The sequence below is a fragment of the Mucilaginibacter sp. P1_A3 genome, from assembly GCF_056406855.1.
In genome coordinates this window covers 1-230,686 of the sequence record NZ_JBFTZJ010000010.1, presented here as the reverse complement: position 1 = coordinate 230,686, position 230,686 = coordinate 1, and the positions used below count along the sequence as shown (strand labels likewise).

The following is a 230,686-nucleotide window of genomic DNA, read 5'->3' as shown; positions in this document are numbered from 1 at the left end:
CTGGATGGATTTTCTGCCGTTTGTGGTGAGTGTATTGCTTACCCTGCTTGCTTACCCGATGATTTACATATTTGAGAAGATATTCGCGCTTACATCAGATATTACACTCATTGAGCTTACCAATACCAACGCGCCATTATTGCGCGAACTGGCCTTTACTGCTCCCGGCACATTTCAGCACTCGTTACAGGTAGCCAATTTGGCCGAGAACGCCATTTACACCATTGGAGGGAATGCTTTACTGGTAAGGGCAGGGGCACTGTATCATGATATTGGTAAAATGGAAAATCCGCTGTTTTTTATAGAGAACCAAAGCTCGGGTTTTAACCCGCATGATAAGTTGCCTTATGAGGAAAGTGCCCAGGTAATTATAAGGCACGTGAGCAAAGGGATTGAGATGGCCCGCAAAGCCAACCTGCCCGAGGTGATTATTGATTTTATCCGCACCCACCATGGTAATACCCGTGTCGACTATTTTTATCAGTCGTCATTGAAGAATTTTCCCGAAAAATTCATCAATGAGAACATTTTTAGGTACCCCGGACCGATTCCTTTTTCAAAAGAAGCAGGTGTTTTGATGCTTGCCGACTCGGTTGAGGCCGCTTCGCGTTCATTAAAAGAGCCCGATGAAGAATCAATAAGTGTTTTGGTTGATAGGATAGTAAAATACAAGCTGGATCAGAATCAGTTGAAAGACAGTAATATAACTTTGAAAGATATTGAAACTATTAAAACTATTTTTAAGCGAATGTTGATGAGTATCTATCATGTGAGAATAGATTACTAGAAAATGAATTTTTTTTTTGACGGGAAAGTTGATTTGCTATATTTGCAGTCCCGGAAAAAGGGGAACATATTAAAAAAACACGGAGAGGTGCCTGAGAGGCCGAAAGGATCAGTTTGCTAAACTGACGTACTGGAAACGGTACCGAGGGTTCGAATCCCTCCTTCTCCGCAACATGTAACGAAACCCGGCATTAGCTGGGTTTTGTTGTTTTATAACATGGGACAGATGATATCGCCATGCTCTCTAAATCTCCTTATCCATTTCAAAGGGGTGCCGGCAATAGCGCGGACAACGCTGAAATCTATATAATAATATTAGCGGTTCCAGACAGTGAATTTTTTGTGATCAGTAGGTGAAGAGATTTTCTTTTTCTATTTTAGGATCAACCCTTATGTGGTGTATTTTATGGAGAAAATAAAAAATACGATTCCTTACTATACGGAAATAAACGATTTTCTGGCCTCTATTCCATGGCCCGGCCGAACAACTGATCCAGACTTTTACTGTTTGAGGTTAAAGCCACTCGATCAGGGCCAGCAGATATACCGGCCACCTTTTAAACGTTCATTTTATTTTTTCGCCCTGCTATTCAATTCCGGTAAGATCGAAGTTAACTATGGCGATCAAACCATTAATGATCCTGATTCCTATCTCGTCTTTCATTCGCCCAATCTCGTGTATAGCTTTGCTCATAACAATGCGTTGGAGGGTTATGTTATTTATTTTAAGCCAGAATGCTTTTCATTCTTCAAACCAGACTTTCACCAGCAATTTCCCCTTTTTGATATATTACATACCAACCTGTTTAAGTTTGATCACGCCACATTTAAACGATTAGCGCCGCATTTTGAAACTGTATTTACCACTTATGAAAGGTCGGCCAAAACACAATATATTGAAGCAAGGGTAAAGTTGCTCGGTTTGCTCTACTACTTGGAGGACTTTGCGTTGGAAAAGAAAAAGGATATTCGCCTGGCTACAACCCGACAAATCTTGTTGCGTAAATTTATTCAGTTAATTGATAACCACTATATTAATAAGCGCACCGTGCAGGAATATGCTGATATGCTTTCGGTTACCGCTAATTATCTCTCCCAATCTGTCAAACATGCTTCGGGAAAAAATGCACTTACTTTTATTGCTGAACGTTTGGCCACCGAAGCCCGATCGCTCATTCAATACACCGATTTTGAGGTAGCCGAGATTGCCTATCAGCTCAACTTTTCAGACCCTGCTAATTTTGGCAAATTCTTCAAAAAGCAGGTAGGCTTGTCGCCTACGGAGTTCCGGAAACAACGCAAGTAATTAAATAGACCTGTTTGTCCAAGTTTTAGACCAAATCTAATGCGTTAGATTAAGTTTTTTTGTGCCAGCAAATTAAATATATCCTAAACAATCAGTTTAAAACATGGCAACTAAAGTATTTATCAATCTCCCTGTGATGGACCTGGCTAAGTCTATGGGGTTCTTCCAAAATTTGGGTTTTTCTTTCAATCCTCAATTTACCGATGAGAAGGCGGGATGCATGATTGTGAGCGACAGTATTTTTGTGATGCTGCTTACCGGCACCTATTTCAAATCTTTTATAGATACTGAAGTTTGTGATGCGCATCACTCTACCGAAGTACTTATTGCGCTTGACGCCGCATCAGCAGATAAAGTGAAACAATTTGTCAGCAAAGCCGAATCACTGGGTGGAAAGATATATGCCCAGGCACAAGACCACGGCTGGATGTACCAACACAGTTTTGCCGATCTGGATGGTCACAAATGGGAAAAGGCTTATCTCGATATGAGTCAGTTCTCGCAATCGTAAACAGTTTAAAAATCAAACGTTATGAACTACAATTCAGATGTGGATGCTTACATAGCTAACTCGGAAGATTTTGCAAAACCCATTCTTGAGCACTGGCGCCGACTTATTCATGAAAATTGCCCGGATGCCAAAGAGACGACAAAATGGAGCCTGCCTCATTTTGATTATAAGGGCGATAATATGTGCGTAATGGCATCTTATAAAAATCATTGTTCTTTCACATTCCTGAAGGGCGAACTGATGACCGATCTGCGCCTGAAGGCAAACAAGGACTTAAAGCCGATCCAAAGATTTTTAGGGAAAATTAGCAAAATAGGCGATCTTCCACCGGAAGATGAATTTATAGGTATGCTTAAAGAAGCCCTGCAGTTAAACGAAAATGGAATCAAAATAAAAAGGGACAAGCCGGAATCTGATAAACCCAAGGTACTGGAAACTCCCGATTATTTACTGTCAGCATTTGTTGCTAACCCCAAAGCAAATGAAGTTTTCGAAAGCAAATCCAACTCTTTCCGCAAGGAATATATTGTTTGGATTGCCGATGCCAAAACCGATGAAACACGACAAAAAAGAATAAATGAAGCTTTAGAATGGATAGCTGAAGGAAAAGGCAGGTTTTGGAAGCACAAAAAATAGAGATTTTAAAATACAATCTTGGCTTAAAATTAGGGGAATAAAAACAAGAGCCAGACTAGTCATTTCTTGTTTTTATTTCCTGTGATTTCTTCGATCGTTGTCAGAATTGCAGAAAGGTGTTCTAACCGGCTCCTTTTATCTCCGCAAACATTTTATTAGAACACCAAAAGCCTGCAAATTTTGATTTTCAGGCTTCTTTGTTTCAATAGGTGCGATAATAACACCGGCCATAAGTTAGCAAAGACATTCTGTCTTGATCCCATTCCGGTAAGCTTGACCATATGATTCTGCGCACTTTAGACCATCGAGTTGTGTTGGAATTTTTTGAAATAGCTATTAATTAAGTAAAGCTAGGAAGTTGGCATCAGAACCATTGCCCATTGTTCATTAATAGCCTGAAGTGATTAAAATCTGGTTGAAGATAAGTCTGAGTTTCACAATCAGCATACTGGTTGCGTTTAACCTATCTTGGACCTAAATAATTATCAAATACATGCATTTAATAAAATAAAGTAGAAATATGTGGTCATTAAAGGTTTTAGCCCTGATAAGGTTCCTCATGTTTTTAATATTAAAGTAGTTACCTCTCCCTGTTTTCCTTATCCTATTTTATAATTTAAAGCTATAAAAACATCTTCCAGCACACTTTTATCTAATGCAATGGCATTTGTCCCGGCAAGAAGCGGTATAGTTACCGGAACCTGCAAATTGTTTGTGCTTGTTATAGCAGAAAGTTTTTTAATAGTGAAATCCATACCCTTTATTACATCTATATCGGTTCCTGTATTTTGCGGCAAATCAAATTGGGGGTCTAACGGGACATTGTTGACAATTGTTCCGGCATCGATTGCTACTCCAGGTTTGGGTTTTATAAAAACTTGCCCCAGTGAACCGGCCATCTTAACTATGTTGATGGCTTTATTATCATAATACGGGAAATTATTGAGCCCTAATGATAGGGTGGTTTGCTGCGGATTCCCGGTTGAAGGATTTAATAATTGATAAAAATTATTTGGAAAATCCTGCTTTAAACTTAACAGGCGTACAAATATTTGTTCTTTAGGATTAGTAGAATCCAGCATATTGCTCGTAACAGAATCTTTAGCTATTTTCTGAAAATCCAATCCGCCATCACGTGCGGCGTATTTCAAATGGAATATCGCATCTGAAATTGTACTGTAATCAAATTGGCTGAAAGCGGAGGATAATTGAAGGTACCAGGAACTTATAACACCAGCATTTTCAAACGGAAGATATCTTTCATCTCTGAAATTTACATCAAATAACCCGCTGTCATTTTGACCATGGCTTAAGGCTATGGATTGTGTCACAATACTACTATCGTCACTAAACCGTGTATCTGATCCGGCAACCCTACCATAAGGTAAGGCGGACGAAGGATCAATCCGAACAGAACTCCTGGTAAGCGTTAGCGTACAACTTAGTGTTGTATAAGGGCCTGTAATGCATGGAATAGTAACGCTCAAAGATTTTATTCTGCGGAAATAATGACCGGGATAATCTACGTCAAAAACTTCTTCCGGCAAATCAATCATACACTCGCCGGTTTGTTTAAATGTCAACAATGCCAGAGGATCTAATTGGGCTATAGATATATGTTTGGTCAGTTCGAATTCCCTTACATTCTTTTCATAATAGGAGTCTTCCATTTGCTTTAGGTCAAACGCAAGCTTTTCTGCGGCAAATAAACCTTTTTTTAAACTGTCCCAATATCCAAATTTGATAAATGGCAGTGAAGGAGAATTGGAAGTTGGACCTAATTCATATTTATAACAGGCTTCGGCCTTTTTAGAAATATCATATGCCAGCTGATAACTTTGAAAATATACGGAGGAAATTTGTCCAACCATCCAGTCGTAAAGTTCTTGATTCGAAAACTTATTGTGAAGAAAATCATCTATACTGGCAGCATTATCTATTTGTAATTGCTGATTATCCAGGTCTTTTTGCGCTATGGCCAGCTTAATCTGGGCAGAAAGTATGCTGTTATTAGCCGAATCAATTTCAAGTTGAGCCAGTTGCGCCTGGAAATTCCAATCATCTCTGCGCCTGTCATATCCTCCCATCGTGGCTGCCATAGAACCCTGGGCACTGTTTACAGATGCAATGGTGCCTAAATAATTACTCATCAAACTCATCAGGTTATTTAAATTGCTCCCTCCATAGGTTTCTCCATCGGTAGTTGGCACCCCGAGCTTAATGTCCGGAATCTGAGCTAATACACTGCCGATCAGGTTAGTTGCGCCTTGTGCTATTGTTAGTGTAATACCTGTTTTAATAGAGTTTAAATATTGCTGTTCATAGGTGTTTATATAGGGTCTGTTACTATAATATTTTTGCTTATAGGTAGCCATTTCAAGGGCCTTGTTAGCATTGTCAAGCATAATTTGTGCATCGTCCAACTGATTTTGTTTGATCATCAAAACTGCCTGTAATAGCTGTTGTTCCTGTGCCGACCGAAGCAGGGCAATAGCTTCGGCATCCCGTTTTTCAAGTGCCTGCAAAAGAGAGGAGCCAAGCGCTTTTACTTCATTACAAACCTCAAGCGCCTTTTGTTGTATAAAGGTGAAACGATAATTACCAGGTGTGGCCGATGTTGAAATATCATTGAGCAGGCTATTGAGATCAATGCCTGCCGCCGCCGCACGAACAAGCAAAGCAGGGTCAATAGGAGGTTCAAACAAAGGCAAGGTACGTACTATACCCTCGATATTCATACTGTTCCTGATCTTGAACAAGCGATCGGCAACAGTATTCCAATATTGTAAAATATAATCATTGCCTGGTATGCAGAAATAAAACATATCTCCGGCTGAACCGCCGGCGCCGGGTATAGCGCCGGAGCCCGAACCCGATGTACCTGCGGCCGAAGGGGCTATAAAAGTATCAATATTTATTAAGGGGTCGGTAAGGCCGTTCAAACCTGGTGCACCCAATAATTCTCCCACTGTATAGTCTTGATGTGCAGCCCTGGCCGGTATTTTTTGGGGTTTATCACCAAGTATTTTTAAAGCTAATACATACAGATTTGCTGCTTCATTGATTCTTTCTATTGTATCACTCCGGAAAAGATTATCAGCCTTGGCGATTATAATATCCAGATACTTCATTACCACATTTTTCATATAAGCAGTAATACGCAAGCGCCCGATGGCATGCGGCTGAAAAGGATCAGTCATATAAACCTGTATCTGGGCATTAATATCGGCTTCCTTTTTTAGTAATTGTTCTAATGTGTTCATTGCTCCGGTTTGCCCTGCTTCATCCCAAAAGGGCAGAAATTGCCAGAATCTTTGAATAGAGTTATTCTCGCTGTTGGTAGGATTGAATACATATTCCACCCAGTTGCGCGCATCATCAAATTGCTGATTCAGGAATAAGGCATAAGATACCCGCATAGGGATATAAAAGAACAGCTCCCAGTGATATTGGGCATAGGCGTCACCGATGCCGCCTGGCCTGGTCCAGGTAAAACCCACCTCTACATTTCCAGCGGGTAAAGCATTGTCGGGTTCTATTACAGGCGGGAAAACGATGCCGAGATTCGGCGCGTAGTTTGAAAAATTAACTGCATCGGCTTGCCCCTGTACATTACGTTTTAACAGTCCTTTTACTCCATTTTTGTTTGCTTCTTTTATAAATGTTTTTACATAAGGATCATAGAAGGTATGAAATGTAAACCTGTTACGCGTTACAGACCTTACACCTATAACTTTGGCCTTTGATGGTTTTTTTTTCTTTGGGTGTCCCACCTTATGAATAGTCAAATCATTGTTTGCCAATGCGTTTTGATGTGCTAAAAGCACTTTTGGTACATGGGTGGACATGGCCATTTTTACAGGGTACAATTGACTCAGTAGAGTTGCTAACAGTGCGGGAGAAAGCTCGAGTTCATTAGAGTTTACAATATTTGGTGGAAGATATTGCTCTACATAAAATGAATTTACTGCATCCTGATACATAAAGGGTCCGCTGAATTGGGTCGGCTCATCTGATGGTGGTACCAGCTTGAAAATTCCATTCGGTGTTTGATCAAAAAGGGTCAGGGATGTTGCTGAAGCCACTCCCGGGTTACGTGTCGTTCCAGGGGCAATTTCTAAAATATCGTTATTTGAACGCTCCGTATACATCATATTCATGAGGTCGGTGTTGGACGGAGAATCATGAACATAATTTGCCGAAGTTATTGTTTGATAATAAAGTATATTGAGGGCGTTGGTATAGGGTTTGGCTTGATCCGTCAATAATTGCGGATCATCATTTAATGTTTGAAAAACAAATTCATAAAAATATTCATGATCCTGGGTTTCCACTAATATGTGGAGTTTGTCATTATCTAAATGCGCCCTTATTGACGTTTGTTCCTTGTAAGCATCCATCAGGGAATCATCTATTGGAACTGTAGGGCATGTAAAGAATTGCTTGGATAATTTCTTAGGCGTCCACTTATTATGCTTGAACTCACTCCAGGCTACTTGTATCTGCCAATATTTAGGATTCTGGGTTAATGTACCCCCGCCAGAACCCGGTATTGTTAAAGCACTCTGTTCGGTCTTTTTGGTAAAAAAGAACCAAAACAAACATAATCTACGATTAAAAACGATAGGAACCATGTGATCGCCATCAATATCGATATTCAGCTTAACCCATGGGTTAAACAAACCATTCTCCAATGTGCGGTGAAAAAATTTATGAGGATGGCTGGGTGTACGTCCAAATATATGCCATATATCTGTTGAATCAGGTGTCCCTTGATTTTCTACCTGATGATATAATCCGGTAACTTCCAGCCTGGCTACCTCGTCCAGCTTTTCAAGGTAATTATTGAAAAGATCTTCAATATTATCGGCGGTCAATTCATCTTGTGCAAGCTCCGTTTCCATTTCTTTATAAAATGGAGATTTCAAATCCAGCAATGTATAATCTATCCAGTTTTCAGGATAAAAAAGCACCATCCGGTTAGCTTCCCATACACGATATAAACAGCGCCATTGTTTCCATTCGTTAACATTTTCAAATAAAAGGCTTAACCCGCTTTCAAGGTTAAGCAATACCCTGTCGATAAAAAGCTGCACACTGCATATTGCTTGTTTTATGCGCGACGTGAGATTAATGGGCTTCATTTCCATGTCGGTGAGAAGGCATCCATAAACATCATCGGCGTTTTTCCAGTTGAATCCGGTTGATGCAGGGTCGGGATGCGAAATTAAGTAGGCCAGCAAAGCTTCTCTTTGTTTTTCTCTCAATACATCCCGTAAGGGTTTTGCGATTTTTTTCCATTGTGTATTATTATATTTCACTTTGGCCGCATTTTTTACGGCAGTAGAAGCCGCAACATCAGGCCCCTGTATGAGTGCGGTTATTACATCGGCAGAGCAGCTGACCTTTTTAAGAACTGAAAGACCATTTCTTATCTTTAGAATGATATCGCCGTTTGTATAATCAGCAGGGAATTTGGCATTTAACAGGCCAGGGGAGGCCGGTATCCCGGGCGAAGCGGGATAGCCTATAATTATTTTTACAGCACTGCTGTCCCATCCTGTATTTGCAACCAAACTATCTGTCCAGGCATTTTGATCGGTGGCCGATATCGCAAAATTTAAAATATCAAAAATGTTTCTTTTGGGCGATGTCAACAGGTTGCGAGCCTGTATCAGCTTAACAAGTGTTTCAAATTTATCGAAAATAGCACCTGAGGGTTTCAATGCAGCTCCGGGATAAACAATAGGAGGTATGGTAGTTAAATCGAGGCAGCCCAAATTCGCCGCATTTTTAAGTATATACAACAGCTGGTCATCGGTTAATTTGAGCTGATTAATAACTGCAGCTAACTTGTCTAACTGCATATAATCATCAAAAAGCGAATTGGGAAAAGAATAATTCGCCGGCAATACCGCTATCGCACCGCGCGTTATTGTTTTTGCAGAATTGGGTGCAATAAAATCCGCGACCAGAAAATCAGGATCGAGAAAGTCATCAACCAAAAAACTACCCGCACCAAATTTTTTACTAACCAGTGTCTGACCCATTAAAATATTTGCTGCCGTAGCGCTGATCTTCAATTTTTCTGAAAACTTTTGTATGATGGTATTTCTTAGTTTGTTCAACTGAACCAGGTCCGTATTTAGTTGAACGTTAGCCGTGTCTAACACGACCTGATCTGAGTTGACAGCCTTTGGATCTGGAGAGGCTTTGGCATTTTCGGCATTAAGTTGATTTTGCGCATCCTGTACTGCTTTGGTATCTGCCTTTATCGCGTTGAAGATGTCATTCCCCGATGCCTGCAAAAGGGGTAAAACTGAAGTGAGTAACTGGAGAAGAAAAGTACTTATATCAGCATCCTGTGGAGCTATTGGCGTCTCTACGTCAATAATATGATATAATAAGTAGTTGAGGTGATATACCGAGAAGCCTGATTTAGAAGCTATATCAGTCTTTTGCAGAAATTTGAAGGTGTTGAAGGGGGTATAAATAGCGGGAACAACTGTTATATCGTCGGCAAATGGATCAATCCCTAATAACGATTTTAGTGTGAGGAATTCTTTCATACTATAACCAAGCTGATTGGCAAGGCTTATAAAACGATATAGCACGGAAAGATTATTTATAGTTATCAGTGTGTTTGCGAAGTCGCTTCTTACTTCATTTTTTAAATACTGTATTAGATAATCAAAGTCTGTTTCATTAACCTGGAACGCAGCCAAAATAGTTGGCAAATATTTTGAATCAGTAAGTTCGACCCCAAGAGCAGCAACATCAGCAGGATTTGATGGAAAAGCCGGGCTGCCCGAAATGGTACTATTCACGAAAAGCTGTTGATATAGGGAGGGTATGGGTATATTATTATCCTGGTAATAATCAATATAATTAGTTGTGCCTATCCCACCCCATAAAGCCACGGTTGCATCGACAGGCAAGCGCCATTGCTTGCACAGGTATTCGATCTGCGAAATTCGTAATAAATCAATATCGTTATTAATAACCAGGTCAAGCTCGTACATTTTCCAGCCCAATTTTTTCCATAGGCGGATAAAACGATGTGTGTGTTCGAAAAAAGAAGCTTCTACAGGCTGATCGTAAACAACAGAGGCTGCTACTGGTTCCTGGTATTGACGAAGGCCAAGGTATTGCAATTCACAGGTATCTTGTGAGATGTCATTGTTATCACTATCCTTAAAAATCGTTTGTACAATAGCTATTTTACGGTCAGCCTTAGTTGAATCAATCAAGGGGTTAATAAAATTGCAATTAAGCAAGGCAAGCAGATCAATGTAACTTAGCCCGGTTTGCTGTAGTAAAACATCTATGCGCCCTGTTAGTGCATCATCCCAATTTATGGTATTATCTAAATTGTGTTGTGTGGTGGCGGGGTCAACTAATGGTAAATGGTAATTTACCTGCAAATCAAAGCCATAAAAATTCCAGGTCCCGCCTCCGGGCAAACCTTTAGTGTCCCCGTTAATTATCTTTGCTTCTCCGGGCGATAACAGCAGCCTTTCATAAGCAATAAGGGGGGCTTTAAAAGCATCGTAATTGGTGCCATGGAAAAATACTTTCATTAATTCTTCCCTTTTGATCCCTAAATGCTGCAAATAAACCCTGCTTTCTTCGAGGAAGAAATCAAAAGGCAGCACGTACGGATATACGGCTGTAGTAAGCGGAATATAAGCCTTTGGGTTCAAATGCTCGGGATTAGCAGCAAGCTCTTCAGGCTGCCAAGTTGTTTGATAGCCGGGAGCTACAAATGCGGGATCGGTATGCGCCAAAACATAATTTTCCATCAACTCAATTGCTAAATCCACGTAGGGTAATACAGTGTTTGTATTAGCGCAATTAAGTTCGATAGTTAACAAGTCTGGCCTCCTGTTGGTAAGTGCCGCATAAGCGGCGCCCCCATTTGCATTTTTAAGAAAATTTAAAATATCTGCAAAATAGGCGGCAGCGCTGTAAGCGGATGTACATTCTTCACACGCGCAAGTATCCAAACTGCCAAACATGGTTCGCAAATCAGGGATACTGATGGTATCATTTTCCGCCACTGCTATTTGGCCGCCGCCATTAATTATATTAAAAGGGTCTGGCTGAGGTGTAATTATGGGGTTCAGGTTTTCCCGCATATACAGGTAGAAATTTAAAGTACGCAGGTGGTGCTGTTGAGCCTGTGAATGAACCTGCAGTGCATTTTGAGCTGAACCCAATACGCCGGCATATTTTGATACAAATTCACCGCTGGTTAGCTGCACTATATTTTTGGCAGAACTGATACCATCATTTTTTAAGGTATTGATGGCGTTATAGTCTTTTGTATAAACAAACAGCCGTTGTGCACTCTGCAGATCTGAAATTAAAGCCGCCCGATCCTTAACTCCGTTGAAGTTTAAAGTCTGATCATTGCTTTTTAACCCGAATGTTGGGGTTTTTGTAAGGTCAAAGAACGAATTGTTATTAATAAAATTTACCATGTCTGTCCGCCCAAAAGCGCTTGTTGCAGGAGCATCCTTTGTTAATTGCCCCAGGAATGCCTGGGTGGGGTGCGCCATTGCCATTGTTTGCGCCATGATAGTTGCATAGCTATTTACGCGTGCTGCTTCGGTATCATCCTGTATAAATGGAGGCACAACAGATTTCTCTGCTGATGCTGAAAGTTTAGCTATATAATCAGTCCAGTCCTTTACGTCCCATTGTGCAATACTGAGTATGGAACCGCTTTTGTTAACCTCGTCAAGAAGCGCGCTTGTTACTTCTGGCTGAAAACCCGCTAATGTGGCCAGTTGCAAAGTAGTTTGCAATTTATCAACTGTTGCCTGGCTACCCGTTACATTTTTAAGGTTATTCCAAAAATCTGCAGTAGTTCCCTGTTTGTTAATATAGGCATCCAGGATTTTGGCTTGCATTGTTTCATCAGCTATCGCCAAGTTGATAATATTCCCAACAGAGGCATCTGTACCAGGAATTTTTTCATTGAATGTTTGCCGGCCTGCGAAGCTTTTCCAAGATTGTATGATCGCAGCCACATTTTTCAGGATGTCCGTCGAAATTGCGTTGTCATCTGACGCCTGTTTAAGGAGAGCCGGAATGGCAGTAACATCAATTAAAGTTATACCATCAACAGTACTTGTAACGCCCTCCGTAAAAAAACCATATAACGCCTCGGCAGTTATGCCGGTGGTTATCGCAAGGGTATTGGCTGATAGCCAATTATTTATTTCGTTAATATCAAGCTGCGTTATCCCGGCAATAAAACGAATATCATCATCGCTAAATGGATTGGTCCCGGCCGCCTCCAAATAAGATTGCAATATCTGGCGATATTGCTGAAACAAGGTGAGACCCTTATAATTGTTGTCATCAATTGTGAAATCTTGTGAAATTTTTGAGAGTGGCCTGAAAATCACATCTGACGATGCAAGTACTTTTGAATCCGCATCCAGTACCTGGATAATGATGGCTTCATTATGGAGACTTAGTGTAAAGGACAGGGAGTAATTTCCATCAGCATCGGTTTTTGTTTCCTTTAAGCTTTCACTTGTCTTGAAAAGTTTTTTACTTACCCGGACCCCAATACCCTGAACATTATTGCCATTGGTATGCGTAACATTCCCGGATATTTCAAATCTTGATTGCTTCTGTGCTGGTTTTACCCCCGGCTCATTTATTTCAATGGTCACGTCTATATCTGTTTCCGCGACGTTCCAAAGAATATGATCTTCCGTGCTATGCAGCAATTCACTATCCCTGAGTATTTTAAAATACAGATCAGGCTTCCTGTCGAAAAACAGCTCCTGGAAATATTTCCCGGTAAAGGTTATTTCGAAATAGCCCTCATCGGTCGTTATGCTTTCGCCCACCAGGTCGTCAAAAATCAGATCCTTATCCCATACTTCTACTTTAAGACCCGGGATGGCAGATTGATCAGCTTTACTGATTACTTTGCCTTTTGCTGTGATGATATGCCTTGACATGACGAGATTTTTTTGAGTAGGTGATTTTAACTGATATGGTATTAATGTTTAATTTCCTGTTCCAAATGCTTCGTTTTAAGTTTTTACTTTTGTCGGGATCTTCAAGGGGTCGATCTTAAGTTCGCTGAATATTTTGTTTATATCGGCAATAGTTCTGTCCCTAAGCTTATCGATCTCCGCTGCTTTCTCAAATGGCGTGGCGTTACTGTTCAAAACCTGCTTAATATCCTGCAGGTAACCCGTAATGTTCTCCATCGTAGCTTTCCATTCAGCATTTTTTATTTCACTTATGGCTCTTTTTACATTACGTTCATCATTGAAAGTTGCAAAGTACCCGCTATTTAGGGCCTTCATGGTTTCATCGAGTGCTTCAACGTATTCATCCATATTACAACGCCATGTAAATACTCCTTTAAAGGCGGGACGGTTAAAAACAACGCGGTAAAACTCAAACCTGTCTTTGTCCTTAACCGATGGTTTTTTTAACCAATAAATGATCATTGCGGTTAACACTCCGGCTACCACAGTTCCCAATGTTCCGAATATCAAAGTGCTGTTCATTATTTAGGCTGATTAATTATTATCGTTTCACTTATATATTAACTATGAATCTTTATTCGATAGCCTTACTTTGGACTTTTTGCAATAATCCCCGCGAGGCTTTTTTGCCATTTGCTCTGATCCTCAGGTTTTACCTTTAAACTTTTTTCGCTTTTGGGGTTTTTGGCTTGTTCCACTGCATCAAGAAGATATTTATAATCCATTACTAAGGATTTATTCAAATATTCCTGATCCGATATGAAAGTCATTATGCGCTCAAGATTATATAATTCGATATCCTTATCGTCCTGTTTAGAATCCCTAAGCAAATAAATGGCTGATCCTATTAATAAAGACAAACAAACATCCTTGTGCCGGGAATTATTCCAGTATAGCTCAATTGCTGAAATACCGACATTTCGCTCTTGTGAACCACCGCCAAGATGTTCCAATGCGATAAGGAGTAATTCATCGCTTTTTTGCTGAAATTGCATTTTTGCAGTTATAAATCCTACAAGCCCTCCGGCCAGTGCCCCTAATAGTGTAGCAACTCCTGCGTCCATGTTATTTGTTTTTAGGTTTGTTTGACAATTGTTTTTTCGTTTTTAAATCCCCGTTGATGATGACACCAACCGAAGTTTGTTTACTTAATCTTATTTCCAATACCCCCTCCATCATTTCCGCCTCGCCGTGTTTGGGCACTACACGTATCTCTGGTGTATCCGGCGCCAGGTCGTCGTAATCGGCTGGTAATGTTTTAAATTCAAATATTGGTGGCATAGGTTGTTGTTTTAATTTGTTATTTACTGATTTATAAAACCTTGTTGGTGACAAAACCAACAAGGGCGGAAAATCGAAGATGAGTAGCATGGTTTTTATATATTATTTATTAAAATCCAACAAGGGCGAAAATCTTAAAGTTTTCTATTTCCAGGCTATCGTTGATGTTTTAAAATCAAAAATGGTGGCATATATGTGTTGTTTTATTTGTTATTGGATAGTCTGTAAATCATTGTGTATGGCAATTTCGGCACCTGTGACGTAATCTTATTTGATATTAATGTTGTCGAACCACATTCACTTTATAATTATGTACTTTTAGTAGGTAAGCGTCTTTAAGACGCTGTAGAAAAGTGTATTGTGATCTCCCTAATTTTGCTTCAATCCCTCCAAGAAGCCTACCCGCAAGTCTAACCTCGAGGTCAATAAATCGACGACCAAAAGGTGTAAATTTATGTACCTCCTTTTCAACTGTACGCCCTTCCAATTCCAAAAGGCGGGCAAGTTCATCGCGGAAGGCATTCCCGGCTGCTCTGTTTAATACAACAGGTTCAGGCACATCAACTCCTGCTGCTGCTCCAATAAATCTTACTATTCCAGCTGCTATTACAACACCGGTTGGATGGGCTGCCCCAATACGTATACCGGTTGCCAAATAAAAGTTACTCGTACTTGTTATTACACCAGGTGCCACCAGTGAAGCAGCAGGAAGGAGAACCGATGTAGCAATAAGTCCATACCCTACTTTTATTAAAGTTTCAGTTGACTCAGCATGAACTCGTTGCCGAACTTCTCCAATTTGGTCAGCTTTTCCCCCTTGTTTGGGTACATTTGCTGTAATCCGATTAATTTGCTCAGAAGTTAGGACAGAACGAATTTTTTTAAGTTGATCATCAGTTAAATGAGACTGTAGAATAATTTTCAAATCCGAATTTGCTATGGGGTGGTCTAAATTCACGCTTCGGTTGCCTATTTTTACTATTTCTGTTCTACTCTTTTGAGAGGCAAATGCAACTTCATTTTTACTCCCGTTTTGTTTCAGTGAAATTGTCGAATCAGTCCCCAAAATGTCAATAAATTTTACGGGGTTATCATTAACGTAGATATTTATATTTAGCCCATCAACTATATTTTTAGGATCCGGACTAGCCCACTTCCCCAACCACAGTACATAATACCTGGCATTGTGATACCCAAACCCATTTTCTTCATCCCGCTCCAAACCGGTATATCGATATCGTTTGGCAATAGGGTTTATGACCGGGTTGATGGCCTGGTAAGCCGTGGTGCCATAGGGGTGGTATTCTTCATAAGATATCATCTGGGTCTTCTCATCCAGCTCAAGCGAGGCCGAGCCCAGATGGTTGCTGTACTGGTATCGTATATAGCGCCGGTTTTTATCGGTAGGATCGGTCCTGGTTTTATCGCCGATGGTTTTTGTTTCCACAAGGGCCACCCGGCTTTTGTCGTCCATGATATGTACGGTTTGCCTTTCTACTAAGGGCGTTCCGTCAATATCATAGCTGCGGTAAATCTCATATCCCTGCAAATAAATCCGCTCCTCCTTTATGGGCCCGAGTGTATTAACCTGGTTACTTTGGGCGTAGGTCACCTTACGTACCCGTATCCCCGCCTGATCATACGCGTAAAAGGTAGTTTCGGGCGTACCATTGAGTATGATCGTTTTGGCAGTCGCGTAAAGTTCATCCTTGAAATTCCAATCCATCCGCGATAGATGGGGCATGCCTTTTTTTGCGGCACCTGCACCGGTCACTGTCATATTGCCGTGTATATCATGATCATATTGGATCAGAGCATTGCCGGCAACCTGTGTGGTTAAAAGCCTATTGTTGTTTGTGCCCGGGTTGGCTGACGCGTTGTTATAACTATAATTGCGAATATAGCCGTTGCCATCATCACCCTTGTGATCAAACACCAAAATGTTGCCGACCTTGTCATACGAGAATTTTTGTGTGTAATTGCGCATCGCCACCACATCGCCCGGTTTAGGCAAATTATCGGAGCCAAAAGGAAAATTCCTATAATTCTGGTTCGCACCATTTTCTTGTATTTGATTCTGCCCGATATGTTCTCTTCCTGTCGCTTGTATTAAACGGTATATCGCGTCATAAGTATAATTCATTTCTGGCTTTACAACGCCATTATCAAAATAAACCGGCTTGTGGGCCACATCACTCACCTGGGTAATATTGCCCACAGGGTCATAAGTATAAGTCAGGTCCTGGTAGGTATTGGCCTTATTTTGATCTGTGGTCACCAAGGTTGATAACCTGAACGTTTGAGGCTCATATGCATAGGTCGTAATTGTATTATTGCCATATACAATGCGGCTACGCTGCCCTTTTTCATTGTAATCGATACTAGTTACAAATTTAGTTAAGGTGATATAGGCAGATAAGGCATCAAAGCTTTCATTCGCGGGAGTCATAGCAATACTGCCCTGCGGGTTGAATAGCACACTTTCCAGCAATCCTGCCTGGTTAAATAGATGGTATTGCACAGAATTATCAGGTGTAACCATTTTCCAGGCGCGGTTGAGCGCGTCATAAGCGCTTGACGATATATAGGTAATGGCAGGATCGGGTGTTAGGTCTGACGGAACAATTTCATCATATTTCTTCAATAACTGCCTGGATGTTTGCAGCAGGTTGCCTTTGAAATCGAATGCATCATTGGTTAGTAAACCGGCAGTATCGTTATGCTGGTAAATTTTCCCGCGCAGGTTTTGGTTGGCAGGTGCCGTAGGGGCGTCGCCATAAACCAGTTTGTCAAATACCAAACCGGCCGCCCCACCGATGCTTACCAACGACTGAATAGGCCGCCCTAACTCATCATAAAAAAAACTGAACTGCTGCTGCTTTTCATCCCAGCTATGCAAGGGTTTACCTGCGGCATTATGGAGCATCCACCTGCGGCCCGCATCCATGCCGTTTTGAAATACCTGGTTACCGGCCATATCATAGCTATATTGCATTACCGGGTTACCCATAGCATCTATAATCCTCGATGGGTTGCCCTTTATATCGAATTCGGTAAGGGTATTGTATTTGTCAATGCCCCCGATAATAGCTTTCTTGGTAACGTCATCTACCGAAAAAAACTTGTTTTGCTGTTCTGATAAAAAACTGCGACCAAGTGTATCCAGGTAAACAGTGGTTGGGGTACCGGCAATAATAGCCGCTAACCACGCGGCTCTCGTTGGTGCGTCTGTAGGCTCAACATCAGTTATTGCAGGCGAGTGGCGGTCAATATACCATTGGTTAGCAAGTTCAGTTACGGTATCAACCTGGTCATAAGCTATCTGCATCCATGGATCAAACTCAACACGTGAAAAAGTACCGTCAGGGAAATCCGTCCTGACTACGCGGTCCAGCGGGTCATAATGAATAATTGGCGAAACACCTGTTTGCACAATGTCTGATTCGTCTTCAAAATCCGGTTTACTGCTAAAGAAAGGTTCATATTGTTTAACCGGGTTACCCTTATTATTTAAAATAACCCGGCCAGTACCGATCCAACGGGGCGCTGCGGCGAGGGTTTCCGGCTTGGCCTGTACCTTTTGCATGATTTCCCTGCCGCTTCCGTCCGAATAGGAATAGGACATCTGCATCCTGTTCCGTGGTGTTTGATCCGGGAAATAGTGGGTTTCATAAGCGGTAACCTTAACGTAGTTTGCATTTGGCTTATAATTAAAAGTATTCAGGTCGGCTTTATTGATAAAATTAGGCGTGGTTATCTGTTTGTACCAGTTATCAAGCGTATAGGACATCTCCATTCCAGGATGGTCGCCAATACTAGGTTCATCCGTACCGTTATCAAAATTATCGCCTTCGTTAACGCCCTTTTTACCCATGGCAAATGTTTTTATTACCATTCCTAATTCATCATACCGGGCGGCACTTCGGTTACCATTCATATCCGTTATCAGCAGGGGCGATAACGTGCGAAAGTTAAATTGATCAGTTGATGTCACATTTTGCTTTGCATCTGTTATTTTGGTTATATAAAGGTGAAAAGGCATGTCATATTCAATATTGGTGTCCTGGTTAAAAGCGTCGGTGTATTTGACCGGCAAGAAAAAATTGCCAGCATCATAACCCGTAAAACCAGAGTGCAACCAATAATAATCAAAAGGCGCCCCTTCAATGGTAATCTTGTCTTTGTTATACGCGCCCTGGGGATCTTTTAAATTGGTAAGATCGGTGCCGGTAAGATTCGTTTTTACACCGGCAAGCTCAACCGGAGAGATTTTACCCACCAGCAAACTATCGAGCATATTGTCGTTAAAGGCTGCTTTGAATTGCTGATGCAGTAGCCCCTTAGACTGAGCAATACCAAAGCCGAATACCACTAAGGTATCATCGCTCAAATAACTTGACCTCGTAATTTCAATTATCCTTTTGCACGTAGCGGCAGCCGGCTGATTATAATCGATCACAGCCGCAGCTTCGCAGCCTGTTTTTAGTTCATCTATGCCGATGTAAGCAGTCAACGGCACCTTAAGAGTTACTTCAAATTTTACAACGGATGCAGGCAACGGCGCCCGATAGTCAAAATCGGCCTGTATATCATTGGTGAATGAATTTTGGATATAAACTACATGTCCCTGAGATTGCTCAGCAAAAGGGGCCGGGGTTATTTGTCTTGGATAAACCACATCTGCAGAGGATAATACATTGCCATAATCATCTATTTCAAAAATAAATGACTGCTGCGTTCTCGGGTCCTGGGGATTGCGCTCGTAATGATAAGTAATGTTTTCACTCTCGTGGATAAGGAAAATACCGTATTTGTTGCCTCCCTGTGGTTGCAGCAGGTCGACCAGGCAATTATGCTGCTCTGCTATATAAGGGTCTCCCGGTTTGTTATTGGCATCAAGCACGCAAACTTCCTTGCGGAGCATGAAACCTTTGCACGCACGAAATGCCTGCCGGTATTCATCAGCGTTCATCCCCGCCGGCAAAACTGGCTCTGGCAGTATCTTCTCAGGTGCGAAAGTGTTTTTAAAGTATTCATCAGCAAATTGACTAAGAATATTATCGCCCTTTAAAATTGCACCCGTGTGAAACCAGGTTCTTGTCAGTATTGGTGGCTGGTCCAGGTCATTTTCTTTAACATTATTTGGAACGCCATTGTCAACAACATACCCGGCTATTGTTTCTGAGTCAATCTGATCCACCCTTGCAAAGCCCCTGAATTCGCGTTCGGCATGGTCATAGTAGCCGTGATGGTAAGAGTATGTACTTACAAAGCGTGTTTTACGTATTCGATCGTACGTGGTAACAGATGAAACACAATATACCGGAAAATGCAGTTTAGTAACCCAGGGAGTTAAAGCAAGTTTATCCTCTACATAAAATCGGGTGGAAGGTGTGTAAACCAAAAATGTCTCTTTACCGAGATTATTCCTGTAAGCCGTCATGATATGCGGCTTTTGACTATTCATTAGGTCAATATAGCGCAAGGGCGCATTTGTATCATTGGGGAGATCGCTGTTCCATACAATACAGATTAGTCCGGTACCTAATATGTCCGTAGCGCTGATCTTTGTATGGCGATTTATTTGGGGAAAAGGGTCAATGATTGTTGGGTTTTCAGTAAAGCTATTGCCCTGGCGGTTAAGCCATATCGAAAAACTATCCCGGCCCAGATAAATAATATCTGAAGTTCCTGAGCCGTCTACATCCGCCAGCTTAATATATTGAGGGTTAAATCGGTCTTCATAATCAAAAACCGGGGCATTGTCCATTGCCACTTTTGCACCAAATTTGCCAAAACCCAGGTTAGGCCAGTAGCATACATCACTATTGCGGATCCTCACAATATCCGTTAAACCGTCACCGCTCATATCCGCCAGAAAAATGCTTTGTGTGGAATCGGCGAAAATAATGGCAGGCCCCTTTTCTTCGTCATATATTCTGGTAATGATATTTGAAGAATCATACCCCATTTTACCTCCGGAAGGGTACCATCTGAATACGTTATCTTCCGTAATTAAAATATCCGCAAGCCCGTCACCATTCAGGTCCAATTGTCGGGTATTAGGATCGCCGAAATCAATATTGGGGATTGACTTAAAAGCCACAAATGGTTCCCACTCATTATCATCATTTAATTCAAAGAAACCTTTGGGTTCGCTTTGCCAATTTACTACCTGTTTCAGCCCGTCAGCTTCCAGTTCTGTTAATTGCAATTGACGGTTTAGTCCGTTAAATGACGGTTTTGGCATTACAGGATTTGCTGGGGTGAAATTACCTCCGCCCAGGTTCTTTTTATAAAACCAGCCAGCACCTTGCTCTGTAAGAATGCCAGAAAGGCCTTCGCTATACAAGTCTGTAAACTCATAGTTATTGCCATAAATACCAGCGGGCGCATTGATCAATGCATCTTGCGAAATAGTATTTATTTGGTTATTCCAGGCATATTCCTGGTAATCGAAACTAAATGGAGGAAAAGTTTTCAGGGAGTAAGTTCCATCATCCTGCTGGGTATAGCCCTTTAAAGTAGCTGCCTTTAAAAATGTAAAACTATCCATACCATTGTCGTCATACTCAAAATCGAGCGATTTTACGAGGGCAGAACCATTCTTAAATTTATCGAAACGATGATAAAGTAAAACACGGTGACATAACCTGCAGGTTCGTATCTCAAAGCCTGAACGATAGGATGAAAAAGCATCCTTCCTGAAAGGCCATTTCGATGGTTGTATTTCTTCGAATGGAATATTATTTTTATCGTTTTCACCGTAATCAAAGAGCGTTTCAAACATGAACTGGCTTGTTGCCGGAAAGTTTTTGTCTGTGTTGTTATGTGGCGTTTTGTTGCCGGTGTATAACCTTTTTAAATAAATATTTGAAAGAGCAGTATTGCCATTCAGCCTATTGTAGTTGTGCGGCGTTATAGGTATTTCTGTGCCATTTTCCTTTTTGTATTCGTATAGTGCACAATTACCTTTATCATCATAAGTAAATTCGGGGAACCATTCAAAAATCTTAAGGTCATCGCGCGGATCAGCTATCCTACAGGTGGCGGTGTATCCAAATATTGTGGTAATATTGTCTTTTGAAATTACCCTCCAATGGATATAGCCGGATGAGGCCTCAGTCCATCTTTCTATACGTGAAAACAATCCCTCTAATCGGGGCTTATATCTTCTGATAAGGAAATTTTTATCAGGGGAGGGGAACTCATTAACAATAAAATTGCCTTTGCCGTCTTTGACCCAATTTCCCTTAATATCTTTTTGATATTCTGCAACCAGGTCCTCTGCCTCAGAGATGGTGAATGTGTCAGAGTCAATAGCATCATCATATTGGGGTAGTCCTTTCTCAGTCTTTCTGCGAATGGAGGAAAGGCCAAGCGACCAACCAAGGCCAAAAGTGCCATTACCCGAGCCTGAATTGTAGGACAAAGTTAAGGAAGGCATAAATCCCCTCGCACCTGAGATAGGGATGGGTAAGCTGAATGAGGATGTTCCATTTACGGCATTTACTGAAAATTTTTCGTCAATACCTTTGATTGCTCCGCCGCCTTTAGGCAATGAAACAGTGGGCACTTCAATGCTGAATTGTTTAGCAATGGAATTACTTTTCTGTTCAATCCCATTTTTATTTCTGCTCGTGGCGTTAACATTTTCTTGTTTACTATTATCCATAACAAGCTTTGTTAAATCATATTAACAATTTATTATTAGCAGGATATTGTTAGCTGAAATTCAGCAGTAACAGATGTAAATGAAAATTATTTTATAAAAGGAATTAATGTAGAAGCTTTTCGATTGTGATGGATTAGGTAGCAATAAATTACAATATTCTGATATCGAGAGCTATCCCTCTTGAATTTAGAAAAACATGTAAAGCATCGGATATGAAATGTTGTTTGAAGTTAAATATTATTTTTTTAATATTATCAAACTTTTGTCTAAAAAATGTGCTGAGATTTTGAAAAAATCAAAACTTGGAAATAAAGTATTCTGAATCCTTTGGTTGATAAGAATTTCACATTTACTTTTAAAATCGATTAGTAAATTTGAACATCAGATTTTGCTGAAATTAATCGAATTTGAAAGGGGCTTATACGAGACCCATCTTGGAGAAACTATCATTAAAGAGAAATAAAGCTGATTTTGCCACTGTGTACAAATTCCTCCCTCTCCGCCTTTGCATACAATAGCCTGCTAAAGCATCGATTCTTAGCAGGCTATTTCTTTTTGAACTATTTTCTATTCATAAATAACTTATATAAATTCAATATAAATATTTGAAAATGGTTTGGTTATGAAGTTTTGCAAGTTCGAGTCCCTTCTTCATGTAAAGTAATACACGGTTTGGTTAGTTATTGTAATCAATACCAATTACCACTAAACTTCTCTTCATTATACCGCGAAAAAAAATGTAAATTTATTTGCGCAACTTAAAAGTTGCATATATATTTGCAACCGGAAGGTTGCTTAATTAATAATCAAGAATGAAACAAGATATATTCCAGGCCATATCAGATCCAACACGCAGGGCTATTTTAACGTTAATCGCTATCCAGGCATTAACACCAAATGCAATGGCGGAAAAATTTGATATGACCCGCCAGGCAGTATCAAAACATATTAAAGTACTGCACGAATGTGAATTAATTAAACCTGAGCATAGTGGCAGGGAGATTTATTATCACTTTAATGCGAAAAAAATGCAGGAGTTTGATCATTGGTTGGCCCAATTCAGGCAAAACTGGGAAACCCAATTTAATCAACTTGACAAATTATTAACAACAATTAAAGAACAGAAGTAATGAACAACGATTTGCTATTTGATTTTAACGTTGACAAAACCGCGAAAACGGTTTATATAACCAGGGAGTTTAATGCCGGCCAATCTTTAGTATGGGATGCCTTTACCAAAGCCGAACTACTGGACCAATGGGGGGCACCTGCACCTATGCGCGCCAAAACCAAGTATATGAATTTTGAAGTAGGCGGGCGGCGATTTTACGCAATGATAAGCCCCGACGGGCAGGAGCGTTGGTCGGTGCAGGAATTTACTTCCATTACCCCGAAAACTAATTTTAAGATGTACAACGCGTTTGCTGATAAAGACGAAAATTGTGAACTGCCTGGTTCTGAATGGGATTACAATTTCAGCGAACAAAATGGCATAACCAAAGTGAACATTACCATTTTTAATGAATCGTTTGAGCGATTGGAGAAATTATTGGAGGGCTTCAAAATAGGCTTCACCATGACCTTAAAAAACCTGGAAGATCTGTTGGCCACTTTATCGCAGAAATTATAAACAGAAAATTAAAACCTAAAAAATAAAATTATGAGAACAATCAATCCATGGATTAACTTCAACGGAAATGCCGAAGAAGCATTCACTTTTTACAGATCAGTTTTTGGCGGAGAATTCACAAAGATTATTCGTTTCAAAGACATGGCAGGCATGGATTTTCAGGTGCCGGAAAATGAGGCAAACAAACTCATGCACATTGCTTTGCCTATTGGTAAACAGAATGTATTAATAGCCAATGACGTTCCCGAATTTATGGGACGGGTAAACGAAAGCGAAAACAGGTCTAAAATAGCAGTGGCTGCCGAAAGCCGTGAAGAAGCAGACAAAATATTTAACGGACTATCGGCAGGCGGAGATGTTGAAGGGCCCATTGGTGACAGTCCCTGGGGTACATATGCCGGAATGTTTAGAGACAAATATGGAATTGAATGGATTGTGGAATTTGACCCCAATTATAACGGGCAAGTTTAACCGAAGAAAAAAGCGGCTCTTTGCATGGTGCCGAATCCTTCCGCATCCGCAACGGTTTAATTATAACACCAAAAGCCTGCAAATTTTGATTTGCAGGCTTTTTTGTTTCCATAAGGTCACCCAACTGATAAAACCGCACAGTGGTTGTAACGTTTTCGAACGATACTGTTCATTGTAATTATGTAAAAAGTTGATTATTAATTATTTGTATTGTTGGCATGGGTTTTAAACAGAATCATAGCATTAAGCCCGTATCTCGTAAATTTAATTACTCATTTAAAAAAGCATAGCTATGTTAAGAACATATTTTAAACTTGCTTACAGGAATATCACAAAGGATAAAGCCTATTCTATTATCAATATATCAGGTTTGGCGATCGGCCTGGCGTCAAGTATCCTAATTTTGCTTTGGGTTCAAAATGAATTAAGTTACGACAGGTTCCATAAAAACGCCGACCAGATTTATCGTATAACCAGCGAATTTGGTGATTCAAAAAGTGGAGCAAACTCGGCAGGTATGCCCGCCGGACTGAAAGCGGAAATGCCGGTCATTAAAAATACTGTTCGTTTGGGCCAAAGCCAAAGCGCCACTACCTTGTTTGAAACAAATAACAAAAAATTTCAAGAGGGACGTGTGTTTTATGCAGACCCAAGTTTTATGGATGTGTTTTCCTTTCCCCTGGTGAAGGGTGACCGTGCCACGGCGTTAGCAAGTGTGGATGGTGTTTTAATAACACAGGAAATAGCAACAAAATACTTCGGAAATGAAGATCCTATAGGCAAGATAATACGAAAAGATAATCAAGAAAACGTGATAGTAACAGGCGTTTTGGCCAATATTCCTGCTAACTCAGATCTGCAATTTGACATCATTCTTCCAATGGCCTCTTTAGCCAGAACGAATGACGATTTGAAAAATAATATATGGGGCAACTTCAATTTTTTGGACTATGTTCAATTAGATAAAAGTTTTGACCCTTCTGCTCCCAATTTATTAAGGCTGGAAAAGCAAATTGATCAAATATTTCAGAAGCATAGCCCCGGAACTAAAGCCTTGTTCCAACTGCAGCCGTTAACCAAAATCCATTTGGCACCCGAAAGGTTGGGGGATTTTCCAGGGCATGGGAATGCGCAATATGTAAACATCTTTTTTATTATCGCTATTCTGATTCTCGTAGTAGCCTGTATCAATTTTATGAACCTGGCTACCGCACGTTCAGCCCGCAGGGCCAAGGAAATCGGCTTGCGCAAAGTGGCAGGTGCCGTACGCGGGCAGTTGATCCTCCAGTTTTTAAGCGAGTCTGTATTCATTTCTTTCCTGTCCTTATTGCTTGCAATAGCGATCGTCAGTTTATTCTTACCAGTATTCAATGAACTGGCCAACAAAAAACTCAGCTTTGATGTGTTAGATGCGAAGCTTTGGTTAAGCCTTTTTGGTATTGCCATGTTAACCGGGCTCATCTCCGGCAGCTACCCGGCTTTGTTTCTTTCCGGCTTTAACCCGGTTAAAGTACTCAAGGGGAACGTAAAGTCAATGGGCGGCAATTTACTGTTCCGCAACACGTTGGTCGTAATTCAATTTATGGTATCTATTGTGTTGCTTGTCGGCACAGTGGTGATCTACAATCAGCTTAAATTTATTAAAGACAGGAATCCAGGCTTCGAGAAGGCCAATCTCTTGTATATACCGATGACAGGCGATATCTGGAACAAGCAGCAAGCCTTAAAAAATGAGCTAAAACGAAACCCGCTTACCAGCGATTTTGCCCTTATTACCGACTTGCCCACCAACCTGGGGGGCTGGACACTTAACGTAAAATGGGATGGCAAAGATCCCCGTTCGCAAATATCTATCCCGGTGATGGCTGTCAATGAGGATTTTACCCATGTATTCCGGATGAAGTTATTAGCGGGCCGAAGTTTTTCAAGAGCCTTTAAAGCGGATTCAAATAATTACATGGTTAACGAAAAAATGCTGAGCATAATGGGTTTAAACTCCAGTACGGCAGTGGGTAAAACCATAGCGGTTTGGGGTAACAAGGGTACTATCATTGGCGTGGTGAAAGACTTTAATTTTAAACCGGTTCAGCAGGCTATAGAACCATTGGTGATGCCCTTTAATAAGATAGGTGGTTTTGTGGTGGTAAGGACATTGCCCGGTAAAACAAACGCAACTATAAAGACTTTAGCCGCTATAAGCCAGGAGCTCAACCCTGCTTATCCTTTCAAATTTGATTTTCTTGATCAGGATCTGGCTAACCTTTATAAAGGAGAACAACAGATGGGCAACATTTTTAATCTTTTTGCTATTCTGGGCATTTTTATATCCTGCCTGGGTTTATATGGTTTATCCGCTTTTGTGGCCGAGCAACGTACCAAAGAGATTGGCGTACGTAAAGTATTAGGAGCATCCGTATTTAATCTCGTCTATTTATTGTCTTTCGGGATCACCCGGTTAATTCTGATCGCTATAGTTATAGCCATACCTCTTTCATGGTATGCTGTGAACAGTTGGTTGGCCGGATTTGCCTATCATATTAATGTTAGCTGGCTGGTATTCTTCTCGGCATCCTTGGCTGCTTTGGGCATCGCCTGGCTTACGGTTAGTTATGAATCTATAAAAGCAGCGGTTGTTAACCCTATAAAGAGCTTGAGATCGGAATGATGGTAAGATACAAGGGGATGGGAATATTTTGTGAGATAGGCCTGGAAATACTAAATGGTTATGCCTGAGAAAAGCTCCGGCTTACTGTTTTCTGAAACAGGAGTTGCAAGAAGATACCTGTATTTCTCGAATTTGTTAAAATTAATTTGCGTAACTCAGAAGTTACCTATATATTTGAGTAACTTCAAAGTTACTCATTATGACAAAAATCATCAAACACCAATTTTTCTTCCCTCATCCGCAAGAGGCGGTTTGGGAATACCTGACAAAATCTGAACTGATGGCTCAATGGCTCATGAAAAATGACTTTCAGCCAATTGTAGGGTACGACTTTCAATTCAGGACCGGCCCCATACCCAGTCTCGATTTTGACGGCATATTTTACTGCAAAGTATTGGAGATAGTTCCCTTTAAAAAACTTTCTTATTCCTGGAAAAGCGGACCAGGAGGAGGGGAGATCACGCTGGATTCTGTAGTGATATGGAAACTGGAACCCAGGGATAATGGCACCGAGGTTTATTTAGAGCACAGCGGTTTCGCCAAAAAAGAAAACCTGGATTTTTACAACGGCTTGCTGCATGGCTGGGTGGAAAAACTCCAGAACATCGATAAACTTTTAAATACTACATTACGTGGCCATACCAACGCTTGATACATTCCAGGTGATCGGAGATCCCAGCAGGAGAAAGATGTTGATGTTGTTATCAGAGGATAGTATGACCATCAATAGCCTGGTAGATCATTTCGATATGAGCCGTCCTGCGGTTTCCAAACATGTAAAAATATTGGAAACCGCCGGGTTTATTTCCATCCGGGATATGGGGCGAGAACGGTATTGTACGTTGAAAAAGGATGGTTTCGAAGAACTCCAAGCCTGGCTGAACTACTTTGATGAGTTCTGGGCATCGAAACTGAAAAAGTTGGAAATCCTGTTAAATAACAAATTACCTAACTAATCATAAACCAAATTATGAAAACAGTTTTATTTTGTCTGGCCACTTTGGTAAGCTTTAATTTTTATGGCGCCAGAGCGCAGGAACTTAAATTTAAAATACCTGCTGCAAGTATGGGCCAGCGCGTTGAACAGGATTTTGGGCTGGGTACTATTTCGGTAAAATACTATCGGCCAAATACCAGGGGCAGGAAAATTTTTGGTGGTATTGAGCCCTATGGCGTAGTCTGGCGCACCGGGGCTAATAATGCCACGATCATCACTTTAACTGATACGATATCGGTGGAAGGACATACGCTTCTGCCTGGCGCTTATGCACTCTTTAGCATTCCAGGTCCGGATGAATGGACTATGATATTTAATAAAAACACAAACCAGTGGGGCGCTTACTCCTACGACGAAAAACAAGACTTGCTTCGGTTTAAAGTAAAGCCGGTAAAACTGCCCGCTAAGGTTGAAACGCTGACCATTCAGTTTGCAGATGTTCATCAGGATGATGGCGTGCTTCAAATATTATGGGAAAACACGGGTATCAACCTCCGGTTAAAAACCAACGTAGATCAGCGTATCATGGCCAATATACTGGAAGCCATGAAGGGCGATAATAAACCCTATTATATGTCGGCCATTTGGTATTATAATCATGGGCAGGATCTTAACCAGGCGCTGGCCTGGATGGAGGAGGTAGATAAAACACAGCCCCCGTCTTTCAATGCCAAATACTGGCTGGCCAGATTACAACTAAAAACGGGCGATAAAAAATCTGCTATCATTTCTGCTAATGAAGGACTCAAGCTGGCTTTAACCCAAAATAGCCAGGAATATATAAACCTGAATAAAGAGGTACTACACGAAGCGGGTGTAAACTAATTTAACAGCCCCGAAGAAGTGTTTCATGCCATCAATAATTTCTGCTCGTGGTCCGGCGGAGCGGGCTTACTGTTCTGCAAAACGAGCGGATGCCCGAATTGGAGGTTCACATGGTCAAAATCTAATTTAGTAGTATATTGCCGGAACATGTGGCAAAAAAAAAGCACCAATATTTGCGAAGTCGATTGGTTGTATATGTAGTTTTTTAGGCCCGGCCCATCGTCCTTTATAAGATATTTACGGTTACTAAATATAGAATTGAAACCTATGAAAAAAACACTATTAAGCTGTTTATTGGCATTGACCATCTGGACCGTTCAGGCGCAGCTGGGTGTTAAGTATGACGCCTCGGTACAAACTACCGGAAATCTGCAATACTTTAAGCCCAAAGGTGATCTGTTTGTAGGAGATTGCATGCCATTTTCTCACAATGGAACTTACTATTATTACTGGCTGCTGGATTCGGCACACCATAAAAGCCTTAACGGGCTCGGAGGCCATCAATGGGCACTGAGCACAACCACAGATCTGAAAACCTGGAAACAATATCCCGTAGTGCTGGGTATTGATGAAGCATGGGAAAAGTCTATCTGTACGGGATCTATTGTTTACTATAAAAAGCAATTCTATGCTTTTTATGCCACCCGTTTAATTGATAAGAATGGCAAAGTTAACGAACAACTTAGTTATGCGCTGAGTAAGGACGGCATTCATTTTGACAAACAAAAGCCCAATCCTTTCTATACATCAGCCCCCGGCTATAGCAAGCGTGATTTTCGTGATCCTAAAGTATTTGTAGATGAAAAGACAGGTGAATTTCACCTGTTTGTTTCGAGCTGGCAGGAAAGTCCTGTAATGGAACATTCAGGCGGCGCGTTAGTGCATCTTACATCAAAAGATCTGAAGAACTGGACGGTACTTGACCCGGTGTTAACCGGCCAGGAATCTGTTCCTGAATGCCCGGATTATTTTTACTGGAATGGATGGTATTATTTGGTTTACAGTCACAACAGCGACACTTATTATGTCAAATCCAAAAAAGCTTACGGACCATGGGAGGAACCTAAAAATCAGGCATTTCTTGAATCGTGGGTAAATGTTGTAAAAACCGCATCTTTTGGCTCTGCCAGGCGGATTGCCGCAGGATGGGTACCTTCAAGAAGGGACGACAAGGATAGCAACGGTGAGGTATTTGGCGGTAACACCATTTTTAGGGAAGTTATTCAACAACCCGACGGAACATTAAATACTAAGTTTCCAGAGGAAATGATCCCTGCAACAGGTCCGGAATTGGATCTGAAGATCAACCCTGATTTGTTGGCAACATCGAAAGGTAACCATAACCTGGAGATTGATGCTCCAAACGGATATGGAGCCGCGCACCTGGAGAATATTCCACAGAAATGCAGAATAACGATGGAAATTGAGCCCGTTGGCACTAATGAAGACTTCGGTTTTGTTTTTAGGTCCGACGCAAAAGCCGACAAAGGGTACCGTGCATCATTCTCTGCAAATAATCAATCGGTGTCACTTGGTAATACTGATATCCGTGCAGTGGATGGGCTTGATAAAACCATTAAAATAGATATTATTTTGAACGATGATATCATAGACATGAGCGTAAATAACAAACGCTGTATTGTAAACCGGCTGATTGATCAAAAGGGGAGCTATTTGTGGTTGTTTGCCAAACATGGTAAAGTTCGCTACAAGTCCATCAAAATCAGCCCGTTGCTTTAATGCTATTATTGATAAAAGTTAGTAAGAATAGATTAATTTGGGTATAGTCAGTTATTGGTTTAAAAATTTCAGGTAAACTGACACAGAATGTTCTGATAAAAACAGGGCAAGTTCTATTTTTGAGCTTGCCCTGTTTAATTTAGCAAAGCTCAAATCCGGTTGTATTTATCATATTCATGGTCTGTAATAAATACGTAGCTAACTTTTAAGCACTTAGAGCAGGACAGTTTTTTGAACGGAATAAAAAAAAGCAAGTTTTCTTCAATCCAGTTTTTAGGAATTGGAAAATGATACAAAGCGCTGCACTTTGTGCAGTATAAATTGGGCTTACTATTCATTGATATATGCGGGTATTTATCGGCAAAAGTTTAAAAAACAGTATCTTTTCTGAATCAGAAAATTCCCTTTATCACTATGGCTTTTTCTCCTGATCGGCTTTTTAAATGAAACGTTTTGCTTTCAGGGTATATACGAAAGCAGTTAATTAAAAGTTTCCTTTAGTGATAATTTTTGCCACAATTTAATCAGTATGTATCAGAAATTGTCATTTTTTAGTATTAAGCAAATGTGAAAGGTTATTACGTTGTTTTAGCCCAGGCTCTTGAGGTATTCAATACAGAAAGTCCCGGCAAAAACAACACACAAATAAGGAGCCAGCAGGCCCGTTCATGAGTAATATGCCAATGTGGTCTTACTGATTGAAATTCAATACTTTATAAAATTTGGTCTGCTCCGGTCAATCTCTTCATAAAATTAAGGATCACGTCAATTCAGATTTTAACGTACCCAATAGTTGCTCCTGCTAACCTAATTAGATCGTCGATCTGCATTATTCCTGACAAAAAAGGAGAGGGTAGTAATTGCCCGGAAGTGTCAAAATGATACTGTGCAATCGAAATACCATTTATTACGATAATTTTCCAATTTTTAGAATGATTTTTCGCTTTAGTGTTGAATTTTTAAGGATGCAAAAATGTCAGTTTTGTTGAATTTAATATTACAGTATTTGAATTTTATAACCTAATTGTTAATAAAATGAAACTTTTGTTAGATAAATAACAAAAGTTAATCAAGTTGTGCAATCGATTGTATTTTATTATAATTTTGGTTTTAAACCAATTAGCGATTGTTATTTTAAAATGACGCTCGTTCTCAGGTCAGAAATCTGAAAAACTATTTCAAATGCAGTTCATACCATACAGATAGTATGTATAACAAGTGGTTATGAAAATGCCGGGATAGTTTGGATTCAATAATTAGATCTAAAAACAAATCAAAACCAATTAAATCGATAATGAGAAAACAACGACTACTAATGAATTGGAAAATGTTTATGCTGCTCATCTGTCTGAGCTCATTTTCTATGTCGCTTTTTGCACAAGGCAGAAAGTTGACCGGTACAGTAACCGACGATAAAGGACAATCACTTATAGGGGCAACAGTAAAATTAAAATCGGGCCGCCTTACAACATCAACTGATGTTAACGGAAAATTTTCCTTGAACATCACCAGCGGCGAAACGGCAATTATAGTAACCTATATAGGTTATATTGATCAGGAGGTGCCCATCAATAGCACAAGTGCCGATTTAACTATCAAACTATCAACCAGCGCGCACAGCTTAAATGATGTTGTTGTAGTTGGATACGGTACGCAGCGGAAAAAAGACGTAACAGGTTCCGTAGCCTCCATAAGCGGCACAACACTGCAGGAAGTGCCTTCAACCAATGTGAGCGACCAATTGAAGGGCCGGATAGCCGGTTTGGATATCACCAGTACAGGTACTACTCCGGGAGCAGTAGGGCAGATTCGTTTACGTGGCGAACGCTCATTTGCAACCTCAAACAGCAATGCCAATAACCAGAACGGACCACTGTTTGTGATTGACGGGGTCCCTTTTATAGGTGGAAGCCTGAATGATATTAACCAGGATGATATTGCCAGTGTAGATGTATTGAAGGATGCTTCTGCAGCTGCTATTTATGGTTCAAGGGCATCAGGAGGCGTAATCATCATCACCACCAAAAGAGGCAAGGCTGGTAAGGCTGTAGTAAGCTATGATGGCTACTATGGCATAAGCAAGATTACTGATGAATATCCTATTATGAACGGCCCGCAATTTGCCGCCTTTAAACGTGAATCGATTGCCGGAAATTCAAGTGCATCTTCCCCAAATTCCACCGCTTACCCTTTTACTACAGCTGAGTTGGCAGGTATTGACAAAGGCACCAGTACCGACTGGCAGAAACTCCTGTTCAGGAATGGTTTTTCTACTGATCATCAGCTTAATGTTTCAGGAGGTAATGAAACCACACAGTTTTCTATCAGTTCCGGTTACCATAAAGAGAATGGCATCCAATACGGGCAAAATTTCGACCGCGGTTCTTTGCGTGCATCAATTGATCATAATATCAGCAGCAGGATAAAAGTAGGGTTAACCACGTTCCAAACCTTAACGCATATCAACGGAGCTAACCTGTTCCCATTATACAATGCGGTAGCTATAAGTCCGCTTACCTCACCATACAATGCTGATGGATCTGTTAATTTATTGCCGATGACCGGTTCTGTGGATCAGCCAAACAGGGTGAACCCGTTAACCATCAGAAATCAATATATCCAGAATACAAACAGAAAACTCTATTCATTCAACACATTATACGGCGAGATAAACATTATTGATGGCCTGAAATACAGGTTCAACGCCGCCTTAACTTACGGCCAAAACCAGGGGAATAATTATACCCCGGTGAATACAGCCTATAATACAGCCACATCTCCGTCGCAAACCAGCGAAAGTGTAAGTAACTCTGAAAACTATACCTGGTTGCTGGAAAATATCCTGACCTATGATAAGCGATTCGGGGAGAAACATCACCTTACTTTTACCGGTTTATACAGTACCGAAAAAGATCATAGCCAGGGTTTACAGGTTTATGGCGTTGGATCGCCGGCAGATTATCTGCAGAGCTACAACCTTTTCCTGGCTAACCAGGTTAACTTCTCATCCACAAACCAACCATATTTTGCCGATAGGGGCCTCATTTCCTACATGGCACGTGTAAACTACGCGTTTAATGATAGATACCTGCTTACAGCTACGGTAAGAACAGATGGATCTTCTGTACTTGATCCTAAGCACAGGTACTATACTTATCCCGCGTTTGCATTGGGTTGGAACATAGACAAAGAGGATTTTATGAAGAATGTAAGCTTTGTAAACTCACTGAAATTAAGAGCAGGTTACGGTGTAACGGCCGATCAGAATGTGAACCCATACCAGATACTGGGTAATCTGAGCAGTAATGCCTATAACTTTGGCGCAAGTGGCCAAAACGGATACCTGGTGACTAACCTGGCCAGTTCTTTAAAGTTTGAGCATACCAATAACTACAACCTTGGTGTCGATTTCGGTCTGTTTAATGATCGCTTAACCGGTACAGTTGATGTTTACAAACAAAAAACCTTTGATATTTTACAGGTAGAATCTTTACCACCAAGTAACGGTGCCGGCTCAACCACCGTAAATGCCGGAAATTCAAAAGGAAAAGGATTAGAAATATCACTGAGCAGTATTAATATCCGTAATGCCGGGGGCTTTAGCTGGAGCACAGATTTTAATATCGCTTTCTCGCGGAGTGTTATTGTTTCATTACATGATAACCTACCTGCGGATGTTACCAACGGATGGTTTGTTGGTCAGCCGTTTAACGTGATCTATGATTATAAAAAGATTGGTATCTGGCAAACCAGCGAAGCCACGCAGGCTGCTGTTTACGGCCAAAGACCGGGGCAAATTAAAATTCAGGATGTAAACAATGATGGTAAAATTAATGCCAGCGATTTGCGGATCCTCGGAAACTATCAGCCTAATTACACAGCGGGTTTCACCAACCGCTTTAGCTTCAAAGGCTTTGATCTTTCATTTGTGGCCTTTGCACGCATGGGGCAAAAAGTAGCCGTTACTTACCTTGGTTCTGATGCAGGCGCACAGGGATTTCCGTTCTTTAACCAGGGAAGGGTAAATCAGGTAAACGTTAATTACTGGACACCTACTAATCCAACAAATGATTTTCCACGTCCTGATGCCAATTTAAGTGGCCCTACTTACGCATCCACGCTGCAATATCGCGATGGCTCGTTTATCAAAATGCGCAGTATTAACATGGGCTATACATTCCCTGGCGAAACCATCAAAAAAGCTGGTTTCAGGTCTCTGCATGTGTATGTTACCTGCAATAATCCTTTCATCATCTATTCGCCATTAGTTAAAAGCGGCCTGGCGATAGATCCCGAAGGTAACGGATATGGTAACCAGTTAGCCGGTGCATCCAGCTTTTCATCTGATGCTTTAGGGCGCGCAGTTACTGTTGGTTTAAGTAATCCGGTGGCACGTACCTTCCAGTTGGGTGTAAACGCAAAATTTTAGTTATAAAAATAAGATTGATAGATATGAAATCATATAAAACATTAGCCATTTTGCTTGCGGCATGTAGTTTAGTAAGCGTAACCGGCTGTAAAAAAATACTTGACCAAACTCCCAAATCAAATATTACCCCAAATGTGCTGGCTTCGACTGGCGGTGTAGTGGGGGGTATTACCGGGGTATATTCAGATTTACGTAACCTTTGGGGAACAGAAGGCTTTTTATACTACACTAATTTTGGGGTAGATGAAACGCTGGCTGGCGGCGGTGCATCGGCCGGTGGTGTTGCCTTTGCTACGTATAAAAATTATACCAACAACGTTTCTGACGTTTATAATGCCTTAGGTGGTGTATTCAATATCGCTTACCAGGATATCAACACACTAAACGGCGTACTGCAGTTTGGTCCTGCCGCGTTTGCAGATGTACCAACCCGTACAGCATATTTAGCCCAGGCAAAATTTTTACGGGCCTTTTATTATTTCCACCTGGTACAAACTTTTGGCGCGGTACCGCTGCACACTACGTTTATTAATACGGCAACATTATCTGATTCACGTGCGCCGATTGCTAATATTTACAGCCAGATCATCAAAGATTTGACTGAGGCATCAACAGAACTCCAGGATAAGCCGGGACAAAACGGGTCGCCTTTCGCAGGGCACGCAGCTACCAAAGCAAGCGCGTTATACCTGTTATCCAAAGCCTATTTAACCAGGGGATGGTCAACAGCCGCACAGCCAGGTGATTTTCAGAGTGCTTTAACAACAGCACAAACACTTATTACCAATAAAGGGACTTATGGCGTTGATCTGTATCAAAACTATGCAGATGCTTATGCATTAGCGAATGACCTGACCAATAAAGAGGATCTTTTTGCAATAGAACATAGTACCGATACCAAATACGGCGATTTCACACCTGGGGCATCCGGTGGTAAAATCAATGGCTGGGCATATTTTTTCAGACCGAATTATCCCACCGTCAACGCAAATTATCCGGCAAGCGGCGGATCAGGCGTTATGACGCGCGACCTGACTAACGGCAGACCATTCTTCCGGGTTCGTCCCAACTATGATTATGTGAATAATGTAGCTTTCGCAGATAAATCAAATGATTACAGGTATTGGAATACTTTCCAAACCACCTGGATAGCCAATACTGCAAACATCACAACACCAAGGGGAGCACTTACTGTGGGTACCGATACCGCTATCTGGATGCCTCCTTATGATCCGGGAGCTGCAAAAAGGGCATCGTTTAAAGGGGTAATATTTTTACCGCCAAGTGTAGCCGCGGGTGTTTCCGGAGCTAATGCAAGTACAAGTGCTTTCTTCCCTGCGCTTAAAAAGTTCGACGACCCAAGCAGGCCAAGCGTTAATGATCCGTCTTCGCGCCCGGTAGTGTTGTTCCGCTTTTCAGAAATATACCTGATTGCGGCAGAAGCTGCTCTTAAAATGAACGATCTTACTACGGCCGCTAATATGATCAATGTTTTACGTTCACGCGCTGCTTACCGTACTAATGGTATGCCTACGGATGCTATCGCAAAAATGCAGGTTACACCAGACCAGGTGACGCTTGATTTTATCCTTGACGAACGTACAAGGGAATTATACGGCGAATCATTAAGATGGTGGGACTTAACCCGTACACAGTCTTTAGTACGCCGGGTTAAAGCGTATAATGCAGAGGCAGGGCCAAACATCCAGGATTTTATGTCCTTACGCCCGATCCCGCAAACGGAGATCAACCTGGTGACGCAAGGGCCACCAATTGTTCAAAATCCGGGTTTTTAATAAAACGAAAAAATACAACGGGGCAGGGCTTTACGCCTGCCCCGTTTTGTTATCAATACCCCCACGTCTTAATCTAACAGATGAAAAATTCCCCCGGAGGCCAATACAGATGGTTCATTTGTGCGTTGCTTTTTTTTGCAACTACCACTAATTACCTTGATCGGGCTGTAATCAGCTTGCTCAAATCAGATCTTTCCAGGGAGTTTAATTGGAATGATGGCGATTATGCCAATATAGAGATAGCCTTTAAAATAGCTTACTCCATAGGTTTATTAGGCGCCGGGAGATTGATTGATAAAATCGGGACTAAAAAAGGATACTTTTTGTCTACTTTTTTATGGAGCCTGTCAGCAGTGTGCCATGCCCTCGTTAATACTACTATGGGCTTTGGCGTAGTACGTGCCGCGCTTGGCCTGAGCGAATCCGGTAATTTTCCGGCGGCCATCAAAACAGTAGCAGAGTGGTTCCCTAAAAAAGAACGCGCGGTTGCCACAGGTATATTTAACTCAGGGGCCAATATTGGTGCTATTCTGGCGCCTTTAACCGTTCCTTTTATCGCCGCCGCCTGGGGCTGGAAATGGGCCTTTGTTATCACCGGCTCTACCGGCTTTATCTGGCTGGTTTTGTGGCTCTTATTTTACGATGTGCCATCCGCACAAAAACGATTATCCGTTTCAGAACTGGATTACATCAACAGCGATGGCGAAGACCTTAGTCCTGAAAAGGATACTGAAAAATTAAACTGGTTACAATTACTTGTTCACAGGCAAACCTGGGCCTTTGCAGCCGGAAAATTCCTCACAGATCCCATCTGGTGGTTTTACCTGTTCTGGCTACCCGATTTTTTGGAAAGCTCATACGGGTTAAAGGGCATGGCTATCGCTTTACCTGTGGCCTCTGTGTATACCATGTCGACAATCGGGAGTGTTTTTGGTGGCTATTTTCCCAAATACCTGATTGAAAAAGGATGGTCTGTTTTTAAAGCGCGTAAGCTATCTATGCTGGTTTATGCATTCGCGGTAATCCCGGTGGTTTTTGCGCAATTGCTGGGTGGCGTTAATATGTGGTACGCAGTAATGGTCATCGGTTTGGCAGCCGCGGCCCACCAGGCCTGGAGCGCCAATATTTTCACAACCGTATCAGATATGTTCCCTAAAAAGGCAGTAGCTTCTGTTACCGGTATTGGTGGGATGTTCGGGTCGGTAGGCAGCGTATTGCTCTCCCTGTTTGTGCAAAAAAACTTGTTTGTGCATTACAGGGCTATAGGGCATATTGAGGTTGCTTATTATATCATGTTTGCTGTTTGCGCATCTTCCTACCTGGCTGCCTGGGTGCTTATGCATTTTCTGGTACCAAAATTTAAAACAATAAAAATTTAATTTTATGAACACAGAATTTAAATGGATGAAGTTTTTAGCGCTTGCGATTTTTATTTTGCAAACAAATGGCATTGCGTATGCCCAGCAGCATTTGCCCGTTGTTAAGGGCTTAAAGGATGTATATGCTTCCTTTTTTCCCATTGGGGTGGCCGTAATGCCGCAATCTTTATGGGATACTGCTGAGGTGGCCTTAATTTTAAAGCACTATAATAGCATTACGCCCGAAAACGCTATGAAAATGGGCGCTATCCATCCCGAAGAGAACCGGTATTACTGGAAAGATGCAGATACTATTGTGGCTTTTGCGCAGGCGCATGGCTTAAAGGTGCGCGGGCATAATTTATGCTGGCATGAGCATACACCAAAATGGTTGTTTTATGATAAGGATGGTAAACTGGTAACTAAAGATGTTTTATTGAAAAGGTTAAAGGATCATATAGATCATGTCGTTGGCCGTTATAAGGGTAAAGTTTATGCATGGGATGTAGTGAACGAAGCAGTTGCTGATGACAGTGCCCAATTTTTGCGCAACTCATTATGGTATAAGATATGTGGCGATGAGTTTATTACCAAAGCTTTTGAATATGCGCATGCCGCTGATCCGCAGGCCGTTCTGTTCTACAATGATTATAATACCGAAAGGCCGGAAAAGCGGGAGCGCGTTTATAAACTTTTGAAGAAATTGCTTGATGCAAAAGTTCCGGTGAACGCGGTTGGGTTACAGGGCCACTGGTCAATTGATGAGCCGGGTCAACAGGATCTGGTTGCATCAATTCAAAAATTTAGTTCCCTTGGACTGAAAGTGCAGATAACCGAGCTTGATGTATCGGTTTATCCATGGGAGAAAGAGCCCCGTGCGTTACGGGATGGGGAGTCGACTGCGTTTACCTCCGACCTGGAAAAGAAACAGGCCGATCAGTATGCCATGGCGTTTAAGGTTTTTAGGAAATTTAAAAACGTGATAACGGGAGTTACATTCTGGAATATTTCTGACAGGTTTACGTGGCTGGATACTTACCCGGTAAAAGGCCGCAAAAATTATCCTTTGTTATTTGATCAAAAGCTGCAACCTAAAAAGGCCTACTGGGAGGTTGTTAAATTTTAATTCAATACCTATTCCACATGAAAAGAACTTTGATTTCATTGCTATTGCTTATCAGTACTTTAAGTGGCTTTGCGCAAACGCCGGGTGATACGCTGTATATAACCAACAAAAGCGGCGCCGGTTATTTCCCCCTGGTGGTAAACGGTAAAGTAGTGCCATTGTACATAAGCGATGGGGATTATCCCGGTGTAAAAAGAGCGGTGGGAAGCCTGGGTAATGATCTCAGATCGGTTACCGCTGCCACCCCGCGTATATTAACAGGTAAAGTTAACCTGGATAAGCATATGGTTATTATTGGCACGCTCGGGAAAAATGAGCTGATAGATCAGCTGGTTAAACAAAACAAGCTGGATGTTTCGCAGGTTACTGGCAAATGGGAAACCTCTCTTGTACAGGTTGTTTCAAAACCTTTTCCGGGAGTTGAGAGTGCACTCATCATTGCAGGCAGTGATAAACGCGGAACGATATACGGGATCTATGATGTATCAGCTCAGATAGGGGTATCGCCCTGGTACTGGTGGGCCGATGTGCCCGTGAAGCAGCAAAAGAGCCTTTATGTAATCCCCGGCATGCACACCAATGGTGAACCAGCGGTAAAATACAGGGGTATTTTTATCAATGATGAAGCGCCGGCGTTTTCCGGCTGGACGAAAGAGAAATTTGGCGGCGTGAACCATCAGCTGTATGAAAAGGTTTTTGAGCTTATCCTGCGCTTAAAAGGTAATTACCTGTGGCCCGCCATGTGGGGCAATGCCTTTAACGATGATGACAAGTTAAACCCTGTACTGGCTGATGAATATGGCATAGTAATGGGTACATCGCATCATGAACCTATGGATAGGGCACAGCAGGAATGGAAGCGCTACGGAAGCGGCCAATGGAATTATGATAGCAATAAGGTGGTGTTACAAAATTTCTGGAAAAAAGGCATCGAAAACATGGGTGCCAAAGAAACCATCGTAACTGTTGGCATGCGCGGCGACGGCGATAAACCGATGACGGAGGGAAGCAATATAGCTTTGCTGGAAAATATTGTAAAAGATCAGCGTAGCATTATTAGCCAGGTTACCGGTAAAGATGCTGCCCAAACACCGCAAATGTGGGCCTTATATAAAGAGGTGCAGGATTATTATGATAAAGGCATGCGTGTGCCGGATGATGTTACGCTGTTGTTATGTGATGACAACTGGGGCAATATCCGCAAGTTGCCCAGCCTTACCGAAAAACCAAGAAAAGGAGGTTACGGCATTTATTATCACTTTGATTATGTGGGCGGACCGCGAAACTATAAGTGGCTCAATACAAATCCTATTTCAAAAACATGGGAGCAAATGCACCTGGCCTATGCCTACAATGCCCGGCAGGTTTGGATAGTAAATGTGGGCGATTTGAAACCAATGGAGTTTCCGATCAGCTTTTTCCTGGATTACGCATGGAACCCCAATAAATGGCCCGCCGGCAGGTTGCAGGAATATACTGATTTATGGGCCCGGCAGCAATTTGGCCCCCTTTACGCCAAAGAAATCGGACGCATATTATCTGCCTATACCCAATATAACGGCAGGCGTAAGCCCGAACTGATTGAGCCGCGTACGTACAGTTTAACAAACTACAGTGAGTTTGAAACCGTTGCTGCCAATTACAACCGCTTAAAAGCCGATGCCGAAAGATTGTATGCTAAACTTTCGCCTCCATATAAAGATGCTTATTATCAGCTTGTTTTGCATCCGGTTCAAGCCTGTGCCAACTTAAACGAAATGTATTTTGAGGCTGCTAAAAATAATTGGTACGCCACACAACAGCGGGCCGCTACCAATACTACAGCAGCAAAAGTGAAGCAGCTTTTTGAAAAAGACAAAGAGATATCTAAGTACTATAACACCAAACTTGCCAATGGCAAATGGAACCATATGATGGATCAAACGCATATTGGTTATACTTATTGGCAGCAGCCTCCGGTGGATGTAATGCCCGCGGTAAAGGAAATTACGCTACCGGAAGCCGCTCAAATGGGGGTGTATGTGGAAGGCGCCAGCCAGCCCATCACTAATGGAATTGCGGCCGATGCTTTGCCGGGCTTTTATCCATGGGAAAAAAATAGCCATTACATTGAAATTTTTAATAAAGGCAAAACAGCTTTTAGTTATACGGTTCAGTCGCCTTTATCCTATGTAATTGTTAAACCGGGCAGCGGTAAAGTTGAACAGCAGGAGCGGATTTGGGTAAGCATTAATTGGGCTAAGGCTCCGCGTAAAACAGTTCGTGTACCTTTAACTATATCCGCAATGGGGCAAACAGTAACTGTTCAGCTTACCATTAACAATCAACAGCAAATAAATGATGGCGCATTTCATGAAAATAACGGGTATATAGCTATCGAAGCGCAACATTATGCCAAAGCGGTTAATAGTAAGGCTGTTTCGTGGATAGTTATACCGGGATATGGCAAAACTTTATCTGGTGTTACAACGATGCCGGTAACAGCCAGCAAACAAAAGCCCGAAAGTAATTGCCCACATCTTGAATACCGGATTAATTTGCCAGATACCGGCCTGGTATCGCTGCAAACTTTTGTATCGCCAACGCTCGACTTTAAAAACGGACAAGGTTTGTTTTATGCTATTTCGATAGATGATGAAGTGCCACAGGAGGTGAAGATCAGTACTGCCGCGGATAGTAAAGATTGGGCCGCGGCTGTGAGTGATAATATCAGGAAATTGATTACCAGGCATTACATAACTCAGCGGGGCCCACACATTATAAAATACTGGATGATTGATCCGGGTGTTGTTTTACAAAAAATAGTAGTAGATGCAGGTGGCCTTAAACCAAGTTATTTAGGTCCGCCGGAATAGGGGGGAGTAATTGCAAGAGAACGTAAAAAGGGGGGATAATTAAGTTTATCACCCCTTTTTTATTTTGTTAAAAACCTACAGAGTTTCCGCCATCAACCGGCAGTACAACTCCCGTTACATATTTTGCTGCATCGGATGATAGGTATAATATGGCATCTGCTATATCTTCGGGTTCACCTAACTTACCCATGGGGGTTCTTGACATCACTTTTTGTTTGCGTTCCGCATCACTATCCAATGCTTTGGCCGACATATCTGTGGCTATAAAGCCGGGCGCCACGCAATTAACCCGAATGCCCCGGGGCGAAAGCTCTGTTGCCATTGCCCTGGTCATCCCCTCAATAGCCGATTTTGTTGCGGTATATGATATTACGTATGGAATGCCATATTGCGAAGCCATAGAACTTATGTTCACAATATTTCCTCCACCTGCAGTAATCATATGTTTAACAACTTCACGGCTGATTACAAATACCGCTACAAGGTTAGTTTGTATAATTTGCTGAAAATCATCGTCGGTAACATCGGTAAAATGCTTTTTTTGATTGATACCTGCGTTGTTAACAAGAATATCAGGCGTGCCAAATTCGGCAACAATTTCATTTATTAAAGCAGGGATCTTTGTGATATCACTTAAATCAAAGGCTTTGTAATGGCAAAGCTCGCCAAATGAATCAGCTGCCTGTTGCAGCTTGGTTTTATCGCGACCAATGATGATGGTGCGGATATTGTTTTCGATAAATTTCCGTGTGGTAGCCAGGCCCAGGCCTGACGCCCCGCCGGTAACAATAGCAACTTTTGTTTTAGAAATCATTTAAAAAGTATTATAAATCTGTATCGCTTAATTACCCGTTTCGCAGGGATGATTCGCGGATAATTAGTTCTGATCTGAGCACCAGGCTGTGTGTTTCCTGGATATCGTCTTTATTAAGCAGGTGATTCACCATTAGCCTTGCGGCAGTTTCGCCCATTTCATAGCCTTTATAATTGATGGTAGTAAGGTTAGGTTCAATCACGCAAGAGGTAGGGTCATTATTGAAGCCGGCAACAGCAATATCATGAGGTATTTTTATGCCATGCTTTTTTAAAGTTTGCATACAGGCCACCGCACAAATATCATTTGCTACAAACAGCCCATCAGGAAGTTGCGGCATTTTCATGAGCTGGTGCGCTGCATCTATTCCCGACTGTGCACTCAGGTCGGCGATGATCACCAGGTCGTTATCAAATTCCAGTTGATGAGCTTCCAGCGCTCTTTTGTATCCATAAAAGCGGTCGCTGTAAACATTGCGCAGCTGGTTACCCGTAATATGTGCTATCTTTTTGCAACCCTGGCTTATCAAATGCGTTGTTACTTCCTGCCCCGCCTTATAATTGTCAATGTATATCTGCGGGCATGATTCATGGTCCAGAACGCGGTCAAAGAACACCAAAGGAATTTTGCGTTTTATAAACGGTTCAAAGTGATCAAAGCTGTTTGTATCATAGGCAACGGAAACAAGTAAGCCATCAACCCGGTTATGAAACATAGCCTGCAGATTGCTGGCTTCTTTTTTCATGGTTTCCAACGATTGGCTGATGATGAGGTTATAGTTGTTTTCATTAACCACCTTTTCAATACCGGCAATTACATCGGCCATAAAGTTGCTGTTTAACCTTGGTACAATCACCCCGATAATATTGCTTTGCTTTTTGCGTAAATTACTGGCAAACGAGTTTGACCTGTATCCCATTTCCTCGGCGGTCTTGTTTATCAGCTTGCGGGTTTCTTTACTTATCCTGGGGTGGTTTTTCAGCCCCCGGCTTACTGTAGCAGCCGAAATGTTGAGTTTGGTGGCAATGTCATAAATTGTTATTTCTTTTTCCCCGTTTGCCATAAAGTGTTTTACTATAAAATCTAATGCGTGATAAATATAAAAATAAAATCAGGATATTTAATGTTTTTTGAGCAATCGATTGCGCATTTGTTTACTTTTGTTTTTCGGATGGCGTTGTTCATCTGTAATAATATCAAATTCACCAGTTTAACAGATTAAAAACCTTTTATATGATACCTGATTTAGCACAAACCTTTAGGTGGTTTGGCCCTTCGGACCCGGTTACTCTTCATGCCATTAAACAAACCGGTGCAACCGGTATTGTAACCGCGCTGCACCATATCCCGGCAGGAGATACCTGGAGTTTGAACGAGATTGAGAAGCGAAAAGCGGTTATAGAAAATTCGGGCTTTAAGTGGTCGGTGGTTGAAAGTGTCAACATTCATGAAGATATAAAGATTGGAACGGGCAGGCGTGATCACTACATCTCAAACTATAAGGAAACCTTAAAAAATCTTTCGCAGGCAGGTATAAATATAGTGTGCTATAATTTTATGCCTGTGCTTGACTGGACCCGCACGCACCTTGATTACCGGCTTCCGAATAACGTCTCGGCATTAAGATATCATGCACCGGCAATAGCCGCTTTTGATCTGTACATCCTGCAGCGTGAAAATGCTTTTAATGAATTTACGCCCCAGCAGCAGCAGGTAGCTAAAGTTTACCTGGATAGTTTAAATGCAGATGAAAAAAAACTGCTTTTAAATACGGTTTTGGCCGGTTTGCCCGGCACCGATGAAGTGTTTACTGTTGATGAATTTAAAGTATATCTTGAAAAGTATAGTACTGTTGATGAGGCTAAATTAAAAGAAAACTTAGGTTACTTTTTAAAAGCGATTATCCCTTATGCCGAAGAACTGGGCATAAAAATGTGTATCCACCAGGATGATCCGCCATTCCCTATTTTAGGATTGCCAAGGGTTGTTAAAAACGAAGCGGATTTGACCGATATTGTTAATATGTGCCAGTCGCCGGCCAACGGGCTCACGCTGTGTACCGGTTCATTAGGTGCAAACGCCGCTAATGATATTCCCGGCATTATTACCCGCCTGGGCCAGCATATCCACTTTTTGCACCTGCGTAATGTGAACAGGGAGGCCGACGGTAGTTTCTATGAAGCCGATCATCTGGCAGGGAGTACCGATATGTTTGCCGTAATGAAAAGCATTATTATGGAACAGCTTAAAAGATCTGATGCCGGCAGGGCAGATATTAGTATCCCAATGCGGCCCGATCATGGGCATAAGATACTGGACGACTTTAATTATAATACATATCCGGGTTACTCGGTAATTGGCCGCCTTAAAGGATTAGCAGAATTACGCGGACTTGAACTTGGTATAAAAAGGATGTTATGATGAGATAACAGGCTCCCCGGCACTGTCGTATAATCCATTGATTTAATTAGGCTAAATTGTTACACAAAATTTATTGCAATCGATTGCATGATTGTTTCAAATTTTGTTACTTAGTAACTATAAACCTTTAGAATAAAACCTTTCAAATATGAAGTCAATGTTACGGCTGTGCTTTATGATGTGCTGTTGTTTGATGTGTTGTTCCGCGTATTCGGATGTACGGTTGCCCCAATTAGTTGGCAACGGAATGGTGCTTCAGCGCGATGCCCCGATCAATATCTGGGGCTGGGCCGATGCCGGTGAAAAAATTACTATAGGTTTTCGCGGCAACTACCACACTATTGCCGATAAAAACGGCCGGTGGAAAATAGTGCTACATGCCATGAAGGCAGGAGGGCCCTTTGTTATGGAAATTAACGCGGGCAATCATATCGTACTGAATGATATTTTAATAGGGGATGTATGGTTTTGCTCGGGGCAATCAAATATGGTTTTGCCCATGGAGCGGGTAAAGGAGAAATATCCCGCTGAAATAGCATCGGCCAATTATCCACAGATCAGGAACTTCTTTGTCAAAACCGAATCAGATGTTACTAAAGTACATGAAGATGTGTTACCCGGCAAATGGGTAAAAGCCAACCCCGAAAATGTACTTAGTTTTGGCGCAGCATCGTGGTTTTTTGCTAAAAAGCTTTACCTAAAATATAATGTACCTATTGGTATTATTAACTCAAGCGTAGGCGGTACGCCTGTACAGGCATGGGTAAGCGAAAACGGGTTGAAAAACAATGTTATATACAGCCATCGCGCGGCACGGTTTCATGATGGCAGCTATATAGATAGCGTGATGAAAGTAAAGCCTGAGCCTGTTGACCCCGCAAATACCGAAATACATGATAAAGGCCTTAATGGTAGTGTAACCTGGTATAATCCTGCTTATGTTCCTGATAAGTGGCACCATTTCTGGTTGCCCGGGTATTGGGCCGATCAGGGGATTAAAAATTTAAATGGGGTCGTATGGTTTCGAAAAGAGTTCACATTGCCTGCGGGTGTTGAGAGCCAACCGGCCAAATTACTTTTCGGCAGGATGATTGACGCCGATCAAACTTATGTTAATGGCCATTTGGTAGGGAATATTACCTACCAGTATCCACCCCGCAGGTATAACGTGCCGGTTGGTTTGCTAAAACCCGGCAAAAATATTATTGTAATCAGGTTAACAAATTTTTCGGGTAAGGGTGGCTTCGTTCCCGATAAATCATACAACCTAAACATTGGCGGGCAGCTTGTTGATCTCCGTGGCGATTGGTTATATCGCGTAGGTCAGGCGTTTTTGCCAACGGATAAAAAAATAGCGGCAATTTTTTCTGCACAAAATGAACCAACAGGGCTTTACAATACCATGGTTGCGCCGGCAATTAATTACACCATAAAAGGCATCCTGTGGTACCAGGGCGAAAGCAATGCAGACAAAGCCACCGAATACGGGCAATTGCTTACAGCATTGATTACCGATTGGCGGGAACGGTGGCAGCAGGGTAACTTACCATTTATATATGCCCAGCTGCCCAATTTTAATGAAGTGCAATATTTGCCTGCCGAAAGTAACTGGGCTATACTAAGGGAAGGCCAGCTTAAGGCCCTTTCACAGCCTAATACCGCTATGGCTGTTACCATTGATGCCGGCGAATGGAATGATATTCACCCGCTTAATAAAAAAGATGTAGGCGAACGGCTGGCCATAGCGGCGGAAAACCTGGCTTATAAAGAAACAGGCACGGTAGCATCCGGGCCAATTTATCAATCGGCCCTTGTGCAGGGAAACCATATCCAGATCAGCTTTAAAAATGTGGGTGCTGGGCTTACGATACATGATGGCGACGAGCTGGAGCAGTTTGCAATAGCAGGCGCCAATAAAAAGTTTGTTTGGGCCAAAGCTAAAATTGAGGGGGATAAAGTAATTGTGTGGAGTGATGGAGTGATCAGTCCGCTTTATGTAAGATATGCATGGGCTGATAATCCGGAGGGGGCTAATCTCTATAATAAGGAAGGTTTACCTGCATCACCGTTTAGAACCGATAACCCATAATCAATATTTTAAACCGATATGAAAACAGTAAAAATAAAGATTGCTATTTTTCTGATCCTGCTCTCTATTGCGGCGGCTGTACATGCTCAAAATGCGCCGCCGGTTAATTTCACCGCCGAACAGGATCATCAGCAAATGATGAAACAGTTAGGCATTAAAACCTTACGCCCTGGTCCCAATGGTGATGCAACCGCTCCGGATCATGCCAATTATGATGAGGCGCTTGCAAACCCATATCCCGATTTACCTGATGCGCTTATCGGTAAAAACGGTAAAAAGGTAAGCAACGCCACGATGTGGTGGAAACAACGGCGACCAGAGATAGTGGAAGATATGGAACGCGAAGTGTATGGTCGTATCCCGGCAAATGTGCCCAAAGTAATTTGGACGGTTAAAGTAACCGATAAAGAACGTGTAGGTTTTTACCCGGTTATAGCCAAACAGCTCATCGGGCACGTTGATAATATGGCATATCCGCTGTTAAATGTTAATATTGATATGACGCTGGTATTACCTGCCAACGCCAAAGGGCCTGTACCTGTGTTGATGATGTTTGGCCGGAGTACTTTGCCTGCGCCTGCCCAACCTAATCCGGCTGATCTGGAAAAAATAAATGAAGCCTTAAAAGAGCTGCTTACTAAAGAACATCCCGAACTAAAAACCATATTTGAACAGTACCCGGCATACAAGCCAATTCCTGAGCAATCTCCCTTTGGGCCGGGCGGCTTTCCGGTGGTGAAGGGCGATCCGCCAACGGCCACACAATTGATAGCCAATGGCTGGGGATATGTGCTAATTGATCCTTCATCTATACAGGCCGACAATGCGGAGGGCCTCACCAAAGGAATAATTGGCCTGGTTAACAAGGGGCAGCCCCGTAAACCCGAGGATTGGGGTGCTTTACGTGCCTGGTCCTGGGGAGCGGCAAGGGCGCTGGATTACCTGGAAACAGAACCCGCGGTTGATGCAAAGCATGTTGGTATTGAGGGCGTATCAAGGTACGGTAAGGCAGCATTGGTAACGCTGGCCTTTGAACAACGTTTTGCCATGGGGCTCATCGGTTCATCGGGCGAGGGTGGTGCAAAGCTTCACCGGCGAAATTTTGGTGAGGCAGTGGAGAGCCTTACCGGTGGCGAGTATTACTGGATGGCCGGCAATTTTATGAAATATGGAGCATCTAATGCTACATTCGGTGCTAAAACGGCTAAGGATCTGCCTGTTGATGCACATGAACTTATTGCATTGTGCGCGCCCCGGCTTACTTTTATAAGCTATGGTATTCCTGAACAGGGCGATGCAAAGTGGCTTGATCAACAAGGTAGTTATATGGCTACCGTGGCGGCCGGTGCGGTTTTTAAATTAGCGGGAGCGAGGGACCTGGGCATCACCAATGATTATAAAACGGAAAAAATGCCCCCGGTAAACACTGGCTTGCTGAACGGCGAACTGGCATGGCGACAACATGATGGTGGCCATACCGATGCACCCAACGTTAAATATTTTATAGCCTGGGCTAATAAGCTGATGCATTATGGCAAAGAAGGGGCGCAACCCGCTAAGTAGTTAAAAAATATTAACAGCATGAGATTAATAAAATATTTACTGGTAGCAGTACTCTTAGCAAATAGCGTAATGGCACAGGCCCAAAACGAAGCTATGTGGAATAAGAAACAATGTGCTGTGGTTTTGACTTATGATGATGCCATTGATGTGGACCTGGATAATGTTTTGCCCGTCCTGGATTCGTTAAACCTCAAGGGAACTTTTTACATTATTGGCTCATCCCCGGTAGTTACCAACAGGATAGCCGAATGGCGAAAAGCGGCTGCCCACGGTCATGAACTTGGAAATCACTCCCTTTTTCATCCCTGCGATGGTGGTTTACCCGGTCGCGGTTTTGTCACTGCCGAAAATGACCTGAGCAAATACACAGTTGCACGTGCCGTAAAAGAGATCAGGACTAATAATGTGCTGCTGCAAGCCATCGATGGTAAAACCAACCGAACCTTCGCCTTTCCCTGCGGGGATCTGCAGATAGGCGGCAAATATTTTTATGACGGGTTAAAACATGATTTTGTTGGCGCACGAGGTGTAAATCCCGGATTTGAAAGCATAGGCGCAACAGATCTCGATAATATTAAATGTTTTATGATCAACGGTCAATCAGCCGAATATATGATCGGGCTGGTTGAAAAGGCTTTACAATCACATACTCTGCTGGTTTTTTTATTCCATGGCGTAGGAGGCGGGCATAATATCAATGTAGGCCTTAATGAGCATAGCAAATTATTGCATTACCTCAAAAAAAATGACAAGGCTATCTGGGTGGCCCCCATGGTTGAGGTAGCGGAATATATCCGGAAAAACCAGGAGCTCGCGGCAAAAAAATGATCATGTTATTCATCGGCTGATAAATTCATTCATCAGCTTAAAAACCGGAGGGCCAGAGGGCAAATAATTGATTTTGAATTACTGAAAATAAATAAAGGTTTATATATTTGCAATCGATTGCGTAAATGTAATTCTTTATAAACCATACAGATGGAACATGTTTTTATCATGTTTCATTCGTGAACATCAATATATCATTTTATCTTTTTTATAAGCTGTTTTAAAAGTTTATAAAGCTGAATTAATAACATCATGACCAAATATTCATTGAAAAATAGGTGTTTACTGGTACTGCTTTTATTGGCGGTTATAAACCAAGCCCATGCGGATAATGGGTATAAGCTATGGCTTGAATATAGCAGGATAACCGCCCCGCAACAGGCAGCTGTTTATAAGCAACAATTGGCATATTTTATCTTCCCGGCAGAGTCAGACCAGCTTAAGGCCGCAAAGACAGAACTGTTGACCGGGCTGGATGGGATGCTTTCCCTCGTTCCCCGCGATACTAAGACCATAATAAACGACCAAACAATTATTGTTGGCACCCCACGAACTTTAAAATCTTTATCTATAGTTATTCCCGATAGTATTGGCGGCGAGGGATATCTCATAAAAACAATCCTTATTAACCAACAGAAATGCACCATTATTACTGCCAATACCGATGTGGGCGTTTTGTACGGTGTTTTTAATTTTTTAAAGTTGATTCAAACTCATCAGCCCATCAACAGGCTGGATATTTCAGATCATCCACACATCATGTACCGGGTGTTGGATCATTGGGATAACCTGAACCGTAGCGTTGAACGGGGATATGCAGGTTCATCCATCTGGAACTGGCATAAACTGTCTGGCATTGTTGATCAGCGCTATATTGATTACGCGCGTGCAAACGCTTCGGTTGGTATCAACGGCTCGGTTATCAACAACGTAAATGCCGATGCGCTGATCCTTTCACCCCAATATCTAATAAAAATCCAGGCGCTGGCCAATGTTTTCAGGGTGTATGGTATTAAAATATACCTGTCGGTAAAATTCAGTAGTCCGGTTGATTTGGGAGGGCTAAAAACAGCCGATCCGCTTGATGCCGCTGTAAAAAAATGGTGGGCCGATAAGGCTGATGAAATTTATCATTACATCCCAGATTTTGGCGGTTTTTTGGTGAAAGCTAATTCTGAGGGGCAACCTGGCCCGCAAACTTATGGCCGCACCCATGCAGATGGAGCCAATATGATGGCCGATGTTTTAGCACCACATCATGGGATAGTAATGTGGCGGGCCTTTGTATACGATAATAACGTACCCGACGACCGGTCAAAGCAGGCCTATAATGAATTTAAACCCTTTGATGGCAAGTTTAAGGATAATGTGATTATCCAGGTTAAAAACGGGCCGATCGATTTTCAGCCCAGGGAACCGTTCCATCCTTTATTTGGCGCGATGCCCAATACCCCGCTAATGATGGAGTTTCAGCTAACCCAGGAGTACCTTGGCTTTTCAACGCACCTGGTTTATGAAGCGCCTTTATTTGCCGAATGCCTGCAAGCTGATACTTACAAACAGGGTAAAGGCTCAACCGTATCCCGTGTGTTACAAGGGGATTTTAATAAGAAACTGATAACCGGTATGGCGGGGGTAGCTAACATTGGCAGTGATTTAAACTGGTGCGGGCATCCCTTTGCACAGGCCAACTGGTACGCTTTTGGCCGTATGGCCTGGAACCCGGATCAATCACCGGCTGCTATTGCAGACGACTGGCTGAAAATGACTTTTACCAATGATGCAGGCTTTGTATCGCCGGTAAAAAGGTTAATGCTGCAATCAAGGGAAAATACCGTTAACTACATGACCCCGCTTGGCTTGCACCATATTATGGGTGTATCTACCCACTACGGCCCAGGGCCATGGGTTGACAATGCCGGTCGCCCGGATTGGAACGCCACCTATTACCACAAGGCCGATTCGGCCGGGATTGGCTTTAACCGTACAAGTACAGGTAGCAATGCTTTATCGCAATATGCGCCGGAGGTTAAGGCCAATTGGGAAAGCCTGCAAACCTGCCCGGACGAATATCTGTTATGGTTTCATCACCTAAGCTGGACGTATAAAATGCGCTCGGGCAAGTCATTATGGGATGAAATTGTTCACCATTATTATATGGGAGCCGATTCGGTTAAACAAATGACTTTAACCTGGAATAAAATGCAGGGAAAGGTAGATGCAGAACGGTTTACCGAGGTGCAACAATTGATGCAAACGCAGCTTGCCGAGGCCACCACATGGCGGGATGCCTGTGTTTTATATTTTCAAACTTTTTCAAAAATGCCCATCGCGGCTGGCTATGCAAAACCCGAACATCCACTCCCTTACTATAAAGGCATGAAATTTTACTATGTGCCTGGTATAGGAGGCAATAACTACATGACTAATTAATAATCACCATAAACCAAACGCCAATGAGCAAGCCATTTACAACAGCAAAATTATTACTTACACTTCTTATACCTGCAGGCATGTTGGGTGCATGTAACTCAACTGCTAAAAAAACAGCCGATGCTGACAGCAGTAAAACAGACACTGGTAAAAAAGTAAAATTTCTTTCGCAACCATTGATCAGTTCTATCTATACTGCCGATCCATCAGCCCATGTATTTAACGGTAAAATTTATATCTACCCCTCACATGATATCAATGCCGGCATCCCCGAAAACGATAACGGCGATCATTTTGCTATGAAAGACTATCATATTCTTTCGATGGACAGCATTGGCGGTAAGGTTACTGATAATGGCGTTGCGCTGGATATAAAAGATATTCCCTGGGCCGGCCGCCAGCTTTGGGCGCCTGATATTGCTTTTAAAGGTGGTACCTATTACCTCTATTTCCCGGTAAAAGATAAAAAAGATGTTTTCCATATTGGTGTGGCTACGTCGGCCAGTCCTGTTGGTCCGTTTAAGGCCGAACCGGAACCTATAGCTGGAAGTTTTAGTATTGACCCGGCTGTTTTTACAGATAACGACGGCAAAACCTATATGTATTTTGGCGGCATTTGGGGCGGACAGCTTCAGCGCTGGACAACCGGAAAATACGAAGCTGATGGTTCAAAAACCGATTCGAAACAGGAAGATGCACCGGCAATAAGCTGCAAAGTGGTCTTGCTTAAACCCGATATGAAGAACTTTGATGGGGCGGTAAAAGACGTTGTTATTTCAGATAGCCTGGGTAACCCTTTATTAACTAAAGATCATGATCGTCGTTTTTTTGAAGGTTCATGGATGCATAAGTTTAATGGTAAATATTACTTCACCTATTCAACCGGCGATACCCATTTACTTTGCTACGCGATAGGAGATAGTCCTGTTGGTCCGTTTACTTATAAAGGTGTATTTTTGAAGCCGGTACAGGGGTGGACAACTCATCACTCCATTATTGAAATAAAAGGCAAATGGTACATGTTTTACCATGACACTCAGCTATCGGGCAAAACGCACCTGCGCAATGTAAAAGTAACCGAGCTGCAACACAATGCGGATGGCTCTATAAAACTGATTGATCCATTTTTGTAACCTCATCCCTATGAAAACACTCAAATTTATAACAATGAGCTTGCTGTTATGCGTTATGCTGTGTACACATGGCTTTGCGCAGCAGGCAAAACTGGTTACCATACCCAACTCGGAGCACCGGTTAATGCACTCCAAACTGGCTGGCAATGATTATGATATTTATATCCATTACCCGGCGGGTTATGATACCGCGAAAAAGAAATTCCCGGTGCTGTATGTTGTTGACGGCGACAATGATTTTTCGCCCTCGCTGGAGTATTTGGGGCTGTTAATGGCCGAATATCATGTTCCTGAACCTATATTGGTAGCCATTGGCGACGGTGGATTGATTGGCTCAGCCGGCAATAAACGTAACCGTGATTTTACGCCAACCCCATCATCTGCAACGCCAGAAAGTGGGGGAGCTCCCGTATTCTTAGCCTTTATTGAAAAGGAATTGATTCCGGTTATTGACGCGGATTTAAAAACAGATCCTTCAAACCGTACGCTTTATGGCTACTCCATGGGTGGGTTGTTTGCAACTTATACCTTGTTTGAGCAGCCCACGCTGTTTAAAAATATCCTGATTGGTAGTCCGGCTTTGGGTTTTGCTAACGGGGGCATCTTTGATGTTGAAAAAAAGTATTTCGCCAAACATAAAAGTTTGCCTGTAAATGTTTTTATTGAAGTGGGTGCATTGGAAACTCCGGGACAAGTAGTACCCAATAAAAAATTGGTTACATTACTGGACGAGCGGCATTATGAAAACCTTGTTTTTAAGCACATCATCATTGACGATGTTACACATTTATCGGGCAAACCGGTTACTATGCTTAAAGCATTGCAATGGGCATACGCACGTAAGTGATCAACAATAGCGTAGTATTAAAGAAAGTGAAAATGCTGTAGACCGATGGTTTATGGCATTTTTTTTATACTTCTAATGAAGCACATATCCATGCGTCATTGTAGTTGTAAATCCGGTGGCCTTTGAAGGAGAAAATGACGTAACAAAAATGGCTGTCATCCTGAGCCTGTCGAAGGATAGCGGGCAAAGGCCACTCCGCGCGAGTCTTCGACAGGCTCAGACTGACAGGCCCACACGCCTCAAAATCCCATACGTCATGGGTAGGTACGAAGCAACCCCCGCCCTGTAGAGAAGCTTTGCAAATCCGATCTGCATAGTTTGGGATTGCTTCGTGCCTCGCAATGAGGGGCGATTTATTTATTTTTAAACAGCCTCTGATGAACCGGGTTTGTTACAGCTCAAACTTTACTAATTTCTGCGGATCAAAGAAATGATTTAAGGGGCCGTGCCCTTGCCCGGTTTTCACATCCCTGCCATGCTCAATAGCCTGTTGGATATATGCTTTGCTTTTAGATATCGACGTAATGAGATCATCTCCTAATGCCAGATATGATGCTATGGCCGATGAAAGGCTGCAGCCTGTTCCATGTGTATTGATGGTATTAATTGCCGATGTTCTGAAAATATGTTGCTCACCCGTTTTATCCAGGTAAACATCACAAAGGTCAGGGCCTTTTAAATGGCCACCCTTAACCAGCACTGCGTTACAGCCATATTGCATTATTCTTTGTGCTGCTTTCTTCATATCATCAATGGTGTTGATCTCCATTTGTGCCAGTATTGCCGCTTCATCCAGGTTGGGTGTCACGAGTTTTGCAATCGGGAAAAGTTCTTTTTTTAGCGTGGTTACGGTATCGATTTCTATTAAACGCTGACCGCTAGTAGCCACCATAACAGGGTCGAAAATAATAGGGACATCTGAATAGTCCCCCAATACGGAGGCAATGGCAATGGCCAGATCTATGCTATGTACCATGCCTATTTTAACGGCTAATGGTTTTAAATCATCCATTACTGCCTTGATTTGTGCTTTTACTACTTCAACCGGAATTGGGTGTATTCCACTAACTCCTAACGTGTTTTGAATAGTAACGGCAGTAATTGCCGTAGCGCCAAAGCAGCCCAATGCACTTATGGTTTTCAGATCGGCCTGTATGCCGGCTCCGCCGCCACTGTCAGATCCGGCAATGCTTAGTACTACCGGGTACTTGTATTTACTCATATAAGCTAATGATTAATTAAATGATACTGTTTTTTAAACTGTACATTTCACCGGTGTAAAAGGGCTTTACTATATGTATGGCTATTTTACTGCGCTGACCAGTTTGGCAGCAGAAAACCAGTTTTTTGTTTTTTGGTAATGATTCAATATGTTCCTTCAGCTCATATAAAGGGATGTTGATACCACCGATATTATAGTCTTCAAACTCATAACTTTCACGTACGTCGATAAGGTATATTTCATCCGGAAACTCTACTAACTGTTTATGAAGGTCATCCATGGTAATTTCGTCATTGGCAGGTAGGATGGGAGGATCAAGGGCTACGGCTTTAATGCTTTGTTTTTGCTGTTTGGCTATTTTAAAAATATTGGTGGTATTGTTAAGCGCATTTATGGTCATTAATTTACCGGATAAAGTTTCTCCGATGTTACAAATGATCTTGATAGCCTCATTAGCCATATAAGTGCCAATGATGCCTGGTAACACACCCAATACGCCGATCTCTGCACAATTCGGAACTTCATCCGCTGCCGGTGGTTCAGGGAAAATATCTCTGTAATTTGGTCCATCATGGTAATTGAATACCGAAATATGACCTTCAAACTTAAATATAGATCCGAATACCAGCACTTTATTTAAAGCCAGGCAAGTATCATTAACCAGGTAACGTGTTTCAAAATTATCCGATCCGTCAATCACCAGGTCATACTCCTTACAAATACTTTCTGCATTCGCCAAAGTAAACCGCTCATTAAAAGCGGTTATGTTAATATGTGGATTAAGCAACTCCAGCTTTTGTTTAGCTGTGATGGCTTTAGGCTTACCTACATCTGCTGTTGAATATAATATTTGCCGTTGCAGGTTGGTTAGGTCTACTATATCATCATCCACAATCCCAATCTGGCCCACACCAACCGCAGCCAGGTATTGTAATACAGGACATCCCAGGCCACCTGCACCAATCATCAGCACCCTGGCACCCTTCAGCTTTTCTTGTCCGGGTAAACCAATTTCGGGGAGTATGATCTGCCTGCTGTACCGTTTTAATTCTTCTCCTGCTAACATTTTTTATAGGGCTAAGCTGTTATCCCAGTCTTTCCAAACCGGCTCATATCCCCGTTCGGTTATCATCCGGGCAATTTGTTGCGGACTGCGTTCATCACTGATCTCAAACTGTTCCAATGATTCCGGCTCAACAGCATAGCCTCCGGGATTGGTTTTAGATCCCGCACTGATAGCGGTAATACCTAAGCGGATGATGTTGTTCCTGAAGTTTGGAGATTCGCGGGTAGAGATGGATAGCTCCACCTCTTCGTTAAATATGCGGTAAGCGCATATCAGTTGCACCAGTTCCCTGTCGTTCATTTCCACCTTGGGCTCCAAACCGCCGCTAAATGGTCTTAGCCTTGGGAAGGAAAGACTGTATTTACTTTGCCAGTACTTTTTCTCGAGGTAATTTAAGTGCAAAGCCGTAAAAAACGAATCGGTGCGCCAATCTTCTAACCCAATCAATACTCCTAAACCCATTTTATGAATGCCTGCCTGCCCCAGGCGGTCGGGAGTTTCGAGCCGGTATTCAAAATTCGATTTTTTCCCTTTAGGGTGATGCTTTTTATAGTCTTCCTGGTGATAGGTTTCCTGGTAAACAAGAACGGTATTTAAGCCGTAAGGCGTTAGTTGCTGATAATCTTCCAGATCAAGCGGTTGCACTTCCATTGATATATGCGCAAAATGTGGGCGGATGAGGTAGAGCACTTTTTTAAAGTAATCTACATGAACGGTTTGGTTAGCCTCGCCGGTAACCAGCAATATATGCTCATAGCCCATAGCCTTGATAGCAGCAACCTCCTGCATAATTTCCATTGGCGAAAGTGTTTTACGCTTTACCTTATTATCGAAACTGAAACCACAATAGGTACAAATATTATTACACTCATTGGAGAGGTAAAGCGGAACATACATTTGTATTACTTTACCAAAACGTTTTAAAGTAAGCTGCTGGCTTATAAGAGCCATTTGTTCCAGGTAAGGCGCTGCTGCCGGCGATATAAGGGCCTTGAAATCCTCCAATGACCGTTTTTTGGCCGATAAAGCCATTTCTACATCCTGGCTTGTTTTGGCGTAGATACTGGCTTTAGTTTCGTCCCAATCAAATGTCCTGAAAATATCCGTAAAGTTATTCATCTAAAAAAGAGGTTAAGGGACTGCTTGCTACAGCGTGTATTACAGGTAAGGCCAGTTTGGCTTTATAGGCCATTCGCCCGGCCTCCACAGCCATTTTAAATGCTTTGGCCATTTGCACGGGGTTGCCGGCAACCGCTATCGCGGTATTCACTAACACGGCATCCGCGCCTATTTCCATTGCCCAGGCCGCATCTGATGGCGAACCTATCCCGGCATCAACAATTACGGGCACATTGCTTTGGCTAATGATGATCTCTAAAAAATCAATGGTTTTGAGCCCTTTGTTGCTACCAATGGGCGAACCTAATGGCATCACTGCCGAAGTGCCGGCGTCTTCCAGTCTTTTGCATAACACAGGGTCGGCATGGATGTAAGGCAAAACTATAAATCCCATTTTCGCCAGTTCCTCAGTCGCTTTTAAAGTTTCGATGGGGTCTGGCATTAAATATTTTGGATCGGGGTGGATCTCCAGTTTAATCCAGTTGGTTTCCAGTGCTTCACGTGCAAGTTGAGCCGCAAAAACAGCTTCTTTCGCATTTCTGACTCCCGATGTATTGGGCAGTAAATTAATATGCGGATATTTCAAATGCGTCAACAAGTCATCCTGGTCGTTGCTTTTGAAATCCACACGCTTTAGGGCAACCGTTACCAGTTCTGAGCCGGAAGCAAGTAAGGCTTGTTCCATTAATACGGAAGAACTAAACTTGCCCGTTCCGGTAAACAGGCGTGAGTTAAATGTTTTATCGGCTATTTTTAACATGGTTTTTTATCTACAGTTTTTAGCTCACTTGGTTTAACAACGTGGAATTTAATTGCTGATAAATTTGTTTTACGGCTTGTTGCTGATTATCGGCAAAAGTGATAGCTCCCGATATGGCAACACCGTAAAGGCCGGCCTGCATAATAGTGCTTACATCTTCAGCTAAAATTCCGCCTATGGCAATTACCGGGATCCGGATACAAGCATCCTGCATTTGCTGCATAATGATATGGTAACCCTGCAGGCCTACAATGGGACTTAAGTTTTGTTTGGTAGTAGTAAACCGGTATGGCCCAAGCCCGATATAATCAGCGCCTTCGGCAACTCTTTGTTTGATATGCTGAAAGGTATTGGCGGTTCCGCCGATAATTATTTTTTCGCCAACAATGTCCCTAGCCTGGCTAACCGGCATATCCTGTAAGCCCAGGTGTACACCGTAAGCGCCGGCCTTTAGCGCAATTTCAGGATAATCATTAACTATCAGTTTAGCACCGTATTGATTGCATAATCTGTTAGCTTCTATCGCGTATTCCAGGACCACATCGGCAGGCTGGTTTTTAACTCTTAGCTGTACCCATTTGCATCCCGCCTCAAGCGCCTGTTTAATGGCTGTAAGGTGCGATCCGTTTTTGGGTTGTTGTGATATATAATGTAATTTATCAATCATTGTAATTTATTAAAACAGGTAGTTTTTATTTAATTCCAGGAAACGGGTTAATGATTTTTCCGGTTCATTCCATATTGTTCCTAATACGGCAGCACCATCAAAATTCATGGCTCTGATTTTTACCAGGTTTGATTTTTCGACCCCGCCTAAAGCAATTACCCGTGGATTTGTATCAGCCTTGTTGAGCTTAAAATCCGCGGGTAACCTGCTTTGGTAACCAGGCTTTGATAAACTGTTAAATACTGGTCCGTAAAAAACATAATCAAACCCTGTTAATGAAGGCAGTAAAGCTGTATCATGGATAGAAGTACTAAGCTTATAGCCCTGATCTATCTGTAGCTGTATTTTTTGCCCGCTGGTTTCCTTCCGGGTATGTTCTGTAAAATGGAGTCTTGTAATTCCGTAATCTGGTGCAATTTCATGAAACTGGTGTAGCGAGATGCGGTCATAAAAAAGCGGTGCTATCCCATTCATCAAATCTCTTACGGTTTTGACATCACAATCGGGCTTCCTGATATGCAAATATTTTAAACCCGATTGAAACAGGTGGTTGATGATCATACTTTCATCAGCAACAGCAACCGGGTTTGAAATTACAATCAGCTCCATATTTTACAGATAAATTTCGCTTCCTTTTTGTAAAAACTCTTTCGACTTTTCTTCCATCCCTTTTGACAAAACATCGCCGTCATCCAGGCCGTTCTCTTTAGCATAGTCGCGCACATCCTGTGTGATTTTCATCGAACAGAAATTTGGTCCGCACATAGAGCAGAAATGAGCGATCTTGGCGCCATCGGCAGGCAGGGTTTCATCATGAAATTCCTTTGCCGTATCGGGATCAAGAGACAGGTTGAATTGATCTTCCCAACGGAACTCGAAACGTGCCTTGCTTAAAGCATTATCCCTGTATTGTGCTCCGGGATGCCCTTTGGCCAGGTCGGCAGCATGAGCGGCGATCTTATAGGTGATTACGCCATCCTTTACATCTTTTTTATTTGGAAGGCCCAGGTGCTCTTTAGGGGTAACATAACAAAGCATAGCCGTACCAAACCAGCCAATCATTGCCGCGCCAATGGCCGAAGTAATATGATCATAACCCGGTGCAATATCCGTAGTAAGCGGCCCTAAGGTGTAGAATGGCGCTTCACCACAGTGCACCAGTTGTTTATTCATATTTTCTTTAATCATGTGCATGGGAATATGCCCCGGACCTTCTATAATGGTTTGCACATCATGTTTCCAAGCTATTTTGGTTAGTTCACCTAAAGTTTCCAATTCGCCAAATTGCGCGGCATCATTAGCATCGGCAATACAGCCCGGCCTTAATCCATCGCCTAATGAAAAGGATACGTCATAAGCTTTCATGATCTCGCAGATCTCCTCAAAATGGGTGTACACAAAGTTTTCTTTATGATGGGCAAGGCACCATTTAGCCATAATGGAGCCGCCGCGCGATACGATGCCCGTAATGCGTTTGGCTGTAAGCGGTACATAGCGCAACAATACACCCGCGTGAATGGTAAAATAATCTACACCTTGCTCCGCCTGTTCAATTAGCGTATCCCTGAACAATTCCCAGGTGAGGTCTTCTGCTTTTCCGTTTACTTTTTCCAATGCCTGGTAAATGGGCACTGTGCCAATTGGTACAGGCGAATTACGAATGATCCACTCCCGGGTTTCATGAATGTTTTTCCCGGTTGATAGGTCCATAATGGTATCTGCGCCCCAGCGGCAGGCCCATACTGCTTTTTCTACTTCTTCTTCAATGCTGGAGGTAACTGCAGAGTTGCCAATGTTGGCATTTATCTTCACCAGGAAATTTCGGCCGATGATCATCGGTTCAATCTCGGGATGGTTAATATTTGATGGAATAACAGCCCGCCCCGCCGCTACTTCCTGCCGTACAAACTCTGGGGTGATATAACCTTTGGGCGTATTAGCGCCAAAGCTTTGGCCCGGATGCTGGTGAGCCATTACTTCATACTGGCCATTCAACTGTTCCTTCAAAGTATCAATCCGCTGGTTTTCCCTGATGGCGATATATTCCATTTCGGGCGTAATGATCCCTTTTTTGGCATAATGCATTTGCGATACATTCATTCCCGGTTTAGCACGATAGGGCTTGCTGATGTGTCCAAACCTTAAGGCGTCGAGGTTTTTATCATTGGCGCGCTGGTTTCCGTAATCCGAGGAAATATGGTCCAGTTGCTCTACATCGCCGCGGTTTATAATCCATTGCTCGCGCAGCCTTGGCAAACCAAGCTTCACATCTATTTGGATGTTGGGGTCGGTGTAGGGGCCGCTGGTATCATAAATGGTAACGGGTGCATTAGGCTCGGTTTCGCCAAAGCGGCCATGTAACTTGGTTTCGCTCAGGCTTACCTCGCGCATAGCTACCTCAATGTTATGAAGCTGCCCTTTCACAAACACTTTACGTGATGACGGGAACGGCGTACGGCTGATCACTTGTTCTCCTGGAATTTTTTCAGTTTTCATATATGGTTTTTGATGTTTTATCCGCCCTGGGTTGCTTTGATGATGGTGACATGATCACCGGACTGCAATAGGTAGGTTCCCCAATTACTTTTAGCAATGATTTCCTGGTTCACCGCAACGGCGATGCCCGTAACAGGCTGCAGCGAAACAGTGTTAAACATTTGCTGCAAAGTGCAACTTGCAGATACGGAATAGTTTTGTTGATTTACGGTGATGTCCATTCTGTTTAATTATAAACGATAGGAATGGACCCATGGGAGGATTGGTAAACAACAACAAGGTTGTTCTACTTTTCCCTTCGGCAGTACTAACTGCATCAGGTTCAAAGGGTATTTCTCAGCACAAGGCACCCCTAAAGTTCTTTGCTAAGTAAGTAAATAATTATCAGATATTAAAACAATGATTTTTAATATGTGTGAAATAATAAGGGAAATCTAAATTTTATGAACATTGGGCTTTGTCATAAAACATGAAAAAAGGGTTTATGCCCCCCGGTAAACGCTTTTAACATTAAAAACAAGCAGGAGGCACCTACCGGAGCCCGGCTTTTGGGTTTTATTTTGCTATAAACACGTGACTCCTCCGGAGTCGATGATACACCATTCACTTCGAAACTGCTGTATATAAACACGTGACTCTTAGGGAGTCGATGATACACCATTCACTTCCAACTCCTGTATATAAACACGTGACTCCTACGGAGTCAATGATACGCTATTCACTTTGCCAACCGTTTCCAACTCCAGCGGAGTTACGTGTTTATAGCAAAAAAATATCTTGCTTTTTGGCTCCGTAGGTGCCTCCTCTTGACAAGCGATTTCCCTGTTTATGACAAAACTTTGTTCCCTTATACTTTTTCTCACTTTATATTTGCGATGGCCATTATTTGCCTCATTTAGTTTCACGGTAAAACATGTTACAACAGCAACAACTCATTCCGGCTTCAAGCCTGGATTTTTTAAAAACATTAAAACAAAACAACAACCGGGAGTGGTTTAATACGCATAAAGAAGAATTTGCCGAACAACAATTGTTTATAGCGGATTTTGCCGATTTGTTGTTAGCGGAGCTGAATGTTCATGATGTGATAGAAACGCCATCGGGCAAAAAAAGCCTTTTCCGTATATACCGCGATTCGCGCTTCTCCCTCGATAAAACACCTTACAAAACTCATTGGAGCGGGCATTTTACCAGGGCTACCAGCAGGCGCAGGGGCGGTTACTATTTCCACATCGAATCGGGTAACAGCTATGTTGCAGGTGGTTTCAGGAACCCAAATCCGCAGGATCTGAAACGCATTCGCGACGATATAAGTTTTGACGACAAGCCATTGCGGGAGATTTTAAATAACGAACCCTTCCTGGCTACTTTTGGATATTTACATGGCGAAAAGTTAAAAACCGCTCCTAAAGGATTTAACATCAATGATAAGGCGATAGACCTGTTATGTTACAAACAGTTTGTCCTGATCAGGAGATTTTCGGACGAGCAGGTGCTATCCTCGTCTTTTTTAAAGGAAGTTGGCGAAACGTTCAGGAGCATGCGCCCGTTTTTTGATTATATGAGTGATGTTTTAACAGCCGATGTGAACGGAGAGGCCCAGTATTAAACCAATTATTTTATTTCTATAGCGATTTGTGGAGTGTAGCCTGCCTTGAAAGCATTGATAGTGGATTTTGGCGTAAGTAACGTTACTGCCGGAGATGATAGCAGGGGCTGGCCTGTTTCATAGCCATACGGCGTCCACAGAAAAATCTGGTTATGTATTAATAAGTACGGCTTGTTATTAAGTTGGATAAAGGTTCCGTCGGGGAGGTCTTCGCCTTTGGCCTCAAAGGTAACTTTGTTGCCTTGTTTGTCAATCCGTTCTGCATGCAGTACCTGGTCAATCTCCCGTATGGATGTTTTTTCGGTAAAGCCATATGCAGGATTGCCTTTGATCCAGCATAATTTAAATCGTTTATAATCTTCTCGACGGCATTCAGCGCAGGGGCGGTGGCCGGCAGCAAAAGCTGTAGCCTCATCTAAAAAGAACAGCTCTGTATAAAGGTTGGGTGACATTACCTGCCTGTGCCAGCCCTTAAACTGCAACAGGCAGGTGATCCAGGCTTGTAATTTAAAGGGCCGCAGTATCTCTTTGCCTTTGCCATGCAGCTGGCCACGGTTACCCATCCAGGCACCCCGTGCGCTGGTCCTGATGATATTCCCTTGCGGGTCGACCCGATTTTGAAGCATATTTAAAGATAGGGTTAAACTATTGGGCCGGCAAGGTGTTATCCCATAAAACGATGAGCAGCATTATCGGACACCAATTTTTAGTTGACTTTGGTATGGCCAAAGCAATATTGAATATACAGAGCGAAACTTCCCTAACCTTTACCATCACAGAACATGAGGGTAAACCGGTGAACAAAAGCGAAACTGTTGATATCAAATTAACTGAACTGAGGCCGCAACTTTGGCTGCTGACCTGGAAAGAAGTAAGCGGGAATACCGTTACCCAAATACAGGATCATGAAAATGGTAAAGTTTATATGAACTGGACCCATCCGGGCGGCAAGTTTATCAATACAACCGCGAGCATCAGGCCGGTTTAAGCCTCATCAGCTTGATTTTGCTTTAAAAAATCAAGCTGATGAGGAATTAAGATCATATCAATCTTCCTGTAAATGTAACGCGGGTTTTATGTTCTGATTTACTCTGAACAGGTTACCCGGATCATATTTTGTTTTGATGGCAGCCAGTTTTTCATAGTTATCGCCGTAAGTTGCTTTAATCCTGTCGTCACCTTCTTCCATCATGAAATTTACGTAGGCGCCGCCTGCAGAATAAGGATGCAGCGCTTCCCAGTAATCCCTTGCCCATTTAGTAATTTTTTCATCATTGGCCGGGTCTGGATCTATGCCTGCAATTACCATTGCCCATGTAGCGCCCCGATAATTCCAGGCGGTATCTTTGTTGCTTATTCTGGAAGCCGCGCCATTAATGGGGTATAGGTGCATGGTTGAAAGTAAGGTAGGCAATTGTGTTCCATACTTTAAATGCTGAGCAATAGCCTCATCGCCTAAATCATTTACAAAATCGGCTTTCCAATACCAGCTTAATCCTGGTGGCATCAGCGCATCAAACATGCTATTCAATGCAGGTACAGGCAAAGGGCCCACAAAATCAAGCGCCGGCTTTTTAAAATTGCGTATGGGCTCAAAAACCTTTTCGGCCTTTTCCATATCACCGCTATAGCACCAAACCACCCCGCACATGTTTTTTTTGTGCAAATGTTCTGGGAATGGCGGGCCGGGAGGCACGCACAAAAAAGCGAAGAACCCGTTAAGTTCATCGGGCGCATTTTTAATCAGGTCCTGGTACCATTTTAGCACCTCCTCAGTTTCGCCTGGTTCCCACAGCATGGGGCCGCCATAAACGGTGCTTAAAGGGTGCAGCCGGAACACAAAAGATGTAACTACACCAAAATTGCCGCCACCACCCCTAAGGGCCCAAAAAAGGTCATCGTTGGTTGTGGTATTTGCCTTTACAAAGCTTCCATCGGCCAATACTATATTGGCTTCAAGTAAATTATCAATGGCAAGGGCATAATGCCGCGTTAAGTGCCCAAGGCCTCCGCCCAAGGTTATGCCGCCAATGCCGGTGGTCGAAAAAATTCCGCTTGGGGTGGCCAGGCCAAATGCATGCGTTGCATGGTCAACATCGCCTAAGGTGCAGCCTGTTTCTACCCATGCCGTTTTTGCGGAGGGATCAACATGAATACCCTTCATTAATGATAAATCAATTACCAGGCCGTTGTCGCATACACCCAGGCCGCCGCCATTATGGCCGCCGCTTCGTACAGCGGTGAGCAGCTCATTTTCGCGAGCAAAATTTACGGCCGTAATTACATCGGCTACATCAACACATTTGGCTATCAATAAAGGGTGTTTGTCTATCATACCATTATACACTTTGCGTGCAGTATGATAATCGCTGTCATGTGGCTGAATCAGTTTCCCGCGCAGGGATTGCTTCAGTTGTATGATCTTGTCTTCAGATATCATAACTTTCTTTTTTAGTTGATAAAAAAATATTTAAATCGTTAATAGTCTTAACATGAAAATTTGGTTTGGCTCATAGTGGTACCCACGGTATCGGCAAAAATTATCTCTTATTAATTAGTGATCTATAATGTTCTTTTATAGCCGTATATGGGCCATATTTATGCTGATCTTTTGTAAACAAATCATCGGCGTATGGGCCAAATGGATAGTCATAAGGTTTGGTAACGAGATTTGGCCAGTCTTTGCTGATATTTTTAAAAGGATGGTATTGCGAATTAACGAAAGCCGCCACATCCCAGGCCTCTTCATTGGTAAGCTGCCTGTTTTGATAATCAACCCCAAACGGCATGTTGTTTTTTACAAAGCCGGCAAATTTTGAAATACCATATATACTGGCGCCTATATTATAGCTATGCGCACCCCAAAGCGGTGGATAAGTATATGATATCCCTGTTGCATTTAATACACCCGTTCCATTTTTGCCATGACAGGTTTGACATTTGGATGTGTATACTATCCGCCCGCCCGCTGTATCCGCTGCCCTGTTTAAAAAGGGCAACTCTTCAATCCCCGATCCGCCGGGCTTTGTGCCTTTTTTTACATTTTTGCCAATCCATTTAAGATAGGCTATAAAGGCTTTCATTTCCCGGCCATTGCTGTCGATCTTTTTACCATTCAGGCTTCGTTCAAAACAATCCTGAACTTTTTTTACTATTGTTTCAACGGAGCCGCTCCTGTCCTTAAATTTAGGATAGTCTGCTGCCGCTATTGAAAAGTTGTTTCCGAAAAGTTTTGTTCCTGCATTAAGATGGCAGTTCTGGCAATTCAATCCGTTGCTTTTATGGGCAATTATACCTTTTGGGCCAAAATAATAAGCGGTGTTTGTAATTAGCGAACGGCCATATTTTATCAGTTCGGCATTTTTAGCGTTTGTTAGTTCGGTGGTATCAGGAATAATCCATTGCGGATTGGCCAATCCAGCAGTTACAGCGGAAGGTGCGCTGTTGTTTACGGTATTATTTTTACCATTTGGCGAACATGCAACAATCACGTTCACCAAGGCTAATGCAATAGTGGCAAATATGCTATTTGAATTATAATGCATAGCTCATTTCACCTGTTAATATTAAATCATTAAACCACAGGGAGAGTTGGCAAGCCGGATATTTTAAAGAATAGACTCTTATTTTCCTTAGCAAGTTTCCGGCTTTATTAATTTGCATTACGGCTTAACTGGCAAAGCAATAAGAACACCCATGTTCCTGGGCGCGGCCCACTGCCCAAATGCCCGATGGTACTGGTTGCACGCCTGGTAATAAACCCGCCAGCCATTCCTTCTTAACAGCAGCGGCGTCTTGTTTGGTATTCTCGGCTACAACTGCGCTAAACACGGTTAGGGCTACATCGCAGCAGCAAAACATTACACCACTCGCTTGCAATTCATCTATCCCAATTTTTACCTCACCAAGGCCTGGCGCTTTAAAGGTGCCTGGTTTTGGTTGCCAAAAAGGATTTTGGGTTGCAGGGGTTTTGGCGACCTCATCATTGATCTTAAACATTTCGCCAAATTTGTATTTTTCCCAAAGCGGATTTCCCATTGCATAAGGGATCGCGTTGTGACGCAGGATCACTACCACTCCGCAATCTTTTTCGGGAGAGCCTGTTGCCGCGTTTGTAAGCAGGAACACCTTGGGCCATGCAAAGGGAAATATTTCATGCGGTTGCGTTACATCAAATACCATTCTGTGCTTCCCTTTTACTTTGTTGAACCAGGCATCGGCATCAGAAACATCAGGTAATGAAATGTCTGCAGCTACGGATTGTAATGGCGAGGAGATGATACCTGCACCTAACACGGCGGCACCGGTTGCAAATTGCTTTAAAAAAGTTCGGCGTTGATTTAGCTGGGGTTGATTGTCTTTTTTCATCGCGATAAAAATTTAATGTGATAAAATATCTGAGTATAAAAATCTTCTTAAATCCTTAATCAAAAATTTATTTAGGGTTTCGGCTTGAAAAAAAATGCTTATATAAAGTTATATATAACAAACTGATTTTAAAACCTTTAAAAAAAATAAGATTTTATATACTAAGAAAGTATGACCCCTTGCCTGAGTGTAATACCGTAAGGGATTTTTGATTGCCCCGATAAGAGAATTTTAAAAGATTTCCACCTGCAAAATACGTTTTGTGTTTTTTTGCGACAAAAGATTGTAGCATCTTTTTTACCTCATTTTACCCAAGTTAACTATTTGTTAATATCAACGAATGGATGAGTTACTTATCAAAAGGTACTTTTGGCGCTATAAAAAAAATGACTACAGGCTAATTTATGAAAATGATTTTAAACATTAAGAGGTTCAAAAATAACAGGGAAATGAATCCGTTCATGGGTTTTTTCTGTACCGTATTGCTGGTGATTATGACGGGGTGCATCAGTAACACTGCGCTGGGCCAGGCAAACCATAGCAATCCCTGGGCACCCACTGAAATCGGCGTGATGCCACCCATTGCTAGCATGACCAAAGGCGTATGGCTCAAGGGCGAACTTCACGTACACTCCAGGCACAGTACAGAATCTTCTAACAATCCCATCGCAAAAATTATCGCTTTTTCTAAATCGGTAGGCATGGATTATGTATGTATTACCGACCACGACAACCATGTGGATGGCGATGTAGCAAACCACACCTGGGCAGATCCCGAGTTTAAGTCAGACTCTGTTCTGCTTCTGTACGGCGCGGAATGGACAACTACCCGGGGCCACGGGAATGTGTTCTCGGCTAAACCATATGATCATCAGCGTTTATACGATGTACGTGATCAGCGCGATGTGGTGGTTGGGGCCGTGAAAAAAGGGCTTGGCATTCATTTGTCGGCCAATCACCCGAGTGGTAAAGACCATTTTGGATACTCTTATGATATGGTAGAATCGATTGAAGTATGGAATTCTGCAGTTTGGCCTAAAAATGCCAATGCGATTATGATTTGGGATGATATGCTTTCATCAGGTCGTAAGCTAACCGGTAGAGGTGGAAGCGACGCGCACCATGGCGTTCCGGATTCGCCCGATAAGGCAACTAAAAACAGTTACCAGGCAAAGGTCAACTATGTAGGTACTCCCACAACATGGGTATTCGCCACAGCTCGGACATCGCAGGCGGTTGTTGACGCCCTTACGAACGGGCGGGTTGCCATTAGCGCAAATCCGTATGCGCCTCGCGTTGAATTTTATGCCGACCTTAATCAGGATGGTAAGATGGATATGATGATGGGCGACAATGCCAAGTCGACCGGTAAATCTGTTAAGTTCCGGGTTCAGCTCACAGGGAATACTTTACCGGCAGCAACCTATACAATCAACGTGATAAAGAACGGTAACAAGTTAGGTAGCTACCAGGCAACAGGTAAAATACCCATGATTGAGTTTAACGATACTCCTGTAACCATTGGTCGCACCTATTACCGTGTGGAGGTTGAGGGCCCACAAACGGACTATCCGCAGGTACCCCAATCAATGGCGCTGAGTGGAAACATGGTTGGATTATCGAATCCGATCTACTTCAATTTCGACCCGAATTTTTAATCGAGGCAGATAAAAAATCCATTGAAAACAGGTGTTGTATCATGGGCCGACAAAGCTGATGATACAACACCTGTTTTGTTATAATTAGCTTTTTCTTGTTTTTAAATTATCCGGGGCTCATTTGTTTTATGTGGGTAATGAAGTATACTCTTCGCCGCGTGGAAACTAAAAAGATTTCAAGGTTGAAAATGACTAATTCAAGATCAAGTTAGTCCATTTAAGGCATTTGTTGATTGATTGCAGGGCGTTGTTGGGGTACTTTTGACTCAACAAATCAAAACAATTTAAAAATAAAACAATGGACACTAACAAAATCGGAGCTACATCAGAAAATGGCACTGCTCAAGAAGTAAAAGTATTATACACAGGTAAAACACATACAACAGGTGGTCGTGACGGCGGTTCTTCCCGCAGTTCAGATGGCCATTTGGATATTAAACATTCAATTCCGGGTTCTGAAGGCACAGGCACCAATCCTGAGCAGCTGTTTGCCGCTGGCTGGTCGGCTTGTTTTATTGGTGCAATGAAAAAAGCTGCCAGCACAATGAAGGTTAGGATACCTCAGGATGTGGCCGTTGACGCCGAAATAGACCTGCTTTTAAATGATGGTGCATATTCTCTTGGGGCTCGCCTTAATGTAAGCTTGCCAGGTTTAGAACGCGAAGTTGCCCAGGCTTTGGCAGACGCAGCACACCAAACCTGTCCGTACTCTAAAGCCACTCGTGGCAATATCGACGTTGAAATCAACGTGATCTAAGCCAAACTCTTTTACAGAACTGTCCTGCCCATGTTTACCGGGCAGGATAGTTCTTTTTTTATGTCAAAATATTCCCTGGTAAATATCCACTCCTCATCATTAAAGGGGGAGTTATAATCGGCCCCAGGAAGCCAAACTGGCTTTAACCTATTTCTTCAGGATGCTATTGCCGTAGAGCTTAACATTCGTGCAATTCTTCCATATTAACAGTTTATCAATACTGGCGTTTGAATGAATTACATTGTTGAAAAAGCTAATGTTTGATGCGTTTTCAGCGCTTAACAGGCTTGCAGTTGTCAACAGGAAACGGTTGTTATAAATGGCAATGTTTTTATGCACTGCACCCTGATCACTTTTGTTTTCTGGATGGATACTGATAACGGGTTCCCCGGAGCTGATAAATGTGTTTTTACGGATGGTCAAGTCTCTTACCATACCAGATTCATACCAGCTGCTGGCATCATCTTCAACCAGGATACTGCTTGAATTAACGTTTTTAAAGGTGCATTTTTCAATAATAGCTTTTCTACGGGTGGTAACTAAAATCCCCCTTGTCGGTATGCTGGTTATTATTGTATTTTGAATTAATAGTTTAGGGGTCCAGGAAATGTTTTCAACTACATCCCCATTAGTAACAGCTGGGACTGATTTTTGAAGAGTTAACAATATAGTTTTATCATCTATTTTCTTTTGGGCAGTGATCAGGTTGTTACCAAATGGCAGCAAGCTTGCAGGATGTATAAAATCTACGCTATCTCCCGCTTTAAACGCGTCAAAGCCATAGGTTTGATCATGCATAAATCTAACTATAACCTGATTAGGCGACGGTTTTTCTACAATTTTTAAAAACGTTCCGTGCACGTTGACGGCATCATCGTTAGCGGCAGATAAATAGCTGTGGTTAATTTTGATAGTGCCCCGGCAGCCCGAGAAATGTAATATATCAGCCCAGGCAGAACAGGTTCTGCCTGAATTTGGCGCGGGTTTTACCGTTAGGGAATCTATACTGATGTTATTGCAATATTGACTCACCACGCCCATTCCGTGCATAAAATAGATGTGCATGTTTTTCAGCGTTATGTTTTTGCTCCGCTGTAAAAAAATGCCTGCACAATCTCTTATTACATCCCGGGTTTGATAGATCATACCTTTTTTAAAGCCGGGATTATGTGTAAAATATGCTTTCAGAACACTATCATGCTGAACAAATTTTACGTTGCCCATGCTCAAATCCACCCTGGATACGTTACCAGTTTCAGGGTTAAATTCCTGCCAGTACCAGCCTGTTTTGTAGCGCCAGCCTTCACCTTCCCAGGTTAGCACACTGTCCTGTATGGTGTATTTTGAATCCTGGTGAACTTTAAGATCAGCATAATTTTGAGCTACAGTCATAACCTGGAGCTCTGAAACAGTGGGGCGCTTATAATCAAAACTCATGCCCTCCATGCTGATGTTCTGGCATCTGTCAACACAGGTTTCAATCATTTTACCTCTTAAAACAAACTGCGCGCCGCGGGCGGTTAACTTTATATATTTTGAATCAACAAAGTATAAAGCAATTGCTTTTAAGGCTAATGGGGTATCGTTGGTATTAGAAATATTAAAACGTGTTTTAAAAGCGCTGTCGGGGTAAAAGTCATACCGGCCCGGCGCAAAATTTATAGAAACCGACGACGCCTGATTGCCATGGGCCATCATCACCAGGGATTGATCCAGCCTTCCAGGTGCGATAACCATTAATTTATCGCCGGCTGCAAAAATTAGTTGATTGGCTTTCCTGAAGCTTTTCCAGGGGTGCTTTACAGATGTACCGCTGTTTTGGTCATTGCCCTTATTGGGATCAATAAAATAGGTGGTTTTACCCGGCGAATGTCGGCGGTTGTTATAAGATGGATATAAGGCGTTAAACTGGGCATGAAGCTGGTTGGGAAAGCTTTCCAACAACAGCATTAACAACAAAAAGCAAGTATATTTATTCCTATTCATCGGCACAAACATGCAAAAACAATTTTATAGTTGAACATGCGCGGTCGCTCCATTTTGAATGATATAGGTGTGTTTATCTTTTCCTTTATCGATGCTTATGGCAATTTTACCATTGGCTTGCCTGGAGATCTTTAAATCAAATACCGTCCCGAAAGAGTGGATATTATTTAAAGCCATATGCTGCCATCCATTGGGCAATCTTGGGGTACAATTGAAACGGTTAAAGCCCGTTGGTCTTATCCCAAACAAACCTTCTGTAAATATCCTGCAGTATAAACCGCTTTCGGCCGATAGATGCCTTTGGTTGCCTTCTGGGTAGGCTTCCACAGGGTAGGGTACGTGCTCGCCCAAAAGCCTGCGGCGCGAGTAGTAACGCAAAAAAGTTAGTGCTTTTTCGGTTTCGCCGGCTTGCAGCACCCCGCGAAGGGCATACAAGGTTGAACGATCCCAGAAAGTATCCTGCCCTTCTGCAGTAGCCAGGCCGTCCGCCGTCCATAGCTGTGGCGAAAATAGGGCGTCAATGGTGCCTTTGCTCCGGTCGAAAATTCCCATCGTTAATGGCATACAGATCCAGGCCCTTAAAACGATATTGGTTTCATAATATTTGTAGGTATGGAAGCCATCAACAGTTGCTCCAAAATACTTTTCAATGTTTATTTTAAGTTGCCCAGCCTCCCGGTTGTACTGATTGGTTAGCTTATCTGCCACATGAAGTTGTTTGCCAAGTAAAGCTGCAGAAATCAAAGCATCATAATACAGGCAATTTGTGGAGAGGTTAGCCTTACCTGCCGGAAAACGACCTTCCAGTTCATCTGCATCTGATGTTACTACACCTTGTTGGTTGATATGCCTGCGGCTGTATTCCAGGCACCAGGTTATCAGTGGCCATAGCTTACGGGCAGAGTCGGCGTTGCCATAGGTAAGCGCGTACCTTGATGCCCCATAAGCAATCATGGCCTGGTCACCCCGGTCGCCGGCACCATTCCAGGTGGCATCACCTTCGGCAACTATGGAGCTGGGTATTGGCTTATATTGCGGATTCATGTACTGCGCAAACAGCCGGTAACAATTCATGGCAGATAAATTACCTATGCTATCGCCCGAAAAAGCAAAATACGGGCTAACATATTCGGCCTGGTCATTTGCCCAGATAGCGGCGTAATATGACAAGCCTCCCGGGCCATGCATATACCCATTCTTTGTTTTAAAGATGCTTTCTGTCGCCCGTATTTTGGCAAATGCAAATTCAGTATTTAAAATACTGTCTGGCGTTTCTAATTGCAACGGACTTAAAATTTCCGCGATGCGTTTTTCCCTGGCTTTTTCTTCTGCCGATGGATCAACCGGGCGTAAAGCAGCAGGATGGTCGGTTGCCAGGTAACATATTGAAAAGTAAGTAGTTTGACCAGGCTGCAATACACGGTTACCTGCATTAACAGACTCCATAATCACCGTATGGGCTGATGATTTACTGGCAGTAGAGTCTGTTGTTATCTCCCGTTTTAATTTTTCCATTGATACGGTTACCGGCTTATTGCTGGTGTTAGTCAGCTTAAACTTTTCGATGGCTAAAGGTTTATCTATCGAAGGGAACAAGCTCCGTTCAACATCAACCATGCCGATGCTGCCTGCCAGGGCGGAGATGCGCATAATGCCATGCTGGCTAATACTGCTAACCTTTAGAGGGATATCGCCGGCTTCCTGTGTATTGTTGATTTTTAGCAGTTTATGATCGATATAGATCCGGGGTAATTCATTATCCTGGAATGTATAAGCTATGTGGCTGCGCGTATCATCAGGCAACATCCTAAAGGTTGGGAAAACTACGGTACGGGTAATTTTAGCTACGCCGGTTGCATCTACACTGTAGCCAACCCAAAGCGAAATCTTTTCGCCCGACATTTCGATATGATCAGCATGCGGAAGCCTGTCAGTTATTTTCCAGGCTATGCCGCCATCCTGTTGAATGGCCCACCTGTTATTTTGTACGGGCAGGTTTTTTTGCTGTGCATGAATTGTTAAATGGGTGGATAAGATAATTAACGTTGAAAAAAAATAGTTTTTATTAACTCTCATAAATGTTGGCGAAGTACTTGTAATGATGTTTTGTGATAGGGTTAATACATTTTAACATTTGCTTGTTGACCAGGCTTCACCATTGTTTCCACAAAGGATATCATTCTGTTTTGATCATCCTTGCCTTTTCTTATGTTAACAGCATTTCCATTAATATTTGCCCGTTTAAATGTACCGTAAAACATCGCTTTCCATTTAAATGACTGCTTTCCTGTATTACTTATCATTGATTGTTGTGGGCTCAGGTGGGCCAGGTTAACTGTAGTATTTAAAAGTGATAGCTGATCAATAGCGGCATTTCCAGTACCATTTGTTTTATAAATGGTGCCTAATATTTTGGTCCGCGCATCGGGTGTTATACCCATCAGGCCCTGTACAACGCCTTCTATTATTCCGTAGGATACTTCGGGATATTCACGCCTTGCGGTAGATGGATCTGACAGGAATAAGATGTATTCCCTCGCTTTTTCCCATTCGCCAAATTTGTAAAGCAGGAAAGGGTAATAAGACATGTTCTCAACGTTCCATTTAGAAGCTGCAACACGTTTCACCGTTTTATTTGTCCTTACAGTATCCTTCAAAGCATCAAACCAAAGCAAGAAGGTTTCTCCTTCTTGCATCCCAAATTGGTTGTTATTACTGTAATAGGTATAATACTGATTGTCTTTTTCGTTCCACCAGTCGGCCTCCAGGCGTTTCCTGTATTGTTGTGCCTTTTGCGCGTAAATTGCGGCTTCCTTATAGTTCCCTTTTCTTGTCAGGATCTCCGAATAGGTGAGCATTCCCCTGTATAAAGCGGCAACCAGGTCGGCACCGGTCTTCAGGTTATGGACACCTTCGGAGTAAGAAGGTAAGCCGCGGCATCTGTGGAAGGAATCATTTTCATTATAAGGTACCGGCGCATTAGGGTGGGCGGGTCTTTTAAGTAAGGAATCTGCCGAAAGTACCCAGGTTTTTATGTATTCATTTACCGTTTTTTGCTGAAAGTTGACAAAAGCAGGCGCATCCACATAATGGCTATCACCGGTCCACAGGTACATTCTCCAGCTTGCATATAAAATATCGAAATTGGCGGGCAGGTTATACCAAAATTCCTTATCGTTCCGGTAATCATCTGGTGCTGGCTTTGCCCATTTGTTGATCTCCCAATAAGAACAACAATCCTTTGATTGGGAAATGTTTTGGGCAAAAAGGTTAAACATGTTGGTGTTTTCACGGCTCAAGCCCAATATTTCGGCACCTATACACTGATGGGATACATCGCGCATACAAAATGCAGATCTTGGCGGAAGGGCGGATTCATACCATGGGCCAACAGGATCAGTATCAGATCCCTTATAATGGAGGGCCGTTTCTTTGGCCCAGTTAAAAGCTTTTTCCAATTCCTTATCAGAGGAGCTGAAAACTACGCCTTTTTTCTGCGCAAGGGCAGTTGAGCACGTAAATAAAAATAGGAGTAAAGCCGCTTTGTATTTAAGCAAAATCATATGGTATAAATTAAAAATCTTAGTTATCCAGGTTTATAATGAAAATTGGAATATCAGTTTGAACGTAAATGATCAGTAATTGACCATATGATAAAACTTAATCTGTTTGGAAAAAGTTCTATTCTGTTCTATTCTATAAAATTATTAAATATTTTTTTGGTAGCAAATTTATTTTGACAGAATTAGTGGCGAGAACAAAATAAACAGCATAATCATCAGTATAAGCAATATGCCGGTATAATAATGACGGTTTTTCCATGGCCTTATATCTACTATATTATTCAGCTTTAGGGTATAGGGAACCGGCATAGGATATACTTTACCAATGAGGAGCATAATACCACAGGTAACCACAAATAAAATGGCCAGGATGTGCAGGAAATGGATATGCGTATCAACAACTAACTGGGTAAGGGCGTAGCATGCAATAAAAAAGATTAAACCGATTTTAGCCGCAATTGCCGGTACCTTTTTGGTAACAAAGCCCATGAACATAATAGTAAATATGGGTACATTAAAGAAACCGTTAACGATCTGTACATAAGTATAGAAACCATTTTTAACAAAGATGATCAATGGTGCAATGAACATGGCGGCAAGGCATACTGCAATTTCAAATTGCTTGGCAGTTCTTAATAGTTTCTTTTCCGTAACCTGCTTTGACCGTTTTTGTAACCAGGGCTTATAGATATTCAACATGAATAGTGTGCTGGAACTATTAAGGCCGGCATTGAAAGTGGTAAGGGCGGCAACAAAAATTACCGCGGCAATAAAACCTGCGATAAATGGGGGAGATACCAGGCTATCCAGTCTCGGGAATACCTCGGCGGTGTTATGCATTTTTGAAAAAATATGCACCGCGATAATACCCGGTATATTTAAAAGCAAAGGAGATATTAATTTCCCCAAACAGGCTACCGCTAAACCTTTTTGAGATGTTTTCAAGTCTTTTGAAGCCAGTACCTGCTGAATGATATACTGTTCGGTACCCCAGTAATACAGGTTAACCAGCAGCATGCCCGTGAACAGGGTGCCAAAGGGAATAGCGTCAGCAGATGAGCCTATACTATTCAGATGCTCCTTATGTACGGTAAGTAATTGATGGAAACCCGCCTGCATACTGCCATGGCCTATATATTTTAATCCAAAGAAGGGTAGGAGGATTCCGCCAGCAAAAAAGCCAATGCCAAGCAGGATATCCAGTACGGTTATGGCTTTCAATCCGCCAATCATAGAAAACAGGCAGCCGATAGTACCCATGATCCATACCAGGATCAGGATGACGGTCCAATACTCTATTTTCCACACATCCGAAAAATGAAACAGGCCGTTAAATGCAATAGCCCCCGCGTACAATACAGATGGAAGCAGGTTGAATATATAGCTGATTAAAAATATAACAGAAACTAATTTGCCTACACCCGCACTGTACCTTGCGGTCAAAAAATCGGGCGTGGTTGCTATCCCCATTTTAAGATACAGCGGCATAATGAACTCCGATACCAGTAACATAGCCAATACAGAAGTTACTCCCCAGGCCATCACGGTCATGTTATTGGTGTAGGTGAGTTCGTTTTCACCAATGATGGAGGCTGTGTTGATATTGGTGAATAGTAAGCCACCACCTACCAGTAAAAAGCCCAGGCTTCTGTTGGCAAAAAACAGCCCATTTAAGCCATTGACCTTGCTTTTGCCGGATTTGTACCACAATGTACACGCTACTATCCCGGCAAAAAAAAGAAAGCCAATGATCATCGTGGGATTCATAGGTAATGCCTAAAGCGTTAGCCTGTCAAATAATATCATAGGGACGGTTAGTTGTATCTTTTCTTTAGATAAAACAACTTCACCCGCTATTTTTCCCATGTTTGAAAAGTCGGCTGAAAAGGTAGTAATGCCGATGATCTCTTTAGCCGGTTCATCATTGTGCGATAAAACGCCCAGATCTTTCCCTGGTTTGAGTTTTTGAGTTTTGCAATCACGCATGATCTGCCACAGCGCAAAGTTGTCCAGCGTAAAATACACCTTCCCTTTTTCAACGGAGCCTGGCTGATATTCTTCTTCAATCCGGCCTTTGATGTTAAAATCTGTCAGGAATTTTTTGAATGATTGAACAATCTCCTTTGGATCTAAGGAGTTTTGGGAATGGTAAAATATAAACTCATCAAACTGACTTATTTTCGGGGCCAGCTTTGAAAAAATATCATAAGAGGTTTGGCCAAACTCCTGGGTGATGTGGTTAAATTCACCATCCAGCTGTTCGTAACGGTCAAACATCAGGAATTTATTACGCGGAATATTTTCTAACAGTTCTTTAGTTTTGGGGTGGGGTATAGGCGCCACCACATACATACCGTATTTGCCTTTAATCTGGAGCAGGATAGTTTCAAAAATCTCAATATTTCCGTGGTGAAAATAAGTGGTTAGCTGTACATTATGGCCCAGTTCATGCCTGAAATTGCGGTAAAACTGCTCCTCAAAGGTATCGAGGTTATACATCAGCAAGGCCACGTTTAATGTTTGCCCGGTATTGCCGTTGCCTACAAAATAACCCAAACGGTTCTTAGCTTCTACAATTCCGCGACTGATGAGGTCCTTGTAGCCTTTAACAATGGTTTCCCTTGAAAAACCAAGCTCTTTGATTAATTTATTTACCGATGGCAGCATTTCGTCCTGACCGATTATTTTTTCGTCGATAGAATTGATAATTCCCTGAACAAACCGGTCATGCTTTGAATAAGATGGGATTTCTGCCAGCTTTCTTATTTCCTCAAAAATTCTGTCCATTAAATACGTGTAGTTTTTAGCCAAAGTAAGAAAAAAAAGGCAGCATGGTAGCTGCCTTTTTTTATGCACCTTTTGTTTTAATTATAATTTGGATTTTGTTTCAGGTTAGGATTGATCTGGATCTCCTTACGGGGAATTGGGTAATAATAGAATGAAGGTACCCATGTCCGTTTTTGCATGGTCATTACCTTGTAAGTGAACGCGGTATTGGCGGATGAGGTAGGTGTAATGGTAATACCCAAACCATCTTTTGAGCCAATTTCAGCTATTCCCCAACGGCGAATATCAAAATAGCGGTGCCCTTCAAAACACAGCTCTATGCGTCGTTCATGGCGTATTGCGTCTGTTAAAGCAGTTCCTGCTGCTGTCACTGCAGGCATCCCGGCCCTGTCCCTAATCTTATTGAGGCAAAGTAATGCCTGCCCGCTATTGCCAAGCGCCTGCTGTGCCTCTGCATAATTTAAATATATCTCGGCCAAACGGAACGACACCCATTGGCATGCGCTGTATGGCTGGATATTAAAATTATAGCTTTCGTCAACCATCTTTCTCATGGTGTAACCTGTTTTTGAAGCGTTCCATGGAGATAAGCTGCTCCCTTTGGAGTCAAGCCCTCCTTCATAAAACTGTGCGCCACGGCCCTGGAAAGGTGAACCGTTAAACAGGATATCTGCATAAAAACGGGGATCCCGGTTCTGGTACGGGTTTGCGCCATTAGTAGCCCAGCTGAACGGGGTTCCATCTGCCATGTCAAAGTCTTCGACCATTTGCTCCAGCACGTTGTAGGCGCTATATCCATTGTATCCGTTCGGACTAAGGTCACGATAAAGCGTGTTGTACCTGTCTTCCTGAACTGTAGCATTGAATACCCGCGAGAAAATTACTTCGCTGTTAAAGAAGTCGGTAAAAATGGTATTGTAGGTAGATGAGTTTCCGTGCAGGGAGTACAAGCCAAGGTCGATAACAGCCTTAGCCGCATCGGAAGCAGCCTGCCACCGGCTTACATCATTTGTAGTGTTGTAAGTAGGACTTGCGGCATACAGCAACAGGCGCGATTTGAGCGCAAGCGCGGCACCCAGGGTTGCTTTACCATAATCGCTGTTATTTGTATAGGTTTTGGGTAAAGCCGCAGCGGCAGCGCTAATCTCGGTGAGGATGAAATCCCTTGTCTGGTCCCATGTGGCCCTTGATTCGTTAAAGGTGTTATCATTAGCCGTATAAACTTTGGTGATCAGTGGGACACCGCCAAAACGCTTTAATAACTCAAAATAACATAGTGCCCTTAAAAAATGAACCTCACCTTTCATATTATTGAGCTGCGCGCCATGGCCAACAGTATCTGCCTGTACCACATTTTGAAAAAATTGGTTTGTTTTCTGGATGGTACTGTACAGGGTTGTCCAATAGTTCAGCGTAGAGCTGTAATTTAAAGGGAAAGAGCTACCCTGGTTATCGGGCGTAGCCTGGCCCATGATATAGGTGTTTTCGTGGCACCAGTTAAAGTTGCTGTACAGCTCATCTGTTTGCGAACCCCATCCAAAGCCGCCATCTTTAAAAGCGAATACCGATTCCTTATAGATCTGGTTAACAAATACCTGTATAAGAGCCGGATCAGTCCAGACCGTGTTGGTTGAAAAGGAGCTTGTGGGCTGCAGGTCGAGCACTTTTTTACAGGATATCCCCGTAAAAAATAATAGTGTCAAACTAAAGATTGTATATATTTTTTTCATCACACAAATCATTTAAAATGTAACATTTACGCCAAGATTGATGATCCGTTGCTGCGGATACGTCCTGCCATAATTTAAGGAGGAGCCTGGGTTTAATAAAGAACTTATGTTCGAAGCACTTTCGGGATCAAAAGAGGGTCCGAATTTATCAATCGAAAACAAGTTGTTCCCGCTCACAAATATCCTCGCAGCCTTTACTTTGATCCTGCTTAGTAGCTCCTTTGAAAAACTATAGCCTATCTCCACATTTTTTAAACGAAGGAAGGCGTCGCTGCGCAACCAATAGGTTGATGGGTATGCATTGGAGCCAAAGGTTCTTTCGGTGGGGCCATTAAAAGTACGGGGATAGGTATTGTCACCCTCCTTTTGCCAGCGACCTGTAAAAAATTGCTCGGCCATATTTAAACCATTGGGCATTAAAAGAGCCTGAGCCTTTGCCTGTCCCTGGAAAAATATGGTAAAGTCGAAGTTTTTATACTTGCCACCTAAGGTAAGCCCATAAAGTAGCTGCGGGGTGTTGGATAGGGTGTTCCTAACCTTGTCCAGATCATTGATCACACCATCGCCGTTAACATCCTTATATTTGATATCGCCCACTCCTGTGCCGTTTTGGTGAGGATAGGCATTCAACTGAGCAGTGTTCTGAAAAATACCATCTGCCTGGTATAAAAGATATGAATCTGTAGAATAACCGGTCACCTTCTGATAGCCCGGAACATTCAAAGGCTCGGCGCCGTAGATTACCTTATTAACCGCATAGGTCATGTTTCCGTTAACATTGAAGGAGAAATCCTTACTAACCGTTTTACTATAGCCCAGATCAATTTCAAAGCCTTTATTATTAACCTTACCCAAATTCACATCCGGTAAGGTAAGGCCAGCATAATCAGGTACAGCCGCGCTTGGTTTTACCAAAATGTTGTTACGTGAAGAGCGGAATACATCTACACTAACCGAAAATGCTTTAAATAATTGTGCATCAAGCCCCAGGTTGGTTGTAGTAGCCACTTCCCAAGTGATATTGGAGTTAGGGGCCGGACCTAAAGAGAAGCCTGGCACCTGCGTTGCATTTGGCCCAAAATAGTATCCGGCTCCTAAATACTGTGAGATTTGCCCGGCCTGAAGGCCATAGGTTTGGATATACTGGAAGGCATTAACCGCGTCATTACCTGTTTTTCCCCATGATCCCCTCAGTTTCAGGTCGTCAATAACTGATGAGTGAAAGAAGCCTTCCTGCGAGATCCGCCATGCTGCAGATACGGACGGGAAGAAGCCAAAGCGTTTGCCTGCCGGAAAGTTGGGAGAACCGTCATAGCGCATGTTATAATCCAGCAGGTACCTGTCGTCATAATTATATGATAACCGGCTGATAAAGTTTTGACGGGCAAACTGTGTAGTAATAGAATTATTGGTTTCGCCAACAGTACTGCCTGCAAATAATTCGGTTACGTTATTACTCAGGAAACCGGTTCTGTAAGCATCCAGCTCTGTATAAGTTTGCTGCTGCTGCTCGTAGGCTACAAATGCTTCAATACCATGTTTCTGGAATTTGCGCTCGTAACCTAATTTAATATTAATCAGCCTGCTTACGGTTTGACTATTGGTTATCGATAAATTAGGCGGAATGGTAGAAGTTACCTCATCATAATTGCCCGTTGTTTTATTATAACTATAAGCAGGTGGGGGCAATGCATTGAATCCTTTATACTGGTTGGAGTTTACGTCATACGCAAAGTAACCATCCAGGTGCAGCCCTGGCGTAATTTTCGGTAATGCCCAGTTAAACGATGTTTTGGTTTGTAAAAAATCATAATTGTTGTGGGTGTAACCTAAGCCGCCATTTAATACATAAACCATGCTGTTTTGCGGGCCCCCGCCAATGCCAACGCCTACTTTACCGTTGGGATAAACCGGAACCAAATATGGATAGGCTGCCCAAAGCTGATTAAATATCCCATTGGCATCGTAACCTGGAGCTTCACCATTTTTAAATTCATCACGGTACATCACGTCCACGCCAATCTTAAAGTTGTCGGTAGCCGTAATGTCAATATTGGCCCGGGCATTGTCGTTTTTATAATAGTCTGCTCCGCTATTATACATACTGTTTTGAAACAGGTGCTGACCCGAGATATAGTATTTCACCTTATCCGAACCGCCCCTTAAGGTAAGCACGTTATTGGTTTGCGTTGCCCAGTTTCTCATAACCGCATTCCACCAACTGGTATTAGGGTGGCCAAGCGGATCGGTACCGTCTTTGTATTTTTGAATATCATCAGCTGTATATTCATGCTGCTGGCCAACCAAGTCGTCATATTCATTTGCAGATTGCGCAAACTGCCATGAACTCAGCATTTTTGGAACGCGGGTAGGCTGCGTCATAGAAAAATTGGAAGTAAATGATAAGGTGGTTTTACCTGTTGTTCCCCTTTTGGTGGTTATCAAAATTACACCATTAGCCGCCCTGGCGCCATAAATAGAGCCCGTGGCATCTTTCAACACAGTAAAGGATTCAATATCCGCAGGATCTAAGCGATTAAAACCACGATCAGGAATTCCATCAATCACAATCAGTGGGCTGGTGTTTCCAAGGGTTCCCTTTCCCCTCACAAGGATACTGGCGTCGTCGGCGCCGGGTTCGCCGCTCCGGGTGTTTACGATCAGTCCCGGTACAGCGCCTGCAAGCGTATTGGATACGTTAGCAACAGGCGATTTTTCCAGTTCGGTACCTTTAATGGTACTTACGGCTCCCGTGAGGTTGGCTTTTTTCCTGGTACCGTAGCCAATCACCACTACTTCGCCAAGGTTTCCCGAGGCTTTATCCGGGGCCATGGTTACGTCTCCATTCCAGTCTTTGGTAACCACGACTATTTTTTTCAAATAGCCGATAAAGGAAAAGGAAAGTTTTGCGTTGATTTCAGGAACGCTGATCTTGTAAAATCCGTTCGCATCGGTGCTTGTACCTTGAGCGGTTCCATCAAGCAAAATACTTACTCCGGGAAGGGCCTGGCCGTGTTCATCTGTTACATGGCCCGAGATGCTTCTTTTTTGTTGGGAAAAACCCTGCTGATAACACAGCAGCAAAATAAAGCATAGTAAATACATGCCCAGTTTTTTAGGTGGTACTTTTTTTTTCATAATGATTTTTTGGTTAGAATTGGTTGTTCTGTTCTGTTCTATTCTTTGATAAAGGTAATGACAAATTTGTTACCTCCAAATGTTTTTTTTATTAATTGAAAAAAGCTGTTTGGAGGTTATACTCAATAGGAAAAGAAGGCGATTAATATCTGCCTGAATTATATTATTAAAAAGTTGTAGCGAATTAGATAGGTCGTTCGTATAGGGTTTGTACCTAAGTGTAATTATTACATGAAGTAAATATTATATATTTGTTATTATGTCATATATCCGACGCATGTAAGGAAAAAAAACAGCTATTTTGCTGTGAAAGTAGATTACGGCATTTTACTTTATTGTGCTCTTTTAAGTAAATAATAAGGTCGAATTGATAGCCAGATATACTTTGAAGTAAACAATTACGTTTTTATTATCCTTAAACCCTATAGTCTTATCCGTGAAAAATTTATATCTTATAATTTGCCTCTTACTCTTTACTACTATAAGTATGAAGAGTTATTCTCAAACTATTCCGGTTGGTAATTACCTTGAAGATATTGCAAGGAGAGACCAAATTTTAGGTAAAACCGATAATCCAATTTCCTTTACCATTCGTCCTGTTAGTCGTGAATGGAATAAGAATGGGCCAGACTCTTCTTTACAGAACCTGGTGGCAAGTAAACAATATTTAAAGTTTAAGCTTATGGGGGTGCCGTCCGGAGTGCAAGTACTTCCCTTTAATTGGTTAAATGAGTATAATGTAAATAGGCCCTACGGATATAATAATGCTTCGTTATATCCTAATAAAGGTTATCAAAGCCTCATCAGCGGTGGTTTTTTAATAACAGCGGGAATATTAAAAATTCAACTTAAACCAGAATTGGTGTATGCTCAAAATAAGGCATTTAATACTTTTGCCGATTTACAGGCTAATAATAATTCCCCGGCATTGATGGCTGCTTATTTTAGTACTATAAACGGGATAGATGCTCCAGAAAGGTTCGGAAATAAATCAATAACTCATTTGTACCCAGGGCAATCAAAAATCACCTTGAATTACAATAGTGTTGAAGCCGGAGTTTCGACCGAAAATCTTTGGTGGGGGCCAGGCATAAAAAATTCCATTATGATGAGTAACTCCGCGCCGGGCTTTTTACACTGGACATTTAATTCTGCAAAACCGGTTAAAACAATCATCGGCTCGTTTGAATGGCAATTAATAGGCGGCAACTTAAAACAATCAGGATATGCGCCTGATGATGTAAGTAAATTAATTTATGGCACCGGCCTCTATAATCCTAAACCTAAAGTTACCAGGTATATATCGGCATTAACTGTTAACTGGCAGCCCAAATGGTTAAAAGGATTATATCTTGGTTTTACAAGCTATGATTATCTTGATAAGGATTCTACCTATCGCCAAAGAAATATTATCCGTAAAACATTTCCGGTAATCACCGGCTCATCTTTAAAAGCAAATGATATTTCAAATGCTACACATGGCGACGGACAGGATTTTGCATATGCATTTAATATAAGGCAACTTTTACCGTTCTATAAATCAGAGATTTATTTTGAATGGGCCAGGAATGACAGATCAGGCGGCTTTAATGATTTTTTACAGGAGCCCGAACACTCAACGGCTTACACCCTTGGTGGCAGAAAACTGTTTGACCTTGGTAAGAACGATTTTTTACAAATTAAAACCGAAATAACTCAATTGCAAAGAGCACCAACGTATTTATTAAGGGATGAGCCTACCTGGTATGAACACCTTACCAATCCGAGGGATGGTTATACCAATGATGGCAGATATATAGGAGCCGGAATTGGACCGGGAAGTTACAGCCTTATACTTGACTTTAGTTACCTGAAAAATTTAAACTCCTATGGCATAACCCTTGAAAGGCAGTTACATAACAATGATCTTTATTACAGTGCCTTTGCCGGTACCGGTATATATAATTTGCATTGGGTTGATCTTTCAGGCACCTTTTACACGAATATAAGATTGAAAAACTACCTGCTCTCTGCAGAAGTTACCCCTGTTTACTCCTTAAATTACGAGTATAGAAACGGCGCAAGCTTTAATTTACATGCAAGGCTCAATCTCACTTATTATTTTAATTAATTATCATGGCTTTTATTACAGAAGCATTAACTCATAATTAACCTCAAACTAAAAGAACTTACATAGTTCTTAATAAATAATTATTTGACTTACTTTTGCAAAAAATAATATCATTTATTGGAGTGTTATTTTTTATGCCCTAATGGCTTTTTTACTTATGAATAAACTTAACTTTCGGGTACTTTTGATTGTCCTCATTATTATTTGTGGCGCAATTAAAACAGTCTCGGCTCAAACTGCTCTTCAAAATATTTCTTCTATTAATGTTGATGATCTTTCTGATCAGCAAATAGCCCAATTGATTCAGCAGGCGCAAAACGCAGGATTAAGTGATGCCGAATTATTACAACAAGCCCAAAGCAGGGGAATGTCAAGCGCCCAGGTTCAAAAATTACAAACCCGTATAAAAGATCTGCGAGCTAAAAATGGAGGTCAATCACATAATAGGGCTGATACCGTTGATGCCACAACAGGCAGGCGGCTTAATTATAAGCCGGACCGCGTTGATACATCATATACCGGAAAAGATATTTTTGAAAACCTAAAACCTAAAATTTTCGGTGCGGACATTTTTAAAAATAAGAACAGCTCATTTGAACCTAACCTGAAGCTGGCCACGCCGTTAAATTATATATTAGGCCCTAATGATCAGCTTAATATAAATGTGTATGGCAGTTCATTAGTAAACTGGAAACTGGATGTTTCACCAGAAGGTAACATTAACATTCCGGGAATAGGCATTTTAAACGTTGGGGGTAAAACCATTGAACAAGCCACCTCACTCATAAAAAATAAGCTTGCTGCAAATAACTATGCCATTGGGCGTGGTACAAGTGTGCAGGTAACACTTGGCAATATACGCAGCATACAGGTTATTATTATTGGCCAGGTTGTAAAACCGGGAACCTATACGTTGCCATCGCTTGCTACAGTTTTTAACGCGTTATATACGGCCGGCGGCCCAAATGATAATGGAAGTTTAAGGCAAATTGAAATCATCAGGAATAACCGGATAATAAGGCATCTTGATGTTTATGATTTCCTGGTAAAAGGCGATCAAAAAAATAATATTTCATTACAAGATCAGGATATTGTACGCGTACCTACCTACAGAACAAGGGTTGAGCTTGCAGGGCAGATTAAAATACCGGCATTATTTGAGGTTTTACCCGGTGAGAGCCTTGAAAATATATTAAGCTATGCCGGTGGATTTACAGATAGCGCTTATACTGCACGCATAAAAGTTTCACAGATAAGTGATCAGCAAAGAAAAATTACCGATGTTTTAGAAGCCGATTACAAGAATTATATTCCTTTAAGAGGAGATAAGTATACCATTGAATCTGTTATCAATAGGTTTGAAAACAGGGTTGTAATCAATGGAGCCGTTTTTAAACCTGGGGATTATGAGCTGCAAAACGGATTAACTTTATACCAGTTAATAGAAAAAGCCGCTGGGTTAAAAGAAGATGCTTTTACAGATAGGGGTACAATTACCCGCCTAAAGCCTGATAATAGCACTGAAATGATAGGTTTTAGTGTAAAAGATGTAATGAATAAAACGGTGAGCATCCCGTTGCAGCGCGAAGACATTATTAATATATCGTCGATTTTTGATTTACGCGACAAATACATCGTTACTATTAATGGCAGTGTAAGGAAACCCGGAAAGTTTGCTTTCTCAGAAAACATGAAAGTGGAGGATCTGATATTAAAGGCCGGCGGTTTTGCAGAAGGAGCGAGCACAAAACGCATTGAAGTAGCCAGGAGGATTTCTGATGCTGATCCATCATCCAAAAGCAGTTCTGTAGCTCAGGTATTTAGTGTTAATATAGATGGCCCTTTAAAACCTGCTGAGGCAAACTTTATATTGAACCCGTTTGATATTGTTTCGATATATAGTTTACCCGGATATGAAAAGCAAAAAACAGTAAAAGTAGAAGGCGAAGTTCTATATCCCGGATCTTATACTATAAAAAACAAGAATGAAAAAATATCAGACCTTGTAGCCCGTGCCGGAGGTCTTACCGCATCGGCCGATGTTGAAGGAGGCTCTTTAAAAAGAGAAAACATTGCCATATTAGGAGTTGATAAAAACAAGGCTGATACTGTAGCCCTTGCGCTTGAAAGAACAGCTAAATTTGAAAGGCTTAAAAGAACCTATAAAGATTCAACCAATACAGGTGATGCGCAACAGCGCAACAATTATGTAGGTATTGATCTTAACAGTATATTAAAATCACCTGGTTCAAAAATTGATCTTCTTATAGAGGATGGCGATGTTTTAAGAGTCCCAAAACAGCAACAGATAGTTCGGGTTAACGGGCAGGTACTTTATCCAAGCGCCGTAGTTTACGAAAGTTCAAAATCGTTTAATGACTTTGTATACAACGCTGGTGGATATGGCCCTGACGCACTAAGAAGAGGCGCGTATGTAGTATATCCAAACGGAACGGTTAAAGGTACCCGGAAGTTCTTGTTTTTTAACAGCCATCCTTCGGTTAAACCCGGAAGCGAAATATATGTTCCTAAAAAATCTGAAAGCAAGGGTAACACAGCTCAAACCATTTTAGGGTTTACTACAGGTTTAGCTTCTTTGGGTGCTATTATTCTGGGGATTTTAAGTTTGAATAAATAGATAAAAGATTCACTCGGCCATTAGAAGACTAAATTTATGAATATAGAGGATCAGGAAAATATTGGTGGAAATTCGGATGAAGTATCTGTAAAGTTTATAGTTACTAAGACTATATCGGCAATAAAATATGTTAAAAGTAAATGGTTATTAATATTTACTATTTCTGCGATAGGGGGTATTGTCGGATTTTGCTATTCAATTTATAAAAAAAATACTTATACGGCTGTTTGCACATTTGTTTTAGAAGAATCAGGAAAAGGAGGTGGGCTTGGGCAATATGCTGGCCTGGCAAGTCTGGCCGGAATAAATCTGGGTAGTGGAGGTGGAGGCGGAATATTTGAAGGCGACAACATACTGGAATTATATAAATCCAGAACAATGATAAAAAAAACACTTTTAACTGAAGTAATTATAAATAACAAAAATCAAACGCTTATTGAAAGATATATTCATAACAATAAATTACGTGAGAGGTGGAAGAACAAAGACAATATTGATAGTATATCTTTTAAGGGCGATGCTGAAAAGTTTAATCGGAGACAGGATAGTATTATAACAGATTTGGTTGATATTTTCAATAAAAAGGTTTTGAACGTAAGTAAGCCGGATAAAAAACTAAATATTATCAAGGTAGAAGTAGTTGCAAATGATGAATTGTTTGCCAAAGAATTTACAAATAAGTTAGTTGAAAATGTCAACAACTTTTATATTCAAACTAAAACCAAAAAAGCGTATCAGGATGTTTCTATTTTGCAGAAACAAGCAGATAGCGTTAAGATAGTCTTAAATTCTTCAATAAGTGGAGTTGCATCGGCCATCGACGCTTCCCCTAATGCAAATCCTTCACTACTATCTCTTAGGGTTCCATCACAAAAAAAACAAATTGATGTACAAGCAAGCACAGCAATATATAGTGAAATTGTGAAGAATTTAGAGATTTCAAAAATTTCGTTAAGGCAGGAGATGCCACTCATACAAGTCATTGATAAGCCGGTGTTACCATTAACGGTTAATAAAGTAGGTAAGGTAAAAGGGGTAGTATCGGGAATAATTATTGCGGGTTTGTTAGCTATCATAGTTTTAGTAATAGGAAGAGCTTTCAAACGCCAGCTTAACTAATTTTTAAGTTATACCGTATCATTAATTTAGGTATAACAGGTATAAAAGAGTCATGGATAATAATCAAATAAAGCTTATAAACCTTCCTAAAATTTTAGACGAAAGAGGAAACCTTTCGTTTTTGGAAGAAAATAACCATATTCCGTTTAAAATTCAACGCGTTTATTGGATATATGATGTGCCGGGTGGTGAAGAACGGGGTGGGCACGCCTATAAAGAAAATAAAGAGTTTATCATTGCTTTATCAGGGAGTTTTGATGTGGTATTAGATGATGGAAAAGAAACTAAAAGGTACTCATTAAACAGGTCATACTATGGATTATATATTCCAAAAGGAATTTGGAGGCATATGGAAAATTTTTCAACTAATTCATTAGCTTTTATTGCTGCATCAACATTTTATCAAGAAGATGATTATATCAGAGATTATAGTGTATTTAAGCAAAATAAATCATGAGAGCTTCAGTATACAATTGTAATGTAATTGAATTTAAAAAAATTCATAATAGGGCTGGTAATATTACATCTATCAATGGCGCATTAGAAATACCATTTGATATTCAAAGAGTTTATTACTTATATGATGTGCCTGGCGGAGAAATACGAGGTGGACATGCCCATTATGGATTAAAGCAACTAATTATAGCGGCCAGCGGGAGTTTTGATGTGGTGATTGATGATGGACATATAAAAAAAACAATTACACTTAACAGACCTAATTTTGGATTATATATAACACCTGGAATTTGGCGCGATCTGGTCAATTTTTCATCTGGAGCCGTGCTTCTGGTTTTGGCATCAAATAAATATGATGAGAAAGATTATATAAGAGATTATCAAGATTTTTTAGAATATACGTATGGATAATAACATTCATTCCTTATCAGATGTAAAAACAGATAAGATAGGGGAAAATACTTTTGTTTGGCAATTTTGCGTTATTCTTGAAGGTGCAATAATAGGTTCAAACTGTAACATTAATTGCAATTGCTTTATTGAAAACGATGTCATTCTCGGCAATAATATTACCATAAAATCTGGTGTTCAAATCTGGGATGGTATAAGTGTTGAAGATAATGTATTTATTGGACCTAATGCCACTTTTACAAATGATCTGATACCCCGTTCAAAAGTCTATCCTAAAGAATTTAAGCGAACTCTTATAAAAAGAGGCGCTTCTATCGGGGCAAATGCAACCATTGTTGCCGGTATTGAAGTAGGTGAGTTTTCATTTATTGGAGCGGGTAGTGTTGTTACTAAATCTGTTCCCCCTTATACAGTTTGGTACGGTAACCCTGCCAGGCATAAAGGATTTATTACCGAAGATGCCATAATTCTTGATTTGAATTTATTAGATAAGGAAACTAATATTCAATACATTTTAGATGAATATAAACCAATTAGAAAATAATGATTAAGTTTTTGGATCTATTAGAAATTAATAGGCGGCATAAGGAAGAATTAACAAAGGCATTTGAGCGCGTTTTAGATTCAGGCTGGTATATAATGGGTAATGAATTAAATGCATTCGAAACCGATTTTGCAGCTTATTGCGGAACTAAACACGCGATAGGTGTAGCCAACGGGCTGGATGCACTAATTTTAATTATCAGGGCATATAAAGAGTTGGGGATATTTCAGGACGGCGATGAAATTATTGTACCCGCTAATACCTATATAGCCAGTATTTTGGCCATATCCGCTAATAATTTAATTCCTGTGCTGGTTGAGCCCAATATCGATACTTACAATATTGATCCAGCTTTAATTGAACGTCAGATCACAGCAAAAACAAAAGCCATTTTGCCTGTTCATTTATACGGCCAACTCTGTGATATGCAGGCAATAAATGCTATTGCTCAAAAGCATCAGTTAAAAGTAATTGAAGATAGTGCACAGGCTCACGGCGCAACAAGTAACGGCAAACGAGCCGGGAATTTTGGTGATGCCACTGGTTTTAGCTTTTACCCTGGTAAAAACTTAGGTGCCTTGGGAGATGGAGGGGCTATTACCACCAACGATGATGTATTAAATGATTCCATACGGGCATTATTAAATTATGGTTCGCATAAAAAATACGAAAACCTGTATAAAGGTGTTAACAGCCGTTTGGATGAGTTGCAGGCTGCATTGTTAGGTGTTAAGCTTAAAACCCTTGATCAGGAAACGGCAACTAAAAGAGCAATTGCAAATCGTTACCTGCAGGAAATAAATAATTCTAAAATTATTTCGCCAAAAATAGCTGAGCAAAGTGCTCATGTCTGGCATTTATTTGTTGTAAGAACGGATAACCGTGATCATTTACAGCAATATCTTACCAGTAATGGCATTCAAACTATTATACATTATCCTATACCGCCACACCAGCAACAGGCTTATAAAGAGTGGAATAATTTAAGCTATCCTATAAGCGAAACTATCCATCGCGAAGTTTTAAGTTTGCCTTTAAGCCCTGTATTAAAACCCGAAGAGGTGGATCACGTTATAAAAACCTTAAATGAATATTAAAGAAGTTTTAAAAGAATCCATCATTTAATCTGAACATTTGAAACTTATAAAGACTTCTTTTTTTTCGGCTGTAATTACTTTTATCCGCATTGCTTCCAGCTTTGTAGCGAGCAAAGTGGTGGCTTTATTTACGGGTCCTGCTGGCATAGCACTAATTGGGCAGTTTTCAAACTTTATAACTATTGCGTTAACATTTGCTAATGGTGCAATTAATACAGGTGTAATAAAGTATACTGCAGAATTTGAAGGGGATGAGCAGCAATTAAAAAAGCTTTTTAGCACTTCACTCAAAATTAGTATTTATAGTTCAAGTGTATTTGGCTTAATATTACTCTGCATTGCAACCTATATTTCACAATGGCTATTTCATTCGTCTCTTTACACCAACCCTTTAAGAGTTTTAGGTATTACCATTATTTTATACGCTCTTAATTCACTCCTGATTTCTATTTTAAATGGAAAAAAGGAAATAAAAAGGTACACCTTAGTCAATACCGTAGGCAGTATTATTGGCTTAGTTTTTACAGTTGTATTAGTTTATTTTTATAAAATAACAGGTGCGCTTTACGCTTTGGTTTTAGCTCAATCCATCGTATTTTTTGTTACTTTAATAATGGTTATAAAAAGTAGCTGGTTTGCAAGATCATATTTCAACCAGCCTTTTGATAAAGAGACAGCCCACAAATTATCAAGATTTAGTTTAATGGCAATAGTTTCGGCCTTAACTGTGCCTGTTTCACAGATCATCCTGCGTAATATGGTAATTAGTAAATTAGGGATCAATGATGCCGGTTATTGGCAAGGCATGATGCGCGTTTCTGACGGTTACCTGTTATTGGTTACTACCTCTTTAAGTACATATTATTTACCTAAACTATCTTCATTACACCATGATGATGATCTGCGTAAAGAAATATATCAGGGATATAAGATCATTCTTCCTGGCGTTTTTGTTAGCTGTTTGCTTATTTATTGGTTACGTTTTTTCATAATTCATATCTTATATACTAAAGAGTTTGAAACCATGGGCGAACTCTTTGCTTTTCAATTAATAGGCGATTTTTTTAAAATGGCAGCCTGGGTATTAGCTTATTTAATGTTAGCTAAAGCGATGACCAAAGCATTTATTATAACAGAAGTTGTATTTAGTATAAGCTATGTTTTGTTAGGATATGTTTGTATACATTTGTTTAAGCTAAATGGTATTACCATAGCATTTGCAATTAATTATTTTGCTTATTTAATAATTATGATTGTGCTTTTCAGAAAATTATTGTTCAAATGAAGTATCCTTTAGTATCTATTATCATTCCCTGTTATAATCACGAAAAATATGTTGTTGAGGCCTTAAACAGTATTCTTGATGACACCTATCCCAATAAAGAAATTGTTGTAATTAATGATGGCTCTACCGATAATTCAAATAATCTAATAAACCACTGGGTGAGCCAACATTATGCAAATCATCTATCAATAAAATATAAAAACCGGAGCAATAAAGGTCTTTGCGCAACACTTAATGAAATGTTAGAATTGGCTAAAGGCAAGTATGTGTTGCCCCTTGCCAGTGACGATGCTCTGTATGGCAACACTATAGAACAAAGAGTATCTATTTTAGAAGAAAATGAAAAACATGGCAAACTTGTATTGGTTAGTGATGCTTTAGTAATTGATGAAAATAGTAATATTACCGGACAAAGTTCAATGGCCATTAATAAAGGAGATAAACTGAAGTTTAAAACGGACATTGGAATTTTGAAAGAAATGATAACCAATCCTTCAACGGTTGGTCCAATTTCATTAATTAATAAAACTATTTATAATAAAATTGGTCTCTATCCTGAAGACCTTTTTGCAGAAGACTGGTTTTTTTATCAGAGAGCTGCTTCTATAAAAGCCATTTTATTTTATGATAAAGTGGTGTCGTTATATAGAATGCATTCAAGTAATACCTCCGGTGGAAATATTTCAATCAACCAAAATATCCGACTTACCTGTGCAATTAAAACGTCTATATATAGAAATATAAGTTGGTACCCTACATTATATTTAAAATTTCTTGGAGTAAAAAAGCTTATAAGAGTAATGTTGATTATTTTAAAACTAAGAGTAAAAAGAACATTAACCAACAATTAGACTCAGTTAAGCCGTTTCTTCATAGATTAACTGTTTTATTCGCCTTATTAAACTATAATGGATATATATACCAAACTGTTACGATTACGATCACTGTATTATAAATTAAAGACTATCATATGGTATAAATTTTTTTTAAAAAATTGTGGTTCTAATAATCGTATTATCAGGCCTTTGTTGCTCACTCCCCAATGTGTGATTTTTAAAAATAATATCTTAGTAAGGGATAACTGTAGATTAGAAGGCGTTTTTAGCTATGCAGGCGTTAATTATGAACCTTTAATTACCTTGAATGACAACATTAGTATTGAGCAAAATCTCCATTTAACCTGCGCTAACAAAATTACTATAGGCGCAAATACCGCTATTGCGGCTAATGTTACCATAACTGATATTAATCATCCTTATGCCGATATAAGCTTGCCGCCAGAAAAACAGGTGTTACAAGTTAATGAGGTAATCATCGGGGAATCCTGTAAGGTTTATAATAATGCAGTTATATTGCCAGGTACGGTTTTAGGCAAACACAACATAGTTGGGGCTAATTCTGTGGTTAGTGGAGTATTTCCCGATTACTGCGTTATAGCGGGCACCCCTGCAAGAATTATAAAACTGTATAATTGGGGGACAGGTAAGTGGGAAAAAGTTGGGGTTAAAGGAGACAAATAGTTTTGAGTTTGCCAATTTAAACTTCACGAATGTATAATTAATAATTAAAGTTAGAATGGATATTAAGAAAAACAGACTTGCATTTTTAGATTTTTTACGTTTTATTGCTGCATTTTCAGTTTTAGGAGAGCATGTGTTTGAAAGATTGTTTCCTGCATTTATACACTTTACAACACACTACTTCCAATTGGGGCTTTTTGGGGTAATTTTATTTTTTTTAACAAGTGGGTTTATCATACCCGTTTCATTAGAGAAAGGAGCATCACTTAAAACATTCTGGGTAAGCAGAATATTCCGTTTATATCCACTTTATATAGTCAGTATTATAACAGTACTGTTAGGTATTCATTTTGGATTGTATAAAGTTAGTTTTCCGAGTCTAAAAACAATTATTACTAATTTATTTATGTTCCAGCTTTTTTTGGGGCAACCCAATATATTGGGATTATACTGGACCCTATGTCTTGAATTGTTTTTCTATTTTGTTGTTTCTATTATTTTTGCTTTAGGATTTATAAAAAAAAGCGTTTTTATTGCTTCTGTTTTTTTAGGAATCTCGTTTGTGGCCGGGGTAATAGCTATTGGATATTTTCATTTGGCAAGTAATGGCTGGGGATTAATTTTTTACCTGAGCACCATGTTTATGGGAACACTTTTTTACAGACTTGTCAATAATGAAATATCGTTTTCAACCTTTATAATAATGATTATTTTGGCTGCAGCGGTATTACTGAGTAATACCTTTATAAATCTATATGGTCATGATAAGCCAGAGTTATTAGGAGCCAGAAGTTTTTTACCTGTTACTACTGCAATAATCGGCGCTTACCTGGTATTCTTTGCAGTAGTAATACGATGCCAAAAATTTAACTTCCCTAAAGTTTTTGTGTTTTTTGGTGTAATGAGCTACTCCATATATCTTGTTCAGGGAATTATTTTGACTTTAATTCCAGAATCATCTAATGCATTAGTATTCACCTTTACCAGGATTGGGCTAACTATATCAATATCACTGGTTACTTATCATTTTGTTGAAAAACCTTTTATAAGATTTGGTAAAAAGCTGAGCGAATCAATAAAGGATAATAGAGATAAAAAATTGTTAGCTGAAGAGAAAGTATTATCAAAAGAATTTTGAGGTTCAAATTTCAGAGTACGACCATATAGGTAATTAATTGAGGCTTTCAGGCAGCGTTGTATAGAGATATTTCATAATGAAGAAGCAAATACTGATAACGGGCGGAGTTGCATTTATAATGTATAAATAAGAATTGATAATTTAAGCATGGATTCTACTTCCATAATAACTGATATATTAATATCTATTGAATGTATTGCTTTGACAATTTTATTGTTTGGGTTATATTATTTTGAAAAAATAAATGCAATTGAATTTATTTTATATGGTACCGCCTGTTCAACATTTTATATACCCTTTATAAGCATTACCGCTACTCCACTGTTTTTTATTTCAACATATTTTTTTATCTCCGAGGGAACGGCTCTTTTCAGAAGTAAGTTGAAAATGAAACTTTCACTATTGATTATTCTGTTTTTGCCGGTATTGTCCTCCATAACAATATCAGTACTTTTAACATTAGGTTATGATGTTTTTGATGGAAACAACCCTTCAGTGGGGCGTGTTTTGTATGATGGGGTATTTTTTTATGTTAAATACTTTTTACCTATAGTTTTTTTGGGAACAAGAATTTATCGCGAAAGCAAAATACATGATATCCATTACTTTTTTTCAATTATTAGAAAAGTAGCGATTTACTCTTGTTACATTGGCTTGTTTCAGCTCGTATTATCATCTATAATTAAGGATGAAACTATATTGAGAGTATTTGGAATGAGATCTAATTACCTGGCTTATGTAGCTGGTGGGCAAGATGCCGCAAATGCGCGCGTTTCGGCTTTTTTTATTGAACCTAAATTTCTGGCTGCCTTTTTGGTGGTATCGATACCATTATTCTTAAAAGAAAATAAAATCGCATCATTAATCCTGGTTTTAATAGTAGGATTATTAACCGCGTCACAAACCTTTATGGTTGGTGTATTGCTTAGTGGTATTATATTTTTTATCATCAAAAAAATCAAAAATATCAGAGCTAACGTTGCACTGGGAATAATGATGATTGTTATGTTTTTTTATTCTATTTCGTTGCTTAAAGTAGTATTTTTGGATTTTTATGCCACGCATAGTGATAATTATGTAGTCAACCTGGTGCTATCAAGAGCTGTTGACCGGTACGATACAGATGCCGATGATGGAGAGGCCAATATGAACTTTTTAGGAATACCGCTGCAAAAAGATTCTGATTTACCGATAGCTCTTTTTTTTGCTACTAAACCATTACTCTATTTGTCTGGATATGGATTAAAAAATGGGGGCTTTGTGCCAGCCAAGTATTACATATTTGATAATGAGCGAGTGAAGGATGGCTCATTAACATATAATTTGGATATACGCTGGTTTTATTTTACGTGTGAATTTGGATTGGTTATTTTTTTGATATGGTTGCACTATTTCACAAAAAAGTTTGATTCAACCATAATTACGCCTTTTGAAAATAAGTATTATGCATTTTTGATCGTGTTTTTATTCTTTAGCGGCATAGAGTTGTATATTATTCTCCTATATGCATTTTACATGGGTAGCAGTTATTACAATAAATCCAAAATGGATTCAAATACTCAATTGATTAATTGCAACAAATAAATTTAAAGAATTTAGATATGGTAAAAATAGGTTTAGTAACGGTTTTATATAAAAGTGATGATGTACTTGAAGATTTTTTTAAGAGCTTATCCTTGCAATCATTTAAAAACCACCACTTATATCTTATTGATAACTCTCCTTCGGTCGAAACAGATGATTTAATTGAAATTTTACTAATTAAATATCCTTTAACCCGCTATACCCATGTTAAAAACGCTTCAAATAATGGTGTTGCAAAAGGGAATAACCAGGGAATAAAGCTTGCATTTAATGATAACTCAGATTTTATCCTTTTGCTAAATAACGATATCGATTTTCATCAGCCATTTTTGTTAGATGAGATGATAAATTATGCTATTGCCAATAGCGAGAACCTCGTAATTCCCAAGATATTTTACTTTGGTACAAGAAAAATATGGCTTGCCGGGGGCGAAATTCATAGATATAAAGGTTATGCAAGCCATGTAGGTTACAATAAAGACGACAGCGACGAGTTTAACGTTATTAAACATTTTGACTATGCGCCTACTTGTTTTATGTTAATCAGCAGAAAAGTTTTTGAGGTGGTTGGCCTTATGGACGAGAACTATTTTGTTTATTATGATGATACCGATTACCTTGCAAGGGCCATTCACAAAGGTTTCAAAGTATGTTATCTGCCAAAGCTGGAGGTTTTTCATAAGGTTTCGTTTAGTACCGGAGGTGGCGAATCATTGTTTTCTATTTATTACCTAAACAGAAACAGAGTTTACTTTGTAAGGAAAAACTATCCATTTTTAGTACGGCAAATTGCGCTAAGCCACACCATAATAACAAGGCTCATCAAGTATTTGATTTACAAAAAGGATGAGAAAAAAACATTGCTAAAAGGAATCAAAGACGGATTTTCCATTAAAATTGGCCAATAGCATAATAAGATTATCAAATAATTAAAAAAGCATATCAGATTTATTAGACTGGATAAATGAGTTTACAGATTTTTTTAGATAATATAGTTTTTAATATTCAAAAGTTTGGAGGGGCGTCAACATACTGGAATGAGCTTCAAAAATATTTTGTAAAACTTAATAATGTTAATATAATTATTCAAAATAAGGAGCAAAGGCAATCTGCGCTTTTTGAAAATCAAACCAAATCGTATGATACGAATTATATATTAGAGGATCTTTTACCCTCATTTCTTACCAGATACTTGCCTTTAACAGTACGTTTGCCGGCTAAATCTCTGTATCATGCAAGTTATTATCGTACATGTCTTCAAAAAGATGTTGTAAATATTTTTACCGTTCATGATTTTACCCATAAAAAAGGGTTAGCTTCAAAATTTCCCCGCAAATTAGTGCATATATCCCTAACAGGTATTGGAATTAGAAATGCTGATGGCATTATTTGTATTTCAGAAAATACTAAGAAGGATTTGATGTTTTACTACCCTCAAATACCTGAAAATAAAGTAAAAGTAATTTATCATGGTGTCAGTGAACACTTTTTCCCGATTGAAAAAACAAGTAACAATATTTTAAAAGATGTTTTGAATGTAAACGAACCTTTTATTTTGTTTATTGGAAAAAGAGAGGGGTATAAGAAATTCGATATAGTGGCTGAAGCTGTTGAAAAAGTCGCAGATTTAAACTTGGTTATAGTAGGAGGGGGAGAATTATCAGCAGAGGAGCTCATTTATTTAAATTCGAATCTTGCGGGAAGGTTTATTAAATTGGATGGATTAAACAATACAGAACTCAATACTTTATACAATTACGCTTTTGCATTGATCTACCCGTCAGTTTATGAAGGATTTGGATTTCCCGTGGTAGAAGCTATGAGAGCTGGTTGCCCGGTAATTTCCAATAATCTTTCTTCCGTGCCTGAAGTTGGGGGCGATGCTATAATGATGATCACCGAAATTTCGGCAGATGCAATTGTAGAAAAAATTAATTTATTAAGACAAAATGAAGTTCGCCTATCCATGATAAACAGGGGATTAAAGCAAAGTGTAAAATTTAACTGGGAAAAATGTTTTAAAGAAACATACAGTTTTTATAAGGAGATTTATAATCGGAGGTTTTCAGAATAAATGATTTATAAAATAAAATGGCTACTAACAACCCTTTTTGTAAGATTAAAGGTGAAAAAGATTGGCTTATTATCATATGTAGGCCGCCCGCTGTTTATATTGGGAGGGCGCCGAATTATTATTGGTAATAAAGTCCGGATATTTCCTGGTTCAAGATTAGAGACACATGATAATGGCCAGATTGTAATTGAAGACGATATATCAATCGGACAAAATTTGCATTTAATTAGTGCGAATGAGCCAATAAACATAGGAAAAGGTACCACAATTTCCGGAAATGTATTTATAACCAATTTAGATCATGATTACCAGCAGATAGGGTTACATATTTTAAAACAAAAATATATTGTAAAAACCACAAGCATTGGTGAAAATTGCTTTATTGGATATGGAGCTGTAATCCAGGCGGGAACAATTTTGGGGAAACAATGCATAATTGGATCAAACTCAGTTGTTCGTGGGGTGTTTCCCGACTACTGTGTTATTGTTGGGGCCCCGGCGCGAATTATAAAGCGCTACAATGAAAAAAGTCAACAGTGGCAAAAAACACATTCAAACGGGATTTTTAACTAGAGAAATATATATAAATGAAAAAACGCATACTGATAACTGGCGGAGCTGGATTTATAGGCTCAAATTTAGCTTTGAAACTAATTGAAAATGGACATAGTATAACTATTTTAGATAATCTCTCAAAACAAATACATGGGAATGATCCACAAAATTCTTCTCCGTTATTTCAATCTATACAGCACAAAGTAAACTTTATTGAAGGAACAGTAACATCTCGTGCCGATTTGTTAAAGGCAGTGGAAAATCAGGACATCATTGTGCATCTCGCAGCCGAGACTGGAACGGGCCAGTCCATGTATCAGATAGCACATTACACCGATGTTAATATTGGGGGGACAGCCTTATTGCTTGATATATTGGCCAACACTAAACACGCTGTGAGCAAAGTAGTGATAGCATCGTCAAGGTCAATTTATGGCGAAGGGAAATATGAAAGCGGCGAGCTCGGATTTGTTTATCCCGGCCATCGTACTGATGAATTTATGCGCGCCGGTGATTTTGAAGTTAAATACCCAGGCAGTAGTGCTGCTTTAAAATTAGTTGCAACCGACGAAGGCTCAAAAATACATCCATCCTCCGTGTATGGTATTACCAAACAAAACCAGGAGCAAATGATCATGACTGTTTGCCCAACCATTGGTATTGCGCCTGTAGCATTCCGCTATCAAAACGTTTACGGACCAGGGCAGTCACTTTCTAATCCTTATACGGGTATTTTGTCTATTTTTTCTACCTTGATAAAAAATGGTAAAGAGATTAATATTTTTGAAGATGGAAAAGAAACGCGCGATTTTGTGTTCATTGATGATGTAGTAGATGCCACCATTTTAGGAATTGAGCAGGATGCCGCAAATAACGCGGTATTTAACGTAGGCACAGGTACCCCAACTGATGTAATTACCGTAGTAAAGGAGTTGTTTTCCAATTATAGAAAAGAAGTGCCTTACCAAATTTCAGGGAACTACCGGTTGGGCGATATCAGGCATAATTATGCTGATATTAGTAAAATATCGGCGACGCTTGGTTTTAAACCTAAGGTGAGCTTTGAAGAAGGTATCAGTAAATTTGCACAGTGGGTAAATACACAGCATATTCAGGAAGATAAATATTTAAAATCTATCCAGGAGATGAGAGAAAAAGGATTATTCAAATAACCGTATGAGCAGGAAATCTATTTTATTTATTGCCCCGGCATTTTTTGGATATGAAATTTCTATTACCAATGCCCTTATTGAAAACGGCTATGATGTTGATTTTTTTGATGAAAGAACATCAAATAATTCGTTTTTAAAAGCCATTTTTAGGGTAAAAAAAAGCTTACTCAATAGTGCTATAAATAAATATTATAAAAATATCCTCACTAAGATACAGCAAAAGCAATATGCTTATTTTTTTCTGATAAAGGGCGAAGTAGTACCGGTATGGTTTATTGTTGAGTTTAAAAAATTAAACCCTCAATCTAAACTCATTTATTATACTTACGATTCATTTAATAATAACAATGCCAATTCCCTGTACATTTTAAAGCATTTTGACAGTTGCTACAGCTTTGATTTTGAAGATGTAAAACTTAATCCGGTATTTAAATTAAAACACCTGTTTTACACCGGTGAATTCATTAACAACTTAAATAAACAGGATAAAAAATATTCAATTTCTTTCGTCGGGACGCTGCATTCCAGCAGGTATAAAACAATTAAACACTTATTCAATAATATCGATAAAACTTTTGCCTTTTTTTATTCTCCTGCTAAATGGTTTTTTTTGCTCGAAAAAATAATAAAAGGAAAACATGCCAATGTAAAGTGGCATGAGGTTAGCTTCGAAAAACTTTCCAGGCAACAAGTGGCCGAAATTTTCAAGTCATCAAAAAGCGTTCTGGATATACAACGTTCAGGACAAACCGGCTTAACCATGCGAACCTTTGAGGTGTTAGCAGCGGGGGCTACACTCATTACCACTAATACTCATATAAAAGAAGCTGCCTTTTATGATCCTGCATATATTATGGTTTTGGATGATTTGAACGATACGGAAATAATTGGGATTAAAGAGCGGATTGATAAGTTAGATGCTAAAATGGAACCAATTTTTAATGAACTTAATGAGTTTTATATAAACAATTGGGTAAAGGAGTTCATAAATCAATAATCGTAATAATGCCCGTAAATAGATATCAAAGTTTAATTTGGTTATATAACTTATATACATTAAAGCCATTTTATGAATATTTCCACGCGGTAAAAACTATGTTTAAGATAGCTGTTATGTGGGGTAATTCATAGCCTTTGACTAGTCTGAAGTAAATTATATGCTATTTAATTATAACGAAATTGTTACGCATGCATCTGTATTTTCTACAGCCCGGTTCAAAAGAGAGCGGCTTATTTATATTCAGGATAAATTGGATATAGCTTGCCATATTTAATAAAAAAAATAAAATAATTAATTTTTGATTGTAGCGTTTAGAACTTATTGTTCGTATTGGTATCATGTTGTTATTTATTTCTGTTTAATTCATATTCTTAATAGGAAATAATTATATTTGCAAACCCTTATCCATGAAAATACGCTACTCTCGATTTCTACCGCTCGTTACTTTTGTAAGCGATTTGATAATATTAAATATCGCGCTTCAAGTAGCCCACTTAGTTATTTTTAATTACTATTCATCCGAAATACAATCTGCAAATTTTATCTTATTAGTTAATTTGGCCTGGGTTTCTATAGCTTCAGTAACAAAAAACTATGTTATTAGCAGGCCTCTTGTATTGAGTGAAAATATCAGTAAGTTTCTGTCTTCCCTTATATACCATTTAGTTATGGTGCTTGGAGTGATATATTTTTTCAAGTTGTATGAGGTTAGCCGATGGGAAATGAGTGTTACCTATATCTTATTTTTTACGTTTACAATTGCAGAGCGCTCATTGATATTTTACATCTTGGACTATATCAGAAAAAAAGGGTATAACAGGCGTAATGTACTTCTTGTAGGTAATCAATCTATTGCAAATAGGCTAATAAAGTCATTCTCCAAACATCCTGAATATGGTTACTATTTTATCGATCTGATTTCCGAAGAAATGCTTCAGGACATGTCTGATGAAATGCTGCTTGAGAGGATGTTGGATAAAAATCCCAATGAAGTGTTTGTATGCTATCAATATCTGGATCAATCCTTGTTGAAAAAGATGGTTGATCTGGGCGATCAGAACTCTATCAAGATCAAATTGGTTTCTGATCTTGTACTGGATAATAATTTTGCCAAAATTGTTAACTATGAAAACCTTCCTGTAATACAGCTTTCATATAATCCTGAACTTAGTTTAAAGGTTGTATTTTTAAAACGAAGTTTCGATATCCTGTTTTCTCTGTTGGTTATGGTAATTGGATTCCCGATTTTTTTGATGTTATATATTATTACGAAATTAACTTCAAAGGGCCCTGCTTTTTTCTGCCAGGAAAGAATTGGTAAAGACCGCCGGCCTTTCAAAATTTACAAATTCAGGAGTATGTTTATCAATTCGGAGTTATTAGGCCCGCAATTGTCTACCGATAATGATCCACGTATTACTAAATGGGGGAGGATTTTGCGCAGGTCAAGGTTGGATGAACTACCGCAGTTTTGGAATGTTTTAAAAGGCGATATGTCTGTAGTTGGCCCAAGACCTGAACGCCAGTTTTTTATAGAACAACTTATATTAAAATCGCCTAATTACAAAAAGTTACTACGCCTTAAACCGGGACTTACTTCATACGGACAAGTAAATTATGGCTATGCAGAAAATATTGATCAAATGCGTCACCGGGTTCGTTATGATTTAATCTATCTAAGAAATATATCATTCAATAATGATGTAGGTATAATTTTAAAAACCTTAAAGGTGATGGTACAGCTTAAGGGCAAATAGCACTAAACCTATTTTATGTGGGCTACTTTTTTAATCAATTAGTAGCCCATTTATATTTTGCGCCTTTTTTTGCTATCCTAATTTCCTTAAAACCTAATCCCTGTATCTCCGGGTATAAAGATTACCTTAGGCTAACTGATCTTATATTTCTGCAGTTTTTCTTTACTCAATTACCTGATGAACCCCATGATCGGTCAGCTTTTAATTCTGCCGATTGTAAAATAACTTCACTCATCCCCAAATACCCGCACTCCTGTATTTTCTCTTTATATTACCAAATAGATTTTGTTGGTTTGTTTTGTTAACCAGGCGTACAATTAAAATTGAGACCGAATAAAAACATATCGCTTTACTGGAAATGTCAGCTAATTGGCTGGTCATTGGCTGGGTTGTTCTGGGCATTTTCTGCGTGGATGCAGGTACAGGATGCCCCACCACACAGGGGCTTTAGTTTTCAATTGGCATTCCTTCATTTTATATTGGATATTGTTGTTGGGATAGCTGTTACGCATACTTATTACCTATTTGCTCATAAGCTTAATTGGGTACAATTAAAGTTAAAAAGCATGCCTGCAAAGCTTATTTTGGCGGTGTTTGTTATGGGGCTGGTATACATGTTCCTGGTGATTATTAAGTTGTATGTGCTTCGCTATTATTTTAGCTATAATTTTAATGAAACTTTTTTCGGCTTTTTAAAGCTAAACTACCTCATAGTTTTGGCGAGTGGTATCAGGCTGATGGCAATTTGGGTGTTGGCATTTCATCTATACCATTATGCTGTAATGGAAATTGATACAGCCAAAGAGTATGCCCGCCTGGAGGTAGTGGCCCGCGAAGCTCAATTACAGCACCTGGCGGCACAGCTTAATCCACATTTCTTTTTCAACTCGCTCAACAGTGTTAAAGCACTCATCAGTACCAATCCGGTAAAAGCCCGGAGAGCGATAGATCTGTTGTCAGATCTGTTGCGCAATTCACTGTACAGACAAAATACCGATCTTATCTCTTTACATGATGAAATGAGTTTGGTAAACGACTACCTCGAACTGGAGAAGATCCGCTTTGAAGAACGGTTGCAGTTCACTATCACTTTTGACCAATTTCTGGATACCTGTTCAATCCTTCCCTTAAGCGTTCAAACTTTGGTGGAGAATGCCATTAAGCATGGCATAGCGCTTCAAAAACATGGTGGCCGAATTATTATTGCCATAAAAAAGCAGGAGGGTTATATCGGGATAAGTGTCCAAAATCCCGGGAGGCTAAACGGTGCTGTAGAAACCAATGGCCTTGGGTTGAAAAATCTTAGAGAGCGTTTGCTGCTACAATATTCAAACAAAGCATCGCTCAATTTAATAGAATTACCCGGCGATGGCGTTTTATCAACCATTACAATTCCGCTGTCATGAAAAAGATAAAAGTGATCATTGTGGATGATGAACGCCTGGCACGTGATGAAATTAAACAGGCGCTGTTAAGCTATCCGGAAATAGAGGTTTTGGGTGAAGCCGGGAATGCCGACGATGCCAGGCTTCTTATAGAAAAAAATAACCCGCAACTGATATTCCTGGATGTTCAAATGCCCGGAGCATCGGGGTTCGACTTACTGGAAATGTTGGATAATGTACCCGAGGTTATTTTTACCATCGCTTTTGATCAATACGCGGTTAAAGCATTCGATACAAATGCGCTTGACTACCTGGTGAAGCCAATCCGCGAGGAGCGTTTTGCAAAGGCCATGCAAAAGGTAAAGGACAGGTTGAGCTCAGCGCCGGTCAATCAGCAGATATTTATTAAAGACGGCAACAAGTGTTATTTTGTTAATCCGGCTGATATTTATCTCATTGAATCGTTGGATAATTACGCGGTGTTGTATTTTGGCAGTAACAAGGCTTTTCTGAAGCGTTCACTCAATCAGCTGGAAGATAAGCTGGACCCGGCGGTGTTCTTCCGGATAAACCGTGCGCAAATCATCAACACAGCATTTATCGCTCAGGTTAACAGGTTGCCCGGTGGTAAGTTAAATATAAAGTTAAAAACAGGCCAATTGCTGGAAGTGTCCGACAGGCAATCAGTAAAATTTAAAACTTTGAACAGGCTGTAGAAAAGCGGCAAGCCTAAGGCCGAAAGCTTTGTAGGTGTATAAATTAAATAATAATCAACATAAGAATGCCAGGTAGCATGAAAGCAAATTCGTAAACTTTCTGTTTTAAGCCCTCGGCTTTAGCTAAAAAAAATATCATGAAAAAATTAATGCTGTTGCTGGCTTTTATAAGCCGGTGTGTAACTCTTTTTGCCCAAAATGTACCCCAGGCGGATAGCCAGCGGTATATTATTAACGATAGTGTATTTATCAAAACGCTGCAAGGGCATACGCTTTCGGCAGTGGTGGTGCGCAAGCGCGATGTGATTGGTAAGCAACCGGCCGCTTTGTTTGTGTTTATTTATTCGGATACTAAAAGAAGCTTGGCCGAAGCCAAATATGCCGCCGACCATGGGTACGTAGGCATTGTGGCCGATGTGCGTGGTAAACGTCTAAGCCCCGAAGAAGTGGCTCCCTACGAGCACGACGCCGAAGATGTTTATGAAGTAATTGACTGGGTAAGCAAACAACCCTGGAGCAACGGAAAGGTGGGGATGTATGGCGGCAGTTATTCGGGTTTTGCGCAATGGGCTGGGTTGAAATATAAAGTTCACCCCGCGCTTAAAACTATTGTGCCCTATGTTTCGGCTATACCGGGGATGGGCCTGCCGATGGAGAATAATGTGTTCCTGAACGCCAATTATGGCTGGGCGTTCTACGTTACTAATAACAAATATTTAGATACCGCTACCTATAACAACCGGCAGCGCTGGGACGATCTGAATGATAACTGGTATAATAGTGGTGCATCATACCGTAAAATTGATAGTGTTGACCATGCGCGCAACAAATGGCTGCAACGCTGGCTACGGCATCCCGGTTTTGATAGGTATTGGCAATCTATGATCCCTTTTGGAAAGGAATATGCTAAGATCAACATCCCGGTGCTGGCTTTTGATGGATATTATGATGACGGGCAGACATCGGGCCTGTACTATCTGCGGCAATTGGCTAAATATAACCCCAGGGCCAATTATTATTTGGTAATGGGCCCATACGATCATTTTGGTGCGCAAAGGGGAGGGGAAGCCAATCTGCGTGATTACAAGGTTGATTCTGTGGCGCTCATCAACACCAAAGAGATCACCTTTCAATGGTTTGATTATATCATGAAAAATGGTAAAAAGCCTGCCATAATCAAAGACCGGATCAATTACGAAGTAATGGGTGCCAACCGATGGGATCATGCACCATCGCTAGAGAAAATGCACCAAAGCATGTTGAAGCTGTACCTCAGCAATGTTAAAAAAGACGATCAGTTTAAACTTTCGGCACAAAAACCGGCACAATTGGCCTGCCTTGAACAGGAAGTTGATTTTGCCGACCGCAAAACCATGAATAGTTTCGCCTATCCGTATCCTATTGTCCAAAAAGATATTTACAGCAACGGATTTACGTTCATAAGTGATAGTTTAAAGCAGCCTCTTATTGTAAACGGTGCATTTATTGGTCAGCTCACTGTTGCTATCAATAAAAAAGACTTTGATTACAGCGTAGTGTTGTACGAAGTGATGCCCAACGGCGAGTATTTTGAGCTCAGCTATTATGTTGGCCGGGCAAGTTATGCCGGGGATATCACCAGTCGTAAATTATTACAACCGGGAAAAATGACGGCTATCCCGTTTTCAAACACCAAGGTGGTGAGCCGTCAGTTGCGCAAAGGCAGCCGGCTGTTGGTTGTTGTCAACGTAAATAAAAATCGCTTTTGCCAAATCAATTATGGTACCGGGAAAGATGTTAGTGATGAAAGTATTGCCGATGCCAAAACACCTTTAAAAGTGAAGTGGTATAACAGTAGTTATGTAGAGGTACCGATATCAAAGTGATAAGAAAGGAAATATAAAGCAAAGAAATTGCGATGATGTGTTAGATGTGGGGGGGAACGATTTTGTGAAAAAATAATTGCCAATATTGTTTCCTTTTCAAAACAAGACGCCATTTACCTGTGTTCACTTACTACCTGCTTAACACATTTTATTATGGATAATTCAACACTAAAAAGTATCGCGCAGCGATTGATGGCCGATAATAAAGGCCTGCTGGCGATGGATGAAAGCATCCCCACCTGTAACAAACGATTTGCTGAATTAGGGATCCCTCAAACCGAGGAATACCGGCGTAAATACCGGGATCTTATTGTAAATACGCAGGGATTGGGCGAGTATTTAAGTGGGGCAATCCTGTTTGATGAAACCATTAAGCAAAGCACAACTGATGGTACGCTGTTTATTGATATTTTAAAACGGAACGGGATTATTCCGGGTATTAAAGTTGATGAAGGCGCCATACCAATGGCGGGATTCCCGGGAGAAAAGATAACCGAGGGCCTGGATGGCTTGCACGAAAGGCTAAAGGCATATTACGATATGGGGGCTCGCTTTGCTAAATGGAGGGCAGTTATTACCATAGGCGATGATATACCCTCTACGGCGTGCATTAAGGCGAATGCTTATACCCTGGCACGTTATGCTATTCTTTGCCAGGAAACTGGTTTGGTACCCATTGTTGAACCAGAGGTGGTGATGAATGGTAATCATTCATTAGCGCAATGTGCTTCTGTAACCACCGAGGTGCTGCATGCCGTTTTTAACGCATTATACCAGCAGCGTGTTGAGCTGGAAGGTATGATCCTGAAACCCAACATGATTTTGCCCGGTGAAGACAGTACCGAAAAGCCAAGCTTGGATGAGGTTGCCGAAGCTACGATAAAATGTTTTTTAAGAACCGTGCCAGCCACGGTGCCGGGTATAGCGTTTTTATCTGGCGGCCAGTCTGCCCAATTGGCGTCAGAACGGCTGAACAGGATGCATACCCATTTTGGCGATATTATGCCCTGGGCGCTTACCTTTTCATTTTCAAGGGCAATACAACAGCCTGCACTGGAATTGTGGGGAGGTAAAGACGAAAATATTGCAGCAGCGCAGCAGGCTTTGTTGCATCGTGCGGCCTGCAATAGTGCCGCTAAAATGGGGCAATATACAGCAGCAATGGAAACGGTGAGCCAACCCTAAATCGCTCTCATTTTATTGCCTTTGGGTTCGTGTGTAACTTCGGCAAGCCCCAAAGCCTCCATCAACGGTGGTATGTACATGCCGAAACGCCCGCGAAGGCCCTTCTTTAATCCATACCAGCCGCCAACGGGGTTTGTTTCTGAGCGGCCCCAGGCTTCTACTGTGCCTTCTTTGGCGGGCTTTTGCTCGTCGGCGCTGCCAAGTTCCATCCAGTCGCCATGAGATTTTAACATGGCATGAAGGTCATGGAGGCATTGATAATCATAATGCAAAACAGTTTTGCCAACAGTACACACCAAAATTTCTTTGCCATCTTTTACATCGGTGTGCATAGTAAACGCTGATGATAAAGGAGGCGTTTTTAATGCCATGGGATTTTCTTTTGTGCCGATTTGATCTTTCATATTTTACTGATTAACTCATTAAGCGGTTGCTATAAATATACTTTTTTTAATAAAGAAATCTTCAAATGATAAAAGGTTTTACTGGCGAATTTAAAGTGTTGTTTTAACACATAAGGAGGTTGTTAATGGACTATTCAACTATCAAAAAAAATAAAATTGTGTGATTTTGGCATAATGATATGTACAATTCTCAATTTGTAATGAATGATCACTTTTACAATTTTATTTATCTATAATAGTACTGCATATAGCTGGTAATATGTTTGTGTTTATGTATTATCCAAGTGCAAACCAATTATAAATTTATGAGTAACGGCTTTAAAAGACGAGATGGCTTTATTGGAGAAAAGCTGATAAATATTCCTTTAAAAGTATTGGATGATGCCAAGACTAAAGAGCCAGAACTTTTCCCGGTTTACATTACCCAAATTGGATATTTCCCAAAAGCAAGTTTTCATTACCGCGAACGCCGTAAAGGATGTGAGGATAATATACTAATTTATTGCCTGCAGGGAAAAGGGCATTATATACTGGATGATAAACGGTACGAGGTAAACAGTAACCAGTTTGTTATTATTCCGGCTACGGATAGGTATATGCGCTATTGGGCTGATAATGAGGATCCATGGACTATTTATTGGGTGCATTACACCGGGGCTGGTATTGATGCTTTTAACCGGGCACTCAACCTCTGCATTACAAATGGGCCCTTATTGATCCCTTTTAATGAGAAAGCCTTAGAAATTTGGCAATACATATATCAAACCCTTGAAATGGGTTACAGCATTGAAAACTTGTGTAATGCCAATTTTTGCCTTTATCATTTTATTGCTACTTTTTTGTTTCCTCATCGTAAGATTAAAAACAATACAGAAAGCGGGGAGGATGTTATTACCAAAACCATTCACCGTATGCGCAATAACATTGATAAAAAATTTACTGTGGAGGAGATGGCTGCAAGTCATAGTTTATCGGTATCGCACTTTTCAAACCTTTTTCGTAAAGCCACCGGAATGCCGCCTATTGATTATTTTATCCATATTAAAATGCAAAAAGCCTGCCAGTTGTTATACACAAATGGCGATAAGATAAGAGATATAGCTACAGGGCTGGGCTATGATGATCCGTATTACTTTTCGCGCATTTTTAAAAAATACATCGGCTCATCGCCAGAGCAGTACAGGTTAAATGTTAAAAATATAAGTTGATTAACTTTATTTTATTCAATAAGCCAGGGAAATCGCGTTTAAAATTTATAACGGTTTTTCTATCAATATGAGGGAGTTCGAAAGTTAGAAAGCGTAGGTCATGCAGAATTTATTTCGGCATCCCACGTACAAGTAAGCACGGGAAAGTTTACAACGGGCAAGTCGGAGGCTTGGCAGGTGTGAATATCCTGTGGGATGCCGAAATAAATTCGGCATGACTTCATTCTTAACAAAGCGATTTTCCTGTTCAAAAACCGCTTTGTTAAGAATGGTTCTAAATAAAACATATCACTTGTAATAAACATTATTAGCTATCTGTTTTGTATTTTTGCATTTGTATTAATTTTATATAAACCGCAAATGAAAAAAAGTTCAATTTTTGGCCTTGTTGTTATAGCCATTGCTATAGCGGTTATCATTAGTGTATACTCCAATTCAAGCACTTATGGTTCTTTTGGCGATGCCACAAAAACCAACAGCGAATTGCATATTGTAGGGCACCTCAATAAATCAAAAGAGTTGTTTTACGATGCCACTAAGGATGCCAATTACTTTTCGTTTTACATGAAGGATAATAAGGGAGAGGAACGTAAAGTTATTTTTACAGGTACCAAACCCGAAGATTTTGAACGGAGCGAGCAGCTGGTGCTTACCGGTGCCATGGTTGGCAACGAGTTTCACGCATCAAAGATCCTGATGAAATGCCCATCAAAATACACCCAGGATAAAATAGAAGTTACAGAAGTTAAGGCCAAACAGGCCAGTATATAAAACCATTTTAATGGATACAGTTTTTAAAGGTGAACACCTTTTACCGGGCCAGATTGGTCAATTTTTTATCGTTCTTTCTTTCGGAGCCGCACTTTTATCTTGCATCAGTTATTACTTTGCTACTACCGAAGATGCCGGGAAACTGGATAGCGTTTGGAAAAAACTTGGCCGCATAGGCTTTTTTATTAATACAGCTTCTATTTTAGGGATAGGCTCCTGCCTGTTTTTCCTTATCTATAAGCACTATTTTGAGTACCATTACTCCTGGGCTTATACCTCACGCTCATTGCCTTATTATTATATCATATCTGCCTTTTGGAATGGGCAGGAGGGGGGCTTTTTGCTTTGGTTATTCTGGCAGGCGGTTTTAGGCGTTATACTTATCTTCAGGGCCAAATCATGGGAAGGGCCGGTTATGACAGTTGTGGCGCTATCGCAGGTAATGCTGGCCACAATGATTTTGGGTGTTGAAATACTTGGCCAGCGAATAGGTAGTTCGCCATTCTTGCTGCTGAGGCAATCAATGGAAGCTCCAATTTTCTCAAACCCCAATTACCTTGAGTTTATAAAAGATGGGCAGGGCATGGTGCCATCCCTGCAAAATTACTGGATGATCATTCACCCGCCAACCTTATTCCTGGGCTTTGCATCAATGGTGGTGCCGTTTGCCTATGCGATAGCAGGATTATGGCAAAAGAAATATAAAGAATGGGTTCAACCCGCTATACCTTATGCACTATTTGCCTGTATGATACTGGGCACCGGTGTGGTAATGGGTTCGTTCTGGGCATATGAGTCACTTAACTTTGGTGGTTTTTGGGCATGGGATCCCGTAGAGAATGCTTCTATTTTCCCCTGGATAACCCTGGTGGCCGCGGTTCACGTACTTGTTGTTTATAAAAATACAGGCCATTCCTACTTTACAGCTACGTTTTTAGTTTTGGTAAGCTTTGTGCTGGTTTGGTACTCATCGTTCCTTAACCGCAGCGGTATTTTGGGCGATACATCTGTACACTCTTTTACCGATCTGGGTATGTTTTGGCAGCTGGTTATAGGCATTATGTTATTCCTGGTACTATCGGTAGTGTTGCTGGTGCGCAGGTGGAAGGAGCTGCCTATCACCAAAAAAGACGAAGAAACCTACAGCCGTGAATTCTGGATGTTTGTTGGCGCCGTGTTTTTAGGCCTTTCGTGTTTCCATCTATTGGTGGTAACCTCGGTACCGGTTTGGAACGCTATATTCCATACCAAAATGGCGCCGCCATCAGATATCAAAAACCATTACAACGTTATTCAGTCGTCTTTTGTGTTTGTAATTACTTTGCTAACCGGCTTTACCCAGTTTTTAAAGTACAAAAAAACAGATGTTACCCGGTTTTTTATCACCACCGGTATTTACCTGTTTTTTGCAGCTTTGGTTACAGCGCTTATTGTTTACGCTTCGGGCGTTTACAAACTTAACATTGTGTTTGTATTGGTAATGTGGGGTTCGGTTTATTCGGTAATAGCTAATGCTAAAGTATTGGCAGATGCCTTTAAAGGTAAGTTTAAAATGGCCGGATCTGCGGTTGCGCATATAGGTTTTGGCTTGCTGATGGTAGGCGCGCTGATATCTGCAGGTACCAGCACCGTAATATCTATAAACAATACCGGCGAAGGTTTTTCCCAGGATTTTGCCAAAGAGCAAAACCCACGTGAAAATATAACTGTGTATCGCAATCAGCCTCAAAAAATGGGCGATTATATGGTGACCTATATCGGCGATTCCATATCATCTCCAAATCACTTTTTTAAGATCAACTATAAAAAAGTGGATGCCAGCGGTAAAGTAACAGAAGAGTTTACGTTGAAACCAAAGGTACAGGTGAATAAAGGTCAGCTGGCATCTTCGCCGGATACAAGGCACTATTTACTGCATGACATGTATACGCACATCACCATGACTAATGCCATTACGGCGACAGAGGGTGGTAGTGAGAACGCCGACGCGGCTCATGATGCAGATAACGATGATAAGAACTATGATGCTCCTGTAGCCCATGACGTTGCACCGGGCGATACCATTAAATACCGCGACGGATATATAGTACTAAAAGCCCTTAATAAAGAAGCCAAAGTGCAAAATATCCCCCTTACCGATAGTGACGTAGCTATTGGCGCCGACCTTGAAATAGTATCTAACGGTAAAAAATATAGTGCAAGGCCGGTTTATATGATTAAAAACGGTAACGTATTTGATTTTGCCCGTAAAGTTGATGATGCAGGTTTAAAATTGCGTTTCAGCAAGGTAATACCCGAAACTAAAAAGGTACAGATCATTGTTTTTCAACAGCCGGAAAGCAAGAAGAAATTTGTGGTGATGAAAGCTATACAGTTTCCTTACATCAACTTCTTTTGGGCCGGTACTATTATTATGGTAATAGGTTTCTTTTTATCCATACTTCGCAGAAACAAGGAACTGAAGACGGTTTAAGTGATATTGGATGGATAACCGTTTAATATCGCATCATAAAAATATATTGCATGATGGTTTTACCATTATAAATAACGTTTACAACGATGCCGAACTTAGGGGAATCCTTGATGTTATAGCGTCGGCAGATCAATCAAACCCGGCATTTAGAAAAACGGAAGATTTGTTTGCCATAAGGCAGTTTTTAAAGGAATTACCGCAGGTAGTTCCTTTAATTTTTAACAGCAATTTAAAAACACTTATTCATGCGTTGTTTGATAGCAACTACTTTGTTATAAAATCCATCTACTTTGATAAGCCCGAATTAAGTAATTGGTTTGTATCCTGGCACCAGGATTTGACCATTGTGGTTGATAAAAAGGCCGATATCCTGGGCTATGGTCCATGGACGGTAAAGCAGAACCAGTTTGGCGTGCAGCCGCCCTTAGATATACTTCAAGATAACTTCACTATTCGTATTCATTTAGACGACACAGACCAGGATAACGGCGCTTTAAAGGTGATCCCCGGATCGCACAAAAAGGGCGTTTATCGCCCCGAAACCATCAACTGGGCTGCGGAAACAGAAACAACCTGTAATGTAAAAGCCGGCGGCGTAATGGTTATGCGTCCGCTACTCCTCCATGCATCAAACAGAACTACCAATAATAAAAAGAGGAGGGTAGTGCATATTGAATTTAGTAAGACGGAATTAGCAGAAGGATTGGGTTGGGGTGAGAAAATGGATTTTGATTTTTAATACTGCGTACTGCGGGTGAGGTTGTCTTACTCGTTGTCAATAGGTTGTACATATTTTATACCTGAACTAATAAAAAAACTTTTTAGCAGGTCAAATTTTTGGTTGCACAATTCGCCTATATCTATTTTGTTTGATTGAGAAGAATAGTTATGGCAATGAAAACAGATGTCAATGTGGTCAAACACTTTGCCTTTTTTGTTAAAAAATATCAAAGAATTACGTGGCTCAAAACATGATATCCCATGGCTTCTATTATACCCCATCTTTTTTTGATAATCAGTGTTAAAAATGATATTTGTCAGCTGATTAATTTGGTCCTGGTTTAATATTTTAAATTCAAGTAATGTAGAGTAATCTAATTTATTTTTAGTGATTACTAAGCCTTTTTGTTGTTGTTTCTCTATATAAGTGAAGGCTTTTGTGGGATGTAAAGTATCTGAAAATAGCGGCGTGTTTGGTTCAACATAATACAAATATGATACAGCTAATATTTTAGCGGCTTTTGAATATGGATACTTTTTTAAGCGCTGGGCAATTGTATACTGATAGGTAAGGGCGCAATTGTCATATTCGGGTTTCCACCGTTTATATAGTTCATGCTGTTTATTGTATTCCGCTTCTAATTTTTTTAACCGGTTTTTCTGATTAATATGCCTGCTGGTATCAGCTGTAAATGTACCTGCATAGCTATTGTAGCTAAGTCCCATCAACAAAAACAAGCAAGACAATAGTTTGGGTTTCATTTGGTTAAGTTACCAAAATGAAATTATCCCTGCTTTAAAAATGAAAGTATCTTCGCGTTCACCGTATCTGGTTTCTCCAGGAAAGGCAAATGCCCGGCATCAGTAACCGGGAAAAAATCCACTTTCAATACACTGCGGATAGAATCGCTTAAGCGGAATGGCACTGTTTTATCATCCTTGCCCCATATTAACAGTACTGATTTATTGGCACTGTTAAGGCAAGCGTTACTCTCGCGGCCACCTTCGTTATAGTCATACAGGGTTGATACCAGGGCGTTCCTAAAGCCTTTATATTTCATTTGTGGCAGATAAAGCTCTTCCCATCCCGGATGTTGTTTGGGGTATTTAAAATCGGTAACCTGCCCTCTTGCCCGCTCCTTTGAATTTACAGCCTCGTTGTATATCGTTACATATTTGGGAGCATTAGGCTTTCTGTTTTCGTAAGCCGGATCAATAAGTATAACTTTGTTGATCAAATCGGGATGTTTGCAGGTAAAGTTGGTAACAATTTTGCCACCGAAAGATACACCGGCCAAATTGATTTTGCCCTGCAGCTTTAACTGTTTAATAAGGTCAAATAACTGGGTATCGTATAGTTCTTTATTATAAATAACAGCAGGTCTGTCAGAGTAACCCCTACCGTAGGTGTCATACCGTAATACTTTATAGCCTTTATTAACAAGGTATTCATAGGTGCCATCCCATATATAATAGGGAACGCTAAAGCCATGAACAAGTATAACAACTTCGCCATTCTGGGGGCCTTTAAGCTCGTAATGAGTAATGCCCTGGCTTAGTTTGATAAAGCTGCCTGCAATATTTTTACGGTCGGCATCGGTTAAAGTTTTTTCCTCCTTATTGTTATATTCATAAAAACAATATAATATGAAAAAGGCTGCACCGAACAGAAATATTACAATTATTATACTTACTTTAAGTATTTTCATAGAGTATTAGATGATGATTACTAAAATACACAAATATTTAATCGGATTTAGCTGATTAACAGTTTAATTGTAAAATTAATATGCGCATAACAATTATAGGATCGGGCAACGTGGCAACACATATGGCGGCAGCTTTTAAAAATGCCGGTCACCGTATTGTACAGGTTTATAGCCCTAATATGCACAATGCGGCGTTGTTAGCTTATCATGTAGGAGCTGCAGCCATAGATGAAATCAGTAATATCGACCCAAACACAGATATATTTATTATCGCGATTAAAGATGATGCTATAGCCCAAACTGCCGAAGCATTAGCATCATATCAAAAACTAATAGTGCACACCTCCGGTTCAACAGGTATAGATGTGCTGTTGACTCATACTAATAAGGCCGGAGTACTTTATCCCCTTCAAACTTTTAGCAAAACCCGCGAAGTTGATTTTGCCACTGTTCCGTTGTGTATTGAAGCTGCAAATGATAATATATATGCTGATTTAGAGCAACTTGCAACTACTGTAAGCAATAATATTTATAGCATTAACTCATCGGGGCGCAGAATATTGCACCTGGCAGCAGTGTTTGCCTGTAATTTTCCGAATTACTTATATGGAGTGGCGCAACAACTGCTTACTGATCATGAATTGGACTTTAATTTACTACGGCCACTGATATTGGAGACCGCCCAAAAGGTGCAGCAACAATCACCTGTGGCAGTACAAACTGGTCCGGCGGTTCGTAATGATCAAACAACCATGGATGAGCATCTGCAAATGCTTGTTAATAAACCCCAGTTACAGGATATATATGCTTTATTGAGTCAGGGTATTATCAAAAACAATAATGGTGAGCCCGGGGATAAGTAATTTTGTTACTTTTGCCTAAATGAACATTTTTAAAGTAAAGATAAATTTCGAGGAAAAAGGGCACGAAGCCATTGAGCTGCCAATAGCCGAGGGAGAATCTGTATTGGACGTATGCCTGGAGAATGGCATAGAACTACAGCATAATTGCGGCGGAGTTTGTGGGTGTAGTACCTGCCACGTTTACGTTAACAAAGGAATGGATAACATCCAGGAAATTTCTGACAAAGAAGAGGATTTTATTGACAGGGCAGTTAACCCACGCATCAGCTCTCGCCTGGGTTGCCAGTGTGTAATTGTTGACGGCGATATAGAGGTTACCCTGCCAGATCAATCACAATTCCTTGGCCATTAAGAAATTTTAGAACAGCCCGGAAAGCCGGAAACGGTTTTGCTCAGAACGCGCTATGCGACAAGAGCAATAATTACGGGATGCCTTTAATGTGTCATTAAAACAGAGATAAATACCAAATATAACGTATAGCTTAATATTAAGCGTATAACACAAGAAAATGAGCGAAAACAGATTTGCCCTACCAATTCACTGGAACGATTACGAGGATATTGCCATTGAACTTTACGAAAAGTTTGGTGCCGAATTTGACGAATCAAAAATATACAGGATTCGTTTTACTGAGTTATTGGAGTGGGTGCTAAGCCTGCCCAACTTTGCCGGTACAAAAGCCGAATCAAACGAAGGCCACCTGGAGCAAATTCAATCGGCCTGGGTATATGAGTGGCGGGATAATCAATAGTCCTGTTTACAGAAAATAGTTAGCAGTTATTAGTTAAAAGTTAGCGTAATCTCCCGGCGTAGTCGTTTCAGAAAATTAATCTGAATGGCCGGTGTAATTAAAATAAAATCAGTGTAATCCTCCAATGGAATCATTCCTGAATAAGTTAAAAGATATAACCACATTTATTTTTGATGTGGATGGTGTACTTACCGATGGTTCTGTTTTTGTAACAGATAGCGGCGAGCAAAGCAGGGCATTTAATATAAAGGATGGTTATGCCCTGCAGTTGGCTGTTAAATGCGGTTATAATGTTTGCGCCATATCTGGCAGCAGATCAAAGAGTGCCATATACCGTTTAAATAGTTTGGGTATCCAGGATGTTTATATGGGTACACATACCAAATCGCAGCGGTTTAAGGTTTACCTGGAAGAGAAGGCCATTATAGCTACCAATGTTTTATACATGGGCGATGATATACCCGATTTGGAAGTAATGAAACTTGCCGGCTTACCTGTTTGCCCGGCCGATGCGGTTGAAGAGATAAAAGCAGTAAGTGCTTACGTATCTCCTTACGGCGGCGGTAAAGGCTGCGCCCGCGACATCATTGAAAAAGTACTAAAAGTACAGGACAAGTGGATGAGCGAAGAGGCCTACAGCTGGTAGCTTAAGTAAAAAGTAAAAAAGTAGAAGTTCAAAGTCCTTGGTCGAAAAAAAAGTCCTTTGTCCATAAATCTTTGCTCCTTGCTCAAAAAAAATCCTTTGTCCCAAAATCTATAAATCTTTGCTCACAATGAATATTCCCAAAATCATTCTTGCATCTAAATCGCCTCGCAGGCAGGAGTTGTTGAGGTTAATGGATATGGATTTTGAGGTAGTATTAAAGGATGTGGATGAATCATATCCCGAAGGTTTAACACCCCAGGAAGTTGCAGTTTATATTGCCCGCAAAAAGGCTGAGGCTTTTGATGAAACAATAGGGGATGAGGTAGTGCTTACTGCCGATACTATTGTTTGCGTTGAAGGCCAGATATTAGGTAAGCCCGAAACAGCGGAGCACGCTATTGAAATGCTGCAAATGCTATCTGGCAAAGTGCACCTGGTTATTACCGGTGTATGTCTTTTATATAAACATAAGTATAATAATTTTTTTGATGTATCAGAAGTATTTTTTCGGAAGTTGAGCCTTGAAGAGATCACCAATTACGTGACCGAATATAGCCCGCTTGATAAGGCCGGTTCATACGGCATACAGGAGCGTATAGGGCTTATTGGTATCGAAAAAATATATGGGTCATATACCAATGTAGTAGGCCTGCCAACCGAGAAATTATACGCCCAGTTAATTAATTTAAATAAATAATATTTAAATTAAACCTTTCATTTCTCCATAGTCTAACAACAAAAAATAAGGGAGTAAATTTATCATGAAAAGAACTATTAACATGGGGCTGGTAATGTTGCTGGTATCAGCCCTGTCTGCTTGCAGCAGTTACAACTATTACACCGCAGCCCGTAACAAAACCGATCTATCAACCTATCGCACATTTGCCTGGTTACCGCCTGATGTTCAAACTAACAAAGCCGGGGCCGTAGTGAAAAAAGAGATTGGTGATGAAGCCGTAAAAGCTGCAACCATCACCGCGTTACAAAACAAGGGCCTAAAATTACAGGAAACCGATCCCGATCTGTTGGTAAGTTATTCAACAATAACCGGCAGGGGCGTGAAAAATGAATTTTATCCATCCTATTATGGTGGCCTGTATTCTGGCTTTGGCTGGGGCGGTTTTGGCTGGGGTTACCGTTCATTTTACGGTGGGTTTGGCGGCTGGGGCTTTCCTTATTACGGAGGCTATTATGGTGGATACTATGGCGGCGGCGTTGTTGCCCGTGTACCCTATAAAGAAGGCACCCTGATCATTGATATTATTGATCGTAACAAGCGCACACTGGTGTGGCGTGGCTTTGGTGTAGGCGAGCTACACAATCCAAAAACAACACTTAAAGAATTGCCAAAGGTTGTTAACGGCATATTGCAGCAATTGCAATTAAACCAAGTTAATCGCCAACCGGTTTTAGATACCAAAAAAGTTTAAGATATTTTATTCCTCCTGCAAGCAATAAAACAAAAATCCCTTCGGGCCCTAAGCCTGAAGGGATTTTTGTTTGCGGTGTAAGTGAATGGCAGCAAGTATTCCTGCAATAGCAACCAGTATAATTACCCAGGTATCAAGGGGGCAGGGGTCAAGCGGGTCGGTACCATCACAGGCTTCGCCCTGGGCAAAAGTTATTAACGGGATGAAAGAAATTAGTATGAAGGAAAATATCTTCTTGCACATATCGGTTCGAGAGAAATAAATTATTGTTTGATTAACTTTTTTTGCCCTAAGGTTTTCTTCGTTGAGCTATCGGTTACTTCTACTATATAAGCTCCTGGGATTAAATTGTAAGCATTTACCTTGATGTTATCTCCCGGATTTTTTGAGTTGATAACCGTGTTCCCCATCAAATCGGTAACACGCACCTGTACCTGCTTAGGAATAGTTGACGCATTAATTTTAATATTGAACTGGGTTATAACCGGGTTAGGATAGACTGAAAAGAAATCATCTGCTGTTGAAAACTGGCTGTTGAAATTCAACGTTGCTGTGCTGTAAGTAGTATTGCCAAAAGCATCAACCTGCTTTAACCGATAATTATTGACGCCGGTTAAAGGACTTTTATCCAGATAAGTATAAATGCCACTGCCATCGCTTTGCACGGTGTATAGTGGAGATCCATTCTCTCTTTCTATCGTGAAATTGGTGAAGGTCGTCTCTTTTTCAACCTTCCAGGTTAATAAAGCACCGTTTTTAACCGCTTTGGCTGTAAAACCAAGGAGATGGTAATTGTAATCGCTGTTTTTATGAAATACTAATTCAAAGCGATCGCTGCCATAGGAGGAAGCATCATTTCGATTGACATGGAATAGATATTGTTTGTATTTGCTGAAAAATATAGAATCCTTTTTATAATGATCAATTAAATATACATCAAAGCGGGGATCAATCGAATCAAAGCCGGTAGCCGATAAAGTATCGAGTTTGGTTGATGATGAGGCGGAAGCGTAAAGCTTAATTCTCATTGATTCATCAATACTGTGCATATGATTGATGGCTAATTTTTTATTGCTGTTAAAGGCATAACTTGTTAATGATACGGCGCTTCCAATCCCCTGCAGGTAATCCGCATCCTTATCGCTTTCATATTCATTTTTGGCCTCAGGTTCAAAAGTTAAAATAATATCATCGGCATTGATTGAATCCTGCGATAGCTTGATCCTGAGCATTTGGGATACCAAAGCACTTTTAAACAAAAGACCGTTACCCGTATTTTGGGTGTTTATTTTAGCCCCTTCGTGAAAAGTAAGTTTTGCAGCAGTAACTGTTTTGATTGAATCAACTTTAACAAAAAATCCCTGACCGCTTACAATGATGTGACTGGAGTTACGTGTACCCAATCCGCCTGCGGTACCTTGCTGGTAAACGCCATAGTTTTTACTCCTGTAATCAAAAACGTAAGCGGAGTTTTTTAGGTTGGGGCCGTATATGCCTGTACCCGGATCTGCCACGCCATTGGTAAACTTGTCCCAGTCGATAGAGGATGCGTAGGGGTTACCTACCAGGTTAAATCCCCTAACAAAACTTGGGGATATGTAATTACTAATTCCGGTGGTATAGGAAAGAAATGTATTTGCTCTGAACCAAATTTTAACAGGAACATCCCCCTGGTTAAGGGTGCCTGTAGCGGTAGATGTAGATGACTCTGGATCGGCAAATTTACCGCCAGAGCGTGTTACTTTACTGGCAACAAGTGTTTTATCTCCAATATAATAAAGCATATAGCCATTGCCTACAGGGAAGGTTATGCTCGTTGAGCCGGTGCCTGCGACATTAGCTACCGGGAAAGTAGTAGTACCTGTGTTGATGGCATTAACACCTTTAAAATTTCCACCATTAAACGTGGCCGCACTTGATGGCAGGTCTTCCCTATATACATATATGGTGGAGTTACCCGCCCCCAAAGAGGTAAAGCCAGAACCTGTTCCACCCGGACCAGCGGTAAAAATGGATGATGGTGAGGTGCTTAAAAAATCAAGGTTGTAAAGAGCCGTATTACCCGTGTTATTGGTAACGGAATTGGTATTAACGGCAGAAGATGCTAATCTATATCCCCTGTAGGTCGCTACTGCTCCTCCACTAAAATACCGCTCAACTTTTACATTTCCTATAATTGTTGAGGTTGTATTTAGGATCTGGGTTACGGTTGCTGATGAGGAAGMATCAGATTTTAATGTTAATACACCTCCTGCATCAAGTTTGGTAGTTGCATTATTGGCCAGCGAAAGTGTTCCTGTACTGGAAACCGCAAAACCTCCGGTTCCAGACATGGTTTTAGGGCCCGTTAATGCGCCGCCAGAAAAACTTACTTTGTTAAATGTTGTTCCAGTGGCGCTGTTGTCAATTAATGCCTGTGAGCTACTGCCATTAAAATTAGTTGTACCTGTGCTTTGTGTGTATACGCCACCAAGGTTATTGGTATAATCACCTGTAATGCTTAAATCGGCTGATCCTAATACCAACGAGCCGCCGCTATTATTAGTCAAATTACCTGTAATGGTAATAGGGCCTACGTCCTGCGTTACTGTGGTGGAATTTGTCCAGTTACCTGCAACTGTTACCGTAGGATCATTGGTATATAAATTTACTGCCCCGCCGCTTGTTGTAAATGCACCGGTAACAGCAAGCGTACCTGAGCTTACTTTTTTAGGACTTGCATTGCTAAAAGTAAGGGTTGAACCATAGGTTATAGCTGTAGAAACAACCTGGGTATTACCAGCCACATTGCCATCATAAGTAACCGATTTTGTTGTTGCATCTGTAGCTGTATTTAACCAGCTGCCCTCAATTGTTAAGGGTATACTGTTGGTTGCTAAATCAATATTGCTGGTTCCCTTAAAATCGCCTTGTATATTTATGCTTGTAATCCCCGAAAAATTTACAGTAGTTGAACCGGATGAAGTTAGGTTACCCCTGACTACGAAGTTGGGCGTAGCATTTGGGGCAGTTCCTGAATTAACACTCATTGTTGTGCCTGTAAAAATGATATTTGGCGGCAAATTGGTTTGCCCCGCATTTGGCGTATATAAATTAACTATTTGCGTAGGTGAAGTATATTCAATTGTAGATGTTGGATCAATGACATCATTGGCACGAAATGTAAATGTGGATTTTGATATATAATCGGAATTAGCTTTCAGGGTTAAAAAATAACCTGTACCAACTACCAGTGTACCATTTGCATTAAATATGGCATTAGCTTCGAGCGTTGTTTGGTTTACCGTTGCACCGGTAAACGTTACCCCACGGTCGGTACTGCTTCCATAATAAGTATTGTAAATATCTAAATGGTCAATTGCAGTACCTCCAATTACAGTGGTATTTGGAAATGATTGTGCTATTGTTCCATTTAAAATCACCGTTGAGCCATTGGCAGATGCATCAAGTGACCCACCTTCTATATCGCCGGATAGCTTAATTATACCCGCAGTGCCTAAAACTATGCTATTTCTGTAAGTGGTGCCGGAAAGGGCGCTATTCATTGTAACGTTGTTAACATCCAATGTGCCATTCGTCGCAATTTTACTAATGCCAATTGTAGTTGTTGACATAGTTAAGGTAGGAACACTTAAGGTAAATCCTGCGTTAATGGTTAATGTTACTGCTTTTACGTTACCGATAGTTATTGATGACGCGGTAAATAGCGGAGTGGAGGAAATAGTGGGTTGATTTGTAAAAGTGGCCACTCCAATGTTAATTATATCGCCATTGGCGGGTAAAGTACCGCCCCAGTTTGCTGCTGTATTCCAATCTCCGGATGAAGTGCCCGTCCATGTTTTTGTTGCTGCAAAAGCAAGGTTTTGTACAAGCGTTATAAATGCAACCAGTAGAAAAGTTTTTGTTAAACGAGGTTTAAAATTAAAGTATGACAAGGTGCAGTTTATAAATGTTATACAATAGAATGCTAACCAGTTTGTTAATTATTGCTTAATTAAATCAGAAATACACTGGCTTAAAATTTCCTAATAACTTATGGCATTGTACGTATAGTTACAGTAAAATGTTGTAATAATTAATGTAAATTTCTTTTGCGAATTTTGTTAACTATTAATTATCAATCGGGGTGATTTTGGTAAAAAGGAGGAAGGTAGCCGTTGGAATACCAACAGTTAATAATGTTAATTTGCTGTAAATAAAAGTAAGCCTGACAGGAAATTAAATGCCAAATACAAACGGGTGTTTTATTGGCTCCTGAAAAATGAAGGAAGGAAAACTTAAATAGAGGAAAAATCCCTTCGGGCCCTAAGCCTGAAGAGATTTTTGTTTGCGGTGTAAGTGAATGGTGGCAAGTATGCCTGCATTAACAACCAGCACAATTACCCAGGTATCAAGGGGTGTTGCGCAGGGGTCAAGCGGGTCGGTGCCATCACAGGCTGTACCTTGCGCTAAAGTTATTAACGGAACAAATGAAATTAGTATAAAGGAAAATATCTTCTTGCACATATCGGTTCGAGAGAAATAAATTATTGTTTGATTAACTTTTTTTGCCCTAAGGTTTTCTTCGTTGAGCTATCGGTCACTTCTACTATGTAAGCTCCTGGCATTAAATTGTATGCATTTACCTTGATGTTATCTCCTGGATTTTTTGTGTTTATTACCGTATTCCCCATCAAATCGGTAACACGCACCTGTACCTGCTTAGGAATAGTTGACGCATTAATTTTAATATTGAACTGGGTTATAACCGGGTTAGGATAGACTGAAAAGAAATCATCTGCTGTTGATGACTGGCTGTTGAAATTTAACGTTGCTGTGCTGTAAGTAATATTGCCAAAAGCATCAACCTGCTTTAACCGGTAATTATTGACGCCGGTTAAAGGACTTTTATCTACAAAGGTATAATTGCCACTGCCATTGCTTTGCACAGTATATAATGTTGTAAACTGGTCAGATCCATTATTCCTTTCTATTGTAAAGCTGGTGAAAGTCGTTTCTTTTTCAACTTTCCAGGTTAATAACGCGGTGTTTTTAACCGCTTTGGCTGTAAAACCAAGGAGATGGTAATTGTATTCGCTGTTTTTATTAAATACCAATTCAAAGCGATCGCTGCCATAGGAGGAAGCATCATTACGATCGACTTGGAATAAATACTGTTTGTATTTGCTAAAAAATATAGAGTCCTTTTTATAATGATCAATTAAATATACATCAAAGCGGGGATCAAGCGAATCAAAGCCGGTAGCCGATAAAGTATCGAGTGTAGTTGATGATGAGGCGGAAGCGTAAAGCTTTATTCTCATTGATTCATCAATACTGTGCATATGATTGATGGCCAATTTTTTATTGCTGTTAAAGGCATAACTTGTTAATGATACGGCGCTTCCAATCCCTTGCAGGTAATCTGCATCCTTATCGCTTTCATATTCATTTTTGGCCTCAGGCTCAAAAGTTAAAATAATATCATCGGCATTGATTGAATCCTGCGATAGTTTGATCCTGAGCATTTGGGATACCAAAGCACTTTTAAACAAAAGACCGTTACCCGTATTTTGGGTGTTTATTTTAGCCCCTTCGTGAAAAGTAAGTTTTGCAGCAGTAACTGTTTTGGATGAATCCACCTTAACAAAAAATCCCTGGCCGCTTAGGAGGATGTGACTGGAGTTACGTGTCCCCAATCCGCCCGAGGTACCTTGCTGGTAAACGCCGTAATTATTGCTCCTGTAATCATAAACGTAAACGGAGTTTTTTAGGTTGGGGCCGTATATGCCTGTGCCCGGATCTGTTGCTGCATTGGTAAAATCGTCCCAGTCAATAGATGATGGGTAGGGGTTACCTACTAAGTTAAACCCCCTGACATAACTTGGCGATATATAGTTATTAATTGCGGGGATGTTGGTGTATGAAAGAAATGTAGTTGATTTAAACCAAATTTTAACCGGAATATCCCCCTGGTTGATAGTACCTATAGCGGTGGAAGTAGATGACTCAGGATCGGCAAATTTACCTCCTGAGCGCGTCACTTTACTGGCAACAAGTGTTTTATCTCCAATATAATAAAGCATATAGCCATTGCCTACAGGGAGGGTTGCGCTTATTGAGCCGGTGCCCGCGTTGTCAGCTACAGAGAAAGTAGTACCGGTGTTGATGGCCTTAACACCTTTAAAATTCCCGCCATTAAACGAGGCTGCACTTGATGTCAGGTCTTCCCTGTACACATATATGGTGGAGTTACCAGCCCCCAAAGAGGTAAAGCCAGAACCTGTTCCACCTGGACCAGCTGTAAAAATGGATGATGGTGAGGTGCTTAAAAAATCAAGGCTGTAAAGAGCCGTAGAGCTAGAGTTATTGGTAATCGAATTGTTATTAATAGCAGAAGATACTAATCTATATCCCCTGTATGTAGCAACTGCTCCTCCGCTAAAATAACGTTCAACGTTAAAAGTGCCGGCGGCAGATGAACCAGAACCTAACGCCCCAATTGTTGCAGAGCCATATTGATTTGATTGTAAGGTGAAGGTGCCGGAACTATTGTTAATAATAGTAGGATTGGAAGCACTGGTACCTGTTGCATTTATTACCGAGGTAGAGGCCAATATAAATGTGCCCGTATTGAATATGGAAGTATTGGTTCCTAATGAGTTACCGGTTCCGCTTATATTTATAGTACAGGGAGATTGAGTAAGGCCTGCATAAAATGTAGCTGAGTTACTGATGTAGTTTTTATTGCCACTGATCGAAATAGTTGAATTGTTCTGAGCTGTAAAAGTAGCACTTGACGAATTTGTAATATTTACGGTATTACTTGTGCTCATTGTTAATGTTGATGCATCCAATGTAAACGTAGCTGTCGAGCCGGTATTGGTAAGGGCACAACTTTGGGTCGTCATGGATATTGTAGATCCAGAGTCAACTTTGAACGTCTTTGTATTATTTAATGAGTGGCCATTATTACCAGTAGGGCCAAAATTTATAGTTGTTCCACTGCCATAAAAGTTGGCAGAAGAGCCTGTATTTTGAATATTTGAGTTTTGACCGGTAATGGAAAAAGTTGATCCATGGTCTCTGAAAGTGCCCGTATTGTTTAATATAGACCCCGTACCACTACCTGTTAAGGTAAATGTCGAGCTTTTTGAATTTACGGTGCCTGTATTTGAAAATGTATTCTTAAAATCCAATTTGAAAGTACTGCCGGTTAGGATTGAAAGGTTCCCGTTATTAGTTAAATTTCCCTGGTTATTTGAAATATCAAAAATAGAACTTGCCTTGAAATAGAAATTCGTTCCCGAAGAAATGACAATTGATGATTGATATCCAGGAGTGGAAGTACCGCCAATATAAAAATAGCCTGTACCTGAAAACGTTAAGCCCGTTGATGCACTTGACGGTTGCCCGGTTATAAAACCCGAAGAAACAGTAAGATTTGCCGATGAACTTCCCGAAGCTATATTAACTCCTGATACGGTACCAATTTGAAGTGCGGAGATAGTGAGGGTACCGGTAAACGTTATAGTCACATTGGATGTGTTGATAACGGCTATATCACCTGTTCCTGAACTACCTGGGTATCCTGTGTTAGGTAACCAATTTGAATTGGTGTTCCATGTACTGGAGCCAGCATTATTCCAGACATAGATAGTTGCATGTAACGTTTCAGTGCTTAATAAGCAACTTAAAACCAATAAATAAAAAAGTACACGTGTCTTCAAATGAGTATAATTTATAAGGTTTATGCAATAATGATGCTAATGGAATTTTACCCTTTAAAAATACATAAATTATTAATAATGAAGCTACTTAAATGTAATTACGGTAATTTAAAGTTCTTTAAATTAAAATATTTGTAATTTTATATTGCCTTAAAGTTACTATTGTTTACCCAAAATGGGGAATTGTTTCCCCCTTGAAACTATTGGTTTATTTAAAGTTGTTTTTGGTGAAATGGAAATCTTTATCAGTTATTAAAATTAACTATTGAGATAGAATAACTGATGGGCGATTTTTCTTTTTTCTTGCATAAAAAAAACTATTCGCTGGCGTTTGCCCAGTTTATCATTCCGTTAACAGTAGCATGGCCAAGCCGAAGCACTCCGGTGGAGCGCTTTTGGGATTAAGGAGCAGAAATTAAACGCATCGAAGGCTTAGGGTGTGTTAAAATAAAGATTTGTTAAATCCTTTTAACTCACCACCTTGCCCTTGTCCAGATTCAGTACTTTATCAACACTATTGGGTATTTCATGCTGGTAGTGGGTTACGTAGATGAGGGCTACATTACTAATGCTACATAGCGTATCAACTAGTTTTTTAAAATGAAGTTGCTGATGGTCATCCATACCCTGGCAGGGTTCATCAAAAATTAACAAAGATGGATTTTTGATAAGCGCACGGGCCAACAGGCATAAACGCTGGGCGCTCGCCGGTATGTTTTTTAGCAAGGTGCGGGCATACTGGTCAATCTCCAACGTTTTCATCCAACGTAAGGCTATCGCGGCGCGCTCCTTATTGCTTGGCCTGAATAAACCCAGCGTATCATAATATCCCGATTCAATCACCTGCAGGCAGCTATTATCGGTTGGAAAGTATTGGTGCAGTTCGGGCGATACAAAACCTATTTTCTTTTTTATGTCCCAAATGCTTTCGCCGGTGCCTCGTTTTTTATCAAACAGAATAATGTGATTTGCATAGGCCTGTGGATTATCGCCATTAATTAAACTCAGCAATGTTGATTTTCCTGCTCCGTTTGGTCCAAGCAATGCCCATCTTTCGCCGGGTTTTATCTCCCAGTTTATATCGTCCAATATCACTTTATTGCCATATTGAATATGCACCTTGTCCATTTTTACAATTTGGTTGTACGGTATGGATGCCCCATTGAGGTTTAGCAACGCGCTAAGTTCGGCAGTATCAATAATATCGGTAACTTCTTGGTTAAACTGGTCGGGGTTAAAATTATCCTTAGTGCATTCATGAATAATAGCGCCGTTGTTTAAAACAGCAACGTGTGTAATGGCTGCAGGGATTTCATGTGCCGATGTCGCGATAATGAGGTTGATTCCGGAGGCAGTAATTTGCTCAATGATGCCATTGAACTCCTGCCGCGTTTTTACATCAAGCCCCGTCAGCGGGTTATCCAATAATAACAATACCGGGTTTTTTAGTAAGGCCGCTGCCAGCATAAGGCGTTTGGTTTCGCCGTTTGATAGTTTTATTAATTGTTTATCGCGCAGTTGTTGCAGGTTGAGCAGGTTAAGCACCCTGGCGGGCGTCCACCAGGTGTTGGCGTGGGGTGCACTATTAACAACCATTAAATAATCATCAACGGTTAAAGCATCTTCCGAATCGAAAGAGTTATAGCGTTGCTGGTAATAAAAATCTGTAGTATTTGATAAATTGCGAAAATGATGCCTGGGTTCGACAAGGGCTATTAGTTTGGTTTTAGCACTAATGCCGTCGGCAGTTGGTAATTTGTTTAGGAGTTCATCTTCAAAATGCCAGGTAATGGTGCCACCCGTAACATTGAAACGGCCGGCTATGGTTTGCAGTAATGCGCTTTTGCCCGAGCCACTGGGGCCTATAAGCGCCCAGTTTTCACCTTTGTTTAACTTGAAGTTAAGGTCTTTGAACAAAGTGTTGTTCAAAAACCTAACTGTTGCATCGTTTATCAAAAAAAATACTTTACCCATAGCCTGTTCAATAGCAGGCAAAAGTAGTAATCCGGATTATCAAAAAGTGGCAGTTTTGAGTATTATTTTGCCATAAAATTTGGTTTACTAAACTTATGCTGTTCTTTTAAGCGATTGGTTTGGAGCTATATTGGCATTGCTCTTATTCAGCCTGTTCCATCCTTCTAAGTTAATAGTTTCTGCTTTTACAAAATTATTGCAGCTTTTATTGGGGCATGTAACAATCCAGTATTTTTTTGATTGTTCAATTTGAGGGCGGCTTCCACATTTAATGCAGTTTTCGCATTGAATGTTGGGTTGTATTTCTAAAGTCATAATAATATGTAGTTATAGATGGATATTTCAAAATTAGTAAATAGTATGAGCAGTACGAAAAGTTTAACGAAAACCTACGTTATAAGTATGTACTGATCAATTTTGGAAAAGCTTTACTGATTTTTACATGGCTTATAATAAGTTGTTACAGGAGTAATCCATAATTGTTTTATACGCTTTTAAAATTTAAATAATCAATAATCGCTCCGTTTGTAAATAGAGGGCAGTATGTGTTGCCATTTTGATGATTTAGTAATAAAAAATGTGCAATATTTTACTAAATATGTATACACTGCTATACATATTTAAAAACTCATTTTTAATAAAATTCAATACATTGGCTCCTATTTATGTACTATTTTCTGAAAAAAAGATGTTTTTTTAATCAGGTCTGATTATTGTATTTGTTCATAAAACAGGGTGATAAATAAAAGGCCCTTACATGTAAACTTTATCTATTATAAAACATCATTATGAAAAACGTACATTTAGTATTCATCTCCCTGTTCATGTTTGCCCTGAGCGGCTGCTCTGTAATAGGAGGGATATTTAAGGCTGGCGCCGTAGTAGGCGTTATAGCTGTGATTGTAGTTATATTGGTTATTGTATGGTTGATTTCATTATTTCGGGGAAAATCGTAAATGATAAAATTGTTTATTATTTAGATAATTTTTAATTATTTAGTTAAACAAATTAACTTGTTTGTCGTTTATTTCAATACAAAACATTAATTACCATGGAAAATACACAAGCAACAGCAGAAGTTTTAAATGATCTGGTACAGATCAACAACGACCGTATTGAAGGATACAATCGCGCGCTAAAAGATCTGAAAGATGGCGAAGGAGATTTGAAATCACTTTTCCTGAGCATAATTGACGACAGTAATCGTTACAAAAACGAATTGGGTAAAGAAGTTGAAGTTTTAGGTAAAGACATTGAAACCAGTACCACAACGAGTGGTAAAATTCATCGTGCCTGGTTAGATGTTAAGGCCGCCTTTACAGCTCATGACACTCATGATATTTTGGAAGAATGTGAGTTTGGCGAAGATGCAGCCGTAAAAGCATATAAGGAGGCTTTAAACGAAGAATATATTCCTGCCTTTTTACGCGAAATAATCACCCGGCATCATGATGAAGTGCTTGATGCGCACGATGAGATAAAAGCCCTGCGCGATAATGTTCATTAAAATTTACTTATTGACGAGGAAAAAGGAGCGGTATTTAATCGCTCCTTTTCGTTTTATAGGAAATTAATTTTCAGGATCAATAATTACCGATTGTACCAGCCAGCTGGTACTTTCAGACCAATCGCCGCCCTTGTATAGCATTTTTAAATTCCAGGATGATTTAACTGTTTTGCCACTCTTATCAATAAATCTAACAGTTGACCGTATTTGATAACTGTTTGCTGCAGTATCAATAATAGGAGTAAAGCTATTGTTAGGGAACGAGGCTGTACCGGGTTGGGCTAAATGCTCTCTGACAAATACTTTAGCCGTTTCAAATGCTTCTTTTGCCGTAGGCTTAATGTTAATATGTACACTACTGTTTTTGCTGATACCTAAAATTACAATGATGAACGTAACAAAAAAAGCAATGCTATATAATGTAGCCGTTTTTATGTGTGGATGTTTGTGCCAACCTATGCTTTTACGTTCGGCATCACTTAAGTTTGTCCATTCGGAATATTTCATACCACATTAAACAATATTGGCTTAAATTGTTTTGCAGATAAAATTTGGGCAAAAAAAAACGCTCTGGAAAACCAGGGCGTTTTTAGAAATCTAAAAAAAGTAAGATTACATTTTTTTAGCAGTGTCTTTTTTAGCTGAATCAACTTTAGCGCTATCTTTCATTGCGTTCATTTTAGCAGCAGTATCCATTTTAGCTGAGTCCATTTTAGCTGAATCTGTTTTAGCTGAATCTGTAGCAGATGAAGTAGAAGCACCTTTACAAGCTGCAAATGAAGTAGCGATAGCTAAGGCAACTAAGCCTAATTTGAATGAATTTTTCATGTTCAATTTTTTAATAAGTGATTTAATAGTTTTCATCTTAATACCTTAATTGCAAAAAGGTAACCCATAATTTAAAAATAAATTAAGGATTACCTTTTTAATTGTAAAAAAAACTAAAAAATCAATAAAAAGGGAGCAAGGTTTATACTTGAGCCCTTTTTATATATGCTTTATCAGCAATTATTTTTTTGCAGTATCTTTCTTTACTGAATCAACAGCAGCAGCACCAGCTTTTGCAGTTGAATCAACTTTAGTAGCTGAATCAGTTTTTGCAGAATCAACTTTTACTGAATCAGTTTTAGTTGAATCACCATCAGTTTTTTTAGCAGAACCACCACAAGCTGAAAAAGAAACAGCGATAACTAAAGCAACTAAACCAGTTTTTAATAAATTTTTCATTTTCAAGAGTTTTAAAATGTTAATATTTTTTGATCGTTTTCGTTATTAATACCATAAGTTTAGAAAGGTAACCCATGAAATTTAATAAAAAATAAATTCTATCAATTTTATAGCATTTATCGTGATTGGGAACGTTTTGTGGGCGAGTTTTTTTATTGCAGATTTGCCGGCATTATTACCGGCATTATTAAATGTAACGGAGAGGTTACTTTGTTGTTTTTGCGGTATTAAAAACAAATTGGTATTTTAAAATTGAAAAAGCATATAGCAAGGTTTTGTAATTTTATTGGCTACGATTTATTTTTTTTACCGCAATGGGTTACATTTTCGTATAAACAGTATTAAGAGTGAATAAAGACTTAAAAGCTTCGGCACCAACAGATAGCGAGATCGTTCTTGGGATACTTAACAATTCGGAAATAGTATTAAAAAGGTTATATACCACCTATTTCCCCATGATATTACAGTTAATTATCAACAACAACGGGAATGAGGATGATGCCAAGGATATATACCAGGAAGCTATCATTGTTCTTTATAATAAGATAAAATCGGGCGAATTTGAGTTAAGCAGTAAGCTTAAAACATATATTTATTCGGTTTGCCGCAGGCTTTGGCTTAAAAGATTAAGCCAGATGAACAGGTACGGAGGGGACATCAGGGATTTTGAAGAATACCTGCCTGTTGATGATGAGGTTGAAAAACATAATGACCGGGATATACAGTTTAATAAAATGGAGGCAGCGCTCCAGTTATTAGGCGAACCCTGCAAAACCATTATGGAAGATTTTTATATACATAACAGATCAATGCAGGAGATTTGTGAACGTTTTGGCTATACCAATGCTGATAATGCCAAAACGCAAAAGTATAAATGCCTGCAAAGGCTGAAGAAATTATTTTTTCAGCAGAAGTAAAGGAGAGTAAAGAGATGAGTGAGAATCAACTTTTGGAATTAATTGAACGGTACCTTGATGGCGATATGACTGCTACTGAGCGTACAGAGTTTGAATTGTTGCGTAAAAAAGATGCCAGCGTTGATAGCAAGGTAGTAGAGCATAAATTGTTTATTGGTTTAATTAAACAATATGGCGAGCGCCTGGAACTTGAAAAACGTTTGGATGCTATTCACAATGATATTGATGTACATGCACTTAAAGAGGAATTGATGATACATCCTAACTGGATTGTTCAGTTATGGAGGCATCACCATTCAAAAATATCTGTTGCCGCTTCAATAGCTATTTTTGCTATATTAAGTACACTGTTTTTTACAGGTAAGCTTAATAATCACGATTCAAGTTTTGTTGAGCTGAAACAGGAGATTGGAAAAACAAAGGATCAGGCTAAACTGCTTGATCGTAAGCTTGATGGTTTTATTAAAAGCTCCAATAGTACTGCTAAACCTAAAATGACCAATCCTGGTAATTTTAGGGGTACAGGATTTGCTTTATCATCAAATGGTTATATAGCAACAAACTATCACGTTGTGAATGGCGCCGATTCCATTTATGTGCAAAATGCATCAGGCGAATCTTTTCACGCTAAAGTAATTTATTCCGAACCACAATATGACCTGGCCATTTTACAGATCAATGATGCTTCATTTAAAGATCTGGGGAATGTTCCTTATAACTTCAAGAAATCTATCAGCGATCTTGGTGAAAACGCATGGACATTCGGATACCCGGGTGGTGAAGAGGTTTACGGACCGGGCTCATTAACAGCAGCCACCGGTTACTCTGGCGATACAACAGAATACCAGGTTTCTATACCTGTTAATCCGGGCAATAGCGGTGGCCCGTTATTGGATGACAAGGGAAATGTTATTGGTATTATAAGCGGCAAGCAAACACAGGTTGCAGGCGCCGCGTTTGCTAAAAAATCAGCTTATTTATTAAGAACCATACAAAATATACCATCCGATTCGTTAACTAAATCGTTAACCTTAAGTACTAAAAATACCTTAGCTGGCTTAAGCCGACCACAACAGCTTAAGAAACTTAAAAACTATGTGTTCATGGTTAAGGTTTATTAATATTGCCCAATTCCAATAAAAATTAATAATTAAAAGGAGATATCGAAAGGTGTCTCTTTTTTTTTGAGCAAGGATTTTTAGAGTAAGGAGCAAGGATTTTCGGACGAAGGACTTTTTTTGAGTAAAGAACAAGGGAAAGAAAGGATGCAATTTGCAACGCCTACAAATTAATTTTTCTCCTATGAATCAAATTCTGCTAATTCTTTAATTCTGAAAATTCTGATTCAGACAAATGCGACGGATGGGCGCGGATAACAGCCGTGTGGCCTTTACCTATCCACCTCGCCCAAAACAAAATCGATAGAGCCTACAATAGCAATCAAGTCGGCTATGAGTACGCCTTTGGATATTTCTGGTAGCACAGAAAGATTATTGAAGCTTGGGCCACGGGCTTTTACACGTGTGGGGATCTCCGATTTGCCATCGGCTACAAAATAAAAACCCAGCTCGCCTTTGGCGCCTTCGCATCGTACATAATAGTCCTGAGCTTTGGGAATTGTTTTACGGGGCATTTTGGCCCGGGGGTCAAAATCGGGTGTGCGCTTCAGTTCGTTTTGCAGGCGATCAAGGCATTGTTCCACAATCCTAAGCGATTGTTCTATCTCATCAACCCTTACCTTATAGCGGTCCCAGCAATCGCCAACAGTGCCCATTATACCGGTACCTATCGGAATCTCAAAATCAAGCTCAGGATAGGCCGAATAATTGTCAATCCGTCGTAAGTCCCACTTCAAGCCCGAAGCACGCAGCATAGGACCAGAGCAGCCGTAGTTAATAGCCACATCCAGCGGCAGCACACCTACATTGGCTGTGCGGGATATAAATATCTGGTTATCGGTAAGTAGTTCATTAAGTTCAACCATTTTGGGTTTAAAGTACTCTACAAAATCGCGGCAGCGCTCTTCAAAACCAACAGGCAAATCGTAAAACAAACCACCGACCCAAATATAATTATAAAGCATGCGCGAGCCCGAAGCCCATTCCAGCATACCCATAATATGTTCACGGTCTCTAAAACACCATAAAAAAGGAGTGAAGGCACCAATATCAATACCGTATGTGCCAATGGCAATCAGGTGCGATGCAATGCGGTTAAGTTCGCAAACAAGCACGCGGATGTATTCCACCCGTTTAGGGATATCTTTATCAATCCCCATCATTCGTTCAACACCCATCACAAAAGCGTGGCTGTTGTTCATAGAGGCCAGGTAATCCAACCTATCGGTAAATGGAATAGTTTGCTGGTAGGTTAATGATTCGGCATGTTTTTCAAAACAGCGGTGCAGGTAACCAATATGAGGGATAACTTCTTTTACAATTTCCCCATCAGTAATCAGCTCCAAACGCAAAACACCATGTGTAGATGGATGCTGAGGGCCCATATTAAGCACCATATCCTCCACACTGGCATCAGCAATTTTTTTATTATAATTAATGAGTGCTTCTTCGTATTTCTGATTAGTGATCACCAATGTTGTTTCCTGTTTTGTTGGTGCCAAAAATCAGCATTTTTTTCTTTTATCGGGCAAAATTGGTATAAAATTAAATGGAGTACAGGATAAATATGCAGCGTAGCTACGCCATGCTTTGCATCCTCAGCATACTGTGGTTTTTATTTTCCCTTAAATCCCTCGCTAATCTTTGAGGTTTGTGTAGCCACCGCGGCATAGGCATACATGGCCACTGCTTTCAATTTACTCTGCCGTTTTTTAAATGTCCAAACGTCTTCCATAAATTCTTTGTGGTTTTTGTTGTTGAGTGTATCAAAAGCTACCGAAATAGTTGGCGTAAGCGAATAGGCCGTATGCCAGGTACCAAAAGGGATAAATAAAGTTTCGCCGGGGCCAACTACAAAGTTGATGGGGGTTGCATCTTTAAATAAGGGGTGCTTATCAAAATCAGGTTCAAAAACGTTTACTTCAGAGCGCCATGGATCATCCGCGCGTGGGTATAGCATATGCTCTTGTCCACGCGGGAAAACGGTAAAGCGCTTTTGGCCGTAAAGCTGGGTAATCCAGGCATTAAGGTGGTAATAATCAATATGCATATATGGGAACCTGCCACCAGGGCCGCCAATAAACAGCTCGGTAGCGCCGCCCCATTTGCCTATGCTGAACATTTTATTTTTTAACCAATTTGGCGATGCATAGTTCAGATCCAATGGGTCTAAAAGGGGCATCAACTCTGGTATGGTTGATGGTATATCAAATATAATAGGGTATACGGCTGGCTTTTCTTCGGTGCTGGCCTCTACCATATCCATGGCTTGTTTCATGGTGAGGGTATTGCCCCTTACGTCGGTTTTACGATCGGGATAGTTTTCCCTGAACCAATCCGGACTAAACAGACCATTCGCCTTCCAAACTTTGGCGGCATTTGTAAAAACCAGCGGAATGCCCGGTTTATAATGCTCCTCCATAAATTCTTCGTAGGTGATATTGTCTCTTCTTATGATATCCATGGTTTATTAATTAGGGTTGTTGATACAATCTTAAGTAAAATATTTTACTTATTATGTTCGTATTAGCGTGATAAAACGTTTGAAAAAGGCTTGTTTTTTTTTAATGAGTTTTACGAAGAAAAGCGCATGAAAGTTTATAGAAATCATGATAATCCTGTTTGAAATTTTTATGATAGAGACGTTTGCGGTGGGTGTGTTATTATATTGGGCTCAGCAAAGCTTTTTTGAAGACTAATCACAATTTAAATACCTTTGGCTTAATGAAAGTATCCGGATTTACATTTATCAGAAACGCGGTTAAAAACGACTACCCTATTGTTGAAGCTATTAATTCTGTTTTACCTCTTTGTGATGAGTTTATAGTAGCCGCCGGTAACTCTGATGATGGTACCCGAGAACTAATTGAGGCTATCGGCTCGCCTAAAATCAAAATAATTGATACCATTTGGGATGATTCGTTAAAAGATGGGGGAGTCGTTTTCGCGGTTGAAACAGATAAGGCTTTTGCAGCAATCTCGCGTGATAGTGATTGGGCTTTTTATATCCAGGGCGATGAAGCTGTGCATGAAAAATATCACCCCATCATTAAAAAGGAAATGGAAGATGCTTTAAACAAGCCAAACATCGAAGGTTTGCTGTTTAAATACCGGCATTTTTATGGCTCATATGATTACTACGGCGATTCGAGACGCTGGTATCGCCGGGAGATTCGTTTATTGAAAAATATTAAAGGTATAAAAGCCTATCGTGATGCGCAGGGTTTCAGGCTGGATGGCCGTAAGATAAAAGTGAAGTTGATTGATGCCTATATATATCACTATGGTTGGGCTAAGCCACCTCAAGGCCTCAACAATAAAATTCGCAACTTTAATAAGTTTTATCATGATGATGCCTGGATGGCGCAAAACCTACCCGAAACTTACGAGTTTGATTACAGCAATGCCGATAAATTGGTACGCTTTACAGGCACCCACCCGGCGCCTATCCTGAAGCGTATTGAGGCTACCAACTGGAATATAGACTTTAGCACCAAAGAACTGCGTAAAAGTATGACCTTTAGGCGTAAGTTGCTTCAAAAGGTAGAGCAGATTACCGGCTGGCGGATAGGCGAGTACAGGAATTATGAAATTGTGGAACGGTAGCATTTTTTACCGTCATTGCGAGGTACGAAGCAATCTCTACACAGGCAAATCGTCTACGCAAATCAAACTTTTAGGTTTGCTCTGTACAGCTCGGAGATTGCTTCGTGCCTCGCAATGACGGAAGTAGTATTCTGCTTTTCTTAAATTCTGATCAAAGATTCTGCGCTATTACAAACCCACTTGCCCAGGCCCATTGAAAGTTATAGCCGCCCAGCCAGCCCGTAACATCTACGCATTCACCGCCAAAAAATAAGCCGGGAATTTTCTTGGTTTCCAGTGTTTTAGATGATAATTCATCTGTTGATAAACCACCGCGCATTACCTCGGCTTTGTCATATCCTTTATCGCCGGCCGGTTTTACTTTAAACTCATGTATTAAGGTACTAATATCCTCAATTTCGGTTTTGGTGAGGGATGCCAGGTTTTTCTCTACAGGTAATTTATCACTCAACGCTTCGGCAAACTTGCGGGTATATAAACCAGCCAGATAGGCCAGTAACATTTTTTTACCATTGGTTTCTTTTTCCTGCTGAATCAGGTCGGCAATGTTTTGGTTAGGGAGCAGATCGATATAAATATATTCGCCAGGCTTCCAGTAGGACGAGATTTGTAAAATGGCCGGGCCACTTAAACCCCAATGGGTAAACAGGATGTTCTCTTCAAAGCTAATTTTATCGTTCCAAACCCTACAAAAGATGCTGTTGCCAGATAATTGCTCATACCAGGGCTGATCTTTCCCGGTAATGGTAAGCGGTACAAGGGCAGGGGCGGTATCCGCTATTTTGAGGTCGAACTGGCGGGCTGTTCTTAAGCCAAAGTCGGTAGCACCCATTTTTGGGATAGGCAAGCCGCCGGCTGCTATCACCACACTTGGCGCGCTTATAAATTCTTGCCGGCCGCCAATTTCAACACGAACGGTAAAACCGTCGTCGGTTTTTTCAACCATTTTTACATCGGCATCGCACCAGATCTCCTGGTCAAGATCGGCACATAGATTGGTGAAAACTTCTACCACATCTTTAGCCTTATCACTTACCGGGAACAACTGTCCAAGCGTTTTTTCCTTTCCTTCAATACCATAAGTTTCAAAAAAGCCGATGGTATCATCCACCGTCCACTGCGAAAAGGCTGATTTACAGAAATGTTGATTTTGCGATATAAATTGCTGGTCGGTAGCGTACAGATTTGTGTAATTACACCTTCCGCCGCCACTGATGAGGATCTTGGCACCCACCCGATCATTTTTCTCGAGGACGAGGGTACGTTTGCCTAAAAAGCCGGCTTGCACGGCGCACATGAGTCCGCACGCTCCTCCGCCAATTATTATTGCATCAAAATCTGTTTGTTTTGTTAATTTTGTAGTCATGACCGAAGTTTCGCAAATATCAGAATTTGGAAAGATACTCATCTTTCTGCTCACCGGAATAATAATGGTGTGCGTGATATTTTTTTTCAACAGATTATTGGCACCCAATAACCCTAATTACGAGAAGCTAACTTCCTATGAATGTGGCGAGGAACCCACAGGAAATGCCTGGTTGCCCTTTAATTCGCGTTTTTATGTAATAGCACTGATATTTTTATTGTTTGATGTAGAAATGGTATTTATTTTTCCCTGGGCGACAGTATTTGGGAATCACGAGCTTATTGCCGGGGACGCCCGCTGGGGATGGTTCTCTTTAGCAGAGATGTTCATCTTTTTAGGCATCCTGATATTGGGATTGGTTTATGCCTGGGCAAAAGGCGACCTGGAATGGATTAAAGCCAAACCTACTGTACCTACCACTGATGTAAATATCCCGGCATCGTTTTACGAAAAACTAAACCTGGAACAAAGTAAATTTACTGTTAAAGCGTTTAATATGGGCAACGAACCGCTTGCGGAAGCCGTTGTTGCCGCAACACCAACAGAATTACCACCGGTAAGAAAACCTATGTTTAAACCCACCTTTAAAAAGCCTGCAAATGAGTAGCGAACTAACCAGCGAAGAAGGTGGCGTAGTGATCACCAAAATGAACGACCTGCTTAATTGGGCGCGTTTATCATCCTTATGGCCCTTGAGTTTTGGGATAGCCTGCTGTGCCATTGAAATGATGGGCTCCATGGCATCCACTTACGATTTGGACCGCTTTGGCGTTTTTCCACGCCCATCAGCCCGCCAGGCCGATGTGATTATTATAGCAGGTACCGTAACCTTTAAAATGGCCGAGCGCATTAAACGCCTGTATGAGCAAATGCCCGAACCAAGATATGTGATATCTATGGGATCATGCTCCAACTGTGGCGGCCCTTACTGGCAACACGGTTACCACGTGGTTAAGGGGGTAGATAGGGTGATCCCTGTTGATGTATACGTACAAGGCTGCCCACCACGACCAGAAGCTTTAATTGGAGCTATATTAGAGCTGCAAAAGAAGATTGAGGGAGAGCGTTTGATTGGTGCTTAAAAGAGATTTAATACAAAATGAAATAGCATGATCAGTTGGTTTAAAAAACGAAAAAGTATTAAAGACCAACTGTTATATTTAATAAAGGTAGCTGAGTTATTCGGGCTGAATGAGGTTGATGTTAATAATTCGAAAGAGTACCTCCAATATAATGAATATGGGGTCTGCTTTGATTTACTTATAGCAAAAATGCATGAACATAATATCGAGATAGACAACGATATTTATATTGTGATTTGCGATGTTGCAAAGCGAATGAAGATACCGCTTGAAGAATATTCGTTTATGAATGAATTAGTTCGCGATAATCCTCAAAAGGCTGTAACTGTAAAGAAATACCCGCTTCATGAGCAGGTTTTGACTGGTGAAATTGAAAATGTTAGGGCAGGTCTGGCGCCTGAGACTAATTTAGATGAACTTGATGGATTTGGCAACTCGCCCTTACATTGGGCTGTAATGGGCGGATATTTAGATATAGTTGAACTTTTACTCAGCGCCGGAGCCAATCCCAATACAATGTCATCACAAGGATATACACCCAAATGGAGCGCAGCGGATTTTGGGCTTAAAGAGATTGAAGTATTGCTAACATCATTTGGAGAGAAGATAGCTACAAATGAAAATTTTGATAAAGTATCTTGGTCTGTATTCAAAGATTTTTTGGGCCAGCAGATGCCTGGTGGAGAATGAACAATTGAAAATATATAAAGGTACTCATCGTCCTCCGTTCAACTTTCATCGTATTCACAATCATTTCCCGTTTTTTGTAGGCGATTGGAACATCATTTTCAGTGGTAACCTGGCTATGATGCTGATGCTGTGCTTTTCGGCATTAGGGCATTTTATGTATACGGATGGTATGGTAATGATGATGGCGGGTTTTATTCCCTTTAAAAGATTCCTGGTTTACTTTACAGGGGTTTTAGAACCGGCTCTTGGTATTGCCTTGTTGTTTAATGGGCTACCTATGACAAGTTAAAGAATGCCAGACTTACGAAGTTTTTAAAACTTCGTAAGTCTTTCGCCGCTTGTTATTTCCAACTTTAGAGTTTTCCGAATTTTATCAATTCAAATGACAAACGGGTAATTATGGTCGTTAGTTTTATTAATTCACCGTATTCAACCTGTTAAATATCCCCTTTATTTCTTCGGGACCGCCATTGGCCATCGCTTCACTAAATCCAAAAGTCAGTTCGGTTTTTTCGTTTTTCAATTGTTCAAATATTGATTCGATAAACGCGCTTACCGGAGGATGTGCATCATGCAGACCCTTGCCACCCAGATCGGTGTTCAATGCCGGTGGGATGATCTCAATCACCTCAATGTTTTTTGATTTCAGTAGATGACGTGCGGATAGCGTAAATGAATGGAAAAATGCTTTGGTTGCAGAGTACACCGGTACCATGGTAAAAGGCACAAAGGATAAACCCGAAGTCACGTTTATAATGGTGGTTAACAATTTTAGCTTCATGAACAGCGAGGTTAAATGTATTGGAGCCTCGATGTTGGTTGCAATTTCGGCCTTGGCACGCTCAAAAAAATTCTCGTCGGTAATTTTCATCCATTGCTGCACGCCTGCGTTATTTACCAGCACATTTAGGTCGCTGTGGTTTTCGGCAATCCAATCAAAAAGCTCCACACGTTCTGCTTCAACCGAGATATCGGATACCCGGGTAATTACTGATGGGTATTTATCGGCCACTTCCTGCAATACAGATTCGCGACGGCCGCAAACTATTACCGTATTGCCTTCCTGTATAAATCTTTCGGTAAGCCCTAAGCCGATGCCGCTTGCACCGCCGGTAATCAAAATTTTATTGTTGGTTAATTTCATGTTATTTGTTTTGTAGTTGATATATCAAAGATGTTAATAAAACAAGGGAGCTTAGTTACGAATATCAAACCATAGTTTGCGAAATTCAAACCTGTTTAAAACTGATTGTGCAGCTAATAATCTTTAATATCTGAACAAGGTATTTATATAAAGCCTATCTTTAATTCAACTAACCAATTATGAAAAAAAGCAGCTTGTATTTTTTTGCAGCATTTGTTTGCGCGCTAAATATTTCAAAAGCCCAGGTAAATCCTAAGCCCGATATTTTTCCTAAAGGCACCACATTTATCAGCAATGTGCCATACGCCGGTGATAGCCTCAAAAAGCATTTGTTGGATATCTATCTTCCGCCGGTTGTAAAAAGCAGTTATCCCCTTATTGTATGGATTCATGGCGGCGCGTGGATGCTGAATGATAAATATGCCGATATGGGTTATATGACCCAAACCATAAAAGGGTTTATTGATAAAGGATATGCGGTTGCATCAATAGATTACCGCCATAGTACCACAGCGCCATTTCCGGCACAGGTGCAGGATTGTAACCAGGCTGTTGAGTTTTTATACCAGAACGCCAATAAATACAAACTCGACCGCGATAAAATTGCACTCATTGGCTTTTCGGCAGGAGGGCATTTGGCTTCGTTGATGGGTTTATCTAATAACAACAATGTAAAAGAGTTTTACCAGGCCGGAAAAAAGCCTGCCTTCAAAATAAAACTGGTGCTTGATTTTTATGGCCCGTCGGATTTTTTATCGATCAAGGGTAACGAATCAACTGATCCTCAAAGTCCATTAACCCTACTGCTGGGTGCCCGGGTGTTTGATCGTCCCGACCTGGCCCAAGTAGCAAGCCCTGTTACTTATGTAGACAAAAATGATCCTCCATTTCTTATTGTTCAGGGCGAAAAGGATGAATCTGTAAGTCCCCAGCAATCTATTCTACTTAGCTTACACCTAAAACTGGCCGGGGTAAAAAATGAGTTGATCATTGTGCCCAACGCCCCGCATTACGGAGTTATGTTTGATGCGGAGGATATCAGGAATAAGGTATTTTATTATTTGAACGAGTATTTGAAATAGTTAAGATCGTATTACACTACGTTCTTCTACAATCTCCTTTAAAAGTACCTGCAATATCACAGCGTTCCAATCATTGGCGAAGCTTTTGCTGACGCACTGCTTTTTATTTTGGCAGTTGTAGATCATGAAATAAGTTTGGTAACTGCTTACAGCAATCTCGTCCCACTGTAATATATGTTGACGGTCCCAACCAATGCCATCACAATGGAACCGGATACCGCAAAGCTCAAAAGTTTGATGAATTGTATATAACTCATGGTAATAGCTAAACATATTTATAAAATAGTTTTTCCATAGCTGCTGTATAATATCAGCCCATAATTTACCGTACAAATGTTTACGGATGCCGTAATAACTACCAAGTTTAATCCGCGTTATTTTTTGCTCATCATTTTGTATCTCAATAAAATATTGGCGGCCAAACACAAAATTATATCCCCTTGTCCAGGTAATTCCATACCGGAAAGCTGCAATATTTTGAGTAGGTAAAAACACCGTTGAAACAAAGCTCCGTTGTTTTTCAATCGTCAATCCCTCCACCTCAAAACATATTTTTTTGCTTGCTTTGTTGCTTAGCAATCCGGGGATCTCAATTGTGTTTTCGGCATTCATTTGGTATAAAAATAGGCGTCAGTTTTAATACTTTATTTAACTGTAAAAAATAAACCTGTCAATACAGGTGCTTTTTATAAAAAGCATAACTTTATAGTATTAAATCTCATCACCATGGCTGCAAAAAATATCAAACCACAACAAAACGACGCCATACTTACTATTTTATGGCTTTGTTTTTTAACAGGGACGCTTGATGGCATCGCAGCCATCATCTGGAACTATTTCACAAATGGAAGTATTCATGCTGATATTATTTTTAAGTTTATAGCAAGTGGTGTATTTGGCAAAGCAGCATTTAATGGCGGCGCCGAAATGGTGTTGGCCGGAGTTATATTCCATTATCTCATTGCTTTTTTATTTACGGCCGTTTTTTACCCGCTTTACCCCATTTGCGATAAGCTTTTGCGCAATAAATATTTAATTGCCATTTTTTATGGGGTTATTACCTGGCTGGTGATGAATCTTGCTGTTGTACCTTTAAGCAAAATTGGGTTTCACCCTATTAAGGTGCAGGTTGCTTTAACGGGGATTATTATACTGATAATTTGTATAGGTTTGCCGATAGCTCTTATTGCAGATAAAAAATATTGGGCATCTAAATTTACACCGCTTAAGTAATGCCTGTTAGGTTTCCATCAACGCAATTTCCAGAATTGCATACCCATCGGTTGAGGTTAAGAGAGCTGATGTTTAGTGATACAGAACAATTATTAGCAATCCGTAGTAACGATGATATAAACCGTTTTATCGGCCGCAGTTCGGTGCAGACTGCCGAAGCCGTAAATCAGTTTATAGCGGCGCGGAGAAAGGATATGATCGATAAGCGAAGTGTGTACTGGGGTATTGAACTTAAATGCTCAGGTAAACTTATAGGAGCAATATGCTACTGGAACCTCAATGATAAGGCCATAAGTGCCGAAATAGGTTATGAGCTATTGCCATCTGAACAAGGTAAGGGTTTGATGAAAGAGGCTGTTGATAGCGTTATTGCTTATGGCTTTGATGAAATGGAGCTGAATACCATAACAGCATGGCTTTCTCCTGCAAATGTGAAATCTGTTCAGTTACTGGAGCGGCATCATTTTAGTTATAATGAAACCATTGATGAACAGCTTGTTTACAAATTAAGCCGCCTTACCTGGCAAACAGGCATGCTTTAATAAAAAAGGACCAGGCGTTTTACCGCCCGGCCCTATGGATTTAAAAATTGGACTGAAAATCTTTATTGTGGCATTAATACGCCGTTTAAACCGTGTACAACACCATTTGATGCCATGGTATCAAAAGATATCACCTGCGCGGCATTGCCTTTTGCATCCACAATCTGTAAATTGCTTTTGTCATTAACAGATAAGTTAAGCACCTCACCATCGATGGTTTTTAATGAGGCTTTACCTTTGCCTGCACTTAATGCTTTAATAATATCGGCTTTGGTATATTTACCAGCTACTACGTGATATTTTAGCAATTTAGCCAGTTTAGCATGATCTTTAGTTAAGTCATCCATGGTTGGCTTAGGAACTTTGCTGAAAGCTACATCGTTAGGTGCAAATATGGTAAATGGGCCAGGGCCCTTTAAGGTAGCTTCCAGATCGGCAGTTTTTACAGCTAGTGCCAATGGCGCAAAATCAGTAGTAGTGGCCAATACACCTACCACATCGCCAGATGAGGCAGCTGTCGCTGCCTGTGTAGTTGCAGGAGCGGCTTTAGCAGTAGTATCCTGTTGTTGTGTTTGTGCGATTGCGTTGTTCGATAAAAATCCAATAGCTAATGAGGCTACGGCAATTAAAACTGACTTTTTCATGTTCATCTTTCTTTGATCTTGTGTGTAAATAAAATGTAAATGAGTAGCAGTTTTTCCTAATAATTTCCTTTTAGTTATATATTTAGTTAGTTATTGTATTTATTATAACTAATAATTACATAAAAGGTTTTCAGTAAACACGAATTTCACTAATTGTATCGAATTTTACGAATTAAGATTGGCTCTAATTGCACTGATGATTTTAAATTATACGAATAGTAATTTGCACGAATTTATTCCGACACATCAGTATAAATTCGTGTAAATTACCTTTCAATTTGTGAAATTGGTGCCTGTTTTTATTGGCCCTGTGCCAGGGTGTAGCCAATTTTACCGTCGAATTTCATGAGGAACTCAACCGAACAAACTTTTACTTTTTCAGAAAAATCTGCTGCTATGTGAAGTAGTTCTTTTTGGGTTATTTGCAAACCTGGTTTCTTTTCAAAGCGTACACGGTATTCGTTCACCAGTTCGGTATAGATAGATCCTGTGGGCCATACCTGGGTTCCCCGGTTGGAGATCATCACCAGGTCGAAGTTATCTGTAAGTACAGTTTTCGCGATCTCGGCAAGTGCGGCAGGTTGTACCTTTGATTCAACAAAAACATCAACACCAACCATTTCTTCTTTGATGTTTTTGGTAGCTGTAAGCTTGTTTTTTAAAGGTTGTATTTTTTCGGCCTTTACTGCTAAGTCGGGATTTGAAAACACGCCTCCGCTTGCAGGTACTTTACCCAGGTTGGCAATAATGGCATTTGTAAAGCTATTGGTGTTTGATGCAGGAATAGTTTTGTCGCCAAAATCACCGGTATGCACGCCTTGCTCTAAAGTATATAATAACGCGTTTTCGATATCAGCCGCATTTTTAGAAAAACCCAGGAAACGCAGCATCGAAATGCCTGATAACAACAACGCCGTTGGGTTAGCTATGCCTTTGCCTGCAATATCCGGTGCTGTGCCGTGTACGGCTTCAAAAATGGAGATATTATCGCCAATATTGGCTGATGGCGCAAAACCAAGACCGCCAACCAAACCGGCGCATAGATCAGATACGATATCGCCCTGAAGGTTGGTTAATACGATGGCTTCAAAAGTTTGCGGGCGGGTTACCAGTTTCATGCACAAATCGTCCACAATAATATCCGAGGCCTCAATATCCGGGTATTCTTTAGCTATTTCCTGGAAAACTTCAAGGAAAAGGCCATCGGTAAGTTTCATGATATTGGCTTTATGGCCGCAGGCTAATTTTTTAAGTCCCTTGCGGCGGGCCATTTCAAACGCATAGCGAATAACCTGTTCAGATCCCGGACGGGTGATTATACGCCTGCCAACTGCCACATCATACGTCAGCAAGTGCTCAATACCTCCGTAAGTATCTTCAATGTTTTCGCGGATGATGGTTAAATTGATAGGGATGCCTGCTTTAGAGAAAACGGTATCAACGCCGTTCAGGCTTCGAAAATCGCGCTGGTTGGCATAGGTGTTCCATACCTTGCGGGCTGTTACATTGATGCTCTTTACACCCTTGCCTTTTGGCGTTTCCATAGGGCCTTTAAATAATAAGCCAAGTGTTTCAATGGTTTCCTTAGCTTCTGGTGTCATCCCGGTGGAGTGTCCCGCATCGAAATAGGATTTACCCATCTCAACAAATTCATATTCAAGCTGTACATCGTTTGCCTCAAAAACGTTTAGTACGGCCTGCATTATTTCGGGGCCTATCCCATCACCATTGGCAACTGCTATTTTGGTTTTCATAGAAAATATATAATAGTAAAAAACGGCGCAAAGGTAGCCGTTTTAAAGGCTTTAAATGGGCGGCGGTACTTTATCAGCCAATTTGTGACATTTATATTAAAGCTTTACGCCCGCTGATTCATTTATTTGCATAATAAATAATAACAGGCATCACATTAAAGTGTTTTGCCTCAACATATCACGTATGAAAGGACTTCCAAAGCAACTTTTTAAAACTTTTATATTCTCGCTTATTTTATCAATAGCGGCGACCAGTATTTATTATGCTATAAAGCAAAAAGGGTTAGACTACAGCCATGTGCTGCCTGTTATTTTTGAAGATATATTCTTTTTAAATATTATAGTGTTCGTGATGTCGTTGCCGGCGCTATTCCTGGTAAATCCCATTTATTGGAATAATCTTACGGTTAGGTTACCATTGTATTTTTCAGGTTCAATCGCATTTTTAGTAACCTCTATGACCATGAAGCTGCAGCCTGCAGATAAAGTTGTTTACTTGCTTACCGGAGCTATTTTTATGATAGTTCATTCAGTTTTTTATTATTTAACGGTAAAAAGGCGGGTATAGCTATAGATGTTTAAGCAAAAATAGGCTTTTTGAAAGATTTCAGGTAAACTTGCAACATCAAATGAAAGCATTTTACGGAGATCTAAAATTGGGTATCTTGGGCGGCGGCCAGTTAGGGCGCATGCTGATACAACAGGCTATAAATTATAATGTTACGGTTAAAATTCTTGATCCGGACCGTGAAGCACCGTGCCGAAAACTGTGCGATGAGTTTACTGTAGGTTCGCTGGGCGATTATGAAACCGTTTACAATTTCGGTAAAACTGTTGATCTGCTAACCATCGAAATTGAAAAGGTTAACGTGGATGCACTTGAACAGCTGGAAAAAGAAGGGGTGATGGTTTACCCGCAATCGCGCATTATCAGGCTGATACAGGATAAAGGTTTGCAAAAGCAGTTTTTTAAGGAAAATGATATTCCGACTGCTGATTTCCAGATCATATCATCGCCACAACAATTACAGCAAAGCTACATCCCGTTCCCTTACATACAAAAGCTGCGCCGGGATGGTTATGATGGTAAAGGCGTTTACAAAGTGCTTGATGCAACATACCTGGATAAAGCTTTTAAAGAGCCCAGCCTGATTGAAAAATGGATTGATTTTGAAAAGGAAATTGGTGTTATCGTTGCCCGTAATGAAAACGGTGAAGTGAGCGCTTTCCCGCTGGTAGAAATGGAGTTTAATCCCGAAGCAAACCTGGTGGAGTTTTTGATATCGCCATCAACTTTGCCTTTTGAGATACACCAACAAGCCGAGCAAATAGCCAAAAAGATAGCCGAAAGCCTGAAAATTGTTGGTTTACTGGCTGTAGAAATGTTTTTAGATAAACATGGCAAAATATTGGTGAATGAATTGGCCCCACGTCCGCACAATAGCGGGCACCAAACTATTGAGGGTAATGTGGTTTCGCAGTTTGAACAACATTTACGAGCCATATTTAACCAGCCATTGGGTGATACCGCCTGCCTGAACAACGCCATTATGGTAAACGTTTTGGGCGAAACCGGTTACGAAGGGCCTGCAATTTACCAGGGGATAGAGAAGGTAATGAAAGTACCAGGAGTATATATCCACCTGTACGGCAAGGCATTGACCAAACCATTCAGGAAGATGGGTCATGTTACGATTGTTGATATAGATAGGGAGAAAGCAATTGAGAAGGCGAGATTTGTGCAGAAGACGCTTAAAGTGATAAGTTAGCAGAGTATTAATAAATGACATTGCTGCGAGTGCTAGAGTTTCGCGAAAACCTGAATAGGAAAGACATTAAAAAAAAGGTTGTCATGCTGAGCCTGTCGAAGCATGTGGGCAAAGGCCTCTGCGCGCGCCCTTCGACAGGCTCAGGGTGACAGGCCATTTTAGAATGCATGATTAAATATGTCATAGGTAGTGGTAGGAACCCGACACCTAAAGGGGAAATGACAAGCGACGAAAGCCTTACGAAGTTTTTAAAACTTCGTAAGGCTGGAATACGCAACACGATTAAATAAAAGAGCCATGAACAATAAAGAACCAAAAGTAGCCATCATCATGGGCAGCAAATCCGATTTGCATATTATGCAGGATGCGGCCGATGTATTAAAAGAATTAGGTGTTGATTACGAGATCACCGTGGTATCGGCACACCGCACACCTGATAGAATGTTTAGCTACGCACGTGCAGCTGCAGATCGTGGTATAAAGGTGATTATTGCGGGCGCCGGCGGTGCAGCACATTTGCCGGGCATGGTGGCATCATTAACACACTTGCCTGTTATTGGAGTGCCTGTAAAATCAAGTAACTCTATAGATGGTTGGGATTCTATCCTGTCTATCCTGCAAATGCCCAATGGTATTCCGGTGGCTACGGTAGCGCTCAACGCCGCCAAAAATGCAGGTATACTGGCCGCGCAAATATTATCAACAGCCGATGAGTACCTGGTTAAGAACCTTATTGATTTTAAAGACGATCTGAAGAAAAAAGTAGAGGAATCTGCAAAGGAAATGGAAGGTTAGCAGTTAGCAGTTAGCAATTTGCAATTTGCAGTTAGCAATTAGCAGTTTGCAGTTTGCAGTTTGCAGTTAGCAGTTAGCAGTTTGCAGTTTGCAGTTTTTTTGAGAGGCCAACCAAGTTAGTCAAAATTCTGAAAATTCTTTAATTCTGAAAATTCTGATTCAGACAGGGTAGGGGTTCAGTAAAATAGCAACTGCAAACTCAGTTTAAAGCCGGGTTTTCTGGAAAGTTGGCAATATGGGCATATCGGTTACCTAAATTAATTACTACTTCTTTCCAAAGATTATGTTCGTCGTTGCTGAAAAGGCTTTCGGCTTTAAATTTATCAGATACTATCCAACTGTCGGCATTGATCTCTTCGTCCAGCTGCTGCGCGGTCCAGCCGGAGTAGCCTGCAAAAAATTTGATCTCGGATTCATTAAGCTGGTAATTACCAACCAGTTTTTTTACCACTTCAAAATCGCCACCCCAGAATAAGCCGGGGGCAATTTCGATCCCGCCTTCAAGCTTTTCGGGAACACAGTGTATAAAATGCAATGTGTTTTTAGCTACCGGGCCACCTTCATAAACCGGCATTTCTGAATAGGAAACATCAGGCAATACATCACCAAGCATATATTCGCCCTGGTGGTTTAAAATAAAGCCCATAGCGCCATCGGGTGAAAATTCGGTTAGTATAATAACTGATCTTTTGAAGTTCGGATCCATCATAAATGGTTCCGAAATAAGTAAACGCCCTGCGGCAGCCGAAATAAGACTTAGCATAAAGGTTTATATTTAAATGACACAACAATCATAATAAAAATATGTTCATTTATGAAAATGAATTGTATTCAATGTATACGGATTAATTAATTTGTAAGTTTGCACAAATGGATCAGCAGGAATTACAAAATTTAAGGCAGGATTATTCTGCCGCAACTTTATTGGAAAATAGCACCAAAGCCGACCCGATAAACCAGTTTGAACAATGGTTTAACGAAGCCTTAGCCGCAGAATTGCCAGAACCTAATACAATGATACTGGCTACTGCCACATCTACAGGAAAGCCATCAGCACGGGTACTTTTATTAAAGGGCTTTAATCATGCGGGTTTTGTGTTTTATACCAATTACTTAAGCCGTAAAGGTAAAGAAATCACTAAAAATCCGCAGGGAGCTATAACTTTTTTCTGGGGCGAACTTGAACGCCAGGTACGTATTGAAGGTACTATTGAAAAATTAAGCAAGGAGGAATCTGAAAGATATTTCCACTCGCGCCCAAAAGACAGCCAGCTAGGTGCTTTAGTATCGCCGCAAAGCCAGGAGATTGATGACCGTAGCGCGCTGGAGGAGAAAATGACTCAACTGGAAACTGAATATGAAGGTAAGGAAGTGCCAAAGCCATCATACTGGGGCGGTTATATTTTAAAACCACAAATGGTAGAGTTTTGGCAGGGAAGGCCAAGCAGATTGCATGACCGTATCCTTTATAAAAGAACCGACAAAAAGACCTGGAAAAAAGTACGTTTGGCTCCATGATGTTTAACGATATCAAATTATTACTCATCCAAAAATTTGGTGAGGCTGTAATTACAGGCGAAGAAACTGGCGGGCTGCAACCCGCCTTGCTTATTAATCCTGATGATATTGACATCGTATGCCTGGAGTTGAGGAACAATCCCGAAACCTACTTTGATTTCCTATCAAGCATTAGTGGGGTACATTATAATGATGAAACTAACCGTTACGGTGTGGTTTATCATTTAACATCAATCCCCTATAAAACACAGCTTACATTAAAAATAAGCAAACCACATGACCGCGAAAGCGATCAACTCCCTGAATTTAAAAGCATAACCAGCGTTTATCGTACTGCCGACTGGCATGAACGCGAAGCTTACGACCTTTTAGGTATTTTCTTCACCAATCACCCCGATCTGCGCCGTATATTGTTACCCGATGACTGGGAAGGTTTCCCGCTTCGTAAGGATTATAAGGCTGCTGAGTACTATAAGGGGATTAAAATAGATTAGCTCACTTTTATAATTCTTCTGACCCTGAGGTGGTGCCGAACTTGTTTCGGCACTCTATATAGCACAGGCGGCCATCACCTGTACACTTCTCTGTTGCATACTTTGCATGTGGGGTACCGAGACAAGTTCCATAAGTTAGCTATAACAAAAAGCCCGCCTCGTTAAAAATTGTTAAATTATTTTGTTAATTACGAAATGTTCGTAGCTTTACGAAACAATCGTAATTAGAATGGAAAAATTATCTAAACAGGAAGAGGAAGCTATGCAGGCAGTGTGGCAAAGCGGTGCTGGTTTTATAAAAGATTTTCTTGACCAGATGGCCGAGCCCAAGCCACCATATACCACACTGGCCTCAACCATAAAAAACCTGGAACGCAAAAGCTTTTTGAAGAGTGAAAAAATGGGAAACTCGCTGCGTTACAGCGCTGCGATAAAGGAGGAGGAATATAAAAAGCGCTTTATGAGTGGTTTTGTGAGTGATTACTTCCAAAACTCATATAAAGATCTGGTTACTTTTTTTGCTAAAGAAAAGAAACTGAGCGCCAGTGATCTGCAGGAGATTATTAAACTGATTGAAAAACAATAAACCATAAAGCCATGCCAGCATTGTTTGTTTTTTTACTTAAAGTAAATGTTGCTTTATTATTGTTTTGCGCTGGTTATTACCTGGTATTGAGGCATCTTACCTTTTATACCCTTAACCGCTTTTATCTGCTTACAGCTATTCTGTTTGCAAGTATTTACCCCAGGATAAACCTGAACGATTTTGTTCAGCAGCACCAGGCTTTGGCCAGGCCGGTTCAACGGGTTGTAATTAACTGGCAGGCTCCGGCGCAGGCGCTGGTAAAACAGGTTGATAACCCAAACTATTGGTTTTATGTAGAAGTAATATTCTGGGTAGGGGCGGCCTTCCTTGCCGTACGGTTATTTATACAGTTGTTTTCCTTATACCGGTTATATAAAAGCTCGCAACCGGCCACCATTGGCAACCACCAGGTAAGGGTGATGGATCAGGATATAGCGCCATTCTCGTTCTGGCAAAGCATTTTTGTAAACCCTGCCAACCACGAGCCAACTGACCTCAAGGCCATATTGTTACATGAACAAGTGCACGTAAACCAATGGCATACCGCCGATATTTTACTGGCCGAGTTTAGCAGTATTTTTTACTGGTTTAACCCCGGTATCTGGCTCATGAAAAAAGCCATTCGCGAAAATATTGAATTCATAACCGATCAAAAGATCCTTAAAAAAGGCATCGATAGTAAAACTTATCAGTATAGCCTGGTTTCGGTAAGTTTTAATAATACCCAACCCGGCATAGTTAATCATTTCAATTTATCAACCATAAAAAAACGTATCATCATGATGAATGCTAAAAGATCTTCAAAAATAAACCTAACCCGCTATGCTTTTTTAGTGCCGGCAGTTGTTGCACTGTTGCTGGTTTTCAGTATTTCAAAGGCTGATTTTGTGAAACCTATTAAAATTACCCTCGCAAATGCAGTTAAGCCATTTGCAAATGCTATACACGTGAATATGGCAAAGAAAGCCGACACACTTAAACTCGTTTCAAAACCGGTAAAAGGGGATACTTCAAAAACAACCTTTACTGTAATAACAGACAGCGATACTTCGGTGTACTATATCAATGGAGAAAAGGGAAACGCAAAAAATGTTGATCCTAATAGTATCACGGGCACTTATGTTTTAGATGGTAAGCAGGCTGCGCAATTCGTTAAGGAGAAGTATAAAGAAAATGTGCAGGTTGTGTTTATAACTACCAAAAACTCCGTAGCAGGGCAAAAATTAAAGGAAAAGCTGGATAGTTATTTAAAGGTTCACCCAGGTGTGGATGTTGCTACAGCTACTAACTTTCCTGATGTGGACTTAAAGGGAGATGTACAAAAAGTGATGGTTAGCGACTTTAAAATTGTAAGCGATACATTGAAAAATGGCGCTGGAAAAGCAAAAACCGTTTATTATAATTATAACGTTACACCCCGTGTTCCAGGCGTTTCAGGAAAATCAATTACCAAAGTAATTATTGCTGGTAAAAATAATCAGGTAATTAAATCAGATATCAAAATAAATGGGGTTGTCACCAATGCCGTTGCCGCCAACACAATTGAGGATGATAACGCTGAAGGCGATATTGCAAAGGTAGTTGGGGTTACAGCCGCTGTTTCCAGAAACGTAACCATTACTAAAAGAATTAACGCCAGCGGTACTTCAACGGCAACAGTTAGCGGCTGGAGCACCAGCCCGGCAATTAAAACAATTGTAGTAAACGGCAAAAGCGTTAATGATACCATAATGGCGGCGACCAGCCCTCGTGTAATCTACATTCGTAAAACCGCTGATAGCACAAAGGCAAGTCCGCTGATCCTGATTGATGGTAAAGAAGCTTCATCAAAAGGAATGAAAGAGCTTAATCCTAATGATATTGATAGCGTGAGTGTTTTAAAAGATGATGCCGCCGTAAAAAAATATGGCGACAAAGCCAAACAAGGTGTTATCATGATTAGCTTAAAGAAGAAAAAATAAATATCAAGCAAGGGGCCGACTGGGTTAGATTAAGTTGATTTAGGATCAGTTAATAGTTAATAATGAATTTTCTTTCTCTAAACTTAATCAACCCAGCTGGCCAAATCTAAATCGACATAACTTATTGTAAACAAGAAATCAACTGGCCACAGCCAGTTTTTCTGTTTCAAGGAGTTTTAATAAGGCTTTTTCGGCCAGGTTAAGCTCGGCGGCTTTTACATCTTCCTGCTCATTAATCTCGCTGATATATTTAAAAATAGTTCCCTCTTCGTAGCTTTTTATTACCGTTGGGTGTACATAGTATTTTTTACATACAGTACGGGTGTTACCCAGGTTGATGGCTACTTCATCTAATACGCTTACTATTTTTCTGCGGCATTCTGTTATGCTGTCAAATTCGCCGGCTTCTTTAAATGCATATAAGGCGCTTACACTACCCGCCCACGTACGGAAATCTTTAGCGGTGAAATCTTCGCCGGTTATTTCTTTCAGGTAATTGTTGATATCGCCCGAGCCTATACTGCAGCGTTCACCGGCTTCATTATAATATTGAAAAAGTTCTTTCCCCGGTATGTCGCGGCATTGTTTCACCAGTCGGGCCAGCTTTTTACTTTGCAGGGCAACTTTATGAAAAACGCCTTTTTTGCCTTTGAATTCAAATTTAATGTTCGAGCCGCTAATGTCAACATGCCTGTTTTGTAAAGTGGTTAAACCAAATGAACCATATAGTTTTTTATATGATTCGTTACCCACACGGATGCTGGTTAGCTCCATTAATCGTACTACCAGTGCCACCACTTTTTCATGATCGAGCTTGTGCCGGTTAAGATCTTTATCAACCTGTTCACGAATGGCAGGCAAATACCCAGCGAACGTTTGCAGTCGATGATATTTACTTAGATTACGGATCTGGTTCCAGCCTGCATGGTAACGATATTGTTTACGACCTACGGCATCAGTACCCGTAAACTGAAGATGGCCATTTGCATATGGCGAGATCCACACATTGGTATAAGCAGGAGGGATTACCAGCTTTTTGAAGCGTGAAATTACCTCCGCGTCCTTAACCAACGCGCCATCCGCATCATAAAAACACCATCCTTTACCTGCTTTTTTGCGGGTATAACCCGGAAAGGAGTCTGATACATATCGCAAGCCAACAGCCTTTGCTGTAACTTTTGGGTCACGACCAATTTTTTCCAGTTTTTGTTGTAAACGATCCATGTTCCTGATAAACACAGGGATGATAATTTAGTTTTATTGGTACTGAGCCAAAGAATATCTCTTTTTAAGAGATTGAACCTCAAATATCATTGCATAAAAAAACACCCGTCAAAACATGACGGGTGTACATAGGTAAGGTTTAGGTGTAAAAACGAAGGTTTAGGTTTGTTATTAATTATCTTGGCGCCAAAAAATTTAGCAGTTTGTCTGATTTTGTCTCGTCGAGAACGGTCCTTACGTATTTAAAGCCACTTTTTGTTGTGGCAGTAATAAGATTGAATTTATTGCCTTCATCATCAAGAATGTAAGCCATGCCGTTATCATTTATCCAATCAAAAAGTACGTCCCTTGTGGTAATGCCCCTGTTTTGAGTATTATCATCCACCCACATCAATGAATTGATAGACAGGTATGGATTGTCATACTCATTATTAGTTTTGTGAATACCTGTTATTTGTATGGGCATGTTGTAAATATCAAAGGATTGATGACGTCAAATCTCTGAAATATATAAAGCGCGGTCAACCCGTGAAAACACCGTATTTTACACCGTTAAAATACGGTGTAAAAGGTGAATATACCCCTGTGGAATATCAGATTAATTATTATAGTTTTAGATGCAGATTAGATTTTGATGATCTTATCGTTCTTATGTTGAGGTTGTTTGTGGTTATCTGGCTTAGGGATGTTTTTAACAATAGTGATTAATGTATTTGCAATTAATCCGGTAGCTTTTAAACCAAAATGAACAAAGGGTTTCATCACTTCCCATACAGAATGTACGGTTTGTACTTCTGTTTCCTGTTTCCCTATCTTTTTTACGTTGTGAGTTGCCATAATGTTGATGGTTAATTTAAAATTATGGAGATAAGCATAAAAACCTTGCCATAAATTAACTTTGTTATATTTGATCAATAAACCTAACCTGAAATGCAAATAAGAAACCAAATCGGCCGAATCGTTATCCTCGTTAATGATTATGAAGATGCCTTAAAATTTTACCAGTTAAACTTTGATTGTAAAGTGTTGGTTGACTATACCACAACAGAAGGCCAGCGTTTTTTACATGTAGGTGATGATGTTTCTGCAACAGGGATATGGTTTTTAAAATCTGCCGATAACCGGGTTGGCAATCAAACCAATGGGGAGCCTGTATTTGTAATGTATACCAATGCCCTGGATGCGTTATATCAAAAATTAACGACGAATAACGTTAAAATAAAACAAGTTCCTGTTTATGCTGATGATTATAGCTTTTTTCATTGCTATGATCTTTATGGCAACGAAATTATTGTGGCAGAACTAAAAGGATGATCCTGAAAATTCAGGATTTTGTGTTATGCCTTTTTCCTTAACTCAATAACAGTAATCTCGGGCCAGATGCCCAGCCTGCCGGAGAAAGCCAAAAAGCCAAAGCCGCGGTTTACATACAGGTATCGGTTTTTTTCGTTAGCAAGGCCCGCCCAGTCAACGTACTTGTATTTAACGGGGCTCCATTTAAATCCCGGGATCTCTATGCCAAACTGCGCACCATGCGTATGGCCTGATAGTGTAAGATGAATGTTTGTTGGGTTGTAACGCACCTGCTCCTCCCAATGGGTAGGGTCATGTGATAGCAGTACTTTAAAGGCATCAGTTGGTACACCTTGCAAAGCTTTATTAAGGTCGCCAACTTGTGCAAAGCCACGGCCCCAGTTTTGGATACCAATAAGTGATATTTTATGACCGTCTTTTTCTATGGTCACGTTTTCGTCCAACAGGAGCCGATACCCTAAAGCTTTGTGGTGTTGCTTTAGTTTATTAAGGTTGGCTGCTTTTTCCTGCGCGCTGTTCCATTGAATGTAATCACCATAATCATGGTTGCCCAATATGGAGAACTGGCCGTATGGGGCTTTTATAGCGCCAAATCTATCAATATAGGGTTCAATTTCTGTAGCCGAATTGTTTACTAAATCGCCGGTGAAAACAAAAAGGTCGCTTTTTTGCGCTTTAGCCAAATCAATGCCTTTTTGCATAGCTTCGGTATTATCAAAACTTCCGGAGTGGATATCTGATAGCTGGGTAATGGTAAAGCCGTCGAAAGCATCGGGCAGGTCATCAAAATATAACGTGGTACGGTGCAGTTTGTAATCGTATTTGCCTTTAAACATCGCGTAAAAAAAAGAGGTAAATGGCACTGCCGCCACCAATACCGCTACCTGGCTAATGAATTTACGCCTGGCAGGGAATGGCGATACGCTACCTTTGGCACTTGCCAGGTTAAACAAACCCACAAAAAAACGGCCTATATCGCCCAAAAACAAAACGATTATGAAAACCAGTTTGGTTACAAAAAAGGTGAGGAATAAACTCAGGATCCATTCATGAAAAGGCCGCATACCACTTGCTGTGCTAAAGGCGCCAAAGCCAATTAACAGCAGTGCGGTTACGCCAACAGACGTTAACAGGTATCCCCATAAAACAATATTACGCCAGAGTAGAGATGCCCAGTTGGCGGTTAGGGTTTTCAGCCCGGCAAAAACATACCAGTCAAACAATAAACTGATAGCCGAAATAATTAGAAATACTTTAATAAAACCACTGCCGTGCATAAATATAGGGTATAGATAGGCAATTTAGTAAATGATAGGCAATTGCGGCGGTAAAATTTAGCTTCGATGCCCCATTTCGGTCTGTTTCAAAAGAATGGAGAGGGAACTGGTTGAGGGGATAGGCCCCGGTTATTGTTAAAGTTTGTTAAACTCAACAGTAATTAATAATACACTTTAAGCTCGTGGCGTTTATGATTTACATTTTAAAGATAAAAGTTAATCAAATGATTAATTTTTACTTTTATCAAACAAAGCTTTAAATACAAACACATATTTTTGATTATCCATTTTAAACATCAATACCCATGGCAATATTAACAATTCAAATCCCCGACAACGAAGTTATTACTATATCAACCATTGTTGAACGCATTGAAGGCAGCATTATTAAAGTAAACGCCGATGAGGACGTTTATACTAACCATTGCCTGCAAAAAGAGGACGATATATTTATTAAAAATAAACTTGGGCCATCATCACCGTTTAATCATTTCTGGAACGATTAAGCATTATCACAAAATTTAGGTTTAGCCTGTTAATATACCATAAAAGCAAAAAGCCCCGCGTTTTAAAACGCGGGGCTTTTTGCTTTTATGGGCTTCTTTAAAATTACCTGGTAACGGTACGTACAACTACACGTTTGTGCGGATGGTAATAAGCATGCCTAACCACAACCGGCCTGTGCCTAACTACAACTGCTCTGTGATAACGCGGGCGATGTATGGTTCTGGTTACAACAACAGCTCTGTGGTAAGGGCGGTGATAATAATGGCGATGCACAGGTGCACTTACCCTTGTTTTTACTACAACCTGCGCTTTTGCTCCTTCAAAAGTGAACAAAGCTATGATGGCTATCATTAATACTTTTATGGTTTTCATTTTTTATTGATTTATATAGTTTTAAAATAATTAGTTGTTGATAATTACGCGTTCGTGTACTCGTACCTGTTCTTGATGGCGGTGCCTTCTGTGTTCACGGTTTTCAACAGAACAACTTGTAAAGCCTATTGCCGCCAATAAAAGCAATGCTATGGAGTGGGATATTTTAGTTTTCATAAACTGTATTTTAACTTTTTAATAGATATACAGATTAAACACGCACTGATACTCATAGTTTAATTTGAGCAGGTTCATCTACTAAAATGTTACAATACTGTTTTGAAGGTCTTTTAATTAGGGGAATATTAAGCCACAGGGTTATTTGATGCAGCCGATTTGGATGATATGCTGTTATTAAGGAAAAAAAATACCAAACCAAAAATCAAAAAAGCAATCATTACAAAAGCGGAGTTGATTGCTACATTTTGATAACCCAATTTGTCAACATCCAGGAAAGGGTATGGATACAAGTGATATAGGGAGCCGCGAATAAGTACGTAAACCAGGTACAAGAATGGGAACAAAAGCCATTTTAATCCCTGTAACACAATTAGTTTTTCCTTCGTTACAAAAAACAGCCAAAAAATTACAAACGCCAATGGATTAAAAGCATGTGTTAACTCATCCGTAACTCTGAATATGCCTTTCGGTAACCATAATCCCCGCAAAACACTATTGTATACCAATCCAACAATGGTTATATAAAGTGCTGTTGCCGTAATCAAGCTGGTGCTCGTGAAAAATTTTTGAAATGCCGACGTTGATTTCAGTGTTATAGCAAGGAGGCATAATCCAACTAGTATATTGCTCAGGATAGTAAAATAGCTAAATATTTGTACAACGGCTCCTCCAAAGGTTCGGCCGTCATGCAGGTATGCCTGGGTGGAGATAAAAAACTGCAAAATTATAGAAAACCAAACTATCAGGGCCAGAATAACTGTATATATAATGGCTGATTGGTTTGGTTTATGCACGTTCATGGTTTAAGGGTATTATCGCTTATTTACACTATCTAACATAGCTTGTAATGATTGCTTGTTTTTACGGAGGCTCTCAATAATGCCGATGTTTGTTTTTACAAATGCGATTAGTGAATCTGTTGGCTCAGTCGACTTGATTTTTTTTGCTGTTTTGATGTTGCTGATCAATGCCTGTGTTGACCTGATAATGCCCCATGGCAATCCCCACCATCCTAACAAAGCTGTAGTAGAGGTACCGCTTTGATTTGCCTGCTGTAAACAGGTAGGGCATGCTATCATTAACTTCTTTTTGTAACGGGTTAGCAATATGAAGCTTTTTACCGTGCCAATTACTGCCGCGTTTAACGGCTGATGAGTACTGTTGCAGGCAGGGCAGGGCTGGTTGCGGATAAGGGAAATGTAATCATCAAATTCCTTACTGCCGGTATCAATCAATTGGGCATTTACACTGTTTACAATGTCATTATCCAAACCGCGGCTTTTAATCTCGGCTTGTAATATTTCAAGTGCTTCGGGCCTTAAGCTGGTTGCTTCGGCAACAGCCAGGCGCATGAGCTTATCATCAGGTAAATTTTTATAAGTAATTTTTAGTTGTTCGGTATCTGGTAGCATCATTATAAATGTAAATAAAAACAATTAATATCAAACCGGCCTATTTAAGTTAATTGACAGGCTACCATTAGCTGAATAAATGCCAGAACATATTTCTTTATTTAAAGTTGTATTTAGAGCAACCAGATACCAATATTACACGTAAACAATAGTATATGAGGGGTTATATCAACATACCAAAAACCATCTGCTGCAAGTTTTGTAAGATATGTGGGGCACGTCCGGTAATTGAGCCGGCTGCAGATGGGTTGTATGTTGTTAAATGCCCCAATGATAATGGCCACTACCAAACCCGCGCAGGCTTAATTGATATTGACGATTGGAACACGAATAATACGGTTAATTTTGTACCCGACCTTAATATAACGCAGCAGGTATCCTACTAAGTAATATTTCTGTGTTATTAATCTTAGTGTTACTTAAACACATATCTTTAAGTTTTTAAAACCAAAAACTTAAATGAGCCTTTTTAGTAATCTCCAAAACTGTAATCCCAAAAAAGTTATACTTGGGTTAACCATTAGTATGTTTTTATTGCCTGTTTTATGCTTTGCCCAATCAGGCTCAGATGTGGTGCCTGTGGTTGATCATATTGCAATTTGTGTAAAAGATCTTAAAAAGAGTACAGCCTTTTATACCGATGTTATGCATTTGCAAAAAGTATCAAATCCATTTGCCGATACTGTGCACCAATGGTATAGCCTGGGTAACCATGTGAAATTACATGCCATACAGGGTAATTGCGCAGGTGTGCATATTAAGGCAGAGCACTTGTGTTTTTCGGTTACATCTGTAGCAGAATTTGCTAAAACATTAGATAAGCTAAACATCCCTTACAGTAACTGGATTGGCGATAGCAAAGAGCCAACGTTACGAAAAGACGGTGTGTTGCAGCTGTATTTCCAGGATCCTGATGGGTATTGGATAGAGATTAACAGCCCGGCTAAAAAGTAGATTAGCGCATTGGGTTTTTAAATTTACTTTTTAACCAATGCCCTTTCCACAGCCAAAAGGCAGATAGCAAAATCATGGGTAAAAATATCCATTTAACCGGCGTTGTTGCGTATAGCCGGTTTTCAATTGGTCCATAAAAGTATCCAACTACCGGTACACATAAAATAATGAGCACCCAGCGGATTAGTGCACGTTCTAAAGCAGGAGTCATCGCAAAATTTAGTATTCAAGTTCGCGGCAATGGATGCCGGCTCTTATTAACAGCCATTCAATGTAACGGGGAGAGAGTCCATCGGATTCTATCCGCAGTATATTGTCACAATCTTCCAGGTCAAAATTCCATTGGGCAATTGCCGGAACTTTGGTGAGCAGGGTGGTTACCTTGCTCACCTGCTTTTTTTCCTTAACATTTGTTGTAAATACCAGTACATCCATAATAGGTAGTTTTTTAGTATCAAGTAAATGGTATCAAGTATCAGTAAGTAAATGTGAGTGAAGAAGCTTGCTGCCCTCCACTCACCATTTACTACTCATTAATCCTGTTTTTCTTTGCTTTCCTGCTCCGGGTTAAAATTATCCCATGGGCGGCCAAATCGGCCATGGTTATCCCAACCGCAATTACGATCGCGCATTTTGGCTTTAAATCTTTCCTGTTCTTCGGCACTCATGTTTTTAAAGCGTTCTTCCATCCGTTTACGCATCCATGGGTTACCGCCGCCGCCCCATCCGGGCTTGCCTCCTTTGCCAAAGCCAAACAGTATTTTGCATAAAATGAATATGCCCATGGCCTGCCAAAAAGTAATAGCGCCAACATGTAAAATTCCCGGTAATAAATTGTTCCATAACTGCATCACCACAAAGCTGATGAGCGTTAGGAAAGCGGCTATCCCGATAGGTATAAATATGAACCGCCATTTATAAAATGTTCTTTTCATTGTCTTTTAATGTTTTAAATCTTTTAATATTCTGTAATTTCAAGGTATAGCTGCTTAAGCCGCTTACGGAGGTGAAGCACTGCATAACGTTTCCGGGATACTAATGTATTAATGTTTTGCCCGGTACGTTTAGCGATCTCCTCAAACGGAACATCTTCCAGTTCCTGCCATATAAAAACCTGCTTCTGCTCGTCAGGCAATTCATCAAGTGCTAAAAATAATTCCTCCCAAAATAGGTTGCGCAAGTATTCTGTTTCGGGGGTATTGGTTTCGGCAAACAGGATAGCTTTAAAATTTTCTGTTTCCTCCTCGTCCTCATCAGTGGCAAGCATATCATCCAACAGCGTCTCTGTTTTCTTTTTATGTTTATCGGTTATTTTATTGCGTGCAACACGGTATAACCAGGCGCTTGTTTGTTCAATAGGCTCAGAATTAATCACCGAGCTGAACTGGTACCATACATCCTGCAGAATGTCTTCAGCATCAGCATCATTTTTTACCCTCCGGCGGATAAAACTCAACAGGCTTTTACCATACGCTTTTATTGTATGTATAATGTGACTGTTTTTGTCTTCGGGCATTACGGCGGTTATCAATTTATTATTCCTTTAAAGATAGAGACGATTGTGAATTGAAAACATTTTAATTTATTTTAATAAAAAGAGACAAAGAACTAATGGATGAAGGATAAAGGACTAATAGATGAAGGATAAAGCTATTGAACCCATTAAAAAAGAAGCGCCCGTTTATTTTACAAATGATGTATCTATGGACAGGCGCCAGGTATATTTAAAAGTGGATAGTTTGGCAGTGGCGTTTTTTAGGAAGACGCTGGGCCTCTCGGCTCCCTGAAGGAAGTTCTAAATTGTTCCATATAGCATATCTTAGATGCTAAAATAACACAGACTGTATGTTATATAATGAAATACCTGATCGAAAATCGTTTGTTGACTTTGTGAAATTGTTAAGAGATGATTTAAAGTTGAATAGTGCCGAATGGGAAAATAAAACGCTGGACGATTTCTTAGGGGCTTTATCGGCATACGCCAACGATATCCAGGGATATTATGATAATACCCATCAACAAGTGAACTCAGATATACCATCGTGGAACGTATTTGCAGATATTTTGAGGGGGGCTAAGGTCTACGAATAATTTATTGTGCTTTTATACACAACGCCAATTAAAAACTTCCCCTTTAGGGGGTTGGGGGGCCTCTACATTTTCTCTACACCTTAGTGTTATTTTTACAATGCATTATTATAATCTCCTATATTTGAAATACTAACCGCAATTCATCTACATGAGAAAAAAGTATTACCTGCCACGCATCTGCATGGCATCGGCACTGGCTGCCGGACTTTGCCTTACGGCATCGGCACAACAAAAAAATATTTACCATAAGGGCTGGATAGATTTTAATAAGAATGGTAAGATGGATTTATTTGAAGATGCATCACAACCCATTGATAAACGGGTTGCCGATCTGTTAAGCCAAATGAATGTTGAGGAAAAAACCTGCCAGATGGCTACCCTGTATGGCTACAAGCGCGTACTTAAAGATGAAATGCCCATCCCCAACTGGAAAAACGAGATCTGGAAGGATGGCATAGCTAATATTGATGAGGAGTTGAATAACCTTACCTCGCATACTGATGATGCGCCAACACAATATTCATTTCCATTCAGCAAACATGCGTCGGCTATAAATACTATCCAGAAATGGTTTGTTGAAGAAACCCGGATGGGCATTCCGGTTGATTTTACCAATGAAGGTATCCATGGCTTAAATCATGATCGTGCAACACCATTACCGGCACCTATAGGCATAGGCAGCACATTTGATAAGCAACTGGTGCGCCAGGCCGGGCAAACGGTTGGTCGCGAAGCAAAAGCTTTGGGATATACTAATGTTTACGCCCCCATACTTGACCCTGCCCGTGATCAACGCTGGGGCCGTGTGGTGGAGTGTTACGGAGAAGATCCTTTCCATATTGCCGAAATGGGCAAGCAAATGGTGCTGGGGATCCAGGAAGAAGGCGTTGCATCAACCTTAAAACACTTCGCGGTTTATAGCGTACCCAAGGGAGGGCGTGATGGCAGTGCCCGTACCGATCCGCACGTGGCGCCGAGAGAAATGCACCAGGTGTACTTATATCCTTTTCGCAGGGTAATACAGGAGGCTCACCCTATGGGCGTAATGAGCAGTTATAACGATTGGGATGGTGTGCCTGTAACCGGCAGCTATTACTTTTTAACACAGTTGCTTCGCCAGCAATATGGCTTTAACGGCTATGTGGTGAGTGATAGCGAGGCTGTTGAGTTCCTGTACTCTAAACACCACGTAGCTGCCGACTACAAAGAAGCCGTAAGGCAGGCCGTTGAAGCAGGTCTTAATGTGCGCACCAATTTCACTATGCCGCAAACGTTTATTTTGCCTCTCCGGGAGCTGATCAAAGAAAATAAGATCTCGATGAAGATCATCGATTCCAGGGTTGGGGATGTACTACGGGTAAAATTCCGGTTGGGTTTGTTTGATAGCCCTTATGTGAAAGACCCAAAGGCTGCGGATAAAATTGTGCATACGGCAGATGATGCGGCGATGTCGCTTAAAATGAACCGGGAGTCTATGGTATTGCTTAAAAACGAAGGCGATCTGTTGCCCTTGGATAAAAGTAAGCTTAAAAATATACTGGTAACCGGTCCGCTGGCTACCGAAACTAATTATGCCATTAGCAGGTACGGTCCCTCACATAATCCGGTAACTAACATATTAAATGGGATTAAAAACTATGTTGGCGCAGGGGTAAAGGTAAACTATACCAAGGGTTGCGATATGATTGATGCCACCTGGCCCGAAAGTGAGATCATTGAAACACCGTTAACCCCGCAGGAGCAGGCAAGTATAGATTCTGCAGTAGTCCAGGCAAAACAATCCGACGTTATTATAGCCGTTGTGGGCGAGGATGTAGATAGGGTAGGCGAAAGTCTGTCTCGTACAGGATTGAACCTTCCGGGCCGCCAGTTAAAGCTGATACAGGCCTTACAGGCTACCGGCAAACCAGTGGTAATGGTGATGATAAACGGGCAGCCGCTTACCATCAACTGGGAAAATAAATATGTTCCCGCTATTTTGGAGGCCTGGTTTCCAAGCGTACAAAGCGGGCAGGTAATTGCCGAAACCCTTTTTGGCGATAACAATCCGGGCGGTAAGCTGCCCATTACCTTCCCTAAAACTACAGGGCAAATTGAATTTAATTTTCCGTTTAAGCCAAATGCCCAGGCCGGGCAGGGTGGCCAGAACAGCTGGGGTAAAACCAGTGTAAATGGTGCTTTGTACCCTTATGGTTATGGCTTAAGCTACACTAAATTTGAATACAGTAACCTGGTAGTATCTCCCGAAAAAGAAAATGCCCAGGGCGATGTGCATGTAAGTGTAGATGTAACCAACACCGGTGCCCGCGCCGGCGATGATGTGGTACAGCTATATCTTAAAGATGAGATAAGCAGCGTAACTACTTACGAATACGATCTGCGCGGCTTTGAGCGCATCAATCTTAAACCCGGCGAAAAAAAGACAGTCCAATTTACCTTGCACCCGGACGATTTAGCCCTACTGGATAAAAACATGAACTGGACAGTTGAACCCGGTAGGTTTATGGTGATGATAGGCAGTTCATCGGAGGATATTAAGCTGAAGAAGGAGTTTGAGGTAGAGTAGGGCAGATGGTAAAAAGTAAAACACTTTTAGCATCAAATAATGCAGCTTCCTTTTTTATCACTGTGATGAAAAAGGAAGTTGTTACAAAGTGATTTTTGATTTGAAAAGGGGCGGCTAAAAGAAGAAGAAAATGACTTAATTTAAAGTAACAATGAGCACACCAAACCAACAAATAATACCTATGCTGGCCTATGAGGATGGCATAGCTGCCATGGAATGGTTATGCAAGGTTTTCGGTTTTACTGAGGTAACCCGGATGGTGGACGAGAACGGTAGGCTGAGCCATGGTGAGATAGCCATGGGCGGTGGTATAGTTATGCTGGCTGAACCAACTCCCGATTATCAAAGCCCGAAACATCATATTCAAAATTGCGCTATAGCTGCTAAAGCTTACAGCGTACCCTACATTATTAATGGTGTATTGGTTTATGTGGATGATGTAAAACAACATTATGAAGATGCAGAAAGCAATGGTGCAACTATTTTATCTGTATTGGAAGAAGGTTACCCCGGCACTCGTTACCGCGCCGCCGATTTGGAGGGCCAGCGGTGGATGTTTATGCAAAAGGAAAAATAGTGAGAGGCTGTGTGAAGCGACAATATTAATTACTTTATTTTACTAAACTTTGTAATTCAAAGTTCTTTTAATATTATTGCCAAATTTATTTCACATGGAAGCTTTAGGACATTTCATTTTCGAACTTTTTAAGATAGCTATGTTAAGCTGTATTTATACAGGGTTATTTTTTTTAGGGCGATTGATATTTTTGCAAATAAAAAAGAGGGACACGGAGTTTAGATGGGGTAAATTTAAGCAGGTTCACATCATTATTTATGTGTTGTTATTTATATTCTCTTTTACCTATTATGGAGATCATGGGTTAGGGGACAGTTATAGTATCCCACTTGGGCGTTGGGAAACCATGGAAGCGGGCGATTTATATGCTTATTTTATCCCCAAAGGCACAAGCAATCAGATTCCTGTTAACGCTTACACAGTTAAAGATGGTAATTTATGCGCTGATATTGAAGACGGATATATGGTTTACAACCTTAAAACCAAAAAGGTGAGTAAATTCGGCGCAACTCGTCAGTATAGTGCTTATGCATTGACTCACGACCTGCCGGAAGTGGATCAATTTCTGAAGTTTGAACAACAATATAATTCCTACTGGAATGGTTGGAGGTTTTGGCTGTTGCCTTAGTATAACTAACTTGTAATTATTCTATAGGCAATATCTCCAATTTATTTCATTTGATTATTTTTGCCGGCTAATCAGTTTTACTAACTGTGATATTTACAGTTGTAGTATGATACTTTATTTATATTTTTATAAACTTTAATTACTTAGGCTTGGCCTTTTAAAATCATTAACTATTACTTATTGAATGGAACCCGAAAATAAAGGTGTGAGGGGCAGTCAGCTAAAAAACATGATTATCAAAAAGCTTTACTTTAATAAAGCAATGTCATGTGCCGGACTGAGCGAGTTATTTGATAAAAGCATTCCGTCAATAGCTAAAGCTATAAATGAATTGATGCACGAAGGCTTTGTAGTTGAAGACGGTTACGCCCCGTCAAGCGGTGGTCGTAGGCCATTGATGTATTCGGTAAAAGCTAATGCTATGTATATATTGGCAATAGCACTTGATCAGCTTACGGCGCGTATCCAGCTTTTTGATCTGCTCAACAACCCGGTAGCCGATATGCTTACTTTTGAGTTGAAGCTCCTGAATAATAGCGAGGCTTTGGGACAATTGCTTGAGCAAATCAATATTTATATTAAACAAACAGATATCCCAAAAGATAAAATAGCCGGTATTGGTATTGGAATGCCGGGCTTTGTAAATGTAACCGAAGGTATCAATTACACCTATCTTGATGCCGGTGGACAAAGCCTTACGGAATATTTTACCGATCAAACCGGGATAGATACTTATATCGATAATGATTCGAGCCTGATAGCTCTTGCCGAACAAAAGTTTGGCATTGCCAAAGCTCAAAAAGAAGTGATGGTTATTAACCTGGGCTGGGGGATAGGCCTCGGGATGATCGTGAATGGCAAGTTGTTCAGGGGCCATAATGGCTTTGCCGGTGAGTTAAGCCATATCCCGGTAACTGAGGATGGCGCACTTTGCGAGTGTGGCAAGCGTGGTTGCCTGGAGGCTGAAGCATCATTGCTGGTAGTGGCCCAAAAGGCGGTTGCCGGTATTAAACAAGGGCGCATTACAAGTTTAAAATACAATATTAATGATCACTCTAAATTGATGGGTGATGCTATACTGGAAGCAGCCAACAATGGCGATCAGTTTGCTATTGAACTGTTATCAGATGCAGGTTATAAAATAGGGAAGGCCCTTGCCATCCTGGTGCATATCATGAACCCCGCCATCATTGTATTGAGCGGTCGTGGTGCAAAGGTTGCCAAAATATTAATGGCACCCATACAACAGGCTATTCATAAATATTGCATCCCAAGGCTTTCGGCCGGCACAGAGTTGCTGGTATCCGAACTCGGTTTTGATGCCGAATTGATTGGCGCATCGGTACTGGTTATGGAAAATTTTGATAAATCGGTAAAAGCTAAAGTTTCAAAAGCGAAAAAAGCGATTGTGAGATAGGTGTGCGGATTTCAGGTTCCAGGTGTGCCCCACTAACCGTCATTGCATAGTGCCTACCTATGACAAGTTGTTGAATCCCAGACTTACGAAGTTTTAAAAACTTCGTAAGTCTTTCACCGCTTGTCATTTCCACCTTCAGAGTTCCTGGATTTCACAACTACCTATGACGTTTTGTAAAAACGGTTGTCTTCCTGAACGCAGTGAAGGATCTTCTTCACTATAAAAGTCGGCGAAGAGCAGGGCGAAGAAGATCCTTCGTTCCTCAGGATGACAAACTTTTTAAGCGTCATTTTCCTTTCAGTGTTGCCCGGATAGTAAAACTCGCAATGATGGGGCAGAGAGCTCCAGTCATAAAAAAGCTATTACTCATTTTTTCATCTGCATATCTGCACATTTGAAATCTGCACATCTAATCGTATCTACAAAAACACTCTCCCCGAATAATCCAAAGCTTCCTGTAGTTTATCAAAATTAAGCCCCAGGAGCTCGTTTTGGGATTTTAGATAATCTATTAGGTTTTCTGTGGCAATATTGCCTGTGAGGTCGTCTTTGGCCATAGGGCAGCCGCCATAACCTTTTAGTGCCGTATCAAAATGTTTGCAACCACTTTGATAGGCCGCCGCTACTTTGGGCTGCCAGGTATCAGGAGTGCTGTGCAGGTGAATGCCAAATTCTGCTTTAGGAAATTGACGGCATAATTCCGGGTAAATACTGCTGATCTGTGTTGCATTGGCAATGCCAATAGTATCAGCCAGGGCTATGTTATAAATGCCTTCGTTTACTAATTTATCAGTCCACTCGTGAATAATGGTGGTGTTCCATTCGTCGCCATAAGGGTTACCAAAACCCATGGAAAGGTAAACCAGCAGTTTTTTATTATTAGCTATGCTCAATTCCTGCATGCGCTTAACGTTATCAAATGCCTGCGATAGCGTGGTATTGGTATTGCGCAGCTGAAAAGTTTCAGATATAGAAAACGGATAGCCCAAATAAGTTATCTCGGGATGCTTCACGGCCTCTTCCGCCCCACGATAATTGGCCACTATCGCAAGCAGTTTTGAAGTGGTATTATTTAAATCAAGCTTACTTAAAACCTCAGCTGTATCCTGTAGTTGAGGGATGGCTTTGGCCGATACAAAACTCCCAAAGTCTATCGTATCAAAACCCACCTGTAAAAGCAGGTTAATATAAGCGGCTTTTACAGCTGTGGGGATAAAATGTACAATTCCCTGCATCGCGTCGCGGGGACATTCGGTTATTTTGATCATTTCGGGTTCGTGTTGTGTGGCTCGTGTTGCGGGTAACAAAACATCAATTAATTTAATACAAGATTAAAACTTTTACCGGCAACTCGCAACCGGCAACTCGCAACCGGCGACACGAACCATCAATTTACATTAAAGCTTTTACCCGCAACTCGCAACCGGTAACACGAACCGTCAATTTACGGTTTCGGGTAAATGAATGTCGTTAGTAACGCCTTCACGCTCAAACTTGCGGATAATTAGCCTTGTACCACCGTTGTAGTTCACATAGCTAAATACCCAGTTTATAAATACGATCACTTTGTTCCGCCCGCCCAAAAGAGATATAAGGTGCACAAACATCCATACCAACCAGGCAAAAAATCCCTGGAACTTGATCTTACCCAAATCCGCAACCGCTTTATTGCGGCCAATGGTTGCCAATGAACCTTTATCAAAATATTTAAAAGGGGCAGTTGGCTCGTGATTGATAAGCTGCACAATTGTTTTACCAACGTGTGCGCCCATTTGAATGGCAACCTGTGCCACGCCCGGATGGCCTTTAGGCGTTTCATCGGTGATCATGGCGGCTACATCGCCAATGGCGAAGATGTTGGTACTGCCAATCATCCGGCAAATACTATCTACCCTAATCCTGTTGCCTCGTTCAATGTTGTCTTCTTCTATACCTTCAGGAACTACACCCATTACACCCGCGCTCCAGATCACATTTTTAGTGCGGATGGTTTTACCTCCTTCAAATTTTATTTCATCACCATCGTAGCTTTCAACCTTTACGCCCAACAGTACCTCAACTCCCATACCAGTCAGGAAATCTTTAGCGGCTTTTGAGGCCTGATCAGAAAAGGGGCCCAATACCTTTGGCAAAAAGTCCACAAGGTATACTTTCATTTCTTCCTTTTTTAGCTCGGGATAGTCTTTGGTCAGTACGTGATTGCGTAACTCCGCCAATGAGCCAGAAAGCTCAACGCCCGTTGGTCCGGCACCTACCAATACAAAGGTGAGCAGGGCTTCCCGTTCTTGTTTGTTCGGTTTAAGCAGGGCTTCTTCAATATTTTGCAAAATAGAGTACCGTAGGTTCAATGCCTCAGGAATGGATTTCATCGGCATTGAGAATTTTTCAATCTCTTTGTTTCCGAAAAAATTCGTGGTTGATCCTGTGGCTATCACCAGGTAATCGTAGGCTATTTCGCCTATGGTAGTATCTAAGATATTGCTTTCGGCATTTATTTTTAATACCTCGGCAATTCTAAAACGGAAATTTTTTTGACCCGAAAAGTTTTTTCGCAATGAAAAGGCAATCGACTCGGATTCGAGGCTACCCATGGTTACCTGGTATAGCAGTGGCTGAAAGGTATGGTAATTATGCTTATCAAGCATTAAAATGTCAACAGGTTTATCCTTCAGCTTTTTGGCTACCTGCAGGCCACCAAAGCCGCCACCTATTATAACTACTAATGGAAATTTCGCGCTATCTGATGTATTCATATACAGATTATTAGTGTTTTGTAAAGACGCCTATTTGCGCCCCCGTAATTATCTACTGGAAACGCAAGCAAGCGTCTCCACTCGTATACCATAGCACAATACCTATGCCGATGGCAGTGTTTGTTGTTTTATTTTACAATGCAATTATACCTTATTGTTATCTATCAGCAACCCTGTCTGTCGGTGATTTTGAGACTCTTAACAACCTGCCAAAACGGCTTTGCTCTTTTCTTTGGAGCCTCCCGGGCAATGCACCTGTAAAACAAAAAAGGCCCCAAATGTTCTTTGGAGCCTTTTAATAATTTAGATTATTTTTATTTGAGGTCTTTTTTTCCAAAGTCAACTATCACCGGTGTTGCCACACAGATAGACGAATATGTACCGAAAATAACACCGATCAATAACGCGAACGAGAAGCCCTTGATTACATCACCACCAAATATGAACAATATGATCAATACAAATATCACGGTTAAAGCTGTGATAATGGTACGGCTTAATGTACTGTTGATAGCCTGGTTGATAACTTCTTCCTGCTTGTCATCTTTTGAATGGTGCAGTTCAAGGAACTCACGAATCCTGTCAAACACTACCACAGTATCATTGATAGAGTAACCGATAACGGTTAAGATAGCCGCAATGAACGCCTGGTCGATATCTAACGAGAATGGTAATATGCCGTTAAATAAAGAGAAGAATGATAATACCAATAACGCATCATGCGCCGTTGCAATCATCGCTCCCAAACTGAATTGCCATTTACGGAAGCGGATAAAGATGTATGCCGAAATTACTAATATGGCGATCAATACCGTATATACTGCCGAAGTCTTTAACTCATCTGCAATAGTGGCACTTACTTTCGCACCACCTAAAATATCACTATCGGCAATTTTGGTTTCTGCTTTAGTACCCAAAGCTTCAATAAGAGTAGTTCTTACCTTGGCATCAGCCGCGGTAGTATTCTCTTTGATCAGGTAGTTGGTAGTAATGCTGATTTTATCGGCCCCCAATGTTTTAACCTCGGTACCACGACCTAAAGTGGCATCAATAGCATTGTGAATGGCTTCGGTAGTTACTGTTGTGTTAGGGAACTTAACGATATAGTTACGACCACCTTCAAAGTCAACACCGTAACTAAAGCCGCGTACTACAATTGATATTATACCGGCAGTGATAAACAAACCAGAGAAAATGTAAAACTTAAAACGGTTTTTTACGAACGCGTAGTGTGCATTTTTAAATGTATGTGAACTCCATGGGTTGCTGAATTTGATATCCCATCCTTTATCAAGCATCCACTCAAAAATAACCCTTGAGATAAGCAATGAACAGAACAATGAAGTTATGATACCGATCATCAACGTAGTTGCAAAACCTTGAATCGGTCCAGATCCGAAGATGAACAGGATCAAACCAGTTAAGAAAGTACTGATCTGTGAATCGAGGATGGATGGCAGCGCGTGTTTAAAACCATCGGCTACGGCTATCTTTAATGATTTACCTAAAGCAAGCTCTTCACGTACGCGCTCATATACCAATACGTTGGCATCAACCGCAATACCCAGCGTAAGCACGATACCCGCAACACCAGGAACTGTAAGTACAGCACCTAAGCTGGTAAGTACGCCCATTAAAAAGAATATGTTGATAACAACGGCAACCACAGCAACTGTACCTGCACGGTTGTAGTAAGCGATCATAAAGATAAGCACTACTACTAAACCCAGCACGCATGACAGTAAACTGTCGCTAATGGCTTCTTTTCCTAAGGATGGACCTACAATTTCTTCAGACACGATATGCGCAGGAGCAGGTAAACGACCAGCCTTTAACACGTTAGCTAAATCCCTTGTATCTTCCTGGGTAAAGCTTCCTTCAATTGAAGATACACCACCAGAAATTTCGTTTTGAACGTTAGGAGCAGAGTATACGTTATCATCAAGAACAATAGCGATAGCTCTTTTGTTGGTTGCAGCTGCTGCCTCGGCAGTAACTGTACGCCATTTTTGAGCACCTTCTGAGTTCATGATCATCACAACCTCAGGGCTGCCTTTTTGATTTACGTCTGCGCGGGCATCGGTAATTACATCACCAGAAAGTACAGGGCCGTTTTCGGCACCGCTCAATTTAATGGCGTATAATGCAAATGCTTTAACCTTGGCATCTTTTAAAGGTTTTACATCCCAAAGGAATTTCATATTGCGCGGTATAATTGATTTTACAATTGCACTGTGCAGGTATGAATTAACTTTAGCAGTATCTTTTAATGCGGCATAACCAACAACCGGGCCCTGGCCTAATTGCGGCTGACCACTTTGGTCGCGACCAATGTTTGGTTCTAATACAGCGAACAACGGGTGTAATGATGCCTGTTGTGCTTTGCTGCTTAAAGCTGCAGCCGAAGTATCTTTTTCTGCATTTTTTTGAACCTTGCTCAATAATGATCCGGCCTTAGCAGCAGTATCAGTTTTGGCAGGAGTAGCAGCGGCAGTCGTTTTTGACGAATCTGTTTTTGCTGTTTTGTTTTTAGCAGCAAACAGGTTGTCAATACTACCAAGATATTGGTAAGCTTCGCTGTTATCAAAAGTTTGATAAAATTCCAGTTTGGCTGATCCTGACAATAACTTACGAACGCGTTCTGGTTCTTTAACACCAGGAAGCTCAACCAGGATACGGTTTGAACTTGCCTCTAACTGAATGTTAGGCTGGGTTACACCAAACTGGTTGATACGGGTGTTTAAAACGGTGAACGATTGTTTTACCGCAGTGTTGGCCAAATCTTTCAAGTAAGATTCAACTTCGCTGTTTGAGGCGTTGAACTTTAAGTGATCCTGGTTATCTTTTGTTGAAAAGATAGCGGCCAGTTTACCATCCGGATTTAGTTTCTCATACTCACTTACAAATAACGCGATGTAATCTTTCTGACTGGTTTTTGCATCAGCCTGTAATTTGTCGGCATTTGCTAAAGCCTGGTTGAACACAACATCCGGATTGTTGTTAGAGATTTTCTTCACTAACTCATCAAGCTGAATTTGCATGGTAACGTTCATACCACCTTTAAGGTCGAGACCCAGTGCAAGTTCCCTTTGCTTTACGTAAGCATAAGTGTGTTTTAATAACGGATATACCGGTTGTGTAGACATTGAGTCCAGGTAAGCCTTTTCTTTATCTGTGCTTCCCTTTGCGTATGCCTTGGCATCACTCTCAACTTTTTGGGCCACCCATGTAAAAGACAGTTGGTATAAGCATACAACTGCCAGCAGAATGGCGAAAAATTTAATAACCCCTTTACCTTGCATCGAATTTGTAATATGTAATTAATTAGTTTATAAGCTATTTTTAATAAGACGGCAAATCTAATAAAATTTCGCAAGGAGAAAATTTTAAATTAAAACAAATTGATGACAAAAAATGTTAGCTGCGTTCAAGCGTAATGAACGAATAGCTGTACTTGTTTTTTTCATCAGGTTCAAAATTTTCTCGCTCTGTTTCTTTCCACTCCTCTGGGTTTAATTCAGGAAAAAAGGTGTCGCCATCAAAATCCTGATCAATGAGTGTTAGATAAATGCGATTGGTGAGAAGTAAGGCCTGTCTGTAAATCTCGGCACCGCCAACAATAAAAACTTCTGCTTCATCTGCGCAAAGCGCTAAAGCGTCCTCAATGGTGCTTACTACCTCGCAACCCTCAATGGTGATAGCTTGTCTTGTAATCACAATATTGCGGCGCCTTGGTAAGGGTTTACCCACAGAGTCAAAAGTTTTGCGCCCCATGATTACCGTATGCCCGCTGGTAACATCTTTAAAGTGCTTAAGGTCATTGGGCAGGTACCAGAGTAATTTATTGTCTTTGCCGATGGCGTGGTTTTTGGCAGTTGCCACTATTATTGATGTTGTCATTGTTTTTAAGTTGTCTGAACCGGAATTCATCGAATTAATGAATTTTTTGAATTCAGGCTGTAAAATATTCATAAACCGTCATTGCGAGGCACGAAGCAATGACGGTTTTGCTAAAGCCCCTTTTGTCATCCTGAGGAACGAAGGATCTACTCTCCAGCATGCTTCTTCGTCCTGTACAGTTTGCAAATAGATCCTTCGATCCTCAGGATGACAAACCTTTTTAACGTCATCTCTCCTTCAGAGTACCCCGGGTTTTATCACTCGCAATGACGGGTGGTGTTTGTTTTGTAAGATTAGTGAAATTTTGATTCTTCGGAAAATCTCTGGTTCAGACAGCCACAGCTGCTTTAATATGCGGCCAGGGTTCATAATTTTCCAAAGTGAAATCTTCAAACTTAAACGCGAAGATATCTTTAACCTCCGGATTGATTTTCATGGTAGGCAGCGGGCGAGGCTCGCGGCTTAATTGCAGTCGGGTTTGCTCCATGTGGTTATTGTAAAGATGGGCATCGCCAAAGGTGTGAATAAAATCGCCATAATCCAGATCGCAAACCTGGGCCATCATCATTGTGAGCAGCGCGTAGGATGCGATATTGAAAGGTACCCCCAAAAATATATCGGCACTGCGCTGATAAAGCTGACAAGATAATTTGCCTTTGGTTTCTCCCTTTGCCGGGTTGGCCGGCTCCACATAAAACTGAAACAAGCTATGGCAGGGTGGCAGGGCCATCTCGTTTACATCGGCAACGTTCCAGGCCGATACAATCATGCGGCGCGAGTCGGGGTTGTTTTTGATCTGGTTAACCACCTGGGTTATCTGGTCAATGTGCCCTCCATCTGGTTTTGGCCATGAGCGCCATTGGTAACCATACACCGGGCCAAGGTTGCCTTCGGCATCAGCCCACTCATCCCAGATGCGTACACCATTTTCTTTCAGATAGCGGATGTTGGTATCGCCGCTTAAAAACCATATCAGCTCGTGGATGATAGATTTGAGGTGCAGCTTTTTTGTGGTCACCATCGGGAACCCATCTTTCAGGTCGAAACGCATCTGGTAGCCAAACACACTTACGGTACCGGTTCCTGTCCTGTCGTGCTTTTGCGCGCCGGTTTCCAATACATGTCTCATCAAATCGAGATACTGTTTCATTTTGTTGGGTTGATTAAGTGAATTGTTGATTGGGTGAATGGTTGATTAGGAGAGCGGTTGATTGAGTTGAAAATCAATGACCATTAAACTATTCAACAAGCGAACCAACGAACATTTTCAAAAAGCAAAGAAAATTAATCTGTCTTAAGTATCCTAATTTGTGCAAAAATACAATTTTGTTAATTATTCTTAATCGCCGGGAACATGGTAACTTTGTGCCTTGTTAACCACTCACTCAATTTAACTCAAGCAACTACTCACTATAACACATGATCATTTTTCCGAACGCAAAAATAAACATTGGCCTCAACATTACCGAACGCCGCCCTGATGGTTATCATAATCTGGAAACCATTTTTTATCCCATCAATTTAAAAGATGCATTGGAAGTGGTGGCGAGCGATAAGCTGAGCTTTACTTCATCGGGACTTGACATACCGGGGACGGAGGAGGATAACCTTTGCGTTAAAGGTTATCATTTGCTAAAAAAAGATTTTGACCTCCCGCCTGTAAACATCCACCTGCACAAAAACATTCCGATAGGCGCGGGCCTGGGCGGAGGCTCTGCCGACGCTGCTTTTTTTATCAGGCTGATGAACGAAGAATTTAAACTCGGTATCTCCATCGATGATATGACAGACTACGCGCGCCGCCTTGGTGCCGACTGCGCTTTCTTCATTGAAAATAAACCTGTCTTCGCTTTTGAAAGAGGGGATGAGTTTGAAACGATAAAGCTCGATCTGTCGGCCTACAAAATTGTGTTGGTAATGCCCGATATTCATATCTCTACTTCTGAAGCTTTCGGCGGCATAAAACCTACCCCGGTAAAAGACTCTTTACTGGAGCTCATCACCGAGCCGATAACCGAATGGAAAAAGCATATCAAAAATGATTTTGAAACATCGGTATTCAAAAACCATGTAGAAATCCGCGGGGTTAAAGCAGCCCTGTACCAGGCCGGTGCTATCTACGCCAGCATGAGCGGGAGCGGAGCATCAGTGTTTGGAATTTTCGACCACACTCCCGACCTTGAATTTTTGGAAGGGGAGAACGAGGTTTTCTACTTATAATTTCGAATGTCGGAATTTCGATTTCGGATTTTTTTATCGCCTGGTGGAACGAAGGATTTAATCGCTGAACTGTACAGCTTCTGAAAAAATTCTTCGTTCCCTAAACGATGATTTATCAAATTAAAATAAATCCGAAATAGAACATCTCAAATCCGAAATCAAACTCCTGCGTCTTCACTCACCCCTCTGCCAAAACCTTCCACCCAGTCCCTGTCACCCATTCCCTTTGCAACGGCGCTTAATAAGCGGCTGTGTACGGCATTCACGAGTGGTAAGGGTGTTTCACTCACCTGCGATAGTTTAAATGCAAGGCGCGCGTCCTTATAGCCTAATTTGGCTTTGAAACCAACCGGTTCGTATTGCTTGTTGGCAATTAGCTTTCCGTAGTTTTGATAGATGGGCGCATTGAATAAAGTCGAGCCAAAAAAGTTGGCTACCTGTACGCGGTCCAGCCCACTTTTTTCTGCAAGGGTGTAAGCCTCTGCCATCATTTCCATGGAAGCCATGATCATGAAGTTGCCGGTTATTTTCACCACGTTGGCAGCGCCTGTTTCTTCACCAAAATCATGAATGGCTTGGCCCAGGCATTCAAGCACTGGTTTGGCTAAATCTTTTATTTGCTGCGGACCGGAAACGCAGATGAAAAGTTTCTTAGCGGCGGCGGCCTCGGGCCTGCCAAACACAGGGGAGGCCAGGTAATGGCTGCCTGCTTTTTGGTGCGCTGTAGCTAACTCCACAGCCAGCTCTGGCGAGATAGTGCTCATGGATATGTGCACAGCATTTGGCTGTAGCGTTTTTAAAATTCCGTTGTCGCCTGTAACCGATTCTCGCAGGATCTCATCTTCTGATAGCATGCTCACAACAAAAGGTACACCAACGGCGGCATCGGCAGGGGTTGGGCATTTGGTGATGTGGCTTGGGTCGAGCTCGTCGGCTTTTGAAAGGGTGCGGTTATAAACTTGTAAATGGTAGCCTTCGCTAATGAGGTTTTTGGCCATGTTGATGCCCATGTTGCCAAGGCCGATAAATCCGATTTTCTTTTCCATAGTGTTAGCTGATGTAGTCTCTGTCTTCGTCACTTAGTGTATTATTGTCTTCCTTTTTTTGAATGCTATCATGATAGCCGCCAATATCAAATTTTGGCTTTTTGGGCCGGCCTACCATAAAGCCTAAAATAAAACCGATCACGGTCATCGTGATCATGAGGGCAAGTTTGGAGACTCTGAAATTCATGAATAAAAATGCAAACGTAACCTCGTCGGTATTTTGGGCGAGTGCTGCGGTAAGCAAAATTGTAATGACGATTATGGTGATGGTTTTTATGCTCATGGTGATTTGATTTAACAGTTGATACAAGATGAGGTTTTTAAATGTTTATTAAAAATACATTTTGATGGAAGTATTTGTAAGCCCCAAAAAAGAGGGCAGATTGCTTTTGAAAATGATTGATAAAAATCATGGCAGCGGATGTGGATTCTTCCCGTTATAATTTCCCGATTTCCTAAATCAATAACCTTTCATCAAACCAGCTGCCAGACTTGCGGAAATGATGCTGACGCGAAAAATTTGAAAAGTAAAATCATTTGATTTTTAAAACCCAATTATAAAAATCAGGATGCCATGTTTTTTTTCGAGAATAGTTTTTGAGGCTGAAAAATGTGGGGATTTGCTTTTGTGAGAATCAAATTTTTTCACTCATTTTTTTGGTCCTGTATACAAAGGCGATGGTTGCCGCCATTTAATTACAATTCTCATTTTTTAATTCGATACACTTTGAGTTGACTGCTCATGAAGATTGCCTAAATGTATTTATGCATTAATTAATAGCTTGTATTTATCTGATTTATAGTGATTTATATGGGTATATTTTTATGTTTATTTAATTGTGCTAATTTTTTTAGTTTTTTGCATTTTTAGTTAGCTCAGTTTTGTTTGATTTTTACTTTTGGTAATCTTTATAAATATCAGATTTTTAGGTAAATAAAATTGTTATATAAATTGAGTTTTTGATTTTTTTTATTCAAAATAAATCAGATTTAAGAGAGTGTTCGGTATTTTAACCTGGTTTATGAAAATGTTAATTTGATACACTAACTAAAAAATGAATTTTGGCTCTGTTGGGCGCGAATGCGCGGGAAACTATCGGAACACCTTTAAAATTTAAAGTGGCTTACAGGGCTTAAAAACGGTTTGTTTTGAGGTGGGGTTTTATCCCCTATCCAGCACTTAATTTAATATAGACAAATGAAACGGTGGGTAGATTTAATGAGATAAAGGGAAATTACCATCACCGGAAAATGGTAAGATAAATCTACGACAGGAAGAGAGTATAGAAAAAATGAAGAATATTAAGCCCGGTTTTTGCGCTTGGAAATTTGTTTACGCGCAACAGGATACAGGAAAATTGTAGATAGAATGAGGACAGATCCTACCCAGAAACCAACCGACATTTTGTTCATATCGCCAAAGAAAATAAAAGCCATGATGATGCCGTATACGGGTTCAAGGTTAGTGATGAGCGCTACACGGAAGGCCGAAAGTTCGCGCATTACAGATACTCCGGCAACGTAGGCAAGGGATGTACATACAGTTCCAAGTAGTACCAGGTAACCAATGTCGGCAGGCTTTAATATGAGTTTTTCGTTATATCCATGGGTTGCAAAAAGGTATGTGGATATCCATAAAAACGCACCGCTTAGTTCATAAAAGGCAATGATAGGGGCTTCACTTTTCTGTACAAACCTGGAATTAATAATAGAAAAAAGGCTGGCGCAAACTGCGCTTATCAGGCCGGCTATAATACCCTTAGTGTATTGTGTTTCGAATTTAAAAATTAAAACAATGCCACTGATGATTAATAATCCGGCCAGGATCTCCAGTTTAGAGATCTTTGTTTTGTTGATGATGGGCTCAAATATTGCCGTAAATAAGGTGATGCTGGATAAACAAACTAACGCTACCGGAACAGTTGAAAGCTTGATAGAAGCAAAGAAAAGAATCCAGTGACCGCCTACAAGTGCACCTGTAAAAAGCATTTTTAGCAATGTTTTACGGTCAACTTTAAAGTCGGTTTTGCTGAATCTGAAGTATAAAAACAACGAAACAAAGGCAATAAGGACCCTATACCACACCAATTGCACGGCAGAAATGGTGATTAATTGACCTAAAATACCCGTAAATCCCCAAATAAACACCGTAAAATGTAGTATAATCAGGTTTTTATTTAAGGTATTTGAGGGATTTTGAGCCATTATTTTGGTGCTTTTAGAAGTAAATAATAGCCGAGTATACCAAATATGGTATTAGGAATCATTACCGTTAGCAGGGGCGGTACACCGCCTTTTATAGAGAATACAATAGAAAATTTCTCTAAAATTATATACGTAAAACAAAGCAAAATACCTATCCCCAAGGGTAAGCCGACGCCTCCGCGCACCTTGCGGGAAGACAATGCTACCCCCAAAATAGTTAAAACATAGGCAGACAAAGGGTACACAAAACGGTGAAATTTTTCATAATAAAGGTTGTTTAAAACCTCTGGCCGGCGTAGTTTTTCCTTGTCAATATTCTTGTTCAGGTCCTTTAATGACATGGCTGCATACACGTTATCATACACAATAAAGTCGCTTGGATGCATATCCAAAACCGTGTCTTTTTGGCCCAGATTATGGATGAATTGCTCCTTTAAGCCCCTCACATATTTTACTGAATAATCCTTTAATGACCATATTCTTTTCACGGAATCATAGGTTACCTGTTGGGCAATTAGCTTCTCGCGGAGGGTATCACCATTGAATTTCTCCATGATAAAAGTATAACCTGTGTGGTTTGTGGGGTCGTAATTTGACAGGTAAACAAAGGTGTGCTTATCAATTTGCATGTGTACCTGGCTCTTGGTTGGGTCATTATCTGTTATGCCATTGGCGTTTTCAAAGTCGTTTTTTAAGCGATTTGTATAGGGTATGAGGTACACATTGGCGAAAAAAGAAACGACGAATATTAAAGAGGCAGCTATAAAATAGGGTCTTAAAAATCGGTTAAAACTTGCTTTGCCACTTAAAATAGGTACGATTTCTGTCTGGTTGGCCATCTTGGCCGTAAAGAAAATTACCGCTAAAAAGTTGATTAGCGGCGACAGTAAATTGAGATAAAAAGGAATAAAACCGGCATAATACCTAAATACAATATCATGTAAAGTTGCATGTTTATTGGTGAAATTATCCAGCTTTTCTGATACATCAAACACAACGGATATCACTGCAAAAATTGCCATTGTGAATGCAAAAGTGCCCAGGTATTTTTTAATGATAAACCTGTCGATAACCATCAGGTACCGGTGTATAAAAGTCCTCATCGGCAGATTATTTGTTTTTTAAAGCCACGGTTTATATTATGTAAGCAACGCTTATATCCTTTATTTATTTGATTGCAGGAGTATTATAATCGTTGCCCCAGGCGGCCAACCATCATGTTTTTCCATGCATAAAACTCACCGGAAATGATCTTTTTACGGGCTTCTTTTACCAGCCAAATATAAAAATGGAGGTTGTGAAGGGTGGCAATTTGCGCTCCCAGCATCTCGCCGGAGTGGATTAAATGGCGTAAATAAGCCTTGCTATAGTCCCTATCTGCAAACAATTCACTATCATCTTCAATAGCCGAAAAGTCGTTTTTCCACTTTTCGTTCTTGATATTAATGATGCCGTTTTTTGTAAAAAGCATTCCATTACGGGCGTTACGGGTAGGCATTACGCAGTCAAACATGTCAATTCCTAACGCTATATTTTCTAATAGATTAATAGGAGTGCCTACGCCCATTAAATAACGAGGCTTTTGTTCTGGCAAAATATTGCACACAATCTCTGTCATGGCGTACATTTCTTCGGCCGGTTCGCCTACAGAAAGTCCGCCTATGGCATTGCCTTCACGCTCTAAAGAAGCGATAGCTTCTGCCGATTTCATACGCAAATCCTTATAAACAGACCCCTGTACAATAGGGAAAAGCGTTTGGTTATAACCGTATTTTGGCTCGGTGCTATCAAACCTGTCGCAGCAGCGTTTAAGCCAGCGATGGGTCATTTCTATAGAACGGCGCGCGTAGTTATAATCGCATGGATAGGGGGTGCACTCATCAAAAGCCATGATAATATCGGCCCCAATAATGCGCTGGATATCCATCACATTCTCTGGTGTAAACAGGTGTTTTGAGCCATCAATATGCGATCGGAAAATAACACCTTCCTCCTTTATCTTGCGTACTTCGGTTAAAGAATATACCTGGTAACCGCCGCTATCTGTTAAAATAGGACCCTCCCAACCGTTAAATTTGTGCAGGCCACCGGCGCTTTCCAGCGTGTTGAGGCCTGGTCTTAAATATAAATGATAGGTGTTTCCTAAGATGATTTGCGCCTCTATATCACTTTTAAGCTCCCGTTGGTGTACTGCTTTTACTGTGCCGGCTGTACCAACAGGCATAAATATAGGGGTTTGTATGGTGCCGTGATCTGTAGTAATTTCACCTGCGCGGGCTTTTGAAAGCGGATCTTGTGTTGTTAATTTAAATTTCATTTCGAAGGGGCAAAATTAACAAAAAAAGGCTCATCCGGGCCCTCTCCAAAGGAGACGGAGGGAAAAAAGATTCAAAAGATCTAAATTTTGCGGAATCAATAAGCTGAACATTCAGGGAATCGCATTTAAAAGAAAACCAGTAGGTTATGACATCCGCTTTTATAGGCATTAATGAGCTCCTTTTAGTCGGGCTGTCTTTGTATCATTTAATGGTGTTGTTGTAAGTGGTTTATTATCAATATACTTTAATGTTTTATGCCTTATGTTATTGTGAGTGAGCACCAGCAAGCTGAAAAAAACAGTAATGGCATAATTTTAAACGCCAATTTTGTAGAGATGCATAATTGCGTCTACCGCAGGACAATCAGGATTTGCAAGTCGATTTGCATATGCGATTTGCAAGGTCGATTTGCAGGCGGGAGACGCAATTATGCGTCTCTACATTAAAAAAATCAAAAAAAATAGTGGGCGAAGGCCTCTGTGCGATACTCAGCAACGACTCACAGATCTATGTCAGCTCATCTTCCCATCAATGCATTGAGGAAAGCTATGTCAATAGTTTTGTTCACTTTTTTAGATATGTCGGCAAACGAAACAGGCCGTTTAACATCCTCATCGTCAATATAAATAATCTCACCATCCTTCTGGCGAAGCTTGTCAATAACTGTATCGATGAACCAAACGCAATTGGCGTTGATAGCGGGGTTATTTTTTTGATCTTCGGTAAAAAAGGTTAATATGCCAACGTTTAGCCCAAGTATCTGAACCGATTCTGTGGTAGTGGCCAGGTACAAATTATCAGCATTTTTTAAATAAAAAAAGCAGGGACTCTGTTCTACATAGGTTAAAGTGAACTGATTACCCCGGTTCACATCTTCCGTATTAACAGGAAGATCAAAGTTATTTACTTTAACTGTTTGGCAAATGTTCCGGTACTCGCTACAAGTCATTACATGGGTTTTGCCTGTTCGCGGGCTATTGCAGGTTAGCATAAATTTATTATCAGTTAGCTTGATAAACGACCATTGGATACAATCGCGAATTATATTATTGCTGATAATATCTGTAATCCTATCTATCCTGAGATCTACCCGTTCTACGGGCGGTATATAACCAGGCCTGGGCCGCCAAATGATAACAGCATCCTGAAAAAAACCACTTAAACTGCCTTTGCCTTGTGCCAGTGAAAATAGTTTTCCCTGCATGGGATTAGCATAGTTAATTGAGGCCATGATTTTGTAGATTGAATTGGTTTGTGAAAGTGAAATGTGGTTGTAATACGTAAAGTTTTTCGAGTTTAGCGGCATTCAGCTTTGTAACATGAAATCGATTTTAATAAATTGATAACCATTTGATTAGTTTTTAAATTAAAAGCAAACATGAGGCACCTACGGAGCCCGGCTTTTGGTTTTATTGTGCTATAAACACGTGATTCCTACGGAGTCAATGATACAGAACCCATTTTCAACTCCAGCGGAGTTACGTGTTTATAGCGAAAAAAATGTCTCGTTTTTGGCTCTGTAGGTGCCTCCTTTTTAAAAGCGATTTCCCTGGCTTGATAACCGTTTATTGTGATCTCAAGAATGCATCGCACTCTGTTTGAAGCTTATCCCATGCTGCTATGGCCGTAGAGAGGTTTAAGCCTGCTATGAAGGGGAAAGTAAAATCAACCGGGCTTGTTTTTGCAATGGCTTCCAGATCATCGGCAAGTGCCGACCATGCCCCCCGGATACTTCCGGTGGCATGGTCAAGCACTGCTATGCTTGCGGTTATTTCTTTCATAAAACCAAATTCACTACCGGCAATATCACTATCAAGTTCTTGGTTGGCTTTATTAAAGACCTGGATCTGATTTACAATATTGATAAAAGAAGCAGAAAGAGCCTGGGTTGATTTATTTAAAGCTGCTACCACTACTGTTGCCTGTTGCTGCACTGTAAGTGTTATATCCTGCTGATTGTTAATTAATTGCTGTACCGCAATATCCAGTGCCGAAAAATCAGTCCTGGCTTTTGCGGCATACCCCATCAGTAAATTACATTGCTCCTTCATTTGCGGGGCAATATTAAGGTCCCAGAGGTAAGCGGCAGCAAGTGCGTCAGAAAAATGAGGAAGGTGCTGCTTGATGGTGTCCTCAATAGCTGCTCCCTGCTTGCAGGTTTTTACACGTGCTTTAATGGCGTCCATATCCGTTTTGGGTATGGTAAACAACGCGCCCATATTAAACGCTATCAATGATCTTCCTGTAGTTCCCATGTTTTTAGGTGATTTTTTTTCCAGGATTTTGTAAATATGGCAGAGCCTGCAAATGACAGCGTTATTTTGTTCACCTGGTTCCGGGGTACCTTTTTATCTACTGCGATAGTCCATTCTGTAAAAGGAGTGGGCTTAAAGTAAGCGGCTTTTAGTTCTTCGGTTATGGCGCCTTCGGTATCTATGATGATTTTGCCATCCTCATTATGGTACGCGAATGTCAGTTTTGTAGGGTTGCTGCTAAAATTATATTTCTCTTTTTGGTACTCATCGGCATATATACCAGAAGTGCGGATGCTTACTTTAAGCATTTTAGTAACGTTGATGCCATGTATCCATGCCCGTACTTTAGTTATCCTAACCCGTTCCAAGTCCTGAAACACCTCGGTATCCTTGTCAACAAGTACAGTAATTTGTCCGTCTTCGATAAACGCCTTAATTGCATCCGGATCGGTAATATTTACACTGAAACCTTCGTCTGATATTTCAAAATCCTGTGGCTTTGGTTCAAATTTTTTCAAGGCATCAGCATAATCGGTTTTCATCGTGGCCACATCTTCTGTAAGCTCCGCTGCTGATTTTAAAATTGATGGAGTGACTAAGGATTTACTCATGGCCCAGTATTTATAAGCCCGGGTATAATTCCTGATGGCCATGTACATATAGGTTTTCATATTCATTTGCAATACATAAACGTTATGCAGGGTGTTTTTATCTATTGCGATATCTCCTTCAAGCGCTTTAAGGTAATCTTTATAGGAGTTGATCATATTTATGCTCACCTTTTTTTGCATGTATAGCCTTGCCAACTCCTGCGTTACCTGTACCATAGTAGCCTGCGCGGTTGATTGCGCTTTTCCGTATATAGATAAGATATCCAGCTGTTGCCTGTAGTCTGCCGCGCCGGCAATGTTTTCACTTTCTGCGCCCTTCATCATATCATCCACCTGTAAGCGAAAAATATCCCACTCAGCCTGGCCCGAAATGTCGCCGGCATCCGGTATCTCAAAATCTGTAACAGCCTTGGTATAGTCCATTTTTTTAGCAGCATCCCTGAGGGCATTCATGAATTTAAAAGTGTTCTGCAGCATTTTGGCTATGTTTTCGAGTTTTGACATAGCCTTGGATAGGTTACCTATTGCTGTTGCAAATTTTGATACGGTTGTTGCGGAATCTGCGGCGGCGCTGGCGGCTGCTCCAGCTTTGGCTACCGCGCCGGCGGCCGCACCCGCAGCCGCTGCATCGCCAACACACATAGCACCTATAGATGCTGCAAAAGTGCCAACGGCCATACAAATCTCAAAAGCGGCTTTTAATGCCTGGTCCTGCTTCCATATCGCCACGCCGATCTCGAAATCGGTGGCAGCCCGCATACAGGTTAGGCTTGTGAAGGTCATATTGGCTTGCGCCTGCCCATAGGCATTTGTTGCGGCATCAAGATTTGATACAGCCTGCGCTATCAAACTATCTGTAAATGCAGCGGTATTATTAAAATAAGTAAGCATTTGATTCCCAGCCTTTATCTGATCGGCTTTGCTGGTTGAATCCCTGGTTATCAGATTGTATTGGGTTTCATAATTACCAACAGCGGCTAAATAGGCTCCTGCAACTGTTTCGTAAATGACCGGACTAAGCAGTGGTACAAAATTTAAATTACTTGCTTCAAGAGTAAGTTCACCCAACAAGGCCGAACTTTGATAATAAAGATCTGCAAGTACAACATTATTTTGGGATGCAGCCTTAACCCAGCCAAGTATAGCCCTTGCCGCAGCCGGTTCTGAATCTACCAGTCGTGTACTAAACTGGTAAAGAGAGGAAAGCGTGAGCTGTAGCTCTACCCCGGGTAAGGGATGCACCGGATTATTTGTAATAAGTTTAAGGTGCTCTGAGTTTAGGTTAACCAATTCGGTTTTAAAATCCACATGTTTAACATGAATACCTAAGCCCGGAAAATCTGTCAAGGCAAATTTCTTTGATTCTTCCTGTGGGCCGCAGGTGTTTATTTTTAGTTCGCCGCTAATTTCTGTGGCAAACAGCATAAAAGTTGCAGCATTATTTGATTTGAAATCCATGGTAACCACGGATGAACCGCAAACCAGCCTGCGGCTGATGATAAATATCCCACGGTTAAAGAGCTGAATATCTGCAGTGGGCATCTTTACAATATCCGCAATGATGTATACAATAGCCGATTTGTGCTTATCCGCAGTTGCCAATACTTCATCCATATCCACAACCAGGTCGCGGAAAATAAGCTGACCATTAAAGGGTATCGTAGCGGTGGTGCATGGTATTTTATTGGAGGTATTCTGGGCGTTTTTATAATAATCGGCCCAGTCTTTTTTGTCATTTACTGAAATTGCCATTTTGAGGGAATTAAAAAGTGAAGTGTAGGTTAACGTTTACAGGTCGGATGTTTCACCCGGCCTGTATTTATGAGGCTTCTTGTTCTTTATTATGCTAACACACGCTCGGGTTGGTGTACACTCACCCTGTTTTTCCGGTCCAGCGCTATTTTAAGTTCATTTGTAGCTTGGATAGCCACTGTTGGGTTGGGTACAATAGTAATATAGGCGTTAATGCGATAATCATTAGCCTCATCAGCTACTTTTTGCCATAATACAATAGCCTCCTCAATTCCGAGGCCTGCAATAAATGATGGCATATCTGCAATTTCGCCATTAATAGTGGTCAGGATGCTGGAAAGGTCATCCTTCAGCGCATTCCACATACCTTGTATTTTCTGAATGGCGGGAAGGGCGCCATCTATTTTTTTGGTAATGCCGGTGATATCGGAATTAATGCGGGTCAAGTCAAGCACAAGTGTGGCGTCGGCGGCAATTTTAGCCTCAAGGTTGTTCACCAATTCGCCAAGCGCCTCTATTCTTGCTTTTGCCTCGGTTGCTTTTTTGCCATAAATTCCAGCCACAATGCCTGCGGCAACTGTGCCACATGGCCAAATCCAGGCGTAGCTTGCTGATGTGGCAGCTACAATAACGTCATGCTTATATTCGTCTTCCGCGTCAGAAAGATCAGCCTTATCCTGTGCCAGTTGGGCTTGCATCGTTTTAATTGTTCCGCTTGTTCCTGATATCTTGTCGCTATAAGTTTTAAACAATGTTCCAATAGCAGCTTCATTAACTGATGTATCTAAAGAAAATTTTTGCATCGCCGTTGCAACATTGGTAGCATGGGTTGAAAAAGCCTGCGCTTTGTTGATCATTACCTGCAACGTTTGTTTAAGCTGATTAATTGATACGGTATCTGCTGGGTTTGCCTCAATTTTTAACAGCAATGCCAAAATAGCCCGGTAAAATATCGGGACTGAAACATTGTAAGCAATCAAATCTGAAGCGCACTTCACGCTGTCGGGTTTGGTAACGGTGTCGAATTTATCGCAAATATCATATAGACTTTTGTACCCATTAACCAGAGGCTCAAATTGTTCAATTCCACCGGATGGTACGCCAGGCAGGGTTTTCTGCAATAGCGCCGTGGTAGTTGGCAATAACATGGCACCGGTAACAAATACCTGTATTGATAACCACTCATTGGATGATAGCGCGAAAGTTGTGCCTTTAGCCAGGTCGCGCGGAGTAAGATCGATTTTTGTGTTTGACATAAAATTGTAGGTTAAATTTGATTTTAAAATAGATATGGTTTATTGATTATATTAATTGTTGTGTCGAAAATGCTTACGAATACCTGCTGCTAAAAACAATACTCAACAGACCAGACAATGCCTGAGCCCTTTGAATGATTTGTTTATAACCCCGATATTGGGAGTGATTTCGTTACGCAAGTTCAAGTATTTGCTAAAAGGAAAGCAGGGTTAAAAAGGCTTTTGTTTGAGGGGCTTTTTAGCTGAGAAAACCTATATAACCAGGTGGGATTTCTGAATATTTCAGGGGTGTTTAAAAGGAGGATATCGGTGATGCATCTCAGAGGCTGTCTGAAAATAAATAAACCGACTGTTATACGAGGTAAGAAAACACAACCGACCGCGGGGGAACTCATTAATACCTATAAAATCAAAACACAACATTAATAATCCCAACTATGTAGATCGGATTTGCAATGCTTCTTTGCGAGGCTGGGACTGCTTCATGCTTACCTATGACGTGTTCGCAAAGAAACTTTTTGTCATCCTGAACGCAGTGAAGGATCTGTTATTCGGCATGCTTCTTCGACCTGTACAGTCTGCGAATAGATCCTTCGTTCCTCAGGATGACAAACCTTTTAAAACGTCATTTTTCTTTCAGTGCCCCCCGGATTCTATTGGCGTTTTGTATTTAAAAACAAGCTAAAATCTGTTGTGGTAGACGCTTAATTTTATTTTGGTTACAATCTATCTGAGTGAAGCGTTATCCACACAAATCCCCTTCATCCTAAAAGTGTGGAAAAATACCTTATGCTATGTCCTCTAAATCTTAAATTTACGCCAATTAAGGTCTTTAAATTCGTGTAATTTTAACAACTTTGCTGATTATTACTGTTCATTGGAAACTTATATACAAGACATACTCTTTCTGCTTTTTCAGCTTTGTTTTATTGTTCAGCTGTACTATCTGGTTAGCAACCACAGTCGCCTTGCCGGCTATCATCCCCTGGAGGAATTGCCCAAAGTGCTCATTCCTGTTTCTGTAGTAATTAGCGCGCGTAACGAAGCGCAAAATCTGCAGGAAAATCTCCCATCTATATTAGCGCAAAACTATCCCGATTTTGAAGTTGTGGTGATAAATGATTGCTCATATGATGCATCGAATGAGGTACTGGAAGATATGCAGCGCCAGTATCCACACCTTAAAGTGGTTACCATTACCGAGCATGACCGGTTTAAAACCGGGAAGAAATTTGCCCTTACGCTGGGGATAAAGGCATCAAAAAACGAATATTTAATATTCACTGACGCCGATTGTAAACCGGCTTCGGTAAACTGGATAACCCGTATGGCTGCTAATTTTAGCACCGGCGCGGAGATAGTTTTGGGATATTCGCCCTATTATAAAACCAGCAATTTTTTAAACAGGTTTACCCGTTTCGAAACCGTTAAAACCGGCATGAACTATTTGTCATGTGCTTTAAACGGCGATCCGTATATGGGTATCGGCCGTAACCTGGCTTATACAAAATCGTTGTTTTTTAGCGCTAAGGGTTTTGCATCGCACATGCATGTAATATCTGGTGACGATGACCTGTTTGTAAATCAACATGCCACCGCTGATAATACGATAATAGAAATTCATCCGGAAACCTTTACTTATACCAGTGCAAAAACTACGTTATCATCATGGTACAGGCAAAAGAAAAGGCATGCAGGTGTGGGTAAATTATACAAGAATAAGCACCGCCAAATGCTTAGCTTTGATGCCGTGAGCGGGTTTTTGTTTTACCTGTTGCTCGTACTTTGCCTGGTTTTAAAGTTTGAGCCCTTATTGGCATTGGGGTTGTTCATTTTTAGGTTGATTGTGCAGTTGATCATATATAGTAAGGTATTTAAAAAGTTAGATGGTAAAGATCTTATTTGGTATTTGCCATTTTTTGACATAGTATATTATATGTATTTAAATGTATTTGGCTTAGTTGGGGCCTTTTTTAAAACCACCCAATGGAAATAAACGCGAATTTTACCGAGAACGCTAAAAATGATTTTCACCTTGTGGTGAGGGCGCGTACAGGCGACCAAAAAGCGTATGCCGATTTGATGCACCGTTATAAAGATTCTATCTATTTTATGGTGTTAAAAATGGTGAATAACAAAGAAGACGCCATGGACCTAACCGTTGAAACCTTTGCCAAAGCATTTGAAAAACTGGAGAAATACCAGCCGGATTATGCGTTTAGCACCTGGCTTTTTAGGGTAGCCACTAATAATTGCATAGATTTTATCCGAAAGAAAAAGCTTAATACACAATCTATCCACGGGATGACAGACGAGGATGGCGACGAAAAACCGCTGCAAATAAAGGCAGATGTATTAAATCCGGAAGAAACATCTATCAAAAAACAACAAACCCAGGAACTTAAATTACTCATAGAAAGCTTGCCACCACGTTACCGTAACTTAATCACTTTACGTTATTTTGACGAATTATCCTACGAGGAAATAGCCCAGCAGCTTGATTTACCATTAGGTACCGTTAAGGCACAATTATTTAGGGCGAGGTATTTATTGGGCAACATCATAAACCGTTTTAACAGGGATGACATCTGATATCGTTTTTAAATATTTTCCAGATCTGACAGATCAGCAACGTTCCCAGGTGGAGCAGCTGCCAGAATTATATAATTTATGGAACAGCCAGATCAACGTAATATCACGTAAAGATATTGATCTGTTATATGAGCGCCATGTATTACACTCCCTGGGTATAGCCAAAATAATGTCTTTTTTACCTGGCGAAACTGTGCTTGATGTAGGTACAGGAGGTGGGTTTCCGGGCATTCCACTGGCTATATTATTCCCAAAAACACAGTTTCATTTGGTTGATTCTATTGGTAAAAAGATAAAAGTAGTGCAGGAAGTTGCCAAAGCTTTAGGCTTAACCAATGTAGAAGCAACGCATGCCCGTGCAGAGCAGATTGACGAAAAGTTTGATTTTGTGGTATCGCGTGCTGTAACCCAGTTGAAAGATTTTTATCCATGGGTACGTACCAAATTCAAAAAGCAATCTGGCAATACGTTACCCAATGGTATCCTATACCTTAAGGGGGGCGACCTTGACCAAGAGATCAAAGAATCGGGCCTAAAAGTGCAACAATATCACCTGACAGATCATTTCAGTGAAGAGTTTTTTGAAACCAAGCAGGTGATATATGTAAAAGCTGTGGTTTAATATCACTGATTTGAATTGATTTTGTCCGGTTTTCCCCTTTTTACATTCTGCAAGACTAACCGTTCATCATCCATAAAACAGCTTATTGCTGTTATATAGCATGGTGATCATGGCTTTGGTTATTTGTACGCGATGCCGCATAAAACACCAAACCGATAGCAAATAAGGCACCTCCCCAAAAAACCGGTAGCTTAAATGTCCAGCTGCCTTTAGGGCCTGTTACAATTGTGCTACTGCCAGAGCTATCTACAGCATTAACAGTTTTTTTGTAAAAGAAGTTACTTGTAATAAAAAGAGCAATACCCACAATAATTAAGGTAATTCCAAACTTTTTCATGATAATTGATTTAAATGAGACACCCAATTGGTATTATGGCGCTGTATATCAATTGAGTAATTGGTTTATAACAAATTTAACAAACAATATGTTCATATGTTAGTGTATGGGGCATTATTTTTTGTGGACGATTGGAGGCGTTAAAAAGAGAAGGGTTTTACACAGAAAAATGCCGAAGCGTTTTTTAATCCGTTCAGCAATTTGCCTCATTGGGTGGAGGTTTTTTTATCCGATGTACCTTTTACAATATATATAATAGCGCAGGTACGTGTTTTACTTTAAAGGCGTTGTTGGAGAAATTGGTTTTACATCAGCAGGAGCAATAGCCGGCGCGGGACTTACCTGAGCTTTAGGCTCTCCGATAATAAAAACATCAACTGCTTTTACGGGTGCCGCTTTCAAATTTAGCTTTTTAAGCTGTTTTGCCGAAACCGGACGTGCGGGCACTGGCATTGCAACAAGGTCTTTTGAGCCAATAGGCTGAGCGGGTGGTGGTGTCGGCGGCATTTTGTTAATGTCCTCTGCACCAATTGGTGACGCAGGCGGCGGTGGCGGTGGCGTTTTGTCGATGTCCTCTGAGCCAACGGGAGGTGCAGGCGGTGGAGGTGGCATTCTATGAAGCTTTTTGGCTCCCTTTTTTGGTGCGGCTGGTGGAGGAGGAGGCACTTTATCTATATAGGTTTGCAATCCAGGGCCTTTTGGTGGTGGTGGTGGAAGTTTAGGGAATATCAACATTTTAGGGAACGAATAACCATATTTTTCTTTTAGCATAGCTATTTCCCCGGGTTTTGCTTTGCTTTTATAGTACTCTTTTTGCTCGCCGTTCTTCTCGGTAATAATCACTCTGAAATCGCTTTTCTTATTAATAAGGTAGCCGGTTTCTTCATATTTATAACCTTTCGCGGTTATTGCTTTTGCTTTGATCTGTGTTTTGGCCGAGGTGTCAGCGGCAAGATTTGCCGATTTGCTATTGGCAGTGGGCGCTAATTTGTGCTTTGGCGCAAGGTCAACCCAGCCATAATTTTTACTGAAAGCTAATGTGGATGCGCAAAGCATCCCCGCACAAATGGGTACGGCCACCAGGTATTTTAGCCTTGCTAAATTTCCCGAACGTTTTTGGTTTAACATAATGATCCTCTTTTTTAACAAATTATAATTGAAAAATGAATGTGTAATGGATGAGCCGTTAAGGCCATATGCATTATTAACAAGGAAGGCAGAGTAGGCGAGGGTGTCGTTTTCAAGGGCTGCAGTTTGCTCATCGGCTATGTATTCATGCACGGTTTTGAGGCTTATCTGCATCAAGTAAATAATGGGATTAAACCAGTTGACGATCCTGATTAGTTCCAAAAAAAGAATGTCAACTGAGTGTTTTTGCCGGATATGTACTAGCTCGTGCCTGATGATGGTGTCATTACCCGCTGTATTTTTACCTATAAAGAGGTAATTGAAAAATGAAAATGCGGTGTTTGAACCATCAATATTTATCAGTTTATACTTATTACCCACAAGTGTTTTACTACTACCAGTCATTTTTATGAGCCTGGATAGTTTTATAAGCAGAACTATAACCAAAACAATAACTCCCGCCAGGTAAGCATACATTAATACGTCATTAACTGTTGTTGTATCCGTAGTTACTTGTGTTACAATGTTTTCAGGGGTAATGATCACAATTGACCCGCCGGGTTGCTCAACTGGTTTTAAGACACCGACCTGGATAACAGGTAAAGCAAACGATAGTAAACAGCTCAACAACAGGTAGGCCCGGTTAAGTGTATAATAAGTTTCCTTATTTAAAAAAAGGCAATATCCGGCATAAAATACAGCGAGGTATATGTTTGCTTCGAGGAGGTAATGCAGCCAGTTCATTGGTTTTTGATTTAATGGGTGGGCATTTTAAAAATCGGGCTATGTTTTAATCTTTTATGTAACTAACTATCACAACTTCATCCAAACTAAGCGATGTTGAAAATCCGGTAGATTGTTTGATAGGTTTATCGGCTGTTGATTTTTGGTTATCATTAGTTTGATTTTCAGGAAGATGGACAACCTGATTGTTTTTAGAATCAATTAGCTGAAATGATACCGGCATTGAATAATGGCCTGCTGCTAAATCAAGGCTGCCATCATAGGCCTTAAGTACACGTAAAAGTTCGCCGTCTATAACAGGTTCAACGCCACGTACAATTTTAGGATCGATAATTTTACCATCAATTATATCAAGGGTTGCAATTACCCTGCCGCCGATAAGGTTTTTGCGGTCAATTGCAGGGTATCTTACAGATTTAGCTATGTATTTATAAAAAGCGGTAAAATCTGGCAGGGTTGGTTTTTGAACGGCAGTCTGAATGTTAAGGGCAGGAGCCGGTGGCGGAGGGGGCGGAAGTTGAGCAATTGGGTTTGGAACAGCAGGCGGCGCTATTGCGTTGGCTGCTTTCAGATCTTTTGCGCCTTTGGCCATCGGCGGGTATTTACCTGCGCGATAGATCAGCATACTTAAATCATAAGATGGATCATTTATGATGGCAGCTTCCTGAGTTTTAATAAACTTATAATAATCGGTACAAAAATAAACGAGTATTTTATGCTGGCCTGCAGAGGCATTAACTGTACCATTAAAGGACTGAATTGATTTTAAAACTGCTTTATTAAATTCATCTCCGCCGTTGTTAATTATCCTGGCATCAGATATTTTGTGGTCGTTTTTTACTTTAATGCTAAGGCCTACCACACCATATTTATTGTTTTTTAAAGCCTCTGCAGGATAATTGACAGTATTATTTAAATGATTAAATAACCCAACATAATCGTCTTTAACAACAATAGGTGGCGGCGGAATATCCATTGGGATTTTTTTAACCTTTAATCCTGCCGGAAATTTATAACCGTAAACATCATACAGCATCGACTCACCGGATACATTGCATTTGCTGGCGTCAGCTATAAGTTTTTTGCCTTTCTTATCGGTAATGGTGGCAATAAATCCCAGGTGGCCGTTAGCTGTGAAACTTTTTTCATCAATTATGTAACCCTTTGCGTTAACATAAGGCTTAGAAACATGTTGCACTATCGTATCTGTAAGCACTCTTTTTGGCGCCAGGTCAACCAATACATAGTTTTTACTGAATGCTAATGTTGATGCGCAAAGCATCCCCGCGCAAATGGGTAAGGCTACCAGGTATTTTAGTCTTGCTAAGTTTCCCGAACGTTTTTGGTTTAACATAATGATTCTCTTTTTTAACAGGTTATAATTGAAAAATGAATGCGTAATAGATGAGCCGTTAAGGCCATAAGCATTATTAACAAGGAAAGCAGAGTAGGCGAGGGTGTCGTTTTCAAGCGCTGCAGTTTGCTCATCGGCTATGTATTCATGCACGGTTTTGAGGCTTATCTGCATCAGATAAATAATAGGATTAAACCAGTTGATGATCCTGATCAGTTCCAAAAAAAGGATATCAATGGAGTGTTTTTGCCTGATATGCACCAGCTCATGCCTGATGATGGTATCATTACCCGCGGTATTTTTGCCAATAAAAAGGTAATTGAAAAACGAAAATGCGGTGTTTGAACTATCGATATCAATCAATTTATACTTGTTCCCAATAATAGTTTTGGCACCGGTGGTCATTTTGATTAGCCTATATATCTTGATGATTAATATTAAAGTGAGTATCGCAATACCAATAAGGTAACCATACCAAATAGCATCCTGAAAGTTAAAAAGGCTTAGCTCCGGCTGATAATTTACTGGCCCCGGAGCATTAGTGGTATGCACATTTTGCATCACCGTAGTATATGTTTGGGTAGCCGGTTCTTCGGTTGATTTTAAGGAGCCAATCTGGAAAACAGGTAAAATAAACGATATGATACAGCTTAGCAGCAGGTAAATCCGGTTAAGCGTATAGTAAGTCTCCTTAATTAAAAACAGGCAATACCCGGCATAGAATACCGCAAGGTAGATGTTTGCTTCGACGAGGTAGTGCAGCCAGTTCATTGATTTTTGTTTTTAAGGTTATCAATCAGGGAGGTTAATTCATCCAATTCTTTTACGCCAAGCTTCTTCTCGTCAACAATAAATGATACCAGGCTTTGGTAAGAGTTGCTGAAATAGTTTTTCATCATTTTATCAAAAGTGAATTTTTTGTATTGATCATCACTAATGAGGGGGAAGTATACATGTGAATTGCCATAGGCCTTATGATCAATGAAGCCCTTACCCTCCAGTACCCGTACCACGGTTGATACCGTATTGTAGGCGGGTTTAGGATCGGGCATTTGTTCAATAATATCTTTTACAATAGCTTCTTTTAACTGCCAGAGTATCTGCATTATCTGTTCTTCGGCTTTGGTGAGTTCTTTAAGATTCATAGCAAACTATTTTTATAGTTACATAAAGGTAGAACTATTTTTATAGTTTGCAAACTATTTTTGTAGTTTTTTATTCAGATGTGGGAGGATGTGCAATGAGGCGAGGTTTTTGTGGTTGAATTTGAAAATGTAATCTCAGAGGCTGTCTAAAAATGATTTATTAAATGTTTTAGGCTTCTAATGAAGTACATAGCCACGCGTCATTGCTGTAAGGGTTTAGTAATTCGGTAACAGAATCAGGTATTTTTATTTGTTGTTTAGGGTGACCATATCGATAGGTTTTTTACCATTGATGCCCTGATGTGGCCGTTCCCAGTTATAATAAACAAGATATTTCAGGAGTTCATCTTCCAGCTCTTCAAAGCTGTCGAAATCGGTATCTTCAATAAGGTCTTCTTTAAGGGTCCTCCAAAAGCGTTCCACCTTGCCGTTGGTTTGCGGCCGATAAGGCTGCATATACCGCCGTTTGATGCCTGTTTCCATTAACATTCGCTCAAAAGGATGGTTCCGCTTTTGCAAACTTGTTGAAGTACCAAACTCCGGGCCGTTATCGGCAATGATCTCCTCGAACTGGATGCCGAACTCCCGTTTGAGCGCCTGCATGCAATGCATGGCAGTGAACATGGTAGTCAGCGCGGTGATGTCTTCCATCACCTGTGCCCAGGCCAGGCGGGAATAATCATCCAGCACGCAAAGCAGATATAACCTCCTATTTTGCCCTCTGATCACACTTTTACTCAGGTGATGACAGTCGATATGTCCTAACTGGCCCATGCGTTCTTTGATGATCTTTCGCTTTATTTCCTTATCCGCCGCATGTAAACGGTTCTTTTGATACCGCTTTAGAATATTGTACACACCAGACGGCGATGGGTTAAAGTTATTTGATTTTTGTTTAAGCTGATAAGCTATTTCAAACTTATTGCAACCTCCCATACGCAGATCAAGCACTTTTTGCTCATCATCCGGGTCAGGTCGCYTGGTAGAATACCTTGGCCCACGCTTAGCGGGCAACAGATCCAGTTCATTACCTGACTGCTTAAAACGGTTATAATACTTTAAAAAACTTCTCGGATCGGTATCATGAGCTGAATAGAAATCTTTGGCAAACCTAAAAACAGTATGTTCACCACGCTTTACCTGTTCATATTCACCGATTAAAAAACGGTATTTGCTCAGGTAATTTCGCTTTAAGGTAAGATCGTTGTTTATGTTCCGCATAACTTTTAGCTTTATTAGTTAAAGCTAATTCTGTTACCGAATTATCTGACCTTTACAATTGCGAGGTACGAAGCAATCTCTACACAGGCAGGTCGGACTTGCATGGTCGCTCTGTATAGCAAAGAGATTGCTTCGTGCCTCGCAATGAAGGCGTTGTTTGTTGTTGTGGGTATTTAAAGTCAGTAATCTTCTAATTATATAGAAACTTCTTCTGCGTTTTTTCTTTTTGCCGTATTTACAGGTTGCGGAACTTTTACATAATAACCGGTACCATCATAAACCCTTTTGCGGGGATGACTTTGGCAGGCATCGCTGCAGCAGCCTTCCATTTGGGTGCCGCACTCATCGCACTGTGTAAAATGCTCATTGCACTCGGGGTTGGCGCAATTGATCATTTTAGGTGTGGTTTTGCCGCAATTACGGCAGGTGGAGATCACCACCGGATTTACGCTATTTACATCTACAGAAAGGCGGTTATCAAACACATAGCATTTACCTTCAAAATCTTCGCCGCCTGCTTCTTTACCATATTTAATGATACCGCCGTGCAGCTGGTATACTTCGGGGAAACCTTCGTGCAATAACAGGGCCGATGCTTTTTCGCATTTAATGCCGCCGGTGCAGTAGGTTAATATCTTTTTATCCTTGTATTTAGCCAACTCGTTGATCATCGCCGGGAAATCCCTGAAATTTTCAATGTCGAGCGTTATCGCGTTTTTAAACTTGCCTAAAGAGTGCTCATAGTTTGAGCGTACGTCCAAAACAACCACATCGTCGCGGTCTTTCATGGCCATAAATTCTTTTGGTTCCAGGTGCTTGCCGGTTTGTTGCTGCGGATTTATCACACCTGGGTCGCGCAGACCTGAGTACACGATCTCGGCTTTGTAACGCACATGCATTTTTACAAATGAGGGTTCTGCAACTTCATCGATTTTAAAGTCGATACCAGCAAAACGTTCGTCGGCATGTATGGTATCCATATAGGTTTTACAAGCTTCGGCAGTACCGGATACGGTACCGTTAAGGCCCTCGGTAGCTACAATGATGCGACCGGTTAGCCCTAAACCTTTACAAAATTTTAAATGATCGGCAGCAAATTGCTCCGCATCGGCTATTGTTGAATAACAATAGTATAGTAGTGTATTATATATTGCCATAAACCATTGATACTGCTGTAAACAGTGTTAAATGAGGTGCAAAGATAAGGATTTTGGTGAATAGTTGATTAAGTGAGTGGTTGATTAAGTTGGATAGTGAAAAGCATTTTGGTGAATAGTTGATTGAGTTGAGTGGTTGATTAAGTTGGATAGTGGCGAGCAACTACTCACCCAATCAACTCAATCAACCACTCACCACCTTACCTTATACCGTAAAAGATCCTGAATCCCTGCAGGTATTTTTTATTGCCCGCGTAAGATACACCATAATCAACCCTGAAAATAAGGCGTTGTACGCCCACATAAAATTCGCGGTAATTGGGGTTGTTTTTAGTGGTTAGGTAATTAGCCCCGATCACCTCTTCCAGCTTGGCCTTCCTAAGGAGGGGAATCTTGTTAAATATTGATCCGGCAAAATTGTGCTGAAAATGGGCTTCGAGGAATGCGCCGTTTGTACTATATGTATAAAATGGTAAAAAGTGAAAACTGCCCACATAGGTAGGGTCAAAGGTGGTACCCTGATTACCTAAAAAGTGATTATAATCCATATAATACAGGGTTTTATCATTAAAGAAATCCCCCGCTGTTAATTTGAATGATGAAAAACCGGTTAGCCCCACTCTGATGTTATATTGAGAAACATCCACAGATGTAAAATCATAATTCACATCTGAACCCAATACTCCTTTAATTCCTTTTCGATAATTTAAGGTTAAGGTTGGGTATTTTGATGGCAGGTTTACCTTACCGGTTGGCCGGGTAACATATTGCTGATCGAACGTAAATGCTGCCGCGGTGGTAAAGGTTAATGCCTGGTTGTCAGGAAATAAAAAGGAATGGTCATCTGCTGGTGCTCCCGGCGGGGCTAGCGGATTGTTTGAGGTATAATCCCTGTTTTTAACATCTTTTATGTGCGCGTAAGAGGTATTGTAAAGCTGGCTCCGGCTGGCATAGGTAAAATTTCCGCTCAGTAATACGCCGTTGGTCACCTCTCGCTGGTACCCAAATTGACCGTAGCGGGTGCGGTAATATTTAACATAGTTATTTTCGCTTAAAAGAGTACTTAGGGTGTTGAAATATAGCGATCTGGTACCTACGTTATTTAAATCAAGTATATCGCTGCCAAAGCCCATAAAAAACTTAGCATTATGGAAGGGATCATTTTTATATTCGGAGTAAATATTGGCGCTTAGCATTTTATTTACAAATCCGTAACGTAAGTTGGGCGTTATACTTAGCGAGTGGAAATCATCGAGCTTCCGGGTGTATCTTACCTTGGCGTTGATGCCAAAACCCTCAACAGTGTTGTAATAAAAGGTTTGTAAAAAAGGGTAAACGTAAAGCGAATCCTTTTCACTACGGTCACTGGCGTAGTAACCAAATATTAAATATCCCGGATAGTTGATGTGGTTTTTGGTATGCTGAATAGAATCCAGGTAACGGTCTGTTAATTTATAAGCTGCAATGCTATCTTTCTTTTGGTAATCGCGGGTTTCCCTTGCGGTTAAGGGAACGGGGCGAACGGGTGCCCAGTAATCTTCTTTTTTTGAATTTGCGGCAGTATCAATCTTTAAAACCTCGCCGGTAAAAAAGTGCTCCGGGAAGGGGGGATTAATTTTGTAGTTGTTATAAATAATATCGTAATACCCGCCAAATTTAAAACCAAGCACAGCGCCCTTAAAGTTATATTGTACTGCCGATGGCATCCATACGCTATCGGTTATAGCCACATATTGCTGGGTGATGTGTAAAGTATCAATCAGGTTGAGGCTGTTTATGCCATTAGCCAGGTACAAGTCGGCGCTGTAAAGTCGCCAGTCGCCATCTACAATATAAATATCTCCCTGAAAATACTGTCCGTGACTGCGGCGAGGTATCACCTGTATCTTATCTATAATGCGACCGTTTTCATTTGATACCCCCAATAGTTTGTACCTGTAAAATGTTAAAGCATTTGATGCCAGGGGTGATACAAAGCCACGGGTGCTTAAACCATTTATGGTAAATACGTTGTTATAAAAATTCACCTGCAGATCAGATGCCTTGTTATAGCTGAATGCAGTATTTATACCTGCTGTTCTGTTAGCAATAGTAACTTCTTTTGTTTTATGGGGCCGTTGAAAATTATAATCAGATAATGATTCCTGCTGATAAAGAATCCCTCGGCCCATTGAATCAAGGTCAAGCGTACGAATAACCTCTTTTGATAACAGCGATTTTGGGGCACTTAGTAGTTTTTGCACCCCTTTAACGTAAACGGCGCAGGAATAGGAGGTGGCTTCATCCAGGTAATATTTCCTTTTTTTTATCACCTGTTTCATGATGGTATCAGCAGCATCGCGATTTTTGCGATAAATGGCAGCTACTCTTTCTGTCCCAAATATCTCGTCATCCATCTGCACATTCAGCGTTTCATCATGATCTGTTATGGTTACTTTAACCTCTCTTTCGTTAAAGCCAACAAAACGATAGGTAAGGTTATAATTACCGGGCGAAAGCTTGAACTGGTACAATCCATTTTCGTTGGCTGTGGTGCCGTATGTTGAGTTGCGGATATATACCGAAGTAAAGGGAATTACATTGTTTTTTTGATCGGTTATCCGGCCGGATAGCAGGTATTGCTGCCCAAAGGCATTGAGTGTGCATAAAATAGTGACAATCAGGAGTAAGTTTCTTTTCATAGTCTTTAACATTAATACTTTTTCCCTGTAAAATGTTTTATTTAAACATCTATTAAATATTTAGGACCTATTTAAGCATTCCAAATGCCTATGAATGTTTAATTTTGCCACCTTTAAATACCATATACTATGTATAATACACTAAAGCCGGTTTTACAGCAAGAACTTGAAGCCATTGAAAATGCGGGATTATATAAAAAAGAACGCATTATTATATCACCACAGGGTGCAGATATTACTGTACAGGGAGGCAATGAGGTAATTAACTTTTGCGCTAATAATTACCTTGGCTTATCTGCCAACCCTAAAGTGATACAGGCAGCTAAGGATGCAATGGATACACATGGTTATGGTTTATCATCTGTACGTTTCATCTGCGGAACACAGGATATACATAAGGAACTTGAAAAAAAGATTGCCGAATTTTTAGGCACCGAAGATACTATACTTTACGCCGCGGCTTTTGATGCCAATGGCGGTGTGTTTGAACCTCTGTTTAATGAGCAGGATGCCATCATATCTGATGAGTTAAACCATGCTTCTATTATAGATGGCGTTCGCCTTTGCAAGGCCCAGCGCCAGCGCTACAAACACGATGATATGGCCGATTTGGAAGAAAAGTTGAAGGCAACCGAAAGCTGCCGTCACCGTATCATTGTTACTGATGGCGCATTCAGCATGGATGGCACCATAGCACAGCTTGATAAAATTTGCGCTTTGGCAGAGCAATACAATGCCTTGGTAATGATTGACGAAAGCCATTGCAGCGGCTTTATGGGCAAAACCGGAAGAGGTACCCATGAGCATCATAACGTGATGGGTAAAATTGATATTATTACCGGCACATTAGGTAAAGCTTTGGGTGGTGCATCGGGCGGGTTTACATCTGGCCGCAAAGAAATTATTGATATGCTGCGCCAGCGTTCGCGCCCGTACCTGTTCTCTAATACGCTTGCGCCGTCTATTACCGGTGCTTCTATAGCTGTGTTGGATATGCTGAGCGAGACTACCGAACTGCGCGATAAACTGGAAACCAACACCCAATACTTTCGCCAAAAAATGACCGAAGCTGGGTTTGATATAAAACCGGGCGTACATCCCATTGTACCAGTTATGCTTTATGAGGCAAAACTGGCCCAGGAGTTTGCAGCTAAAATGTTGGAGGAAGGTATTTATGTAATCGGCTTTTACTACCCGGTAGTTCCGCAGGGTAAGGCCCGTATCCGTGTGCAGATCTCTGCCGCGCATGATATGCATCATTTAGATAAAGCCATTGCTGCGTTTACCAAAGTGGGTAAGGAATTAGGAGTGATTAAATAATTTTATATTTGTATCTTATTGTAAGCATGATTTATTCATGCTTACCTGTTTTAATAATAGTTAAGGGAAATAATGCAAGCTCAAATAGACCAATATACTGCCGAGATCAATGCCTTTTCGCCGGCTAATGCTGATGAACTGGAAGCGTTCCGTATTAAATTTTTAGGTACCAAGGGAATTATCAAAGACCTGTTTGAGCAGTTCAAAAGCGTAGGCGCCGAAGAAAAACGGATTTTTGGTAAGGTACTTAACCAGTTTAAACAAACGGCAGAGGCTAAATATGCTGAGTTGAAGGATGGGCTTGATGCCGGCCCGCAGGCTAAGGATCTGGATATTGATTTAACTTTACCAGGGAATGGCTTTACTGTTGGCTCGCGCCACCCGCTATCTTTGGTACGTACCGAGATCATAGATATATTTAAACGCCTGGGGTTTGTGGTTGCAGAAGGACCGGAGATTGAAGACGACTGGCATAACTTTTCGGCGTTGAACTTTCCTGAAGAACACCCAGCCCGCGATATGCAGGATACCTTTTTCATTAAAAAGAACCATGGTAAGGATGATATTGCTTTACGTACCCACACATCATCGGTACAGGTAAGGATGATGGAGCAGGGCAAACCGCCGTTCAGGGCTATTATGCCTGGTCGCGTTTACCGTAACGAGGCCATATCTGCACGTGCACATTGCTTTTTTCACCAGGTTGAAGGTTTATATGTTGATGAAAATGTATCCTTTGCCGATTTGAAACAAACGCTTTACCACTTTGTGCAGGAACTTTATGGGGAAGGCACCCGGGTACGTTTCCGCCCTTCGTACTTCCCGTTCACCGAGCCATCTGCCGAGATGGACATTTCCTGTACCATTTGTGGGGGCTCTGGCTGTAACATGTGTAAATACAGCGGCTGGGTTGAAATATTGGGCTGCGGTATGGTTGATCCTAATGTTTTGGAAAACTGCGGTATTGATAGTAAGAAATTTACTGGTTTTGCGTTTGGTATGGGTATGGAACGCATAGCCAATTTAAAATACGTTATTCGTGATCTTCGCTTGTTTTCAGAGAACGATGTGCGTTTCCTGAAGCAGTTTACTACAGAGATGCTATGAGGAAAGCTATAATTTTAATTGTAGTTTGCATTAGTTTATTTTCTTGTGGAAAAGGAGGGAGTCCTGTTCCAAGTGTTCCTGTCAATTATAGTGGGGAAATATTTTCGCCTCCATTAAATAAGCTTAGTAATGGTGGCCCCCCCGTTTTTATTAATGGCTACGGTGTTGCCGGTATCATCATTTATAAAACGTTCCAGGGAAATTATGTAGCTTATGACAGGTGCAGCAGTTATCAACCCGAAAAAAAATGCGCTGTAAACCTTGATGATTCAGGTGTTACACTTGTCGATCCATGCAGTGGTTCGAAATTTTCCTTAGAGGATGGCACCCCTGTTAAGGCACCTGCAACCAAAGGGCTTAGGGTTTACCAGGTGATAACACATCAATATACACTTCAAGTAGTTAATTAATACATGGAAGCCGATAAAATAAAAGACAGTATAAAGCGGGCGGCGCAGGACCTATTCCGCAAATTCGGTTACCATAAAACCAGCGTTAACGAGATTGCCAAAAAAGCAAAAATAGCAAAGGCCACTATCTATAAATACTTTGATAGTAAAGAGGCTGTACTGCACATTTTGCTAATGGATTATATTAAAGCCAGTGTTGATGATTTGGTTCAAAGCAATACACCCGATATGGATGAAGAGGCTCACCTTAACAACCTGATCATGAAAACCTGCAGGCTGTCGTACACCGTGTGTAATGAGTTTATCGGGTGGGATTTCATCCGCGAATCAACCAACTCACAGGATTTTTTAAAGAACCTATCCAACGAGCTGGAAGAAATGCTGATGGCTTCATTCATTCAGCTGCCCGGTATCCGTAAGCACGAAACCTATCACCAGCGTTTGCGTTTTTTAATTAAATGCAGCAAAAGTATTGTGTTCAGCTTCGCGTTTACTTCGGTAAGTGATTCAGATGTGCGTAAGAACTTTGTTTCTTTTCAAAAAGAGATCTTGCCGTATCTGGTGAAGGCGGCTATCGCGGTTTAAGGCTTTTCATTCTATCTTAAAGCTTATTGTGCCGCTTTCCTCTACATCCCAAATGGATGATGCTTCTATATTAATTGAATTTAAATTCAAAAAGGTATCCGCCTGCTCCAGGTAATCGCCTTCGATATCGCCAAGCCGGGGAACGCCAATTACAGTGTTATCAATGTTGACTCTCCTTATTCTGTCTGTAAGCAAGGCTAAGGTTTTTTGTGAATAGCTGGTGACTACATCGCTGGCTATCTCGCCATTTTTGTCAAATAAAAAGTAATCAGTCATTAAAATCGAAAAAAACTGATTGTCGCGTCTATCATAATAAAATATCTCCGAAAATCGCGTCGGTGATTGTTGGAGGCCCGCTATTAACCAATTATATATTTGTTCCTGTGTGGTCATTTATAAAGATAGAGAACATTACGGGTGATATTTGAATCATTAATTTTATTTCTTTATTAACTGTGAAATGCAAAGTTCTTTTATTTAATTTGTATCTCAGAAGTCAGGCCATCGATGGCCATTATTTTTATATCTATACTTTGAAATGCAAAGTACTTTACGCTGAATAAAATGATAGAAGAACAACCACAACCACGCACAATAATGGATTGGCTCAAGGAGTCGGTAACCGTTAAATTACTTTTTATTGGGGTATTAATAATTGTATTGCTCATCCCATCATCGCTGATTAATGACCTGATCAACGAACGGGCAGGACGCCAGAATGAAATGATCAAAGATGTATCAGATAAATGGTCGGGCGAACAGTTGGTGACGGGGCCGGTGCTGGTTATTCCTTATAAAAAACATGTGCAAAAAATTGACACCGCAAATAAGGTAACTACCCGCGATGTCATCGAAAACCTGTACGTGCTGCCCAATAATTTGAATATTAAAGCAAGCCTTAATACGCAAATATTGCACCGCGGAATTTTTGATGTCGCAGTTTATAATTCGTTAGTTAAAGTATCAGGTAATTTTTCTAAAGCCGATTTGGGTAGCCTTTCTTTAACTGCCGACCAGCTTTTGTTGGATAAGGCGCAACTTGTGTTCAGTATTTCCGATTTAAAGGGGCTGAAAAACAATCCGGTTGTTAAAGCAGGTGGACAAACTTTAACTGCCGAACCCGTATTTGGCAATACCTTATTAATGGGCGATGGTTTGCAGGCTGCCATAGACCTATCTGTAATAAAGGATGGTGAATTTACTTTTGATTATAACCTGGATATGAAAGGCAGCCAGGAGTTGAGTTTTTTGCATTTGGGTAAAACTACCGATGTACAGGCCAGCGGCACGTGGACGAGCCCCAGTTTCGATGGTCGTTCCCTGCCCGATGAGCGCAAGGTCGACGCAAATGGTTTTAGGGCGAGCTGGAAAATGCTATACTATAATAGGCCGTTTCCACAACAATGGGTAGATGATAATAGATTGCTAAGTAACGCGAAGAAACTAACTGATGCCAGCTTTGGAATTAAACTGCGCTTACCAGTAGATCAGTACCAGAAAACTACCCGTACAAGTAAATACGCCATATTAATTATACTGCTCACCTTTATATCCCTGTTTTTAACTGAAGTGATCAGGAAGCAAAGTGTTCATATATTCAATTATGTACTTATTGCTGCCGCTATGATCATTTATTATTTACTGCTATTGTCGTTCTCCGAGCAGATAGGTTATAACTGGGCTTACCTGGTGGCGTCGGTTTCAACCATCGTATTGACGGCAACATTCATCGCTTCAATTTTAAAAAATAAAATGGCGGCAATACTGTTTGCATTTATCCTTGCCGTGCTTTACACATTCATCTTCGTGATTATCCAGTTGGAAGATTTAGCGCTTATGGTGGGTAGTATCGCCTTGTTTATTATTGTAGGCATACTGATGTTTTTTTCGCGGAAGATTAATTGGGATAGGCATTGAAGTTTAAGATAAGCATAGCTCTAAGTATATATGTTACGGGCTATTGGGAAAAAAAATATCTAATAAAATACCATATACCGTTTTGGTATATGGTATTTTATTAGATATTTTTGCATAGTAAACTTAAAAGCCATGAGCCCGGAACTAACAGATTTTTCTAACCAGATAGACGAGCAGTTCGAGATTGAGGATGTATCAACAATTGGTATGATAAGCTTCCTGTTGAGCTTGTTGGCTTAACAGGATTAGCATGCCGCCTTTTGTATGTTAACACCTTGATTCTTGTATCGTACTTCATGATTATGCTTTTTTGCATAACTTTGCAGCCTGATGAATAAAGTTGCGAAACAGAAGTTTTTTGAAGACGTTCGGATAATTGATATTGCCGAAGAAGGTAAAGGGGTAGGTAAGGCAGACGAGTTTGTGCTTTTTGTTGATAAAGCCATCCCAGGCGATATTGTAGATGTACAGGTTTACAAAAGCAAAAAGAATTTTGGTGAGGCAAAGATCACCGAACTAAAACAAGCTTCAGAATATCGTACCGATCCTTTCTGTGAACATTTTGGAACGTGTGGGGGCTGTAAATGGCAGCATATGACCTATGAGGCACAGTTAAAGTTCAAACAAAAATCTGTTGCCGATGCGCTTGGCCGCATTGCTAAAATTGATGTTGACGGCATCATGGATATTATCCCTTCACCAGCCGATCGTTATTACCGCAACAAGCTGGAGTACACCTTTAGCAACAAACGCTGGTTGTATGATGGCGAGAACAAGGAGGATGAAACGCTTAACATGAACGCGCTGGGCTTCCATATTCCCGGTCGCTTTGATAAAATATTGGATGTAAAGCACTGCTATCTGCAGGCCGAACCATCAAACAGCTTGCGTAACAGCATTCGCGATTTTGTGATTGAACAAGGTTATTCTTTTTATAACCTGCGCGGCCACGAGGGTTCATTGCGTAACCTCATCATCCGCACCTCTTCTACCGGCGAGATCATGGTGATTGTTGTTTTTGCTTACGTAAGCGAAGAGGAAGTGAATAAGCTCATGGGCTTTATTGATGCCGGTTTCCCCGAGATTACCTCATTATTGTATATCATCAACCATAAAAAAAACGATACCATTTTTGACCAGGATGTAGTGGCTTTTAAAGGCCCGGAATATATCCATGAGGAGATGAACGGGATAAAATTCCGTATTGGTCCAAAATCATTTTACCAAACCAACAGCATCCAGGCCCTGCGTCTATATGAAATAACCCGCGATTTTGCAGGCTTTACCGGCAACGAACTGGTTTATGATTTATATACCGGCGCCGGTACCATTGCTAATTTTATTGCAGGTAGTGTAAAAGAAGTGATAGGGGTAGAGTATGTACCAACTGCCATTGAAGATGCCAAAGTGAACTCGGCCATTAATAACATCACCAATACAAAATTTTATGCCGGTGATATGAAAGATGTGCTGGTTGCTGATTTTGTGGCCGAACATGGCAAACCGGATGTGATCATTACCGATCCGCCGCGTGCCGGTATGCACCCGGATGTAGTTGCCCGCCTGATGGAAATTGAAGCTCCTAAAATTGTTTATGTAAGCTGCAATGCCGCCACCCAGGCCCGCGATTTGCTGGTATTGAAAGAAAAATACGATACTGTAAAAATACAACCTGTTGATATGTTTCCGCATACACAACATGTGGAGAATGTGGTATTGTTGGTATTGAGAGGTTGATTTGGAGCAACCCCACACGTCATTGCGAGTGATTAAATCCGGAGAACACTGAAGGGGAAATGACGTTAAAAAGGTTTGTCATCCTGAGGAACGAAGGATCTATTCGTAAACTGTACAGGGCGAAGAAGCATGGTGTAGAGTAGATCCTTCGTTCCTCAGGATGACAAAAGGGGCTTTAGCAAGTTCCTCGCAATGACGGCCTGTTTTTAATTTTTAAATAGCCACTTAGAATTTTAAAGTATGCAACCCGAAGACTTATTAAACGAAGGTAATAAAGAAAGCCAGGAGGCGGCCAAGAATAGTCCGCTGTTGAGTTTGGAGCGCGATCTTAAATTTTTTAAAGATTCTATCCACGAGGTGGCTGTCGAGATCATGATGGAAGGCCTTTCATCTTATCCTATCTTTATCGCTCATCAGCATGAACTTAAATTAGGTGAGTTAATATTGGATAGGCATGATTTAAATTCTGACTGGAGTATCCACGCTTCAACGCTCGAAGAATTTACCGAACGCGGTATAATTAAGGCCGAGCTAAAAGACCGCTTCATTAATAGCTACAAAAACCCTAACGAATATATGTGCGTGTTTGTGGTAGTACCCGAAGGGGCAAACTTTGTTTACGTTCCGTATAAGAAGTAAACATTGAAGCCATTGCAGGAAAGTAAATTTTATATATTTACCACAGTATTTCTATAGTTAGTAACCATGTCTGAAAAAAAACTCCTGATATTAAACCAGCAGCAGATACAGCAAAAGCTGGACCGTATAGCATACCAGATCCTGGAAGATAATTTCGACGAAGAAGAGATACTGATAGCCGGCATTTTGCCCCGGGGCGACAATATTGCTAACCGACTTAAGACAATCCTTGATGGAATAGCCCCCTTTAGCACCCGGTTGCTAACCATTGAACTGGATAAACAAAGCAGCAGCCTGCAAGCCAAAATTAATTTTAATGTGGCCGATTGCAGCGGTAAGGTGGTGATCCTGGTAGATGATGTGCTGAACAGTGGCAAAACCCTTGCGTATGGCTTTGGCGTTTTCATTGATGTACCACTTAAAAAATTGCGTACCGCGGTATTGATAGATCGTAACCATAAAAGTTTCCCTATAACTACTGATTTTGCAGGCGTGGCCCTATCCACCGTAATTAAAGAACACGTTGATGTGGTATTGAATGAAGAAGGCGAAGAGGATGCGGTTTATTTGAGATAAGCAAAAGGTTAAAAGCTAAAAGCAGAAGGCTTAAAGCTCAAAGCCAATTTTAATGTAATAGCCTCTTGTTTAAAGGCTTTGTAAACCAAACAGGGAAGCTGCGCAGGTTAACGTTCTTTTGCTAATGATTCCTGTGCTAAGGCGTTCCCGGTTACAGTTGCTGCAATTTCTCCTTCATCAGAAATAGTTAAACCGTTCCCCGGAAAATCTGAATCAGTAAGCGTCCTGATCTTTATCGCTGCCCGGTTCAGTGTATCCCTGACTAATCCCTTATCATGTGCTTGCCTGAAAGATAGAATACGTCCGCTTAAAAACTCGCCCTTTTTATTTACATACACTTTTAACATGGGGGCCAAACCACAAATGCCGGCCACGCTTACACAGCGATAGGTGCAAAAATTACCCAGGCTGTAAGCAATCAGCCGGTTGTTGTATAGTTCCATGGCGCGGTTAACATGTGGGCCGTTGCCAAAAATAAGGTCGGCGCCGGCATCAATGGCGTTATGGGCAAAGGCATGTACGTCACCTCGCTTTTCATTAATATAAGTTTCCATTTCACAAGGCACATGCTCATAATCAACGCCCTCGCCGCCACCGTGAAAAGATACAATAACCACATCGCAACGTTGTTTAAGCTCGCTGATAATACGCGCAGCGCCTTTCAGATCAAGTATCGATACCGTATTGGCGTTTGGGGCAAATGAACAAAAACCATATTTAACACCATTCAATTCAAAAACGGTTGAAGGTTTTACTTGTAGGCCCGCATAGTTAATGCCCAGGCGATCCAGTGTTTTGGTTGTGCTTTTACGGCCCTTTACGTCAAAGTCGCCAATATGGTTGTTGGCCAGGCTAAGTACATTAAAACCCGCTTCTTTTAAAATAGAGGCATATTTAACAGGCATTCTAAACAGGAAGGCTTTACTTTTTTGATGCAGTTTATAATGAGCCGGATCGCCGGTATCAAGCAGTGATCCTTCCAGGTTGCCAAATATTACATCTGCATCTTTCAATTCGGGCTTTACGGCTTTAAAGCTATGGATGGCACTATCTGGCGGCAGGGTTGTACTATCCGGGTATGATGTGCCCAGCATAATATCACCTACCGCGGCAATACATAAGGAGTTACGAAGAACGGGAGCAATCTTTACCGGCTGGATAGCTGCCGGCGGGTTATGTTTCGCCAGGCGATGCTTAATAAGCACAGGGTTTTCGCAGGCTTGTAAAAGCAAAATAAAGCAAAAGGCTATAGGCAATAAAAAAAAACGTACAGCAAAAAAAAGTCCCTTCATATTCATGAAAGGACTAATTTAGGTATTTAATTGAATTTCTATTAATTATTATCCTCTTCCTCGTTGGTCGCAGGCGTGCTGCTGCTTAGCTCATCTTTAAATGAAGCCATCAGGCGGCCGCCTCTGTAAAAATAACGACTGTAGTAGTTATCATCAAGGCTGCTGATAGCTACACCTCTTGATGATGCATGAGCAAATCTGCCACCGCCAAGGTAAATACCTACGTGTGATATCCTGCGGCTATGTATCTTAAAGAAAACCAGATCGCCTTCCTTCAGCTCATCTTTGGCAACAGGGTTAACCATGCTGAAAATATCGCGCGAATTTCTTTTAATATCAAGATTAAATACTTCGCTGTATAATTCTTTAGTAAATGCAGAGCAATCAATACCTTTCCTTGAGCTGCCGCCAAAGTGGTAAGGGGTACCAATCCAATCGTAAACAAAGTGAAAAAGTTTCATGTTGGAAGTTGCAGATAATGCAACACCCATAATTTGAGATAAATATGTTTTTGCTAAGCCGTCTTGTTCGTCAGTTTTATCTTCGGTAATACTTGCAACACTTTTTGTTTGAGCCTGTGAAGCTAAAACAGTGAAAATTAGGGCAATAGCCAGGGCAAATTTCTTCATTTAATCAGTTGAAATTGTTGATAGGGTCAACAAGTTGTTCGTTAAATTAGACACTTTGTCTATCGTTGAATACAAAACTATCCATATTTTTTAAATTTGCAAATAAAAGGGGCTTTTTTTTCAAAAAATATAAATAAATCGGGCAAACAATAAATCTTATTAATTTATTGCTGTTCCTATTACGAGCAGTCATTATTGAATGTTTTGGAATCTCCTGTCTGATTTAATATTTATTCCAAATTAGCGAAAAAAAAAGTCTCAAATTCAGGACAATTGGGCTTTTTTACGGGTTCAAACACAGAATGTTAACAAAAAAACTTTTGCGAAACCTTAAAATGGCCTTATAAAGTTTGGTTAAACCAACAAAACAGGGCTATAATGCTTACCAAATGTCATCTACATAAAATAAAAAATAAATCTGCATAACAAATTGGTTGCAGTTTCGATAATTTAAAGGATATAATTAGATTTGCGCTTTACTCCAAGAAATAGATTGTTTAATTACATGAGTTCAATCGAAATAACAAAGGACACTTACCTGATGTGGTACGAACAAATGCTGTTGATGCGTAAGTTCGAGGAAAAGGCAGGACAACTATACGGACAACAGAAGATCAGGGGCTTTTGCCACCTGTATATTGGGCAAGAGGCCGTACTGGCCGGAGCTATGTCTGTAATGAAACAGGAAGACAGTATGATCACCGCTTATCGCGATCACGCTCATGCTTTAGCAAAAGGTGTAACACCAAATGCTATCATGGCTGAATTGTATGGTAAAGCAACCGGATGCTCAAAAGGCAAAGGTGGATCAATGCACATGTTTGATAAAGAAAAGCACTTTTATGGTGGCCACGGTATCGTAGGCGGACAAGTACCTATGGGTGCAGGTATCGCTTTTGCCGAGCAATATAAAGGGACCGAATTTGTGAACATAGCCTACATGGGCGATGGTGCTGTGCGCCAGGGTGCACTTACCGAAACCTTTAATATGGCTGCGCTTTGGAAATTACCGGTAATTTTTGTTTGCGAAAACAATGGTTACGCCATGGGTACTTCTGTAGCACGTACTACCATTCAAACTGATATTTATAAATTAGGCTTGCCATATGGTATCCCGTCATCTGCTGTAGATGGTATGGATCCTGCTGCGGTACACGTAGCAATGGATGAGGCTATTTCACGTGCACGTGCCGGTGAAGGACCAACCTTCCTGGAAATGCGCACTTACCGTTATAAAGGTCACTCCATGTCCGATCCTCAAAAGTATCGTACTAAAGAAGAGTTGGAAAGCTACAAAGCAAAAGATCCTATTGAAATCACCCGTCAAACTATTGTTGAAAAGGCTTATGCTGATGATAAATGGTTTGAAGAGATTGATGCCAAGATAAAAGTTTTGGTTGATGAATCGGTTAAGTTTGCCGAAGAGTCACCATGGCCGGAGGCTTCTGAATTATATACCGACGTTTACGTTCAAAGCGATTACCCTTATATTAGGGACTAAGCGCTATATTTATACCAAATTTTTTATAACACATATAAATAGTATATGGCCGAAGTAGTTAGAATGCCTAAAATGAGCGATACCATGACCGAAGGGGTATTGGCGAAATGGCATAAGAAAGTTGGCGATAAAGTAAAATCCGGCGATGTATTGGCCGAGATTGAAACTGATAAAGCTACCATGGATTTTGAATCGTACCAGGATGGCACCTTGTTATTTATAGGTGTTGAAGAAGGTAGCGCTGTTCCGGTTGATGCCGTTATAGCCGTTTTAGGTAAAGATGGCGAAGATTATAAAGCCGCCCTTGCCGATGGTGGTGGCCAGGCTGCTGCACCTGTAAAGGAAGATGCGCCCGTTGCTGATAAAAAACCTGCCGCAGTTGCTGCACCAAAGGTTGATCTGTCAAGCATACCCGCTACTGTAATACGGATGCCTGCCCTTAGCGATACCATGACTGAGGGAGTTATCAATAAATGGAACTTTAAAGTTGGTGATAAAGTAAAATCTGACGATTCATTGGCTGATGTAGAAACCGATAAGGCCACTATGGAAGTTGTGGGTTATGAAGCAGGTACACTTTTATACATCGGCCCTAAAGAAGGCGAAGCCGCTCCTGTAAATGGCATCATAGCCATTGTAGGTAAAGAAGGTACAGATATTACGCCACTATTGCAAGATACAGGCGATGCTCCTGCTGCCGCACCTGCACAAGAATCCGCACCGGAAGCTACTGCAGCCACCGCTGATGCCGAGCCTGCTGGTTCATCATCAGCAGATGACAGCCGTGTTAAAGCATCACCGCTTGCCCGTAAAATTGCTAAAGATAAAGGCATTAACCTTAATGATGTAAAAGGCAGCGCAGAAGGCGGCCGTATCATTAAAAAGGATATTGAAGAATATACACCAAGTGCTAAACCAGCTCCAGAAGCTGCTCCTGCACCTGCTGCAGCCGCTTCTGCACCAGCACCTGCTGCAAAAGCTCCAGTAGTATTGCCAACTTATACCGGCGAAGAAAAATTCAGCGAAAGAGCGGTTACCCAGATGCGTAAAGCAATCAGTCGTCGTTTAAGCGAAAGCTTATTTACCGCGCCGCATTTTTACGTAACCATGAGCATCGATATGGACCAGGCTATTGCAGCCCGTACCCGCATCAATGATGTTGCCCCGGTTAAAATATCGTTTAATGATTTTGTATTAAAAGCATGTGCCGTTGCCTTAAAACAACACCCAGCTATTAATTCGGCATTCATGGGCGATAAGATCCGTACCAACGAACATATCCACATTGGTGTTGCCGTAGCGGTTGACGAAGGTTTACTGGTACCGGTTATTAAATTTGCCGATGGTAAATCATTAAGTCATATCTCTGTTGAAGTAAAAGAGTTTGCCGGTAAAGCAAAAGCTAAAAAATTACAGCCAGCAGAAATGGAAGGTTCTACATTCACCATATCAAACTTAGGTATGTTTGGTGTTGATGAGTTTACTGCTATTATTAATACACCTAATGCCTGTATCCTTGCAGTAAGCGGTATACAAGCTGTACCGGTTGTTAAAAATGGCGCTGTAGTACCAGGCAATGTAATGAAGGTTACTTTAAGCGCAGATCACCGTGTAGTTGATGGCGCAACAGCTGCAGCCTTCCTGCAAACACTAAAATCATTATTAGAAGAACCTGTAAGGTTGTTAATATAAGTTTTTGGATTTTCGGACAAAGGACGGAAAGACAAAGGACAAAATACAAAGAGCGATGGGTTTATACTCATCGCTCTTTTTGGTTGTATCAAACAATCCACTTGTCGTGCTGCGCCATCCTGTACAAGCCAATAAGGAGGCAGCCTGCACCATTAGGTGCTACCTGTTTGTAGAAAATTGAATGCCATTGCCTTTGCCTCGTAGAGGCTACCATTCAATAGCAAAGTTATTTACCTTGTTAATTGGGGTTGCACCTACGGCGCAAAACTTGTTTTTTGTTTGCAATGGCTACAAACAGGTAGCTCCTAACGGAGCATCTCTACTTCAGTAAACGTGGTTGGTTTCCTCACTGTCTGCTACGGCATCTTAAGACAATCCTTGATCCCATTTAACTGGTGCGCATGTCTTTGTGTATGGTAAATGGCTACTGTTGCCCACTCCAGCCGGGTAAGGTGACCTATGCCGGTGAATTCAGCAGCGATACAGGTATCGGTCAAATCCTTGGTTTGTATATTTTCCTGCAGCTCTTTAAAAACAGCGGTTAGCTCTGTAGTTAAAAATTCCTTGTCGTAGTCTTTATCCGCAGGGACTAACGTTGGTGCGGTAGGATATTTGGCATCAAAATCTAAAAACAAATCCTTTATTGCCTCGGCAAACTTATCAGGGCTTCTTTCTGTTATTTTAGCCGGGGCATTTATTACAGCTATTGTACTTAAAACCGAAAGCCGCACATGTTCTATCACCTGTCCGGCCGACCAGCTTCCTTCAAACGGGATAAGGTTAATCTCATCCTGTTTAACCGACTTAATGGTCTGCATAAATTCATTAGCTGTAGATTCAAACAGAACAGCTAAGGGTTGTGGCAATGTGCTTGTTGGTGATTGATCTTTCATATCGTTGGTTTTACTGATACTCAAATATCGGCATAAGTACTTATTTAGCGCGGTGGCAATAAAGACATTTTTGGGGCTATTTACGACAATCGGATTTTTGACTACAACTCCTTCCGCATCACAAAATCATTCATCCAGTATGGGCCGATGGGAATATCCTCCTCATAAGCAATTACAAATCCCATCTTTTCATAAAAACTCAGGGCTTTATTAAATCTGTTTACATTAAGCTCCAAAATGTGTTTGCCTGCATCTTTGGTTTTTTGAGCTACTGCATTGATTAATATTTTGCCGTAGCCTTTGCCCTGGGTTTGTGGCAGGCAGTAAAGCTTATGAAGCTTAAATATATCTGCATTTTCCTCGCGCGGCGAATAGGATGCAAAGGCAACAGGCGTACCTTGCTCTTCTAACAGCAGGTAAGTCTGCAGATTTTCCGCCACCTGTTTGCCAATTTTATCTGCCGAATAAATTTCATTCAGCATAAAGGTTATTTGCTCTTTCTCCAATATGGGCGAATAGGCTACCCACCAGGTTGTATCAGCAATGCTCAATATGGTATCCACATCGTTTACGGTGGCTGTTCTTATCGTATACATTTTTAAACTTTTTATAAACTGATGAGTTTTAAGCTTTTTCTTCCCAGATCATGCAAAGATGCAGTATGGTTTCCACAGCCTTTTGCATATCCTGTACCGATACCCATTCCTGCTTGCTATGAAAGGCGTGTTCACCTGCAAATATGTTTGGGCATGGTAAACCCATGAATGATAACCTTGAACCATCTGTACCCCCGCGAATGCTGCATAGTTTGGCAGTTAGGCCCGTTCTGTTAATGGCTTCCATCGCGTTTTCCACTATGCCGGGATGTTGTTCCAGCACATTTTTCATGTTACGGTACTGCAGGCTGGTGGTTAAAGTATAGGTAGAGTTTGGATAGCGCCTCAATACTTCATTCGCTGTTTTACGAATCACATCTGCATGAGCCTTCAAATTATCCTCCTCAAAATCGCGGATGATAAAATCAATGCTTGCTGTTTCTACATGTCCCGCTATACCTACCGGGTGCACAAAGCCCTGCATGTCTTCGGTATGTTCCGGCGATAGGCTATCCGGCAAAGCCGCGATGATCTCTCCTGCAATTTTTATGGCACTTTCCATTTTGCCCTTTGCAAAACCCGGGTGCGCGCTCACACCTTGTATGCTCAGTTTTGCACCATCGGCAGAGAATGTTTCATTTTCCATATTGCCGGCGCTTTCACCATCAATGGTGTAACCGGCGTAGGCCCCCAGTTTGGCAATATCCACATGATCAACTCCACGGCCAACTTCTTCATCGGGGGTAAACAGTATCCTGATGTCGCCATGTTTTATTTCGGGATGATTGATGAGCTGGTAGCAGGCATCCATAATTTCGGCTACGCCGGCTTTGTTGTCGGCCCCTAATAAAGTAAGGCCACTGGCGGTGATCACATCATACCCTATTTGATTTTTAAGGTCGGGGTGCTCTGCAAGCTTAATCACCTGGGTATTATCATCCGGCAAAACAATATCCTGCCCCTGGTAATTTTGATGGACAATAGGTTTTACATTTGCTCCGCTGCTATCGGGGGCAGTATCCACATGTGAGCAAAAGCAAATAACGGGTACCTGCTTATCAGTATTGGAGGGAATGGTAGCATATACATATCCAAATTCATCTAAATGAGCATCGGTAACACCTATAGCCTGTAATTCATCAACTAACAGCCTGCTCAGGTTTTTTTGCTTTTCTGTTGAGGGAAATGAAACAGAATCGGGGTCTGATTGCGTATCAATGGTAACATAGCGCAAAAAGCGTTCTGTCACGGTGAAATTTAGTGATGAATTAAAACTCATAAGCTATATTAGTAAAATTTTTGTGACCGGGTTTAAACCGGCTGGTTGCCATTTGTAAATATTGATTAAAATTTAACATTGAAAAAATATATTCTGTTTTTTGTCCTTTTTTTTGCGCTTGTAACGGTTAAAGCGCAAAGCGGGTTTAACTATTATGAATATGGTGTTGGCGTAGGTGGAAGCTACGGCAAGGCAGAGGCCGACTTAAAGAAACAGGATTATCACCCGGCTTTTAATTTAAACCTGGTTTACAATTACAGCCCATATTTACCAATTACCGCCGAACTGCAAAAAGGAACTTTTTCTGGTGGGGGGGCTTTAAAAAGTCAGGATGCATACGGCAGGTACTTTAGCAATTCCTACTTTTCCTTAAATATACATGCAGATTTACAAGCCGGCGAAATAATGGATTACGCGGATAGCTGGTTTTTGGACAGGATTAAAAATCTTTACGTTGGTACGGGTATTGGATTCATATACAATAAAATGACCAGCATTCAACGCTATAACCGCTTTCCTGAAAATGGTGCCGTTTTTCCGAATCCTTTATCTGCGGAGGGTTTCCGGGGAGCCGACAAAGGGATTAACCTGTTTTTCCCGTTAAGGCTTGGCTATGAGTTTAAAATTTATGATGATTATGACCAGCCCAGGTATGGTATAGATATAGGCATACAGCATTATTATACGTTTGGCGAAGGGCTTGACGGCTATAACGACCCGCCTGACAAATATAAGAACAACGCCCCCGATCAATATACCTTTGTATCGCTTGGTTTTAAGTATAACTTTGGTAATACAACATCATACAATAAACTTATCAAGAAGTTTCAATATTGAACATAGAAGAGTTACGTGATTATTGCCTGCAAAAGCCAGGAGTTACAGAGGGCTTTCCCTTTGGAGAGGATACCCTGGTTTTTAAAATAGCCGAAAAGATATTCCTGCTGATTGGGCTTACAGAAGGTAACCGCTTCAATGTAAAGTGTGACCCTGAACTTGCCATTGACTTACGCGAGCGTTATACCGAAGTAATACCAGGCTACCATATGAATAAAAAGCTATGGAACACCGTTTACATGGATGGCTCGCTTACCCGCAAGCAGCTTTGTGAAATGATAGATCATTCTTATGAACAGGTTGTGGCAAGTTTGCCCAAAAAGATTCAGGCCGAAATTGCGGCTTTAGAATAGAGAAGCAGGTGATTTTGCATTTGCTGTTTACAAAGTCCATTTTTAGTAAAAATACACTTACACTCGCACCGCTTTTATACTTAACCCTATATTTGGGCAAACGCAAACTAATGAAATCCGTTCTATCTGCTATTCTTATATGTTTCATTTGTATATCGGCAAAGGCCCAGCTTACACCATTTGAGTTAAGTAAGGATAAAAACTATACGGCTACTTATGCCGAGGTAATTAGTTATTACCAAAAGTTAAACAAGCTGTATCCGCAGCAAATGAAAATGGTCAACTACGGTACTACAGATGTAGGTAAACCGCTTACGTTGATCATACTTTCCAGGGATGGTGTTTTTGATCCGGCATTGGTAAAGAAACAGGATAAGCGGGTATTGCTCATCAACAACGGGATACACCCCGGCGAACCAGAGGGGATTGATGCCAGTATGATGCTGGTGCGCGATCTGCTTAAAAAGAATGAGCTACCCAAAAACGTAGTGCTTTGCTTTATAGCACTATATAATATTGATGGCAACCTTAACCGTGGCCAGAGCCGTGTGAGCCAGAACGGGCCGGTGGCCTATGGTTTCAGGGGTAATTACCGCAACCTGGACCTAAACCGCGATTTTATAAAAGCAGATAGCCGTAACGCGCTTGCTTTTACACAAATACTGAACACCTGGAAACCCGAGATCTTCCTGGATAACCATACCAGCGATGGTGCCGATTATCAGTATGTAATGACGCTGATTGAAACCCAAAAGGATAAACAGAACCCCATCCTGGCAAATTATACTTCCAAAACACTTACGCCATACCTGTATAGCCACATGAAAAAAAGCGGCTACGAGATGATTCCCTACGGCGCGGGCGAAGAAGGTTTGCCAGACTCTGGTATTGTCAGTTTTTTAGAAACTCCGAGATTTGCTACCGGTTTTACCGCCCAGCATAACATCATCAGCTATATTACCGAAACGCATATGCTAAAGGCATTTGATAAAAGGGTATATGCTACTTATGATTTTATGCAGCACCTGATTGATATTAACCAGCGCGATGCTACGCTGATAGGCGCGTTAAAGCAAAAGGCCGATGCAGCGGTGATCAACCAAAAAACATTTGCCCTTAAATGGGAGGTGGATAAACAAAAGGTAGATACCATCACCTTTAAGGGATACGAAGCCGGGTACAAAACCAGCGAGGTAAGCGGCCTGAAGCGTTTATATTATGACAGGGATAAACCCTACACCAGGACCATCAAATTTTATAATACCTATAAAGCTACGGCAACTGCCGATAAGCCGGTAGCGTACGTGATTCCGCAGGCCTGGGGTAAAGTAATTGATTTATTTAAGCTAAACGGTGTAAAAATGCAGCAGTTGACTCATGATACTACGCTTAGCCTGCAAATGTATTACTTTGGCGATATTAAAACACCGGCCCGGCCGTTTGAAGGCCACTATCTGCACAGTAACGTACAGCTAAACGCGGTTGATATGCCTGTGAAATTTTATGCCGGCGATTACGTTGTATATACCAATCAAGCTGTAAACAGATATATTGTGGAAACACTGGAGCCGCAGGGCGTAGATTCATTTTTTGCCTGGAACTTTTTTGATTCGATGCTGGGCGAAAAGGAGTACTTTTCTGACTACGTTTTTGAGGATAAAGCTTCGGATCTGCTAAAAAAAGACCCCGCGCTTAAACAAAAACTGGATGATGCCAAAGCCAAAGATCCGCAGCTGGCCAGCAGTGCCCAGGCTCAGCTTTTCTTTGTCTACCGTAACTCGCCATACTTCGAAAAAACATATATGCGCTACCCTGTAGGCCGCCTTTTAACTAATACCAAACTCGATCTTAAATAAATGGAATATCTAATGCTGGCCCCTGTGGCCTCAATCATATTTGTAATCACTGTTATCATCTCGTTAATCGCTTTCTCGAACGAGAACCTGTATGGCAAGCTGATGCTGCATCCTTACAACGTTTCGCGGGGGCGTTATATATACACCATCATCACCAGTGGGTTTATTCATAAAGACTGGATGCACTTGTTTTTTAACATGATGTCATACTACTTTTTCGCATTCCAGCTGGAGCCTGTTCTGGGGCATTGGCAGTTTGGGGTATTATATGTTTTGAGCCTGATATTAAGCGATATGCCATCGGTAGTAAAACACAAAGAAAATTACAGCTATTACAGCCTTGGTGCATCGGGCGCGGTAAGCGCCATTATTTTTAGCGCAATATTGTATAATCCGGTAGCTACTATGATGATATTACCTTTGCCAATACCAATTTACGCGGTTGTGTTTGGTGTATTGTACCTGGTATATTGTAGTTATGCAACAAAATATTCCCGCGATAACATCAACCACGATGCCCACTTTTACGGCGCGCTTAGTGGGTTGATGATCACTATCCTATTTCATCCGGGTATATTGCCGGGCTTTTTTAGCCAGATTACCGAGAAAGTTCAATCGTTGATTCATTAGTAAAATCACCATCAGCATTAAATAAGAAACTCATGGGTTTCTCGGGGTTTTTGATGATCTCCAACAACAGGAAGCCCCAGTTTTTCCAGAAGTTTTCCAATACCTGGCCGTATATTTTATTTACCCAATCATCAAAAAGCGGTTTGCTGCTTGTGCCACGCAGGGGCATGGCTTCGATGTAAATGGTATCGCCAACCGGCATAATATTATATTCGGGAAGGCGGTTAAACAGGTAGGCCGAGTAAAAAAAACGACCGTTCACTTCTTCAAACTGGATTGGGTGCAGGGTATGGCCCTTTACTTTTTCCAGCATTTCTTTATGGTAGCTGCTGTTGGCCCCATTATCCTGCAGGCAAATGATCAATCCAAAATCCTTTATCCTTAAAGAAAATGTAAGGGTATTGATCTCATCGCGGTAGCCAAAAACATCATCTGCATTATCCACCTTAAATAAATTGAGGCTGAAAGGCTTAAAACCATCCAGCTCGATAGGCAGGTTGAGGGTTTGAAGCATCAAATGCAGGTTGCTGAATTTATGGATAATGGACTGTGAGATATTAAACTCATCGCCTTGGGCATGCTGCTGCCGTATGCCGGCCTGGATCTCGTTAAAAATGATACCATAAAGCAGTTTACCCGCCCACTGGAACAGTTGCAGCTCATCAAGTTCTTTCACGGCCTCATAGCCTGTATCAAAGGCGGCGGCTATTATGGCTTCAAGCGGTTCAAGGTATTGCTCATTAATGGCGGCACTGCAAGGCAGTTTAAGATCCTTATAGGTGGCCATACTTTCATCAAGCAGTTTAAAGGGCTGGTCTTCCAACTTGTAGCGGCTCATGAGCCATTGCGGAAAAACCTGGATCTTTTCTTCTTCAGTATTTAAAGCCTCTCCAGTAAGGAAGCATTTGTTGTTGCTGAAATTAAAACTCTCGAACGGTGAATAAATTTGTGCCGACATGGCCGCAAAGATAAGCACGAAATTCGTTCTAAACTTTTAGCTTTGGTTTTTAACATGGAACTGACATATCAACCCTTCGAATTGCAATTAAAGCATGCTTTTACCATAGCTAAGTTTTCGCGCACCACAACCCCGGTTATGCTGGTGCAAATAAAACATGAAGGCTACACCGGGTACGGTGAGGCATCTATGGTGCCTTACATGGGCGAAAGCCACCAAAGCGCTACGGAATTTTTGAGTAAGGTTGATATAGGTCAGTTAAGTTACCCTTTTGATTTTGGCGCGATAATCAATTACCTTGATAGCCTTGCACCCGGTAACCCGGCTATAAAAGCAGCCATTGATATCGCCCTGCATGATCTGGATGGCAAAATAAAGCAACAGCCCTGCTGGGAGCTGATGGGCAGCAACCCTTCGCTTATGCCGGTTACCAGCTTTACCATTGGCATTGATACGCCCGAAATGATCATTAAAAAAGTTAAGGAGGCCGAAGGTTTTAAGGTGATAAAAGTAAAGCTTGGACGCGATTCTGATAAAGAGCTCATTAATACCATTCGCTCGGTTACCGATGTGCCGTTATACGTTGATGCCAACCAGGGTTGGACAGATTTGCAACAAAGCCTGGATATGACTTACTGGCTGCAGGAGCAAGGCGTGCAGCTTATAGAGCAACCCATGCTTAAAACCGACCCTGATAGCAATGCCTGGCTCACCGAGCGTAGCCCGATCCCTATTATTGGCGATGAGGCCGTACAGCGCTTTGGTGATGTGGAAAAGGCTAATGGCGTGTATACTGGTATCAATATCAAGCTCATGAAATCGGCAGGTATGTATGAGGCCAAAAGAATGATTACCAAAGCACGTGAACTTCGGCTGCAGATTATGATTGGCTGTATGACGGAAACCAGCTGCGCCGCCTTAGCTGGCTTGGCTTTGGCCCCGCAATGCGACTGGGTTGACCTGGATGGCCCGTTTTTGGTGAGCAATAACCCTTACCACATGCCGGATTTTAAGGATGGCAGATATGTTTTAAATAACGATAGTGGGCTGGGTATAAGATAATAAACACGAATTTCACAAACGGGGTGAGTTTTCACAAGCCACGGTTTGCTGACTATAAAAAATCGTGAAATTTCCCCTATTTGTGTCCATAATCAATTCGTCAAATTCGACTTTATTAATGAAATTCGTGTTTAGTTCTTATACGTGAAAGCTGTACCCAAATCTCTGATTATTGGTGCCGGTATCGCCGGTATTGCTACTGCCATCAGGCTGGCGGTGCAGGGGCATCATGTTGAAGTTTTTGAGGCGAACGCTTATCCTGGTGGCAAATTATCTGAGTTTGAGCAGGATGGCTTTAGGTTTGATGCCGGGCCCAGCCTGTTCACCATGCCGGCCTATGTTGATGAACTGTTTACCCTTGCCGGTAAAAAAACTGCCGACTTTTTTAGGTACCAGAAACTGGATAAAGTATGCCAATACTTTTACGAAGACGGGACCCAGATAATGGCCTTTGCAAACACCAAACTGTTTGCCGAAGACGTGTATCTGAACACAGATGAATCTACAGAATCCATAAAAAAATACCTGGCCCGCAGCGCCGAAATTTACCGCATCACCAATCATGTTTTCCTGGAGAAATCGCTGCATAGGCTTAAAACTTATTTAAACTGGGATACCATAAAGTCGGTCTTCAACTTTTCAAAGATCGATGCATTTCGCACCATGCATAAGGCCAATGAGACTTTTTTTAAGGATGACAGGCTGGTGCAGTTTTATGACCGCTATGCCACTTACAATGGTTCAAACCCGTATTCGGCACCGGCAACGCTTAATGTGATTCCGCATTTAGAGCAGCACTTTGGCGCCTACTTCCCTGAGGGGGGCATGTACAGCATTGTAACCAGTTTGGTAATGCTGGCAAAATCACTGGGGGTAAAATTTCATTACAACTCGCCTGTTTCTCAAATTATTGTAAATAACAAAAAGCTGATTGGCCTAAACGTTAATGGCGGCATAGTAAGTGGCGACCTGGTGGTATCCAACATGGATGTTTGGTTTACCTACCATAAGCTATTAGAAGGACATGAGCATTTGTTTCCCAAAAAGGTGTTGAGCCAGGAACGGAGCAGCTCGGCATTGATATTTTACTGGGGCATTAGCAAACAGTTTCCGGAGCTCGAACTGCATAATATATTTTTCAGTATTGATTACAAGGCCGAGTTTGATCACATCTGGATAGATAAGGATATCTTTTATGATCCCACCATCTACCTCAATATCAGTTCGAAATATAAACCGGATGATGCTCCAGAAGGCTGCGAAAACTGGTTTACCATGATAAATGTACCTGCCAATACCGGGCAGGATTGGGATAGCCTGATAGCCACCGCCCGCGAAAATATCCTGAAGAAGCTTACCCGTATTTTGGGCGATGATATCGGCGAGCTTATTGTATCAGAAAGTATCCTTGATCCGCGAAGTATCGAGCGTAGAACATCATCGTACCAGGGCTCACTTTATGGCACCAGCTCTAACAATCAGTTCGCGGCTTTTTTGCGGCATGCCAACCGGTCGTCGAAAATTAAAAACCTGTACTTCTGCGGAGGCAGCGTGCACCCCGGCGGCGGGATCCCACTTTGTTTACTCTCGGCCAAAATTGTAAGCGACTGGATTGCTGACGATTTTCCTCAAACTTCTTAAAAATCGCTTTTTAAACAAAAAACCGCCATTTTATAGCAATAAAGGGCAAATAACAGATAAAAAACCACCTGTTATTTGAAGGACATATTCAAAAAATTACAGGTTTTCTTCGCTTTAAAAAGTGTTCGGTCTTTTTAAAAAATTACAATTAAAATTCCCTCTTCGGCAGGTTAGGGGGCTTATATTTGCACCATGAATCTTCAACTATTCGATAAGCAGGTTTATGCCGATAGAAGGCAAGTACTAAAAAATACCATGGCCAATGATGGCCTTATCCTGCTCCTGGGCAACGAGGAAAGCAGCATGAACTACCGGGATAACCAATATCCCTTTAGGCAGGATAGCAGTTTTCTGTATTACTTTGGATTGGATGTGGCTGCAGTAGCCGCCATTATAGATACCGATACAGGCGAAGAAGTCATCTTCGGCAATGAGTTGAGCATTGATGACATCATCTGGACGGGCGTATTGCCTACCGTAAGCGAAATGGCCGCCATGGTTGGCGTATCCCAAACCAAACCTTATGATGAGGTAACGCATTACATCCACAAAGCGCAAACATCGGGCAGGAGGGTACATATTTTACCACCATACCGTCCCGAAAATAAAATTAAACTGGCCGCCTGGCTTAACACCAGTTTACAGGATGTGGCCGACCATGTTTCTGTAAAACTCATTAAAGCGGTAATAGCCCAGCGGGTGATCAAAACCCCGCTTGAGGTTGCCGAAATGGAAAAGGCAGTATCCATTAGTGTGGATATGCAGCTGGCTGTTATTAAAAATACTCGCCCCGGCATTAAGGGCTATGAGCTGGTTGCCAAAGCCAACGAGGTTGCCATCGCAGCTAACTCGCATTTGGGCTATCCCGCTATTATCACCCCGCACGGGCAAACCCTGCATACACATGATTATAACCATACCCTACAGGATGGCCAGATGTTGTTATGCGATATTGGCGCCGAAAACCCGATGCATTACGGCGGCGATTTAACCCGCACCGTTCCCGTTGGCAGCAAATTTACCAGCAGGCAAAGTGAGTTGTATGAGGTAGTGTTAAACTCCATGGATCATGCAATTAGCATGCTGAAACCAGGTGTACGCTACAAAGATATCCACCTTGCAGCCTGCCAGAAACTGGTTGAAGGCCTGGCTCATGCCGGCATCATGAAGGGCGATGCGGAAGAGGCAGTTGCCGCCGGTGCGCATACCATGTTTTTTCAATGCGGTCTGGGCCACATGCTTGGCATGGATACACATGATATGGAAGACCTGGGCGAACCCTATGTTGGCTATACCGATACCCTGAAAAAAGAAACCGTGTTCGGCCTTAAATCGCTGCGACTTGGCCGCGAACTGGAAGCGGGTTATGTGCTTACTATTGAACCCGGCATCTACATCATCCCCGAACTGATTGACCGCTGGCAAGCCGAAAAGAAATATACCGAATTTATCAACTACGATGTGCTGAACACCTACCGTGATTTCGGCGGCATCCGTGTGGAAGACAATTTTTTAATTACCGATACCGGCAGTCACCTGCTGGGTAAATATCTGCCAAAAAGTTTGAAGGAGATTGAGGGACTGAAGTAAATGTGCGGATTTCAGATGTGCAGATGATACGTTGATTTTAGAACCTGAATAACCATGTCATTGCGAGGTACGAAGCAATCGCGAACTATTTAGGTGTTACGCGACAAGCTCCTTTACCCAAGAAGTTGTTTAAAATGAATCGTAATTGCGAGGTACGAAGCAATCTCTACATAGGCAGATCGAACTTGCAAAGCTACTCTGTAAGTTGGGGATTGCTTTGTGCCTCAATGACGTGATTATAGAGTGGTATTTGAAGGGTAATTTACCAGGTTAGTACGGTGAAAACACCGGACCAAAGACTAAACGGTTGCTTTTAGAGATTTAGGTATTTTGAAAAGCGTCTAAATGTTATATTTGATTCCGACCATTTTAACGCATGAAAAAAACAATCTTATTGATATTCGCTTTAGCTGTTATATTAGTAGTCGGGGGGATCGTATATTTTGTCTCAGGAATCACAGAAGTTTCCCCTGTTGTAAAGAAATACGAATTTGTCGGTAATATAAATGAACTAATTTTAGGTATAAGGCAATTTGCCGACGGAAACCCGCAAGTTGTCTTTAGCATGGGAGATACTGCGGGTTACGGGAAGTTGAGATTACGAGGGCTAATGAAAGTGGAAATTAAAAACGGAGGCACGGCTATCGAATATGATTTAGCTTGTCAAAAGAGCCAGGACAATAACGGCAGTTCTGTCGTGGACATAGATATTACCGGGGTATATGACAAATTAAATCATATTGGAGGATATACATCCGGTATAAAAGAAGTAGAACCATTAATTCAAGTTTTTGAAATCGCGTTTGTTGCTCCGTTGCAAAAGAAACAAGGCGTCTTTCTTATTGCTCAAAAATGAATATTAGCTTATGGTCAGTGAAAAACGTTTGCGGTAGCGAAGAAATTATGGTCAATGATATTGGGCACTTTGCAATAATTCGTTAAAGTTTTCAAATTTAAATGATGCTTCTTCGTTCGCCATACCAATAAAGGGCATATCGAATATAAAACCAGTTGACTTTTCAATGCAATAAGCGGTATCACCACTATCCGAGCCAAATATAAAGAAGCCGTCTGCATACTCATCCACCTCATAATCTTTATTGAGCTGAATCATATCAGTTAGTCGCCATAAATCATAATATTCGTTCTCTCCAACAATTTCGGCACCATCGGTATCTTTAAAAAAATCTAAAAAGCCAGCCGGCAGTTTGAAATTTATTGCACTTAGAAAAACCTGTATCTCCGAAGTACCCGGAGGATAGTTTTTGTTGATCATCGTCATTGTTTCTTTGATTTTTGAATATTTTGCTTGTGGTCAGGCTGAAAACACCGATCAGAAGCTGGATATACAAAAGCCGGGTTAAATTAATACATATGGGCTTAGCATATTTTTATACCCGGCATGTTTAAAAATATAGAGGTTCTGTATGGTCGCTCTGTAAGGTGTCTCTGTACAGCGTGCCACAAGGGAAGACCCTTGCGGCAGCGGAGGTTTCCATTAATTTATAATTGCGGCATCGAAAAACAATTTGGAAATGATTTAACAATTAATCGCATTTCTGCCTTATTTCCGAAATGCCGAGATATTTCATACGTTAAGTCCGTGAAATTATTACCCGATGAATCTTCATAATAATAAATCTGTACTGATTGGGAATGTTTGTGTTCAAAAATCATATTAAGTAAAGTTCGGTCTGATAATCCACATGAGTGACCCATTATGAATGCTTCGAAAGGTCCGTGATTAATAAAATTTAATAAAGCTGTATAATTTTTCGTTTTAAAATATCCAAATGATTTTATATGCTTAAAGAAATCATTGTTATTTTTTAATTCTATTTTGCGATAGTCTTCATCAAGCTCATCTCCAAATCCGAATATTAATGGGTTTGTTTTATCTCCAAGTTTCCCATGAATATAATTAACATCAATAGTATTATGTTGATCTTTATGATGGTCAAATTTAATGTTGGAATATTTTTCAATTGTATCAGTGTAATTGAAATTTAAAATCATTGTCTTATGATATTGGCTACCGTCCAATTTGGGGTCCAATATTGCTTTATAACCAGAAATATAAGCCTTTGTGTCTACTTTAATTAGATACGCTTCTAATTCCCTAATAATGGCGCTCAGTGATATGTTTAATTCATTTAAACGCGTACTGTGGACGTTGTTGTCAGTAAAACATCGCTTCAACTCAGAATAAAACTCATTTTCGATATCTACCCAATTGGAATTTTTACAACCTAACATTATGTTTCTAAATAACTCAGAATTGATTTTTATTTTGAAAGGATTTTTGGTTTTTGATCCGGGCTGTATTTCCAGCCACTCATTGTTTAATAAATGATGAAGTCCTTTTTTGTAGAAGAAGTCGACCAACTCTGAAATTCCAGAAACATTAATATTAATGCTTCGACTGAATTTTAAATCATGATATGGGTGCAAATTAGTCACTGTAATTAATTCATCCTCATATTTCATATTACCAGGATCAAAGGCAAATGTTAGGCACTTTTTAAGATATTCAACAATGAAGCTATTATAATCTGTTTTTAATCCATGTGCTAAGTCAAAGCCATTACCGACAAGTATGAGTCTATTCATTTCATTTTATAAAGCTGTCAAGTTAGGTTATAATCGCGAATATCTAAACACCCGCTCCCGCAAGGGTCCACCCTTGTGGTTCGCATGCTAAGTATGCGCCAAGCCTTTCCATCCTATATAGTATGGGATTGCTTCGTACCTCCTATGACGTGGTTGTTAGATTGGGTATCTATTTAACCAAACAAGGCCACCAAAGGCGGCCTTGCCAGCTTAAGCGTTCCCGGCAGCGGCTAACCCAAAAGCGCCCCACCGGCACATCAGCCGTATTTTTAACGCTAATGGCGTCCCCCTGATATTACCAGTACGGTAACCCAGGGCACAATTAGCTATCAAAGGTTCAAATATAATAAAAGAGGTTTATTGTCCTCCGCTACCGCAAAGGTCCACCCATGTGGTCCGCATGCTAAGCGTGCGCCATGCCTCTCCTCCCTGTATAGTTCGGAGATTGCTTCGTGCCTCGCAATTGTAAAGGTCAACTAATTCGGTAACAGAATTAGCTTTAAGGAATAAAGCTAAATGTTATGCGAAACATTAACAATGACCTTACATTAAAGCGGAACTACCTGAATAAGTATCGTTTTCTAATTACAGAATATGAGCAGGTAAAACGCGGAGAGCACTCCATTTTTAGGTTTGCCAAGGATTTCTATTCAGCACATGATACTGATCCCCGAAGTTTCTTAAAGTATTAC

197 protein-coding genes, 1 tRNA gene and 1 riboswitch (1 of these 199 cut by a window edge) are annotated in these 230,686 nt (G+C 40.8%); of the genes, 112 read left to right on the top strand and 86 right to left on the bottom strand.

Translation table 11 applies throughout. The annotated features are described in order from the left end of the window. The 5 genes from AC1D0K_RS22195 to AC1D0K_RS22175 form a co-directional block, all read left to right on the top strand. On the top strand, positions 1-787 hold the 3' end of the coding sequence (locus AC1D0K_RS22195) for an HD family phosphohydrolase (protein WP_477431681.1). The gene continues 1,283 nt to the left of window position 1, outside the view; 787 of the gene's 2,070 nt are visible here — the last part of the coding sequence; its start codon lies beyond the left edge, outside the window; its stop codon occupies positions 785-787. 81 nt (positions 788-868) lie between these two features. Continuing rightward, positions 869-955: transfer RNA gene (locus tag AC1D0K_RS22190), tRNA-Ser, on the top strand. A gap of 237 nt (positions 956-1,192) precedes the next feature. Then, a complete protein-coding gene (locus AC1D0K_RS22185; protein WP_477396814.1) occupies positions 1,193-2,092 on the top strand; it encodes a helix-turn-helix domain-containing protein in 900 nt (299 codons plus the stop codon). Between the two features lie 103 nt (positions 2,093-2,195). After that, positions 2,196-2,603, top strand: a complete 408-nt coding sequence (locus AC1D0K_RS22180) for a VOC family protein (RefSeq protein ID WP_477396812.1) — start codon at positions 2,196-2,198, stop codon at positions 2,601-2,603. A gap of 21 nt (positions 2,604-2,624) precedes the next feature. Continuing rightward, positions 2,625-3,239, top strand: coding sequence for a YdeI/OmpD-associated family protein (locus AC1D0K_RS22175; RefSeq protein WP_477396810.1), 615 nt, complete (start codon positions 2,625-2,627; stop codon positions 3,237-3,239). 599 nt (positions 3,240-3,838) lie between these two features. Here the strand turns inward: AC1D0K_RS22175 and AC1D0K_RS22170 are convergent. The 5 genes from AC1D0K_RS22170 to AC1D0K_RS22150 all read right to left on the bottom strand — a co-directional run bounded on the left by AC1D0K_RS22170 (position 3,839) and on the right by AC1D0K_RS22150 (position 22,217). Further along, positions 3,839-13,222: a Tc toxin subunit A-related protein gene (locus AC1D0K_RS22170; RefSeq protein ID WP_477463102.1), complete on the bottom strand. Its 9,384-nt coding sequence runs from the start codon at positions 13,220-13,222 to the stop codon at positions 3,839-3,841. Between the two features lie 75 nt (positions 13,223-13,297). Continuing rightward, positions 13,298-13,783, bottom strand: coding sequence for a hypothetical protein (locus AC1D0K_RS22165; protein WP_295720783.1), 486 nt, complete (start codon positions 13,781-13,783; stop codon positions 13,298-13,300). A 65-nt stretch (positions 13,784-13,848) separates the two neighbouring features. Continuing rightward, positions 13,849-14,256: a hypothetical protein gene (locus AC1D0K_RS22160; protein ID WP_477442400.1), complete on the bottom strand. Its 408-nt coding sequence runs from the start codon at positions 14,254-14,256 to the stop codon at positions 13,849-13,851. Positions 14,257-14,326: 70 nt separating this feature from the next. Further along, the gene (locus tag AC1D0K_RS22155; RefSeq protein WP_477399049.1) at positions 14,327-14,542 is read right to left on the bottom strand and encodes a hypothetical protein; all 216 of its coding nucleotides are present in this window, start codon (positions 14,540-14,542) and stop codon (positions 14,327-14,329) included. A gap of 277 nt (positions 14,543-14,819) precedes the next feature. After that, positions 14,820-22,217 (bottom strand): SpvB/TcaC N-terminal domain-containing protein, encoded by a 7,398-nt coding sequence (locus AC1D0K_RS22150; RefSeq protein WP_477399047.1) that lies wholly within the window; start codon positions 22,215-22,217, stop codon positions 14,820-14,822. 812 nt (positions 22,218-23,029) lie between these two features. On the opposite strand from AC1D0K_RS22150, the gene AC1D0K_RS22145 reads away from it, so the two are divergent. The 13 genes from AC1D0K_RS22145 to AC1D0K_RS22085 all read left to right on the top strand — a co-directional run bounded on the left by AC1D0K_RS22145 (position 23,030) and on the right by AC1D0K_RS22085 (position 42,109). Continuing rightward, on the top strand, positions 23,030-23,347 hold the full coding sequence (locus AC1D0K_RS22145; RefSeq protein ID WP_295720786.1) for an ArsR/SmtB family transcription factor: 318 nt from the start codon (positions 23,030-23,032) through the stop codon (positions 23,345-23,347). Further along, positions 23,347-23,847 carry an SRPBCC family protein gene (locus tag AC1D0K_RS22140; protein WP_477396146.1) on the top strand — a complete coding sequence of 167 codons (501 nt, stop codon included), beginning with the start codon at positions 23,347-23,349 and terminating at the stop codon, positions 23,845-23,847. The genes AC1D0K_RS22145 and AC1D0K_RS22140 overlap by 1 nt, the downstream gene beginning before the upstream one ends. A 30-nt stretch (positions 23,848-23,877) precedes the next feature. Then, on the top strand, positions 23,878-24,318 hold the full coding sequence (locus AC1D0K_RS22135; RefSeq protein ID WP_477396148.1) for a VOC family protein: 441 nt from the start codon (positions 23,878-23,880) through the stop codon (positions 24,316-24,318). 292 nt (positions 24,319-24,610) lie between these two features. Next, positions 24,611-26,983, top strand: coding sequence for an ABC transporter permease (locus tag AC1D0K_RS22130; protein WP_477396150.1), 2,373 nt, complete (start codon positions 24,611-24,613; stop codon positions 26,981-26,983). 199 nt (positions 26,984-27,182) lie between these two features. Continuing rightward, complete coding sequence (locus tag AC1D0K_RS22125) at positions 27,183-27,635, top strand: SRPBCC family protein (RefSeq protein ID WP_477396152.1); 453 nt, start codon at positions 27,183-27,185, stop codon at positions 27,633-27,635. Continuing rightward, positions 27,616-27,939: an ArsR/SmtB family transcription factor gene (locus AC1D0K_RS22120; RefSeq protein ID WP_295720791.1), complete on the top strand. Its 324-nt coding sequence runs from the start codon at positions 27,616-27,618 to the stop codon at positions 27,937-27,939. The genes AC1D0K_RS22125 and AC1D0K_RS22120 overlap by 20 nt, the downstream gene beginning before the upstream one ends. Positions 27,940-27,953: 14 nt before the next feature. Beyond that, complete coding sequence (locus AC1D0K_RS22115; RefSeq protein WP_477396154.1) at positions 27,954-28,805, top strand: DUF2911 domain-containing protein; 852 nt, start codon at positions 27,954-27,956, stop codon at positions 28,803-28,805. Positions 28,806-29,072: 267 nt separating this feature from the next. Further along, entirely contained in the window at positions 29,073-30,545 is a 1,473-nt protein-coding gene (locus AC1D0K_RS22110) for a family 43 glycosylhydrolase (protein ID WP_477442402.1), read from the top strand. A 1,294-nt stretch (positions 30,546-31,839) separates the two neighbouring features. Next, a complete protein-coding gene (locus tag AC1D0K_RS22105; protein ID WP_477442404.1) occupies positions 31,840-34,974 on the top strand; it encodes a SusC/RagA family TonB-linked outer membrane protein in 3,135 nt (1,044 codons plus the stop codon). A gap of 23 nt (positions 34,975-34,997) precedes the next feature. Then, positions 34,998-36,770: a RagB/SusD family nutrient uptake outer membrane protein gene (locus tag AC1D0K_RS22100; RefSeq protein WP_477396160.1), complete on the top strand. Its 1,773-nt coding sequence runs from the start codon at positions 34,998-35,000 to the stop codon at positions 36,768-36,770. 80 nt (positions 36,771-36,850) lie between these two features. Then, the gene (locus AC1D0K_RS22095) at positions 36,851-38,149 is read left to right on the top strand and encodes an MFS transporter (RefSeq protein ID WP_477396162.1); all 1,299 of its coding nucleotides are present in this window, start codon (positions 36,851-36,853) and stop codon (positions 38,147-38,149) included. 4 nt (positions 38,150-38,153) lie between these two features. Then, the gene (locus tag AC1D0K_RS22090; protein ID WP_477396164.1) at positions 38,154-39,254 is read left to right on the top strand and encodes an endo-1,4-beta-xylanase; all 1,101 of its coding nucleotides are present in this window, start codon (positions 38,154-38,156) and stop codon (positions 39,252-39,254) included. A gap of 17 nt (positions 39,255-39,271) precedes the next feature. Further along, entirely contained in the window at positions 39,272-42,109 is a 2,838-nt protein-coding gene (locus AC1D0K_RS22085; RefSeq protein WP_477442408.1) for a glycosyl hydrolase 115 family protein, read from the top strand. A gap of 67 nt (positions 42,110-42,176) precedes the next feature. Here the strand turns inward: AC1D0K_RS22085 and AC1D0K_RS22080 are convergent, their stop codons facing one another. Together AC1D0K_RS22080 and AC1D0K_RS22075 are read right to left on the bottom strand one after the other, a co-directional pair. Then, positions 42,177-42,923 carry an SDR family NAD(P)-dependent oxidoreductase gene (locus AC1D0K_RS22080; RefSeq protein WP_477396168.1) on the bottom strand — a complete coding sequence of 249 codons (747 nt, stop codon included), beginning with the start codon at positions 42,921-42,923 and terminating at the stop codon, positions 42,177-42,179. A gap of 31 nt (positions 42,924-42,954) precedes the next feature. Beyond that, complete coding sequence (locus AC1D0K_RS22075) at positions 42,955-43,986, bottom strand: LacI family DNA-binding transcriptional regulator (protein WP_477396170.1); 1,032 nt, start codon at positions 43,984-43,986, stop codon at positions 42,955-42,957. 170 nt (positions 43,987-44,156) lie between these two features. On the opposite strand from AC1D0K_RS22075, the gene uxuA reads away from it, so the two are divergent. The 7 genes from uxuA (at position 44,157) to AC1D0K_RS22040 (ending at position 54,237) form a co-directional block, all read left to right on the top strand. Continuing rightward, the gene (gene uxuA / locus AC1D0K_RS22070; protein ID WP_477396172.1) at positions 44,157-45,344 is read left to right on the top strand and encodes a mannonate dehydratase; all 1,188 of its coding nucleotides are present in this window, start codon (positions 44,157-44,159) and stop codon (positions 45,342-45,344) included. Positions 45,345-45,492: 148 nt separating this feature from the next. Next, a complete protein-coding gene (locus tag AC1D0K_RS22065) occupies positions 45,493-47,433 on the top strand; it encodes a sialate O-acetylesterase (RefSeq protein WP_477463101.1) in 1,941 nt (646 codons plus the stop codon). An 18-nt stretch (positions 47,434-47,451) separates the two neighbouring features. Then, the gene (locus AC1D0K_RS22060) at positions 47,452-48,996 is read left to right on the top strand and encodes a glucuronyl esterase domain-containing protein (RefSeq protein ID WP_477396176.1); all 1,545 of its coding nucleotides are present in this window, start codon (positions 47,452-47,454) and stop codon (positions 48,994-48,996) included. Positions 48,997-49,014: 18 nt separating this feature from the next. Continuing rightward, positions 49,015-49,824 (top strand): polysaccharide deacetylase family protein, encoded by an 810-nt coding sequence (locus tag AC1D0K_RS22055; RefSeq protein WP_477396178.1) that lies wholly within the window; start codon positions 49,015-49,017, stop codon positions 49,822-49,824. 252 nt (positions 49,825-50,076) lie between these two features. Beyond that, positions 50,077-52,257, top strand: a complete 2,181-nt coding sequence (locus tag AC1D0K_RS22050) for an alpha-glucuronidase family glycosyl hydrolase (protein ID WP_477398940.1) — start codon at positions 50,077-50,079, stop codon at positions 52,255-52,257. Positions 52,258-52,280: 23 nt separating this feature from the next. Then, entirely contained in the window at positions 52,281-53,390 is a 1,110-nt protein-coding gene (locus AC1D0K_RS22045) for a glycoside hydrolase family 43 protein (protein WP_477398938.1), read from the top strand. A gap of 10 nt (positions 53,391-53,400) precedes the next feature. Beyond that, positions 53,401-54,237 (top strand): alpha/beta hydrolase, encoded by an 837-nt coding sequence (locus AC1D0K_RS22040; RefSeq protein ID WP_477398936.1) that lies wholly within the window; start codon positions 53,401-53,403, stop codon positions 54,235-54,237. Between the two features lie 391 nt (positions 54,238-54,628). Here AC1D0K_RS22040 and thiD read toward each other — a convergent pair whose 3' ends face one another. Genes thiD through thiS form a run of 8 tightly spaced genes read right to left on the bottom strand, consistent with a single transcriptional unit; the run spans position 54,629 to position 61,788 of the window. After that, complete coding sequence (gene thiD, locus AC1D0K_RS22035; protein WP_477398934.1) at positions 54,629-55,459, bottom strand: bifunctional hydroxymethylpyrimidine kinase/phosphomethylpyrimidine kinase; 831 nt, start codon at positions 55,457-55,459, stop codon at positions 54,629-54,631. 16 nt (positions 55,460-55,475) lie between these two features. After that, positions 55,476-56,525, bottom strand: coding sequence for a molybdopterin-synthase adenylyltransferase MoeB (gene moeB / locus AC1D0K_RS22030; RefSeq protein ID WP_477398932.1), 1,050 nt, complete (start codon positions 56,523-56,525; stop codon positions 55,476-55,478). A 3-nt stretch (positions 56,526-56,528) separates the two neighbouring features. Then, positions 56,529-57,644 carry a 2-iminoacetate synthase ThiH gene (thiH, locus tag AC1D0K_RS22025; protein ID WP_477398930.1) on the bottom strand — a complete coding sequence of 372 codons (1,116 nt, stop codon included), beginning with the start codon at positions 57,642-57,644 and terminating at the stop codon, positions 56,529-56,531. Continuing rightward, positions 57,637-58,404, bottom strand: coding sequence for a thiazole synthase (locus AC1D0K_RS22020; protein WP_477398928.1), 768 nt, complete (start codon positions 58,402-58,404; stop codon positions 57,637-57,639). Before AC1D0K_RS22020 ends, thiH begins: the two co-directional genes overlap by 8 nt. A gap of 19 nt (positions 58,405-58,423) precedes the next feature. After that, positions 58,424-59,071 carry a thiamine phosphate synthase gene (locus AC1D0K_RS22015; RefSeq protein ID WP_477398926.1) on the bottom strand — a complete coding sequence of 216 codons (648 nt, stop codon included), beginning with the start codon at positions 59,069-59,071 and terminating at the stop codon, positions 58,424-58,426. Between the two features lie 9 nt (positions 59,072-59,080). Next, positions 59,081-59,680: a thiamine phosphate synthase gene (locus AC1D0K_RS22010; protein WP_477443020.1), complete on the bottom strand. Its 600-nt coding sequence runs from the start codon at positions 59,678-59,680 to the stop codon at positions 59,081-59,083. Between the two features lie 3 nt (positions 59,681-59,683). Next, on the bottom strand, positions 59,684-61,567 hold the full coding sequence (gene thiC, locus AC1D0K_RS22005; RefSeq protein ID WP_477398317.1) for a phosphomethylpyrimidine synthase ThiC: 1,884 nt from the start codon (positions 61,565-61,567) through the stop codon (positions 59,684-59,686). Positions 61,568-61,584: 17 nt separating this feature from the next. Further along, positions 61,585-61,788 carry a sulfur carrier protein ThiS gene (thiS, locus tag AC1D0K_RS22000; RefSeq protein WP_477398319.1) on the bottom strand — a complete coding sequence of 68 codons (204 nt, stop codon included), beginning with the start codon at positions 61,786-61,788 and terminating at the stop codon, positions 61,585-61,587. 55 nt (positions 61,789-61,843) lie between these two features. Further along, a riboswitch (TPP riboswitch) is annotated at positions 61,844-61,931 on the bottom strand. Positions 61,932-62,480: 549 nt separating this feature from the next. Here thiS and AC1D0K_RS21995 point away from each other — a divergent pair. Beyond that, entirely contained in the window at positions 62,481-63,176 is a 696-nt protein-coding gene (locus AC1D0K_RS21995) for a DUF2461 domain-containing protein (RefSeq protein WP_477398321.1), read from the top strand. A 5-nt stretch (positions 63,177-63,181) separates the two neighbouring features. Here the strand turns inward: AC1D0K_RS21995 and AC1D0K_RS21990 are convergent, their stop codons facing one another. After that, a complete protein-coding gene (locus tag AC1D0K_RS21990) occupies positions 63,182-63,802 on the bottom strand; it encodes a hypothetical protein (protein ID WP_477398323.1) in 621 nt (206 codons plus the stop codon). 53 nt (positions 63,803-63,855) lie between these two features. Between AC1D0K_RS21990 and AC1D0K_RS21985 the strand changes: the two genes are divergently transcribed. Then, on the top strand, positions 63,856-64,164 hold the full coding sequence (locus tag AC1D0K_RS21985) for a MoaF-related domain-containing protein (protein WP_477398325.1): 309 nt from the start codon (positions 63,856-63,858) through the stop codon (positions 64,162-64,164). Positions 64,165-64,221: 57 nt separating this feature from the next. On the opposite strand, the gene AC1D0K_RS21980 is transcribed toward AC1D0K_RS21985, so the two are convergent. From AC1D0K_RS21980 to AC1D0K_RS21970, 3 genes are all read right to left on the bottom strand, one after another. After that, entirely contained in the window at positions 64,222-65,616 is a 1,395-nt protein-coding gene (locus AC1D0K_RS21980) for an FAD-binding oxidoreductase (RefSeq protein ID WP_477398327.1), read from the bottom strand. Between the two features lie 100 nt (positions 65,617-65,716). After that, a complete protein-coding gene (locus AC1D0K_RS21975) occupies positions 65,717-66,721 on the bottom strand; it encodes a c-type cytochrome (protein WP_477398329.1) in 1,005 nt (334 codons plus the stop codon). Between the two features lie 124 nt (positions 66,722-66,845). After that, positions 66,846-67,544: a hypothetical protein gene (locus tag AC1D0K_RS21970; protein WP_477398331.1), complete on the bottom strand. Its 699-nt coding sequence runs from the start codon at positions 67,542-67,544 to the stop codon at positions 66,846-66,848. A gap of 404 nt (positions 67,545-67,948) precedes the next feature. Between AC1D0K_RS21970 and AC1D0K_RS21965 the strand changes: the two genes are divergently transcribed. Further along, positions 67,949-69,202, top strand: coding sequence for a CehA/McbA family metallohydrolase (locus AC1D0K_RS21965; protein ID WP_477463100.1), 1,254 nt, complete (start codon positions 67,949-67,951; stop codon positions 69,200-69,202). 298 nt (positions 69,203-69,500) lie between these two features. Beyond that, positions 69,501-69,959: an organic hydroperoxide resistance protein gene (locus AC1D0K_RS21960; protein ID WP_477398335.1), complete on the top strand. Its 459-nt coding sequence runs from the start codon at positions 69,501-69,503 to the stop codon at positions 69,957-69,959. Positions 69,960-70,106: 147 nt separating this feature from the next. Here AC1D0K_RS21960 and AC1D0K_RS21955 read toward each other — a convergent pair whose 3' ends face one another. From AC1D0K_RS21955 to AC1D0K_RS21925, 7 genes are all read right to left on the bottom strand, one after another. Beyond that, positions 70,107-71,945 carry a right-handed parallel beta-helix repeat-containing protein gene (locus AC1D0K_RS21955; protein WP_477463099.1) on the bottom strand — a complete coding sequence of 613 codons (1,839 nt, stop codon included), beginning with the start codon at positions 71,943-71,945 and terminating at the stop codon, positions 70,107-70,109. 24 nt (positions 71,946-71,969) lie between these two features. Continuing rightward, the gene (locus AC1D0K_RS21950; protein WP_477443085.1) at positions 71,970-74,021 is read right to left on the bottom strand and encodes a hypothetical protein; all 2,052 of its coding nucleotides are present in this window, start codon (positions 74,019-74,021) and stop codon (positions 71,970-71,972) included. A 41-nt stretch (positions 74,022-74,062) separates the two neighbouring features. Then, positions 74,063-75,508 (bottom strand): trehalase family glycosidase, encoded by a 1,446-nt coding sequence (locus AC1D0K_RS21945; RefSeq protein ID WP_477397271.1) that lies wholly within the window; start codon positions 75,506-75,508, stop codon positions 74,063-74,065. 168 nt (positions 75,509-75,676) lie between these two features. Continuing rightward, positions 75,677-77,275, bottom strand: coding sequence for a solute:sodium symporter family transporter (locus AC1D0K_RS21940; protein ID WP_477397273.1), 1,599 nt, complete (start codon positions 77,273-77,275; stop codon positions 75,677-75,679). Positions 77,276-77,284: 9 nt separating this feature from the next. Further along, a complete protein-coding gene (locus tag AC1D0K_RS21935; protein WP_477397275.1) occupies positions 77,285-78,295 on the bottom strand; it encodes a winged helix-turn-helix domain-containing protein in 1,011 nt (336 codons plus the stop codon). Between the two features lie 77 nt (positions 78,296-78,372). Next, complete coding sequence (locus AC1D0K_RS21930) at positions 78,373-80,025, bottom strand: RagB/SusD family nutrient uptake outer membrane protein (protein WP_477397277.1); 1,653 nt, start codon at positions 80,023-80,025, stop codon at positions 78,373-78,375. Positions 80,026-80,037: 12 nt separating this feature from the next. Further along, positions 80,038-83,163, bottom strand: coding sequence for a SusC/RagA family TonB-linked outer membrane protein (locus AC1D0K_RS21925; RefSeq protein ID WP_477443089.1), 3,126 nt, complete (start codon positions 83,161-83,163; stop codon positions 80,038-80,040). Positions 83,164-83,650: 487 nt separating this feature from the next. Here AC1D0K_RS21925 and AC1D0K_RS21920 point away from each other — a divergent pair, with 487 nt between their 5' ends. The 22 genes from AC1D0K_RS21920 (at position 83,651) to AC1D0K_RS21815 (ending at position 108,774) form a co-directional block, all read left to right on the top strand. Further along, entirely contained in the window at positions 83,651-85,273 is a 1,623-nt protein-coding gene (locus tag AC1D0K_RS21920; protein ID WP_477397282.1) for a capsule assembly Wzi family protein, read from the top strand. 157 nt (positions 85,274-85,430) lie between these two features. Beyond that, on the top strand, positions 85,431-87,911 hold the full coding sequence (locus AC1D0K_RS21915; protein WP_477397284.1) for an SLBB domain-containing protein: 2,481 nt from the start codon (positions 85,431-85,433) through the stop codon (positions 87,909-87,911). A 36-nt stretch (positions 87,912-87,947) separates the two neighbouring features. Next, the gene (locus tag AC1D0K_RS21910; protein WP_477397286.1) at positions 87,948-89,030 is read left to right on the top strand and encodes a lipopolysaccharide biosynthesis protein; all 1,083 of its coding nucleotides are present in this window, start codon (positions 87,948-87,950) and stop codon (positions 89,028-89,030) included. 52 nt (positions 89,031-89,082) lie between these two features. Further along, positions 89,083-89,487 carry a sugar 3,4-ketoisomerase gene (locus tag AC1D0K_RS21905; RefSeq protein ID WP_295715716.1) on the top strand — a complete coding sequence of 135 codons (405 nt, stop codon included), beginning with the start codon at positions 89,083-89,085 and terminating at the stop codon, positions 89,485-89,487. After that, positions 89,484-89,897: a sugar 3,4-ketoisomerase gene (locus AC1D0K_RS21900; RefSeq protein WP_295715718.1), complete on the top strand. Its 414-nt coding sequence runs from the start codon at positions 89,484-89,486 to the stop codon at positions 89,895-89,897. The genes AC1D0K_RS21905 and AC1D0K_RS21900 overlap by 4 nt, the downstream gene beginning before the upstream one ends. Continuing rightward, the gene (locus tag AC1D0K_RS21895) at positions 89,890-90,441 is read left to right on the top strand and encodes an acyltransferase (protein ID WP_295715720.1); all 552 of its coding nucleotides are present in this window, start codon (positions 89,890-89,892) and stop codon (positions 90,439-90,441) included. Before AC1D0K_RS21900 ends, AC1D0K_RS21895 begins: the two co-directional genes overlap by 8 nt. Continuing rightward, a complete protein-coding gene (locus AC1D0K_RS21890; protein WP_477443092.1) occupies positions 90,441-91,538 on the top strand; it encodes a DegT/DnrJ/EryC1/StrS family aminotransferase in 1,098 nt (365 codons plus the stop codon). Before AC1D0K_RS21895 ends, AC1D0K_RS21890 begins: the two co-directional genes overlap by 1 nt. 37 nt (positions 91,539-91,575) lie before the next feature. Further along, positions 91,576-92,823, top strand: a complete 1,248-nt coding sequence (locus AC1D0K_RS21885; RefSeq protein WP_477397293.1) for an O-antigen translocase — start codon at positions 91,576-91,578, stop codon at positions 92,821-92,823. Further along, positions 92,820-93,674, top strand: coding sequence for a glycosyltransferase family 2 protein (locus AC1D0K_RS21880; protein ID WP_477397295.1), 855 nt, complete (start codon positions 92,820-92,822; stop codon positions 93,672-93,674). Before AC1D0K_RS21885 ends, AC1D0K_RS21880 begins: the two co-directional genes overlap by 4 nt. Before the next feature lie 57 nt (positions 93,675-93,731). After that, on the top strand, positions 93,732-94,343 hold the full coding sequence (locus tag AC1D0K_RS21875; RefSeq protein ID WP_477397297.1) for an acyltransferase: 612 nt from the start codon (positions 93,732-93,734) through the stop codon (positions 94,341-94,343). 55 nt (positions 94,344-94,398) lie between these two features. Beyond that, positions 94,399-95,481 carry an acyltransferase family protein gene (locus AC1D0K_RS21870; protein WP_477443644.1) on the top strand — a complete coding sequence of 361 codons (1,083 nt, stop codon included), beginning with the start codon at positions 94,399-94,401 and terminating at the stop codon, positions 95,479-95,481. A 147-nt stretch (positions 95,482-95,628) separates the two neighbouring features. After that, entirely contained in the window at positions 95,629-97,065 is a 1,437-nt protein-coding gene (locus AC1D0K_RS21865) for a hypothetical protein (RefSeq protein ID WP_477399336.1), read from the top strand. A 17-nt stretch (positions 97,066-97,082) separates the two neighbouring features. After that, complete coding sequence (locus AC1D0K_RS21860; RefSeq protein WP_295715733.1) at positions 97,083-97,973, top strand: glycosyltransferase family 2 protein; 891 nt, start codon at positions 97,083-97,085, stop codon at positions 97,971-97,973. Between the two features lie 56 nt (positions 97,974-98,029). Then, on the top strand, positions 98,030-99,139 hold the full coding sequence (locus AC1D0K_RS21855) for a glycosyltransferase family 4 protein (protein WP_295715735.1): 1,110 nt from the start codon (positions 98,030-98,032) through the stop codon (positions 99,137-99,139). Positions 99,140-99,190: 51 nt separating this feature from the next. Next, positions 99,191-99,712, top strand: coding sequence for an acyltransferase (locus AC1D0K_RS21850; RefSeq protein ID WP_295715737.1), 522 nt, complete (start codon positions 99,191-99,193; stop codon positions 99,710-99,712). Between the two features lie 14 nt (positions 99,713-99,726). Then, positions 99,727-100,866: an NAD-dependent epimerase/dehydratase family protein gene (locus AC1D0K_RS21845; RefSeq protein ID WP_295715739.1), complete on the top strand. Its 1,140-nt coding sequence runs from the start codon at positions 99,727-99,729 to the stop codon at positions 100,864-100,866. Positions 100,867-100,870: 4 nt separating this feature from the next. Continuing rightward, positions 100,871-101,863 carry a glycosyltransferase gene (locus AC1D0K_RS21840; protein ID WP_295715741.1) on the top strand — a complete coding sequence of 331 codons (993 nt, stop codon included), beginning with the start codon at positions 100,871-100,873 and terminating at the stop codon, positions 101,861-101,863. Positions 101,864-102,273: 410 nt separating this feature from the next. Then, a complete protein-coding gene (locus AC1D0K_RS21835) occupies positions 102,274-103,623 on the top strand; it encodes a sugar transferase (RefSeq protein WP_477443678.1) in 1,350 nt (449 codons plus the stop codon). Between the two features lie 323 nt (positions 103,624-103,946). Further along, positions 103,947-105,029, top strand: a complete 1,083-nt coding sequence (locus tag AC1D0K_RS21830) for a sensor histidine kinase (RefSeq protein WP_477399582.1) — start codon at positions 103,947-103,949, stop codon at positions 105,027-105,029. Continuing rightward, positions 105,026-105,724 carry a LytR/AlgR family response regulator transcription factor gene (locus AC1D0K_RS21825; RefSeq protein WP_477443255.1) on the top strand — a complete coding sequence of 233 codons (699 nt, stop codon included), beginning with the start codon at positions 105,026-105,028 and terminating at the stop codon, positions 105,722-105,724. The genes AC1D0K_RS21830 and AC1D0K_RS21825 overlap by 4 nt, the downstream gene beginning before the upstream one ends. A 137-nt stretch (positions 105,725-105,861) precedes the next feature. Continuing rightward, positions 105,862-107,589 carry a CocE/NonD family hydrolase gene (locus AC1D0K_RS21820; protein ID WP_477443253.1) on the top strand — a complete coding sequence of 576 codons (1,728 nt, stop codon included), beginning with the start codon at positions 105,862-105,864 and terminating at the stop codon, positions 107,587-107,589. Positions 107,590-107,742: 153 nt separating this feature from the next. Next, a complete protein-coding gene (locus AC1D0K_RS21815; RefSeq protein ID WP_477399586.1) occupies positions 107,743-108,774 on the top strand; it encodes a class I fructose-bisphosphate aldolase in 1,032 nt (343 codons plus the stop codon). On the opposite strand, the gene AC1D0K_RS21810 is transcribed toward AC1D0K_RS21815, so the two are convergent. Next, on the bottom strand, positions 108,771-109,178 hold the full coding sequence (locus AC1D0K_RS21810) for a DUF6855 family protein (protein ID WP_477463098.1): 408 nt from the start codon (positions 109,176-109,178) through the stop codon (positions 108,771-108,773). The two genes, AC1D0K_RS21815 and AC1D0K_RS21810, sit on opposite strands and share 4 nt — an antisense overlap. A 305-nt stretch (positions 109,179-109,483) precedes the next feature. Between AC1D0K_RS21810 and AC1D0K_RS21805 the strand changes: the two genes are divergently transcribed. From AC1D0K_RS21805 to AC1D0K_RS21790, 4 genes are all read left to right on the top strand, one after another. Further along, a complete protein-coding gene (locus AC1D0K_RS21805) occupies positions 109,484-110,386 on the top strand; it encodes an AraC family transcriptional regulator (RefSeq protein ID WP_477443249.1) in 903 nt (300 codons plus the stop codon). A gap of 360 nt (positions 110,387-110,746) precedes the next feature. Continuing rightward, the gene (locus tag AC1D0K_RS21800; RefSeq protein WP_295715755.1) at positions 110,747-111,157 is read left to right on the top strand and encodes a cytochrome c maturation protein CcmE domain-containing protein; all 411 of its coding nucleotides are present in this window, start codon (positions 110,747-110,749) and stop codon (positions 111,155-111,157) included. 10 nt (positions 111,158-111,167) lie between these two features. Beyond that, entirely contained in the window at positions 111,168-113,630 is a 2,463-nt protein-coding gene (gene ccsA, locus AC1D0K_RS21795; RefSeq protein WP_477399330.1) for a cytochrome c biogenesis protein CcsA, read from the top strand. Between the two features lie 10 nt (positions 113,631-113,640). Next, positions 113,641-114,369: a phytanoyl-CoA dioxygenase family protein gene (locus AC1D0K_RS21790; protein ID WP_477399328.1), complete on the top strand. Its 729-nt coding sequence runs from the start codon at positions 113,641-113,643 to the stop codon at positions 114,367-114,369. Positions 114,370-114,395: 26 nt separating this feature from the next. Here the strand turns inward: AC1D0K_RS21790 and AC1D0K_RS21785 are convergent, their stop codons facing one another. Continuing rightward, positions 114,396-115,112 carry a hypothetical protein gene (locus AC1D0K_RS21785; RefSeq protein ID WP_477399326.1) on the bottom strand — a complete coding sequence of 239 codons (717 nt, stop codon included), beginning with the start codon at positions 115,110-115,112 and terminating at the stop codon, positions 114,396-114,398. Between the two features lie 23 nt (positions 115,113-115,135). Beyond that, entirely contained in the window at positions 115,136-116,059 is a 924-nt protein-coding gene (locus AC1D0K_RS21780) for an alpha/beta fold hydrolase (RefSeq protein WP_477399324.1), read from the bottom strand. An 80-nt stretch (positions 116,060-116,139) separates the two neighbouring features. Here AC1D0K_RS21780 and AC1D0K_RS21775 point away from each other — a divergent pair, with 80 nt between their 5' ends. From AC1D0K_RS21775 to AC1D0K_RS21750, 6 genes are all read left to right on the top strand, one after another. Continuing rightward, the gene (locus tag AC1D0K_RS21775; RefSeq protein ID WP_477443247.1) at positions 116,140-116,922 is read left to right on the top strand and encodes a Rossmann-like and DUF2520 domain-containing protein; all 783 of its coding nucleotides are present in this window, start codon (positions 116,140-116,142) and stop codon (positions 116,920-116,922) included. 19 nt (positions 116,923-116,941) lie between these two features. Next, complete coding sequence (locus tag AC1D0K_RS21770) at positions 116,942-117,274, top strand: 2Fe-2S iron-sulfur cluster-binding protein (protein ID WP_295715767.1); 333 nt, start codon at positions 116,942-116,944, stop codon at positions 117,272-117,274. Positions 117,275-117,431: 157 nt separating this feature from the next. Beyond that, complete coding sequence (iscX, locus tag AC1D0K_RS21765; protein ID WP_295715768.1) at positions 117,432-117,674, top strand: Fe-S cluster assembly protein IscX; 243 nt, start codon at positions 117,432-117,434, stop codon at positions 117,672-117,674. Between the two features lie 124 nt (positions 117,675-117,798). Then, a complete protein-coding gene (locus AC1D0K_RS21760; RefSeq protein WP_477399898.1) occupies positions 117,799-118,320 on the top strand; it encodes a KdsC family phosphatase in 522 nt (173 codons plus the stop codon). A 127-nt stretch (positions 118,321-118,447) separates the two neighbouring features. Beyond that, entirely contained in the window at positions 118,448-119,017 is a 570-nt protein-coding gene (locus AC1D0K_RS21755; protein ID WP_477443245.1) for a Maf family nucleotide pyrophosphatase, read from the top strand. Between the two features lie 64 nt (positions 119,018-119,081). Next, positions 119,082-119,750, top strand: a complete 669-nt coding sequence (locus tag AC1D0K_RS21750; protein WP_477431865.1) for a DUF4136 domain-containing protein — start codon at positions 119,082-119,084, stop codon at positions 119,748-119,750. 48 nt (positions 119,751-119,798) lie between these two features. Here the strand turns inward: AC1D0K_RS21750 and AC1D0K_RS21745 are convergent, their stop codons facing one another. The 5 genes from AC1D0K_RS21745 to AC1D0K_RS21725 form a co-directional block, all read right to left on the bottom strand. Continuing rightward, positions 119,799-119,993, bottom strand: a complete 195-nt coding sequence (locus AC1D0K_RS21745; protein ID WP_477399994.1) for a hypothetical protein — start codon at positions 119,991-119,993, stop codon at positions 119,799-119,801. A gap of 20 nt (positions 119,994-120,013) precedes the next feature. After that, positions 120,014-123,685, bottom strand: a complete 3,672-nt coding sequence (locus AC1D0K_RS21740) for a T9SS type A sorting domain-containing protein (protein ID WP_477463097.1) — start codon at positions 123,683-123,685, stop codon at positions 120,014-120,016. A 370-nt stretch (positions 123,686-124,055) separates the two neighbouring features. Continuing rightward, positions 124,056-124,256 (bottom strand): hypothetical protein, encoded by a 201-nt coding sequence (locus tag AC1D0K_RS21735; protein ID WP_477400009.1) that lies wholly within the window; start codon positions 124,254-124,256, stop codon positions 124,056-124,058. Positions 124,257-124,276: 20 nt separating this feature from the next. Beyond that, positions 124,277-127,459, bottom strand: coding sequence for a T9SS type A sorting domain-containing protein (locus AC1D0K_RS21730; RefSeq protein ID WP_477463096.1), 3,183 nt, complete (start codon positions 127,457-127,459; stop codon positions 124,277-124,279). Positions 127,460-127,927: 468 nt separating this feature from the next. Continuing rightward, positions 127,928-129,433, bottom strand: coding sequence for an ATP-binding cassette domain-containing protein (locus tag AC1D0K_RS21725; RefSeq protein WP_477393740.1), 1,506 nt, complete (start codon positions 129,431-129,433; stop codon positions 127,928-127,930). A 788-nt stretch (positions 129,434-130,221) separates the two neighbouring features. Between AC1D0K_RS21725 and AC1D0K_RS21720 the strand changes: the two genes are divergently transcribed. Together AC1D0K_RS21720 and AC1D0K_RS21715 are read left to right on the top strand one after the other, a co-directional pair. After that, positions 130,222-130,389 carry a phosphatidate cytidylyltransferase gene (locus AC1D0K_RS21720; RefSeq protein ID WP_477393738.1) on the top strand — a complete coding sequence of 56 codons (168 nt, stop codon included), beginning with the start codon at positions 130,222-130,224 and terminating at the stop codon, positions 130,387-130,389. Positions 130,390-130,484: 95 nt separating this feature from the next. Further along, complete coding sequence (locus tag AC1D0K_RS21715) at positions 130,485-130,940, top strand: PA2169 family four-helix-bundle protein (protein WP_477393736.1); 456 nt, start codon at positions 130,485-130,487, stop codon at positions 130,938-130,940. A gap of 63 nt (positions 130,941-131,003) precedes the next feature. Here AC1D0K_RS21715 and AC1D0K_RS21710 read toward each other — a convergent pair whose 3' ends face one another. The 3 genes from AC1D0K_RS21710 to AC1D0K_RS21700 all read right to left on the bottom strand — a co-directional run bounded on the left by AC1D0K_RS21710 (position 131,004) and on the right by AC1D0K_RS21700 (position 132,167). After that, entirely contained in the window at positions 131,004-131,447 is a 444-nt protein-coding gene (locus tag AC1D0K_RS21710; protein ID WP_477393734.1) for a hypothetical protein, read from the bottom strand. Positions 131,448-131,552: 105 nt separating this feature from the next. Beyond that, the gene (locus AC1D0K_RS21705; protein WP_477393732.1) at positions 131,553-131,768 is read right to left on the bottom strand and encodes a hypothetical protein; all 216 of its coding nucleotides are present in this window, start codon (positions 131,766-131,768) and stop codon (positions 131,553-131,555) included. A gap of 180 nt (positions 131,769-131,948) precedes the next feature. Further along, on the bottom strand, positions 131,949-132,167 hold the full coding sequence (locus tag AC1D0K_RS21700; RefSeq protein ID WP_477393730.1) for a hypothetical protein: 219 nt from the start codon (positions 132,165-132,167) through the stop codon (positions 131,949-131,951). A 347-nt stretch (positions 132,168-132,514) separates the two neighbouring features. Here AC1D0K_RS21700 and AC1D0K_RS21695 point away from each other — a divergent pair, with 347 nt between their 5' ends. After that, positions 132,515-133,084 carry an RNA polymerase sigma factor gene (locus AC1D0K_RS21695; RefSeq protein WP_274209329.1) on the top strand — a complete coding sequence of 190 codons (570 nt, stop codon included), beginning with the start codon at positions 132,515-132,517 and terminating at the stop codon, positions 133,082-133,084. Beyond that, positions 133,042-134,205: a S1C family serine protease gene (locus tag AC1D0K_RS21690; RefSeq protein WP_477443010.1), complete on the top strand. Its 1,164-nt coding sequence runs from the start codon at positions 133,042-133,044 to the stop codon at positions 134,203-134,205. Before AC1D0K_RS21695 ends, AC1D0K_RS21690 begins: the two co-directional genes overlap by 43 nt. 269 nt (positions 134,206-134,474) lie before the next feature. Here the strand turns inward: AC1D0K_RS21690 and AC1D0K_RS21685 are convergent, their stop codons facing one another. Together AC1D0K_RS21685 and AC1D0K_RS21680 are read right to left on the bottom strand one after the other, a co-directional pair. Further along, on the bottom strand, positions 134,475-135,671 hold the full coding sequence (locus tag AC1D0K_RS21685; protein WP_477393744.1) for an NADH-quinone oxidoreductase subunit D: 1,197 nt from the start codon (positions 135,669-135,671) through the stop codon (positions 134,475-134,477). 146 nt (positions 135,672-135,817) lie between these two features. Continuing rightward, positions 135,818-136,666, bottom strand: a complete 849-nt coding sequence (locus tag AC1D0K_RS21680) for a cupin-like domain-containing protein (RefSeq protein WP_477393725.1) — start codon at positions 136,664-136,666, stop codon at positions 135,818-135,820. Between the two features lie 260 nt (positions 136,667-136,926). Here AC1D0K_RS21680 and AC1D0K_RS21675 point away from each other — a divergent pair, with 260 nt between their 5' ends. Further along, positions 136,927-137,808 carry a glycosyltransferase family protein gene (locus AC1D0K_RS21675; protein WP_477393723.1) on the top strand — a complete coding sequence of 294 codons (882 nt, stop codon included), beginning with the start codon at positions 136,927-136,929 and terminating at the stop codon, positions 137,806-137,808. Positions 137,809-137,959: 151 nt separating this feature from the next. On the opposite strand, the gene AC1D0K_RS21670 is transcribed toward AC1D0K_RS21675, so the two are convergent. After that, entirely contained in the window at positions 137,960-139,174 is a 1,215-nt protein-coding gene (locus AC1D0K_RS21670) for a BaiN/RdsA family NAD(P)/FAD-dependent oxidoreductase (RefSeq protein ID WP_477393721.1), read from the bottom strand. Here AC1D0K_RS21670 and AC1D0K_RS21665 point away from each other — a divergent pair. The 4 genes from AC1D0K_RS21665 to AC1D0K_RS21650 are packed head-to-tail and all read left to right on the top strand — an operon-like array spanning position 139,173 to position 141,235. Beyond that, a complete protein-coding gene (locus tag AC1D0K_RS21665; protein WP_295712927.1) occupies positions 139,173-139,781 on the top strand; it encodes an NADH-quinone oxidoreductase subunit A in 609 nt (202 codons plus the stop codon). The two genes, AC1D0K_RS21670 and AC1D0K_RS21665, sit on opposite strands and share 2 nt — an antisense overlap. Then, complete coding sequence (locus AC1D0K_RS21660) at positions 139,774-140,256, top strand: NADH-quinone oxidoreductase subunit B (RefSeq protein ID WP_295712930.1); 483 nt, start codon at positions 139,774-139,776, stop codon at positions 140,254-140,256. The genes AC1D0K_RS21665 and AC1D0K_RS21660 overlap by 8 nt, the downstream gene beginning before the upstream one ends. A gap of 27 nt (positions 140,257-140,283) precedes the next feature. After that, entirely contained in the window at positions 140,284-140,946 is a 663-nt protein-coding gene (locus AC1D0K_RS21655; protein WP_477393718.1) for a MafI family immunity protein, read from the top strand. A gap of 4 nt (positions 140,947-140,950) precedes the next feature. Beyond that, complete coding sequence (locus tag AC1D0K_RS21650; RefSeq protein WP_477393716.1) at positions 140,951-141,235, top strand: DoxX family protein; 285 nt, start codon at positions 140,951-140,953, stop codon at positions 141,233-141,235. Between the two features lie 126 nt (positions 141,236-141,361). Here the strand turns inward: AC1D0K_RS21650 and AC1D0K_RS21645 are convergent, their stop codons facing one another. Next, a complete protein-coding gene (locus tag AC1D0K_RS21645; protein ID WP_477393714.1) occupies positions 141,362-142,090 on the bottom strand; it encodes an SDR family oxidoreductase in 729 nt (242 codons plus the stop codon). 179 nt (positions 142,091-142,269) lie between these two features. Between AC1D0K_RS21645 and AC1D0K_RS21640 the strand changes: the two genes are divergently transcribed. Beyond that, on the top strand, positions 142,270-143,172 hold the full coding sequence (locus AC1D0K_RS21640) for an alpha/beta hydrolase fold domain-containing protein (RefSeq protein WP_477393712.1): 903 nt from the start codon (positions 142,270-142,272) through the stop codon (positions 143,170-143,172). Here AC1D0K_RS21640 and AC1D0K_RS21635 read toward each other — a convergent pair whose 3' ends face one another. Then, positions 143,173-143,784: a hypothetical protein gene (locus AC1D0K_RS21635; RefSeq protein WP_477393710.1), complete on the bottom strand. Its 612-nt coding sequence runs from the start codon at positions 143,782-143,784 to the stop codon at positions 143,173-143,175. Between the two features lie 114 nt (positions 143,785-143,898). On the opposite strand from AC1D0K_RS21635, the gene AC1D0K_RS21630 reads away from it, so the two are divergent. Further along, entirely contained in the window at positions 143,899-144,405 is a 507-nt protein-coding gene (locus AC1D0K_RS21630) for a hypothetical protein (protein ID WP_295712947.1), read from the top strand. Next, positions 144,405-144,947 (top strand): GNAT family N-acetyltransferase, encoded by a 543-nt coding sequence (locus AC1D0K_RS21625; RefSeq protein ID WP_477393708.1) that lies wholly within the window; start codon positions 144,405-144,407, stop codon positions 144,945-144,947. Before AC1D0K_RS21630 ends, AC1D0K_RS21625 begins: the two co-directional genes overlap by 1 nt. 62 nt (positions 144,948-145,009) lie before the next feature. Here the strand turns inward: AC1D0K_RS21625 and AC1D0K_RS21620 are convergent, their stop codons facing one another. Next, positions 145,010-145,591, bottom strand: coding sequence for a fasciclin domain-containing protein (locus AC1D0K_RS21620; RefSeq protein WP_295712952.1), 582 nt, complete (start codon positions 145,589-145,591; stop codon positions 145,010-145,012). A gap of 299 nt (positions 145,592-145,890) precedes the next feature. After that, positions 145,891-147,345 carry an NADP-dependent isocitrate dehydrogenase gene (locus AC1D0K_RS21615; protein ID WP_477393705.1) on the bottom strand — a complete coding sequence of 485 codons (1,455 nt, stop codon included), beginning with the start codon at positions 147,343-147,345 and terminating at the stop codon, positions 145,891-145,893. Between the two features lie 184 nt (positions 147,346-147,529). On the opposite strand from AC1D0K_RS21615, the gene AC1D0K_RS21610 reads away from it, so the two are divergent. From AC1D0K_RS21610 to purE, 3 genes are all read left to right on the top strand, one after another. Continuing rightward, positions 147,530-147,913, top strand: coding sequence for a hypothetical protein (locus AC1D0K_RS21610; RefSeq protein WP_477393703.1), 384 nt, complete (start codon positions 147,530-147,532; stop codon positions 147,911-147,913). Between the two features lie 61 nt (positions 147,914-147,974). Continuing rightward, on the top strand, positions 147,975-149,114 hold the full coding sequence (locus AC1D0K_RS21605) for a 5-(carboxyamino)imidazole ribonucleotide synthase (RefSeq protein WP_477393701.1): 1,140 nt from the start codon (positions 147,975-147,977) through the stop codon (positions 149,112-149,114). Positions 149,115-149,411: 297 nt separating this feature from the next. Continuing rightward, the gene (gene purE, locus AC1D0K_RS21600; RefSeq protein ID WP_477393699.1) at positions 149,412-149,909 is read left to right on the top strand and encodes a 5-(carboxyamino)imidazole ribonucleotide mutase; all 498 of its coding nucleotides are present in this window, start codon (positions 149,412-149,414) and stop codon (positions 149,907-149,909) included. A 199-nt stretch (positions 149,910-150,108) separates the two neighbouring features. Here purE and AC1D0K_RS21595 read toward each other — a convergent pair whose 3' ends face one another. Beyond that, positions 150,109-150,672 (bottom strand): YqgE/AlgH family protein, encoded by a 564-nt coding sequence (locus AC1D0K_RS21595; RefSeq protein WP_295712968.1) that lies wholly within the window; start codon positions 150,670-150,672, stop codon positions 150,109-150,111. Between the two features lie 107 nt (positions 150,673-150,779). Here AC1D0K_RS21595 and pdxH point away from each other — a divergent pair, with 107 nt between their 5' ends. The 4 genes from pdxH to AC1D0K_RS21575 all read left to right on the top strand — a co-directional run bounded on the left by pdxH (position 150,780) and on the right by AC1D0K_RS21575 (position 154,468). After that, positions 150,780-151,427 carry a pyridoxamine 5'-phosphate oxidase gene (gene pdxH / locus AC1D0K_RS21590; protein WP_295712971.1) on the top strand — a complete coding sequence of 216 codons (648 nt, stop codon included), beginning with the start codon at positions 150,780-150,782 and terminating at the stop codon, positions 151,425-151,427. Continuing rightward, a complete protein-coding gene (locus AC1D0K_RS21585; protein WP_477393696.1) occupies positions 151,424-151,921 on the top strand; it encodes an NADH-quinone oxidoreductase subunit C in 498 nt (165 codons plus the stop codon). The genes pdxH and AC1D0K_RS21585 overlap by 4 nt, the downstream gene beginning before the upstream one ends. A gap of 229 nt (positions 151,922-152,150) precedes the next feature. Continuing rightward, positions 152,151-152,507, top strand: a complete 357-nt coding sequence (locus AC1D0K_RS21580; RefSeq protein WP_477393694.1) for a BlaI/MecI/CopY family transcriptional regulator — start codon at positions 152,151-152,153, stop codon at positions 152,505-152,507. A gap of 11 nt (positions 152,508-152,518) precedes the next feature. Continuing rightward, complete coding sequence (locus AC1D0K_RS21575) at positions 152,519-154,468, top strand: M56 family metallopeptidase (protein WP_477393692.1); 1,950 nt, start codon at positions 152,519-152,521, stop codon at positions 154,466-154,468. Between the two features lie 138 nt (positions 154,469-154,606). On the opposite strand, the gene AC1D0K_RS21570 is transcribed toward AC1D0K_RS21575, so the two are convergent. From AC1D0K_RS21570 to AC1D0K_RS21560, 3 genes are all read right to left on the bottom strand, one after another. Continuing rightward, on the bottom strand, positions 154,607-155,692 hold the full coding sequence (locus AC1D0K_RS21570) for a DNA topoisomerase IB (protein WP_477393690.1): 1,086 nt from the start codon (positions 155,690-155,692) through the stop codon (positions 154,607-154,609). A 175-nt stretch (positions 155,693-155,867) separates the two neighbouring features. Beyond that, positions 155,868-156,158, bottom strand: a complete 291-nt coding sequence (locus AC1D0K_RS21565) for a DUF3892 domain-containing protein (protein WP_295712983.1) — start codon at positions 156,156-156,158, stop codon at positions 155,868-155,870. A 158-nt stretch (positions 156,159-156,316) separates the two neighbouring features. Then, entirely contained in the window at positions 156,317-156,529 is a 213-nt protein-coding gene (locus AC1D0K_RS21560) for a hypothetical protein (protein WP_477393688.1), read from the bottom strand. A gap of 93 nt (positions 156,530-156,622) precedes the next feature. Between AC1D0K_RS21560 and AC1D0K_RS21555 the strand changes: the two genes are divergently transcribed. Continuing rightward, positions 156,623-157,006 (top strand): VOC family protein, encoded by a 384-nt coding sequence (locus tag AC1D0K_RS21555; RefSeq protein ID WP_477393686.1) that lies wholly within the window; start codon positions 156,623-156,625, stop codon positions 157,004-157,006. Positions 157,007-157,029: 23 nt separating this feature from the next. Here the strand turns inward: AC1D0K_RS21555 and AC1D0K_RS21550 are convergent, their stop codons facing one another. Beyond that, a complete protein-coding gene (locus tag AC1D0K_RS21550) occupies positions 157,030-158,283 on the bottom strand; it encodes a metallophosphoesterase (protein ID WP_477393684.1) in 1,254 nt (417 codons plus the stop codon). Positions 158,284-158,588: 305 nt separating this feature from the next. On the opposite strand from AC1D0K_RS21550, the gene AC1D0K_RS21545 reads away from it, so the two are divergent. Continuing rightward, the gene (locus AC1D0K_RS21545) at positions 158,589-158,789 is read left to right on the top strand and encodes a hypothetical protein (RefSeq protein ID WP_295712994.1); all 201 of its coding nucleotides are present in this window, start codon (positions 158,589-158,591) and stop codon (positions 158,787-158,789) included. 103 nt (positions 158,790-158,892) lie between these two features. Here AC1D0K_RS21545 and AC1D0K_RS21540 read toward each other — a convergent pair whose 3' ends face one another. From AC1D0K_RS21540 to AC1D0K_RS21530, 3 genes are all read right to left on the bottom strand, one after another. Beyond that, positions 158,893-159,162 carry a hypothetical protein gene (locus tag AC1D0K_RS21540; RefSeq protein WP_295716615.1) on the bottom strand — a complete coding sequence of 90 codons (270 nt, stop codon included), beginning with the start codon at positions 159,160-159,162 and terminating at the stop codon, positions 158,893-158,895. Positions 159,163-159,467: 305 nt separating this feature from the next. Next, entirely contained in the window at positions 159,468-160,142 is a 675-nt protein-coding gene (locus AC1D0K_RS21535; RefSeq protein ID WP_295716614.1) for a Pr6Pr family membrane protein, read from the bottom strand. A gap of 12 nt (positions 160,143-160,154) precedes the next feature. Beyond that, positions 160,155-160,757, bottom strand: a complete 603-nt coding sequence (locus AC1D0K_RS21530; RefSeq protein WP_477393681.1) for a hypothetical protein — start codon at positions 160,755-160,757, stop codon at positions 160,155-160,157. Positions 160,758-160,909: 152 nt separating this feature from the next. On the opposite strand from AC1D0K_RS21530, the gene AC1D0K_RS21525 reads away from it, so the two are divergent. Beyond that, a complete protein-coding gene (locus AC1D0K_RS21525) occupies positions 160,910-161,140 on the top strand; it encodes a hypothetical protein (RefSeq protein ID WP_477393679.1) in 231 nt (76 codons plus the stop codon). A 73-nt stretch (positions 161,141-161,213) separates the two neighbouring features. Beyond that, entirely contained in the window at positions 161,214-161,708 is a 495-nt protein-coding gene (locus tag AC1D0K_RS21520) for a VOC family protein (protein WP_295716609.1), read from the top strand. A 1-nt stretch (position 161,709) separates the two neighbouring features. Here the strand turns inward: AC1D0K_RS21520 and AC1D0K_RS21515 are convergent, their stop codons facing one another. The 4 genes from AC1D0K_RS21515 to AC1D0K_RS21500 form a co-directional block, all read right to left on the bottom strand. Further along, the gene (locus AC1D0K_RS21515) at positions 161,710-161,919 is read right to left on the bottom strand and encodes a hypothetical protein (protein ID WP_477393676.1); all 210 of its coding nucleotides are present in this window, start codon (positions 161,917-161,919) and stop codon (positions 161,710-161,712) included. An 8-nt stretch (positions 161,920-161,927) separates the two neighbouring features. Continuing rightward, complete coding sequence (locus AC1D0K_RS21510; RefSeq protein ID WP_477393674.1) at positions 161,928-162,143, bottom strand: hypothetical protein; 216 nt, start codon at positions 162,141-162,143, stop codon at positions 161,928-161,930. A gap of 98 nt (positions 162,144-162,241) precedes the next feature. Beyond that, complete coding sequence (locus AC1D0K_RS21505) at positions 162,242-162,643, bottom strand: hypothetical protein (protein WP_477393672.1); 402 nt, start codon at positions 162,641-162,643, stop codon at positions 162,242-162,244. A 23-nt stretch (positions 162,644-162,666) separates the two neighbouring features. After that, entirely contained in the window at positions 162,667-163,224 is a 558-nt protein-coding gene (locus tag AC1D0K_RS21500) for an RNA polymerase sigma factor (protein ID WP_477393670.1), read from the bottom strand. A gap of 121 nt (positions 163,225-163,345) precedes the next feature. Here AC1D0K_RS21500 and AC1D0K_RS21495 point away from each other — a divergent pair, with 121 nt between their 5' ends. The 6 genes from AC1D0K_RS21495 to AC1D0K_RS21470 all read left to right on the top strand — a co-directional run bounded on the left by AC1D0K_RS21495 (position 163,346) and on the right by AC1D0K_RS21470 (position 168,987). Then, on the top strand, positions 163,346-163,495 hold the full coding sequence (locus tag AC1D0K_RS21495; protein WP_477393668.1) for a hypothetical protein: 150 nt from the start codon (positions 163,346-163,348) through the stop codon (positions 163,493-163,495). 58 nt (positions 163,496-163,553) lie between these two features. Next, positions 163,554-163,799: a DUF7660 family protein gene (locus AC1D0K_RS21490; protein ID WP_477443429.1), complete on the top strand. Its 246-nt coding sequence runs from the start codon at positions 163,554-163,556 to the stop codon at positions 163,797-163,799. A 148-nt stretch (positions 163,800-163,947) separates the two neighbouring features. Further along, positions 163,948-166,365, top strand: coding sequence for a glycoside hydrolase family 3 N-terminal domain-containing protein (locus tag AC1D0K_RS21485; protein WP_477443427.1), 2,418 nt, complete (start codon positions 163,948-163,950; stop codon positions 166,363-166,365). Between the two features lie 151 nt (positions 166,366-166,516). Next, complete coding sequence (locus tag AC1D0K_RS21480) at positions 166,517-166,942, top strand: VOC family protein (RefSeq protein ID WP_477393662.1); 426 nt, start codon at positions 166,517-166,519, stop codon at positions 166,940-166,942. Positions 166,943-167,036: 94 nt separating this feature from the next. Next, the gene (locus tag AC1D0K_RS21475; protein ID WP_477393660.1) at positions 167,037-167,570 is read left to right on the top strand and encodes a hypothetical protein; all 534 of its coding nucleotides are present in this window, start codon (positions 167,037-167,039) and stop codon (positions 167,568-167,570) included. 184 nt (positions 167,571-167,754) lie between these two features. Further along, positions 167,755-168,987, top strand: a complete 1,233-nt coding sequence (locus AC1D0K_RS21470; protein ID WP_477393658.1) for an ROK family protein — start codon at positions 167,755-167,757, stop codon at positions 168,985-168,987. A gap of 419 nt (positions 168,988-169,406) precedes the next feature. Here AC1D0K_RS21470 and AC1D0K_RS21465 read toward each other — a convergent pair whose 3' ends face one another. The 5 genes from AC1D0K_RS21465 to AC1D0K_RS21445 form a co-directional block, all read right to left on the bottom strand. Next, positions 169,407-170,255 carry a hydroxymethylglutaryl-CoA lyase gene (locus AC1D0K_RS21465; RefSeq protein ID WP_477393656.1) on the bottom strand — a complete coding sequence of 283 codons (849 nt, stop codon included), beginning with the start codon at positions 170,253-170,255 and terminating at the stop codon, positions 169,407-169,409. Between the two features lie 171 nt (positions 170,256-170,426). Then, complete coding sequence (locus AC1D0K_RS21460) at positions 170,427-171,740, bottom strand: NAD(P)/FAD-dependent oxidoreductase (RefSeq protein WP_477443425.1); 1,314 nt, start codon at positions 171,738-171,740, stop codon at positions 170,427-170,429. Positions 171,741-172,054: 314 nt separating this feature from the next. Beyond that, the gene (gene secDF, locus AC1D0K_RS21455) at positions 172,055-175,042 is read right to left on the bottom strand and encodes a protein translocase subunit SecDF (protein WP_477443423.1); all 2,988 of its coding nucleotides are present in this window, start codon (positions 175,040-175,042) and stop codon (positions 172,055-172,057) included. Between the two features lie 115 nt (positions 175,043-175,157). Beyond that, positions 175,158-175,640, bottom strand: a complete 483-nt coding sequence (locus AC1D0K_RS21450) for a dihydrofolate reductase (RefSeq protein ID WP_477443421.1) — start codon at positions 175,638-175,640, stop codon at positions 175,158-175,160. Between the two features lie 328 nt (positions 175,641-175,968). Further along, a complete protein-coding gene (locus AC1D0K_RS21445; RefSeq protein ID WP_477399611.1) occupies positions 175,969-176,790 on the bottom strand; it encodes a thymidylate synthase in 822 nt (273 codons plus the stop codon). A 269-nt stretch (positions 176,791-177,059) separates the two neighbouring features. Between AC1D0K_RS21445 and ispE the strand changes: the two genes are divergently transcribed. Beyond that, positions 177,060-177,860 (top strand): 4-(cytidine 5'-diphospho)-2-C-methyl-D-erythritol kinase, encoded by an 801-nt coding sequence (gene ispE, locus AC1D0K_RS21440; RefSeq protein WP_477399613.1) that lies wholly within the window; start codon positions 177,060-177,062, stop codon positions 177,858-177,860. 158 nt (positions 177,861-178,018) lie between these two features. Here ispE and AC1D0K_RS21435 read toward each other — a convergent pair whose 3' ends face one another. The 9 genes from AC1D0K_RS21435 to AC1D0K_RS21395 all read right to left on the bottom strand — a co-directional run bounded on the left by AC1D0K_RS21435 (position 178,019) and on the right by AC1D0K_RS21395 (position 189,303). Continuing rightward, positions 178,019-178,906 (bottom strand): NAD(P)-dependent oxidoreductase, encoded by an 888-nt coding sequence (locus AC1D0K_RS21435; protein WP_477399615.1) that lies wholly within the window; start codon positions 178,904-178,906, stop codon positions 178,019-178,021. A gap of 4 nt (positions 178,907-178,910) precedes the next feature. Then, positions 178,911-179,189 (bottom strand): LapA family protein, encoded by a 279-nt coding sequence (locus tag AC1D0K_RS21430; RefSeq protein ID WP_295716585.1) that lies wholly within the window; start codon positions 179,187-179,189, stop codon positions 178,911-178,913. Between the two features lie 1,019 nt (positions 179,190-180,208). Then, positions 180,209-181,111 carry a DMT family transporter gene (locus tag AC1D0K_RS21425; protein WP_477399072.1) on the bottom strand — a complete coding sequence of 301 codons (903 nt, stop codon included), beginning with the start codon at positions 181,109-181,111 and terminating at the stop codon, positions 180,209-180,211. Next, positions 181,111-182,214: an LptF/LptG family permease gene (locus tag AC1D0K_RS21420; RefSeq protein WP_295716582.1), complete on the bottom strand. Its 1,104-nt coding sequence runs from the start codon at positions 182,212-182,214 to the stop codon at positions 181,111-181,113. Before AC1D0K_RS21420 ends, AC1D0K_RS21425 begins: the two co-directional genes overlap by 1 nt. 83 nt (positions 182,215-182,297) lie before the next feature. Next, the gene (gene tgt, locus AC1D0K_RS21415; protein WP_477399070.1) at positions 182,298-183,428 is read right to left on the bottom strand and encodes a tRNA guanosine(34) transglycosylase Tgt; all 1,131 of its coding nucleotides are present in this window, start codon (positions 183,426-183,428) and stop codon (positions 182,298-182,300) included. A 518-nt stretch (positions 183,429-183,946) separates the two neighbouring features. After that, entirely contained in the window at positions 183,947-184,660 is a 714-nt protein-coding gene (locus tag AC1D0K_RS21410) for a hypothetical protein (protein ID WP_477399068.1), read from the bottom strand. Between the two features lie 334 nt (positions 184,661-184,994). Beyond that, complete coding sequence (locus tag AC1D0K_RS21405; RefSeq protein ID WP_477399066.1) at positions 184,995-185,684, bottom strand: hypothetical protein; 690 nt, start codon at positions 185,682-185,684, stop codon at positions 184,995-184,997. Beyond that, positions 185,660-188,047: a hypothetical protein gene (locus AC1D0K_RS21400; protein ID WP_477399064.1), complete on the bottom strand. Its 2,388-nt coding sequence runs from the start codon at positions 188,045-188,047 to the stop codon at positions 185,660-185,662. Before AC1D0K_RS21400 ends, AC1D0K_RS21405 begins: the two co-directional genes overlap by 25 nt. 89 nt (positions 188,048-188,136) lie before the next feature. Then, complete coding sequence (locus AC1D0K_RS21395) at positions 188,137-189,303, bottom strand: alpha-xenorhabdolysin family binary toxin subunit A (RefSeq protein ID WP_477443114.1); 1,167 nt, start codon at positions 189,301-189,303, stop codon at positions 188,137-188,139. Between the two features lie 877 nt (positions 189,304-190,180). Between AC1D0K_RS21395 and AC1D0K_RS21390 the strand changes: the two genes are divergently transcribed. Genes AC1D0K_RS21390 through rsmG form a run of 3 tightly spaced genes read left to right on the top strand, consistent with a single transcriptional unit; the run spans position 190,181 to position 192,517 of the window. Further along, positions 190,181-191,299 carry a glycosyltransferase gene (locus AC1D0K_RS21390; RefSeq protein ID WP_477399043.1) on the top strand — a complete coding sequence of 373 codons (1,119 nt, stop codon included), beginning with the start codon at positions 190,181-190,183 and terminating at the stop codon, positions 191,297-191,299. After that, complete coding sequence (locus AC1D0K_RS21385) at positions 191,290-191,895, top strand: RNA polymerase sigma factor (RefSeq protein WP_295713138.1); 606 nt, start codon at positions 191,290-191,292, stop codon at positions 191,893-191,895. The genes AC1D0K_RS21390 and AC1D0K_RS21385 overlap by 10 nt, the downstream gene beginning before the upstream one ends. Next, positions 191,885-192,517: a 16S rRNA (guanine(527)-N(7))-methyltransferase RsmG gene (gene rsmG, locus AC1D0K_RS21380; protein ID WP_295713136.1), complete on the top strand. Its 633-nt coding sequence runs from the start codon at positions 191,885-191,887 to the stop codon at positions 192,515-192,517. The genes AC1D0K_RS21385 and rsmG overlap by 11 nt, the downstream gene beginning before the upstream one ends. A 91-nt stretch (positions 192,518-192,608) precedes the next feature. Here rsmG and AC1D0K_RS21375 read toward each other — a convergent pair whose 3' ends face one another. From AC1D0K_RS21375 to AC1D0K_RS21345, 7 genes are all read right to left on the bottom strand, one after another. Beyond that, positions 192,609-192,854 (bottom strand): hypothetical protein, encoded by a 246-nt coding sequence (locus AC1D0K_RS21375; RefSeq protein ID WP_295713134.1) that lies wholly within the window; start codon positions 192,852-192,854, stop codon positions 192,609-192,611. A gap of 273 nt (positions 192,855-193,127) precedes the next feature. Then, positions 193,128-194,726, bottom strand: a complete 1,599-nt coding sequence (locus tag AC1D0K_RS21370; RefSeq protein ID WP_477443116.1) for a M56 family metallopeptidase — start codon at positions 194,724-194,726, stop codon at positions 193,128-193,130. Between the two features lie 46 nt (positions 194,727-194,772). Next, a complete protein-coding gene (locus AC1D0K_RS21365; RefSeq protein ID WP_477399038.1) occupies positions 194,773-196,851 on the bottom strand; it encodes a M56 family metallopeptidase in 2,079 nt (692 codons plus the stop codon). Next, on the bottom strand, positions 196,848-197,225 hold the full coding sequence (locus tag AC1D0K_RS21360; protein WP_477399036.1) for a BlaI/MecI/CopY family transcriptional regulator: 378 nt from the start codon (positions 197,223-197,225) through the stop codon (positions 196,848-196,850). The genes AC1D0K_RS21365 and AC1D0K_RS21360 overlap by 4 nt, the downstream gene beginning before the upstream one ends. 246 nt (positions 197,226-197,471) lie before the next feature. Continuing rightward, on the bottom strand, positions 197,472-198,446 hold the full coding sequence (locus AC1D0K_RS21355; RefSeq protein ID WP_477463095.1) for an integrase core domain-containing protein: 975 nt from the start codon (positions 198,444-198,446) through the stop codon (positions 197,472-197,474). A gap of 194 nt (positions 198,447-198,640) precedes the next feature. Then, positions 198,641-199,603: an oxygen-dependent tRNA uridine(34) hydroxylase TrhO gene (gene trhO, locus AC1D0K_RS21350; protein ID WP_477395432.1), complete on the bottom strand. Its 963-nt coding sequence runs from the start codon at positions 199,601-199,603 to the stop codon at positions 198,641-198,643. A 200-nt stretch (positions 199,604-199,803) separates the two neighbouring features. Further along, the gene (locus AC1D0K_RS21345) at positions 199,804-202,284 is read right to left on the bottom strand and encodes a DUF5686 family protein (RefSeq protein WP_477395430.1); all 2,481 of its coding nucleotides are present in this window, start codon (positions 202,282-202,284) and stop codon (positions 199,804-199,806) included. Positions 202,285-202,413: 129 nt separating this feature from the next. On the opposite strand from AC1D0K_RS21345, the gene kbl reads away from it, so the two are divergent. The 4 genes from kbl to AC1D0K_RS21325 all read left to right on the top strand — a co-directional run bounded on the left by kbl (position 202,414) and on the right by AC1D0K_RS21325 (position 205,706). Next, positions 202,414-203,604, top strand: coding sequence for a glycine C-acetyltransferase (gene kbl, locus AC1D0K_RS21340; RefSeq protein ID WP_295718197.1), 1,191 nt, complete (start codon positions 202,414-202,416; stop codon positions 203,602-203,604). Between the two features lie 72 nt (positions 203,605-203,676). Beyond that, positions 203,677-204,711: a phenylalanine--tRNA ligase subunit alpha gene (pheS, locus tag AC1D0K_RS21335; protein ID WP_477395428.1), complete on the top strand. Its 1,035-nt coding sequence runs from the start codon at positions 203,677-203,679 to the stop codon at positions 204,709-204,711. Beyond that, on the top strand, positions 204,708-205,121 hold the full coding sequence (locus AC1D0K_RS21330; RefSeq protein ID WP_477395426.1) for a Rieske (2Fe-2S) protein: 414 nt from the start codon (positions 204,708-204,710) through the stop codon (positions 205,119-205,121). Before pheS ends, AC1D0K_RS21330 begins: the two co-directional genes overlap by 4 nt. Before the next feature lie 3 nt (positions 205,122-205,124). Next, positions 205,125-205,706 carry a TetR/AcrR family transcriptional regulator gene (locus AC1D0K_RS21325; RefSeq protein ID WP_295718190.1) on the top strand — a complete coding sequence of 194 codons (582 nt, stop codon included), beginning with the start codon at positions 205,125-205,127 and terminating at the stop codon, positions 205,704-205,706. Positions 205,707-205,712: 6 nt separating this feature from the next. Here the strand turns inward: AC1D0K_RS21325 and AC1D0K_RS21320 are convergent, their stop codons facing one another. Further along, on the bottom strand, positions 205,713-205,982 hold the full coding sequence (locus AC1D0K_RS21320; protein WP_477395423.1) for a hypothetical protein: 270 nt from the start codon (positions 205,980-205,982) through the stop codon (positions 205,713-205,715). A 288-nt stretch (positions 205,983-206,270) separates the two neighbouring features. Here AC1D0K_RS21320 and creD point away from each other — a divergent pair, with 288 nt between their 5' ends. From creD to AC1D0K_RS21300, 4 genes are all read left to right on the top strand, one after another. Then, complete coding sequence (gene creD, locus AC1D0K_RS21315) at positions 206,271-207,623, top strand: cell envelope integrity protein CreD (RefSeq protein WP_477395421.1); 1,353 nt, start codon at positions 206,271-206,273, stop codon at positions 207,621-207,623. A gap of 330 nt (positions 207,624-207,953) precedes the next feature. Next, on the top strand, positions 207,954-209,360 hold the full coding sequence (gene rlmD, locus AC1D0K_RS21310; protein WP_295718184.1) for a 23S rRNA (uracil(1939)-C(5))-methyltransferase RlmD: 1,407 nt from the start codon (positions 207,954-207,956) through the stop codon (positions 209,358-209,360). Positions 209,361-209,600: 240 nt separating this feature from the next. After that, positions 209,601-209,999 (top strand): hypothetical protein, encoded by a 399-nt coding sequence (locus tag AC1D0K_RS21305; RefSeq protein ID WP_477395419.1) that lies wholly within the window; start codon positions 209,601-209,603, stop codon positions 209,997-209,999. Between the two features lie 66 nt (positions 210,000-210,065). Further along, positions 210,066-210,575, top strand: coding sequence for a phosphoribosyltransferase family protein (locus tag AC1D0K_RS21300; protein WP_295718182.1), 510 nt, complete (start codon positions 210,066-210,068; stop codon positions 210,573-210,575). A 107-nt stretch (positions 210,576-210,682) separates the two neighbouring features. On the opposite strand, the gene AC1D0K_RS21295 is transcribed toward AC1D0K_RS21300, so the two are convergent. Together AC1D0K_RS21295 and AC1D0K_RS21290 are read right to left on the bottom strand one after the other, a co-directional pair. Beyond that, the gene (locus AC1D0K_RS21295) at positions 210,683-211,873 is read right to left on the bottom strand and encodes a CapA family protein (RefSeq protein ID WP_477395416.1); all 1,191 of its coding nucleotides are present in this window, start codon (positions 211,871-211,873) and stop codon (positions 210,683-210,685) included. 35 nt (positions 211,874-211,908) lie between these two features. Then, complete coding sequence (locus AC1D0K_RS21290; RefSeq protein WP_477395414.1) at positions 211,909-212,496, bottom strand: C40 family peptidase; 588 nt, start codon at positions 212,494-212,496, stop codon at positions 211,909-211,911. Between the two features lie 505 nt (positions 212,497-213,001). On the opposite strand from AC1D0K_RS21290, the gene pdhA reads away from it, so the two are divergent. Both pdhA and AC1D0K_RS21280 read left to right on the top strand, forming a co-directional pair. Then, complete coding sequence (gene pdhA, locus AC1D0K_RS21285; RefSeq protein WP_295718177.1) at positions 213,002-213,997, top strand: pyruvate dehydrogenase (acetyl-transferring) E1 component subunit alpha; 996 nt, start codon at positions 213,002-213,004, stop codon at positions 213,995-213,997. Between the two features lie 45 nt (positions 213,998-214,042). Further along, entirely contained in the window at positions 214,043-215,689 is a 1,647-nt protein-coding gene (locus AC1D0K_RS21280) for a dihydrolipoamide acetyltransferase family protein (RefSeq protein WP_477395411.1), read from the top strand. 356 nt (positions 215,690-216,045) lie between these two features. Here AC1D0K_RS21280 and AC1D0K_RS21275 read toward each other — a convergent pair whose 3' ends face one another. The 3 genes from AC1D0K_RS21275 to pepT all read right to left on the bottom strand — a co-directional run bounded on the left by AC1D0K_RS21275 (position 216,046) and on the right by pepT (position 218,457). Further along, positions 216,046-216,582, bottom strand: coding sequence for a DinB family protein (locus AC1D0K_RS21275; RefSeq protein WP_477395409.1), 537 nt, complete (start codon positions 216,580-216,582; stop codon positions 216,046-216,048). A 101-nt stretch (positions 216,583-216,683) separates the two neighbouring features. After that, positions 216,684-217,178, bottom strand: coding sequence for an N-acetyltransferase family protein (locus AC1D0K_RS21270; protein ID WP_477395407.1), 495 nt, complete (start codon positions 217,176-217,178; stop codon positions 216,684-216,686). Between the two features lie 28 nt (positions 217,179-217,206). Then, the gene (gene pepT / locus AC1D0K_RS21265; protein ID WP_477395405.1) at positions 217,207-218,457 is read right to left on the bottom strand and encodes a peptidase T; all 1,251 of its coding nucleotides are present in this window, start codon (positions 218,455-218,457) and stop codon (positions 217,207-217,209) included. A gap of 78 nt (positions 218,458-218,535) precedes the next feature. Between pepT and AC1D0K_RS21260 the strand changes: the two genes are divergently transcribed. The 4 genes from AC1D0K_RS21260 to AC1D0K_RS21245 all read left to right on the top strand — a co-directional run bounded on the left by AC1D0K_RS21260 (position 218,536) and on the right by AC1D0K_RS21245 (position 222,133). Further along, entirely contained in the window at positions 218,536-219,294 is a 759-nt protein-coding gene (locus AC1D0K_RS21260; protein WP_477395403.1) for a hypothetical protein, read from the top strand. After that, a complete protein-coding gene (locus AC1D0K_RS21255; protein WP_477395401.1) occupies positions 219,291-219,647 on the top strand; it encodes an MmcQ/YjbR family DNA-binding protein in 357 nt (118 codons plus the stop codon). The genes AC1D0K_RS21260 and AC1D0K_RS21255 overlap by 4 nt, the downstream gene beginning before the upstream one ends. 110 nt (positions 219,648-219,757) lie before the next feature. Next, a complete protein-coding gene (locus AC1D0K_RS21250; RefSeq protein WP_477395399.1) occupies positions 219,758-221,503 on the top strand; it encodes a M14 family zinc carboxypeptidase in 1,746 nt (581 codons plus the stop codon). Then, positions 221,504-222,133: a rhomboid family intramembrane serine protease gene (locus AC1D0K_RS21245; protein WP_477395397.1), complete on the top strand. Its 630-nt coding sequence runs from the start codon at positions 221,504-221,506 to the stop codon at positions 222,131-222,133. It abuts the gene before it with no gap. Here AC1D0K_RS21245 and AC1D0K_RS21240 read toward each other — a convergent pair. Continuing rightward, a complete protein-coding gene (locus AC1D0K_RS21240; protein WP_477395395.1) occupies positions 222,102-223,091 on the bottom strand; it encodes a hypothetical protein in 990 nt (329 codons plus the stop codon). The two genes, AC1D0K_RS21245 and AC1D0K_RS21240, sit on opposite strands and share 32 nt — an antisense overlap. Positions 223,092-223,145: 54 nt before the next feature. Between AC1D0K_RS21240 and AC1D0K_RS21235 the strand changes: the two genes are divergently transcribed. The 4 genes from AC1D0K_RS21235 to AC1D0K_RS21220 all read left to right on the top strand — a co-directional run bounded on the left by AC1D0K_RS21235 (position 223,146) and on the right by AC1D0K_RS21220 (position 228,240). After that, on the top strand, positions 223,146-224,153 hold the full coding sequence (locus AC1D0K_RS21235) for a dipeptide epimerase (RefSeq protein ID WP_477395393.1): 1,008 nt from the start codon (positions 223,146-223,148) through the stop codon (positions 224,151-224,153). 144 nt (positions 224,154-224,297) lie between these two features. Beyond that, positions 224,298-225,794: a 1-hydroxycarotenoid 3,4-desaturase CrtD gene (gene crtD / locus AC1D0K_RS21230; RefSeq protein ID WP_477395391.1), complete on the top strand. Its 1,497-nt coding sequence runs from the start codon at positions 224,298-224,300 to the stop codon at positions 225,792-225,794. A gap of 192 nt (positions 225,795-225,986) precedes the next feature. Continuing rightward, a complete protein-coding gene (locus AC1D0K_RS21225; RefSeq protein ID WP_477395389.1) occupies positions 225,987-227,384 on the top strand; it encodes an aminopeptidase P family protein in 1,398 nt (465 codons plus the stop codon). A 376-nt stretch (positions 227,385-227,760) separates the two neighbouring features. Then, positions 227,761-228,240, top strand: a complete 480-nt coding sequence (locus AC1D0K_RS21220; RefSeq protein WP_477395387.1) for a hypothetical protein — start codon at positions 227,761-227,763, stop codon at positions 228,238-228,240. A 51-nt stretch (positions 228,241-228,291) separates the two neighbouring features. On the opposite strand, the gene AC1D0K_RS21215 is transcribed toward AC1D0K_RS21220, so the two are convergent. Together AC1D0K_RS21215 and AC1D0K_RS21210 are read right to left on the bottom strand one after the other, a co-directional pair. Continuing rightward, a complete protein-coding gene (locus AC1D0K_RS21215) occupies positions 228,292-228,666 on the bottom strand; it encodes an SMI1/KNR4 family protein (protein ID WP_477395385.1) in 375 nt (124 codons plus the stop codon). A 221-nt stretch (positions 228,667-228,887) separates the two neighbouring features. Next, complete coding sequence (locus tag AC1D0K_RS21210; RefSeq protein WP_477395383.1) at positions 228,888-229,994, bottom strand: AbiH family protein; 1,107 nt, start codon at positions 229,992-229,994, stop codon at positions 228,888-228,890. Between the last annotated feature and the right edge of the window lie 692 nt (positions 229,995-230,686).

Coding starts and splice junctions, on each gene's coding strand:
- AC1D0K_RS22185 (WP_477396814.1), top strand. CDS start 1,193: ATGGAGAAAATAAAAAATACGATTCCTTACTATACGGAAATAAACGAT.
- AC1D0K_RS22180 (WP_477396812.1), top strand. CDS start 2,196: ATGGCAACTAAAGTATTTATCAATCTCCCTGTGATGGACCTGGCTAAG.
- AC1D0K_RS22175 (WP_477396810.1), top strand. CDS start 2,625: ATGAACTACAATTCAGATGTGGATGCTTACATAGCTAACTCGGAAGAT.
- AC1D0K_RS22170 (WP_477463102.1), bottom strand. CDS start 13,222: ATGTCAAGGCATATCATCACAGCAAAAGGCAAAGTAATCAGTAAAGCT.
- AC1D0K_RS22165 (WP_295720783.1), bottom strand. CDS start 13,783: ATGAACAGCACTTTGATATTCGGAACATTGGGAACTGTGGTAGCCGGA.
- AC1D0K_RS22160 (WP_477442400.1), bottom strand. CDS start 14,256: ATGCAATTTCAGCAAAAAAGCGATGAATTACTCCTTATCGCATTGGAA.
- AC1D0K_RS22155 (WP_477399049.1), bottom strand. CDS start 14,542: ATGCCACCAATATTTGAATTTAAAACATTACCAGCCGATTACGACGAC.
- AC1D0K_RS22150 (WP_477399047.1), bottom strand. CDS start 22,217: ATGGATAATAGTAAACAAGAAAATGTTAACGCCACGAGCAGAAATAAA.
- AC1D0K_RS22145 (WP_295720786.1), top strand. CDS start 23,030: ATGAAACAAGATATATTCCAGGCCATATCAGATCCAACACGCAGGGCT.
- AC1D0K_RS22140 (WP_477396146.1), top strand. CDS start 23,347: ATGAACAACGATTTGCTATTTGATTTTAACGTTGACAAAACCGCGAAA.
- AC1D0K_RS22135 (WP_477396148.1), top strand. CDS start 23,878: ATGAGAACAATCAATCCATGGATTAACTTCAACGGAAATGCCGAAGAA.
- AC1D0K_RS22130 (WP_477396150.1), top strand. CDS start 24,611: ATGTTAAGAACATATTTTAAACTTGCTTACAGGAATATCACAAAGGAT.
- AC1D0K_RS22125 (WP_477396152.1), top strand. CDS start 27,183: ATGACAAAAATCATCAAACACCAATTTTTCTTCCCTCATCCGCAAGAG.
- AC1D0K_RS22115 (WP_477396154.1), top strand. CDS start 27,954: ATGAAAACAGTTTTATTTTGTCTGGCCACTTTGGTAAGCTTTAATTTT.
- AC1D0K_RS22110 (WP_477442402.1), top strand. CDS start 29,073: ATGAAAAAAACACTATTAAGCTGTTTATTGGCATTGACCATCTGGACC.
- AC1D0K_RS22105 (WP_477442404.1), top strand. CDS start 31,840: ATGAGAAAACAACGACTACTAATGAATTGGAAAATGTTTATGCTGCTC.
- AC1D0K_RS22100 (WP_477396160.1), top strand. CDS start 34,998: ATGAAATCATATAAAACATTAGCCATTTTGCTTGCGGCATGTAGTTTA.
- AC1D0K_RS22095 (WP_477396162.1), top strand. CDS start 36,851: ATGAAAAATTCCCCCGGAGGCCAATACAGATGGTTCATTTGTGCGTTG.
- AC1D0K_RS22090 (WP_477396164.1), top strand. CDS start 38,154: ATGAACACAGAATTTAAATGGATGAAGTTTTTAGCGCTTGCGATTTTT.
- AC1D0K_RS22085 (WP_477442408.1), top strand. CDS start 39,272: ATGAAAAGAACTTTGATTTCATTGCTATTGCTTATCAGTACTTTAAGT.
- AC1D0K_RS22080 (WP_477396168.1), bottom strand. CDS start 42,923: ATGATTTCTAAAACAAAAGTTGCTATTGTTACCGGCGGGGCGTCAGGC.
- AC1D0K_RS22075 (WP_477396170.1), bottom strand. CDS start 43,986: ATGGCAAACGGGGAAAAAGAAATAACAATTTATGACATTGCCACCAAA.
- uxuA (WP_477396172.1), top strand. CDS start 44,157: ATGATACCTGATTTAGCACAAACCTTTAGGTGGTTTGGCCCTTCGGAC.
- AC1D0K_RS22065 (WP_477463101.1), top strand. CDS start 45,493: ATGAAGTCAATGTTACGGCTGTGCTTTATGATGTGCTGTTGTTTGATG.
- AC1D0K_RS22060 (WP_477396176.1), top strand. CDS start 47,452: ATGAAAACAGTAAAAATAAAGATTGCTATTTTTCTGATCCTGCTCTCT.
- AC1D0K_RS22055 (WP_477396178.1), top strand. CDS start 49,015: ATGAGATTAATAAAATATTTACTGGTAGCAGTACTCTTAGCAAATAGC.
- AC1D0K_RS22050 (WP_477398940.1), top strand. CDS start 50,077: ATGACCAAATATTCATTGAAAAATAGGTGTTTACTGGTACTGCTTTTA.
- AC1D0K_RS22045 (WP_477398938.1), top strand. CDS start 52,281: ATGAGCAAGCCATTTACAACAGCAAAATTATTACTTACACTTCTTATA.
- AC1D0K_RS22040 (WP_477398936.1), top strand. CDS start 53,401: ATGAAAACACTCAAATTTATAACAATGAGCTTGCTGTTATGCGTTATG.
- thiD (WP_477398934.1), bottom strand. CDS start 55,459: ATGAGTAAATACAAGTACCCGGTAGTACTAAGCATTGCCGGATCTGAC.
- moeB (WP_477398932.1), bottom strand. CDS start 56,525: ATGTTAGCAGGAGAAGAATTAAAACGGTACAGCAGGCAGATCATACTC.
- thiH (WP_477398930.1), bottom strand. CDS start 57,644: ATGAATAACTTTACGGATATTTTCAGGACATTTGATTGGGACGAAACT.
- AC1D0K_RS22020 (WP_477398928.1), bottom strand. CDS start 58,404: ATGTTAAAAATAGCCGATAAAACATTTAACTCACGCCTGTTTACCGGA.
- AC1D0K_RS22015 (WP_477398926.1), bottom strand. CDS start 59,071: ATGATTGATAAATTACATTATATATCACAACAACCCAAAAACGGATCG.
- AC1D0K_RS22010 (WP_477443020.1), bottom strand. CDS start 59,680: ATGGAGCTGATTGTAATTTCAAACCCGGTTGCTGTTGCTGATGAAAGT.
- thiC (WP_477398317.1), bottom strand. CDS start 61,567: ATGAAAACTGAAAAAATTCCAGGAGAACAAGTGATCAGCCGTACGCCG.
- thiS (WP_477398319.1), bottom strand. CDS start 61,788: ATGGACATCACCGTAAATCAACAAAACTATTCCGTATCTGCAAGTTGC.
- AC1D0K_RS21995 (WP_477398321.1), top strand. CDS start 62,481: ATGTTACAACAGCAACAACTCATTCCGGCTTCAAGCCTGGATTTTTTA.
- AC1D0K_RS21990 (WP_477398323.1), bottom strand. CDS start 63,802: ATGCTTCAAAATCGGGTCGACCCGCAAGGGAATATCATCAGGACCAGC.
- AC1D0K_RS21985 (WP_477398325.1), top strand. CDS start 63,856: ATGAGCAGCATTATCGGACACCAATTTTTAGTTGACTTTGGTATGGCC.
- AC1D0K_RS21980 (WP_477398327.1), bottom strand. CDS start 65,616: ATGATATCTGAAGACAAGATCATACAACTGAAGCAATCCCTGCGCGGG.
- AC1D0K_RS21975 (WP_477398329.1), bottom strand. CDS start 66,721: ATGCATTATAATTCAAATAGCATATTTGCCACTATTGCATTAGCCTTG.
- AC1D0K_RS21970 (WP_477398331.1), bottom strand. CDS start 67,544: ATGAAAAAAGACAATCAACCCCAGCTAAATCAACGCCGAACTTTTTTA.
- AC1D0K_RS21965 (WP_477463100.1), top strand. CDS start 67,949: ATGAAAATGATTTTAAACATTAAGAGGTTCAAAAATAACAGGGAAATG.
- AC1D0K_RS21960 (WP_477398335.1), top strand. CDS start 69,501: ATGGACACTAACAAAATCGGAGCTACATCAGAAAATGGCACTGCTCAA.
- AC1D0K_RS21955 (WP_477463099.1), bottom strand. CDS start 71,945: ATGAATAGGAATAAATATACTTGCTTTTTGTTGTTAATGCTGTTGTTG.
- AC1D0K_RS21950 (WP_477443085.1), bottom strand. CDS start 74,021: ATGAGAGTTAATAAAAACTATTTTTTTTCAACGTTAATTATCTTATCC.
- AC1D0K_RS21945 (WP_477397271.1), bottom strand. CDS start 75,508: ATGATTTTGCTTAAATACAAAGCGGCTTTACTCCTATTTTTATTTACG.
- AC1D0K_RS21940 (WP_477397273.1), bottom strand. CDS start 77,275: ATGAATCCCACGATGATCATTGGCTTTCTTTTTTTTGCCGGGATAGTA.
- AC1D0K_RS21935 (WP_477397275.1), bottom strand. CDS start 78,295: ATGGACAGAATTTTTGAGGAAATAAGAAAGCTGGCAGAAATCCCATCT.
- AC1D0K_RS21930 (WP_477397277.1), bottom strand. CDS start 80,025: ATGAAAAAAATATATACAATCTTTAGTTTGACACTATTATTTTTTACG.
- AC1D0K_RS21925 (WP_477443089.1), bottom strand. CDS start 83,163: ATGAAAAAAAAAGTACCACCTAAAAAACTGGGCATGTATTTACTATGC.
- AC1D0K_RS21920 (WP_477397282.1), top strand. CDS start 83,651: ATGAAGAGTTATTCTCAAACTATTCCGGTTGGTAATTACCTTGAAGAT.
- AC1D0K_RS21915 (WP_477397284.1), top strand. CDS start 85,431: ATGAATAAACTTAACTTTCGGGTACTTTTGATTGTCCTCATTATTATT.
- AC1D0K_RS21910 (WP_477397286.1), top strand. CDS start 87,948: ATGAATATAGAGGATCAGGAAAATATTGGTGGAAATTCGGATGAAGTA.
- AC1D0K_RS21905 (WP_295715716.1), top strand. CDS start 89,083: ATGGATAATAATCAAATAAAGCTTATAAACCTTCCTAAAATTTTAGAC.
- AC1D0K_RS21900 (WP_295715718.1), top strand. CDS start 89,484: ATGAGAGCTTCAGTATACAATTGTAATGTAATTGAATTTAAAAAAATT.
- AC1D0K_RS21895 (WP_295715720.1), top strand. CDS start 89,890: ATGGATAATAACATTCATTCCTTATCAGATGTAAAAACAGATAAGATA.
- AC1D0K_RS21890 (WP_477443092.1), top strand. CDS start 90,441: ATGATTAAGTTTTTGGATCTATTAGAAATTAATAGGCGGCATAAGGAA.
- AC1D0K_RS21880 (WP_477397295.1), top strand. CDS start 92,820: ATGAAGTATCCTTTAGTATCTATTATCATTCCCTGTTATAATCACGAA.
- AC1D0K_RS21875 (WP_477397297.1), top strand. CDS start 93,732: ATGGATATATATACCAAACTGTTACGATTACGATCACTGTATTATAAA.
- AC1D0K_RS21870 (WP_477443644.1), top strand. CDS start 94,399: ATGGATATTAAGAAAAACAGACTTGCATTTTTAGATTTTTTACGTTTT.
- AC1D0K_RS21865 (WP_477399336.1), top strand. CDS start 95,629: ATGGATTCTACTTCCATAATAACTGATATATTAATATCTATTGAATGT.
- AC1D0K_RS21860 (WP_295715733.1), top strand. CDS start 97,083: ATGGTAAAAATAGGTTTAGTAACGGTTTTATATAAAAGTGATGATGTA.
- AC1D0K_RS21855 (WP_295715735.1), top strand. CDS start 98,030: ATGAGTTTACAGATTTTTTTAGATAATATAGTTTTTAATATTCAAAAG.
- AC1D0K_RS21845 (WP_295715739.1), top strand. CDS start 99,727: ATGAAAAAACGCATACTGATAACTGGCGGAGCTGGATTTATAGGCTCA.
- AC1D0K_RS21840 (WP_295715741.1), top strand. CDS start 100,871: ATGAGCAGGAAATCTATTTTATTTATTGCCCCGGCATTTTTTGGATAT.
- AC1D0K_RS21835 (WP_477443678.1), top strand. CDS start 102,274: ATGAAAATACGCTACTCTCGATTTCTACCGCTCGTTACTTTTGTAAGC.
- AC1D0K_RS21825 (WP_477443255.1), top strand. CDS start 105,026: ATGAAAAAGATAAAAGTGATCATTGTGGATGATGAACGCCTGGCACGT.
- AC1D0K_RS21820 (WP_477443253.1), top strand. CDS start 105,862: ATGAAAAAATTAATGCTGTTGCTGGCTTTTATAAGCCGGTGTGTAACT.
- AC1D0K_RS21815 (WP_477399586.1), top strand. CDS start 107,743: ATGGATAATTCAACACTAAAAAGTATCGCGCAGCGATTGATGGCCGAT.
- AC1D0K_RS21810 (WP_477463098.1), bottom strand. CDS start 109,178: ATGAAAGATCAAATCGGCACAAAAGAAAATCCCATGGCATTAAAAACG.
- AC1D0K_RS21805 (WP_477443249.1), top strand. CDS start 109,484: ATGAGTAACGGCTTTAAAAGACGAGATGGCTTTATTGGAGAAAAGCTG.
- AC1D0K_RS21800 (WP_295715755.1), top strand. CDS start 110,747: ATGAAAAAAAGTTCAATTTTTGGCCTTGTTGTTATAGCCATTGCTATA.
- ccsA (WP_477399330.1), top strand. CDS start 111,168: ATGGATACAGTTTTTAAAGGTGAACACCTTTTACCGGGCCAGATTGGT.
- AC1D0K_RS21790 (WP_477399328.1), top strand. CDS start 113,641: ATGGATAACCGTTTAATATCGCATCATAAAAATATATTGCATGATGGT.
- AC1D0K_RS21785 (WP_477399326.1), bottom strand. CDS start 115,112: ATGAAACCCAAACTATTGTCTTGCTTGTTTTTGTTGATGGGACTTAGC.
- AC1D0K_RS21780 (WP_477399324.1), bottom strand. CDS start 116,059: ATGAAAATACTTAAAGTAAGTATAATAATTGTAATATTTCTGTTCGGT.
- AC1D0K_RS21775 (WP_477443247.1), top strand. CDS start 116,140: ATGCGCATAACAATTATAGGATCGGGCAACGTGGCAACACATATGGCG.
- AC1D0K_RS21770 (WP_295715767.1), top strand. CDS start 116,942: ATGAACATTTTTAAAGTAAAGATAAATTTCGAGGAAAAAGGGCACGAA.
- iscX (WP_295715768.1), top strand. CDS start 117,432: ATGAGCGAAAACAGATTTGCCCTACCAATTCACTGGAACGATTACGAG.
- AC1D0K_RS21760 (WP_477399898.1), top strand. CDS start 117,799: ATGGAATCATTCCTGAATAAGTTAAAAGATATAACCACATTTATTTTT.
- AC1D0K_RS21755 (WP_477443245.1), top strand. CDS start 118,448: ATGAATATTCCCAAAATCATTCTTGCATCTAAATCGCCTCGCAGGCAG.
- AC1D0K_RS21750 (WP_477431865.1), top strand. CDS start 119,082: ATGAAAAGAACTATTAACATGGGGCTGGTAATGTTGCTGGTATCAGCC.
- AC1D0K_RS21745 (WP_477399994.1), bottom strand. CDS start 119,993: ATGTGCAAGAAGATATTTTCCTTCATACTAATTTCTTTCATCCCGTTA.
- AC1D0K_RS21735 (WP_477400009.1), bottom strand. CDS start 124,256: ATGTGCAAGAAGATATTTTCCTTTATACTAATTTCATTTGTTCCGTTA.
- AC1D0K_RS21725 (WP_477393740.1), bottom strand. CDS start 129,433: ATGGGTAAAGTATTTTTTTTGATAAACGATGCAACAGTTAGGTTTTTG.
- AC1D0K_RS21720 (WP_477393738.1), top strand. CDS start 130,222: ATGAAAAACGTACATTTAGTATTCATCTCCCTGTTCATGTTTGCCCTG.
- AC1D0K_RS21715 (WP_477393736.1), top strand. CDS start 130,485: ATGGAAAATACACAAGCAACAGCAGAAGTTTTAAATGATCTGGTACAG.
- AC1D0K_RS21710 (WP_477393734.1), bottom strand. CDS start 131,447: ATGAAATATTCCGAATGGACAAACTTAAGTGATGCCGAACGTAAAAGC.
- AC1D0K_RS21705 (WP_477393732.1), bottom strand. CDS start 131,768: ATGAAAAATTCATTCAAATTAGGCTTAGTTGCCTTAGCTATCGCTACT.
- AC1D0K_RS21700 (WP_477393730.1), bottom strand. CDS start 132,167: ATGAAAAATTTATTAAAAACTGGTTTAGTTGCTTTAGTTATCGCTGTT.
- AC1D0K_RS21690 (WP_477443010.1), top strand. CDS start 133,042: ATGCCTGCAAAGGCTGAAGAAATTATTTTTTCAGCAGAAGTAAAGGAG.
- AC1D0K_RS21680 (WP_477393725.1), bottom strand. CDS start 136,666: ATGGATATCATAAGAAGAGACAATATCACCTACGAAGAATTTATGGAG.
- AC1D0K_RS21675 (WP_477393723.1), top strand. CDS start 136,927: ATGAAAGTATCCGGATTTACATTTATCAGAAACGCGGTTAAAAACGAC.
- AC1D0K_RS21665 (WP_295712927.1), top strand. CDS start 139,173: ATGACCGAAGTTTCGCAAATATCAGAATTTGGAAAGATACTCATCTTT.
- AC1D0K_RS21670 (WP_477393721.1), bottom strand. CDS start 139,174: ATGACTACAAAATTAACAAAACAAACAGATTTTGATGCAATAATAATT.
- AC1D0K_RS21660 (WP_295712930.1), top strand. CDS start 139,774: ATGAGTAGCGAACTAACCAGCGAAGAAGGTGGCGTAGTGATCACCAAA.
- AC1D0K_RS21655 (WP_477393718.1), top strand. CDS start 140,284: ATGATCAGTTGGTTTAAAAAACGAAAAAGTATTAAAGACCAACTGTTA.
- AC1D0K_RS21645 (WP_477393714.1), bottom strand. CDS start 142,090: ATGAAATTAACCAACAATAAAATTTTGATTACCGGCGGTGCAAGCGGC.
- AC1D0K_RS21640 (WP_477393712.1), top strand. CDS start 142,270: ATGAAAAAAAGCAGCTTGTATTTTTTTGCAGCATTTGTTTGCGCGCTA.
- AC1D0K_RS21635 (WP_477393710.1), bottom strand. CDS start 143,784: ATGAATGCCGAAAACACAATTGAGATCCCCGGATTGCTAAGCAACAAA.
- AC1D0K_RS21630 (WP_295712947.1), top strand. CDS start 143,899: ATGGCTGCAAAAAATATCAAACCACAACAAAACGACGCCATACTTACT.
- AC1D0K_RS21625 (WP_477393708.1), top strand. CDS start 144,405: ATGCCTGTTAGGTTTCCATCAACGCAATTTCCAGAATTGCATACCCAT.
- AC1D0K_RS21620 (WP_295712952.1), bottom strand. CDS start 145,591: ATGAAAAAGTCAGTTTTAATTGCCGTAGCCTCATTAGCTATTGGATTT.
- AC1D0K_RS21615 (WP_477393705.1), bottom strand. CDS start 147,345: ATGAAAACCAAAATAGCAGTTGCCAATGGTGATGGGATAGGCCCCGAA.
- AC1D0K_RS21610 (WP_477393703.1), top strand. CDS start 147,530: ATGAAAGGACTTCCAAAGCAACTTTTTAAAACTTTTATATTCTCGCTT.
- AC1D0K_RS21605 (WP_477393701.1), top strand. CDS start 147,975: ATGAAAGCATTTTACGGAGATCTAAAATTGGGTATCTTGGGCGGCGGC.
- purE (WP_477393699.1), top strand. CDS start 149,412: ATGAACAATAAAGAACCAAAAGTAGCCATCATCATGGGCAGCAAATCC.
- AC1D0K_RS21595 (WP_295712968.1), bottom strand. CDS start 150,672: ATGCTAAGTCTTATTTCGGCTGCCGCAGGGCGTTTACTTATTTCGGAA.
- pdxH (WP_295712971.1), top strand. CDS start 150,780: ATGGATCAGCAGGAATTACAAAATTTAAGGCAGGATTATTCTGCCGCA.
- AC1D0K_RS21585 (WP_477393696.1), top strand. CDS start 151,424: ATGATGTTTAACGATATCAAATTATTACTCATCCAAAAATTTGGTGAG.
- AC1D0K_RS21580 (WP_477393694.1), top strand. CDS start 152,151: ATGGAAAAATTATCTAAACAGGAAGAGGAAGCTATGCAGGCAGTGTGG.
- AC1D0K_RS21575 (WP_477393692.1), top strand. CDS start 152,519: ATGCCAGCATTGTTTGTTTTTTTACTTAAAGTAAATGTTGCTTTATTA.
- AC1D0K_RS21570 (WP_477393690.1), bottom strand. CDS start 155,692: ATGGATCGTTTACAACAAAAACTGGAAAAAATTGGTCGTGACCCAAAA.
- AC1D0K_RS21565 (WP_295712983.1), bottom strand. CDS start 156,158: ATGCCCATACAAATAACAGGTATTCACAAAACTAATAATGAGTATGAC.
- AC1D0K_RS21560 (WP_477393688.1), bottom strand. CDS start 156,529: ATGGCAACTCACAACGTAAAAAAGATAGGGAAACAGGAAACAGAAGTA.
- AC1D0K_RS21555 (WP_477393686.1), top strand. CDS start 156,623: ATGCAAATAAGAAACCAAATCGGCCGAATCGTTATCCTCGTTAATGAT.
- AC1D0K_RS21550 (WP_477393684.1), bottom strand. CDS start 158,283: ATGCACGGCAGTGGTTTTATTAAAGTATTTCTAATTATTTCGGCTATC.
- AC1D0K_RS21545 (WP_295712994.1), top strand. CDS start 158,589: ATGGCAATATTAACAATTCAAATCCCCGACAACGAAGTTATTACTATA.
- AC1D0K_RS21540 (WP_295716615.1), bottom strand. CDS start 159,162: ATGAAAACCATAAAAGTATTAATGATAGCCATCATAGCTTTGTTCACT.
- AC1D0K_RS21535 (WP_295716614.1), bottom strand. CDS start 160,142: ATGAACGTGCATAAACCAAACCAATCAGCCATTATATATACAGTTATT.
- AC1D0K_RS21530 (WP_477393681.1), bottom strand. CDS start 160,757: ATGATGCTACCAGATACCGAACAACTAAAAATTACTTATAAAAATTTA.
- AC1D0K_RS21525 (WP_477393679.1), top strand. CDS start 160,910: ATGAGGGGTTATATCAACATACCAAAAACCATCTGCTGCAAGTTTTGT.
- AC1D0K_RS21520 (WP_295716609.1), top strand. CDS start 161,214: ATGAGCCTTTTTAGTAATCTCCAAAACTGTAATCCCAAAAAAGTTATA.
- AC1D0K_RS21515 (WP_477393676.1), bottom strand. CDS start 161,919: ATGACTCCTGCTTTAGAACGTGCACTAATCCGCTGGGTGCTCATTATT.
- AC1D0K_RS21510 (WP_477393674.1), bottom strand. CDS start 162,143: ATGGATGTACTGGTATTTACAACAAATGTTAAGGAAAAAAAGCAGGTG.
- AC1D0K_RS21505 (WP_477393672.1), bottom strand. CDS start 162,643: ATGAAAAGAACATTTTATAAATGGCGGTTCATATTTATACCTATCGGG.
- AC1D0K_RS21500 (WP_477393670.1), bottom strand. CDS start 163,224: ATGCCCGAAGACAAAAACAGTCACATTATACATACAATAAAAGCGTAT.
- AC1D0K_RS21495 (WP_477393668.1), top strand. CDS start 163,346: ATGAAGGATAAAGCTATTGAACCCATTAAAAAAGAAGCGCCCGTTTAT.
- AC1D0K_RS21490 (WP_477443429.1), top strand. CDS start 163,554: ATGTTATATAATGAAATACCTGATCGAAAATCGTTTGTTGACTTTGTG.
- AC1D0K_RS21485 (WP_477443427.1), top strand. CDS start 163,948: ATGAGAAAAAAGTATTACCTGCCACGCATCTGCATGGCATCGGCACTG.
- AC1D0K_RS21480 (WP_477393662.1), top strand. CDS start 166,517: ATGAGCACACCAAACCAACAAATAATACCTATGCTGGCCTATGAGGAT.
- AC1D0K_RS21475 (WP_477393660.1), top strand. CDS start 167,037: ATGGAAGCTTTAGGACATTTCATTTTCGAACTTTTTAAGATAGCTATG.
- AC1D0K_RS21470 (WP_477393658.1), top strand. CDS start 167,755: ATGGAACCCGAAAATAAAGGTGTGAGGGGCAGTCAGCTAAAAAACATG.
- AC1D0K_RS21465 (WP_477393656.1), bottom strand. CDS start 170,255: ATGATCAAAATAACCGAATGTCCCCGCGACGCGATGCAGGGAATTGTA.
- AC1D0K_RS21460 (WP_477443425.1), bottom strand. CDS start 171,740: ATGAATACATCAGATAGCGCGAAATTTCCATTAGTAGTTATAATAGGT.
- secDF (WP_477443423.1), bottom strand. CDS start 175,042: ATGCAAGGTAAAGGGGTTATTAAATTTTTCGCCATTCTGCTGGCAGTT.
- AC1D0K_RS21450 (WP_477443421.1), bottom strand. CDS start 175,640: ATGACAACATCAATAATAGTGGCAACTGCCAAAAACCACGCCATCGGC.
- AC1D0K_RS21445 (WP_477399611.1), bottom strand. CDS start 176,790: ATGAAACAGTATCTCGATTTGATGAGACATGTATTGGAAACCGGCGCG.
- ispE (WP_477399613.1), top strand. CDS start 177,060: ATGATCATTTTTCCGAACGCAAAAATAAACATTGGCCTCAACATTACC.
- AC1D0K_RS21435 (WP_477399615.1), bottom strand. CDS start 178,906: ATGGAAAAGAAAATCGGATTTATCGGCCTTGGCAACATGGGCATCAAC.
- AC1D0K_RS21430 (WP_295716585.1), bottom strand. CDS start 179,189: ATGAGCATAAAAACCATCACCATAATCGTCATTACAATTTTGCTTACC.
- AC1D0K_RS21425 (WP_477399072.1), bottom strand. CDS start 181,111: ATGGCTCAAAATCCCTCAAATACCTTAAATAAAAACCTGATTATACTA.
- AC1D0K_RS21420 (WP_295716582.1), bottom strand. CDS start 182,214: ATGAGGACTTTTATACACCGGTACCTGATGGTTATCGACAGGTTTATC.
- tgt (WP_477399070.1), bottom strand. CDS start 183,428: ATGAAATTTAAATTAACAACACAAGATCCGCTTTCAAAAGCCCGCGCA.
- AC1D0K_RS21410 (WP_477399068.1), bottom strand. CDS start 184,660: ATGGCCTCAATTAACTATGCTAATCCCATGCAGGGAAAACTATTTTCA.
- AC1D0K_RS21405 (WP_477399066.1), bottom strand. CDS start 185,684: ATGGGAACTACAGGAAGATCATTGATAGCGTTTAATATGGGCGCGTTG.
- AC1D0K_RS21400 (WP_477399064.1), bottom strand. CDS start 188,047: ATGGCAATTTCAGTAAATGACAAAAAAGACTGGGCCGATTATTATAAA.
- AC1D0K_RS21395 (WP_477443114.1), bottom strand. CDS start 189,303: ATGTCAAACACAAAAATCGATCTTACTCCGCGCGACCTGGCTAAAGGC.
- AC1D0K_RS21385 (WP_295713138.1), top strand. CDS start 191,290: ATGGAAATAAACGCGAATTTTACCGAGAACGCTAAAAATGATTTTCAC.
- rsmG (WP_295713136.1), top strand. CDS start 191,885: ATGACATCTGATATCGTTTTTAAATATTTTCCAGATCTGACAGATCAG.
- AC1D0K_RS21375 (WP_295713134.1), bottom strand. CDS start 192,854: ATGAAAAAGTTTGGAATTACCTTAATTATTGTGGGTATTGCTCTTTTT.
- AC1D0K_RS21370 (WP_477443116.1), bottom strand. CDS start 194,726: ATGAACTGGCTGCATTACCTCCTCGAAGCAAACATATACCTCGCTGTA.
- AC1D0K_RS21365 (WP_477399038.1), bottom strand. CDS start 196,851: ATGAACTGGCTGCACTACCTCGTCGAAGCAAACATCTACCTTGCGGTA.
- AC1D0K_RS21360 (WP_477399036.1), bottom strand. CDS start 197,225: ATGAATCTTAAAGAACTCACCAAAGCCGAAGAACAGATAATGCAGATA.
- trhO (WP_477395432.1), bottom strand. CDS start 199,603: ATGGCAATATATAATACACTACTATACTATTGTTATTCAACAATAGCC.
- AC1D0K_RS21345 (WP_477395430.1), bottom strand. CDS start 202,284: ATGAAAAGAAACTTACTCCTGATTGTCACTATTTTATGCACACTCAAT.
- kbl (WP_295718197.1), top strand. CDS start 202,414: ATGTATAATACACTAAAGCCGGTTTTACAGCAAGAACTTGAAGCCATT.
- pheS (WP_477395428.1), top strand. CDS start 203,677: ATGCAAGCTCAAATAGACCAATATACTGCCGAGATCAATGCCTTTTCG.
- AC1D0K_RS21330 (WP_477395426.1), top strand. CDS start 204,708: ATGAGGAAAGCTATAATTTTAATTGTAGTTTGCATTAGTTTATTTTCT.
- AC1D0K_RS21325 (WP_295718190.1), top strand. CDS start 205,125: ATGGAAGCCGATAAAATAAAAGACAGTATAAAGCGGGCGGCGCAGGAC.
- AC1D0K_RS21320 (WP_477395423.1), bottom strand. CDS start 205,982: ATGACTGATTACTTTTTATTTGACAAAAATGGCGAGATAGCCAGCGAT.
- creD (WP_477395421.1), top strand. CDS start 206,271: ATGATAGAAGAACAACCACAACCACGCACAATAATGGATTGGCTCAAG.
- rlmD (WP_295718184.1), top strand. CDS start 207,954: ATGAATAAAGTTGCGAAACAGAAGTTTTTTGAAGACGTTCGGATAATT.
- AC1D0K_RS21305 (WP_477395419.1), top strand. CDS start 209,601: ATGCAACCCGAAGACTTATTAAACGAAGGTAATAAAGAAAGCCAGGAG.
- AC1D0K_RS21300 (WP_295718182.1), top strand. CDS start 210,066: ATGTCTGAAAAAAAACTCCTGATATTAAACCAGCAGCAGATACAGCAA.
- AC1D0K_RS21295 (WP_477395416.1), bottom strand. CDS start 211,873: ATGAATATGAAGGGACTTTTTTTTGCTGTACGTTTTTTTTTATTGCCT.
- AC1D0K_RS21290 (WP_477395414.1), bottom strand. CDS start 212,496: ATGAAGAAATTTGCCCTGGCTATTGCCCTAATTTTCACTGTTTTAGCT.
- pdhA (WP_295718177.1), top strand. CDS start 213,002: ATGAGTTCAATCGAAATAACAAAGGACACTTACCTGATGTGGTACGAA.
- AC1D0K_RS21280 (WP_477395411.1), top strand. CDS start 214,043: ATGGCCGAAGTAGTTAGAATGCCTAAAATGAGCGATACCATGACCGAA.
- AC1D0K_RS21275 (WP_477395409.1), bottom strand. CDS start 216,582: ATGAAAGATCAATCACCAACAAGCACATTGCCACAACCCTTAGCTGTT.
- AC1D0K_RS21270 (WP_477395407.1), bottom strand. CDS start 217,178: ATGTATACGATAAGAACAGCCACCGTAAACGATGTGGATACCATATTG.
- pepT (WP_477395405.1), bottom strand. CDS start 218,457: ATGAGTTTTAATTCATCACTAAATTTCACCGTGACAGAACGCTTTTTG.
- AC1D0K_RS21250 (WP_477395399.1), top strand. CDS start 219,758: ATGAAATCCGTTCTATCTGCTATTCTTATATGTTTCATTTGTATATCG.
- AC1D0K_RS21245 (WP_477395397.1), top strand. CDS start 221,504: ATGGAATATCTAATGCTGGCCCCTGTGGCCTCAATCATATTTGTAATC.
- AC1D0K_RS21240 (WP_477395395.1), bottom strand. CDS start 223,091: ATGTCGGCACAAATTTATTCACCGTTCGAGAGTTTTAATTTCAGCAAC.
- AC1D0K_RS21235 (WP_477395393.1), top strand. CDS start 223,146: ATGGAACTGACATATCAACCCTTCGAATTGCAATTAAAGCATGCTTTT.
- AC1D0K_RS21225 (WP_477395389.1), top strand. CDS start 225,987: ATGAATCTTCAACTATTCGATAAGCAGGTTTATGCCGATAGAAGGCAA.
- AC1D0K_RS21220 (WP_477395387.1), top strand. CDS start 227,761: ATGAAAAAAACAATCTTATTGATATTCGCTTTAGCTGTTATATTAGTA.
- AC1D0K_RS21215 (WP_477395385.1), bottom strand. CDS start 228,666: ATGACGATGATCAACAAAAACTATCCTCCGGGTACTTCGGAGATACAG.
- AC1D0K_RS21210 (WP_477395383.1), bottom strand. CDS start 229,994: ATGAATAGACTCATACTTGTCGGTAATGGCTTTGACTTAGCACATGGA.